The sequence below is a fragment of the Microbacterium sp. PM5 genome (assembly GCF_003293595.1).
Lineage (GTDB): Bacteria > Actinomycetota > Actinomycetes > Actinomycetales > Microbacteriaceae > Microbacterium.
On record NZ_CP022162.1, the window covers coordinates 2,262,416 to 2,493,101 of the forward strand.

The window sequence follows — 230,686 nt, forward strand, 5'->3', positions numbered from 1 at the left end:
ACGGTCGTCGTACTCGCTGATCGGTGCGCTGAGGGGAGGGATTCCGCGCAGGTGCGGAAGCTCCTCCGGAAAGCGGATGCCGAGGACCTGGCGCAGATACAGTGCGACGAGCACCGGAAGCGTGGCGTCCTCGCGGACGATCCACTCCGGTGCTTCCGCGGCTGCCATGTCGCCATCCTAGGGACAGCGCTCGGCGCGGCGACAGGGTGCGATCGGCTCCTCTGCGCCGACGGTCCGCGCGTCCCGCCCCTGCCGGTAGGCTGTTCGCGTGGCAGAAGCCCCACAGAATCCCTATTCCGAAGCCGGCGTCGACACCGCGGCGGGAGATCTCGCCGTCGAACTGATGAAGTCGGCTGTTCGTCGCACCCACGGGCCCGAGGTGCTGGGCGGTGTCGGCGGGTTCGCCGGCCTGTTCGACGCCTCGGCGCTGCGGTCCTACGAGAAGCCCCTGCTGGCCACCTCGACCGACGGCGTGGGCACCAAGGTCGCGATCGCGCAGGCGATCGACAAGCACGACACGATCGGCCAGGACCTGGTCGGCATGGTGGTCGACGACATCGTGGTGGTGGGCGCGAAGCCCCTGTTCATGACGGACTACATCGCGTGCGGCAAGGTCTTCCCCGAGCGCATCGCCGACATCGTTCGCGGCATCGCCTCCGGCTGCGAGCAGACCGGCACGGCGCTCGTCGGCGGCGAGACTGCCGAGCACCCGGGCCTGCTCGGCGTCAACGACTACGACGTCGCCGGAGCGGCCACCGGCGTCGTGGATGCCGGCGACGTGCTCGGCGCCGACCGCGTGCGCGCCGGCGACGTCGTGCTGGCCCTGGCCTCCAGCGGAGCGCACTCGAACGGCTACTCGCTCATCCGCCACATCGTCGCGGGCAAGGGCATCAGCTACGGCGCCCCGGCCGCCGACTTCGGTCGGACGTGGGGTGAGGAGCTCCTCGAGCCCACGCGCCTGTACACGCTGCCGCTGCTGAACGTGCTCACGGCGCTGCCCGGCGCCGTGCACGCGCTCAGCCACGTGACCGGTGGCGGTATCGCCGCGAACCTCGCTCGCGTGCTGCCGCCGCAGGCGTGGGTCGAGGTCGACCGTTCGACGTGGTCGCCCAGCCCCGTGTTCCGCGTGCTCGCCGATCTCGGCGGGCTGCGTCTGGAAGACACCGAGGGCACGTGGAACCTCGGCATCGGTTTCGTCGCTGTCGTCGCGCCCGAGAAGGCGGATGCCGCGGCATCCCTCCTGTCGGACGCCGGTATCGCGACCTGGCAGGTGGGCGTCGTCCAGGAGGGCGCGCGTCCCGAGGGCCATTTCGAGCAGGGCGCCAAGGGCGTGGACGGCGGAGCCGTGCGCCTCGTCGGCGCGTATTCATCAGCCGTCTAGGTTCATCGGCCGCCGAGGTGCACCACCGCCCCGGCGCAGAAACGGATTGAGCAACACCACATGTGCGGAATCGTCGGCGTTGTCGGACAGGGCCCGGTCAATCAGGACATCTACGACTCGCTGCTGCTGCTGCAGCATCGCGGTCAGGACTCGACGGGTATCGCGACGGCGGAGACCAGCGGCGTCTTCCATCTGTTCAAGGCCAAGGGTCAGGTGCGCGAGGCGTTTCGCACCCGCGACATGCGCGCCCTCCTGGGCAACATCGGCCTCGGCCACGTCCGCTACGCCACGAAGGGCACCGCGTCGAGCGAGGAAGAGGCCCAGCCCTTCTACGTCAACGCGCCCTACGGCATCGTGCTGGTGCACAACGGCAACCTCACCAACACGCGTGAGCTGACCCAGGAGCTCTTCAGCAAAGACCGCCGTCACCTCAACACGAGCTCCGACACCGAGCTGCTCGTCAACGTGCTCGCCAACGAGCTGCAGTCCTCCATCTCCGGCCTCGAACTCGACCCGGCGCAGGTGTTCCAGGCGGTCACCCGGGTGCACGAGCGCGTCGAAGGCTCGTACGCGACCATCGCGCTCATCGCCGGTTACGGCCTGCTCGCATTCCGCGACCCCTTCGGCATCCGCCCCCTCATCCTCGGCACGCGTCCCGCGGTGGATGCCGAGGGCGCCCCGACGGGTCGCTACGAGTGGATCGTCGCCTCCGAATCGCTGGTGCTGGAAAACGGCGGCTTCGAGGTCGTCCGTGACGTCGAGCCGGGCGAGGCCGTCTTCATCGACGTGGACGGGCGCCTGCACACCCAGCAGTGCGCGACGAACCCGCAGCTGGTCCCGTGCTCGTTCGAATACGTCTACCTGGCGCGACCGGACTCGATCATGAACGGCATCTCGGTGTACGAGGCGCGCCTGCGGATGGGTGAGCGCCTGGCCGACACGATCGCCAAGTACACCCCCGCCGGCACGATCGACGTCGTCATGCCGATCCCCGACAGCTCGCGCCCGGCGGCCATGCAGGTGGCGCGCAAGCTCGGCATCGAGTACCGCGAGGGCTTCTACAAGAACCGTTACGTCGGCCGCACGTTCATCATGCCCGGCCAGGCGGTGCGCAAGAAGAGCGTGCGTCAGAAGCTGAACGCCATGTCGAGCGAGTTCAAGGGCAAGAACGTGCTGCTCATCGACGACTCGATCGTGCGCGGGACGACCTCCAAGGAGATCATCCAGATGGCTCGGGATGCCGGCGCCAAGACGGTGACGTTCGCCTCGGCCGCCCCGCCCGTGCGCTTCCCGCACGTGTACGGCATCAACATGCCCTCGCGTCACGAGCTCGTCGCGCACGGCCGCACGATCCCCGAGATCGCCGAAGAGCTCGGTGCGGACTACATGGTCTATCAGGAGATCGACGACCTCAAGGCCGCGATCCTCGAAGGTTCGCCCGACGTCGACGACCTCGACATGAGCTGCTTCGACGGGCGCTACATCACCGGCACCGTGTCGGAGGAGTACCTCGCCTGGGTCGAAGGCACGCAGGAGAGCTGACCCTTCCCCGCGCGCCCTAGGCTGGATCGGGTGACCCATCCCCGCCCGCGCTCCCTCTGGCGGGGACGCCTCCTCGCGCTGGTGGGCGTCGTGCTCGTTGCCTTCTCCCTGCGTTCGGCCGTCGCCGCGCTGTCGCCGATCATCTCGGAGGTGCAGGCCGACTTCGCCGTGCCGACGTGGGTGGTGGGTCTCATCGGCACCGCGCCGCCGGTCTGCTTCGCCGTCTTCGGCATCGTGACCCCGATCCTCGAACGCCGGTTCGGGCTGGAGCGGCTCGCGGCGGCATCCATGCTCATCGTCACGGCCGCCCTCCTCGCGCGCGCTCTCGCGACGGACGCGGCCACGCTGCTGCTGGCGACGACGGTCCTGTTCGCGGCGGTGGGCGTGGGCAACGTGGTGCTGCCGCCACTGATCAAGACATACTTCCCCGACCGCGTGGGCACGATGACCGCGCTGTACTCCGCGCTTCTCGCGATGGCCGCGTTCGTGCCACCGTTGGTGGCCGTGCCCGTCGCGGATGCCGCGGGGTGGCGGTTCTCGCTGGGCATGTGGGCGATCCTCGCGCTTCTGGCGGTCGCGCCCTGGGTGACGCTCGTGGTGCGCGCGAACGTCGCCCGCACGCAGGCTCCCGCCGCGGTGGATCTCGACGCCCCGGCGCCCGGCGTGTTGGGACGCCTGCCGCGGCTGTCGCTCGCGTGGGCGCTGGCCGGGACGTTCGGCATCTCTGCGGCGAGCGTCTATGCGTGCTTCGCCTGGCTGCCGGTCATCCTCGTCGACGTCGCCGGAGTCTCGCACGCCGAGGCCGGCGCGCTGCTGTCGCTGTTCGGCGCGATGGGACTGCCGTGGTCGATCATCGTGCCGATCCTGATCACACGGTGGCGCCGGGTCGGCGTCGTCTACGCCGCCGCGTTGATCGCGGGGCTGGCGGGTGTGGCCGGAATGCTGCTCGCGCCTGCGACGGCCACGATCCTCTGGGTCGTGCTGCTCGGCACCCCGCAGGCGTTGTTCCCGGCGGTGCTGGTGCTCATCCAGCTGCGCTCGCGCACCCACGAGGGCGCCGTCGCGCTCAGCGGCTTCGCGCAGAGCGTCGGGTACGGCATCGCCGCGCTGTTCCCGCTGATGTTCGCGGTCGTCCACGAGGCGACCGGACAGTGGCAGCCGGTGCTCGTGGTCTTCGGCCTGCTGTTCCTCGCGACGATTCCGACCGGCCTCGTCGTCACGCGGCCGCGCACGATCGAGGACGAGTGGGAACGTCGCCACGGCGCGTGGTGAGTGGACGTGCGTGAGGGCGACCTTTCCGCCACGATGGTCGCGTGGATGAGCATGACGCGTCACCGAAGGGACGTGCCCCCGCCGAGCGACGGGCGCTGAGGGCGCACCCGGCGCTCGTGCTGGCGACGGTCTGCGGCGCGCTCGCGCTGGTGTCCATCGACGTGACCATCCTCCACGTCGTCGCGCCGACCATCGCCCGCGACCTGGGCGCCACCGACACCGAGCTGCTGTGGATCATCGACATCTTCCCGTTCGTCATCTCGCCCCTGCTGCTGTCGGCGGGCGTCATGAGCGATCGGTACGGGCGGCGCGCGTTCCTGGTCGGCGGGCTCGTCGTCTTCGCGCTCGCGTCGGCGGCCGCGGCCTTCGCCTCCAGCCCGCAGCTGCTCATCGCGGCGAGGGCCGCGATGGCCGTCGGCGCCGCAGGGGTTCTCCCCTCGACGATGTCGCTGCTTCGCGTCGCCTACCCCGATCGGGACAAGCGCGTGCGCGCCGTCGCGATCTGGTCGATGTCGTCCGCCGCCGCGGCGGCGGCGGGACCCGTGATCGGCGGCTTCGTCGTCGAGCACAGCACGTGGGGTGTGGTGTTCCTCATCAACCTGCCGCTGTGCGCGCTCGTCATCATCGCGGCGGCGGCGTTCGTTCCGGAGTCGCGCTCCACGCGGCCGGGCAGCACCGACCTCGTCAGCCAGGGGCTCGCGATCGGAGCGGTGCTGGCGGCGGCCGTGGCGATCAACAGTCTGGCCGAACACCATGTCGAACTCGTCCTCGGCGGACTGGTCGTCGCGGCCGGGTTGGGCGCGCTCTTCGTCCGGCGACAGCGCGCGATGGTTCGTGAGCGACGGACGCCGATGCTCGATGTCGCACTCTTTCGCAATCGCGCGTTCTCCAGTGCGCTGATCGCGGTCGCGCTGGCGATGTTCGCCATCGTCGGCCTCGAACTGCAGTTCGCGAGATACCTACAGCTGGGGCGCGGCTTCGAACCCCTGGATGCCGCGATCGCGCTGATCCCGCTCGCGTTGGCCACCCTGGTGGGCGCCTTCCTCTCACCGTGGTTCCTGCGGCTCCTCGGTCATCGCGCGGCGATCTCGACCGCCCTCATCGCCGCGGGGGCGGCGCTGGCGGCGGTCGCGTTCGCGCCCGACCCCGTGCACCTGGCCGTCTTCGCCGTCGCGACCGGACTGGCAGGGCTGACCATCGAGATCGCCGCGGTCGGGGCGAACGATCTGATCGTGTCGTCGGCTGGCCTGCACGAAGTGGGCGGAGCGGCCGCGCTGGAGGAGATCTCCTACGACCTGGGCGGCGGCTTCGGCACCGCCGTGCTCGGCGCGATCGCCGTGTCGGCGGCGTCGGTGACGGAGGGCTTCCACGCCGCGGTCAGCGCCTCGGCGGTGATCCTGGCGGTCGCCGGGGTCGCGATGATCCTCACCCTGCGTCCCGCGCGAGCAGCCGCAGCGGGGCCGCGGCACTGATCACGGCGCCGACGGATCACATCACCCACACGACGGCGCCGGCCGAGGCCGCCGGAAGAGCGTCAGGCTGTCTCCAGCTCGTCCTCGTCGTCGGCGTACTGGTCGGCCCACTTGTCGACGTACGGGTCTTCCTCGTGGTGTCCGAGCTCCTTTTCGAGCGCGGAGTAGTTCACGTTGTAGGTGTCGTACTTCAGCTCGCGAGCGATCTTGGTGTGCTTCGCTTTCTGACGGCCACGCCCCATGCGAGACCCCCTCATTTCTGAGTCACGGACGATGCGAGTTTTCCCGCATTTCGTCCGGCGCATTCACGATGCGATTGACGATCCGGCTTCCTGCCGGGAAGAGTAGCATTCAGAATAACACGGTGCCCCCGGCGCCTCGCGGTGCGGGGGAGGACGGGGAAGGTCGCATGGCCGAAACAGACGAGAGTCCGGTTCCTCAGCGGGCGGTGATCGTCGGCGTCATTCCTGACCAGCCGGCTCGCGTTCTCAAAGAAGCAGCCCGGTACGCGAAGCTCTTCTCGGCGCCCTTGATCGTCGCCCACGTCGACGTCACGCGCTTCGTCACGTACGAGGATCCGGACGGCTATATGCACACCGCGCCGATCGACATCGACCTCGCCATCGGGGAGGCGCAGCTGAGCGCGGTCGAGGGCGTCGCGGCATCCGCGCTGGACGGCTCGGGTGTCGAGTGGAGCGTCACCCAGCTCGTCGGCGACCCGGCTCTGGCGATCAAGCACCTCGCCGAGAAGGCGCAGGCGCGCCTGATCGTCGTCGGTACCCGCCGCCGCGGGTTCGGAGAGTCGATCCGCGAGTTCTTCACGGGCTCGGTCGCCGCCCGTCTGGCGCACCGTCAGTCGCGCCCCATCCTCGTCGTCCCCCTGGAAGACCCCGTCGGCGACGACGAGGACCTCTGGCCCGCGTCGTAGCCCCTCCCCCCCTCCCCGCGAGCCGCTACGAACTCGCCGAGCCGCCATCTTTTGACACGCCGGAAGGCGGCGGATCGGCGGAAAGATAGCGGCTCGGCGGAGAAGGCGAGAGCGGACGGGCCCGTGCGTCAGCGGAGTGCGCGGGTCAGGGCGGCCAGGGTGTCGTCCAGCGCGCGCGACAGGTCGTCGACGGCGTCGGCCGCGAGTTGTCCGCCGTGCGCCAGATGCGTGCGCAGATCCGCGCGCACGGTGGCGCGGAATTCGCTCACGATCGCCTCGGCCCGCCTCATCTGCTCTCGCGACGAATGCCGCGCCTCGTCCCCCCCCGACGCGGATGCCGAGGCGCGTGCGCCGGTGCGGTCACGGTCGGCGTTGTCTCGTTCCGACTGCGCCGAAGCGGCGAGATCGGCGCGGAGGCTCTTCATCGCCTCGCGGACGCTGCCGCGGACCTCGTCGGCGATCAGCCGTACGCTGTCGGCAAGCCCCGCCTCGATCCCCTCGAGCTCGTGGGCGCGAGCGGCCACCTCGGCGCGCCCCGCCTCGGTGATCGCGTACACGGTCTTGCGGCCGTCCACGGTCTTGGTGACCAGGCCCTCCTCCTCGAGCTTCGACAGCCGGGGATAGATGGTGCCGGCGCTGGGCGTATAGGTTCCGCCGGTGCGATCGGACAGCGCCTGCATCAAGTCGTACCCGTGGCGCGGCGACTCGTCGAGCAGGTTCAGCAGGTAGAGGCGCAGATCGCCGTGCGAGAAGACGGGAGGCATGCTCAGTTCTCCTCGGCGGTCGCGGATGCCGCGGCATCCGGAGCGGCCGGCGAGCGGCGCAGCACCGTGACGTCGCCCGAGACCGAATTGGCGCGCACGTCGGCGAAGCTGCCGCTGAGCTCCCCGACGGAGTCGACGTAGTTCGAGGGCCCAGAGCTCGAGCGCTTGACGCCGTCGACCATGAGCCGCCCGCTGACGCTGCGCAGCACGAAGTTGGCCGGGTGGCCCTCGTCGAGACGCACGGTCGCGTCGCCGGACACGGTGTTGAGGCTGACCAGGTCGACCCGATCGGTCGAGTCGACGAGCATGCCGCCCGAGACGGTGTCGATCGTCGCTTTGCGGATGCTGCCGGTGGCCGCCACATCGCCGGACACCGAGTTGGCGCTGAGTGCGCCGTCGAGGCCGCGGATCTGCACGTCGCCCGAGACGGCGTTGACCGAGAGGTCGCCGGTGAGGCCGTCGACGATGATGTCGCCGGAGACGGTGTTCAGGCGCGCGCCCGAGGCGAGGCCCGACACGAGCGCGCTCGCGGAGACGACGCCGAGGGTCAGCAGGATGCCGCGGGGGACCGCGACGCTGATCTCCGCCTTGGGGCCGCCGGAGCCGAAGTTGCGGAACACCTCGAGGAAATTGTCCCAGCGCAGCTGCGGATGGTCGATCTCCACCACGTCGCCGGAGGCCTCGATGCGGAGGTCCTTGATGGTGACGGCGTGCACTTCGATGCGCACGCCGGGCTCGTCGTGCGCGACGACGTCGATCTGGCCGCCGACGAGGCCCACCTTCAGCTTGCGGATGTCTTCGAGGTCGATCACCCGGGTCTCGCCCGGCCTGATGAGCCACTTCTCCAGAGTCATCTGTTTCTCCTGACGTGAGGCGATTCGAGATATATCGCGTTATCCGAGAGTAACACGATATATCTCGAATCGCCAGCGTGTTCGTCCGACTTCCCGGTTGGTCCGTCCCTTCTTGCCGGCGGCGAGCGGCGTCAGCAACGAGACGGACCGGACGAACGGAGCGGGACGAGGCCCCCACAACGCGGACGCGCCGGCCCACCGTGAGGTGAGCCGGCGCGTTGTCCGGTTGTGCGACGTCGCTACGCGCGACCGCCGCGAACGAGTCGCAGCAGGAACGCGATGATCGCGATCACGGCGACGATCAGGGCGACCCACAGCAGCCAGTTCAGGGCGGCGTTCATGCCGCCGACGATGGCGAGCACGATCGCGACGACGATGATGATGATCAGAGCGAGATTCATGTGATTGCTCCATTCTCGGGGGACTCCATGACCCCCTGAAACTAGTCCCGTTCCGCGGGGGAGGCACCCCCCTTGCCGCGGCCTTCGCACCTGCGGTAGGGCGGTTATATGCCACAGAACAGCACACCTCCTTCGCTGAAGGATCCCGAGCTCTACGAGGAGCTGCGCAAGGACGGCGCGTCGAAGCAGAAGGCGGCGCGCATCTCCAACGCCGCCGCGCGGGACGGCCGGAAGGCCGTCGGGCGACGAGGTGGCGAGTCCGGCTCGTACGAGGACTGGACGGTGGCCGAGTTGCGCGCTCGCGCGAAGGAACTCGGCATCCGCGGGTACTCCGGTGCGCGCAAGGCGGAGCTCATCGACATGCTTCGAGACTCCTGACGTGCCGCGCCTGCGCCGCGTCCGCCCCGGACGCGACCTCGGCTACCGGCGCCTGCGCTCCGGTTCGGGATTCCGCTACGTGGATGCCGACGGCGCCGCCCTCCCTGCCGCGGAGCGCGAACGCGTGGTCGCGCTCGTCATCCCCCCGGCGTGGAACGACGTGTGGATCTGCGCCGCCGCGAACGGCCACATCCAGGCCACCGGCGTCGACGAGGCCGGACGGATGCAGTACCTCTACCACCCGGAGTGGTCGACCACCCGCGACAAGGGCAAGTACGCGCGGGCGCTGCAGCTCGCCGAGAGCCTGCCGCGCGCCCGCGGGCGCATCACCGCGTCGCTGCGCCGCGACGACCTCGACCGCGAGCGGGTGCTCGCGACCGCGTTTCGCCTGCTCGACCAGGCGGCCCCGCGAGTGGGCAGCGAGCGGTACTTCACCGCGCACGGCAGTCGGGGGCTCACCACGCTGCAGCGGCGGGATGCCGCGGTCAGCGGTACCGTCACGAGCCTGCGCTTTCCGGGCAAGAGCGGCAAGCGGCAGAGCCTCGACGTGGACGACGAAGACCTCGCCGTCGTCGTCGAGATGCTCGCTGCGGGTCGGCCGGCTGCACCTCTTCTGGCGTACGCGCGCGGTCGCCGGCGCGTTGCCCTGACCCCCCGGGACGTCAATGTGTACGTCCGCACCATGACCGGCGGCAGCTTCACCGCGAAGGATTTCCGCACGCTGCGCGGCACCATCCTCGCGGCCGACGCGCTGGCGCGCATCGGGACCACCACCACGAAAGCCGATCGCAAACGCGCCGAGGTGCTCGCCGTCAAGGCGGCGGCCGCGGCCCTGGGCAACACGCCGACGGTGGCCAAGAGCTCGTACATCGATCCCCGCGTGTTCGCGCGGTATCGACGCGGTGAACTGCTGGACACGACGGTTTCGCCGGAATCGGCGATCCGTGCGCTGCTGGGTCCGTGAGGCGACGCTAGTCTGCGGACGTGACTCGTCCCCGCTGGTTCTCGCCGGTCGCCCTCGTGCTGGTGATCCTCGGCGGCATGATCGGCGTCGCGATCCGCGCGGCCGTGGTGGTGCCCCTGGGGGCGGTGAACCCGCATCCGCTGGTCGTGCCGGCCGTCACGCTCGTCATCAACCTGCTGGGTTCGCTGCTGCTGGGCGTCATCGTGGGCTGGTTCGCCGATCGGCATCCGCGCGCTCGACTCTTCCTCGGGACGGGAGTCATGGGCGGGTTCACGACGTACAGCGCGTTCGCCGTGCAGACCCTCTCGACCTCGAGCGCGTCGCCCTACATCGGCATCATCCTCGTCGTGGTCTCGCTGTTCGGCGGCGTCTTCGCCGCCGTGGTGGGACTGGCGGCCGGGCGGCGCATCGCCGACCGTCCCGGCGAGGTCGAGCGTCCGGAGGATGCCGAGTGAACCCGGTCGAGATGGCGGCACTCGTCGTCGGCGGAGGACTGGGCGCCGGTGCGCGCTACCTGATGGATGCCGCGATCATGCGCGGGCGATCGGGTGCGTTCCCGATCGGCATCCTTCTCGTGAACGTGCTCGGATCGTTCCTGCTGGGCCTCGTCACCGGTCTCGGGCCGAACGTGGCGCCGGCATGGGCGAGCATTCTCGGCGTGGGCGTACTGGGGGGCTTCACGACGTTCAGCACGGTGTCCACGGAGACGGCGCTGCTGGCGGAGCGGGGTCGCCGTGACTGGGCCTGGGTCAATCTCATCGGCACGCTCGTGCTCTCCCTGATCGCCGCCGCCGCCGGCCTCGTCATCGGGGAGCTCTTCCCGCGCTGAGCGTCGACGCCCGTGGGTGCCGAGCGTCCGGATTCTCGGGTTATCCCCCGGCTTCCGTCGCCGCCCGCCGTCTGTCCGCGTGCGAGAATGAGGCGGATACACGCGTGTATCGGTTTTTCGTCCGCGCCTTCCGACAGCAAGGGTTTTCCGTGTCGCATCTCGCCGTCCTGAGCTTGAAGAACCGGGCGCTGATCGCCCTGATCACGATCGTCGCGGCGATCTTCGGCGGCCTCGCCCTCACGAGCCTCAAGCAGGAGCTCATCCCCTCGGTCGAGTTCCCCCAGCTGTCGATCCTGTCGACGTACCCCGGCGCTTCCCCCGATGTGGTCAACAACGACGTATCGACGCCCATCGAGACCGCGATCCAGGGCATTCCGGGACTCGAGTCCACGACGGCGACGAGCACCACGAACGCCTCGATCATCCAGGCGTCGTTCACCTACGGAACCGACTTGGCGACCGCGGAGCAGAAGATCCTGCAGGCGATCAACCGCATCAAGTCGACGCTGCCCACCGGTGTCGAACCCAACGTGGTCTCCTTCTCGATCGACGATCTGCCCGTCATCGCCCTCGCCGTCACCGGATACGGCGATGAGAAGACGATCCAGGCCCAACTGCAGGCCAGCACGATCCCCGACCTCGAAGACGTCAAGGGCGTCAGCGCCGCCACGATCGTGGGCGGCCAGGGCCAGCGGGTCACGATCACCCCTGATCAGGCGAAGCTCGCTGCCGCCGGCTTCACCCAGACGGCACTGACAGACGCCCTCAAGCAGAACGGCGTGCTCTTCCCGGGTGGCACGGTCACCGAGGGCGACCAGACGCTCACGGTGCAGACCGGCAGCAAGCTCACCTCGGTCGACCAGATCTCGGCGCTGCCGCTCGTGCCCACCTCGGCGGCCCAGTTCGAGGGGGCGGCCAAGAACGGTCCCCTGAAGATCGGCGATGTGGCCACCGTGGCGCTCGCGCAAGACCCCGTGACCTCGATCTCGCGCGTGAACGGCGAGCCCGCGCTCACCATCTCCATCACCAAGCTGCCCTCCGCCAACACCGTCGACGTCAGCCGAGCGGTCACGGCCCTGCTGCCGAAGCTGCAGAGCGACATCGGCGGCGACGCGAGCTTCAGCGTCGTCTTCGACCAGGCGCCCTACATCGAGCAGTCGATCGAGTCGCTGGCACAGGAGGGTCTGCTGGGCCTCGTCTTCGCGGTGCTCGTGATCCTCGTCTTCCTGCTGTCGGTGCGCTCGACGCTGGTGACCGCGATCTCCATCCCGACGAGCGTCCTCATCACCTTCGTCGGCATCCAGGCCTTCGGCTACTCGCTGAACATCCTGACGCTGGGCGCGCTCACGATCGCGATCGGCCGCGTCGTCGACGACTCCATCGTCGTCATCGAGAACATCAAACGCCACTACGTCGAGGGTGCCGAAAAGCTCTCGTCGATCCTGCTGGCGGTTCGCGAGGTCGCCGCCGCGATCACGGCGTCGACCATCACCACCGTCGCGGTGTTCCTGCCGATCGCGTTCGTGGGCGATGTCACCGGCGAGCTGTTCCGGCCCTTCGCCATGACCGTGACGATCGCGATGGCGGCGTCGCTGTTCGTCGCGCTGACGATCGTTCCCGTGCTCGCCTACTGGTTCCTGCGCCCCGGAAAGCCCGTGCGCGATGCCGAGGGCGACCCGATCGACCCGGAAGACCCCGCCGCGCCCCCGTCCAGGCTGCAGCGTGCGTACCTGCCGATTCTCGGCTGGACCCTGAAGCACTCGTGGGTGACCTTGTTGGTCGCCGTGCTCGTGCTCGGCGGCACGATCGCCGCGGCCCCGTTCATGAAGACCAACTTCCTCGGCGACAGCGGACAGAACACCTTCACCGTCACGCAGCAGGTCGGCCAGGCCCCCAGCCTCGACGCCGAGGATGCCGCCGCGAAGAAGGTCGAGACCGCGCTGAAGGGCGTCACCGGCATCACCACGGTGCAGACCTCGATCGGATCGAGCGGATCCGCCGTGCGCGATGCGTTCCGCGGGGGCAGCACCGGCATCACCTACTCGGTGACCACCGACACATCAGCCGATCAGGTGACCGTGCGCAACGACGTGGAGAAGGCGCTCGCCGACCTCACCGACGTCGGCACCGTCACCGTCTCGTCCGGCCAGGGCGGCTTCGGCTCCACGGATGTCGAGGTCGACGTGACCGCGCCGTCGGGCGACGCGCTGCAGAAGGCGACCGATGCCGTGGTGGCGGCGCTGCAGGGCAAGGCCGGCATCGGACAGATCACGTCCAACCTGTCGGCATCCCTGCCCTACATCGCGGTGACGGTCGATCGCGCGAAGGCCGCGCAGCTCGGGCTGTCGGAGGTCGCCGTCGGCGGCCTCGTCTCGAACACGATGCAGCCGAGCCAGATCGGCTCCGTCGAGATCGACGGCACCGCCCTCACCGTCTACCTGCAGGCGGCGTCCGTGCCGAAGACGATCGACGAACTCAAGGGGCTGCAGGTCGCCTCGGCGAGCGGGCTCGTGCGCCTCGATCAGGTCGCGACGGTCGAGCAGAGCCAGGGACCGACCTCCATCACGACCCAGCGTGGTCAGCGGACGGCGACGGTCACCGTGTCGCCCTCGACCGACGACCTGAACACCGCCTCCGCAAGCGTCCGCACGGCGCTGACCGGCCTGGACCTGCCGACCGGTGCGGCCGCGAAGGTCGGCGGTGTGGTGACGCAGCAGTCCGACGCGTTCGGCCAGTTGGGTCTCGCGATGCTGGCGGCCATCCTCATCGTCTACATCGTGATGGTCGCGACGTTCAAGTCGCTGCGTCAGCCGCTGCTGTTGCTGGTGTCGGTGCCGTTCGCCGCCACCGGCGCGATCCTCCTGCAGATCGCGACCGGCGTGCCGCTCGGCGTCGCGTCGCTGATCGGCGTGCTGATGCTCATCGGCATCGTCGTCACGAATGCGATCGTGCTCGTCGACCTCGTCAATCAATACCGCGCCAAGGGTCTGAGCGCGCACGATGCGACCGTCGCCGGTGGATCGCGACGTCTTCGTCCGATTCTGATGACGGCGCTGGCGACGATCTTCGCGCTCACGCCGATGGCGCTCGGCATCACCGGCCACGGCGGCTTCATCTCGCAGCCGCTCGCGATCGTCGTCATCGGCGGTCTCATCTCCTCGACGGTGCTGACCCTGCTCGTCCTGCCCACGCTCTACAACCTGGTGGAGGGCGCCCGCGAGCGACGGGCGGCCCGGCGGGCCGGTGGCGGCGACGACGGGACGGACGTGGATGCCGTGGCCTCCGCGGACGGGTCCGCCGCTCTGCACCCCCGGCGGTCGCGTCGTCGATAGGCTCGGCCGCATGCGACGAAACGTTCTGTCGGCAACGATCGCGGCGCTGGCTCTCGCGGGTGCACTCAGCGGTTGCGCCGCCGGCGTTGCGCCCGATGCCGTTGCCATGACCGCTTCGCCAGACTCAACCTCCAGCGCGAGCGCCGTGCCTCCATCGCCCTCGGGGTCGGCGTCGGGGTCGGGGCCGTCGTCGCCGCCGGCGAGCGCGGTGCTCGTCTTTCCGCGGTGCGAGGACTTCATCCCGATCTCTGTCCTGCAGAAGTACTTCTCGGCGGACGCCGTCGCGTACGCGGATCCTGGCTGGACCCTTGAACAGCGGCTTCCCGGCCCGCTGGCGCGCGCTGCCGTCACGAAGGCGGAGCGAGCCAGCCAGTGCGCCTGGGGCGTGCGAGGGGGTTCGGACGGTGGCGTCCAGGCGGGTCTGCTCGAGCTTCCGACCGACGTGCGTGACGAGCTGATCACCGCGTTGCGCAGCAGCGCGGACTACACCGAAGCGGCGATCGACGGTGCCACTGTCTTCACCGCTCACGTGGCGGGTGAGATCGCTGATGGCGCGGTCGGCTACGCCTTCGAGGGGAACACGTGGATCGCGGTCGTCGGCAACAGCAAGGAAGCGGCCATGCTTTCCGGGTACCTTCCCGCCGCCCTTGCGGCCCTTCACGCCGCGAACGCGCGATGAGGCAGAGAACGTCGCGGTAGGCGCTTCCTGACCGGCACTCTCACAGGTGGACCGGGTACAGTGGTGTCGTCGGCTCTGGACACCGCGCTGAGGCGCGGGTGGGTTTGTGAGTCCAAGGGGCCGATGGTGAGCGTCGATCGACGCGCATGACCATCACTGTTGAATGGCCCCCGGACCACCGGGTTGCCCGCCGCCCCGATCCGTCCGGCCTCCTGGTCGCTCCGGCTCTCGCTGCGCGGCGGCGCTGTTCTCGCGCGAGAAAACCCAGGAAGAACACCATGCCCAAGAGCAAGAAGCCGGCCGGCGGCCGCGCCCAGAACTTCGAGCCGCGTTACGGCGCGAAGACCAGTTACCAGGACGCCAAGCGTCGCCCCGGACAGTCCTCCGCGGGCAAGCCCGGCAGTAAGAGCCCGAGCCACCGCGGCTACCGTCCGGCCGAGGCCGCGGAGTCGGGTGCTGCGCCGAAGCAGCGCTGGAGCGCCCAGGAGCGGGCCGGACGCGACGAGGCTCGCGGCATCCGCTCGCGCGCCAACGGCGAGCGCCCGCGTCGTGATGACCGCGACGGCTTCCGCCCCGCGCGCGACGANCGTCCGGCTCGTTCGTTCGAGGATCGCCCGCGTCGTGACGAGCGCGGTGGCTATGGCCGCAACTCCGCAGATTCCACGCGCGGCGGTCGCGATGGCGCGCGTGCGCCGCGCGAAGGCCGCGACTTCCGAGACGCGGAACGTCCCCGTCGCGACGACCGTCCGGCTCGTTCGTTCGACGACCGTCCGGCTCGTTCGTTCGACGACCGCGGACGCCACTCCTCCACCTCGCGCTCGGATCGACGCGAGCGCCCTGATTTCGCCGCGCGAGATGCGGATCGGAGGAGTTACGACCGTCCGCGCCGCGACGACCGCCCGGTTCGCACCGGCGGCAACCGTTCCGACTGGAACTCCGACGCAAAGGATGCCGCGGCGCGCAAGGCCTATGAGGAGCACGCCGATGTCGTGCACGAGAAGCTGCAGGCGCAGGCCGTGCAGGCCGAAGAGGTCGCGGACGTGAGCTTCGCGAGCCTCGGTCTCGGTGACAACATCGTGCGGACCCTCGCCGAGCTCGGCGCCGCGGCCCCGTTCCCCATCCAGGCCGCCACGATCGCGCCGATCCTCGCGGGCAAGGACGTGCTCGCCCGCGGCCGCACCGGTTCGGGCAAGACCATCGCATTCGGCGCGCCGCTCGTCGAGGCGGTGCTGCGCAGCCAGGCCGGCAAGCGTCGCGCGTTCGGCCGCAGCCCGAGGGCCCTGATCCTCGCCCCGACACGCGAGCTCGCGCTGCAGATCGACCGCACCATCCAGCCGATCGCCCGCAGCGTCGGCCTCTTCACCACGCAGATCTACGGCGGCGTGCCCGCCGGGCGCCAGGTCGGGGCGCTGAAGAAGGGCGTCGACATCATCATCGGCACTCCCGGACGCATCGAAGACCTGCAGAACCAGGGCAAGCTCGACCTCTCCGAGGTCGGCATCGTCGTGCTCGACGAAGCCGATCACATGAGCGAGCTCGGCTTCCTCGAGCCGATGCAGCGGATCCTCCGGCTCGTTGACCCCGACGCGCAGAAGCTGCTCTTCTCGGCGACCCTCGACCGCGAGGTCGCGGCCCTCGTCGATGAGTTCCTCGTCGACCCCGCCGTCTACGAGGTCGCCGGCGAAGACCAGGACTCCGGCACGATCGACCACCGCGTGCTCGTCATCGACCACCGCGACAAGGCGGAGATCCTCACCTCGCTCGTCGACCGCGCCGGCAAGACCCTCGTGTTCGCCCGCACCCGGGCCTACGCCGAGATGCTCGCCGAGCAGTTCGACGACGCCGGCATCCACGCCGTCGCCCTCCACGGCGACCTGAACCAGGCCAAGCGCACGCGCAACCTCGAGCGCCTCACGTCCGGTCGGGTCAGCGTGCTCGTCGCCACCGATGTCGCCGCGCGCGGCATCCACGTCGACGACATCGACCTCGTCGTCCAGGCCGACGCCCCCGACGAGTACAAGACGTACCTGCACCGGTCGGGTCGAACGGGCCGTGCCGGTCGTGTCGGAACGGTCGTGACTCTCATCCCTCGCCAGCGCCGCCGTCGCATGACGGAGATGCTCGAGCGCGCCGAGATCGACGCGCCGTTCGAGGACGCCCGTCCGGGCGACGACGTGCTCGAGGAGATCTCAGGGCGTCAGGCAGCGCACGTCGACCGCTGAGTTCGACGCGCTCTCGAGTCGGCGGGGGCCGCGGTGTTCGCGCCGCGGCCCCCGCCGACTCCCTGTCAGAACAGCATCGCGGGGGCGGATGCCGCGACCGACGATGATGCCGCTGCCCGCGCGGTCGTCCGCACCGGACCCGGTCGCGCCGGCCGTGTCTCGACCTCGTCCTCCGGACCACCGGTGAGACGGTGCCGTCGCAGCAGCGGATGCACGCGGGCCGCCAGCCACTTCCGGTACCCGACCGGCGCGTAGACCGTCGCGCCGGGGTAGAGCCCTCGGTAAGCGGGCACGAGCTCCGGATGCTCGCGTTCCAGCCACTGCCAGAACCACTCCCGGGCGCCGGGACGCAGGTGCAGTGCCCCGAAGACGACGCGCACGGCGCCGGATGCCGCGATGCGCGCAAGCGTGTCGTCGAGCACCGCCACGGAGTCGGTCAGGTGCGGCACGATCGGCATCAGGAACACCGTCACGGCGAATCCGGCTTCGGTCGCCGCCCGCACGGTGTCCAGGCGTGCCTGGAACGTCGGTGCACCGGCCTCGAGTGTCTGCCGCAGCCGCTCGTCGGGCATGGCGATCGACATCGCGAGGTGGACGGGCACGCGACGCCGCGCCTGCGCGAGCACCGGCAGGTCGCGGCGAAACAGCGTGCCCTTGGTGAGCACCGAGAACGGCGTTCGGCTCGCCGCGAGGGCATCGATGATCTCGGGCATGAGCCGATAACGCCCCTCGGCGCGCTGATACGGGTCGGTGTTGGTGCCGAGCGCCACCGGCTGCCGCTGCCACGACGGCGCGGCCAGTTCGCGGCGTAGGACCTCGGCCACGTTGACCTTCACGACGATCTGCTCGTCGAAATCGCGCCCGGCGTCGAGGTCGAGGTAGGTGTGGGTGCCCCGTGCGAAACAGTACGAGCAGGCGTGGCTGCAGCCACGGTACGGGTTCACCGTCCAGTCGAACGGCATCGCGGATGCCGAGGGCACATGATTCAACGCCGACTTGGCCGCCACCTCGTGGAAGGTCATCCCGGCGAACTCCGGGGTCGTGACGGTGCGGACCAGGCCGTCGAGGCGCTCCATGCCGGGCAAGGCAGCGGCATCCGCTGCATCGATACTCTGTCCACGCCACCGCATGTCGTACATTCGAACAGAGATACGACAAATGTGCAACGGGCAGGTGTCGCACGGGCTCGGCGTGCAGAATAGGCGGGTGCCGCACCCCGAGCAGCCGACCAGTCGCCGCGCCGCGCGCGCCGCTGCCCCGCGCCCGCGGGCGCGCCGAGAGTGGCTCGCGAAGGTGCCGCTGCGCGTGCGATGGACGGCGTTCGCGATCGTCTTCTGGGCCGTTGCGGCCGTCGTCGGCATCTCGGCCTTCTCGCTCAGCGGCGCGCGCGGCCCGAGTGGCGCCGCGACCACAGCGAGCGCGGTGGCCGCCGTCGCTCTGCCGAGCGGAGCCGACGCGACGGCGCCGCCGGCCACGGGTCTGCCGGTACCCGCACAGACCGGCGTTGCGGCGCTGTGCGACGACCCCGCCGTGGTCGCAGCGCTCGCCGCGGGGCAGGACGAGGACGTCATCGCCGCCTTCGGTGGCGGTGCGGCCTTCCGCGACGCCGTCGTCGCCGGCTCCGCACCCTGCATCGATCTCGGCGACCCGCATCGGCTCTGGATCGTCGTCGACAAGAAGCGGCCCCTGAACCCGCTGGATGTCGAGCCCACGGAGCTGGTCGCGCCCGCCGACATGCAGCGCACGGTCGACGGCAGGCTGCAGCCCGCGGCGGCGCAGGCGCTGACGGCTCTCGTCGCCGCCGCCGCTCAGGAGGGCGTCGGGGCGATCGGCCTCAACAGCGCCTACCGATCGTTCGCGTCCCAGACGCGCACCTACAACGGGTACGTGAACTCGCTCGGTCGCGACGTCGCCGATCAGCAGAGCGCCCGCCCCGGCTTCAGCGAGCACCAGACGGGACTCGCCACCGATGTCGCAGCCTGCGACGGCGGCTGCGGTGCCATCGAAGCGTTCGGTGGTACGCGCCAAGGCGCCTGGGTCGCCGCGAACGCCTGGCGATTCGGTTTCGTCGTCCGTTACGAAGAGGGCTACACCTCCATCACCGGTTACGAGGCCGAGCCCTGGCACCTGCGTTACATCGGCCCCGCGCTGGCGAAGGCCTACCGCGACGGCGGTTTCCACACTCTCGAGGACTTCTTCGGTCTGCCGGCGGCGCCGGACTACTGATTGTCGACCGCCACGCCCGTGGTGAAACCCAGTACCATGGTTGCTGGGATGCGATGCCACCGGCATCCGGGATTCCTCCCGCGGCATCCGGCAGATTCCACACTCGACGACGAGAGGACGGGCGCACCATGGAGCGCGAGATCTACGACGAGGACCACGAGGCGTTCCGCGACGTCGTGAAGGAGTTCCTCAAGCGCTTCGCCACCGAAGAGAAGCGCAAGCAGTGGGAGGCGGACGGTGAGATCGACCGCGCGACCATGCTCGCTGCCGGCGAAGCCGGCATCATCGGTTTGAGCGTGCCCGAGGAGTTCGGTGGCGCCGGCATGCTGCAGGACTATCGATTCCGCTCGATCGTCCTGGAGGAGACCATCGGAGCCGGGCAGGGCTCGCTCGCCGGTGCCTTCGGCATCCAGGACGACCTCGCCGTGCCGTACATCGTGCACATGGGAACGCAGGAGCAGAAGGAGAAGTGGCTGCCCGGCATGGCGACGGGCGAGATCCTCGGCGCGCTCGCGATGACGGAGCCCGGCGCCGGAAGCGACCTGCGCGGCATCAAGACGACCGCGAAGAAGGTCGACGGCGGCTATCTCGTCAACGGCGCGAAGACGTTCATCTCCTCGGGGAAGACCGCCGACATGGTGGTCACGTTCGTGAAGACCGGCGAGGGCAACCGGCCGGATGCCTTCAGCCTGCTCATCCTCGAAGACGGCATGGAGGGTTTCGACCACAGCAAGAAGCTCGAGAAGATGGGCTTCCACGGGTGGGACACCGCGGAGCTCAGCTTCACCGACGTGTTCGTCCCGGAAGCGAACCTCATCGGCGGCAAGGAGGGCATGGGGTTCATCCAGCTCATGATGAACCTGCCGCTCGAGCGTCTGTCGATCGGTGTCGCGGCTGCGGCTGCGGGCGAGGCCGCGTTCGTGTGGACCCGCGACTACGTGCTCAGCCGGGAGGCGTTCGGTGAGCGGATCGCCGACTTCCAGAACACGCGGTTCCTGCTCGCCGACATGGCGACCACGGTCGACGTCATGTGGACCTACAACGATCGCGCGATGATGCTCTACAAGGACAAGAAGCTCACGGCCGAAGAGGCGGCGAAGGTTAAGTTCTGGTCGACCGATCGTGAAGCGGAGCTGCTCGACATCGGCGTTCAGCTGCACGGAGGCTACGGCTACATCACCGAGTACCCGATCGCGCGCGCCTACCTCGACGCCCGCGTGCACCGCATCTACGGCGGCACGAACGAGATCATGCGCGACATCGTGTCGCGACAGATCGTCGGCAAGCGCTGATCCGCCCCCGCGCGCTGATCCGCCCGCGCGCGCTGATCTGCCCGCGCGCGCTCCCGCGGCATCCCTCCTCGTCCGCGAGACACCGGTTCTGCACCGAGACACCTGGCCACAACCGGTGTTTCGGTGCGCAGACGGTGTCTCGCGGTCGGGTCGCGGTCGGGGGCGGTCGGGGGCGGCAGCCGCGGGTGTCGGCGGGGCGCGGTAGCGTGCGGGGGTGTCGCGGCGGGAGGAGTGCGTGCTGTGCGGGCTCGCACGGCCAGAGGCGGATGCCGACGGCATCCTGACCTGTCCGGTGTGCGGGTGGCGGCTCGGCGACAGCCCCGATCCCGATCTGCCGCGCCCGCGCGTCGAGGTCGTCTACTACCTGCGGTGGGAAGAGCGCATCAAGATCGGCACCAGTCGCGAGCCACGCCAGCGCCTCGCCGCGATCTGGCATCAGGAGCTGTTGGCGTTCGAGCTCGGCGGCCGCGCGGTCGAGCGCGCGCGTCATGAGCAGTTCGCGCCCCTGCGCGAGGGCGGCGAGTGGTTCCGTGCCGCGCCCGAACTGCGCGCGCATGCGGCAGCGCTCGCCGACGGCATCCCGCCCTGGCACAGCTATGCCCGCTGGGTCGCCGACGCCCTTCGTCGTTCGGTCAGCTGACGCGCGTTCAGGCCGCCGCGCGGTGGCGGGCCAGGCGTGCGACTCCCGCGGCGCGCAGCCGGTCGGCGATCAGAATGGCCAGAGCCGTCCCGCCGACGCAGGATGCCGCGCACAGCGCGATGAATCCCACGAGCACGGGCGTGGCCATCGACCAGAGGTCGAACGACTGCGCCGCGAGGATCGGATACGCCACGCCGATGAGAGCGGCCCCGGCATAGTGCAGCCACGTCGCCCACCGTCGGTACAGCGTCACCATGAACGGGAGTTCGGGGAAGAAGGCCCAGAACAGCGTCGTCGCGACGGCCGAGATCGTATAGAACGGGGCGAGAACGAGCCCCGAGATGAGCCCCACCAGCAGGCCGGCGAACGGACGCTGCAGCAGGCGCAGTGCCACGACCGGCGGAATCACCCACAGGCCGGCGATCGCCACCGTTGCGAACGGCACTGTCGCGAACAGGGCGAGCGAGAGCCACCACCCCGCCGCGAGCACGACGCCCCCGGCCACGCCGATCGCGGCGCACGTCAGCAGGTACGCGGTCGATGCCCTGCCCATCAGTGCACCTCCGAAGCGGCGTGCGCTGTCGCGGTGGCCGCGCCCCGCCGCCAGTACCCGACGAAGCTGATGCGATCCTTCGAATGCCCGAGGCCGACGAGGTGACGCCGTGCCGCCACCGGGAGGGACTGCTCGCCGGCGACGAACACGTGGGTATCGGCCGTGGGGGCGCCCAGCGCGCGCAGGGCCTCGAGCGCCGGGGTGCCGGGGGATGCCGCGGCATCCCGCGCCAGCCACGTCACATCGACCCCCACGGGCGCCTCGAACGTCAGAACGTCGTCCGCGGACGGCGCTTCCACGACGACCGTCCCCGTCGCCGCGGCGGGAAGCGATGCGCAGATGCCGGCGAGGGCCGGCGCCGCCGTCTCGTCGCCGACCAGGAGCACCCGGTCGACACCGCGCTCGGGCGCGAAGCCGATGCCTTCGTCGATGATCACGACCGATTCGCCCACCGCCGCCGTCTCCGCCCAGCGCGAGGCGGGACCCGCCGTCGGGCCCGACCCGTGGAGGACGAAGTCGACGTCCAGTTCCGCACCGCCGCTCGGACCCGAGGCGCGATAGGCCCGCACCGAGTAGTTGCGCATGACTGGACGGATGCCCTCCGGGATGCGCAGGTAGCTCAGATAGCCGAGGATGCTGTTCGCCTTCGCCGGGATCCGCTCGAGCCCCGTGCCCGCGCTGTCGCTGCGGTGGGGAAGGAACAGGCGAAACCACTGGTCGTAGCCCATCGGCGAGAAGCGGGCGATGTCGCCCCCGCCGAGGGTGATGCGCATCCAGTGCGGCGCGAGGCGTTCGGTGCGGACGACCTCGAGGCGCAGGAGCGGCTGTGCAGACGGCTTCGTGAGGCGGGACGAGCGGGCCAAGGGAGCCCCTTTCGTGTGTGTGGACAGGGATGCGCAGTGCGGCGTCAGACGGTCCAGGGGAAGAGGGCGATCAGGATGGCGCCGCTCACCAGCCAGAAGACGACCACGAAGACGGTGTCGCGCCGGCGCCACGGGACGAGGTGACGCTCGGTGCGGTCGGGGTGGGCGCCGAAGGCGCGGGCATCCATCGACAGCGCGACGCGCTCGGCGTGGCGGATCGCGCCCGCGAGAAGCGGCACGAGATAGCCCCACCAGCGCGCGATCGCGGCAAACGGTCCGCGGCCGCCGTGCGACCCGCGCACCCGGTGGGCCTGGCGGATCACGTCGAGCTCGTGCCCGAACCGCGGCACGAAGCGGAAGGCGGCCAGTGCGGTGTAGCCGACCCGGTACGGCACGCGCAGCTGTTGCACGCTCGCCCGGACGAGGTCGGGGCCCGTGGTCGTCAGCCCCGCGATCAGCGTGAGCGCGACGATCGCGGCCAGGCGCAGTCCTGTCGCGGACCCGACCGCCAGGGCTCCACTGGTCAACGTCCACGAGCCGACGTGCGTGAGAACGGCGCCGCCGACGCGGGCGGGATCGGTCCACAGGCTCATCGACGCTCCGATGACGAGGGCCGCGGCGGGCAGCGCGACGAACAGCAGCAGGGCCACCCGGGCGGTCAGCCGCGCGCCGAGGAGCACGACGACATAGGCGACGGCGATGAACGCGAGCGGGGTGGCGAGGTCGCGCACGAACACCAGCAGGATCATCGCGGGCAGGGGCGCCGCGAGCTTCGCCAGGGGGTTGATGCCCTCCAGCGTGCGAACGCTCCCGCTGTCGGTGCGCGCCCACGGATCGGTGACGGCGGCGCTCACGGGGCCGTCACCCCCACCGGCAGATCGGTGAGGCGGGTGACGTCGGCAAGAGAAGGATGCCGCGTCATCCCCGCGAACGCGCGTCGCAGCGGCGGCTGACGGAGACCCGCCGCGCGCACCAGATCGTCGTCTGCGAAGATCGCGGCGGTCGCGGCATCCGCGATCACGCACCCCTCGGAGACGACGACCGTGCGATGCGCGTGCTCGGTGACCAGCTGCATGTCGTGGGTGACGACGAGGATCGTGGTGCCGTCGGCGCTCAGGCCCTCCAACAGATCCATGAGCTCGTCGGCCCGCGCCCGATCCTGACCGAACGTGGGTTCGTCGAGGGCGAGCACGGGCGCACCGGCGACGAGAGCGGTGCCCACCGACAGGCGCCGCTTCTGCCCGCCGGAGAGCAGGAAGGGGTGCACGTCGGCCTTGCCGTCGAGGTCGAACCGGCGCAGCACATCGAAGGCCCGCTCGCGCACCTCGTTCTCGGCGAGCCGCTGCCGCCGCAGGCCGTGCGCCAGTTCGTCGAACACCGTGTGCGCGATGAACTGGTGCTCCGGATTCTGGAACACGAAGCCGATTCGCCGCGACAGCTCGCGCGGATCGCTGCGCGCGACGTCGATGCCGTCGAGCACCACCTGCCCCCGCGGCACCGGGACGACTCCCGCGAGCGACTGCAGCAGCGTGGTCTTTCCCGCGCCGTTCGCGCCGACGATGGCGACGAACTCGCCCGCCGCCACATCCAGGTCGATGCCGTGCAGGATCTCGCGACGACCCCGCAGAGTGCGCAGCCCGCGGACACGTATCAACGGCTCTGCGGAGGCGACCGGCGCCGCATCGGCTGCGGAAGGGACGGATGCCGCGGGCGAGCCGGCCGGTGCGTCCGCCGCGTCGAGGGCGGTGCGCAGTTCGGTCGGGTCGAGCGGCAGAGGATCGAGCGCCCACCCCGCAGCGCGCAGACGCAGTGCGGCGAGGGTCGAGACGGGCAGCCAGACCCCCATCTCATGCAGCTCGGCGGCGCGGGCGCGCAGCACCTCGTCGACCGTGCCGTCGGCCACGGTGCGCCCGGTGCGATCGAGCACGACGACCCGGTCGATGATGCCGACGACGGCGTCGAGGTTGTGTTCCACGAGCACGATCGCGCGATCGCCGGCGGCGACGAGCGCGCCGAGCGTCGCGTAGACCTCTTCGACGCCCTGCGGGTCGAGGTTCGCCGTCGGCTCGTCGAGCACCAGAAGCGGTGAGCCCATCGCGAGCGCGCACGCGATCGCGAGGCGCTGGCGGCCGCCTCCGCTCAGACGGTCGGGGTTCTCGTGCCGCCGGTCCCACAGGCCGACCCGGCGCAGGCCTTCCTCCGCGCGCTCCAGCACGTCCGCCACGGGAAGACGCAGGTTCTCGGGGCCGAAGGCCACTTCGTCGAGGAGGGTTCCCGTCACCAGCTGCGCGTCGGGATCCTGGAACACCATGCCCACTCGCGTGCTCAGCACCGACACCGGGGTCTCGGCGGTGTCGAGACCGTCGACCTCCACCCGTCCGCGCACCGTGGCCGGCACCGCGTGGGGGATGAGCCCGTTGAGCGCCAGTGCGAGCGTCGACTTCCCGGCCCCGCTCGGACCGAGAAGCAGCACCACTTCGCCGCGGTTGACGACGAACGAGGCGCCGGCGGGAGCCTCGGCATCCGCTCCGTCGTGACGGATGCCGAGATCACGCACGCTCAGCAGAGCACCGGCCGCGCGGATATCGGGCACCGCGGCATCCGCTCCAGGCTCAGCAGTGGTCACGGTTCGTCCCAGGGTCGGTCGGGGGTCTCCCCTCAGGTTAGCCGAACCTAACTTCTCCCACCTAGCTCCTGTCCGGAACCCCGTATCAGCGCCGAACGATCTGCCGCGCGACGCCCGCCCGCCGCAGCGACGCGCCGACGCCGAGTCCGATCGCCGTCCAGGCCACCGGTCCGCACACCGACAGGGCGAGATAGGCGATCTGGGCCCAGAGCGGGTAGGCGCTCAGGTGCGCGGCGAAGAAGACCACGACCGCCACGAGGACACCGATCACGACCGCGGAGATGAAAAACCGCCACGCACCCCACGCGCGGTAGCGGGTGAGTGCGGCCACACCCTCCTGAATCGCACCGAACAGCAGTGCCGTGCCGAGGAAACGCGCGCTCCAGATCGGCGCGAACGCGCTGGCGACCAGCGCTGCCAGGACATGCGTCAGCACGGCCACCAGCGGCAGGCGCAGCACCTCCTGCGCGATGATGCCGGGAAGCACGTGCGCGCCCAGCACGAGGCCGTAGACGATGGCCAGACCGGGTACGGAGAGGACGATCGGCGTCACGAGCCCGGCGATACCGCCCAGGATGCCGGTGGCCACGCCGATTGCCGCGCACACCAGCAGGACGCGCGTCGACAGGACGGTGTTTCGGGCCACGCCTCCAGCGTAGCTGCGCGCTCGCGGAGCCCGAACCGGGAAAAACCCTCAGACCGTGCGGCGTCGAGGAGTCAGTCGCACCGCCGGAAGGGGTGGCGCCGGCACCCGCTCACGGTCGTGTCCGATGACGTGCCCGAAGCGCGCCGCGGCGGGATCGCCGCCGTCGGCCTCGCTCTCCCATGCTTCGCGCGCGGCCACGATCTCATCGTGCGAGCGCCCCACGAAGTTCCACCACATGACGATGTCCGACTCGAACGGTTCGCCGCCGATCAGGAACAGCGTCGTGTCCTCTTGCGCCGTCACCTCGACCCCGTCGCGATGGATGCCGAGGTACAGCAGCCCCTGGTCGGGGAGGGCGGTCGCGGCATCCTCCGCGGTGCGCACCTCGGGCACCCCGGCGACACCGACGAGGGCGTACTCCCAGGCCGGATCGAGCGGAAGGCGCACCCGCGCCCCCGCCGGCAGGCGGATCTCGGCGCCGACGATCGGCGTGTGCATCGTCGCGGGCGACGGCACGCCGGCGAAGACCCCGACCACGACCGTCGCCGTGGCCCCGGCGCCGTGCTCCCCGTCGTCGAGGGTGACGATCGGCAGGTTCTCGTGCCGCTCGAAGTCCGCCGCGCCGTGGCGCCGCGACTCCGGGAGGGCGACCCACAGCTGCAGCGCATCCAGTGGCACGGCGTCTTCGCCCAGGGAGTACTCGGAGTGTGCGATGCCGGCGCCGCTGGTCATGAGGTTGAGGACGCCGCGCCTGACCACCACGTCGTTGCCGAGCGTGTCGCGGTGGCGCACCTCGCCCACGAGCGGCCAGGTCACGGTCTGCAGGCCGATGTGGGGGTGCGGCTCCACCCGCATGCGCGCGGTCTGCGGCCCGAACCTGTCGAGGAAGCACCAGGCGCCGACCATCGGCAGTGCGCGCTGGGGCAGACTGCGGTGCACCTCCATCGCCCGCACGCCGCCGAGCGGGACCTCGCGGGCCTCCAGCAGCAGCGAGCGGGGACCGTCGCAGGCGGCCGGTCCGGCCAGGTCGGGGGCCGCGTCGTCGAGCCTGGTCATCCTCGGGACGACCCCACCCCTTCGTCGCCCGGCGTCGGCTCGGCGGTCGACGCGGCGCTCGCGGCCTCGACATCACCCTCGCGCCACGCCACGGCGAGGCCGGGCACCTCGTTCTTCTGCAGGTAGCTCACGACGAACGGGCACACCGGCACCACGGCAACCCCGCGCGCGGACTCGCCCTCCATCGCCGCCGCGACGAGCTTCGTGCCGAGTCCGCGTCCGCCGTAGGCGGGGTCGATCTCCGTGTGCGGGAAGACGTGCCGGCCCTCGGCATCCGCTTCGTACTCGGTGAAGCCGGCGACCCGTCCGTCGACGAGGATCTCGTAGCGGTCGGCGTCGTCGTTGCGGGCGATGCGGATGTCGTCGCTCATCACGTCCCTTTCGTGTGCAGGTGTCCTCCCACCGTAGGCCGGTTCTCGGTCAGGGCACCAGGCCTGTCGCGGCGGCGGGCGAACCGGGAGGATGGCGGGGTGACGTCTTCTTCCGGCCTCCGTTCGCGACGGCTCTCGCGCGCGCTGCGTTCCGCCGCGGCCGCCGCGGTGATCGCCCTCGGCCTGGCGGGTTGCGGTGCCTACGGTCCGTCCCCGTCCCCGTCGACCTCCGCTCCGTCACCCGTCCCGACGCCGACTCCCACCCCGACGCCCACCGTCGACCCGCTCGCCGGTCTGGACCTGCGCCAGCGCGTCGGACAGCTCTTCATCGTGGGCACGCAGATCGATGCGGCGACGCCGGCCACGATGGCGGCGGTCACCGACCGGCACGCGGGCGGGATCTTCCTGCACGGGCGTTCGCAGGCGGGGGCGGCGGCGGTCGCGGCGCTCGTGGGCTCGTTCACGAGCGCGGATGCCGACGGCATCCCCCTCTGGGTCTCCACCGACCAGGAGGGAGGCGAGGTCCAGGTGCTCACGGGGCCGGGTTTCGATGACATCCCGTACGCGATCCGGCAGGCGGACCTGCCCGACGACCAGCTGCGCGCCTCCGCGACGACGTGGGGGCAGCAGCTCGCCGCCGCCGGCGTCACCCTCAACCTCGCGCCCGTCGCCGACATCGTCACGAGCGAAGCGACGCGCTTCGACAATCCGCCGATCGGTGCGCTCGGCCGTCAGTACGGCTACGACGAGGCGACGGTGGTCGCCAAGGCCGGCGCGTTCGCCGACGGGATGCGGGCCTCGCGTGTCATGCCGGTGTTCAAGCACTTCCCGGGGCTCGGTCACGTCACCGCCAACACCGACACCACCGCCGACGTCGTCGACACGACCGTCACCGCGGACGGCCCCGACATCGCCGTCTACCGCCGTCTGCTGCAGGGCGGCCCCGCCGCCGTGATGGTCTCGAGCGCGATCTACCAGAACATCGACCCCTCTGCACCGGCGGTGTTCTCACCGACGGTGGTGGCCCTCGCCCGGTCGCTCGTCGGGCCCGACGCGATGATCGTCACCGACGACCTCTCCGCGGCACAGGCGGTGCAGGCGTGGAGCCCGGCCGATCGCGCGGTGCTCGCCGTGAGCGCCGGGGTCGACGTCGTGCTCGCATCGACGGACCCCAGCGTCTTCGCGGCCATGTACGACGCGGTGCTCGCCAAGGCGCAGACCGATCCCGCATTCGCACAGCGTGTGGACGACGCCGCACGACACGTGCTCGCCGCCAAGGCCGCGCGCCCCTGAGCCCACCGCGGCGGCACCGTGCGACGGTGGCACCGCGGCGCCTGGCAGACTCGGGTAATGACCTCGCCCGCGGCACTGACAGATCTCGTGCCCGTCGGCGCGTCGGCGGATGCCGCCTATCAGGGCTTCGTCGATTGGGCCGCCGGGCGCGGGCTGGCGCTGTACCCCGCACAGGACGAAGCCGTCATCGAGCTGGTGTCGGGCGCCAACGTGATCCTGTCGACGCCGACCGGCACCGGCAAGTCGCTCGTCGCGATCGCCGCGCACGCGGCCTGCCTGGCCGCGGGCGGCCGCTCGTATTACACGGCCCCGATCAAGGCGCTGGTCAGCGAGAAGTTCTTCGCGCTGGTCGAGGTGTTCGGCGCCGAGAACGTCGGCATGGTCACCGGCGACTCGTCGGTGAATCCGGATGCCGCGATCGTCTGCTGCACCGCGGAGATCCTCGCCAACATCGCCCTCCGCCACGGCGCGGATGCGGAGATCGCCCAGGTCGTCATGGACGAGTTCCACTACTACGGCGATCCCGATCGGGGATGGGCGTGGCAGGTGCCGCTCCTGCTGCTGCCGCAGGCGCAGTTCCTGCTGATGTCGGCCACTCTCGGCGACGTCACACCGATCGCCGACGATCTGGAGCGCCGCACGTCCCGTCCGGTGGCGCTCGTCACCGGCGTCGAGCGCCCGGTCCCGCTGCACTTCTCCTACGAGCGCCGGCCGGTGCACGAGGTGCTGACGATGCTCGTCGACGAGCGCGAGGTGCCGGTCTACATCGTGCACTTCGCACAGGCAGCGGCCCTCGAGCGTGCGCAGGCCCTGGCATCGGTCACCCTCACCACCCGCGCCCAGCGCGACGAGATCGCCGACGCCATCGGCGGCTTCCGCTTCACGACCGGCTTCGGCAAGACGCTGTCGCGCCTTGTCAGGGCCGGCATCGGTGTGCACCACGCGGGTATGCTGCCGCGCTACCGACGCCTCGTCGAGACTCTCGCCCAGCGCGGGCTGCTGCGGGTGATCTGCGGCACCGACACCCTCGGGGTCGGCATCAATGTGCCCATCCGCACCGTCATGATCACCGCGCTCAGCAAGTACGACGGCACGAAGATGCGCCAGCTCACCGCGCGCGAGTTCCACCAGGTCGCCGGGCGCGCGGGACGTGCCGGCTACGACACCCACGGCAACGTCGTGGTCATGGCGCCCGAGTGGGAGATCGAGAACGCGGTCGCGCTCGCCAAGGCCGGAGACGATCCGGCAAAACGCAAGAAGATCGTCCGCAAGAAGGCCCCCACCGGTGTCGTCAACTGGGGCGAGGGATCATACGAGCGGCTCATCGCCGCCGCTCCCGAGCCGCTCGTGCCGCAGCTGAAGCTCACCGCCGCGATGCTGATCAACGTCATCGGTCGCGGGGGAGACGTGTTCGGCCACGTTCGCGCGCTCGTGTTCGACAACCACGAGCCGATCGCGCGTCGGTTCGCCCTCGCCCGACGCGCGATCGCGATCTTCCGCACGCTCGTGGATGCCGGGATCGTCGAGATCGACCGCTCCCCGGCATCCGGCCCGCGCATCGCGCTCACCGTCGACCTGCAGCCGAACTTCGCGCTCAACCAGCCGTTGTCGCCCTTCGCGCTCGCCGCCATCGAGCTGCTGTCGCCGGACGACGACGTCCTGCCGGGCGGAGCCCCCGCGCAGGGCGGTGTCGGCACCGGCCACTACGCCCTCGACGTGCTGAGCGTCATCGAGTCGACCCTCGATGACCCGCGCGCCATCCTCGCCCAGCAGGAGTACCGCGCCCGGGGCGAGGCGGTTGCCGCCATGAAGCGCGACGGCATCGAGTACGACGAGCGCATGGCGCTGCTCGAGGAGATCACCTACCCGAAACCGCTCGCCGACCTGCTGACGCAGTCCTTCGAGGTGTTCGCCTCGTCGCAGCCCTGGGTGCGCGACTTCGAACTGAGCCCCAAATCGGTGGTCCGCGACATGTTCGAGCGGGCCATGTCGTTTGCGGAATACGTCTCCTTCTATCAGCTGTCCCGCAGTGAAGGGCTGGTGCTGCGCTACCTGTCCGACGCCGACCGTGCGATTCGCCAGACCGTTCCCGCTGATGCGAGAACCGATGAGCTGCGCGACATCATCGAGTGGCTCGGCGAACTCGTGCGCCAGGTCGACTCGAGTCTCGTCGACGAGTGGTCGGCGCTCATCGACCCGACGGCGGTGCTGCCCGAGGACGGCGCTCCGGTCGTGCCGCCGGCGCCGCCCTCCATCCTCACGAACGAGCGCGCGTTCACGGTGCTCGTGCGCAACGAGCTGTTCCGCCGGGTGCAGCTCGCGGCTCTGCAGGACGACGACGCGCTGGTCGCCCTCGATCCCGACGTCGACTGGCCGCAAGCCCTCGACCGCTATTACGACGAGCACGACGAGATCCTCACCGGCGGCCCCGCGCGCTCACCGCGGCTGTGTGCGATCGACACGGCGGATGCCGCGGCATCCGGTCTCTGGCGCGTCGAGCAGACGATCGACGATCCGGCCGGAGACCACGACTGGCGTATCCGGGCCGAGGTCGATCTCGCCGCATCCGTCGAGGAGGGAGCCGCCGTCGTCCGCGTCACCGAGGTCGTGCGGCTCTAACCCTCCCCCCGCCCCCGCTCCGGCGATCCGGCGATCGCCGAACCGCCATGTTCTGCGCGAGCCGCCATGATCTGTCGTGGCGGCTCGGCGGGATCGTGGCGGCTCGGCGGGGTGTGGGTGGGGTGTGTGGGCGGTGCGGGTGTGGGTGTCGGATGCCGCGGCTAGCCTGGACGGGTGAGTGCAGCTACCGATCGGTACGACGACCCCTACGCGGACGTGCCGTGGGATGTGGATGAGCTGACTCCGCCCGACGACGCCGACGCCCCGCCGCCGCCGGAGTACGACGGGTATGCCGGTGCGCTCGCTCGCGCGACACGGGACGCGGCACCGGCCGCCAACCCGGCCGCCACCGCACCCGCCCGCCCGGCCGCGCCGCGAGCCGCCTCTGCGTCCGACCCGAAGGCCGTCCTGAAGGAGGTCTTCGGCTACGACGAGTTCCGCGGCGATCAGGGCGACATCGTGGCGCACGTCGTCGCCGGCGGCGACGCCGTGGTGCTCATGCCCACCGGCGGCGGCAAATCGATCACGTATCAGGTTCCCGCGCTCGTCCGTCCCGGCACGGGGCTGGTCATCAGTCCGCTCATCGCACTGATGCACGACCAGGTCGACGCCCTGCGCGCCAACGGTGTGCGGGCGGCGTACCTGAACTCCACCCAGAGCCCGTCCGAACGCGCCGGTGTCGAGCGCGACTTCCTCGCCGGCGAGCTCGACCTGCTCTACGTCGCGCCCGAACGCCTCAGCGCTCCCGCGACGAGTGCCCTGCTGCAGCGGGGCACACTCAGTGTGATCGCCATCGACGAGGCGCACTGCGTCAGTCAGTGGGGTCACGACTTCCGTCCCGACTACCTCGCGCTCGGAGATCTGAGCGCGCGCTTCCCCGGGGTGCCGCGCATGGCGCTCACGGCGACGGCCACGCGCGCGACCCATCAGGAGATCACCGAGCGGCTGCGCCTGCCCGACGCACGGCATTTCGTCGCGAGCTTCGATCGTCCCAACATCCAGTACCGCATCGAGCCGAAGGTCGATCCGCGCCGTCAGCTGCTGCAGTTCGTGCGCGCCCAGCCTGTCGGCGCCGCCGGAATCGTCTACGCCCTCAGCCGTAAGTCGGTGGAGCAGACGGCCGAATATCTGCGCACGCACGGGGTCGATGCCCTGCCGTACCACGCGGGATTGGATGCCGCGGTGCGTGCTCACCACCAGCAGCGCTTCCTCCGCGAAGACGGCGTGGTGATGGTCGCCACGATCGCTTTCGGAATGGGCATCGACAAGCCGGACGTACGCTTCGTCGCCCACATCGACCTGCCGAAATCGGTGGAGGGCTACTACCAGGAGACGGGCCGGGCCGGCCGCGACGGCGAGCCTGCCATCGCCTGGATGGCCTACGGCCTCGGCGACGTGGTGCAGCAGCGGCGTCTCATCGATCAGTCGCCGGGCGAGCGGTCGTACAAGATGCGGCTCGGTCAACACCTCGACGCGATGCTCGCCCTCTGTGAGACGGTCTCCTGCCGCCGGCAGAACCTTCTCGCCTACTTCGGGCAGAGTTCCGAGCCGTGCGGCAACTGCGACACCTGTCTCGACGGGCCCGACACCTGGGACGGGTTGGTCCCCGCCCAGAAGCTGCTGTCGACGATCGTGCGGCTGCAGCGCGAGCGCAATCAGGCGTTCGGCGCGGGGCACCTGGTCGACATCCTCCGCGGAGCGTCGACCGAGCGCATCCGTCAGCAAGGTCACGACACGCTCGCCACGTACGGGCTGGGAGCGGACCTCAGCGATCAGGACTGGCGCAGCGTCATCCGACAACTGCTCGCTCGCGGCGTCATCGTCGCGCGCGGCGAGTACGGCGTGCTCGCGGTCGGCGACGAAGGCGCGGCGGTGCTGCGCGGTGAGACGGCGGTGCCGCTGCGCCGCGACGTCCTCGGGCGCGGCGGGGGTGCGGCGCGCGTCCGCAAGGCCGCGGCGTCCGACGCCGTGGCCGACGGTGACCGCGACCTCTTCGAAGCCCTTCGCGCCTGGCGTGCCGGGGTCGCGAAAGAACAGGGCGTGCCCGCGTACATCGTCTTCGGCGATGCGACGCTGCGGGCGCTGGCCGAGCAGCGCCCGGCATCCATCGCGGCGCTCGACGGCATCACGGGCATCGGCGCGAAGAAGCGCGAGGCCTACGGCGAGGGCGTCCTCGCGGTCATCGCCGCGCACTGACGCCGAGCAGAGCGACGCGCACTCGCGCCCGGAGTTCATCGCCGGGGCATAGGGACGGTGAGGGTGCGCCTCAGGCCAAGACGGTGCACTCTGCGTATGTCCGAGTCCTCACGCCGCCCCCGACTGTCCCTTCCGATCGCCGCGCCGCTGATCGCCTTCGCCACGGTCGTGGCCCTCGCCGGGTGCGGATCGCTCGCGGCGCCGGCCTCGACCATGATGTCGGTCGATGCGAGCTCGTCGGCGTCGGCAACGTCTGCCACATCGAGCGCCGACGCGACGAGCGCGCTGTGGGACACCTCCGCCGTGCACACCGTGGCGATCACCGTCGATGCGGATGCCCTCTCGGCGATGATCTCGGACTATCTCTCCACGGGAGATAAGGCCTGGCTCACCGCGAGCGTGACCATCGACGGCGTGACCTACGACAACGTCGGCATCAAGCTCAAGGGCAACTCGACGTTGAAGGGGGTCACCACCTCCAGCGACCCCGCGATGCTGCCGTGGCGCATCCGGCTGGACAAGTTCGTCGACGGACAGAATGCGGACGGCGTCTCCGACTTCACGGTGCGTGCGAACAGCTCCGCGACGTCGCTGAACGAGGCCGCGGCGTTGGACGGCCTGACCACCGTCGGCCTGGCCTCCGAGAAGGCGGCCGCGACCCGCTTCTCGGTGAACGGCGGCGGGGAGGTCTTGCGGCTGAGCATCCAGGCGCTCGACGACGCGTGGGTGAGCGAGAACTTCCCGGATGCCGGTGATGGCTCGGTGCTGTACAAGGCCACTGCGGACGGCAGTTGGGACTGGCTCGGAGCCGACGCGGACTACAGCGACTCCTTCGACATCGAGGCGGGAGCCGACGATGAGGCACCGCTGATCGCTCTGCTTGATCTGGTCAACAACGGCACCGCGGACGAGATCGCTCAGAAGCTGCCGACGATGCTGGACGTCGACGCGTTCGCGACCTATCTCGCGTTCGAGGACGTGATCGACAACTTCGATGACATCTCGGGCCCGGGTAACAACGCCTACCTGTTCTGGGACTCTGCGACCCAGAAGTTCATGGTTGTCGCGTGGGATCACAACCTGGCATTCGGCGTCCAGAACACCGGCGGCGGTGCCGGCGGGGGTGGGGGCGCGCCCGGGGGTGGCGCGCCCGGGGCGGGACAGCGCGGGGGCGGCGTCGGTGCAGGAGCCGGCGGCGGTGGGGCGATGTCGCGCGACAACCCTCTGGTGGCGGCCTTCGAGGCCAACAGCGCCTGGGCGCAGGCGATCGCCGACCAGAAGACGGCGCTCGAGCAGTCCCTCGTCTCCTCCGGTGCCCTGGCATCGTCCGTCGAGAGGTGGGCGGCGTTGCTGAACGCTCAGGCGGGTGACCTGGTCGAGCCCGCCACGGTCGCATCCGAGGCGACGGCCGTGCTCGCCGCGGTGCAGTGACAGCGCGGGACGGGCGGCACGCCTCGGCAGCGGCGACCGGATACGGAGAGGGACAACGGATGCGGATGCCGCGGCATCCCCCGTCCGCATCCGTTGCCAGGCTCCGAATCCGATGCGAGCCGCTGGCGCCGCCATCTGCGGCCTCCGGTGGCCGATCAGCGCCGGGGGAGGATGTCGTCGAGGTGGGCGGCGAGCTCTGCGGCCACGTCCACGCTCTCGCGGTCGTACAGCCACTGGTACTGCAAGCCGTCCCACAGTGCGACGAGCCGGATCGCCTCGCGGGCGGGATCGCGGTGGGCCGGCAGGTCGCCGTCCTGCTGCGCCGCGCGGAGGACGGCGGTGAAATGGTCGATCGTGGCGGCGAAGCGCTGCGTGAAGTAGTCGTGCGCCGGATGGGCGGGCGGCAGTGCCTCGCACGAGAGCACCGCGTACACCTCGATGAGTCCGGGCGCGGACGCCGCATTGATCGCAGCGTTGCGCGGCAGGTCCCGCAGCGCATCGGCAGCGCGCTGGGCGTGCGCCGGCGGTGACACCGAAATGGCGCGATCGCGCTCGGCCAGCACGGCGCGCAGCAGCGCATCCTTCGACGGGTAGTGGTGCAGCAGGGCCGACTTCGACACCCCCACGCGCTCGGCGATCTCTCGCAGGCTGGTGTCGGCGTACCCATCCCGGGCGAACAGCGCCGTCGCGTCGCGCACGATCCGAGATCGCCGCTCGCGCCCGACGCGGTAGCCCTCCGTCGTCTCGGGCTCTTCGTCGACGAGATCGAGCGTCGGCCAGGGCGCGGGACGGGCGGATGCCGCGGCATCCTCACCCCCGTCGCGTTGCGCCGGACCGGGCGCGCCGGGGGCTGCGACCAGCATCTCCTGCATGTCGGTGAGCAGCGACACGAGATCCACGCGCCGGGGCAGATAGAGCTGAAGCAGCTGCAGGCCGTCCCAGACCGCCGCGATGCGGACGGCCTCGCCGCCCACGTCGCGGCCGGGATGCACCGCGCCGACGGTGCGGGCCGCGGACAGCTGCGCGACGAACACCGCGCGCAGTCGACGGTAGCGCTCGCGCATCGCCGCGTGCGCGGGGTGTCCGCGGGTGGAGCCCTCGCCGACGAGCGCCGCATACAGCGCGAGATAGCCCTCGATCGTCGCGTTCCTCGCCGCGACCGACGAGAAGAGCAGCGCGCCGGCCTCGCGCGCGCCGTCGTGGTCGGCGAGAGCCGTCTCGGTCGATCGGTCGAACCCGGCGACGACGGCGGCGAGGAGCATGTCCTTCGTCGCGAAGTGCTTCAGAAGCCCCGGGTGGCTGATGCCCGCCGCGGTCGCGACATCGCGCAGCGACGCCGCACGATACCCGCGAGAGATGAAGACCTCACGCGCGGCCTCGACGATGCGCGCGCGCGTCGCCGCAGCATTGCGTGTTCGCGCCACTGCCGTCGCCATCCTGCCTCCCCGCTCACCCTAACCCCGGCCTGCGGCGCCCGCCGGAAAGAGTTACCAATCGGTCGGGTTTCGTGTACGGTCGGCACAGAGGCGCACCGGATCCGTGCGTCGCCGTGAAAGGACCCCTCCATGACAGAGCTGTCATCCGCCCCGGCCCTCCCCGACGTCGGCGCCCGCCCCTGGCTCGACGCGACGCTCTCCGTCGACGAGCGTGTGGACCTGCTGCTGGCCGAGATGACGGTGGAGGAGAAGGCGGGCCTGTTCTTCCAGACGATGATCACGATCGGCCCCGACGGAGAGCTCTCCGGCGGCGACCCCGCGTTCGGGCTCCCGTCCACCGAGGAGTACGTGCGCGAGCGCCACATGACGCATTTCAACCTCCTGGGCGCCGCGCCCTCGGCGGGCGACATCGCACGCTGGCACAACCGGCTGCAGGAGCTCGCAGCCTCGACCCGGCTCGGCATCCCGGTGTCGCTGTCCACCGACCCCCGCCACTCGTTCACCGACAACCCCGGTGCGGCGATGCACGCCGGTCCGTTCTCGCAGTGGCCTGACGCGCTGGGGCTCGCCGCGACCCGCGACGAGGATCTCGTGCGCAGCTTCGGCGACATCGCCCGGCAGGAGTACACCGCCGTCGGCATCCGTGTCGCCCTGCACCCGCAGGTCGATCTGGCGACCGAGCCGCGTTGGGCGCGCCAGCTGCAGACGTTCGGAGAGGACGCCGAGCTGTCGGCGCGCCTCGGCGCCGCCTACATCCGCGGATTCCAGGGCGAGACGTTCGGGCCCGGCTCGGTGTCGACCATGGTCAAGCACTTCCCCGGCGGCGGGCCGCAGAAGGACGGCGAGGACCCCCACTTCGCGTACGGCCGTGAGCAGGTCTACCCCGGTGATGCATTCGAGCTGCACCTGACGCCCTTCGCGGCCGCCTTCGACGCCGGCGTGCGCCAGGTCATGCCGTACTACGGCATGCCGATCGGCACCCCCTACGAAGAGGTCGGCTTCGGTTTCAACAAGAGCGTGCTCACGGGCCTGCTCCGCCAGCGCTTCGGTTTCGACGGCGTCGTCTGCACCGATTGGGGCCTCATCACCGACAGCGACATCATGGGCACGCCCTTCCCGGCCCGCGCGTGGGGGGTGGAGCACCTCACGCCCGCCGAGCGCATGGCGAAGATCCTGGATGCCGGGGCCGACCAGTTCGGCGGTGAGCGCTGCACCGAGATCCTGGTGCAGCTCGTGGCCGACGGTGTCGTGTCCGACGCGCGCCTCGATGTGTCGGCGCGACGCCTGCTGCGCGAGAAGTTCGTCCTGGGGCTCTTCGACGACCCGTTCGTGGATGCCGAGGCGGCCGACGCGATCGTCGGCTCCGCCGCATTCCGTGCCGCGGGCGAGGCTGCGCAGCGCGCCTCGATCGCGGTGCTGTCCGCGACGGCATCCGTGCCCTTCGCCGGCGGCGTCAAGCTCTACGTCGAGGGGGTGGATGCAGCCGTCGCGGCCGCCTATGGCGAGCTCGTCGCAACCCCCGCGGAGGCCGACGTCGCGGTGCTGCGGCTTCAGGCGCCCTACGAACAGCGAGGATCGGCGTTCGAGAACTTCTTCCACGCCGGTTCGCTCGACTTCCCTGCCGAGGTGGTCGCGCACGTCGCCGAGGTCGCGGCAGTGGTGCCCACCGTGGTCGACGTCTTCCTCGATCGTCCCGCGATCCTCACACCCTTCGCCGAGCTCGGCGTGAGCCTCACCGCGAACTGGGGCGCCGGTGCCGCCGCCCTGTTCGACGTGCTCTCGGGTCGCGCGTCGGCGCGCGGAAAGCTCCCGTTCGATCTCCCTCGTTCGATGGCCGCGGTCGAGGCCTCACGTCCCGACGTCCCGTTCGACACCGCCGACCCCCTCTTCCGCTTCGGTCACGGCCTCGAGCTCTGACCCCGGATCCCACCCGGGCGCTGACCCCGGATCCTGACCCCGTTCCCACATCGGATTCGGGCCCGCGCAACAGAATCGGATGCCGCCGCGCACGGCATCCGATTCTGTGCGCGTGATCCGCATCCGCTGCGGCGCCGCGGCCCTCCGCGCGCCCGCCAGGCGGCTGCCACGCTCACGCGCGTTACCCCCGCGATCGCCCCGCGTCAAGCGGAGGCGCCGACGGTGCGCGCAGGAGTAGAACTGTGCCCGGCGTACGCGAGGTCGCGCGCCGGAGAGGAACTGCGATGGCGTCGTCGAAGATGCAGGTCAAAGAGGTGCGTTCGCTCGTGCCCGCGCGGATGGACCGGCTGCCCTGGGCCCGTTTCCACTGGATGATCGTCGTCGGCCTCGGCTTCTCGTGGGTGCTCGACGGCCTCGAGGTGCAGATCGTCGCGGCCAACGGGTACGCCCAGACCCTCGGGATGGACTCGTTCCAGGTCGGCCTTGCGGGCACGTTCTACCTGCTCGGCCAGGTCACCGGCGCCCTCGTCTTCGGCCGGCTGACTGACCGGCTCGGGCGCAAGAAACTGTTCATCCTCTCGCTCGCGATCTACCTCGTCGGCAGCGCCATGGCCGGGCTCGCCTTCGCGCCGTGGTTCTTCTACGTCTTCCGCTTCATCGCGGGAGCCGGCATCGGCGGGGAGTACGCGGCGATCAACTCGGCGATCGACGAGATCATCCCGTCGAAGTACCGCGGCCGGGTCGACATCGCGATCAACGGCACCTACTGGGGTGGGGCGGCCCTCGGCGCCGTGGCGAACGTGTTCTTCCTCAACACCGACATCCTTCCGCAGGACATCGGCTGGCGGCTCAGCTTCTTTCTCGGACCGCTCCTGGGCCTCTTGATCATCTGGCTGCGTCGCCACATCCCCGAGAGCCCCCGCTGGCAGATGACGCACGGGCAGGAGGATGCCGCGGAGCGCACGGTCGACGGCATCGAGGAGCGCATCCGCCGCGAGGGCAAGGATCTGCCTCCCGTCGACGAGTCCAAGGCGATTGTCGTCAAGGAGTACGGCCGGGTGCCGTTCCTCACGATCGCGAAGGTGCTCTTCCAGAAGTATCCGCGTCGCACGCTGGTGGGCGTGACGATGATGGTCACGCAGTCGTTCCTCTACAACGCGATCTTCTTCACCTACGCGCTCGTGCTCGAGAACTTCTACGACACGCCTCCCGCCGCGGCATCCACCTACTTCATCGTCTTCGCCATCGGCAACCTGTCGGGGGCCCTTCTTCTCGGTCACTTCTTCGACACCTGGGGACGGCGCCGCATGCTGTTCGGCACGTATGTGCTCGCCGGGCTCATCCTGCTGGTGAGCGCCTTCCTCTTCAACGCGGGGGTCCTCAACGCGGCCACGCACACGGCCTTCTGGTGCGCCTCGTTCTTCTTCGCGTCGGCGGGTGCCTCCGCGGCCTACCTCACGGTGAGCGAGATCTTCCCGCTGGAGCTTCGCAGCCAGGTGATCTCGTACGTCTTCTCGATCGGGCAGCTGGTCGGCGCGGTCGCCCCCGCGCTCTACGGCGCGCTGGTCGGCGACGGCACCGACCGCGGACCGCTGTTCTGGGGGTACGTGCTGGGCGCCGCGGTGATGATGTTCGGCGGTGTGATCGCCGGTGTGTTCGGCATCAGCGCGGCGGGCAAGTCGCTTGAGGACATCGCCGACCCCTTGTCGCTCGTCGAGGGTCCCGACGGCGGGGTCCGTGCGGGCGACGGAGGGCCGACGCGATGAATCACGGTGGAACTCAGTCTCACCAAACGTGGGTGTGGGTCTCATACAGGTGAGGATGCCGCTGGGGCACGCCGCTTTGTGGGCAGCGCGCAAGCGTTTTGCGAGGCCCCCGGCGCGCTCCTAGCGTCGAGCGTGAGTCTTCCTGTCCGCTGTCGAAAGGTACGCCGATGACCGACGCCGCCGTCCGTCCGAAGAAGCCCGCCACGAACACGCGAACGCCCGCCGGCGGGGCCCCGACCGCGGCGCACACCGCCGCAGAGGCCCACGAGCCGCGCATCCACGTCGACACCGTCACCGATCTGCTGCTGGGAACGTGGGCGCAGACCCGCCGCGAGGCTCGCGAGATGATCAAGGACCCGGCGCTCTGGAAGATCGAGGGGCTGTCGGTCGCCGACCACCGCGAACGCGTGTTCGGCCAGCTGCAGACCCTCGTCGACAACAACGGGTCGCGGCGCGCGTTCCCGAAGAAGTACGGCGGCCTCGAGGACAACGGCGCGAACCTCGCCGGATTCATGGAGCTCGTTCTGGCCGACCCGTCGCTGCAGATCAAGTCGGGTGTGCAGTGGGGCCTGTTCGGCTCCGCGATCTACCAGCTCGGAACCGAGAAGCACCACGATGCGTGGCTGCGCGACGTGATCGAACTGACGCTGCCGGGTGCGTTCGCGATGACCGAGATCGGACATGGCTCCGACGTCGCCGCCATCGGCACGACCGCCACCTACGACCCGGAGACCGAGGAGTTCGTCATCAACACGCCGTTCCGCGGCGCGTGGAAGGACTACCTCGGCAACGCCGCCGTGCACGGTCGGGCCGCGACCGTGTTCGCCCAGCTCATCACCGGGGGCGTCAACTACGGCGTGCACTGCTTCTTCGTCCCCATCCGCGACGACGAGGGCAACATGCTGCCGGGCGTGCAGAGCGAGGACGACGGCGTCAAGGGCGGGCTCAACGGCATCGACAACGGACGGCTGGCGTTCGACCACGTTCGCGTCCCGAGATTCAACCTCCTGAACCGCTACGGCGACGTCGCCGCCGACGGCACCTACAGCTCCGACATCCCGGTCCCCGGGCGCCGCTTCTTCACCATGCTCGGCGCGCTCGTGCAGGGCCGGGTCTCGCTCGACGGCGCGGCGACGACCGCGACCGCGCTCGCGCTGCACATCGCGATCACCTACGCCGGTCAGCGTCGCCAGTTCGACTCAGGGTCGGGCAGCGACGAGGTGGTGCTGCTGGATTACGGCAAGCACCAGCGGCGCCTGCTGCCCCGACTGGCGCAGGTGTACGCGCAGTTCTTCGCGAACGACGAGCTGCTGCGCACCTTCGACGGCGTCTTCAGCGGACGCACCGACACCCCCGACGAGCGCGAGAACCTCGAGACCCTCGCCGCCGCGCTGAAGCCGCTGTCCACGTGGAACGCTCTCGACACCATCCAGGAATGCCGCGAGGCCTGCGGAGGCTCGGGCTTCATGGCCGACAACCGTCTCGTCGGGCTGCACCACGACCTCGACGTCTACGTCACCTTCGAGGGCGATAACAACGTCCTGCTCCAGCTGGTCGGCAAGCGCCTGCTCAACGACTTCGCGAAGCAGTTCAAGGGCGCGGATGCCGCGAAGCTCGCGTCCTTCGCCGCGAAGCAGACCGCCGGCAAGGTGTTCCACGGGGCGGGGCTGCGCCAGCTCGGTCAGGCCGTCACCGACTTCGGCTCCACCGCGCGCTCGGTCGAGCTCGGGCTGCGGGCCGAGCAGCAGCACGAGCTGCTCGCGGAGCGCGTGCGGCAGATGATCGAAGACATCGCCGGGCGGCTGCGCCCGGCATCCAAGGCGTCGCCCGCCGAGGCGGCGGCGATCTTCAATGCGAATCAGGCCGAGCTGATCGAGGCGGCGCGGGCACACGGCGAGCTGCTGCAGTGGGAGGCGTTCAGCGACGGCATCGCCGGTATCTCCGATCCCGGCACGGCGCAGGTGCTGGGGTGGCTGCGCGATCTGTTCGGCCTGCACCTCATCGAGAAGCACCTCGCCTGGTACCTCATCAACGGCCGACTGTCGGCACAGCGCGCGGCATCCGTCTCGAAGTACATCGACCGCCTGCTGCTGCGGCTGCGCCCGCACGCGCAGGATCTCGTCGACGCGTTCGCCTTCGAGCCTGAGCACGTCCGCGCACCCATCGCCTCCGGTGCCGAGCAGGAGCGCCAGCGCGAGGCGCGGGCCTACTACGCCGATCTCGCCGCCGCCGGCGAGGCGCCCGTCTCGGAGAAGTCGCTCAAGAAGAAGTAGGTAGCGCCGCGGAGGGTGCGCGCCTCACCGGCGTTCGTAGGTGAAGCTGCCGCGGTAGCGGAACGCCGTGCCGATTCCGCGCAGTCGCACGACGGCATCCACTCGCTGCAGGCCGTCGGTGATCCGTTCATCGACGACGACCTGGGCGAACGGCGGCAGGGGGATGCGCCGGCCGGCGATCCGCCAGGCGAGTCGATCCGAGCGCAGCCGAAGGCCGCCATCGATCACGGCGGCAGTGAGGCGCACCTCCAACCCTCCCCGTCGCCCGAGCCGGTCGACGATCGCGCCCTCGACGGCCTGCATGCTGTCGAGCATGACGCGCTCGCGTCTGCGAAACCGGAAGGTGCGGACGGCGCGCAGGGTCCCGTCGGGCCCGCGCTCGTTGCGTACCGAGAACGGCACCTCCTGCTCGTTCTCGGGAAACAGCACGCGCCGCCATGCCAGGACGACGAAGACGGGTCGCAGGAGCGCGATCCTCGCTCCGGCGACCTCGAAGGTGCCTTCGCCGGCGCCGACCGCGCCCGGGGGGATCGGTCCGAAGTAGACGCGTAGGCGTGGGTCGAGGTCGGCGAAGCGCAGACCGAGCACCTTCTGATAGACCGACGTGTCACTGGACGCGCTCATGCCTCCGAGGGTATCTTGTTTTGAACACGTTCAGAAAGGGAATGCCGGTGCACGAGCAGACACGGCGGCGCGTCGTCGTCGCCGGGGCGTCGGGCTTCATCGGGAGGGCCGCCGTCGCGTCGTTGCGCGCTCGTGGCGACGAGGTCACGGTCGTCGGTCGCACCACCGGGGTGGCCTGGAACGACGCCGCCGCACTCGTCAGAGCGGTCGAGGGAGCCGAGGTCGTCGTGAACCTGGCGGGGAAGTCGGTCAATTGCCGCTACACCGACCGCAACCGCGACGAGATCCTGCGCTCACGCATCGAGACGACGCGCGCCCTGCGGACGGCGATCGCGGCGGCGTCGTCGCCTCCGGCCGTGTGGCTGAACGCGTCCACCGCCACGATCTACCGGCACCGCACCAATGCCCCGCACACCGAGCATGCCGGCGAGCTCGGCACGGGATTCTCCGTCGACGTGGCGCGGGCGTGGGAGCACGAGCTTTTCGCGGGAGAGCTTCCGCAGACGCGCCGTGTCGCGATGCGGATGGCGATCGTGCTGGGCGACGGCCCCGCCACCCGGATGCTGACGACGCTCGCCCGTCTCGGCCTCGGCGGATCTCAGCGCGACGGCTGGTGGCTGCAGCACCGCCGCTACCGCGGCATCGGGCCGCATCCGAGCGGCGATGGTCGCGCGCCGCACCACCGCACCCGCGGACGCCAGCGCTTCAGCTGGGTGCACATCGACGACGTCGTGGCCGCGATGCACTTTCTGATCGAGCGTGACGAGCTGGCCGGCGTCGTCAACGTCGTCGCGCCGCAGGCCTCCGACAACCGCACGCTCATGCGCACACTGCGGCGCATCGTCGGCGCTCCCTTCGGGGTGCCCGCCTTCCGCTGGATGCTGGAGCCGGCGATGTGGCTGCTGCGCACCGAGCCGGAGCTCGTGCTGAAGAGCCGCTGGGTCGTCCCCGAGCGGCTGACCGCGGCCGGGTTCGTCTTCGCGCACCGTGACCTGGAGGAGGCGCTGCGGGCGAGTCTCGCATCAGCCGCCCCGCGCGGCGCCCGCGCCGGCGTCGCCGGGGATGTCGGCGCCCGCGGTTAGCCTGACCGGGTGGATGATCTGCGCGAAGGCCCGGACGGCCTGCTCCGGTGTGGCTGGGTGGGCGACGACCCGGAGTACCGGCGCTATCACGACGAGGAGTGGGGTCGTCCCCTGCACGGCGACCGCGCCCTCTTCGAGAAGATGAGCCTCGAGGGCTTCCAGGCGGGGCTGTCGTGGATCACGATCCTGCGGAAGCGCCCCCGATTCCGCGAGGTGTTCGCAAACTTCCAGCCCGCCGTGGTCGCGGAGTTCGACGAGGACGATGTCGAGCGGCTGATGGCGGATGCCGGGATCATCCGCAACCGCGCGAAGATCCTCGCGACCATCGGCAACGCACGACTCGTGCGGGAGATGGAGCCGGGTGCGCTCGACGATCTCATGTGGTCGTTCGCGCCGCCGGTGCGGGCCGAGAGCGAGCGTCCGGTCGCGTTCGCCGACGTGCCGGCCGTGACGGCGGCATCCGATGCCCTCTCGAAGGCGCTGCGCAGCGCCGGCTTCCGCTTCGTGGGATCGACGACGATGTACGCACTCATGCAGTCGGCCGGGATGGTCGACGATCACCTCGCGGGGTGTCATCGCGCGGTGTGAACGCGCGAGCGGGTCGACGCGGGGCTGTGCGACGTCGCACCCTCGCGGCAGACTGTCGCCATGACACCGGCATCCGAACACGTCGCCGACTCCCACGGCCTCATCCGCGTCGTGGGCGCACGCGAGAACAATCTGCAGGGCGTCGACGTGGAGATCCCGAAGCGTCGGCTCACGGTCTTCACCGGCGTCAGCGGTTCGGGCAAGTCGAGTCTCGTCTTCGGGACCATCGCGGCCGAGTCGCAGCGGCTGATCAACGAGACCTATCCGACGTTCGTGCAGCAGTTCATGGGCCAGGTGAACCGGCCCGAGGTCGACGGGCTCGAGAACATCAGTCCGGCGATCGTCGTCGACCAGGAGCGTATGGGCGCGAACGCACGCTCGACCGTCGGGACGGCGACCGATGTCCACGCGATGCTGCGGGTGCTGTACAGCCGCATCGGCCATCCGCACATCGGTTCGCCGCAGGCGTTCTCCTTCAACGTGCCATCCGCATCCGGATCGGGATCCCTCACGGTCGCGGCGGGCGCGTCCACGACGCAGCACCGCCGATTCGAGATCACGGGCGGGATGTGCGCGGCGTGCGAGGGCCTGGGGCAGGCGAGCGAGATCGACATCGACGAGGTGCTCGACCGCTCGCTGTCTTTGCGCGACGGAGCCATTCGCGTGCCCGGCTACACGCCCGACGGTTGGATGGTGAAGGGGTACAGCGAGTCCGGTTTCTTCCCGCCCGACGAGCCCATCGCGCAGTTCACCGCGACGCAGCTGAACGACCTGCTCTACAAGGAGCAGACGAAGGTCAAGGTCGCCGGCATCAACATGACCTACGAAGGACTCATCCTCAAGATCACGAAGTCGATCCTGCAGAAGGATCGCGACAGTCTCCAGCCGCACGTGCGCAGTTTCGTCGACCGCGCGGTGAAGTTCATGCCGTGCACCGCCTGCGGCGGTACGCGCCTCAATGACGGAGCCCGGTCGTCGACCATCGCCGGGGTCAGCATCGCGGACGCGGCGGCCATGCAGATCACCGAGCTCGCGGAGTGGGTCGCCTCCATCACCGATGCCTCGGTGGCCCCGCTCGTCGCGGGCCTGCGTCAGACGCTCGACTCCTTCGTCGCGATCGGCCTCGGCTACCTGTCGCTCGATCGCGCCAGCGGCACACTGTCGGGAGGCGAGGCCCAGCGGACCAAGATGATCCGCCACCTCGGCTCGAGTCTCACCGATGTCACGTACGTCTTCGACGAACCCACCACGGGCCTGCACCCGCACGACATCCAGCGGATGAACGACCTGCTCCTGCTCCTGCGTGACAAGGGCAACACGGTTCTCGTCGTCGAGCACAAGCCCGAGGTCGTCGCCATCGCCGACCACGTCGTCGACCTCGGACCCGGTGCCGGCCGCGCCGGTGGACGCATCGTGTACGAGGGCGACGTCGCGGGGCTTCGTGCCTCGGGAACGCTCACCGGCACCCACCTCGATCACCGTGCGCGACTCAAGACTGCGACGCGCACGGCGCGCGGCGCACTCCAGATCCGCGGCGCAAATCTGCACAACCTGCGTTCCGTGGACGTCGACGTGCCTCTCGGCATCCTCACCGTCGTCACGGGAGTCGCGGGATCGGGCAAGTCGTCGCTCATCCACGGCAGCCTGCCGGCGTTCGACGACGTCGTCGTCGTCGACCAGACGGCCATCAAAGGCTCGCGCCGTTCGAGTCCGGCGACCTACACCGGTGTGCTGGATGCGATCCGCACCGCGTTCGCGAAGGCGAACGGCGTCAAGCCCGGATTGTTCAGCGCCAACTCCGAAGGCGCCTGCCCCGCGTGTCGAGGCCTCGGTGTCATCATCACCAATCTCGGGTTCACACAGAGTGTCGAGACCCGCTGCGAGCTGTGCGGCGGCAGCGGGTTCAGCGACACCGTGCTCGAGTACCGGTGGCAGGGCAAGACGATCGCGGAGGTGCTGGCGATGTCGGCCGACGAGGCTGCCCCGTTCGTCGGCACGGGGCCGGCCCACGCGGTCCTGCGACGGATGATCGACGTCGGGCTGGGCTACACGACGCTGGGCCAGTCGCTCTCCTCGCTGTCAGGCGGCGAGCGGCAGCGTCTGAAGCTCGCGATCGCGATGGCCAAGCCCGGCGCCGTGTACGTTCTCGACGAGCCGACGACCGGCCTGCACCTCGCCGACGTCGACAACCTGCTCGCGTTGCTGGATCGTCTCGTGGATGCCGGCAACTCGGTGATCGCGATCGAGCACCACCAGGCGGTCATGGCGCACGCCGATTGGATCATCGACGTCGGTCCGGGCGCCGGTCGCGAGGGTGGTCGAGTCGTGTTCGCGGGAACACCTGAGGACCTGGTAGCCACGGGTGAGACGCTCACGGCTCGTCATCTGGCTACCTACGTCGGAGCATGACGATCCAATAGTGGGTAGTTCTCCCCATGTGCAAGGGCACGCAGCCGTTGATTTCGTGACGTAGGCTATCCGGGTCTGCACGACGTGTGCGCCTGCTTCAGCAACAGGTCCCGACGCCACGCAAATGAATACGAGCCCGGAGGGGAGCCGAGCCCACAATGAAGTCCTTTGCGTGGCTTCGCGCGCGTCCGCGTACGCTGATTTCGACCGCCGCGGTCACCGCGGCCGCTCTCGTGGTCGGCTTTTTCGCGGTGTCGTACGAGGGCAAGCCGACCACCGAGGTCGACCTCAATGACGGCGGTGTGTGGGTCACGAAGCAGTCCAGCCTGCTGATCGGCCACTTCAACCACTCCTCGCGCGTGCTCGACGGGGGCCTGCGTGCCGGTACGTCCGACTACGACATCCTGCAGAGCGGCACCCGTGTGCTCGTCGTCGACTCGACGGCGTCGTCGATCGCTGCCGTCGATCCCGCCCGTGTCATCATGTCGGACTCCGCCGAGCTCAAGCCCGGGGCCGCCGTCGCGATGGGCGCGGACACCGTCGCGGTCATCGAGCCCACGGGAGCACTCTGGACCAGCCCGTTCACGGCCATCAGCGGTATCGGCGCCCAGGGCACCGAACCCGTCGCCGACGAGGGCAAGAACGCGAAGGTCGCCGTCGGCGTCGACGGCACGGTGTACGCGGCCTCAGCGTCGGAGGCCGCCGTCCGTTCGTACGGACAGGGAGACGACGGCACGACGGTGCAGAAGTCGTCGCGCGATCTTCCCGGTGTGACGGCCGACCACAAGCTCTCCTTGACCGTCGTCGGCACCACGCCGTATGTGCTCGACCACGACACCAACACGCTCTACGGCGGCGACGGGCTGCGCGTGCAGGTGCCGGGCGACGCCGTGCTCCAGCAACCGTCGGGCACGGCCGACGCCGTGACCCTCGCAACGCCGACGTCGCTGGTGCGCATCCCCACGGGGGGCGGCGATCCCCAGACGATCGAGGCCGGCGGCTCGAAGGGCACGCCCGCCGAGCCGGTCTCTGTGGCCGGCTGCGCGTACGGCGCCTGGTCGGGCAGCGGACGGTTCGTCCGCGACTGTCCCGGCGACGCCGACGACGCCGCGCGGGACGTTCCCGGCGTCGAGGCGACGAGCGTGCTGCGCTTCCGGGTCAATCGCGACGTCGTCGTGCTCAACGACGTCTTCGGCGGCGCCGCGTGGATGGCCTCGGACTCGATGCAGCGCGTCGACAACTGGCAGGACATCACGCCGCCCGAGGGCGACGGCGACGATGAGGAGAAGACAACCGAGGAGACCGTGCAGACCACGCTCCCCGAGCGCACCGACCAGAACACCCCGCCGATCGCACAGGACGATCAGTACGGGGTGCGCCCCGGCCGCACGACGGTGCTGCCCGTCCTCGACAACGACACCGATGCCGACGGCGACGTCCTCGTCGCCGCCCCCTCATCCACCCCCGCGTTCGGCAGCGTCGAGCCGATCAACAACGGGGCGGCTCTGCAGTTCACCGCTCCCGAGGGGGCGACCGGCTCGACGAGTTTCCGCTACACCGTGGAAGACGGTCGTGGCGGCGAAGCCACCGCGACGGTCACGGTGACGGTGCACCCGTTCGATGTGAACGCGGCGCCGGTGCAGAAACGCACCACGCCGATCACCGTCGAGTCGGGTGGCACGGCCTCGTACAACGTGTTGTCGGACTGGATCGACCCCGACGGCGATGACATCTTCCTCAAGGACGTCGCCGCCGACGGCGGCGACGAGGCGGACTTCACGCCGGATGGGCAGATCACGTACCGCGCGATCGGCGGCGTCCAGGGGCGCAAGGACGTGCCGATCGTCGTGTCGGACGGCACGGCGGACGGCGCCGGGATCGCGCGCTACGACATCCGCCCGCTCGGCACGACCGTGCCGGTGACCAACTCCGACCACGTCGTCACACAGGTCGGACGCACGGTGACGGTCTCTCCGCTCACGAACGACACGAGCTCCGGCAGTGAACCCTTGCGCCTCACCCGCGTCGACGAGGTGCCCGGCGCGACGATCGTCCCCGACTTCGCGAACAAGACCTTCACGTTCACGGCCTCCAGCCCCGGCACGTACTATCCGCAGTACCTCGTATCGGCCGGCCCCAACTCCGTTCCGGGTCTCGTCCGCATCGATGTGCTCCCGGCATCCAACGAGGACCTGCCACCCGTCGCGGTGCGCGATGTGGCTCTGCTGCCCGTCGGCGGCGACGTACTCGTCAACGTGCTGTCCAACGACACCGATCCCGCCGGCGGCATCCTGGTGGTGCAGTCGGTCAGCTCCGTGCCCGGCTCCGGCGTCGCGGCTGCGGTGCTGGGCCACGAGACCGTGCGCATCAGCGACATCGGGTCGCTGAGCAAGCAGGTGCGCGTCGGATACACGATCTCCAACGGGTCGCGCACGGCCGAGGGTGAGATCGTCGTGATCCCGGTGCCGCCGCCCGCAAAGCTGCGCCCGCCGGTCGCCAACGACGACCAGGCCGTCGTGCGCGTCGGCGACACCGTCACCATCCCCGTGCTGGCGAACGACTATCACCCCAACGGCGACACGATGCACGTCGCCCCCGATCTCGTGCCGCCGCTGGTCGACCCCGCCGACGGCGAGGCCTTCGTCTCCGAGGACAAGGTGCGCTTCCGCGCCGGCAGCACCCCCAAGACCGTCTACGTCACGTATGAAGCCGTCGACTCCACCGGTCAGCGCGACGCGGGATACGTGACGATCCAGATCCTGCCGCGCAATGACGAGGCCAACTCCGCGCCGAAGCCGCGCGATCTCACCGCGCGCACGCTGAGCGGTTCGACCGTCACGATCCCCGTGCCGCTGGACGGCATCGACCAGGACGGCGATTCGGTCGAGCTGGTCGGCATCGCCGACGCGCCCAAGAAGGGCCGCATCGTCGAGACCGGGGCGAACTCGTTCACCTACGAGGCGTTCGGCGACTCCGCGGGCGTCGATCGGTTCTCCTACCGGGTGCGCGACAGCCTCGGCAAGGACGCCACAGCCACCGTGCAGGTGGGCATCGCGCCCGCGGCATCCGTGAACCAGGCGCCTTACGCCGTGCGCGACACGGTGACGATCCGCCCGGGACGCGAGGTCGCGGTGCCGGTCCTCGCCAACGACTCCGACCCCGACGGCGACGAGTTCGGTTTCGCCCAGGACGACCCGGTGACGCTGCCGCCGAACGTCCCCGGCCTGAAGGCGCGCGTCAGCGGGAAGTATCTGCTCATCACGGCTCCGAACGAGCAGATGAACACGTCGCTGCAGTACGCGATCACCGACTCACGCGGCGCGCGGGCCTCGACCAGCGTGCAGATCACCGTCGACCCGAACGTTCCGCTCGAGCGTCCCATCGCCCGCGACGACCGCGTGCGCGCCGAAGACGTCAAGGACGGCACCACGGCCGATGTGGCGGTGCTCGAGAACGACGACGATCCCGACGGTACGAAGAGCGATCTCACGGTGACCCTCGGTGCGGGCGGGGACAACGCCCGCGTCGGCGCGGACGGCACCGTGCGCGTTCAGGTCGCCGACCAGCGCCAGCTCATCACCTACATGGTCACCGACCCCGACGGTCTCACCGACTCTGCGTTCATCCGGGTGCCGGCGCTGTCGGAGCTGCCGCCGAGCCTCATCTCCACCAAACCCGTCGAGGTCAAGAGCGGCGAGACCATCGATCTTCCGCTGTCGCAGTACGTGCGCGCGGCCGGTGGCAAGAGCGTTGTGATCACCGAGGCCGCCAAGGTGTCGGCGGTGCACGCCAACGGTGCGAACCTCATCAAGGACCAGCAGACGCTCGTCTACACCTCGGCCGAGCGCTACTTCGGTTCCGACGCGCTGACGTTCGAGGTCACCGACGGCGACGGTCCCGACGACCCGACCGGGCGCAAGGCCACGCTCACGATCCCGATCACGGTTCTGCCGCCCGACAACCAGTCGCCGACGATGCTCGGCGCCTCCATGAACGTCGCGCCCGGTGAGGATGCCACCGTGCTCGACCTCGCGGCGCTCGCGACGGATCCCGACCCCGGCGATCAGGGCAAGCTGAAATTCGCGATCAAGGGCTCCACGCCCGACGGACTCACCGCCTCGGTCGACGGCACGCAGCTGAAGGTGTCGGCCGCGGCATCCACGAAGAAGGGCACGCGCGCCGACCTGACGGTCACCGCCGACGACGGCACCACGACGCCGGCGGAAGCGACGATCTCGATCACCGTCACCGCGTCGACGCGGCCGCTGGCCAGCGCCAACGACGACGTCATCGCCGAGTCGGCCCAGGGCTCGACCGAATCGGTGCCCGTGCTCGCCAACGACGTCAACCCGTTCCCCGACACCCCGCTCAAGATCGAGAGCGCGGTGCTGGAGACCGGGCAGGCCCAGGTGGCCGTCAAGGGCGACCGGGTGGAGGTCACCAGCGACAAATCGTTCGTCGGCACCGTCATCGCGCGCTACCGCGTGATGGACGCGACCGGAGACCCCGACCGCGCGGTCGAGGGACGCATCCGCATCACGGTGCAGGGAAAGCCGGATGCCCCGGGTCGCCCCGTCGTCTCCAGCATCCAGAGCCGCACGGTCGTGCTCTCGTGGACCCCGCCGACCGACAACGGGTCGCCGATCACCGGGTACACCGTGACCTCGACGGCGAACAACTACATGAAGCAGTGCGCGTCGACCACGTGCACCCTGGACGGGCTCACCAACAACGTCGAGTACAACTTCGTGGTCACGGCCAGCAACAAGGTCGGCACGTCCGACCCGTCGCTGCCGTCGGAGACCGCACGCCCCGACGTGCGCCCCGACACCCCCGCGCCGCCGACGCTGCAGTTCGGCGACCGCAGCCTCACCGTGTCATGGGTTCCGCCGCGCTCGGAGGGCTCGCCGGTCACGTCGTACACGCTGGAGATCTCGCCGGCGCCGCCGTCGGGCATCGTGCAGAAGACGGGCGTCACCGGAACCTCGATCGTCTGGGACGGCCTCGAGAACGGGGCGTCGTACCAGGTGCGCGTGCGCGCCCACAACAAGGCGCCGGATCCGAGCGAGTTCAGCCCCTGGTCGGCGTCGATGGTGCCGGCCGGAAAGCCGGACGCGCCCGCCGCGCCCACGACGACGCTCCTCTCGCCGGTGGGCTCGCAGGCTCAGATCCAGGTCGACTGGAAGGCGCCCGCCAACAACGGCGACGCGATCTCCGGGTACGAGCTGCGGGTCCTGCGCGGCGGCTCCGTGGTGAACACCATCCCGGTCTCGGGCAGCCAGACGAGCCAGGCCGTCAAGGTCGACACGTCCACGACGGACTACACGTTCGACGTCCGGGCACAGAACAAGGCCGGCTGGGGCGACCGCAGCCCGCAGTCCGCCCCGCGTCGCGGCGTCACCGCTCCGGCGGCGCCGACGGGTGTCGCAGCCCGAGAGGGCAACAACACGGTCGATGTCTCGTGGCAGGCGGGTTCCGGCAACGGAGCCACCGCGAACGAGATCCGGTATCAGTACTCCGTGAACGGCGGCGGCTGGCGCGGCGACTGGGTCGGCGGCGGCACCAACGGCGCCGGCACGATCGGCAACGGCCAGGTCAACAACAACGGCACCTACACGATCCGGGTACGGGCGGTGTCGACCGTCGACGGCAGCACCTACGCCAGCGACGCGTCGAACGAGTCCAACGCGGTGGCGCCGTACGGCCCGATCGGCAATCCGTCGGCGAACGCCTCGGCATCCGGGACGAACATCACGTACTCGTGGTCGTCGCCGTCCCGCAACGGGCGCGACATCGCCACCGAGGTGTACATCGACGGAGGCCTCGTCAGCCGTGACGCGAGCGGCTCGATCACGCGCGGCTACGGCTACAGCGAGACGCACAGCATCGAGGTGCGCACGAGCGCGGCGGGTCAGACGACCACGGCGTCCTCGTCCGCACGCACGGTCGACGCCCCGCCGCCTCCGCAGCCCCGGGTGTGGGTCACGCGCGGCAACTTCGAAGCGGCGGGCTGTGTCAACGGGTGCTACCACTTCGTCGTCAACACGCGGAACTTCGATGCCGGCAACTACCGCATCGAGTGCTGGAACGACTCCGGGGGGGCGCACAAGTTCGGCACCACCTACGCGTTCGACCTTCCCCGCGATGGTGCGGTCGAGCTCTACTGCTACAGCGGCGCCGACGGCTACAACGTGTGGGTCGACATCCTCGGATGGGGTGGCTCCGTCGATACGGAGAAGCAGTGGTGGCCCCGAAATTGACCTCGACAACGACAGTCCGACAGCAAGGAACGAACGAATGAGCATGACCCCCGAACAGGCCGCGTGGTTCCGCGACACCTTCACGCGTCTCGTCGACAACGTCGATCAGGCGCTGCTGGGAAAGCGGGAGGTGGTGGGCCTGGTGCTCTCCGCGATGCTCGCCGAAGGACACGTGCTCCTTGAGGACGCTCCGGGCACGGGCAAGACGAGCCTCGCGAAGGCCATCGCCGCCTCCGTCCAGGGCACGAGCACGCGCATCCAGTTCACGCCCGACCTGCTGCCCTCCGACGTCACGGGCGTCACGATCTACGATCAGCAGAACCACCGGTTCGAGTTCCACCGCGGACCGGTCTTCTCCTCGATCGTGCTGGCCGACGAGATCAACCGTGCCTCGCCCAAGACGCAGTCGGCGCTGCTGGAGGTCATGGAGGAGTCGCGCGTCACGGTGGACGGCGTGGCCCACGAGGTGGGTCGACCGTTCCTCGTGATCGCGACGCAGAACCCCATCGAGCAGTCGGGAACGTACAAACTGCCCGAAGCGCAGCTCGACCGCTTCATGCTGAAGACCTCGATCGGCTACCCGACGCTCGCCGTCACCGAGCGGATCCTCGCGGGGGCGGTCGACCGCAACCCGTCGGCATCCCTCGGCGCCATCATCACCACGAGCGCGGTCGCCGACATGGCGGACCTTGCCGCCACTGTGCACGTCGACCCCGTGGTCGCGCGGTATGCCGCGCAGCTCGTCGAGCACACGCGCGCGTCCGACGCGACCCGCCTCGGCGTCTCGGTGCGCGGAGCGATCTCGATGATGCGCGTCGCCAAGGTCTACGCGGCCGCGCAGGGTCGCCACTTCGTGGTGCCCGACGACGTGAAGACCCTCGCCGTGCCGGTGTGGGCGCACCGCCTTGTGCTCGACCCCGAGGCGGAGTTCTCCGGAACGACCGCCGAGAGCATCGTCCAGCGGGCGGTCTCCGCCGTGGAGGCCCCCCTGGCGCGGGCCGCCAGCTGATGTCGCCGGCACCGGAAACTCTCACCCCGTCGCGCCGCGCGCGGCGACGGGGTGATGATTCCGGCGTGCCCGCGGACGCCGCCGCGCCCGTCGCCCCGACGCCGCCGACGTCGGATGCCGAGGGCGAAGCCGACGCGCCCCTCGTCGCTCCCCGGGAGGCCACCGCGGCCGAGCGCCGGCGGGAGCGCATCGACGCGGTGCGCCGCCGCGTCGTCCGCGTGCTGCGGGCGATCGGCGACGTCGTGCAGCCACTGGGGTGGGTGCTGATCGCCACCGCCGTGCTCGTCTGGTGGCTGGCCTTCGCCTACGGCTGGCGCGAGTTCCTCGTCATCGCCGCCGTCATCACGGTGACCCTGATCATCAGCCTCGGCTTCCTCTTCGGCCGCACGACGTACGAGATCGGGCTCGACCTCACGCGCACTCGCGTCGTCGTGGGCGAGCGCGCCGTCGGTGGGCTCATGCTCGCCAACCGCACGCCGCGAACGCTGCTGCCCTCCGAAGTCATCCTTCCCGTCGGCGCCGGGCGCGGTGTCTTCCAGGTGCCGCGCCTCGCGCCCGACGAGGAGCACGAAGAGGTCTTCGCGATTCCGACGACGACACGCGGTGTGCTCTCGGTCGGACCGGTGAGCGTTCGCCGCGGCGACCCGCTGGGGCTGTTCGAACGGGCGCACGACCGCCGCCAGGCCGTCGATCTGTACGTGCACCCGCAGACGACGGCGCTGGAGGGCCTGTCGCTCGGCCACCTCCGCGATCTGGAGGGTCTGCCGGTGCAGCACCTCGCGCGCGACGACGTGTCCTTCCACGCGCTGCGGGAGTACCAGCCCGGCGACGACCTGCGCCACGTGCACTGGAAGTCGACCGCGCGGGTCGGCGAGGTGATGGTGCGCCAGTACGAAGAGACGCGCCGCTCGCACTTCGTCGTGGGCCTGTCCACGCTTCCCGACGAGTATCGCGAGGCGGCGGAGTTCGAACTCGCCATCTCGGTCGCCGGGTCGATCGGCCTGCGCGCCCTGCGGGATTCCCGCGTCCTCGATGCGCGCACTCAGCAGGGGCCGCTGCGCTCGCTCAGCTCCCGTCGCTTCCTCGACGAGCTCTCGATGCTCGGGCACTCGCGCGCCCGGCTCGGCGGCATCGTCGCGCTCGCCGGCGGCATCGCAGCCCATGCACCGGATGCCGCGGTCGTCGTGCTCGTCACGGGCTCGCGCACCGACGCGGCCGAACTCCGCCTCGCCTGCTCACGATTGCCGCTCGGCGTGCGCGCACTCGCGGTCGTCGCCGACACCCGGGTGGACGCACCGGCACTGCAGCGCATCGGCGAGGCCGACGTCGTCACCGTCGGTGCGCTCGACCAGCTGCCGCGGGCCGTCCGGAAGGTGCTCTCGTGAGCGCGCGCCCGCGGCTGCCGCGTCGCGCCCCGCGCCCCGCTGCACAGGCGGCGACGATCGAGCCGCGCGTTCTCGCTCTCGACCTGACCGCCGCCGCCCTGCTGCTCGCGGTGTCGATCGTCGGGTTCGCCCCCACCTTCGATTCGCCGCAGTACCTCGTCGCCGGCGTCGGCGGGCTCGCTCTCGGGCTGGCGCTGGCCTGGGCGGGAGCCCGGTGGCGCCTCGGGGTGCTGAGCCTGGCCGGCGCGACGATCGGCGCCTACATCGTCTTCGGCGGTGCGCTCGCGTTGCCGCACACGGCGCTGCTCGGCGTCGTCCCGACGCTGGAGACCCTGCAGCAGCTCGCCCTCGGGACGATCACGTCGTGGAAGCAGCTGCTGACCACGGTGCCGCCGGTCGCGGCATCCGACGGCCATCTCGTGGTCCCCTTCATCCTCACTCTCGTCGGCGCCGTCCTCACCGGATCGCTGGCTCTCCGGGCCCGCCACGGCGCCTGGGCTCTGCTGCCCGCGCTCGCGGTGCTGGTCGCGACGATCCTGCTGGGTGTCGCGCAGCCCGCGGCCCCGCTCGTTCAGGGCATCGTCTTCGCCGTCGTGGCGACGGTCTGGCTCGCGCTCCGGCGCGCGTGGGACCACGACCGCGCCGCAGTGCGGATCGAGTCGGCGGGGGCCTCGGATGCCGGGGCGGTGCGCAGCTCGCGCACGCGCCGACTCGTCGCCGGTGGGATCGTGCTCGCCGTCGCCTCGGCGGCGGGAATCGCCACCGCCGCGGTCGCCACCCCGCCGCGGTACATCCTGCGCGACTTCATCGTGCCGCCGTTCGACATCACCGACTATCCGAGTCCGCTGCAGTCCTTCCGCGGCTACGTGCGTGACGACGCCGACAAGACCCTGTTCACCGTGACGGGACTGCCCAAGGACGGCCGCGTGCGGCTGGCGACGATGGACGCGTACGACGGCATCGTCTACAACGTGTCCGACGACGGGGCCGGCTCCTCCAGCGCGTTCACCCCGATCCGCTCCAACATGTCTCCCGCGGCGACCGGCACCGCGGCCACGCTGCGGGTGGAGATCGGCGACCTGAGCGGAGTGTGGGTGCCCGATGTGGGCGCCGTCCGCGACTTCACCTTCGACGGCCCGCGGGCATCGGAACTTGCCCGCACGACGCACTTCAACGACGCCACCGGCACCGCCGTCGCCCCTGCGGGGCTTGCATCCGGCGACGCGTACACGATCGACACCGTCATCCCCGACCTCCCGAGCGACACGGCGCTGGCCGACGTGCCGTTCGCGGCTCTCAAGATGCCGAAGCAGACGGGCATTCCGGAGAAGATCGCCGACATCGCCTCCAAGGCCACAGCCAGCGCCGACACCCCGATCGAGCGCGCGCGGGCGTTGGAGAGCTACCTGCACACGCAGGGTTTCTTCAGCCACGGCCTCGGTGACGACGTCGTCTCGCTGTCGGGACACGGGGCCAACCGCATCACGTCGCTCTTCGGCGGCGACCAGATGGTCGGCGACGACGAGCAGTATGCCGTCGCGATGGCCCTGATGGCGACGCAGCTGGGCATGCCTGCGCGCGTCGTGATGGGCTGGCACGCCGACGAGAAGCACCCGCAGGACGGTCCGACGCTCACGGCCACCGGCGGCAACCTGCACGCGTGGGTGGAGATCGCCTTCCAGGGCTACGGCTGGGTTCCATTCGATCCCACCCCCGACGAGGACAACAAGCCCAACGACCAGTCGACCAAGCCGAAAGCCAACCCGAAGCCGCAGGTGCTCCAGCCGCCGCCGCCCGCGCAGCAGCCCGCCGACCTGCCCCCGGCGATCGCGGAGAACCGTGACCAGGACGAGGAGCAGGCCGCAGACCTCAGCTGGCTCGGACCCGTGCTGCTGTACGGCGGCCTCACCCTCGGCATCCTCCTGCTGCTGGCGGCGCCGTTCATCGTGATGGGCGTGATCAAGGGCGTGCGCCGTGCGCGCCGCCGCAACGCCGAGCGCACCGCGGACCGCATCTCGGGAGGCTGGGACGAACTGGTCGATTCGGCCGTCGACCTGCGGGCTCCGGTGGCGATCGGGGCGACCCGTGCCGAGAGCGCGCTCGTCGTCGGCTCGACTTTCGACGACCCGCGCGTCACGCAGCTCGCCACCCGCGCCGATGTGGATGTCTTCGGTCCGGGCGACCCCGCACCCGAGGATGTCGACGCATTCTGGCGCGAAGTCGATGACATCGTCGGCCAGATGCGCGGATCGACGACCGTCTGGCAGCGCCTTCGCGCACGGTTGAGCGTGCGGTCGCTGCGCCGCAGCGGCTGGTCGTGGCACGCCCTCGGCCAGGCGATCGCCGGCACCGGTCGCGCCGTCGTCGCGCGCGTGCGCCGCGGCATCCGCCCTCGTGGAACGGAGTCCTCCGATGACTGATCTGGATCTCGTGCGGCGCCCGGCACAGGTGGGCCGGCGGGTGGGCGCCTACCTGATCGACGCGGCGATCGGAATGGTCGTCCTGCTGATCGCGGTGGGCGTGTTCGCCGGTATCTCCTTCGGCACCGGAGGGGCGCTGCCCCTGCCGCTGGCCGTGGCCCTGGCGTACGTGATCGGTCTCGGTTGGTTCGTCGTCTACACCCTGATGCAGGCCGGCGCCGGCTCGCTCGGCATGCGCGCGCTCGGGCTGCGACTCGTGCGGGAGGGTGGGGCGGTCGATGCGTCGGCCCCCGCATCGCGCCTCGGCTTCGGCCGCGCGCTCGGCCGCAACCTCGTCTGGGCGTTGGGCGGCGCGATCGTCGTCGGGTACTTCTCCCCGCTCTTCGACTCGTCGCCGTGGCACCGCGGATGGCACGACCGCGCCGTGGGGGCCGTCATGACCGATGTCGCCGGCCGTTCGCCGGTGCCGGCAGCAGATTCCCGCGCGGAGGCGGCGCCCCCGTCGCCCCCGTCGAGTCTGGCGCCGACGGTGCTACCGGCTGCCCCGATTCTGCCGGAGGGGCAGGCGCCCGAACTCGGCGGCTGGTCGCGCGCCGAGCCTCCCGCGCCGGTGCGGAGCACTCCGCTCGCGAGCGGCGTCATCTCCTTCGTCCCCGGGGTGAGCGACGCCGACCGACTCGATCAGCCCGCGCCCGCGCCCGCACCCGGCCTGCCGACGGTGGAGGTGTCCGACGCGACGCCGCCGGTCTCCGGCGCACCGGCCGCCGATCGCGGGCCCGTATCCGGTGCCGGCGTGGTCATCGAGAGCATCGACGAGACCCGGATCTCCACCGGAGAGCGTCCATTCGCGCGCCTCGTGTGGGACGACGGAACGCGGCAGGCGCTCTACGGTCGCACGCTCTTCGGCCGTAATCCCGCACCCGAGACGGGCGCGATGGTCTCACCCGTGCGCGATGAGACGCTGTCGCTGTCGAAGACGCATTTCGAGATGATCCCCGACGACGATCGCGCGGTGTGGGTGGTCGATCGGCACTCCACCAACGGGGTCGCGGTGCGCCGCGGTGACGACCTCCTCCCGCTGGAGCCGGGCGAGCGCACTCGGGTCCGCGCCGGAGACGTGCTCGTCTTCGGCGACCGGCAGGTGACCGTCGAGGTGACCTCGTGATCGACGCCACGTCCGCGGGGCCGCCGATCGTCGTCCGCGTCGGTGCGGCGTCGCACACGGGTCTTCGCCGCCGCGTGAACGAAGACGCCTACCTCGCGCAGGCGCCCCTCTTCCTCGTCGCCGACGGGATGGGCGGACACGACGCGGGCGACCGCGCCAGCGCTGCGGTCGTGGCCGAGTTCGCCCACCTGGTCGGCGGTGCGAGTCTCGCCATCGACCAGGTGCGCGCGGCGCTGCGGCGCGCCCGGTCGCGTGTGGAGGCGATCGCCAGCGACGGACGCGCGGCGGGCACGACGCTGTCGGGCGTCGTCGTCGCCGACGTCGGTGGGGTCGGATACTGGCTGACCGTGAACGTCGGCGACTCCCGCACGTACCGCTTCGCGCAGGGCGTGCTCGAGCAGATCAGCGTCGATCATTCGGTCGTGCAGGAACTGCTCGACGCCGGCGTGCTGTCCGGCGCCGACGCCGCGACCGACAGCCGCCGCAATGAGATCACGAGGGCGATCGGGGCCGGAAGCGAAGGGCAGGCCGACTACTGGATGGTGCCGGCCGAGCCGGGCGATCGCATCCTGGTCTGCTCCGACGGCCTGTCCGGCGAGGTGCCGGCCGATCGTCTGCGCGACATCCTCGCCGAGGAGATCGATCCCGAAGCCGCGGCGACGCGACTGATCCATGAGGCGTTGCTGCACGGCGGACGCGACAACGTCACCGCGGTGGTCGTGGATGCCGTGCACGTCGCCGGCTTCGACGACGTGTACGACACGGCACCCGCAGGGGCGCGCCGAGCCGAAGCGGACGGCGACACCCGACCGCGCGCGGGCACGAGAGGTGATGTGTGATAACGGATGCGATGACGAAGACGCGGATCGACTACCGGCCGGCGACGACGACCGACGCCTGGTGGCTCGCCGCCGACGGCGACGCCGTCGTGCTGCTGTCTCCGGCCGTGTCGGCCGCGACGGCCGCCGGCGTGTGGCGCGGGCTGGGTGCGGGGGGCATCGGTGCCGTTCTCGAGGCGCTCACGGGTGCGTTCGGTACGTCCCTCACGGCGATCCCGCCGTTCGCACTCGCGATCGCGGAGGCGGGCGGTGCGCGCGTGGCCGTGCGCGGTGACGTCGAGGTCGTCGTGGAGGGCGATCACCCCGAGGCCGTGTCGGGGCGGGGAGTGGCTACCTGGACAGAGCGCTTCGTCCCGGGCGCCGTGCGTGTGAGTGTCGCCCCGCACCCGGGCACGCACGCACCCGCGGCCGACGTGCCGCTGCAGTCCGGAGTGGTGCGCGCCGATCTCGTCGAGGTCGTCCTCGCCGCCGCATCGGTTGCTTCCGCTCCCTCTGTTTCTCCCGTTCCGCCGGCAGCCTCCGCGCCGGCCGTGGCTCCGGCCCCCGCGGTGGCTCCGGCCGAGGCCCCGGCCGACGCGCCGTCTGACGCCGAGGAATCGTCGGATGCCGAGGAAGAACCGGCCGTCGGCGTCACCTCGGCATCCGCCGTCTCCTCGGAATCGGTCATCGATTCGGTGCCGCCAGGGCTGTTCGACGGCGCCCCCGTACCGCAGCCCGCGCCGGACGCCGAACCGCAGCCCGCGGCGCCGGCTGCCGACACCTCGGCCGACACGCTGATCCCCGAGGCGACCGGCGTTCAGGATGCCGCCGCGCCCCCGGTCGACGAATACGACCTCCTCTGGGGCGAGACGGTCGCACGCCCGGTCTCGGCCGCCGCCATCGTCGTCGCGGACCCCGAGGACGCGCACCCCGACGACGTCGAGACCGCGTCCGGCGAGCCCGCGTCGCCAGAGCGCGAGCCCGCGCCACGCGACGACCTCGGCGACCTCGGCGACCACGACGGTGCGACGATCGCCGTCGCCGAGATGCGGGCGCTGCGCGCCGAGCGACCCGCATTCGATTCGACCGACAACGTTCCCGCCCGCCGGCCGGCTCGCGGGCGCATCCGGTTGTCGACCGGTCGGGTCGTCGAGCTCGAACGCCCGGTGATCATCGGCCGTCGCCCGAAATCGACGCGCACCACGGGAGCCGACCTCCCGACGTTGGTCGCGGTCGACAGCCCCGATCAGGACATCTCGCGCAGTCACGTCGAGATCCGTGCCGAAGGCGAGCACGTGCTCGTCACCGATCTCGACACGACGAACGGCACCGTGCTGCTGCGCGGCGGCAGCGAACCGGTGCGGCTGCACCCGAACGAGCCGACGATGGTCGTCACCGGTGACGTCCTCGATCTCGGCGATGACGTGACCGTGACCTTCGAGGACCTCCCGTGAGCGCCGCCAAGCGTCCGCCGGCACCGCCGCCTGCCCTGCCTGGATTCACCTACGTCGACGTGCTCGGCTCGGGTGGGTTCGCGGACGTCTATCTCTATGAGCAGCAGCTTCCCCGCCGCCGCGTCGCGGTGAAGGTCATGCTGCCCGACCGCTTGGCGTCGGGCTCGGCCGAGCAGTTCACCGCCGAGGCGAACGTCATGGCCCTGCTGTCGACACACCCGGCGATCGTGACGATCTACCAGGCCGGCGTGTCCGACGACGGCCGGCCTTACCTGGTCATGGAGTACTGCTCGCGGCCCAACCTGCAGGTGCGCTCCCGTACGGCGGCGTTCTCCGTCGCCGAGGCGCTGCGGGTGGGTGTGCAGGTCGCGGCCGCCGTCGAGACCGCGCATCGCGCCGGCATCCTGCATCGCGACATCAAGCCGGCCAACATCCTCGTCACCGAGTACAACCGCCCCGCGCTCACCGATTTCGGCATCGCGACGACGGCGGAGTCGGAGGAGTCGTCGGGGGGCATGTCGATTCCGTGGTCGCCGCCGGAGGCGTTCAGCGACGCCCCGGGATCCGGGGTCGCCACCGACGTCTATGCGCTGGGCGCGACCGTCTACACGCTGCTGGCCGGGCGCTCGCCGTTCGAGCAGCCCGGCGGCCGCAACGGCGGCGCCGATCTCATCCAGCGCATCGAGTCCCAGCCGGTGCCGCCGCTGACGCGGGCCGACGCCCCTGCCTCGCTGCAACTGGTGCTCGAGCGCGCGATGGCCAAACGTCCGGGCGATCGGTACGAATCCGCCCTCGCCTTCGCCCGTGCCCTGCAGCGCGTGCAGATCGAACTCGCCCACTCGGTCACCCCGATCGACATCCTCGACGATGCCCCGCACGAGGATGCCGACGACGACGCCGACGGCGAGCTCACCCGGGTCCGCGGCATCGTCAGCATCGAACCGAACACGAACCCCGCGGCCGGCCCCACCCGCCGCCGTGACAGGGACAACCCGTGGGCGCCCGAGACGACGGGCACCCTGCCCGCGGCATCCACCTCCTCCGCCCCGGCCGACACGGCCGAGCCGACGCTGTTGCGCGGCCCGGTCTCGATCGCTCCACAGGTCGACATCGATACGTCCTCGACGATCCGCCGCCCCGCCGCCGGGGCGCCGGCGACGGCGCACACCCTCGATCCCGCGGCCGCACGCACGGCGACCGCACCGGAGGCCGACGCCGTCGCGGGCGGGGACGAGCCGGTGGTACCGCGGTCCCGCCGCGGTCTGTGGATCGGTCTCGGCATCGCCGCGGCCGTCGTCGCCGTCGTGGGGGCCGTCGCCGTCGGTGCGAGCCTGTTGGCGCCCGCCGTCGAGCCCCAGGCGTCTCCGACGCCGTCGACGACCGCCGTCGCGCAGGACCCGTTCGAAGACGTCGTTCCCGCGGTGACGCAGCTCGCCGGCCGGATCGAGGGCGGCAACGTCGTCTTCACCTGGACCAACCCCGACCCGAAGGACGGCGACGGGTACCTCTGGTACGCGTACACGCTGGCCGGCAACGGCGACGTCCGCAAGGTCACCGAGACCACGGTGTCCCTTCCCGTGGATGCCGCGGGCACCACCTGCGTCGCGGTCACTCTTGTCCGCAAGAGCGGCGTGGCGAGCACCGAGATGCGGAAGTGCGTCCCATGACCGACATTCACGACACGGTTCCGCCCCTCGACGAGGCCGCAGCGGATGCCGCGAGCAGCGACATCACGGTGGAGTTCGCGGGCGAGTACATCACGGTGCCGTCGGGCACACGGTTCACGATCGGCCGGGAGGGCGATCTCGCGATCGACGACAACCGGTTCCTGCACCGCCACTTCCTCTCGATTGAGCAGTCCGCCGGGCTGTGGTGGCTGGTCAACATCGGTTCGCGCCTGTCGGCCACCGTCACCGACACGGAGGGGCGGGTGCAGGCCCAACTCGCCCCGGGCGCCCGCCTGCCGATCGTGTTCGGAGTGACCACGGTCGTCTTCAGCGCCGGTCCCACCACCTACGAGCTGTCCGTGCACACGGCGCAGCCGGCTTTCCGCGAGACGGCGCCCGAGAGCGTTCTCGACGGGGAGTCGACGATCGGCGCCGTTCCCCTCACACCGAGCCAGAAGCTGTTGATCCTCGCTCTGGCCGAGCCGGTGCTGCGGCGCGAGGGCACCGGGATGAGCGAACTGCCCAGCTCGGCCGCTGCGGCGCAGCGCCTGGGCTGGAGCATCACCCGCTTCAATCGCAAGCTCGACAACGTCTGCGACAAGCTCGACCGTCAGGGCGTGCCGGGCCTGCGCGGCGGCGTGACCAGTTCGGCCACGAACCGCCGCGTGCGCCTGGTGGAGCACGCCGTCGCCTCGCGACTGGTGGTGCGAGAGGACCTCGCCATGCTGGACGACCCGGCGGCGTTCGATCGCGACGCCGCCGATGACGCACCGCGCAGGAAGGAACAGGGATGAAGCTTCGCACCACGCTGGTCCGCCCCGGAGGCGAGCCGGAAGACCTCGTCATCAACGCCGATGCCGATGCGACCGTGGGCGACCTCGCACGCACCATCGCCGAGCTCGATCCGCGCGGCGGCGGGGCGGCGGCAGGCGACGAGGTGACGCTCGAGGCGTTCGGCACGATTGCTCCGGGCCCGGGAGAGGTGCTGGATGCCGCGGCATCCGTCTCGCACGTCCAGCTCGGTGCGGGCTCGGCCGTGCGCATCGTGCCGACCGGCTATCAGCCGCCGCAGAAACTCGGCGACGTCGAGATCGCCTCGGGTGCCGGTGCCGGCACCACCATCCCGCTGCAGCGCGGGGTGGTCATCATCGGCCGAGACCCCCAGTGCGACATCGTGCTCGACGACCCGCTCGTCTCCAAGCGGCACGCGCGGCTGGAGGTCGGGCAGGGCCGGGCCGAGCTCGTCGACCTGAACTCCGCCAATGGCATCCTCGTCGACGGGGCGCCGGTCACCTACCTGACGGCCGCCGACGGCCAGATCGACGCCGTGCTGGGCGACACGCGCCTGCGCATCACGGCGGCCCCCGCCGACGCCACGGCGGCGCCCTCGACGTGGCGGCAGGTGCCGTTCGTGCGCTCGCCGCGGGTGGAGGCGCGCTACCTCGGCGAGGAGCTGCCCGGCACCGACCTGCCGGCACCGCCCGCTCCGCAGATGTTCCCGTGGCTGGCGATGATCGCCCCGGTGATCATGGGCGTCGTGCTCTTCTTCGTCATGAAGAATCCGATGGCGCTCGTGTTCGTCGCGGCATCCCCGCTGCTCATGCTCGGCACCTGGCTGACGACGCGCCTGCAGGGCCGCGCGCAGCTGCAGCGCGACAAAGACCGCTTCGAGCAGCAGCTCACCCGCCTGTCCACCCGGCTCGAGCAGGAGCGGGAGACCGAGCGCCGCGTCCGCCGCGGCGAGGTGCCCGAGCTCGATCCCATCTGCGCCGACGCGCTCGCCGCCGGGCCCCTGGTGTGGACGCGCCGGCCCGAGCACTGGTCGTTCCTGCACGTCCGTCTCGGCGACGGCACCGCCCCGAGCCGCAACTCCGTGGCCGAGTCGACGAAGCGCGACGCGGCGATCCCGTCGTACGTCGACCGCCTCGACGAGGTCGTCGACGCGTTCCGCGAGGTCGACGACGTGCCGATCCTCGAGTCGCTGGCCGAGGCCGGCGCGATCGGCATCGCCGGCTCGACGGCGCGCGTCGGCGACACGGCGCGGGCGCTGCTGGCCCAGACGGCGGGGCTGCACGCGCCGTCCGACGTCCACATCGTCGCCTTCGTCGGCCCGGCCACCCGTGCGGCGCTTGCCGACCTCAAGTGGCTGCCGCACACGTGGGCCGCCGAGGACGCCCTCGGCACGGCCCCCATCGCCGACAACGCGGCGACCGCGTCGCGCCTGCTGGCCGAGCTGGAGGAGTTGGTCGACACCCGCACGAAGCAGCTGCGGCGTCTGCGGGCGCTCAAGGCGACGGATGCCGCGACCGCCGCGGGCGCCGAGGTCGGCGAGTCGCGGGGTCGCGAGGAAGAGATGCCGCTTCCGGCATACGTCGTGATCATCACGCCCGACGCGCCCGTCGACCGGGGTCGGCTCATCCAGCTGAGTGAGCGTGCCGCCGGCAGCGGTGTCATCCCGGTGTGGGCGACCTCGCGCGTGTCCGACCTGCCCGCCGCCTGCCGCACGTGGGTCGAGCTTCCCGCCGACGGGGAGGCGAGCGCGAACTTCGTGCGCCTCGGCACCGTCATCGCGCCGCTGCGCGTGGAGGCGTTGGATGCCGCGCGCTTCGGCGTCGTGGCCCGGGCGCTCGCCCGCATCACCGACATCGGCGATGTCGCGGAGGACGCCGGGGACGTGCCGCGCACCATCCCCCTGCTGCAGCTGCTGGGGTCGGACATGGCGACGAGCGCCGACGCCGTCATCGACCGGTGGACGCAGAATGCGTCGATCCGTGCGACGCGCTCCGGCGCGGGCTACCAGCCCAAGCTTCGTGCCCTCGTCGGACAGGGCGCGCAGGGCGCTCTGCACCTCGATCTGCGCCAGCAGGGTCCGCACGCCCTCGTCGGCGGCACGACCGGCTCGGGCAAGAGCGAGTTCCTGCAGGCGTGGGTGCTCGGCATGGCCGCCGAGTACAGCCCCGAGCGCGTGACGTTCCTGTTCGTCGACTACAAGGGCGGCTCGGCCTTCGCCGACTGCGTCAGCCTGCCCCACTGCGTGGGCCTCGTGACCGACCTCAGCCCCCATCTGGTCCGCCGGGCGCTGACGAGCCTCCGCGCCGAACTGCATCACCGCGAGCACCTGTTCAACCGCAAGAAGGCGAAGGACCTCCTCGAGCTCGAGAAGGCCGCCGACCCCGACGCTCCCCCCGCACTCGTCCTCGTCATCGACGAGTTCGCCGCACTCGCCAAGGAGGTGCCCGAGTTCGTCGACGGCGTCGTCGACATCGCCCAACGTGGGCGCTCGCTCGGCATCCACCTCATCATGGCGACGCAGCGCCCCGCCGGTGTCATCAAGGACAACCTGCGCGCCAACACCAACCTCCGCGTCGCGCTGCGCATGGCCGACGAGACCGACTCCGACGACGTCATCGGCTCGAAGGAGGCGGCACTGTTCGATCCCGGCATCCCGGGACGCGGCATCGCAAAGACCGGTCCGGGCCGCATGAACCTCTTCCAGTCGGCCTACTCGGGCGGGTGGAGCCTGCGGGCCGAAGCCGAACCCGCCGTCGAGGTGCGTCCGTTCCTGCTCGGCGACGCGCCGGTGTGGGAGAAGGCCGCCGTCGAGGCGCCCGCCGAGACCGAGGATCTCGGCCCCAACGATCAGCAGCTGCTCGTGGCGCGCTTCGGCGACGCCGCGCAGCTCGCACGCATCGCGCCGCCGCGTCGGCCGTGGCTCGACGAGCTGGCCACCACTTTCGACCAGACCAAGCTGCACCAGCGCACCGACGCCCGGCTGGTGCTCGGCGTCGTGGATGTGCCCGAGCGCCAGGACCAGGTGCCCTTCTTCTTCGAGCCCGACACCGAGGGCCACCTTGCGATCTTCGGCACCGGCGGCTCGGGAAAGTCCGTGACCCTGCGCACGCTCGCCGTGTCGGCGGGGATCACTCCGCGCGGCGGCCCCGTCCACGTCTACGGATTGGATGCCGCGACCGGGGGCCTGCGCATGCTCGAGTCGCTGCCGCACGTGGGCGCCGTCATCTCCGGCGACGACACGGAACGCATCGATCGCCTGTTCGCCACGCTCCGCAGCGAGCTCGACCGTCGCGGCGACGCGTATGCGGCGGCGGGCGCCTCCACGCTCACCGAGTACCGCGCTCTCGCCGGCCGCCCCGACGAGCCGCGCATCCTCCTGCTCGTCGACGGCTTCCCCGCGTTCCGTTCCGCGTTCGAGGGTGTGCCCGGTCGCGCCGAGGCCTACCGCGCGTTCCAGCAGGTGCTCACCGACGGTCGCGGGCTCGGCATCCATGTGGCCCTCACCGCCGACCGCGGCCAGAGCGTGCCCACCTCTTTGCAGGCGATGATCCAACGCCGCATCGTGCTGCGGATGGCCGACGAAGACGGCTATGCGCTCCTCGGGATGCCGCGCGACATCCTCGGCCCCGACGCGGCGCCCGGTCGGGCCATCGTCGACGACCACGAGGCGCAGATCGCCGTGATCGGCGGCACGTCGAGCACGAAGGACCAGTCGCTCGCGATCGATCGGATGGCCGAAGCGATGACGCGACGCGGCACGACGCCCGCTCCCGGCATCCGCGCACTGCCCGTCGAGTACGGTGCGGACGACCTGCCGGCGACGACCGCGGCGGGCGTCGCCATCGGTCTGTCCGATCTCGACCTCGGCCCGTACGGGATCGAGGCGAGCGGGACGTTCATCGTCGCCGGCTCGCCCGGCGCGGGCCGCTCCACCGCCGCCGCCGCGATCGCGCGGCAGACGCTGCGCGCGCGGCCCGACACGCCCGCGTTCTACATCGGCGACCGTCGATCGCCCGTGCAGGACGTCGTCGCGTGGACCGCGACCGCCGAGTCTCCCTCGGCGGCCATGGCGGTGCTCGGCGCCGTCGATGAGGCGGCCGACCGCGCCCAGGCGGGCGGAACCGTGCCGCTGGTCGTGCTGGAGGGCATCGGAGAGTTCGCCACGTCGATCATCGAGATGAATCTCTCCACGCTCGTCAAACGCGCCGGTCGCGGTGAGGTGTTCTTCGTCGTGGTCGGGGAGATGAGCGAGTGGACGACGAATTTCGGGCTGCTCGGCGAGATCAAGGCCGCGCGGCGCGGCGTCGTGCTGCAGCCGGAGACGATCGACGGCGAGGTCGTTCTCAAGACGCCGTTCCCCCGGTTGGTGCGGGGCGAGCTCCCGGTGGGACGCGGAATCCTGGCTCATCGTGGCAAGACCGTGCGCATCCAGTTCCCGCTGGTGGCCGGGGACGTCCCGGTCGGCGTCGAGTCGGGCGCCCTCGCCTCCTCGGCGGCGCAGACATGACCGCGGTGGGCCGGGCGCGTGGGCGCTCATGGGGAGTTCTCCCCATGGTCACGGGCCGCGACGCCGCCTATCTTCGAAACAACAAGACCTCCCGGCACACCGGCCGGGCCAGATGAAAGGGGCCCTCATGGCCAATCTGAATGTCACCTACGACCAGATGAACTCGGCCGCCTCGCGCCTGCGTGACGGACAGAACGAGCTCGAGGCGAACCTGCAGCGCCTGCGTCAGCTGGTCGCTCAGCTCGTCCAGGACGGCTTCACCACGAGCCGCGCCTCGGGCGCTTTCGACGCCTCGTACACCGAGTTCACCACCGGTGCGACCAAGACGGTCCAGGGCATCGAGGGCATGGCCTCCTTCCTCGAGAAGGCCGCCCAGGCCCTGCAGTCCACCGACGAGCAGCTCGCCAGCCAGCTCGGTCAGTGATGTCGACCTGCGGGGCGCTCGCGCGCCCCGCAGGTTCACGAGGCCTTCCACCCGCTTCCGTCACCCGGACACCGCGGGTGGCGGGCCTCGCGAACCTCGGGAGAAGAAGATGACTGACCTTCAGCTCGACTTCGATGCGTTGCGCACGGCGCGCACCCGCGTCGACGACGCGCTGTCGACCTTCGAGTCGGCCGGCACCGTCGGCGGCGACCTCGCCGGACTCACCGGTGAGGACCGGTTGGCCGGAAAGGTCCGCGACTTCGCGGACAACTGGGACTACAACCGGGGAAAGCTCACCGAGAAGCTCCAGTTCCTGCGCGACGGCATCGATGCGATCGTCGACAGCATGACCGAGGTCGATGCCGAACTGGCACGTCAGGCCCAGGAGGCCGCGCCCGAGACCCACAACGACGGAGAGGGGGAGGGCTGATGAGCGCCATCTCCGTCGAATTCGAAGACATCCTCCTCGGCAAGCCCGATCAGCTCGACCCGCGCGCCGCCGACCTCGTGACGGCCGCCGCCGCGATCGAGAAGGCCACCGCGTCCCTGCGCGGACTCATCGAGGGGCAGGCCTCGCGATCCACCGAGGCCCTCGCCGAGACGGCATCCGAGGTCGCCCGCTCCCTCAGCCAGGCGCGAACCCGCTATCGCAACACGGGTCAGGCGTTGCAGACGTACGCGGCCGACCTGCGCCCCATCCAGCAGGATGCGACAGCCGCGATCGCCACCGCGGAGTACTACGAGCAGAAGTCCGCGACGATCCCGAACGACATCTCCCGTCGCGAAGGCGACCTGCTGCGTGCAGAGGCGGTCGAGGCCCCGCAACCCCAGATCGACGAGATCGAAGCCGACCTGCGCCGGATGCGGCAGGCGCAGTCGAACGCGGCCTCGCAGGTACAGGACGCCCGCCAGCAGCTGTACCGGGCGCGCGAGCGCCTGCGCGCCATCGCCGACGTCGCCATCAGCCACATCGAGACCGCCATCGAGGGCGACAGCGATTCGGCGTTCGACAACTGGAACCAGTTCTGGGACGGTGCCGCCGGATGGATCGGCGAGTGGGCGGCGAACGTGCTCAAGGGCATCCTCGAAGTCCTCGGGGAGTTGCTCGCGATCCTCGTCGCCATCGTCGTCATCATCGTCGTCATCATCATCGTGATCGCGGTGCTCTCGGCGATCGCCGCCATCATCGGGTGGGTGGCCCTCGGCATCCTCGCCGCCCTCCTCGTCGGCGCCATGCTGCTCACCTTCCTCATCCGCGATGGCCTCGGCACGCCGATTCGCCGCAGCCCCGCGCCCGGCGAGGAGCTGAAGCCGAAGAAGAAGTACCCCTCCGATGCGGACGACGCCACCACGACCGACCAGTACACGTCCCAGGACTACGGCGACCTCTTCGAGGAGGTCGGCCGTCAGGATGTCGCCGGTGGTGACCAGCGCACGGTCATCCGTGTCGTCGCCATCACGGATGCCGCGGGCAACGTCATCGGCTACCGCGTGCAGCTGCCGAGTACCCAGAACTGGTCGCCGATGAACGGCGACGGCGCTCTCAACGACCTCTCCGCAGACGCCATGCTCGCCCTGTTCCCCGGCCTGGAGACGCAGTACAAGAAGGCCGTGTGGGACGCACTCGAGTCGTCGGGCGCGCTCGACAGCGACGCGCCGATCATGCTCACCGGGTGGAGCCTGGGCGGCATGATGGCGGGCGACCTGGCCACCGATCCGCGACTGTCCGGCCGCGTGCAGTCGGTCGTGACGGCCGGCTCTGCCATCGACAAGCACGCCGGCGAGATCGACCCGTCGGTGCGGGTGACGCAGGTCAACAACCGTTGGGACCCCGTGCATACGCTGGAGTTCGTCGGCTACGGACCCAACGACGTGCCGGGGCCGAACTGGCAGACCTACCACCCCGTCGACATCCGCATCCACGATGCGAACATGTACGGTGAGCTCGCCGACGACCTGGTTCCCGAGGTGCGGCCGGGCGACGAGATCTTCTTCGCCGACGATCTGAAGAACACGCACGAAGAGGTGTATGAGATGGTCTACAGCCGTGGCTGAGCTGCGCCGCGCCGGAGTCGGGGCGACCATCGCCCTGGCCATGATCTTGACACTGACGGGATGTAGCGGGATGAATGAGAACGCGGTTTCCGAGCGGCTGACGCAGGCGTCGGGCATCAACGGCGCGATGGTCGAGGTGCAGCATCCCGGTGCCCCCTGGGTCAACAAGATCGTCATCCGACTGTTCGTCCGCGACGCCTCGGCCGCCGCGGTCGCCGACGACGTGCGCGCCGTCGCCGCGTTCGCCGTCGATGATCGCGACCTGGGCGGTCAGCCCCTCACGCTCCTCGCCGTGCAGGGTTCGCCGGGCGACTTCTCCGATCCCCTGACGGCGACCATCACCGACAGTGCCTACGTCATGGGCAGCGTCTCCGAGATCCTCGGGGCGGGCAAAGGCGTCGAGAATATCCTCGACCTCAGCGCCGCGGACGTCAGCCGCATCGCACAGCGGTGAGCGTCGACACGACGCCGCAGCTGCGCTTCCGGCTGCCCGGCGAGTGGATCGCGGTCGACCCGCGCGACGAACAGGCGGCACGCGAGCACAGTGCGGTGATCGCGCGCGAGCTGGTGGGAGCAGCCGACGACGCGGTGCTCACCCGCCGCCGCGTGCAGCGAGGTTTCGACGAGGCGGCCGCTGCGGCGCGGGAGGCCTCGGCCCATCTGTTGCTGATGTGCCGCGAGATCGCGCCGGGCATCCCCACGCCCGTCACGATCACCGTGCACACGCCGATCACGATCACGCCGTCGGTGGGCACCGCGGCCGAGGCCGTGATGCGCGCGTTCGAGCTGAGCCTTCCGCACACCGGCGAGCCCGATCTGCAGACGGCGACTCGAGTGGATGCCGCAGGCTCGGCCGTGCTGCGTCTGCACGCCGTGAGCACCCAGCTCATCGAGGAAGACGGCGCCTCCGCCGAGCAGAAGCGCCTCGTCGCCCGATACTGGTACACCGTGCCCGGCCACAAACAGGTCGCCCTCGTGCAGATGTCGACGCCGCTGGGTGACATCCCGCACGCCATGCTGGGCCTCTTCGACGCGATCGTCGCCGGCTCGTCGTGGAGTGCGGCCGACGCGGCCTGATGCTCAGCTGCGGGAGTGGCCCAGCACCTTCACGATGATGCCGCGGCGGCGCAGCTCGGCGATGGCGTGCGTCTCTTCATCGACCGTGCGACCGAGGGCGTGCTTGTCGGCGACGACGACGACATCGCCCGACACGAGGCGGCCGAACAGGCGGTTGAGGCGCTCGGCCCAACTCTCCCCGGTCTCGGGGGCGGGGTGGCGGAAGCCCTCGATCGGCACCCCGAAGTCTGCGAGGGCGTCACGCTGCGCGATCACCGACGGCAGATCGTCGCGCGCGACGACGAGTCCTACGAGGCGTGAGCCGGCGGGACGGGCCGCCCACCAGTCCGTGCCGGACACCACGACCGGCACGGCCGACGTGACGGCGGGCAGGGCGACCGACTCGGCGTAGTCGGCGGGGGCGCGCTGGTCGTCCGGCTGATCGGTGCTCACGGCATCCATTGTGTCCTACCGCGCCGACACGCGAGCCGATCCGCGACGCGATCCGGTTCAGTCGTCGGGGTCGCGTCGCAGCTGGATGCTGAGCTGGTCGGCGTCCAGCTGCGCGAGAGCGTGTCGGAGCGTCGCCGAGGAGTACGACCCCTCGCTGGATACCTCGACGAGACGCTCGCGCATGGCCTCGATCAGAGAGATCCGCAGGTCGATGACACTCGCGGTGCTGATCTCGGGTGCCTCGATCGGCGGGCTGCTCATGCGCTCGGCGAGCTTGGAGAGCACCTCGGGCGGAAACGGCTGGCCCGAGGAATCGGCGAGCCCGGGCGTGCGCAGGTGGGCCAGCGCCGCCTCACGCAGTTCGTCGGCGAGGCGGTCGGCCTCCTCGCTGCTGCTGCCGTCGCCGGTGGCCGACGGAATACGCAGCATGCGGATCACCCACGGCAGGCTCAGCCCCTGCACCATCAGACTCACCAGCGCGACGACGAACGCGATGAGGATCAGCAGTTCGCGGGCGGGCGTGGTGTCCGGATCGAGCGTCTGCGCCGCGGCGAGGGTGACGACACCCCGCATCCCGGCCCAGACGATGACGACGCCCTCCTTCCAGCCGAGCGGGGAGGCCTGGTAGTAGTCCATGTCGTTGAGGACGCGCCCGACGCGGGCGCGCACGCCCTCGACCCGACGCTGGGCGGAGGCGGCATCCGGCGTGCGCCGCGCCCACCGCCGCGCGACGCGCCGCGCCGCGCGCCCGGTCGTGCGCCGGACGAGTCCGCCGCGCCGCGGAGCGGGGTTCGGGTTCTCGCCGGGCTGCGGACGCAGATCGCGCAGGTCGCCCTTCTCGACGTCGAAGGCGTCCAGCCGATCGCTGAAGGCCTGCAATCGGTCACGCTGCATCCGGCGGGCGCGACGACCGATGAGTGTCACCAGACCCGACACGTAGAGCGCCCGCACCGCGAGCACGATCGCCAGGGCGGCGAGGGCGAGACCGATGCCGACGCCCACGCCGCTGTGCTTCTCGATGTTGGCGCTGACGATGTCGCGCAGCTCCAACCCCATGATGAGGAAGACCGCGCCCTCCAGCAGCAGCTCGAGCGTGTGCCAGTTCAGTTCGTCCGACACGCGCTGCTCGGGAGTCGACCAGCGGGCCGCGCCCTGGCCGGCGGTGATGCCCGCCGCGACCGCGGCGACGAGCCCCGACCCGCCGAGGTGCTCGGTCGGAAGGTAGGCGACGAAGGGCACGATGAAGCCGACGGCGGTGTTCGCCACCGGCTCGCCGATCCACCGCCGCACCCGCAGGGTCAGCAGGCCCACCGCGACGCCGATCACGACGGCGACGAGCACGCCCCAGGCGAAGGCGCCGATCGTGCTGCCCAGCGAGAACCCCGCCGCGGATGCCGCGACGGCGCTGCGCAGCAGCACGAGCGCCGTCGCGTCGTTGAGCAGGCTCTCGCCCTCCAGCATCGTGATGACGCGCGGGGAGATGCCCAGCTTCTTCGCGATCGAGGTGGCCACGGCATCCGTCGGGCTGACGATCGCCCCGAGGGCCACGGCGAGGGCGAAGTCGAGTCCCGGAATGGCGACGTAGAAGAGCGTCCCCAGAGCGAGCGCGCTGATGACGACGAGCACGACGGCCAGGCCCGCGATCGGCACGGCGTCGCGGCGGAACTCGATCGCCGGCAGGCGCACCGCCGACGCGTACAGCAAGGGCGGGAGGATGCCGACGAGGATCAGCTCCGGGGGCACCGAGAACTTCGGCATCAGGAGCGAGGCGACGAGCCCGATCGCGACGAGGATGAGCGGGCCGGCGACGCCCAGTCGTCGGGCGAGCACCGTCGAGACGCCGATCACCGCGATGCCGGCGATCAGCCACGTGAGATCGGTCACCGCCGACTCAGATCACGCCGAGGGCCTGCACCGCGTCGCGCTCGGCGACCAGCTCGGCGACGGAGGCGTCCAGGCGCGCGCGTCCACGGGTATCGAGATCGAGCCCGTCCACCACGCGGTAAGCGGTGCCGTCGCTGGTGACCGGCGCCGACGAGTACAGCCCTTCCGGCACGCCGTACTCGCCGTGCGACAGCACCGCCGCCGAGGTCCAGCCGTTCGCCGTGCCGTGGACCAGGTCGTGCACGTGCGAGATCGCGGCGTTGGCGGCGGAGGCCGCCGAGGACGAGCCGCGCACCGAGATGATCTCCGCTCCGCGCTTCGCGACGCGAGGCACGAAGACGTCGTCGAGCCAGGATGCCGCGGCATCCGCCCCGCCGAGCTTGTCGGCCAGCGCATCGAGCACCGGGCGACCGTTCACGCTCGCGTGCGCCACGTCCGGGAACTGTGTCGCCGAGTGGTTGCCCCAGATGGCGACGCCCTGCACCGCCGTCACGGGCACCTCCAGAGCGGCGGCGAGCTGGGCGAGGGCACGATCGTGATCCAGCCGGGTCAGCGCCGCGAAGCGCTCTCCGGGGATGTCGGGCGCGGACGCCGCGGCGATCAGCGCATTCGTGTTGGCGGGGTTTCCGACCACGACGACGCGGATATCGGCGGCGGCGACCTCGTTGAGCGCCGCGCCCTGCGGTCCGAAGATGCCCGCGTTGGCCGCGAGCAGGTCGGCACGCTCCATGCCGGCGCCGCGCGGGCGCGCCCCGACGAGCATTGCGAGGTTCGCGCCGTCGAAGGCGGTGCGCGGGTCGTCGGTGATCTCGACATCGGCGAGCAGCGGGAACGCGCAGTCCTGCAGCTCGAGCGCCGCGCCCTCTGCGCTCTTCAGGCCCTGCGGGATCTCCAGCAGGCGCAGGCGCACCGGGCGGCCGGCTCCCAGCATGTCGCCGGCGGCGATGCGGAACAGCAGCGCGTAGCCGATCTGTCCGCCGGCTCCGGTCACGGTGACTGTCGTCGCATCCATGCCTCGAGCCTACGGCGACGCGTCACGGGACGATACGGTGGGGCATGACCTTCAACAGCAATGCAGAGCTGGGAGGCACGACCGCACGGCGACGAGGCCGCGGGGGAGGCACCGCAGCCGTCGCCGGCGGCGGTCTCGCCGGGCTGGGCGGCATCGCCGTGCTCCTGCTCATCCTCTTCACCGGCGGCGACGTCACGAGTCTGCTCGGCGGCGCCGGCGGCACCGCGCAGGACTCGGCGATCCAGGGCTGCGACACGGGTGCCGACGCGAACGCGAACGACGACTGCCGCCTCGTCTTCGGCCAGAAGGCGCTCGACGCCTATTGGTCCACGCACGTGCAGGGCTATCGTGCGCCGCAGCTGATCATCGTCGACGGCGCCGCCTCGACCCGCTGCGGTACCGCCTCCAACGCGACCGGTCCGTTCTACTGTCCGCCGGAGGAGACCATCTACGTCGACCCGACGTTCTTCGGCGTGCTGCGCAGCCAGTTCGGCGCGCAGGCCGGCAGCCTCGCTCAGCTGTACGTGCTCGCCCACGAGTACGGTCACCACATCCAGCAGCTGACCGGCATCATGGACCGCTACCCGAATGACGGGACCGGCCCGGACAGCAACGGCGTGCGCACCGAGCTGCAAGCCGACTGCTACGCGGGCGCGTGGATCGCCGACGCGACGGAGGCGAAGGACGCCAACGGCGTCGCCTACCTCCAGCGGCCCACCGACGCCGAGCTGCGCGATGCGCTGGATGCCGCGGCCACCGTCGGCGACGACAACATCCAGGCCCAGTCGGGCCGCGTGAACCCCGAGACCTGGACCCACGGCTCGAGCGCCCAGCGGCAGCGCTGGTTCACGGCGGGCTATCAGAACGGGCTCGGCGCCTGTGACACCTTCTCGGTGTCGGGAGGAGAACTGTGAACGGCCCCGCCCACCTGGACGACATCCTCTACCCCGACATCGAGCCGTACGAGACCGGATACCTGCTGGCCGGCGACGGTCAGCGCGTCTACTGGGAGCAGTCCGGCAATCCCGACGGCAAACCGGTCGTGTTCCTGCACGGGGGCCCCGGTTCGGGCACCTCCCCGTGGCACCGGCGGTTCTTCGACCCCGCGAAGTACCGGATCGTGCTGTTCGACCAGCGCGGCTGCGGAAAGTCCACGCCCCACATGAGCGCGCCCGACGCCGACCCGCGCTTCAACACCACCTGGCACCTGGTCGCCGATATCGAGCTGCTGCGGCGCAACCTCGGCATCGAGAAGTGGCAGGTCTTCGGCGGATCGTGGGGGTCGGCGCTCGCGCTGGCGTATGCCCAGTGCCACCCGGATGCCGTGAGCGAGATCGTCCTGCGCGGCGTCTTCACCCTGCGACGCCATGAGTTGGAATGGTTCTACGAAGGCGGCGCCGCGGCGATCTTCCCCGACCGGTGGGAGAGCTACCTGGCGCCGATCCCCGTGCTGGAGCGCTCGCGTCTGATCGAGGCGTACCATCGCCGTCTCACCGACCCGGATCCCGCCGTCCACGAGCCGGCCGCGATCGCGTGGACCACGTGGGAGATGTCGACGCTCACGCTGCACCCCGACCCGGACCTCGTCGCGTCGATGACCGATGCGGCCACCGCGGTCGCGTTCGCCCGCATCGAGAACCACTACTTCATGCACGGCGGATGGCTGCGCGAAGGACAGCTCATCGACGACGTCGGCGCGATCCGCGGCATCCCGGCGGTCATCGTGCAGGGCCGCTACGACATCTGCACGCCGATCATGACGGCGTGGGACCTGCACCGGGCCTGGCCGGAAGCCGAGTTCGTCGTCGTCGACGACGCGGGACACGCGGCATCCGAGCCCGGCATCGCCCGCGCCCTCCGCGCAGCCACCGACCGTTTCGCCACCTGACCCCGCACCCCCGCACGCCGTGTCCCACTTTCGGCGCAGGGTGTCCCACTTTCTGTCGCCTGAGCGGGGTGCGGGCGACAGAAAGTGGGACACCGGCGGGGTGGATGCCGTGGCCTCCGCCGCCGGAGAACCGGCGGCGCTGGTAGGCTGGAACCACTTGCGGCACCGCTCCGGTGCCTCTCGCGTCGTAGAACGCTTCCCTCGCCGCCCGGTTCTGACCGGATGATCGGCTGACATTCTTCGTACGGCGACCCTGTGCGCATCCGCGCAGAGGCCACCGATCCGGGCCCCCGTGCCCAGAAACACCACCATGTCTGACATCACCTTCGGCGCGCTCGGCGTGCCCGCCCCCCTCCTCGACGTCCTCGCGAAGGACGGCAAGACCACCGCGTTCCCCATCCAGGTCGACACCCTGCCCGACACACTCGCCGGTCGTGACGTGCTCGGCCGCGGCAAGACCGGTTCGGGCAAGACGCTCGCCTTCTCCATCCCGCTCGCCGCGCGCCTCGGCGGTCCCCTCGCCGGCGGCACCCGCCGCTCCGGCCGCGTGCTCGGTCTGGTGCTCGCGCCCACCCGTGAGCTCGCGACGCAGATCAATGCGACCCTCGAGCCGCTGGCCGCGGCGTACGGCATGACGACGACGACCATCTTCGGTGGCGTCAACCAGAACCGCCAGGTCGCCGCGCTCAAGGCCGGCGTCGACATCATCGTCGCGTGCCCCGGCCGTCTCGAAGACCTCATCTCGCAGGGCTTCGTCAAGCTGGATGCCGTGGAGATCACCGTCATCGACGAGGCCGACCACATGGCCGACCTCGGGTTCCTGCCGTCGGTGACCCGCATTCTCGACAAGACCCCGCGAGACGGTCAGCGACTGCTGTTCAGTGCGACGCTGGACAACGGCGTCGACAAGCTGGTCACGCGCTTCCTGCAGAACGAGGTGCTCCACTCCGTCGACGAGGCCCACTCGCCGGTCGCCGCGATGACCCACCACGTGTTCCACGTCGGCGGCGTCGACGAGAAGAAGGAGCTCGTGCGCACCCTCGCGTCGGGGATGGGTCGTCGCATCCTCTTCATGCGCACGAAGCATCACGCCAAGAAGCTCGCCCAGCAGCTGACCGCGCAGGGCATTCCGGCGGTCGACCTGCACGGCAACCTGTCGCAGCCGGCGCGCGACCGCAACCTCGCCGCCTTCAGCTCCGGCGCTGCCAAGGTGCTCGTCGCGACCGACGTGGCGGCGCGCGGCGTGCACGTGGACGATGTCGAACTCGTCATCCACGTCGACCCGCCGATGGAGCACAAGGCCTACCTGCACCGTTCGGGCCGTACCGCCCGTGCCGGCGCCGAAGGGTCGGTCGTCACCCTCGTGCTTCCCGGTCAGGAGAAGGACGTCAAGGATCTGCTGCGCAAGGCCGCGATCTCCGCGACGCCCGTGCCCGTGACCGCGGCATCGCCGCAGGTGACCGCGCTGGTCGGCGAGGTCGCCCCCTACGTCGCACCCGCACCGAAGTCTGAGCAGCCCGGTCGTGGCCAGGGCGGCGGCGGTCGCAGCCAGGGAGCGAACGCGCAGCGCAAGCGCGCCGCGCGCGAAGGCGCCCAGGGCCAGGGCGGCGCCCGTGGTCAGGGCGGCCGTGGTGGCCGCGGCGCCGGTCAGGGAGCGCAGGCGGGTCAGCCCCGCACCGACCGTTCCGGTCGTCCGGCCGCCGAGCGCTCCGCCGCCGGGCGCGAGCAGCGTCCTGCTCGCGACCACCGCCCTGCCGAGCGGTCGGCGCAGCCCGCGGCATCCGGAAACGCCCGCACCACCGGCCGTCGTGCCTCGCACGGCGGTGGCACCGGCGGCGGAAAGCTCATGGTCGGCTCCGTCGTCCGCCAGAACGGCGGACCGCGCCGCGCCGGGCGCTGATCTCGATCGCCCGCTGATCCGATCCGTGCGCTCAGATGCCGCGGATCAGATCGGCGGCGCGCTCGCCGATGACGATGGCGGGGGCGTTGGTGTGCCCGCGGATGACCGTCGGCATGACCGACGCATCCGCGACCCGCAGGCCGTCGACACCGCGCACTCGCAGCTCGGCGTCCACGACGGATGCCGCGTCGAGCCCCATCCGCGCCGTCCCGACCGGATGGTAGAGCGTGTGCGAGTAGCGCCGCAGCGACAGCTCGATCCGCTCGGCCGCGCTCATGCGCTCGCCCCCGATCGGCTGCACCCAGCCTCCGGTCGTCACAGCACGCAGAGCCGGAGCCGCGATCAGGCGCTCGCACTCCGCGAGGCCGGCGCGCAGGGTCTCGGCGTCGATGCCCTCCGGGTCGGTGAGATACGCGGGGTCGATGATCGCGGCATCCGTCGGATCGCCGGAGGCGAGGCGGATGCTACCGCGACTGCGCGGCTGCAGCAGGATCGCGCCCACCGTGATGCCCTCCGCGGGCGGCGGCACCAGGCCTTCACCGACGTACGGTGCCGTCGCGAAGATGATCTCGATGTCGGGCAGGTCGGTGGGCGCGCCCGTGTGATCGGCGACGGCGGTGCGGACGAAGCCGTAGGCTTCGGCGACGTTGGAGCTCAGCATGCCGCGCCGGGCGCTCACATAGCGCGCGAGCTGAGCGGGCCGCCGCGCTCCGTACAGCGTTCCGCCGCGCGCCGCGGGCGCGAGACCGGCGACGAGATGATCCTGGAGATTCTGGCCCACCTGCGGTGCGTCCACGCGCACGGGGATGCCGTGGGAGACGAGGTGATCCTCGGGTCCGATGCCGCTCAGCATCAACAGCTGCGGGGTGTTGATCGCGCCCCCGCAGAGGATGACCTCACGCCGAGCGCGGGCGTGGCGGGTGATGCCGCCGAGATCGACGTAGACGCCCGTGGCCCGCGGCGCCGCACCGGCATCGCGCTCGGCGAAGGTGACCCGCCGCACCAGCGCGTCGGTGAGCACGCGGAGGTTCCGGCGTCGACGCGCCGGACGCAGGTAGGCGTCGGCGGCCGAGGCCCGTGCGCCGCGATGCTGCGTGACCATCGTCTGCGAGAAGCCCTGCCTCGTCGGGAGGTTCGCCGGCGTCACGGGATGCCGCAGCTCGCGCGCCGCCTGGAGGAAGGCGGCCGTGTGCGGACGGGGGTCGCGCTGGTGTTCGACGGACTGCGGGCCTCGGGTGCCCTGCGTGGCATCGACGGCATCCTGAGTGGCCTCCGCGCGCACGAAGGAGGGTGCGAGCGCATCCCACGACCGCGTCTCGCCCGCGGTCTCGGCCCAGGCGTCGTAGTCGGCCGCGAACCCGCGGATCCACATCATGGCGTTCAGCGATGACGACCCGCCCAGGGTCTTGCCGCGCGGCCAGTAGATGGTGCGCCCTTCCAGCTCGCGCTGGGGGACCGTGTCGTAGTTCCAGTCGTAGCGACCGCGGAACAGCGTCGAGAACGCCGCCGGAACGTGCAGTTCGAGGGCCGCATCCGTGGGGCCGGCTTCGAGCAGCAGCACGCTGACGGCGGGATCTTCCGTGAGTCGGGCAGCCAGTGCAGCGCCGGCCGAACCTGCCCCGACGATCACATAGTCGGCTTCGAGGGTGCCGCCCGTCGCCGCCGGCCGCGGGCTCATGCGCCGAAAGCCTTGACGAGGGTGAGCGCCATCTTCGCCGGGTTGCCGTCGATGCGGAAGCGGGTGAAGCCCTCGCACACCGCCGCTCCGGTTCGCGAGGTGACGAACCACGGGGGCTTCGGCAGCACCGAAAGCCCGTAGCCTCGGACGGCCGACGACGCCGAGCGCGGGAAAGGCCGGAACGGCCCTCGCACGACCGTGCGTTCGACGTGGTCGAGCAGCAGGGCGTTGTGCACGACGCCCATGCCGCTCGGGGCGTCGTCGAGGGTGCCGCCGGGGAAGGCGCCCCAGGTGGCGGTCGGGGTGAGGAAGCCGAAGGCCGTCCACGCATTGACCGCGACCGTTCCGTAGCGGAGGTCGGCGAGAGCCCTCTCGAACCCGTCGCCCAGAGCCCGCTGCGTCTCGGAATCGATCAGCACGTTGGCACCGAGAGTGCCCACGAGTCGTTCGTTGGCATGGGCGACGGCGTTGTCGAGGAACTCCTGGCCCGTCCCGCGCAGGGCCACCACCCCGAGAACCGGCGAGAAGTACTCCGTCGTCTCGAGGGCCTGCGCGTCGGACGGGGTCGTCTCGATGAGGGCGCGTGTGCCGCCGCCGCACCACGCGGCATCCGGGTACGACGTGCGGGCAGCGTCGAGCTTGCCCTGACTCTGCGGATACCAGACGGGGCGGGACGGCGCACGGTCGTACGCCGTGCGCAACGCGTCGAGGAACGCGTCGCGCTGCGCCCAGTCGTCCGAGAGCAGCACGACCTGGCCGGCGATGCAGTTGTGGCCGCTGTTGTGCAGGCGCATGGTGACGACGTGCTCGGCCTGGAAGCGCAGGTCGGCGACCGACCACCGGCCCGGCACGACGATGATCGGCGAGACTCCGCCCAGTTCCGCCGTGATCGGCTTCTTCAGCAGCGGCCTGCCTTCGCGGCGGCGGCGTGTGGCGGCACCCGCCGCGGCGGGGGTGTGCGAGGGACCCCACACGATGGAGCGGAACGTCGCCTCCGATCCGGTGATGTGGACGTGGTCGATCTCCGGATGCTGGGTGAGGTAGGCGCCCACATCGCCGCCGCCGCGGACGATCCGCAGGAACCCGGGCTCGATGAGCGGTGCCAGCGCGCGCTCGAAGACGGACACCAGCGCGTCCTGCGTCGGATTGACCTTGAGCAGAGCGACCCGGTTCGACGCCAGCAGCTCGTACAGCACGTCGAGGTAGGGGATGGAGGTGATGTTGCCGGCGCCCAGCACGAGCCCGACGCCGCCCGCGCTCGCCGGATCGAGCTGTGCGAGCCCCGCCTCTCGTCGCGCCGTCGCGGCATCCACTCCCGGCTGCAGCCAGACCTCGGTGGCATAGCCCGACAGCAGCAGGGCGTCGGTGGCCGACAGCGGCGAGGTGTGCACCACGGTGCGGTCGCCGGGCGCCGCGCTGATGCGGACACCGTCCACCGGCGAGCGTCCGATGGAGAGGGCGCGGAGGGTGTCGGCGTAGGCGTCGAGGGCGACGATGGCTGCGTACGGCCCCGACAGCCATTCCTCACCGCGAAGCGGGTGCCCGGGCGGCAGGCCCTTCGACACGGATGCCGCGTCGGCCCATTCGGCCGCGACCGCGGACGTCGCGACGCGGACGCGCTGCAGCAGCGTGCGACGTTGCGCGAGAGTGAGAGCGCTCCAGGCGCGCTGCCCGGCGCGAAGGGCCGTGATCGCGGCATCCAGCTGGTCGCGCACGTCCTCGGCCAGGGCGGGCGCGGCGGTGGATCGTTTCGCTGTGCTCGGAGCTTCTGCGGTCACGGCGTTCTCCTTCGAAGCGGTGGTCGCGCTCGCGCGCGGGCCTCCAGCTTACGACCGGATGAGACGCGGTTCCCGGAAGCGTGCGACGCGATGCCGCGCCCTGTCGCCATCGAGCGTCAGATCAGGGAGAGCTCGCGCAGCTTCGACTCGACGTCGGCGTTCGACGGCTCGACGTGGTGAGACGCGTCCGGGTACACGACGACGGGGATGTTCGTGCGGCCGGAGATCTCGCGGGCGACGTCCGCGGCGGCGGGGTCGGCCACCAGGTCAACGTACGTGTATTCGACACCCAGCTCGTCGAGCTGCTTCTTCGTGCGGATGCAGTCGCGGCACCAGTCGGCGCCGAACATCGTGATCGGAGTCTTCTCGGAGGTCATGATTCCAGGGTACGCTCGCCGGCGCGGGCCACGGCCGGGGTGACGATACGCGCGGTCGCCTTGCGCTTGGGCGCGTAGACCCAGAGCGCGTGATAGACGAAGCGCACGACGAACGCCGCCGCAAGGGTGATGGCCGCGGCCAGCACGCTCGGGATGTGGGCGCCCTGCACGAGCAGGGGGATGATCGGGATGCGCACGACCGCTTCGACGTTGTTGAACGCGAACGACTTGAGGAATCGCATCCACATCGCTCCGGACTCGGAGCGCATGTCGGCGAAGACGAGGTACTCCAGCAGCAGGAAGTTGCCGATGATCGTCACCTCGCTGGCGATGATCGCCGCGGAGACGTAGTTCATCCCCAGGTGGACGAGACCCCACATGATGATGAGGTTCGCGATCGCACCGACGCCGCCGACGAGCGCGAACGCCGACATGCGGCCGAAGCGGAGCATGGCCAGCTGCGTGAGGAAGCGCATGCCCTGACTGAAGGTGGCCTTGGATTCGCCGGCGAAGCGCGTCGCGAACGCGAACGGGATCTCACCGATGCGCATCTGGCGGCGCGCGAGGATCTCGAGCAGGATCTTGAAGCCGCGGGGGCGCAGGTCGTCGAGGTCGACGGTGTCGCGGTCGACCAGGAAGAAGCCGGTCATCGGGTCGGTGCAGCCGTGGAGCTTCCGCGGGAACATCGCCTTCGTGAGCAGCGTCGAGGTGCGCGAGACCGCGGTGCGCGTCGCTCCGGCGAGGCCGCCGGCCGTGCCGCCCGCGACGTAGCGCGAGGCGACGACGATGTCGACGTCGCCGAGGGCGGCGCGGTCGAGCATGCGCGGGATGTCCTCGGGCGGATGCTGCAGGTCGCCGTCCATGACCAGGCACCAGCGGGCCTGGGCGTTGCGGAAGCCCTCGAGGACCGCACCGCTCAATCCGCCCTCGGGCTCATCGCGATGGATCAGTCGCACCGGGAACTCCGTCGCTGCGGCGACGGCCTGGATGGTCGCGGGCGTGTCGTCGGTGGAGTCGTCGACGAAGACGACCTCGAAGTCGACGTCGTGGAGAGCCGCACCGATGCGGCGGACCAGCTCTGCGACGTTCCCGCCTTCGTTGAAGGTGGGAACGATGACGGAAAGATCCATGGGGATGCGCTCGCGATCGGTCAGGGACAGAACCGTCTCAGCCTACCGAGGCGGAGTTGGGCAACTCCTGTGCGTGCTCTGTCAGTTCTTTCTGGTCTCTGCGGCTCTCGCGCCGGCGTCAGCCGATCTGCTTCTTGAGAGCGGCGACACCCATGCCGTAGTTGATGCGCACGCAGGGGAGTGTGAGCTTGTCGCTGCCCACCGAGACGTAGCCCTGCTCGATCGTGCGGGCCATCTCGAAGCCCGCCTGGCGCAGGCCCTCGTGCGAGGTCTCGTTGTTGTGCCCGTAGGGGTACGCCATCACTTCCTTGACGCCGCCCAGCGCGGCCGCCGAGGCGGTCATGTCTGCGGCGATCTCGGGAGCGGTCAGGTTCACCATCTGGCCCTTGCCGTTGGCTCCCGCATGATGCATGTCGTGGGTGTGGGACCGCTGCAGGATGAAGCGGTTCTGCGTGGGGACGCCCGATCCCGTGATCACGAAGGAGGTCGCCATGAGCTGCAGCTGCTCGTTGATCGGCGAGGCCATCGTGAGCCAGCTCGGGTCGGCGTCGTCGTCGGTGATGATCACCGCGTGGTCGGGCAGGTAGAGCGCGCCGTCGATGAACGCGCTCAGCTCGTCCCAGGTGGGCAGATAGAAGGACTGATCCTTGATGTACTGCATCTGGGCGCGGTAGTCCTCGATGTACGCGTAGTTGCCGCGCAGCCAGCCGGACTCGCCCTCGGGCTTCGCGGTGAACTGGTGGTACATGAGGATCGGCACGCGCGCCTTGGCGGCGGCCACGGCATCCGTCGTCGTCCACGCGCCGTAGAGCGTCTGCTGGTGGGCGGTGCAGGCAACCGGCCTCGAGCCGTTGATCCGCGTCGCGGGACTGCCGGCATGTGCAGCGGGATCGGCGGATGCCGCGGCCGCCGTCGCCGCGTCGGCGTACCAGCCTGCGAACACGCGGCCGGCCGCCCGCGGGATCGGCAGGTGGTCGTAGAGGCGGTCCTGCACTTGCAGCTGCGGCTCGAGCGTCGTGCCGTCGATGCTGAAGCTGACCGCGCACGCTCCCGGGACATCGGCATGCGCCGCCAGGAGCGCTTGAGCCGGGGTGAGCGGTGTGGGGGTCGGGGAAGGAGTGTGCGTGGTCGGTCGCGGTGACGACGTCGCGGCATCCGTGTTCTCCGTGGCGCAGCCGGCGAAGCTCGCCGTCGCCGTCAGGACCACGCCGATGGTGAGCGCGCGGATGAGGCCGCGGTGGCGGTGCACGAAACCCATGAAAACAACCCCCAAGGTCGACGGCGCGCCCCCGCGCCGCGCTCATCCTAGGAGGACAAGGTGTCGTGAACCGGAAATCACCGGGTGCGCGGATGTTTTCTTCGACTTTCGTCGCAGATTCCCTCCGCTCGGGGGGTGCTTACCCGACGTCCGAGCGGATGCCGCGACGTTCGTCCTTCGCCACGATGGCCGCGTCCAGCGCGCGTCGCAGCTGCGAGCTCGACGTGTGCGCAGTGTAGGGAAAGTAGACGACCTGCACGCCGACGGCCGCGAACTCGCGCTCCAGGCGCAGACCCTTCTCCGTGCCGCGCCAGTCGTCACCTTTGAAGAAGTGCGTGAAGCCGACCTCGCGCCACACCTCGAGCTTGTCCGGCACCGTCTCGATGTGGACATGGTCGACGTAGCGGATGTCGCGCACGATCTGCGCGCGCTCCACGGTCGGGACGAACGGTTCCACGCCCTTGACCTGGCGCAGCATCTCGTCGCTGACGACACCCGCGATCAGAAGGTCGCACTGCTCCTTGGCATGGCGAAGGATGTTCAGATGCCCGATGTGAAAAAGATCGAACGCCCCGGCGGCGTAGCCGATCGACACAGCCATAGCGAGCTCCCCCAGCTCTCGATGTGATCCGAGCTCGACGACGAGCGTCGTCCCGGTTCGAGCCCCCCGGCTCGATGCGGGCCCCCCGGCCCACGTCTGCACACTACCGCAGGTGCGCGCGAGACGACAGTGCCGTGCACCTCGACGACGGGGTGAAGCGGGGCGAGGCTGCCGCCCGGGCGCGCCGTCGGGCAAGATGGGCGCGGGGGAAGGGGCTCGCGTGAAGCGGAAGGCGCTGGGAGCGATCGCCGCGCAAGCGGCTCAGGCTGCGGTGAGCCTGGCGCTGCAGATTCTCGTCGCACGGCTGCTCGGCATCGCCGATTACGGACGCTTCGCGATCCTCTACGGCGTGATCGTGCTGGCGTCCGGCATCGTCACGGGACTCGTCGGAGACGCGCTCGTCGTGCTCGATCGTGCGGACCGACGCATTCGCGCCGGACTCGAGGTCTGGCTAGCGATCGCGGCGGCGACCAGCGCTGTGATCGCCGCCGTCGTGGCCGCGGTCACCGGCTTCGCGAGCCCTGCCGAAGCGGGACTGTTCGCCCTCGCGATGGTCGCCTTCGTCGTCGAGGAGATCGTCCGACGCCTCCTCATGGCCGGGTACGCCTTCTCGCGGGTGATCGCCGCCGATCTGACCGGCTTCGTCATCAGCCTCGCCCTGCTGGCCGCGGCAGCGGCCCTGCAGGCGCTGTCGCTCGGAGCCTTCCTCGGTGTCATCGCCGCAGGCCAGACCGTCGGCGCGATCGTCGGGTGGCGTCTGGTTCCCCGATCGGAGCGCGTCCTCGTCGGCTGGCGACGCGCGGACCTGCGCACCGTCTGGAGCTATGGAGCGTGGCGAGGGCTGCAGCAGACGTTGCGGCCGGCGATGCTGACGGCGGTACGGGTGGTCGTGCTGGCGGCTGCCGGGGCCGCCGCGGTCGGCATGCTCGAAGCGGCGCGCACCTACACCTCACCGCTCCTGCTCGTCGTCGGCGGGCTGTCGTCGTTCCTCTTCGTCCGCTTCGCCGACCACCGGCGCGAGGGCCGCTCCGGTTCGCTGCGAGAGGCCGACCGTGTCGTGCTCGTCCTCGTCGGCGCGACGGTGCTGATGAGCGCGGTGGCGCTCGGCGCCGGGCCCTGGCTGGGGCCGTTGGCGTTCGGTGTCGCCTTCGATCCGACGATGCTCGTGGCGTGGCTCGTGTACGGGCTCTCCGTGGCGGTGGTCACGCCCTACGGTGCGCTCAGCGCCGTCGCCGGGCGTCAGCGGGTGGTGTTCTTGGTTCGCCTCAGCGACACCCTTCTCGGCCTGGTGCTGACGGTCGTGATCGTGCTCGTCGGCGGCAGTCCGGCCCTCATTCCGTTCGCGCTCGCCGTGGCATCCGCGCTCGGCGGCGTCGCGCTGCGCTGGATCGCCGCGCACACGCCGGCGGAGCCCTGATCCTCTCAACCGGCTGAGAAGGGTCGGCAGGCCACGTCGACTGGTGGTAGGTTCAGCCCAGCACGAAGGCGTCGGACGAGGGAAACAGGGGTACGTCCGGCGCTCGGGCTCATCTTGGGGGGTGGGGAGCATGGAGGACGTCCCGTACGCGCGGATACTCCGCGAAGGTTGGTTGCTGGTCCTGATCGTCGCACTGCTGGGAGCAGGCGGCGCCTACGGCATCGCGAAGCTGTTGCCGGAGACATACGCGTCGACGTCGACGCTGATGCTGCAGGTCGATTCGAAGGAAGCGTCGCTGTTCGAGCGCAACCAGTTCAGCCTCGCGCGCATCCGCTCTTATCCGGAGCTCGTCGACAGTCCGGAGGTCATCGCCGGCATCCGCAGCGATCTGCACCTCTCCGCTGCCGACTACAGCGATCGCGACCTGCGAAAGATGGTGTCGGCGGACAACACGACCGACACCGTGCTGCTCGTCGTGCGCGCCGAGGCTCCCACTGCGCAGCTCAGCGCGGCGATCGCGAATGCGGCCGCAGCGCACCTGTCGAAACTCATCCAGTCGACGGAGAACTCCGACGCCGACGAGCGCTACCAGGTGAACCTCACCGTGGTGCTGCCAGCGGTCGAACCGCTCGCGCCGGTGTCTCCGCAGACGCTCGCGATCGTCGGGCTCGGACTGATCGTCGGGCTGGCCGTCGGCGGGATCGTCGCCGTCTATCGCACGGTGACCAACCGCAACGTCATCACCATCTCCGACGTGCGCCGCCTCGTCGGCATCCGCGTCGTCGGGCGCATCCCCCGCCGTCGCCGCTGGAGGCGTTCGGACGACGAGGACGAGTCCGTCGCCTTCGACGAGACCGTCGCCAATCTCGGGGTGCTGGGCGGCAGCGACCTCTCGTCCGTGCTCGTTCTGACCGCTTCGGACGATGCCATCGGGCAGGCGGAGCGCAGTGGTCTGGCGGCTGCCTTCGCTGCTGCGGGTCGTACCGTCACGATCCTGGAGACGCGCGCCACATCCGACGCCGCGGCCGAGACGCGCTCGCTCGCCGAGGTTCTCGACGGGGAGGACGTCGACGCCGCGGTGGGTGAGGCCGCGGGCCGGCAGTTCGCCGATCCTCTGCCGGTCGCGGCGGCAGCGCTGCAGGACGCACTGCCCGCTCTCCGCTCGACCCTGCGGGCGCATGTCGACGTCGTCGTGGTGGTGGTGGATGCCGCATCCGTCGCCGTGGTGCGAGAACTCGTCGACGACGCCACAGGAGTCGTGGTCGCGGTGCGGAGCGGATCGACGGCGGCATCGGCGCTGTCGGCCCTGATCACCAAGCTCTCCTTCGTGGACGTGCATCCGTTGGGTGTCGTCCTCACCGGGACCGCCCGGCATGCGTCCGGCGTCGTGACCGAGACGTGGCGCGATGCGGTGCCCGTGGGGGCCGCCGGAACGGGCGCGGCCGCACGGCCATGACGGCCGCAGGGCTCGCGATGCGCGGGCAACGGGTGCACGGGGGCGTCCACGCGGATGCCTCGCGGCCGACGCGTCGACGCTTCGCGGCTCTCGTCGCGCTGTTCCTCCTGGTCATCGTCAGCGTCATTCCGTGGCGGCCGCAGTCGTTCTACGCGGGCGGGCTCGACCCTGTGGTCGTGGCCAAGGCGGCGATCGCCCTGGTCGCGCTGGGCGGCGCCGTCGGCCTGACCCTTTTCACGCGCCGACGGATGCCGGTGGGGCTCGGTCCCGCGGCGGTGATCGCCGTCACCCTCATGATCAGCCTGCTCGGCGGGGTCGTCGCGGGCAACGGGTCGGCGACCACCGTGCTGGTCATGAGGGTCTTCATCGTCATGGCCACCCTGCTGCTTCTGCTGACGAACGCCCCGTGGGATCGGGCCGTCGCCGCCCTGTTGACGGCGATGGGGATTCTCGCCGTGGTCGCCGCCACGACGGGCGCGCGCACGCTGGTCAAGGGCCGGCTGGGCGGCGGCATCCCGGAGATCCATCCGAACGAGCTCGCCGGACTCGCCGCCCTTCCGCTGATCGCCCTCGTCGTTCTGATCCTGCGCCGCGGTGTGCGCGTGTCGGCCGTGATCGCGAGCGTCGTCCTGTTCGGGATCGTGGTCGCCACAGGATCGCGCATCGCCCTCGTCGGCATCCTCTTCGGCGCGATCGTGGCGCTGGTGACCAACGGCGTGCGTCGGCGCGGCGTCCTCTACGCCCTTCTCGTCTTCGTCCCCGTCATCTATGGTGTCATCGTCTTCACCGGCGTCGTCGACGGCCTCGCCAGCCGCGGCGGCACGTCGGCGGAGAGCACGGCGTTGGATTCCCGTCTCACGGGCTGGCAGGTGGTCCTCGGCTGGGATTGGGCCTCGTGGCAGCGTTGGCTGGGCGTCGGTCTGTCGGTCAAAGAGGTCGCGGTCCAGGAGAAGTGGCGATCGTCGCAGGTGCTCGACAGCAGCTGGGTCTCACTTCTGGCGCAGGCGGGACTGCTCGGAGTGCTGCTGATCGGTCTGCTGGTGGCGTGGTGCGTGATCACCGCCGTCACAGCGGCGTCGCGTCGCGGACTGCTGTTGCCGCTGCTCACGATGTTCGTCATCCGCACGTTCACCGAGAGCGGCATGGTCGACAGCGCGATGCCGTTCGTCCTGTTCGTGACGCTGTCGGCGTTGCTGACCAGAAGGTCGCGACAGGCGTCCGGGCCGCCGGGTCACGAGAACCAAACTCGTGCTCGCTCTGTGACGATGCCGGGCGTACGCTGAGGGAGCGCACGCGGGGAACTGGGGCCCGCCGCGGCGCGGGGCACATGGGGGAGGTGCTTTTCGCATGGCACAAGACATGCCGACAGCCGGACGCGGACGCGCTCCGTGGATCGTTTTCGTTGTCGTGGCGGCGCTGCTGGTCGGCGGCGTGGTGTGGGCGGTGGTCGGCCAGGGCCAGCCGGACGCATCCGCGGCCGCGTCTCCGAGCCCGTCGTGGGCGACGCCGACGCCGCAGCCGACGGCGTTCGAGACACCCGCGGCGGGTTCGACGACCGAGATCACCAAGCCGCCGACGGATGCCGAGGTGCCTCTCGACCAGCCTGCACCACCGGTGGCCGGCGCGACGGTGCAGCTCGTCGCGGTGACGAAGGGCACGTTCACGGGCGATGTGCCCGGCGAGCCGAGCGGCGACGCCATCACCGTGTCGGTGCGCGTCGTCAACAACGGCTCGGCACCCATCGACACCGGCGCGGCGGGCGTCAACCTGACCTACGGGGGAGACGATCGCACGCCGGGCATCGCCGTGACCGACAAGAAGGCGCGCGTGTTCCCGGCATCGGTTGCGCCGGGCGCCGAGGCCACCGCGGATTTCACCTTCGTCGCACCCCTTGCGGCGGAGGGGGATATTCGTGTTACCGTCGACCTGCTGGCGTCTGAGCCAGACATCGTCTTCGTCGGCCCGCGGCCGTAGGAGACCTGGGGGATTATCGCCTTCGCGGCATCAACGGATGGGGATCCGGCTGCGAGGGATGACTGGGGGAGTCATGGTGCGCATTCGTACCGGCGTCAGCGGACAGCAGACGCGGATCATCGCGACGGTTCTTGCGGCTGCCGCCGCCGTCATCGTCAGCAGTCTCGTCGTCGTCGCGCCCGCGCGTGCGGATGTCAGTCCGCCAGAGGGCACGCCGTCGACCGTCACGGCCGATGCGCTGCCGACCGTCCAGATCAACGGCATCGTCTGGGACCAGGCCGTCGTCGGCAATGTGGTCTACGCGGCGGGCAAGTTCACCTCGGCCCGCCCGGCGGGGGCGGCGGCCGGAACGAACGAGACGCCGCGCAGCAACCTCCTGGCGTACGACATCACGACGGGCAACCTCATCACGTCGTTCGCGCCGTCGATCAACGCGCAGGTGCGCCAGGTCGAGGCGTCGCCCGACGGCACCCGCCTCTACATCGTCGGCGACTTCACGACCGTCAACGGTCAGACGCGCAACCGCGTCGCCGCCTTCGATCTGCCCAGCGGGACCCTTTCGACCTTCAACCCGAACTCCAACGGAGTGACCTCCGGCGTCGCGGCGACGAACGACACGGTGTATCTCACCGGCACCTTCGGCCGCATGTCGGGAAACGACCGCGCCGGCGCCGCCGCGGTCACACGCGCCGGGGCGCTCCTGCCGTGGGCCCCCGTGCTCGAGGGACGCCAGGGTCGCGTCGTGGTCGTCTCGCCCGACGGCACCAAGGTGGTCCTCGGCGGCAACTTCCAGACGCTCAACGGCAGCAGCAACCCCGGGTACGGCCTCGCGATGGTGAGTGCCGCGGATGCCTCGTTGCTGCCGTTCCAGACCAACAATGTGATCCGCAACGCCGGGCTCGACGCGTCGATCATGTCGCTCAAATCCGACGGTGCCGGATCGTTCTACGGCACCGGCTACGTGTTCGGCGACGGCGGCAATCTGGAGGGCAGCTTCCGATCCTCCTGGGCCACCGGCGACCTCATCTGGGTCAACGACTGCCACGGCGATGAATACGACGTGCAGCCCATGGGCGACGCCGTGTACGCCGCCGGTCATCCGCACTACTGCGGCAGCCTGGAGGACGGTTTCCCCCAGAGCGACCCCTGGACCTTCTACCGCGGCATCGCGGTGACGAACGAGCCCGCCCGGATCACGCCGTCTGGGCTCAACAACGGCTACTTCGACTTCGGCGGCAACCCGGCACCTCGGCTGCTGCACTGGTTCCCCAGCTTCAACGCCGGCTCGGTCAGCGGCGCCTCGCAGGGACCCTGGACGGTCAACGGCAACTCCCAGTACCTCGTCTACGGCGGCGAGTTCACCCGCGTCAACAACACGGGGCAACAGGGTCTCGTGCGCTTCGCGGTCCCGTCGAAGTCGACCAATGCGCAGGGGCCCCTGCTGTGGAACACGGCCTGGCCGGCGACGGCGATCGCGCTGTCCGGGGGATCCGTCCGCGTCAGCTGGCCGCTCAACTACGACCGTGACAGCGAGTTCCTGACGTACGAGGTGTTGCGCAACAACGTCGTCGTGAAGACCTTTGAGAACGTCCGATCGAAGTCGCCCGACTGGGGTCTGCCGGCGATGGCCTACATCGACAACTCGGTGTCCAATGGGACGACGTACACCTATCGGGTGCGGGCGACCGATGCGCAGGGTCATTCCATCCTGGGTGGGACGGCGACGGTGACCGCTACGGGGACCTCGACCGCGAGTGCGTATCGCGACGCCGTGCTGGCCGACACCCCCCTGGACTACTGGCCGCTCGACGACGACTCCTCCACCCTGTCCTACGACTGGGCCGGCGCCTCCGACCTCACGGTCAACAGCGGAGTCACCAGAGGGAGCGCCGGCGCGATGCTCAATGACACGCGCCCGTCGTCCACCTTCGACGGATCGAGCGCCGGATTCGCATCCACGACGCAGCAGATCGCAGGTCCCGACACCTTCGGCATCGAGGCCTGGATCAAGACGACCACGACGGCAGGCGGCAAGATCGTCGGGTTCGGAAACAGCTCGACCGGAACGTCGGGCAGTTACGACCGGCATGTGTACATGGAGCCGGACGGGCGCATCACCTTCGGTGTCTACCCCGGTTCGGTCCAGACGATCACGTCCTCGGCGTCGTACAACGACGGTCAGTGGCATCAGATCTCGGCCGGCCTGAGCTCGGGCGGCATGGTCCTGTACGTGGACGGCGTGCGCGTCGCGATGCGCACCGACGTCACCTCCGCTCAGCCCTACAGTGGATACTGGCGAGTCGGCGGCGACAGCCCGTGGTCCGGTGCCGCGTTCTTCGCCGGTGCGATCGACGACGTCGCGATCTACGGCGCGCCCCTGACCCGCCAGCAGGTGGCCGCCCACTACGTCGCCTCGGGGCGCACGCTCGCCGCCGCCACGGCGCCCGCCGATGCCTACGGCGCCGCCGTCTACGCGCTCGAGCCGTCGCTGTACTGGCGGCTCGGAGAGAGCTCCGGAAACATCGCCGCTGACGCCTCCGGCTTCGGCCAACCCGGCACCTACGTCGGCGCGGTCGCACAAGGTGCGGCGGGTGCGCTGAGTGGAGTGAGCGACACGGCGGCGACGTTCTCCGGTGGGCAGGTGATCAGCAAGAACACGTTCTCCAACCCGCGTTCGTATTCGCTCGAGGCCTGGTTCAAGACATCGACGACGACCGGCGGAAAGATCATCGGGTTCGGCAACAGCCCCGACGGAAACTCCAACAACTACGATCGGCACGTCTACATGACGCCGGACGGCAGCCTGATCTACGGCGTATGGGTCGGCTTCAGTGAGACGCTCCAGACGGCGCCGGGCTATAACGACGGTGCGTGGCACCACGTCGTCGCCACGCAGGGCGCCGAGGGCATGAAGCTCTATGTCGACGGCGCGTTGAAGGGGTCGAACGGTCAGGCCAACGCGCAGGACTACACCGGCTACTGGCACGTCGGCGGCGACGTCACCTGGGGCCCGGGTGACTGGGAGTTCGACGGACAGATCGACGAGGTCGCGGTCTATCCCATGCCGCTCGCGGCGAGCGACGTCGTGCAGCACTACGCGCTCGGCGCGACGGGGACGCCGGCGAACGTTCCGCCGACCGCGTCGTTCACCTCGGCGGTCACCAAGCTCGCCGTGGCGGTCGACGGTACGGGCTCGAGCGACAGCGACGGGACGGTCGCCGGGTACAGCTGGTCGTGGGGCGACGGGTCGCCGGACGGCACCGGTGCAACGGCAACGCACACCTACGCGGCGGCCGGCACGTACACCGTGACGCTCACGGTGACCGACGACAAGGGGGCGACGGGTGTGTCCTCAACGCCCGTCACCGCGGTCGCCAACCAGGCGCCCGCCGCGTCCTTCACCTCGACGGCGGCGGACCTGACCATTTCCGTGGACGGCGGTGGATCGACCGACAGTGACGGTCAGGTCACCTCCTACGCGTGGGCTTGGGGCGACGGGACCCCCGCGGGCGCCGAAGCGACGGCATCCCACACCTACGCCGCTGCCGGCTCGTACACGGTCACGCTCACCGTGACGGACAACGACGGCGCCACGGCGACGCAGGCGATCCCCGTGACCGTCACGGCGCCGGTGGTGGGGTCGACGTACGCCAACGACTCGTTCAACCGTACGGTGGCATCCGGACTCGGCACGGCCGACAACGGCGGTGCATGGACACTGTCGAACACGGCGTCCAACTACCGGGTCGATGGGACGAAGGCCGTCTTCATCCAGCCCTCCGCCACGGCGCAGCGCTACGCGTACCTGACGGGTGTGTCTTCGACCGACACTGCGGTGAACGTCGACATCAGCTTCGCTCAGCGGCCGGTGGGCGCCAGCGCGTATGCGACGGTGCACGCACGGCGCGTCGGCGCCGTCGACTACCGTGCGCGCGTGATCGTCGCCCCGTCGGGCGGGGTGACCGTGCAGCTCTTGCAGACGACGACCACGCTCACCAATGTGGGCACGGCGCTGAACGTCGCTGCGGGCGATGCGCTGCACGCCCGTGTCGAGGCGGTCGGCACGGCACCGACGGCGCTGCGCGTCAAGGTCTGGAAGGTGGGCACCGCCGAACCGGCGGCATGGACCGCGACGGCGAGCGACGCCACCACCGCACTGCAGGCGGCCGGCTCGGTCGGGCTGGGCGTCTACCTCGGCGGGGGAGCGACGAACGTTCCGTTCGAGACCGGGTTCGACAACTTCTGGACGGGATCGTCCGCGGGGACAGCCCCCGTGAACCAGCCGCCCGTCGCCGCGGTGACGGCGACCCCCTCGGGACTGTCGGTCGCCGTCGACGGGTCCGCGTCCTCCGATGCGGACGGGACCGTGTCGGCATATGCCTGGGACTTCGGCGACGGGGGATCGGGCACGGGAGCGACCGCCTCGCACACCTACGCCACCGCGGGCACCTATACGGTGAAACTGACCGTCACGGACGACAAGGGTGCGACGGGGAGCGCGTCGACCTCGGTGACGGTCACCGCGCCGGCCGGACCGCCGAACCAGGCCCCGACCGCGGCCTTCACGGCGACGCCTTCGGGACTGTCGATCGCCGTCGACGGGTCCGCGTCGACGGATGCCGACGGCACCGTATCCGCTTACGCGTGGGACTTCGGCGACGGGACGAGCGGCACAGGGGTCACGGCCACGCACGCCTACGTGGCATCGGGAACGTACACGGTGAAGCTCACCGTGACCGACGACAAGGGGGCGACAGGCACGACGACGAGCGCCGTCACCGTTGCCGCCCCCGCGGCTGCGCCGTTCGCGGCCGACGACTTCGGTCGAGCCTCCGGCACTGCGCTGGGCGCGGCGGTCGTGGGCGGCACCTGGACCCAGACCTCGGGCACCGCCAACGTCGCGATCGACGCAGGAAGGGCGAAGCTCACCTCGCAGGCCGCGGGACAGACGCGCTCGGCGACGCTGAACGCGACGACCTCGGCGAGCACCGATCTCACCTTCGGGTTCGCACTGCCGGCGCTGCCGACCGGAGCGCGCATGTACGTTTCCGCCCTCGGCCGCGTCGTGGGGTCGGACGACTACCGCGCGCGGTGGGTCATCGCGCCGGGTGGTGGCGTGCAGGCGCAGCTCGCGCGCGGCGGCACGGTGCTGGCCTCGCTCGATCTTCCCGGATTCACCCTCGCGGCCAACACCGTGTACACCGTGCGCGTGCAGGTGGACGGTACGGGGACGACGGCTCTGCGCAGCAAGATCTGGCCCGCGGGCACCGCGGAGCCCTCGGCATGGCAGCTGAGCACCACCGACACCACGGCGGCGCTGCAGTCGGCGGGCTTCACCGGCTTCACCACCTACGCGGGCACGGGCTTCACGGGCCTGCCGTTCGTCGTGCTCGTGGATGACTTCCAGGCGAAGGTCGTGGTGCCGTGACCGTCGCAGCGGCCTACGCGCAGCTCGGCGCCGCGCAGAAGGGCCGGGGACGCGGAGCTCCGGCCTACTCGCTCTACGTCAACCGTCCGGTCGGCCGGGTCATCGCGGCCGGCGCGTACGCGGTCGGGCTGACACCCAATCAGGTGACCGCTGTCAGTGCCGGGCTGACATTCACGGGGATCGTCCTTCTCGCGACGGTACCTCCGTCGTTGCTCCTCGGCGTCGTCGTCTGGCTGCTGCTCGCCGCCGGCTACGCCTGGGACAGCGCAGACGGGCAGGTCGCCCGGCTGCGCGGCGGAGGGTCTCTGGCCGGCGAGTGGCTCGATCACGTGGTCGATGCGGCCAAGCTGGTCAGTCTGCACGTGGCGGTCGCCGTCGGGGCGTTCCGCTTCTTCGATGCGCCGGTGGCGTGGATCCTGGTACCGCTGGGCTTCGCGATCGTTGCGACGGTCGCGTTCTTCGGGATGATCCTGAACGATCTGCTGCGCGCTCGCGCCGGCGTGGCCCAGGCGGCGGAGGCGGGAGGATCGTCGCCGCTGCGATCGATCCTCGGGCTCCCTGTCGATTACGGGGTCTGGTGTCTCTCGTTCGTGCTGTGGGGAGCACCGCCGGTGTTCGTCGTGGTGTACTCCATGCTCGCGTTGACGGCTCTCGCGCACCTCGTTGCGGCGCTGCCGGTGTGGTTTCGCCGCATGAAGCACCTCGGATGAGCGCGCGGTGCGCCGCGCTCGCGGTGAGAAGAGTCTCATAGTCGGCAAGGGCGCTCTCCGCACTTGCTACGCTCGACACACCCCGCGTGCGATCGTTGCCGCGTGGTGGACTCTTGGGGAGAAAGAGACTCCTCATGCGTTCCACGGCGTCTGCCGTCCTTCTCGTCAGCGCGCTCCTCGCCGGCGGCGTTCCCACCGCCGCCCTCGCCGTCGATCGTGACATCGCCTCCTCGCCGACGGTTGTGACCGCTGCGGCGCCCGCCGTGGTCTTCGCGGACGACATGCAGCGCAGCGTCGCGACGGGACTCGGCGGGGCCTCGGGCGCGGCCACGTACCGAATGTCCGACCCGCGCGCCTTCTCCGTCTCGGGCGGAGCGGCGCGTGCGGTCATCCGCGTTCCCGGAACGTCGGTGGCCGCATCGCCGTCCGGGCTCACAGCGCTGGACACGACCCAATCGGTCGCCTTCACGGTGCCGAGCCTTCCCGCGTTCGGACGCGGGGTGTATCTGAATCTGCAGGCGCGCAAGACCGCCTCCGGGTTCTACCACGTGCAGGTAATCGTCGATCCGAAGGGCTCCGCGGTCCTCGAGGCGCTCCGAGTCACCGGATCGCGCCAAGTCGTGCTCGCTCGCACCACCCTCTCGACCCGGCTCCGCGCCCACACCTCCATCGTCCTCGAAGCGAGTGTGAGGGGCACCACTTCCGTGGCGGTCGACGCCGTCGTGACGGTCGGTGGTGTCACCACCCGGCTCGCCGCCACGGACGCGAGCTCGGCCCGTGTCGCCGCCGCCGGCGCGGTCAGCGTGGGCGGCTACCTCTCGAGCAGCTCGTCTGCTCAGCAGTTCGCCTTCGACGACTACCGTGTCGCCGTCGCGCCGACGGGGGCCGGTCCCGGCAGCAACAGCCCTCAGCCCACGCCGTCGCAGCCGTCGACGCCGCGCCCCTCTCCGACGCCGTCCCCGACACTCGCGCCGTCCCCGACACCCGCGCCGACGCCGTCCCCCGCGCCGACTCCGTCTCCGTCCGTGCAGCCCGACCCGTCGTCGAGCTCCACGCTCACCTGGGACGAGTCCGGCACACGGCGCCACCGTGGTGCCCCGTCGCCGGGCGTGTCCAGCGCGCCGATTCCGGTCGGCGCCGTCATCGTCGACGGTTCCGCACGCGCCGGGGGCACCGGGTCGGCCTCCGCACCCTTCTCCACCATCCAGAGCGCTGTCGACCGCGCCAGCACCGGTGCCGTCATCGTCGTCCGCAGCGGCACCTACAACGAGAACGTCACCGTACCGGCCGGTAAGCGCGTGACGATCCAATCCGCGCCCGGTGCGCAGGTCTGGCTCGACGGCGCTCGCCCCGTCACCGGGTGGCGCAGCGCCGGAACGACGTGGGTCGTCGACGGATGGACGGCGCAGTTCGATTCCAGCCCCACGTTCACCCGTGGTGCCCCCGACGGCACGACCAGCGGATGGCAGTGGATCAGCGCGGGACACCCGATGGCGGCCCATCCCGACCAGATCTGGATCGACGGCGCGGCGCTGGCACAGGTCGGCAGTCGCGATCAGGTGCGTCCCGGCACCTTCTTCGTGGACACCGCCGCCGATCGCCTGTACATCGGTTCCTCACCGGAGGGCCATCAGGTGCGCGCGTCATCGGAGACCAAGGCGCTCTCGATCCGAGGCGCCGGCACGGTCATCCGTGACATCGGCATCCGGGGATATGCGACATCGGTCTGGATGATGGGCACCGTGACGATCGAGGCGCCGGATGTCACCCTTCAGGGGGTGACCGTCGCCGACAACGCGACGACGGGAGTGTTCGTGGGGGCCGCGCGCGCGACTCTGCGCGACGTGACCCTCGCTCGCAACGGTCTGCTGGGCATCGGGGCGAACCTGGCGGACGATCTGCGTCTCGAGAACGTCCTGGCCCTCGAGAACAACGCGGAGCACTTCAACCAGGCTCCGGTGTCGGGGGGCGTGAAGATCGCCAAGTCGCGCGGTGTTCGCGTCGTCGATTCCGCCTTCCTCCGCAACGACGGCCCGGGGATCTGGACGGACCAGTCCGTCTTCGATCTCACGATCGCCAGGAGCGACCTGATCGGCAATCTCGGGCACGGCGCCTTCATCGAGCTGACTCAGAAGGTCGACATCGTCGACGATCTCATCGTCGGGAACGGCGGCAATGCGCTGAAGATCAACAACACCGGCGACGTGCAGATCTGGAACAACACGATCGTCGGCGGAAACCGGACGATCAACATTGTCCAAGACTCTCGCAGCCAGGCGGACGCGTCCGTCCCTGGCCACGATCCACGGCGTCCGTTCCCCGACCCCGACATGCCGTGGACGATCCGAGACATCGCCCTCGGCAACAATGTGGTGGGAGGCAGCAGCGGCGCGTGCACCCTGTGTGTCGAGGACTACTCGCACCGCTTCGCCGCGAGTGAGCTGAACATCCGATCGGACGGCAACATCTTCCAGCGCACGGGAGCATCGCAGCCCGCGTGGCTCGTCGTATGGTCCCGGGGCGCCGCGAACGTGAATCCCTTCGTCTTCACGACGCTCGACAGCTACCGTGCGATCACGGGCCAGGACCTGCACTCGATCTCCATCGACGGTCGCCCGGTGACCACCCCCACCGGTTCGCTGCTGGGCGATGTGTCGCACCCAGGTGTCGCGCAACCCCGCCCTCCGCGCGCAGCGGCGTGGTGGACGGGATCGGTCGACGGGGTCGGGGCGCGGATGCCGTGATCGGCGCCCGACCCCGTCGGAACTACTTCGCGGGTCCGGCCCAGAAGCCGTCGTAGGAGTACTGCACGGGAACGGCGGTGGCGCTGGCGGACAGGTAGCTGTTGATGCCGACGACGCCGGGCACTTGGAGAGCCGGAGTGGCGTCGGACGATGTCAGGGTCCACGATGCGGGCTCCGCCGTCGCGGTGCGCCACACCTTGGCCTTGAGGCTCGTCGCGTTGGCCCCGCTCACCTGGAAGCGGATGCTGAGTGCATCGCCGGCGGTCACCGTCGTGTTCGGGATGGTCAGGCTCGTCAGCACGGTCTCGGTGCCCGCCACCGTGCGGGTGAGCCACACGGCCACGGCTCCCGTCGAGGCCACACGCACCTTCGCGCGATAGTCGTTCGCGGCATCGACCTGTCGACCGATCGCGGAGAAGTAGTACCCGCCCCCGGTCGACGGCTGGCTGAACGTCACGGTGAACCGCTCCTCGGCGTCGGTCGACGCGGTCGCCGCGGGCAGCGACGCCGTGTACGAGTTGCCCGCCGACAGCGTGACCTTCCCTGTTCCGCCGGAGACGGAGAACTTGCCGACCGCCGTCGCCGTGTTCGGTGTGATCGCCCAGGCTCCGCCCACATCGGAAGCGCCCCAACCGCTGGCGACGGTGCGCTCGAAGTCGTCGCGCGCCCACACCCGCGGTGCCGTGACCGTCACGGGAGCGGTCTGTGCGGATGTCGCACCGTGATCGTCGGCCACGGTCAGCGAGATCGTGTAGGACCCGGCCGCCGCGTAGTCATGCACGGCGGTGGCGCCTGTCGCGCTCGTCCCGTCTCCGAAATCCCAGGTATACGAGGCGATGCTGCCGTCCGGGTCCGTCGAGCCGGTGGCATCGACGGCAACACGAAGGTCGGTCACCCCGGTGACGAACGCGGCTACCGGCGGCTGATCGGCCACCACCGTGATCGCGTGGGACGCGGTGGTGGTGGCCCCCTTGTCGTCTGTCGTCACCAGGGAGACGGTGTAGGTGCCGGCCGATGTGTAGACGTGCGAGGCCGTCGCTCCCGCGCCGGTGGATCCGTCGCCGAAGTCCCACGCGAACGAAGCGATGGTGCCATCGGGGTCGGTGGAGGCGCTGGCGTCCACGCTCACGGAGAGGAAGTCCGTCGTCTCCGTGAAGGCCGCTGTCGGCGGTTGGTTCGGAACGGCGCTCGCCGTCACCACGCGCGTCACCGTGCCCGTCATCCCGTCGTTGTCGGTCACCGTGAGCCGCACCGTGTAGTCGCCCGGGGCGGCGTAGGTGTGCGCGGCGTTCGTCCCGGAGGCTGAGGTTCCGTCGCCGAAGTCCCACGCAAAGGCGGCGATGGAGCCGTCGCTGTCGTGCGATGCGCTGCCGTCCACGCTGAGGGCGAGATGGTCGATGGTGGGGGAGAAGGCCGCGGTGGGCGCTTGGTTCGGCGCCACGGTCACGGTCTTCGACAGTGCGCCGGTGAGAAGCGTCGCGTCCGTGGCGGTGAGCGTGATCGTGTACGTGCCGGCGGCGGCGTAGGTGTGCGTCGCCGTCGGTCCTGACGCGCTCGTGCCGTCGCCGAAGTTCCATGCGTAGGTGGCGAGGTTGCCGTCGGCATCCGTCGTCGCGGAGCCGTCGACGGTCGTCGTGAGATAGGTCGAAGCGACCGTGAACGAAGGCACCGGTGCGCGTTCGCTCGGTACGCGGCCCGCCGCGGCGAAGTGCGCGCGCACACGACTCTCGCTGAGGACGCTCGGATACACGGCGACCTCATCGAGGGTGCCGGCGATGTAGTTGCTCGACGTGTTGCCCCAGGTCTTGTCGCCACCGATGCGCCAGAAGCCGCGGTAGACCTGTGCGGTGGTCACCGGCGAACTCGCCACGAGCTGCGTGTCGATCCACAGTTTCATCCCGTCGGCTCCCTGCGAAGCGACGATGTGGTGCCACTGGCCGTCGTTGTAGGCGTTCGTGCTCGTGATGGTGTTCTGCGTGCCGTTGTACGTGCCGAAGTTCACGCGTCCATTGCTCTGCATCACGACGTGCCGGTCGTAGCTGCTGCTCAGCCCGGAGGACGTGTTGCCGAACCCGATGAGCTTGCCACCCTTCGTGCTCGTGGTCTTGACCCACAGTTCGGCGCTGAACGCCTGCGGAGCGTCCCACGCTTCCTGAGCGACTCCGAGCGCTGTGCTCCCGTTGAAGGTGGTGGCGCTACTGCTGGGGGTGATCCCGCCGACGGCCCGTGTGACGGTACCGGACAGTGCTCCGACCGGACCGCCGCCGGCGGCGTCGGTGAGTGCGGTGCCCGTGGCTTCGTCGAGACGCCAGTACAGATCGGGTCGATCGGCCGACACCGTTGTGCCGTACGCGTCCGACCCGGCGGTGCCCCATGCGCCCGTGCGACCGCTCACGGTGTAATGCGACTGCACATCCGTCTGCGAGAGCGCCTTCGGGTAGACCGCGACGTCGTCGATGCTGCCGGCGAGCCCGGCGTCGGTGGGACGATTCGTGAAGCCCGACGTCTGGTCGGCCCCGATGCGCCAGTAGCCCGTGTAGGACTTCGGCGTGGTCGCTGCCTGGGAGCGCCCGACGCGTATGCCGTCGACGAAGAGCTGCATCCCCGTGCCGTCGACCGTGCCGACGAGGTGGTGCCATTGACCGTCGTTCACACTGCCGCGGCTGTACACCGTGCGATAGGCCCCGTCGTTGATCGCGAAGTTCACGCGCCCCGTGGTGTCGAGATACAGCACGCGGTCGGTGCCGCCGGAGGACGAGGTTCCGGTGGCGGAGTCCCCGAAGCCGACGATGCGGCCTCCCCGTGTGCTCGTCGTGTTCACCCATGCCTCGACCGATACCGCCGTGTCGCTCGGCAGGGGATCCACCGTGGTCATCCGTGGCGTGCTCCCGCCGGCGGAGGTGATCGCGGCATCCGTGTCGCCCTGCAGAGCGCCGGGCGCTCCGAGCGCGAGTCCGGTCGGGATGCCGGGAGTGTCGCCCACGTCATCGAACAGTCGCGTGGCCCCGCTCGGCTCTCCGAGTCGCCAGTAGTGCGAGGCCCCACCGGCGCGGACGGCGGCGCGGTACGCGGAGGTGGCCGCGTCGGAGACGGTGATCCAGGGTGACCACGCGCTCCACTGGATGTTGCCGTCGGCATCCTTTGCTCTCACCTGGTAACGCACTTGGCTGCCGGGAGTCTGTACGCTGTCGACGATGCTGAGACTCGGCAGCGACCAGAAGCGACCGTCGGTGCGGCTGAACGTGGCAATCTTGGTCGCGGGGTTGCGGAAGACGTCATAGGTGATGGCCGCCCCGTCGCGGTCCCACGCGCTGCTGAACGGCACACGCACCAGCCCGCGCTCGTTCGAGTACGGTGTGGGCGTCATCGCGGCGGTGTAGATCGGACCGCTCAGATGCGGTGACACGGTGCGTTTGCCGAACCGGGCCAGACCTTGCTGGGCGACGCCGTTCACCTTGGGGAACTCGCCGCCGAGGACGACGTAGTTGCTGTTGCCCGTGACGCTCCACGCCGCCTGGCGGGCGGACGTGTACGAGCCGAAGTCGAGGTCGGGGTACCAGTTCAGCAGGCCCGCGTACGGCAGGCCGGTGAAGTCCCACCCGTAGGCGTCCTTGCGCGTGATCGTGCCCACGGGGGTCGTCGGCTCCGCCGTCGCCTTCATCCACCGCGAGCGCGGGTTCGTGTCGGGGAACCCGCCGACGACGCTGCAGTCGTGGTGGTGGCTCGCCACGTAGAGCACGCCGTTCTGCGGGAAGGTCGAGTACGTGTCGCCGAGGCAGTCGTTGACCCAGTTCAGGGCGCCGGTGTACGGATCGGCGGCGAACGTGCCCTCGAACGAGGCGCCCGCGCCGAACGCGTAGCCCGAGCCGTAGACCTGCGTGCCGTCGGTACTCAGGCTGGAGATGGCGCCGTTGAGGCCGGCGCTGCGGATGCGGTCGACGGCGGCCCACGGCATGCTTGCACCGGTCGCGGCATCCAGAGCTCCCATTCCGTACGCGGTCGCGCCGTTGAGCACGGTGAAGGATCCGGCCACGATCAGCCGCGACGCGTCGGGACTGGTGACCATGTCCCACACGAACCCGTCGCCCGACGCGGTGGGCGCCCACGACGTCAGCGCGCCGGTCGTCGCGCTCCACGCCGCCAGTTCGGTGCGCGGCTGGCCGTTGCTGGAGCGGAAGTTCCCGCCCGCGTATACGGTGTCGCCGATGAACGAGAAGGCGCGCACCTGTCCATCGGTGCGCGGTGCCCACGGCGTCAGCGCACCCGTCGCGACGTCGAAGGCGGCCACGTGTGCACGCGCCTGGCCGTCGACGGTGGTGAAGTCGCCGCCGAAGTAGACGGTCTTCCCGTCGGGAGCGGCGCGGACGACGAGTCCCTGGGCGTCGAAGGCGTGCGCGAACCCCGCGACGGGGTTGCCGGTGGTGATGTCGAAGGCGAACACGTTGTTCGCGTCGATCTCGCCGGCTCCGCCCGCCGCGACCCCCGGCGGCCGCGCTTTCGTGAAGCTGCCGGTCACGTAGACGGTGGTGCCGACGACGGCCTGGCTCCAGACGACGCCGTTGATCTGCCAGGTCGGCAGGAGATCCACGGTCACCGTCTCCGGCGCCACCGGAGCGGGATCTGCCGCCGCGGCGGGTGCGGCGGCGACGAGACCGCCGGCGATGATCGTCGCCGCTGCCAGGACGGGCGCGAGGAGGCGGGTGAGACGCGACGAGTGCGCGGCGGGTCGGGTCATGATGCTCCTCGGGCGGAGTGGGCAACGGATGCCGGGCGGAACACGGCGGGTCAGGTCAGCGCACCGCGGAACACCGCGGACGTGTGGAGCGCGTCGAAGTCGACGACGATCGTGAGCGGGGCGGAGTGGTCGGTCGGTGCGGCGACCGCGTAGACCGCGGTCGTCATCTGCCGCGGGTCGACGGTGCCGCTGAAGTCACGCGCCCCGGACTCCGGGGTGTAGACGGGGGTGAGTCGGTTGCCCTCGGCATCCAGCACCGTCACGACCGACGTCGAGACGTCGATCGGCGCGGTCGACCCGTTGGTGAGTTCGACGGTGAGTCGGGCGAACTCGCGTCCGGTCGCGGCGCCGGGGCCCTGGGACGTCTCGGTGGCGTACGAGACATCCGTGATCTGCAGCGTGACACCGTCCGCGTACACCACCGGTGCATCGGGAGCTGATGCCGCCGCGCTCACGGTGGCGGTGCCGCCGCCTCGTCCGACTTTCGCGACGGGAGCGTCGGCAGCGGGTGACGCTGTGGGGGCTTCGCCGACAGCGTCTCCCGTGGACACTGGTGTGCTGGAGGCCGGAGCCGCCGGTGTCGCTGCCGGGGCGGATGCCCCCTCCGGAAGCGGGGCGGAGCAGGCCGTGGTGGTCAGAACGAGTGTCAGGCTGAGCGCTGCCGCTGCCGCACCGATCGTGGCGGCGCGGGGGCGGGGACGTGCGGACGTCGCGACCGTGCGCCTCATCGCCCTCTCCCCTCGAGCACGAGGGGTTCCGACTCGCTCATCATCGTCGACGCCGCCGTCCGACCGGGCGCTCGCGCGCCGAGATCTCCGATGCGCTCGGCGAGTGCGTCGGACAGAGCGCGATGGTAGGCGTCCGGCGAGTGGCGCCGTCGCACCGTCTCGGCGTCTCGCCACGCCCGGTCGCGCATTGCGGCCCAGTCGTCTCGCACTCCGGTGAGACCTCTCGCGAGGCCATCGGCGCTGTCGGTCGGAACGAGGACGGCCGCTTCGAGCCCCCCGGAGGCCTCGCGCAGCCCCGAATGATCAGCGGCGACCACCGGGCGTGCGCACATCAGGGCCTCGATCAGGACGTTGCCGAACGATTCGTCTCCGCGGGAGGGAACGACCGCCACGTCGGCAGCGGACACGATGTCCCACACCATCCGTTGGAAGCCGACGATGCGAACACGGTCCTCGAGTGCAAGGCGCGAGATCTGTTCTCGGAGCTGTCGCTCGTACCACTCGTAACCGCGGAAGACGTCGCCCACGATGTCGAGTTCCGCGTCGATCCCCGCGGACCGGAGGCGATCGATCGCATCGATGGCGAGATCCACTCCCTTTCTCGGCGACAGACGTCCGACGTACACGACCCGCAGGGGTCCATCGAGGTGGATACGGGCCGGCGACGGTCGGTCGGGGCCGGCGATACCGTTCAGGACGACCCGGGCGCGATCGCGCCGCTCGAGCCATGCAGACCCCGACACGCGACGACTGGTCTGGGAGTTGAAGACGACGCCGCTCGCCCACCGCAAGGGTCGGGTCAGAAGTGCGCGCGCGGGCGCCGACAGCGTGGATTCGGCCTCGTGCACGTGCACGACGCTGGCGGCTCCCGCCCGCCGTGCGGCGCGCAGCCAGAACGGGATGGTCACCGTGTTCACCATCACCACGTCGGCTTCGAGATCGGCGACCAGGCGACGCATGCGCGGCGTCTGCGTGGCGATCTCGCGGATGAGTCGCACGAGTCCCCCGGGCCGCAGGGCGCTCTTGCGGATTACCGGCGCGTCCAGGAACACGACGTCGGCGCCGGCGGCTCGCAGCAGCGGAATGAGGGGTCCGTCATCCGAACTGGTCACGACCACATGCCACCCCAGTTCGACGAGGCCGCGAACGCCTTCGAGCATCATCCGGTCCGATCCGTAGAGGTCGGCGGAAGGGTTCGCGATCAGGACGGTGCGACCGTGGGCGGTGGAGGCCATGTCAGTGCTCGGGCCAGTACTCGTCGACGAGACTCACCGTCGAGGCGATGTTGGCTCGGCTCGACGCGCCGAACACGATCGATTCGAGGTTCGGCAGCGCGGTGACCCATTCGATCGCTTCGCGCGGCGAGATCGCGCCGCTGGCGAACACCGACATCGCGACAGCGCGGAACGGTCGCTTCTGCATCGCGTCGAGGTAGCTGTCCACGCCGCCGGACATGCGGAAGCCGAGCTTGTTGATGTTGGAGCACACGATCGGGTTCTCCACGCCGGCGCGGTCGAGATCGTCGAGCAGTCGCGGCAGGTTCATGGTGATGAAGCCCGGCTCGGCGTTGTAGCGCTTTCGGACATGGTCCGCGAAGATGCGGAAGGCATCGGTGAAGCCCAGGCCCGACAGCAGATCGACGATCACGTTCTGCAGCCAGATCACGGGCGTCGACAGGCCCGAGAACATCTTGAGCTCGGCATCGATCAGCAGTGTGGCGACGCCCTCGATGTCCTTGCGCGCGAACGACGACGCGCCCCGCGCAATGGAATCGAGCAGACCCTCTTCCGGGAGAAAGCGGCGCACCGCGCCGAGGAACCCGTCGTCGGTGACCGCATTGGCGTACTTGTGTGCGTACGGCATGCAGGGGAAGAACGTCATCTGGTCGTACCGGTCAGGTTCTGCGCGTACCCGGTCGGCGATCTCACCGATGCGGTCGTGGGTCGTGCACATGAACGTGTGGACGCCCTCGTCGTAGGCGGCATCCAGCACCGACATGATCGCGTCGGTGTCCTGGAAGCGCATCTGCTGGGCGCGCGCCTTCTCCTCGGACATGTGGTTGACGCCGAAGAACTGGTTGTCGCCGAACAGCAGGCGGTCCATCGTCCGGGTGGACGGGGTGATGAGAGTCATCGTGCTCCTCCTCGCAGGGCGCGCAGTGCCGTGCCGAATCGGCTCGCGCGGCGCGGCGCGAGCGGGGTGATGGTCGCGGTGTGGCCGGATGCCGCGAGCCGCGCGTCGACGCGGGTGGCGTCTTCGCTGATCATCGCGATGACGCGGTCGGTCGCCGCGGCGGAACCGAAGTCGTTCTGGCCGTGGACGGCACGAGAGCGCACGCGCCACACGAAGGCGTCGAGTTGCGCACTGTACTCCTCGCCGCGCAGGTAGAACCACGGCGCTTCGGTGAGATCGGTGGTGTAGCGGACGTTCCAGCCCGCGCGATAGCCCTCCGGGATCTCCGCGGTGTCGCGCAGGTACACCTGGATCTCCTGCCGGTCCGCGTGGATGCGCCCGTGCTCACCCCACAGGGTGATCTTGGTCGTCATCTTGCGCTGCGACTCGTCCGACCAGTTCGCGATGATCTGCGCGGTGCCTTGCGGGTAGTGCAGCGTCGCCGCGACGGCATCGTCGATCTGCGCCGAGAAGATGCTCGTCAGCTGGCTGCCGCTGACCGACTCCGGCTCGCCCAGGTACCACGTGAGCAGGTTGAGCGGGTGCGCCGCGTAATCGTAGAGGCAGCCCCCGCCGGTGGCACGCTGGCTGCGCCAGGTGCGTCCGGCCGGCTTCAGCACCACCGGCCCGTACGCTTCGGCGAGCGCGGTCTCGACCGTGCCGATCGCACCGAGTTCGAGGAGCCGCTGCACTTCGCGGAACGCGCCGACGAAGCGGTTGTGGTAGCCGACCTGCGTGACGATGCCTTTCTCCTCGGCGAGGGCGGCGAGCTCGACACTCTCGGCGGGATCGATGACCAACGGCTTCTCGCAGAACACGTGGATGCCGCGGCGGAACGCCTCCCGGATCATTCCCGCATGGAGGTGGGTGGGCGTCGCCACGATGATCGCTTCGGGCCTGGCCTCGTCGAGCATCTTGCTGAGGTCTTTGTAGGTCGCGACTCCGGTGTACTTCGACAGGATGTCGAGAAGATAGCCGGTGGCGTCGCACACACCGACGAGATTGACCTCCGGGTGCGCCTTGATCATGGACAGGTGAGAGAGCCCCATTTTGCCGAGGCCCACGACGGCGACATCGATCACACCAGCACCTCCGTTCGTTGTGAAACATGGCCGTGGCGCGCGAGCGCCGTGAGCAGTGCGTGCTCGTACTGGGCGCCGATGTGCTCCCAGGTGAACTCTTCGCGGTACCGGGTTCGACTGGCTTCGCCCATCCGATGCAGCCGCCCGGCGTCCGGCAGGAGCTCGTCGAGCAGGACTGCGAGATCGTCGGCGTCGCGGAAGTACGCGTTGTCGGGTCCGGCGACCCAGCTGTTGTAGCGGTTGTCGTGGGCGATGACCGCGTTGCCCGCGCCCATCGCCTCCACCAGTGACGGGTTCGTGCCGCCGACGGTGTGTCCGTGCACGTACACGGCCGCGTGCAGGCGCAACGCGGCGAGCCGATCCGCGTCGAAGATCGCACCGGGGAAGCGCACCTCGTCCGAGGCGGCGGAGCGGACGGCGAGGTGGTACGGGTCGGTGTCGGTGTACGGCCCGACCACGACGAGCGGCATCCCGCGGTGGCGTGCCGACCAGGCGGTCACGATCTCGAGCACGGAGTTCTCCGGAATCGGCCGGCAGACGATGATGCCGTACGCGTCGGGGGCGAGAGCGAGGTCGGAGACCGGTGCGACGGGTGCGCTGATGACCTCCGGTGCGCCGTAGGTGATGGTCTGCACGCGCCGTGCGCCGAAGTGACGCCGCAGATACGCGGAGATGACGGGGTGATCGCCGATGAGCACGTCACCGACGAGACCGGCGAGACGCTCGTTGCCCAGGAGGATGGCCTGTTTGGCGAGCCCCCAGCGCCGGCGGGTCCACTCCATCCCGTCCATGTTGATCACGTTCGGGATGCCGCGAAGGCGCGGCATGACGTCGAGGACGCCGGTGTTGTATCCGAAGGTCAACCACACATCACCCTCGCGGTGGTGTGCGGTGGCGTGGCGGATCGAGACGAGGTCGAAGTGGGACGTGCCCTTCCAGCCTTCGCGCGGTTCCGGAACGAGCACCCGTTCGATCCCGTTCCAGCGATCCGAGGTGATGTCGCCGTCGCCGTCGAGCTGGCAGTACACCACGACGTTCCAGCCCCGATCGCGCAGGTACATCGCGACATGCTGTGCGGCAGTCTCGAACCCGCCGTAGGCGGCGGGGACGCCGTGCGTGCCGAGAATGCGGACCGTGCGTGTCATCAGTACGCTCCGTCCGGTCGCAGCATGACGCGGACGGTCCGCCACATGAGCACGATGTCCGTCATCACCGTCCAGTTCTCCACGTACCGCAGGTCGAGCCGCACGCTCTCCTCCCAGCTGAGGTCGCTGCGTCCTCCGACCTGCCAGGGGCCGGTGATGCCCGGCTTGATGTAGAGGCGACGGAAGACGTCGTCGTCGTAGGTGGCGACTTCGCTCGGAAGGGGAGGGCGCGGGCCAACGACACTCATGTCGCCGACCAGCACGTTCCAGAACTGGGGAACCTCGTCGAGCGAGTACTTCCGCAGGATCCGGCCCACGCGGGTGACCCGAGGGTCGTCGTGCATCTTGAACAGCGGGCCCGCGCCCTCATTGGCCGCGAGCAGCGCGGCGCGCCGCTCCTCGGCATCCACGGCCATCGAGCGGAATTTGATCATCCGGAACTCGTGGCCGTCACGCCCGACCCGTGCTTGGGGAAAGAACAGCGGACCGGGCGAGTCGAGCTTGATCGCGATGGCGATGACCGCCGCGATCGGCGCGAAGAAAAGGAGTGCGATCGAAGCGACCGCGATGTCGAGTGCGCGCTTGGCGAGGTAGGCGCGGCCGGTGAACGAGGCGATCTCGACGTGGATGAGTGGCAGCCCCTCGACGGGCCGCAGCGACATGCGCGGCCCGGCGACATCGGAGACGCGGCTGGAGATCACCAGTTCTGCGGCCGTGTTCTCCAGCTGCCAGGCGAGGTGCTTGATCTCGTCGGCGCCTTCGTCTCCGCGGCTGGCGATGATGATCGTGTCGGCGTCGAGTGCTGCGGCCGCTTCGGCCACGCTGTGCGTGCGCATCGCCGGGTAGATGGCGTCGCCGACGCGCAGGCTGTCGAGGTCGTCCCCGCGCAGCGAGGCGCCGACCACCTGGTAGCCCAGGCCGGGGTCGGCGAGCGAGCGGATCACGTACTCGACGTCTGCGCGCTCGCCGACCACGACCGCGCGCGTCGTGTACGCGCCCGCGAGTCGACGGCGGATGAGCCAACGGCGCCAGAGCCAGCGCTCGAACAGCAGGACGCCGATGCCGAGCGGCAGTGCGACGAAGAGCTGCGCGCGGATGCCGTCGACATCGATGGCCACATCGATCATCGCGAGAAGACCGAACGCGAACCCGGTCGCGTGGATCACGCGGGTGTACTCGGCGGCGCCCGAGCCGATGAGCTTGACGTCTCGCGTTGCGAAGGCGGAGAGCATCAGGAGCCAGATCACGGCCGTCGCGGCGGCGATCTGGAAGACGAGGTCAGGATCGGCGACGGCGAGCGGGCCGCTCACCGCGCCGATCGAGACCACCGAGGCCACTGCACACGTGAAGGCGACCGCGGCGGCGTCGCTCGTGCGCAGGATCCAGCGGTAGCGGCGTTCCCACGACTGCCGGCGCTCAAGAGCGCGCGACGGTGGTGCGGCCGCGGACGCCCGAGACGCGATCGTCGGGAACGGGGAAACGAACCCGGTCGTCGCGATGCCCGTGGCGTCGTGAAGCGCGCTCATCGTGTGATCCCCAGCACGGACGAACGCAGCAATGCAGTCGGCATTTTGCCCCCCAGCAAACCGACGGACGAATCGAAATCCGTCCACCCCCAGTAAGACGACGCGAAGACCCCCGTCTCCTGCGGACCAACCCCCCGGCTGTCACGCGTGCGTCGTGAGCGACTCTACCCCGCGAATCGCGTCGAGCGCCACCGCGAGTATTCAGCCTGTGGACAGATGTCGTTCTTCCGGCGTTTTCCTGCCGCCGCGCCTCGAGCCGGCACTCCCTACCGCAGCGCGTCGACGACGGCCGCCCGTCGCTGCGGGGCCACGCGCGGCGCGGCATCCCAGATCCGCGTCATCCGCTCGGTGCCAAACGCCGGCCAGCCGGGATCGCCTTTCGTGATGAACGAGACCCAGGCGCGATGCATCTCGCGCGCGAGGTCCGACGGCGCGTCGTGTCCGGCGAGTTTCACGGCTTGGTCGGTCGTCAGCGTGTCGAACACGAATCCGAGCTCGAGCGCGTGGGCGGCGCCGAGGCCCCGAACCGGGCTCTCCCAGGAGAACTCGTAGAGGTAGGTCGGGGCCTTTCGTGCGCGGGCGACGCGCGTGGCGGGGGCGCGGAGGAGACGGTCGGTCAGAAGCTGGCCGAGTACCTCGCCCGCGCTCGCGTCGGGCAGTGCTGCGCGCACCGTGCGGGCAGCGCGTTCGGGGACGCGCAGGGCCCGCCGGGCGAGCCATGCCTTCATCGGGCCGATATCTGCGATGGCCTCGGGCGTCAACCAGAGGCGGTACTCGTCGGTGTTGGTGCCGATGAGGAGCGGTAGATCGAGGTCGGCGAGGGCGTGTTCCGGCGATACGGGAAGCGTGGCGGCGTCGACGGCGAGAGCGAATCCCGGTGCGCCGCGAAGCGGTGACGAGCCGGCGGCGACCTGTGCGCGCGCCCGCAGGAGGTCGCCCGTCATCTGTGCGGCGAACGCGTCACGCGTGGGCGGGATGCCCAGGCGGCGCGCGATCGCGTCGGATGCGCGGCGCGCCTTCTGCGGCGAGGTCGCTTCGAGCGGCCCTGATTGGATGATCGCCCCCGCGACGAGCGCGCGGGATGTCGGGCGCGCGAGCAGGGCGGCGACCAGGGCGCCGCCGGCCGACTCGCCCATCAGGGTGATGCGCGTCGGATCGCCACCGAACGCGCCGATCTCCGCGTGCACCCACTCCAATGCCCGCGCGACGTCGAGCAGTCCGAGGTTCATCGGGGCGCCCTCGAGCACGCTGAACCCCTCGACGCCGAGGCGGTAGTTGACCGACACGAACACCACGCCGTCGCGGGCGAAGGACGTGCCGTCGTAGGTGGGTTCGGCCGCGGCACCGCGTTCCAACGCGCCGCCGTGGATCCAGAGGACGACGGGGGATGCCGCGGCATCCGCGGGGCTCCAGACGTTGGCAGTGAGGATGTCGTCGCCCTCGATCATGGGACAGCTGAGGAGCTCGCCGATCGGGCCGCCGTACGCGGACTGCGGGGCGGTCGCTCCGAACCTCGTCGCGTCGCGGATTCCGCTCCATGCCGTCGGCGCGGCCGGAGCTCGGAAGCGGCGTTCGCCGATCGGCGCGGCCGCGTAGGGGATGCCGAGGAACCGGCTGATTCCGCTCGCCTGGCTGCCCCTCAGTGCGCCGGAGCTGATCGTGGCCTCGACGGGGTTCTCCATGGCCTCACCCTACGCGGCGTTCGGTCTCAGTCCTTCGCTCGTTCCAGACGCGTCAGCTCGGCGATCTGCGCGTCGATCTCCGCGGACAGCAGTGGATGGTGGATGTGTGTGGTGGGATCACGGGTGTCGAGTCCGAGGTCGTCGGTCATCACCACGTCGATGACGTCGATCCGGCACTGCGCGCACGCCACGGCGAACGCGGTGTCACCGTTCTCGCTCAACACGAGCGCGTCTTCGAGGCACTCCAGCAGCTTCAGCGCGCCGGTACCGGAGCTGGTGACCGCGTCGATCTGGTCGACATCGATCGTCTGCAGGCGCAGCAGGGCGGCGTCGATGGATGCCGCTTCGTCCGTGTCCGCGGCGGTGCGACGCTCGACGAACGTCAGCGCCTCCGCGGCCGCGGTCCGTGCCGCGGCATCCGGCAGATCATCCGCGTGCGCGGCGAACAGCCGTCGCGCGCACCAGGCGCCGAACGCGAGGCGCGCCGAGGGCGGGAGACGCTCGATCGCCCTCTCGAGCGTTGCGAGGTACGCGGGGAACGAGTCGATCGTCATGATCGGTGGATGCGCCGATCGGCGCCGGTCAGCGGCGCTTGCGCCTGGAGATCGGCGATGACGGCGGCTTGCGCGGCGAGCTCCTCGGCGAAGAAGGCGTCGTCGAGCGGGTCGGTCTCGGGGCGCAGCGCCCCGCCCTCCTTGATCGTGTTCAGCACATCCACCGGCGCCCAGAGTGCGGTGAGCACGTCGGTGGGATCGGGGTCTGGTGTCACGGCGATGCTGAGTGCAGCCTCGGTCGCTTCCATCAGTTTGAGGACGCCGCTGTCGGAAGATCTCGTGAAGTCGAGGTCGTCGATGTCGATGTCGCGCACGGCGGCCAGGTGCGCGGACAGCTCGTCGCGGAAGGTGGCGTCGAGGGTGCCGCTGCGGAGGGCGCCGGCGTCGACCGCCGTCCACGCGGCGTCGAGCGCGTCGCGCAGCACGCGGCGCGCGTCGCCGTGCTCGATCTCGTCGAGATAGGCGCCGTAGGTGTCGTCGAGGTGGGTGGCGCTCCAGGCCGCGAGGAAGAGGAAGTCGGCGGCGCCGAGCGGTTTCAGCTTCGCGCGCGTGCGTCTGCTGAAGGAGGCGTAGGTCACGGCCATCGGCTCTCGCCTTTCGTCGCGTCAGTGCTGTTCGACGTTCAGGCTACCCCGTCGTCATGCCGTCGCTGTGGGCGCGACGTGAGCGGCGTGAGCGCGGCGGAGATCGGTCACGAGCTGCTCGTGCAGCGGGTGGACGAAGATCGCGGGTCGCCCGCTGCTCATGCTGAACAGGTAGCTGTCGCCGGTCACGGCAGCGGTGAAGCGCACCTCGGCGTCGGGGTGTTCGTGCAGCAGGCGTTTCACCCGCTCAGCTACGCGCTCGGTCATGTCTGCCTTCTGAGTGAGGCTGAAAACGTAACAGGCGCAAGCAGCTTCGCCGGTGGGCTGGCGCGCGGCATCCCTTCGGTGCTAGGCGGCTGCGGCTGGCCTCGAAGGGATGAAGTCGCAGTTCTCTCCGCCGATCAGCGGCGAGGGGCGGCGAATCGGGCATCTCGATAGGCCCCACACCTCGGGCGCCCGCCGACCTGGGCCGGCCGGTCTGTCGGTCATTCGGTCGACAGACAGCGGCCGGCGCGGTGTCTAGCCTGGCGAGATGACGTCGCCTCCCGTTCGCGCGCAGAGACGCTCGCCGAGGGGGGAGGCTCTCGGCGTGGTGACGTGGTCGGGTCTCGCGCTGTCCCTCGCCGCGATCGCGTTTCTGCTCTTCATGCTGTTCGGGTACTCGGTGGGCGCCGCCCTCGGAGGCTCGTTCCCCGAGAGCCAGCGCGCCGCCTTCGCCGCGGGCTTCGGCATCGTCGCCGCGGTGCTCCTGGGCATCGTGGTCGTCGCGGCCGTGGGGAGTCGATGGGCGGCGTTCACGCTGGCCCTCGTCGCCCTGCTCTTCAGCGCCTACCTCGGCGTGGGGCTGGCCAGTGGCCTCCACTCCGCCCGGCCCCCGGCCGAGAGAGTCGACCCGAGTCCGCTACCGTGCCAGTGCTACAGCGGCAGCGTGTGCGAGTGCCCCGGAGGGTAAGCGTCGAGTCGCGGATGCCGCCGCCTACGCTGAGACGATGAGCGTCGAGACGACCGAGCCGGAGGCATGGGCCTGGCCGGGGCCGAGTCCGCTGACGGTGGGCGGGCTGTCGCGACAGGATCTGGCCGCGCGGTTGCAGGAGCACGGGGTCGGCCTCAACGCCCACGCCGAGACTCTTCTGGCTCACTCGGCATTCGACACCCGCCCCGCCGAGCGCGTCGAAATCGTCGCGCGCGCCGTGCGCGAGTTGGGCCTGGCGGACGGCGGGACCTTGCCGGAGGTGTTTGCTGCGGCGGCATCCCTTGGCTGGGCGCTCTGCCCGCCAGATGCCGCGCCGTATCTCCGGTTGGCGTGGCTCACGCAGTCGAACTCGACGGATTCGGTGCTGTCGGCCGGACGTTCTCCGCAGGGCGCGCTGAAGGTCGCGACGGCGCCGATCAGCGACGACGTCGAGGTGCCGAAGGGGTTCTACCTTCGCGTGGTCGACGGGGTTCCGTGGCTGCGCGGCTACCGCTGCGACGACGAGTACCGCTTCGCGCCGGACGACGTGTTCGCGTTTCGGGTCGACGGCTGAGCCGTAGGTCGCCGCGACAGCGGTTGCGCCCGTCCGCGGCGTCGCCGTGGTCAGTCCGGCTGGCCGTTGTCGTCGCTGCCTCAGTCTCGCCGTTCGCAGAGGATGGCGCCGACCGGGCGACGACCGCGCTCCGAGCGCCGGTGGGTTTCGATGACGTCGAAGCCGGCCTGCTCGAGCCGTGACTGCAGTTGCGATGCCGGCCAGCGGTAGGCGCGCGTGACCGCGTGGTCGAAGGGCTCGACCTCTTCGCCGTCGAAGTAGCCGAGCAGCAGCGTACCCGCGGGACGAAGGACGCGGGCGAATTCGCTCAGGGGCACGGCGATGCGCTCGGGCTCGTGGTGGATCGTCGAGAACCACGACAGGATGCCGCCGACAGCGCCGTCGTTCTCGTCGATCGCATCGATGCTGCCGAGGTCGAACCTGACACCCGGATAGGTCGTGCGAGCGCCGTCGATGAACGCGGGCACGAGATCGAAGCCGCGAATGTCCACGCCTCGCTGGTGGAGGTGGTGGGTCCAGTGCCCCGGTCCGCAGCCCGCATCCAGAACGGGCCCGGATGCCGCGGCCGCCCAGGTCTCGACGAGGTGTCTGTCGCTGGGGTGCACGGCGGTCATCGATCCGACGGCGTCGACGTACTCGGCCGCTCGTGCGGCGTAGGCGGCGGCGACATCGGTCACACCACGAGGGTAGAACGGATGCCGGGGGTGGGGCCGTTCTCCTAGAGTGAGCCCGTGAGGCGGACAGTGCGTTTCGTGGGGGTCACGGCTCTTCTTGCCGTGGGGGTCACGCTGGCCGGGTGCTCTTACGTGAACCGCGTCGCAGCGAGGATCAACGCGGATGGCTCGCTCGATTTCGCGACGTGCGATGCCCGCAATGCGGACTTCTTCGAGGTGACGTGGTCGGATGACGAATCAGCGGAGCAATCCGCGATGTCGGTGACCCGGATCATCGGAGACGTCCAGACGGGTGACGTGTTCCACCTGGATGCCGTGGCGCCTGCCAGCGGTTGGACGAGCGTGACGGTGGCGAGCCTCGGCGGACAGGGCCCCGGCATCTTCGCCTCCTTCCGCGCGGCGGATCTCGAGTCGGGCTCGTGGGCGTGGAATCAGACCGGCGTCTTCATCGGGACGGTCGATGTCGAGCACTGCGAGCTCGACGAAGCGAACATCCGCTGACCGGCGACGTCGCTCTATGCTCGGCTCATGATTCGCGCCGGTCGAGCGTCGCTGGTCGTGACGTCCGTCGAGACGGATCCCGATCTGGTGACGCAGCATCTCGGGCTTTCGCCGACGACCGTCATCCGTAAAGGGGAGGGGAGTCGTTCGGGTCGCGTTCGTGAGCATCACACGTGGGCGGTGGATGCCGGGCCCTTCTCGAACGAGGATGACGACCAGACCGGAACCGCGGCGTTGACGACTCTTCTGGAGCGGTGCCGCGCCGCGTTCGGACGTGTGGGGACTCTGCCGGCGGACTGTCACGCCCGGATCGTGTGGTCCGCAGACTCGGACTCTGCGCAGGGCGGGTTCGTCCTGACCGCCGCGGTCGCCGGGCAGATCGCCGCGCTGGGTGTCGACCTCTACGGGACTGTGTGTCTGCGTGACGGTGGGGAGCGAGACCAGTAGCCGGCCCCATCATCCAGGTGCGCTGCCAGCTAAGGGCAAAACTCCCGCCACGTAGAAGCTAGGAGAGGGTTTCTGGAACCGTTGTAACGACGGTTCGTGTGGCTCCGACCGGCGTCGATCCCGTGACCTCACGATTTTCAGCTGGATGCCGCGGCGTAGCGTGTCCTGGTTGGTCGCCGTTTGCCGCGTGATTCCGCGGATGCCGTCGTGGTTGGTCGCGGCTGGTTGTGGGTGATTTCAGCGGAGCTACCGGCACGGAACCGGCACGTCGATATGGTTATCGGTGACCGGGCGCTTCGCCCTGCGAGGTAGGAGTATCGATGGCAACGCCCGGCAGTGCATTGGTGGGGTACGCGATTCTGCGGGCCAACTACAACAGCCAGGCACCGAACTATCTCGACAACTTCGCGCCTTTCGTGCTCTCGGCGATCTCCAGTGCACCGAGTGCGATCGTAGAACGTCACTCTATCGCGACCTTGGTTCGTGACGCATTCGGAGTGGACATCCCGGTCCTCGTCGTTCCTAGATTGCTGCGTCGCACAACGCGAGAAGGCCTGACTGAGCCTGTCGGCACCGACGCCGTGCGCCTGACTCCCAAGGGTGAGCGGGGGCTACCGGACCTGACGAGCGCGTTGTCCGAGTATCGCCGAAAGCAGGCCGAGCTGGTACATGAATTCGCGTCATTCATCGGGACAGAGTTCCCTGAGCATGAAGAGCTGACCACAGGAGACCTGGCTGCCAACCTCGCAGAGTTCTTTGACCGACAAGCGGTATCGGTCTTGAAGCAGAGCCTGGGCAGGGAGGCCGCCCCTGATGCCACGAAGGCTGGAATCCAGTACGTTGTCGCAGCGTTTGTCGCCCATTTGGCCGCTCGCGATCAGGTTCACTTTGCCTACGTCGTCGAAGCCGCGAAGGGCGCGATGCTGGCGTCAGTGTTGGAGCTCGATACCTCAAGTATGAACGAGTCGTTGAGCGGCCTGACTCTGGTGCTCGACACTCCGGTCGCTATGGATGCTCTTGGCCACCATGGTCCGATCCCGGCGTCGGCAATGACTCACGTACTGGACATGGCTCGACAACAGGGTGCGCGGGTCGTCATATTTGACCACTCGGTCTCGGAGATGGATGGAATTCTCGAAGCCATCGAGGGTCAGTTGCGACGGGGAGGGCTGTCTCGCGCTACGTCGGCGGGCTATCTCCATTACGCCGAAATAGGCGCATCGCCAGCCGATCTCGCGGTCGCTCGCGAGCACCTTCCCGACCAACTCGCTGACGCTGGCATCTCTGTCGTCGACCGTCCGGAGGATTATCACAAGTACGGTCTCGATGAGGAGAAGCTAGACGAGAAAATCCACAGCCGCGTGCACTATCTTCAGGATGCGGCGCGGGTGAACGATGTGCGTTCGCTGTCTGCGGTGCATCGGCTTCGTCGAGGTGAGCGCTCCAAGGCGCTTGAGCGGTGCCGTGCCGTGATGATGACGTCAAACATCAATCTCGTTTGGGGGGCGGTAGATTTCCGGGACGAGAACTCGTTTCCGCTAGCAGTGACCGCCGAATCTGTGGCAAGTCTGCTGTGGGCTCGTAGCCCCGCGTTGGCTCCGGACGTCCCAAGAGAAATGGTCCTGGCAACGGCATACGTCGGCATGCAACCATCGCCGACGTTGTGGGCGAAATATGTCGCAGAGATCGAGTCGCTTGAAGCGAGCGGTCGGGTCAGCGCCGACGATGCCGTCGTCCTCCGGTCCACTCGCGTCGGGCGTGATGCGTTCATGGCTGAGTCGCTTGGTGAAGCGGATGCAGTCATAGATGAGCTACCAATCGCAGTGCTCGAGAGAGTCCGAGGTGCAATCTCTGATCCCCTGCTGGGCGAGGTTGGAGAACTTGAATCACGGCTCGCCCAGTCTGACGCGGTCGCCAACCACGCGACCGAAGATTGGCTCAGACAGGTTGAGGCGCGCGAGGAGGCGGAGAAAGAGGCAGCGGCCAAAGCGGCGGAGTCAAGCGAATTGAAGGCGCGATTGCATGCGCTGGAATCATCCGAGGTTGAAAAGCGGAAGCGAATTCGAGATCGCGCACGGCTAATCGCGCGTCGCCGGGTTCGGGGCGTCGCTTGGGTAATACGGAGCGCGGCTCTTCTCCTGGCGGCCGGGGCCGTGTATGTACTCGTCACCAGCGATGATTTGTCGACGCGCGGGCCAACCCTACTGGTGGGCATTATCGGAATCGCCAGCTTTGCGCTCCCGTTCATGCCTCGATTGGACGCCGTGCTGTCCCTGATTGAGGAACGCCTCGCGCGACGGGGCGAGCGTAAGAGGCTCGTCGATACGGGATTTGATCCAGCTGTCTCCACTGAATCAGAAATCCGGTAGGTAGCGGTCGCGCTTCCTGTGGGCGCGCTTGGTCCTCGCTACAGGACCAGGCACTTGATGGCGTAAGCGGTTCGGGTCGCCGGCTCAGCCTGGCCGCCGAGGAGCGCCCGGACCGCAGCGGAGCGAGGACCGGACGCACCGCAGGCGGCGCCGCCGGCCGGAGGTCGGCCTTGAAAGAGTAGAGAAAGTCCTCAAAGCTCAGCGTTGTTGGGGCAAGCGGATGACCCTGATGCTGTGCTTTTCATCGGAGCCGTACCAGTCGAGCGTCGCACTCGCTTCATCCCAGGAACGGACCCGGAGGGCGTGGATGCCGGAGACGAGCGAACTCGGGGACGACTTCGAGTGGTCGTCATAGTTGAGCAATACCCGCGCCAGGAACTGCGAGATTGGATCCCATCGGCCCATTCCAAGCGGACTCTACTCGGTCCGGTGACCCAAGCATCCACCCAGTCGGCGGACGAGAGTTCAGTACGAGAGTACTCGGCGGTCTTGCCGATAATGGCATGTTCTGTCCGCAGTTGATCCCGTGCGGCTGCGGCCTCGTCATCCGCAACAGGGAGATCCTCTCTCATGCCATCTTTGACGTCGACGAAGAAGGAGAGGGAGGAGGTGGCGCTGTCGACTGGAACTAGTGTCGGTGATTCCCCGGCGCGGAGCAACTGAGCGTCGAGCGTTGGAAGTAGCCCGAACAGGTCCCCTGGAACAGGGCTCGGGAACGCGACAAGTAGTGGCGGCAGCTAATGCCAGTTGGAGAGCGAGGGACGCGGGAGGAAGTATTCACCCAACGAGTGATCGATCTCCGCTCCGTGCGAAGTCAGCTCGCTGAAGCCCCGTGGGACGGCCAAGTCCAATGGTCCTGGTGGGAGCCGCACCTGGCTTACCTGCTGCACTTCCCGGCGGGAGGATTGTACAAGGTGGGCCTGACTCGTGACCAGAAGCGGCCTCGATTGCTTTGTCGGCGAAGCGGCGGTGGAGGAGCCTCAAGATTGCTTCTCTCAGACGAGGGCTATCGACTTGTTGTGCGATTCATGTCGTGCCACCTTGGTCCGTTGCTGCGCGAGGCGGAGGACTCGAGACTGGTCCACCATTGCTGTCAGAGCGCCTGCGATGGACCCCGAGATGTGAGACGGCCCCAAGCGGCGATGAAACGGAAGCTCGACGGAGGCGATTCGATCCGGCGACAGCGACTCGAGTGCCTGGACGGTGAAATCCAGATTCCAGCCGAACCGAGTGTTGAACGCGCGGCTCCAGTCGATTGCTGAGCGACGAAAGGCTCGGGCAGACCCAAGATCCACGAACGGCCAGTCGGGCACAACGCGCCGAGTAAGCGAGTCGCGAACTCGGCTGGAAGCGCGATGCGCGAGAGTCCATCCCGCTGAATGCGAGGCCCGAGTGCCAACGACGAAATCTGCCTCGTTCGTCAGGACCGGCCTGAGCAACTGTCGCGTGTCGGACATGTCGACTGTCGCATCGCAGTCCATGACACAGACGACGTCAGTCTGCGCCCTAGCAACGCCAAGCTCAATGCACGCGCCAACCTCGCGGAAGCGGTCGTGATCCAGGAGGACCGCGCTGCTGTCGAGCACGAGGCGTCGCGAAGCGTCAGATGATCCGTTATCAACGAGCACGAGCGCAAAATCGGCCGGCGTGGTTGAGAGCAAGTGCTTCAGCGCTGCCTCCTCATTCAAGAACGGCATGACGATCGTCGCGGCGGGTGTCGGATTCAACTCTCCGCGTCCTTCTCAAGCGACCTGCTTGCTCGGCCCAGCTTCTTGAGCGGCTTTCCGAATATCAGGACATTGGTCACCGCGAACGCAACCACCCAAACCAACGCGACGGTCCAAACCAACCACGGCGGGGTGCCAAGAGATTGTTGCTCCGCAAGCCCGCCCTTGCCGAGCGCGAGGACCATGCCCGACAAGAGTGCGGATGCAGCGAGCATTACGAACAATGCGACACTCGCCATCCCTCCGATTCGGTTCTTGGCGAATCGTTCGCTGTGCGGATGGTTGGCAAGGAGGCTTTCCCAGAGCAGAATCCCGCCGCTCTCTGGGCTCTCCGGGTCTGCTGTCTTCGCTTGGCCGGCACTCCAGACTTCCTCGCGGAGACGTAGAAAGTGACCGGCTCGCTCCATTCGATTGAGTTCGCCCAGCCAGATTCCGAATGCGCATGAGACGAGCACGGGCGTCAGCGCGCCCGTCAGTAAAGCGATCGCAACGCTCAGGCCGAGTCGGGTGATGCTATCCATGTCGTGAAGCCCAGTAGCAGCTGCAACACAAGCGGCGATGACTATTCCGACGGTCGCGAGAGTCCACTGAAGAATCGTCTGCTGGTTCTGCTTGGCCGAGAGCGACTCAGCTCTCAGCGAGACGTACTCCTGGACGAGAAGCTCCGCCACGTGGGCAGGGAGGCGTGCCGGCTTCTCCTTGTGCTTCATGGGCGTCAGGATATCGTCGCCGCGTTTTTGGAAGCGCTCGCCGGCGGGAGTGAACGACAGGATTCAGTTGGGGACCCGCCCCAGTCCGGCCGAAGCGGCGGATGAAGCCGGCGAGTCGGCATCCGTCCGGGCCGCTTCGACTCGCTTCGCTCGCTCAACGACCGGGGGATCGGAGGCTGAAGCCGAAGCAGCAAGACCGGGCCTCACCAGGTCAAAGCAAAACCCCCGCCATGTAGAAGCTAGGCGAGGGTTTCTGGAACCGTTGTAACGACGGTTCGTGTGGCTCCGACGGGCGTCGATCCCGTGACCTCACGATTTTCAGTCGTGCGCTCTACCAACTGAGCTACAGAGCCGCGCGGCATCCGCTTGAAGAATCTGCCGCGTCCTACACGAAGGGCCCTCGATCTCGAAAGAAAAGGGCCCGTCGCTCGGAGCGACCCTGACGGGACTTGAACCCGCGACCTCCGCCGTGACAGGGCGGCACGCTAACCAACTGCGCTACAGGGCCATACGTATTCAGTTGTGTGTCGGAGAGTGACCCCAACGGGATTCGAACCCGTGCTACCGCCGTGAAAGGGCGGCGTCCTAGGCCGCTAAACGATGGGGCCGAGCGAACCCGGAGGCTCATTCTTACCGACGCTCAAGCATAAGAGATCATCCAGCAAATCGGAAATCGAGGGCGTGGGATGCCGTGCCGCGCGCTCTCCGCGGGGGAGGATGGCCGCGGGTGCGGCACGTGCGAGCCTCCGAATTGCCCCGGTCTCCCAGCGGTTTCATCACCAGAAACCCCTGGGCGAATGTGGCGAATGTTGTTAGTGTGACGTGTGTTGCCATCGCGGGATGGCGGGGGTCGACGCGCGTGAAAGACGGAGGTTCGAGGTGAAGACCGAGAAGGCCGCTTCGGCGGAAGACTGCGGCTGCGCGCCGACCGCCACAGAGATCGCGGGCCTGCGCGGCCCGATGAGCCGCCGATCCGCTCTGGGACTGGCCGGCCTGGGCGTGCTGAGCCTGGGCGCCGTCAGCGCCTTCGGACTGCGGTTCAGCCCGTCCGCGTTCGCTGCCGACTACCCCTCGTGGGACGACGTGCAGAATGCCAAGAACAACGAAGCGGCCAAGGCCAACGAAGTCACCCGCATCCAGGGCCTCATCGCCGCCCTGCAGGCCGACGTCGCCGCGAAGCAGGCAGACGCCGAGCGCCTCGCCAACGAATACGTGCAGGCGCAGATCGACTTCGAGACCGCGTCCGACAATGCGGACGCCCTGCAGAAGCAGGCCGATGACGAGTCGGCGCGCGCGACCGCGTCGGCCAAGAAGCTCGGCCGCCTCGCCGCTCAGCAGTACCGCGCCGGCGGCAGTGACCCGTCCATGGAGCTCTTCTTCTCCGGCTCCGCCGCCAGCGCCGACGACCTGCTCGCCAAGCTCGGCACGATGGACCGTCTCGTCGAGGCCAACCGCGGTGTCTACGCCGACGCCGTCAGCGCCCGCAACAACGCCCAGAGCCTCAGCGACAAGGCCAAGCTCGCCCGCGACGAGCGCGACCGCCTGCAGAAGGAAGCCCAGCAGAAGATGCAGGCCGCGCAGGATGCCGCCGCCGCCGCCCAGGCCGCCCTCGCCGAGCAGGACAAGAACCTCGGCACCCTCCAGGCGCAGCTCGCCGCGCTCCAGGACCAGACCGCCAAGACGGTCGCCGACTACCAGGCCGGCGTCGAGGCCGCGCGCAAGGCCGAAGAAGCCCGGCAGGCCGCGGCCGCCGAGGCCGCCCGTAAGGCCGCCGAAGAGGCCGCCGCCAATGCCGGAAACGGTGGCGGTGGCGGTGGCGGCGGAGGAGGAGGCGGCGGCGGTGGCGGAACGCCCGGCACCGATGGTTGGGTGCGCCCGGCATCCGGCTACATCAGCTCGTGGTTCGGCAACCGCGGCTCGGTCTGCGGTAACGGCGTGTGCACCAGCGGCGGTCACCGCGGCATCGACTTCGCCACCTCCTGCTGGTCGCCCATCTACGCCGCAGCCTCGGGCCGCGTCGTGTGGGCCCAGTACACCGGCGACTGGGGCAACTACGTCAAGGTCGACCACGGCGGCGGCGTCGTCACCGGCTACGCCCACATCGTCAACGGCGGCTACAACGTCGATGTCGGTCAGTGGGTCAACGCGGGCGACCTCATCGCCCACGTCGGCAACACCGGCGCCTCCACCGGCTGCCACCTGCACTTCGAGGTGTACTGGCAGGGCGTGCGCATCGACCCGGCACCCGTGCTCTACGACCACGGCATCAACGTCTACTGACGAGTGCTGCAACGCAGAAGAGCGGATGCCGACCGGCATCCGCTCTTCGCGTGTGAGACCAGGTCTCAGATGGTCTTGGGGGCGTGGCCCTCACCCTGGGTGGCGGTCTGCGCACCCTCGTCCTGGAAGCGCTGGAACGCCTCGGCGACCAGACGCTCGGCCTCTTCGGCGCCGGCCCACTGGTCGACCTTGACCCACTTGCCGGGCTCGAGGTCCTTGTAGTGCTCGAAGAAGTGGCCGATCTCGCCCTTGGTCCACTCGTCGAGGTCGTCGACGTCCTGGATGTGCGCCCAGCGCGGGTCCTTCGCGAGCACCGCGACGACCTTGTCGTCGCCGCCGGCCTCGTCGAGCATCTTCAGCACGGCGACCGGGCGCACCTTGGCCATCACACCCGGGTACAGGTCGCGATCGAGCAGCAGCAGCACGTCGAGCGGGTCGCCGTCCTCGCCGAGGGTGTCCTCGAAGAAGCCGTAGTTCGCGGGGTAGCCCATCGGCGTGAACAGCACGCGGTCCAGGAATACGCGGCCGGTGCCGTGGTCGACCTCGTACTTCACGCGGCTGCCGCGCGGAATCTCGATGACGGCGTCGTATGCGCCCATGCTGGTTCTCCTTCGGAGGGTCTGGTGGATGCCGGCATCCAGCCTAGTCGGCAGGCCCGGTGGCCGTTCCGCCGTCGTCGCGTGCACAACTCCGCCTCAGAGGCCCGGATCTGCCCTCTGGGGCGCCGCTACCCCCATTGAGGCGGAGTTGTGCACGCGGCCAGTCGCTAGCGTGGATGCCGTGGACCACCGCCCCAGCCTCGACCCCGCCGTCGCCGAGATCCGCCGGGCGGTGCGCGCGGCCCTCGCCACGGTCACCGGCCCCGTGCTGGTGGGGCTGTCCGGCGGCGCGGACTCGCTCGCGCTCGCCGACGCGGTCGCGTTCGAGGCGCCGAAAGCCGGGGTCGCGGCATCCGCGGCGATCATCGACCACGGACTGCAGCCCGGATCCGACCGCGTCGCCGCCCGCGCGGCCGCCGTCGCCGAAGAGCGGGGGCTGGCCGCTCGGGTGATCCGTGTCGAGGTCGGCACGGAGGGTGGGCCCGAAGCCGCCGCCCGCGATGCCCGCCGCGCCGCCCTGCTCGGCGCCGCGAAGGATGCCGGGGCCGAAGCCATCCTGCTCGCCCACACCCTCGACGACCAGGCCGAGACCGTGCTGATCGGCCTCGCTCGCGGCTCTGGAGCCGCGAGCCTCGGAGGCATGTCGCCCGACCGGGTCGAAGACGGCATCCGCATCCTCCGCCCCCTGCTCGACGTGCGCCGCACCACCACCCGCGCCGCGTGCACCGCCGCAGGCCTGCCACCGTGGGAGGACCCGCACAACCTCGACCGCCGGTTCCTCCGCGTGCGGGTACGACAGGACGTCATGCCGGTGCTCGAAGCGGAGCTCGGCCCGGGCGTCGCCGAGGCGCTCGCCCGCACGAGCGATCAGCTGCGCGAGGATGCCGCGGCCTTCGCCGAGATGATCGACGAGACGATCGAAGACATCGTCGAGCACGCCGAAGCCGGCATCGCCGTGTCGGTGCCGGCGCTCGCGGCCAACCCGCCGGCGCTGCGCCACCGCATCATCCGCCACGTCGTCGCGAGCGAGTTCGGCGCGAGCCTCACCCGCGCGCAGACCCTCGAGGTCGCCCGGCTCGTCACCGACTGGCGCGGCCAGGGCCCGATCGACCTGCCCGGATGCCGCGCCCAGCGCAGCGGCACCCGTCTGGTCTTCACGGCGGCCGACTGAGGTGCCGCGGCATCCGTGCCTAAAATCGAGGAATGCGCGCAGCCGACATCGCTGACCAGCTGTCCACCGTCCTCGTCACCGAGGAGCAGATCCACGACAAGCTCGGTGAGCTCGCCGCGCGCGTCGAGGCCGATTACGAGGGCAAGGACCTGCTGCTGATCGGTGTGCTGAAGGGCGCCGTCATGGTGATGGCCGACTTCTCGCGGAAGCTTCGCCGCGACGTCGTCATCGACTGGATGGCCGTGTCGTCCTACGGCGCCGGCACGAAGTCCAGCGGTGTCGTGCAGATCCGCAAGGACCTCGACACCGACCTCACCGGCAAGCACGTGCTGATCGTCGAGGACATCATCGACTCGGGCCTGACCCTCAGCTGGCTGCTGGAGAACTTCGCGTCGCGCGGCGCCGCCTCGATCGAGATCCTCGCGCTGCTGCGCAAGCCCGAGGCGGCCAAGGTCGAGATCGACTGCCGCTACGTCGGCTTCGACATCCCCACCGACTTCGTTGTCGGCTACGGCCTCGACTACGACGAGCGCTTCCGCAACCTCCGTGACGTCGCGGTGCTCGCGCCGCACGTCTACAGCTGAACGCGGCGCGGGCGTTTCGACTCGCTGCGCTCGCTCAACGACCGGGGGTGCGCGGCCGCTCCCGGTTCGCCTGTGGCGAATGCACAGACGCCCCATAGTCGCCGCGCGGTAGCCTGAGCGGATCATGGACTTCAAGAAGCTCAGCCGCAACCCGTTCGTCTACGTGTTGCTCATCGGCGCCCTGTTGCTGATCGGCATGTCGCTGATCTCGACGCTCACGGGCGCGAAGCAGATCACGACGCAGGAGGGCCTGACGCTCCTGAAGGGCGGCACCGTCACCCAGGTGACGAACACCGACGGCGACCAGCGCGTCGACATGACCCTGTCCGCCCCGTTCCAGGGCGCCACGCAGGTGCAGTTCTACTACGTCGGCGCGCGCGCCAACGAGGTCGTCTCGGCCGTGGATGCCGCGACCCCGAAGGACGGCTACAACGACGTCGTCCCGCGCACCACCTTCTTCGAGAGCCTGCTCTCGCTCCTCATCCCCATCCTGTTGCTGGGTCTGCTCTTCTGGTTCTTCTTCTCCGCGGCCCAGGGCGGCAACAGCAAGGTCATGCAGTTCGGCAAGTCGCGCGCGAAACTCGTGACGAAGGAGACCCCGACGGTCACCTTCGCCGATGTCGCCGGTGCCGACGAGGCCATCGAGGAGATGCAGGAGATCAAGGACTTCCTGAAGGACCCCGCGAAGTTCCAGGCGGTCGGCGCCCGCATCCCGAAGGGCGTGCTGCTGTACGGCCCTCCCGGAACCGGTAAGACCCTGCTCGCGCGCGCCGTCGCCGGCGAGGCCGGCGTGCCGTTCTACTCCATCTCCGGCTCCGACTTCGTCGAGATGTTCGTGGGCGTCGGCGCGAGCCGCGTGCGCGATCTGTTCAACCAGGCCAAGGAGAACGCGCCGGCGATCATCTTCATCGACGAGATCGACGCTGTCGGCCGCCACCGCGGTGCCGGCATGGGCGGCGGTCACGACGAGCGCGAGCAGACGCTCAACCAGATGCTCGTCGAGATGGACGGCTTCGACCCGAAGGCCTCGGTGCTGGTCATCGCCGCCACGAACCGTCCCGACATCCTCGACCCGGCGCTGCTGCGCCCGGGCCGCTTCGACCGCCAGATTGGCGTCGACGCCCCCGACCTCAAGGGCCGCCAGCGCATCCTCGAGGTGCACGGACGCGGCAAGCCGCTCTCGCCCTCGGTCGACCTCGCCGTCATCGCGCGCAAGACGCCCGGCTTCACCGGTGCCGACCTCGCGAACGTGCTGAACGAGGCCGCGCTGCTCACGGCGCGCTCCAACGCGCAGCTCATCGACATGCGCGCACTCGACGAGGCCATCGACCGCGTCATCGCCGGTCCGCAGCGTCGCACGCGCATCATGAAGGACAAGGAGAAGCTCATCACCGCGTACCACGAGGGTGGTCACGCCCTCGCGGCGGCGGCGATGAACAACACCGACCCCGTCACGAAGGTCACCATCCTCCCGCGCGGCAAGGCCCTCGGCTACACGATGGTGCTGCCGCTGGAGGACAAGTACTCGGTCACCCGCAACGAGCTGCAGGACCAGCTCACCTACGCCATGGGCGGCCGTGTCGCGGAGGAGATCGTCTTCCACGACCCGACCACCGGTGCGAGCAACGACATCGAGAAGGCCACCGGCATCGCCCGCAAGATGGTCACCGAGTACGGCATGACCACCGATGTCGGACCCGTCAAGCTCGGCTCGTCGTCCGGCGAGGTCTTCATGGGGCGCGACATGGGTCACGGCCGCGACTTCTCCGAGCGCATCGCCGAGCGCGTCGACAAGCAGGTGCGCGATCTCATCGAGCAGGCCCACAACGAGGCCTACGAGGTGATCAACGCCAACCGCGACATCCTCGACAAGCTCGCCCTCGCCCTCCTGGAGAAGGAGACGCTCGACCACCTCGAGCTCGCCGAGATCTTCCGCGACGTCAAGAAGCTGCCGCCGCGCCCGCAGTGGCTCTCCAGCGACGACCGCCCCGTCTCGATGCTGCCGCCGGTGGACGTGCCCCGTCGTCAGGACGAGGCCGGGCTGGCTGCGGCATCCGTCGCGGAGGAGCAGCCCGCGGCGCAGGCCGCGGCGCAGCGGCGTCCGAGCGGGCAGGCGCGCCCCGCCACCGCCTAGGCTCGTGACGTGGCCGTCGATCGAGACCGCGTCGCCGCCGCCGTGCGCGACATCCTCGTCGCGATCGGGGAGGACCCCGACCGCCCGGGGCTGAAGGCGACCCCGCAGCGGGTCGCCGACGCCTACGCCGACTTCTTCTCCGGGGTGGGGCAGGATGCCGCCGAGCCGCTGGCCCACACCATCAGCGTCTCGCGCGGGCCGGCGCCCGACACGTTGCCCTCCGGTGCGGTGCTGCTGCGCGACATCCGCTTCCGTTCGGTCTGCGAGCATCACCTGCTGCCGTTCGCGGGACGTGCGCACATCGCGTACCTGCCGGGTGAGCAGGTGGTGGGTCTGGGAGCGCTGCCCAAGGTCGTCGACGTGCTCGCGGCCCGCCCGCAGGTGCAGGAACGGCTGGGGGAGCAGATCGCCGACACCATCGCCGCGGCCCTCGATGCGCGCGGCGTGCTGGTGGTGCTCGCCGCGCATCACGAGTGCGTCACGATGCGCGGAGGACGCCAGCCGGATGCCGCGACGATCACCATCGCCGCGCGCGGCGAGCTGGCCGAGCCGTCTGCACGCGCCGAGATCATGATGCTCGTGACGGGAACGCCCGCATGACCGCGATCATGGGCATCGTCAACGTCACCCCCGACTCGTTCAGCGACGGCGGGCGCTTCCTCGCGGCCGACGCCGCCATCGCACACGGCGTGGCGCTGCGCATCGACGGCGCCCACATCCTCGACGTCGGCGGAGAGTCGACGCGGCCGGGCGCCGAGCGGGTGGCCCCGGCCGAGGAGCAGGCGCGCGTGCTGCCCGTGGTGGCGGCGCTCGCGGCGGAGGGCGCTCTCGTCAGCATCGACACGATGAACGCGAGCACCGCGCAGGCGGCGATCGATGCCGGCGCGCGCATCGTCAACGACGTCTCGGGCGGGCTGGCAGATGCCGACATGCTCGGGGTGGTCGCGGCATCCGACGTCGACGTCGTTCTGCAGCACTGGCGCGGCCACTCCGCCGACATGTACGCCCATGCCGCCTACGCCGACCTCGCCCGCGACCTCGTCGCCGAGCTCGAGGGACGCGTCGAGGCCGCCGCGGCCGCGGGGATCTCCCCCGAGCGGGTCATCCTCGATCCGGGAATCGGCTTCGGCAAGCGCGGCCCGCAGAACTGGGAGGCGCTGCGCGCCCTCGAGCGCATCGTCGCGATCGGGCCGCGGGTGCTCGTCGGCACCAGCCGCAAGCGCTTCCTCGCGGAGGCGCTGGCGCCTGCCGACGGCGCAGAGGTCTCGACCCCGCGACGCGACCTCGCGACCGCTGTCACGAGCGTGCTCGCGGCCCAGACCGGCGTGTGGGCGGTGCGCGTGCACGACGCCGCAGCCACCCGCGACGCGCTGACGGTGTGGGCGCGGTGGAGCGGTGAGAACGACGGAGGAGGCGCATGAGCGACCGGATCACTCTCACCGGCATCCGGGCCACGGGCTACCACGGGGTCTATGAGCACGAGCGTCGCGAGGGCCAGGTCTTCATCGCCGACGTCGTGCTGGAGCTCTCGCTCGCCGACGCCGCCCGCAGCGACGACGTGGCCGACACCGTGCACTACGGCGAGTTCGCTGACCAGGTCGCCGCGGTGCTCGCCGGCGACCCGGCCGACCTCCTCGAGACCGTCGCGCAGCGCATCGCCGATCGCGCTCTCGCGTATCCGCGGGTGGATGCCGTCGAGGTCACGATCCACAAACCGCAGGCGCCCATCGCGGTGCCGTTCGACGACGTGAGCGTGACGATCCGTCGCGCCCGTGAAGGAGCGCCCGCATGAACCGCCGCCTCGCGCAGGGCTTCTCCGAGAACATGCCTACCCCGAGCTCCGCCGAGACGGTCGCGGTGATCGCGATCGGCGCCAACCTGGGCGACCGGCAGTCCACCATGACGGCGGCCCTCGAAGAGCTCGCGCGTCTGCCGCTGACGACGCGTGTGGTCGCCTCGGCGCCCATCGAGACGGTGGCTCTGACGCTGGACGGTCCCGATGAAGAGGCCCCCGCCTACCTCAACGCGGTCGCGCTCGTGACGACCCGCCTCGCCCCCTCGGTGCTGCTCGGGTACCTCCACGCGATCGAGGAGGCGCACGGGCGACCGCCGCGCCGCGTCGACGACCTCCGCTGGCAGAGCCGCACCCTCGATCTCGACCTCATCGCCTTCGGCGACGTGCGCTCCGCCGACCCGACGCTCACCCTCCCGCACCCGCGCGCGGGAGAGCGCACGTTCGTGCTCGAGCCGTGGCTGCAGGTCGACCCCGAGGCCGTGCTGCCCGGCGTCGGGCGCGTGCGCGAGCTGCTCGCAGCGCTGCGGGAGGCCGAAGCGGAGGCGGATGCAGACGGCACCTCGGCACCGGAGGGGGGCGCGGCGTGAAGCGCACCACCGCGGGCGCGATCGTCGCCGCCGTCGCGATCGGCGTGTTCCTGGGTTTCGCCGTCGACCAGGTGCTGACGGTGACGGGACGCCCCACTTTCACCCCGTCGTTCCTGCTGCCCATCCTGCTCGTCCTGCTCGGCATCGCGCTCGTGCTGTTCGCGTTGCCGATCCGGCGAGCGACCGCCGGCGCCCAGACCGCCCCGGTCGATCCCTTCCGCGCCGTCCGCATCGCGATGCTGGCCAAGGCGTCGACGCTCGTCGGTGCCGGTGTCGCCGGTGTCGCGGCGGGACTTCTGGCCTTCCTGCTCACCCGACCCGTCGCGCCCTCGTTAGGCTCGACAGGACCGGTGATCGCCGCGATCGTCGGCGGCCTCGTGCTGGTCGCGGCGGGACTCGTCGCCGAGCACCTCTGCACCATCCGGAAGGACGACGATGACGAACACCCCGGACCTCCCGAACCCGGACTCGGACTCTCCCACCACGACTGACGTCGTTTCGCTGGCGGACGGCGTCTCGACTCCCGTCGCTCGATCGACGACCGGGGGTGAAGGCCTGCTCGACGAGGGCACCTACGACCGCATCCTCGAGCCGCGCAGCACGAAGCGGCTGCCGCTCGGCGACGGCACCTGGCATCAGCTCTCGCGCAACTACGTCTGGGTGCGGCTGATCTCGACGATCGCCTTCCTCGCGCTCGTCATCGCCGCGGCGCTCGTCGGTGCGCTCCTGCTGCGGCTCGGCTGGGTGTGGATTCCGGCGGGCGTCGTCACCGTCGTGACGGTCTGGACGCTCGTGATCCTCCCGCGCCAGGCCCGCGCCTACGGCTACCAGCTGCGCGAGGACGACCTCGTGTTCCGCCGCGGCATCCTCTGGCAGCGCATGGTCGCCGTCCCCTACGGGCGCATGCAGCTCGTCGACATCACCCACGGGCCGCTCGACCGCGTGTTCGGCATCGCTCAGCTCAAGCTCGTGACCGCCGCGGCGACCACGGGCGTCGTGATCCCGGGTCTTCGGCAGTCCGCCGCCGAGTTGCTGCGCGACACCCTGATCGCGGTGGCAGAGACACGGCGGACCGGCCTGTGACCGATCCCGCCGCCGTCGCCGACGTGCGCTCGCCGCTCAGCGACGGCGAGTGGCATCGACTGCACCCCCTCACCCCCGTGCTGCGCGGCGGGCTGTTCCTCGTGGTCGTGCTCGGCATCGTCATCACGAACCTGCGCGACCGCATCATCGGCTGGCTCTTCCCCGCCGTCGCCGACCTGGAACGCTACGAGGCCGACCCCGTCGACTACGTCGTCAGCAACAACCTCATCCTGCTCGCGCTGCTGGCGGTGCTGGCCGTGCTGCTGCTCCTGCTGGGCGGCTTCTGGCTGTCGTGGCGTTTCCACACGTTCCGCATCACCGGCGACGACGTGGAGGTGCGCAGCGGCATCTTCTTCCGCACCCATCGGCGTGCGCCGCTCGATCGGGTGCAGGGCGTCAACCTGACCCGCCCGATGGTCGCGCGGCTCCTGGGCGCGGCCAAGCTCGAGGTCGTCGGCGCGGGACTCGACAGCAACGTCAAGCTCGAATACCTCTCGACCACCAACGCCGAGGCCGTGCGCGCCGACATCCTTCGCCTCGCCTCCGGCCGCCAGCTCGCGCGAGCCTCGGATGCCGCGGGATCCATGCCCCGCGGGCGGGCCGCCGTCGCCACCGTCAGCGCGGCGCTCACCGGGCTGATCGACGGCGCCGAACAGCCCGTGGCCGAACCGGCATCCGTCGTGCACATCCCGCCGGGGAGGCTCATCGGCTCACGGCTGCTGTCGGGGTCGACGCTGTGGCTGCTGGTGCTGGCCGCCGCCATCATCGTCGGCGCCGTCGTGGGCACGCCCTGGGTGCTGTTCACCCTGGTGCCGGCCGTGCTGGGTTTCGCGGCCTATTGGTTTCGCACCATCACCCGCGCCCTGCGCTACTCGATCGCCCCCACGCCCTCGGGGGTGCGCATCACCTTCGGACTGTTCACGACCATCACCGAGACGCTGCCGCCGGGCCGCGTGCACGCGTTCGAGATCCGCCAGCCGCTGCTCTGGCGCGGGTGCGGCTGGTGGTCGATTCGGGTCAACCGACTCTCGGGGCGTTCGGCCAGCGACGCGCAGTCGCAGCAGTTCGCGGATGTGCTGCCGGTCGGCACTCGCGACGACGTCGAGCGGGTGATGCGCCTGTTCCTTCCTGGGATCTCGGCCGCGCAGTGGCAGGAGCTGGTCGTGCACGGTCTGCTCGGCCCGCACGACGCGAGCGACCCGTATGTGACGACGCCGCGGCGCGCGTGGTGGTTGCGCCCGCTGTCGTGGCGGCGCAACGGGGTGCTGCTCACCGAGGACGCGATTCTGCTTCGCCACGGTCTCATCTGGCGCTCGCTGGTGATCCTGCCGCTCGCGCGCCTGCAGTCGGTGGCGTTGTCGCAGGGGCCGCTCGGGCGTTCGCAGAAGGCGGCGACACTCACCGGGCACACCGTCGCCGGGCAGGTGCCGGGCGCGGTCGGGGCGCTCGACCGCGACGACGCCATCGCGGTGTGGCAGCGGGCGGCGACGGCGGTGATCACGGCCGCCGCGAGCGACCGTTCGCACCGGTGGGATGCCGCGCCCCCGGCGTCGCCGGCGCCGATCACGATCGCGACCACCGACCAAGAGGAAGGACGCGCATGAGCGGCGCGAGCAGACTGGGAGTGGGGATCATCGGCGCCGGACGCGTCGGGCCCGTCATCGGGGCGGCCCTGGCCGGCGCCGGACACGCCCTCGTCGGTATCACGGCCGGCTCCGACCGCGACCGCGTCGAAGCGATTCTGCCCGGGGTCCCCGTGCTCGACGCCGACGAGATCGTGCGTCGCAGCGAGCTCGTGGTGATCGCCGTTCCGCACGACGAGCTGCCGAGCCTGGTCGCCGGTCTGGCCGAACTCGATCGCTGGCAGATCGGGCAACTCGTCCTGCACACCGATCCCGCCTGGGGGACCGATGTGCTCGCTCCTGCGGCACGCCGCGGGGCGATTCCGCTCGCGGTGCACCCGGCGGTCACCTTCACCGGCAGCTCGATGGATCTGCGCCAGCTGCAGGACGCGTTCGCGGCGGTGACGGCGCCGGCCGCGGTGCTGCCGATCGCGCAGGCGCTCGCCGTCGAGCTGGGCTGCGAGCCCGTCGTCGTCGCCGAAGCCGACCGCGCCGCCTACGGCGAGGCCATCGCGACAGCGACGGCGTTCTCGGCATCCGTCGTCCGCCAATCGACGTCGCTGCTGCGCTCGGCCGGCATCGAGGAACCCGGACGCTACCTGTCGGCGCTCGTGCATTCCGCCGTCGACCGGGCGCTGCAGGACGGGTCGCCGCTGATCGACGACGTCCTCGGCGGCTGACCGCGCGGGTCGCGGTGCGCAGGAAGGCGCGCGGGCGCGCCTCGATAGACTGGAACGTCGATTCCGAGGAGCCCCGCACCATGACTCAGACGCCGAACGCCGCGTCCACGCCCGTCCCGGCCGCCCCTGACGCCGAGGGAGCGGACCTCGCCGACGTGCACGAGCAGAAGGCGGTACGCCTCGCCAAGCGCGAGCGGCTGCTCGCCGAGCGGGCGGATGCCGCGGGCGGCGCCTACCCGGTGACCGTCCCGGTCTCCGACACCATCGCCGCTCTGCGTGCGCGCTACGCCGATCTCGAGGCCGGCGCGGAGACCGGTGTCACCGCGTCGGTCGCCGGACGCGTCGTGTTCAGCCGCAATACGGGCAAGCTGTGCTTCGCGTCGCTGCAGGCCGGCGACGGCAGCCGCATCCAGGCGATGGTGTCGCTCGCCGAAGTGGGCGAGGAGTCGCTGCAGGCCTGGAAGGACCTCGTCGACCTCGGCGACCACGTCTCGGTGACCGGTCAGGTCATCTCCAGCCGCCGCGGCGAGCTGTCGATCATGGTCACCGACTGGGTGATCGCGGCGAAGGCGCTGCTGCCGCTGCCGAACCTGTACAGCGAGCTGAGCGAGGAGAGCCGGGTGCGCTCACGCTTCCTCGATCTCATCGCCCGCGATCAGGCGCGGGAGACGGTCATCGCGCGCGCCAAGGTGAATGCGTCGCTGCGCCAGACCTTCACCGATCACGGGTTCCTCGAGGTGGAGACTCCCATGCTGCAGGTGCAGCACGGCGGGGCGGCGGCGCGGCCCTTCGTGACGCACTCGAACGCGTTTGACGCCGAGCTGTACCTTCGCATCGCTCCCGAGCTCTTCCTCAAGCGCGCCGTCGTCGGCGGCATCGACCGGGTGTTCGAGATCAACCGCAACTTCCGCAACGAGGGTGCCGATTCGACCCACAGCCCCGAGTTCGCGATGCTCGAGGCCTATCAGTCCTACACCGACTACAACGGCATCGCCGACCTCACGCAGGAGCTCATCCAGAACGCGGCGATCGCCGTGGCCGGCTCGACGACGGTCACGTGGGCCGATGGGACGGAGTTCGATCTCGGCGGACAGTGGGATCGCATTTCGATGTACGCGTCCCTCTCGGATGCCGCGGGCACTCCGATCACGCCCGGGACCCCGCTGGACGAGCTGAAGGCGCTCGCCGCGTCGGTGGGCGTGGAGGTGCCCGAGAAGGTCGCGACGCACGGCAAGTACGTCGAAGAGCTGTGGGAGCATTTCGTGAAGGGCGGCCTGGAGCGGCCGACCTTCGTCATGGACTTTCCCCTGGACACCTCGCCGCTCGTCCGCGAGCACCGCACCGTCGCGGGAGTCGTCGAGAAGTGGGACCTGTACGTGCGCGGCTTCGAGCTGGCGACGGGGTACTCCGAGCTCGTCGACCCCGTCATCCAGCGTGAGCGCTTCGTCGAGCAGGCGAAGCTCGCGGCCCGTGGTGACGATGAGGCGATGCGCGTCGACGAGGAGTTCCTGCGCGCGCTCGAGCACGGGATGCCGCCGACGGGTGGCATGGGAATGGGCATCGACCGACTGCTCATGGCGATCACCGGACTCGGCATCCGCGAGACGATCCTCTTCCCGCTGGTGAAGTAGCCCGCGGGGCGTGTCGACGCGCTGCGCGCGCTCAACGGCCCGTGGCGCTGATCAGACCGCCGCGCCCGCTCGGGGCGGCCAGCTCGGAGCTCCCAGGTCGCGGGAGATCGCCTGTGCCGCGTCGCGCAGTTCCTTGAGGGCTGCGGCATCCAGCTCCGAGACCGGCGCGGGGAAGACGACCCCGAGCGCAGCGATCACCGTGCCGTCCTCGCCTGTGACCGGAACGGCGACGGAGGCGTCGCCGATGACGGCCTCTTCGTTCTCGGTTGCCAGCGCACCGTCCCGCACGACGATCAGCTGCTCCTGCAGCGCGGCCGTGTCGGTGACCGTGTCGCCGGTCAGGTCGGCCAGGGGGTGAGCGAGCACCTCCGTGCGGAAGTCGTCGTCGTAGGCGAGCAGCACCTTTCCGAGGGCGGAGGCGTGGGCCGGGAGGGTGATCCCCGTCTCGGGCATCTGCTCCGTGCCGTCGGGCCGGCGATCGTGGTGGATGACGAGGACGTCCGTGTTGTGCGCGACACCCAGCCGACACGCGAGTTCGGTGCGATGCGACAGGTCGTGCATGCGCCGCAGCGACCGTGCGCGCACGTCGAGGGTGTCGAGGTACACGCTCGAGAGGGTGAGCAGCGCCGGGCCGAGGGCATAGCGGCTGCCGCGCGCCTCCTGAATCACCAGACCGTGTTCCTGCAGCGACTTCACGAGGCCGTGCACCGTCGACGGCGGCAGGTCGAGGGCGACGGCGAGCTCGCTGATGCCGAGGCGCCGCGCACCCTGCAGCAGGGAGAGGATGCGCGCGGCGCGGTCGATGGACTGGATCATCCCGAGACCTTTCGCACGCGGACGGTTGACGTCACACTACCTCTTGACACGGGTGCAAATGGGGCAGATATTCGACATAGACGAATCGCAGTCGATGATGTCGAAAACCTACCTCCGCGATGAGGCCGCCGAAGAACGACGGCGAGAACCACCTGCGACAACTCAGTGAAGAGGAGATCCGCGCATGAAGAAGCTCATCAACTCGGCCGAATCGGTGCTCGCCGATGCCCTGCGCGGCGTCGCGGCCGCCCACCCCGAGCTCACCGTCGACCATGAGAACCGCGTGGTCATCAGCAACGCCCCCCGCGAGGGTCGCGTCGCGCTGATCTCGGGCGGCGGTTCGGGACACGAACCCCTGCACAGCGGCTTCGTCGGCGCGGGCATGCTCGATGCCGCGTGCGCGGGCGAGGTGTTCACCTCGCCGACGCCCGATCAGATGCTGGCCGCGGCCCAGGCCGTCGATTCCGGTGCGGGCGTGCTCTTCATCGTCAAGAACTACACGGGTGACGTGCTCAACTTCGAGATGGCGGCCGAACTGGCCGCCGACGAGGGCATCGCCTCGGAGTCGGTGATCGTCGCCGACGACGTCGCGGTGAAGGACTCGACGTGGACGGCCGGGCGTCGCGGTGTCGGCACGACCCTGCTCGTCGAGAAGATCGCCGGGGCGGCGGCAGCCGAGGGCAAGAGCCTGGCGGAGGTCAAGGCCGTCGCCGAGCACGTCGCCGCGCACGGGCGCTCGATGGGCGTCGCGCTCACCAGCTGCACCGTGCCCGCGGTCGGTCACCCGAGCTTCGATCTGCCGGATGACGAGATGGAGATGGGTGTCGGCATCCACGGCGAGCCAGGGCGCACGCGCGTGCCCCTGGCCCCTGCGCACGACATCGCCGCCGAGCTCGTCGAAGCGATCACCGCCGACCTGGACTTCACCGGCGCTCCGGTGATCGCTCTGCTGACCGGGCTTGGTGGCACGCCGCTCATCGAGCTGTACGTGATGTACGCCGACATCGCCGACGCCCTCGCGGCGAAGGGCGTCACGGTCGCCCGCAGCCTCGTCGGCGACTACGTCACGAGCCTCGACATGGCGGGCTGCTCCCTCACCCTTCTGCGCGCCGACGACGAGCTGCTGCGCCTGTGGGATGCTCCCGTCGAGACGAGCGCCCTGCGGTGGGGACGTTGAGATGACGGATGCCGCGACGACGGACACCGTGACCCTCGATGTTCTCGACCGGTGGGTGCGGCTCAGCGACGCCCGCCTGACGACGGAGGCCGACCATCTGACCGCGCTCGACTCTGCGATCGGCGACGCCGATCACGGCACCAACATGCTCCGCGGCTTCACCGCGATCGTCGCGAAGCTGGATGCCACACCGCCGCAGAGCGTTCCGGAGTTCTTCAAAGCCGTCGGCATGACCCTCGTCAGCAAGGTCGGTGGAGCGAGCGGCTCGCTCTACGGCACCCTCTTCCTCGACATGGGCAAGAACGCGCCCGCCGGAGCATCGATGTCGGCCGTGGAGTGGGCGCACGCGCTGTCGGCCGGCGTCGCTGCGGTCGTCGCGAGAGGTCACGCGCAGCCGGGCGACAAGACGATGATCGACGCGTTCGGTCCGGCGCTGACCGCACTCGAGGCCGCCCTGTCGGGAGGAGCGACACTCGCCGCTGCCGCGGCGGCCGCAGCCGACGCGGCCGAGCAGGGCAGCGCCGACACCGAGCCGCTCGTCGCCCGGAAGGGCCGCGCCTCGTACCTGGGTGAACGCAGTGCCGGTCACGTCGATCCGGGGTCGGCGTCGACAGCCCTGCTGCTGAGAGCATTCGCGGACGCCGCCGCGGGGGAAGCCGCGTGATCGGCTTCGTCATCGTCTCGCACAGTGAAGCTCTGGCCCGGGCCGCCGTCGATCTCGGGATGCAGATGATCCACGGCGAGGCCCCGGCGGTGCGGATCGCCTCGGGAGCAGACGGGGGCTTCGGCACGGACGCGGCGGCCATCGCAGACGCCATCGATGCGCTCGCCGACGCCGACGGTGTGCTGATCATCACCGATCTCGGCTCAGCGGTGCTCAGCTCGGAGCTCGCTCTGGATCTGCGGACGAGCACCGTTGCGGTGCGTATCAGCGACGGGCCGTTCGTGGAGGGGATCACCGCGGGGCTCGTGCGAGCGGCGGCGGGCGGAGGCCTCGACGACGTTGCGAACGAGGTGTCGACAGCGCTCGCGGCGAAGCAGGCGCACGCCCCTGCGGCATCCGCGGACGCGCCGATGCCCCCCGCGGCCTCCGACGCGCCCGTTGGCGCCGTCGGATCCGACGCGTCCGTCGAGGCGGTGCTGCGCAATCCGATGGGCTTGCACTCGCGGCCGGCGGCCCTCGTCGTCAAGGCCGTCGGCGCCTTCGATGCGGACGTCTCGATCGCGAACCTCACGACCGGTGCCGGCCCGGCATCCGCCCTCAGCATGATCGGGCTGCTCGCGCTGGGAGCCGGGGGCGGCGCCACCGTGCGCATCAGCGCGAGCGGACCGGACGCCGCTGCCGCCGTCGAAACGGTGCGTCGGCTCGTCGACGACGGTTTCGGTGAGCTCGACCAGGCGCCGGCCTGATCTCTACCGCGCACGGAACGCCCAGTCGGGCAGGTGTCCGGCGGCGACGAACGACCCGACGATCTCGGCCAGGCCGTGCCGGGGGTCGGCGTGGAGTGCCTGGCGGACGTAGGCGTCGGCGTGGGTGGAGCGCCCACGCGCCCAGGCAATCCAACCGCACACCGCCAGAGCGCCCGCCCGGCGCTTCTTCGGCATGAGGGCGGCGACATTGCGCGCCAGGCGCAGCGCCGCGTCGAGACGCTCGGCATCGGGTCGCGGGCCGTCTCCCCACATCACCTCGGCGAGATCGCTCGGATACAGCTCGCCGTCCTCCCACCGCCGCTGGGCCTCCATGGCCGCATCTCCGCCGTCGACGTCACTGGCCCACTGCACGAGCGCGACGTCGCGCAGTCCTGCGCGGGCGAGGCACCAGCCGATTGACGCGGCATCCATCGGAGCCAGATCATCCGGGTTCCACGACAGAGCGCGCTCGAACAGCGCCGGGAGGTCGTCGAGCGCGCACGCGGCCTCGAGTGCCGCCGGGTCGATGCGAGCGGGCGTGGCCCCACTCACCCGCGGGATGCCGCAGATGGTCTCGAGTGCCGCGTCCAGCGACCGCAGCGCCTGTCCGACGGCCCGCCGACGCGCAGCGCCGGGTATCGGCAACTGTGCGCCGGCCGCCTGGTCCACCGCGGGTGGGCCGTCCACGGCTTCGGGCGGCAGATCGTCGCGCGGGGCGATGCGTGCGCGGTCGTGGCCGCCGGGCGGCAGCCGATTCGACAGCGCCGATCCCCAGCCGTTCGCCGCGACGACGAAGACCTCCGCGACCGGTAGCCCGCACTCGTCGGCGCGCGTCCGGAGGGCGGCGATGACCGCGGGGTGGGGGAGACGTGGCGACGGATCGTCGCTGATCTCGGCATCCGTGTAGACGACCAGTACCACCGCCTCGACGTCGACGATTCGACAGGCCATGCCGATGATGCTGGCGGCGGCGCCGGCCGCCGCGGTCTCGGACGGAAGGTCGACCCGCATCACGCCGAGCGTGCGTCCCTGCGACAAGGGCACGACCACGACGCTGTCGCGCGGCGTGCAGCCGAGCAGGTGCGGAAGAACGGAGAGGAACTGTGCCGCATCGGCGGCGCGGACGATCGTGGACATGCCGAGAGTCTGGGCGTGCGGGCGCGGGAGCTGCGCGTCGGCGGCGCCGTCGTGGACAACCCGCGACCCACTCGCTTCTGGGGAGGAGCCCGCACGCAGCGGCGTAGCATGGAGCCATGGACTCGTACTGGACCGCCGTCGCCTGGTCGCTCCTGCCGACCGTCGTCGTGCTGGGACTGTTCGTGTTCGTGCTGCGCGCCATCATCCGGATGGATCGCTCGGAGCGTCGGGTCTACGCGCGCATCGAGAACGAAGAACGCGCCAAGCGCGGCTTGCCGCCCGTCGGCGCTGCCGACACGGCGGGCCCCGACGCGCCTCGCGCCACCTGAGTCGCCCGTTCTCGATACGCTGAGCGGAGTCCGACAGCGGGGAGAGCGACGTGGATCAGACCGGATGGGCGCTCGCCTGGGTGATCCTGGTCTTCGTCACCGACGTCACCGTGCGCATCCTGGCGATCATCATCGTGCCTCGCAACCGCCGCCCGACGGCCGCGATGGCCTGGCTGCTGGCGATCTACTTCATCCCGATCATCGGTGTGCTGCTGTTCCTGCTGATCGGCAATCCTCGGCTGCCTCGCAAGCGCCGCAAGAAGCAGCAGCAGATCAACGACTACATCCGCACGACGAGTCACGGGCTCGACCTGGGCACCCTGCGCCCCGATCCACCGCAGTGGTTCGCACAGCTCGTCCGCCTCAACCGCAACCTCGGGGCGATGCCGCTGTCGGGCGAGAACGCCGCGACCATCATCTCCGGCTATCAAGACAGCATCGACGAGATGGCGGCGGCGATCGGTCAGGCGACCACGTACGTGCACGCCGAGTTCTACATCCTGCAGTGCGACGACACCACGGCCGGATTCTTCGATGCCCTCGAGGATGCCGTGAAGCGCGGCGTCGTCGTGCGGGTGCTGCTGGATCACTGGGCCAACCGCGGCAAGCCGTTCTACGCGCAGACGTGCCGGCGACTCGATGCGATGGGAGCGACGTGGCAGCTGATGCTGCCGGTGCAGCCGCTGCGCGGGAAGTACCAGCGTCCCGATCTGCGCAACCACCGCAAGCTGCTCGTCGTCGACGGCCACACCGCGTTCATGGGTTCGCAGAACGTGACCGACTCCACGTACAACCTGCGCAAGAACATCAAGCGGGGACTTCATTGGGTGGACATGATGGCGCGTCTGGAGGGGCCGGTCGTGGCGTCGGTCAACGCCGTCTTCCTCAGCGACTGGTACAGCGAGACCGACGAGATCGTCGAGGGCATCGAGCTGTTCCAGGTGCACACCGGCAACGGTGACCTCGACTGCCAGGTCATCCCCTCCGGCCCCGGGTTCGAGTTCCAGAACAACCTGAAGCTGTTCATGACGCTGCTGTTCTCCGCGCGCGAGAAGATCATCATCGTCTCGCCGTACTTCGTCCCCGACGAGGGGCTGCTGCTCGCCATCCAGACCGCCTGCCAGCGCGGCGTGCACGTCGAACTGTTCGTGTCCGAAGAGGGCGATCAGGCGATGGTCTACCACGCGCAGCGCAGCTACTACGAGGCGCTGCTGCGCGGCGGGGTGAAGATCTGGATGTACAAGAAGCCGTTCATCCTGCACTCCAAGTCGATGTCGATCGACGACGAGGTCGCGGTGGTCGGCTCGAGCAACATGGACATGCGCAGTTTCGGTCTGAACCTCGAGATCTCCCTCCTCGTGCGGGGCGAGGACTTCGTCTCGCAGCTGCGCGCCGTCGAAGACGAGTATCGGGCGCTGAGCCGCGAGCTGACGCTCGAAGAGTGGCAGCAGCAACCGCTGCGCTCCACGGTGCTCGACAACCTCGCCCGGCTCACCTCCGCACTGCAGTAAGCGGCACCTCGCTGGCGCCCCGGTCGTTACCGGGACGTGATCGCGTTCACGGGACGGCTTCAGAGGTCTCGGTCAGGATGGGCGCATGACGATCCGCCGTACGCTCTCCCTGTCCGCCCTCGTCACAGCGACAACCCTCGTTCTGGTGGGATGCGCCGCGGGCAGTGCATTCCCGGCGGGATCTCCCTCCGAGACGGGCGGCACCCAGGTCTTGGACGTCAGCGCCGGCTGGCTCGACGGGGGCCGCGCGGTGGCCGTGGTCACGCACGGATCCTCAAGCTGCGTCCCCTCGGCATCCGAGGTCTCTGTGCACGCCGACGGGAGCGTCGCCGTCACGCTGGTCGACCCGACGGGCGAGGCGGTGTGCACCGCAGACCTGGCTCCGCGTGCCAGCCTCGTGAGCCTGCCGAACGGTGTGGATGCCGCCGCGAAGCTCTCCCTCACGGTCTCTCTGGGCACCGCGCGCGGTCAGGTCACGCTGGAGCCTTACGCGGGACCGGCGGTGGCGGAGTACGCGCCGTCCGCGGGCTGGATCGACGGCAATGCCCTCGCGATCCTCACGTGGGGCTCGTCATCGTGCGCGCCGCGTGTGCAGAGCGCCGTCAGCACCGGCACCGATGTCGCGGTCACGTTCGTCGACCCGCCCGCCGATCGGGCCTGCACGATGGACATGGCTCCGCGCATCGCCCTCGCCGTCGTGGATGGCGGCGGCGCGGCATCCGGGGCGACCGCGACGCTCTCCGGCGGCGACGCGCAGTTCGCCACTCCCGTCACGATCCCCATCGCGGGCTGAGTCCCGCCGGGCGCGCCTCGGACGCCGCCACGCGAAGTCCGCAGAAAGCGACGTACTCCGCATCCGTTTCGGCGGATGCGTGCGGAGTGCGCGAGATTCTGCGGAGTTCGCGAGCCGGTGCGCCGACGGCGAACACGGGCATACCGGCATCCGCTGGTCGTTACCCTCGACGTAAGCGCACCAGAGAACCGTGCGCCTGAGGAGTGTCGACGAATGTTCGAGAGATTCACGGACCGTGCCCGTCGTGTGGTCGTCCTCGCCCAAGAAGAGGCGAAGATGCTCAACCACAACTACATCGGCACCGAGCACATCCTGCTCGGTCTCATCCACGAGGGCGAGGGCGTCGCCGCCAAGGCGCTCGAGAGCCTGGGCATCTCGCTGGATGCCGTCCGCGAGCAGGTCCAGGACATCATCGGCCAGGGCCAGCAGCAGCCGACCGGCCACATCCCCTTCACGCCGCGCGCGAAGAAGGTGCTGGAGCTGAGCCTGCGCGAGGCGCTGCAGCTTGGCCACAACTACATCGGCACCGAGCACATCCTGCTCGGTCTCATCCGCGAGGGCGAGGGCGTCGCCGCACAGGTGCTGGTCAAGCTCGGCGCCGACCTCAACAAGGTGCGCCAGCAGGTCATCCAGCTGCTCAGCGGCTACCAGGGCAAGGAGCCCGCGGGTGTCGCCGCCGGCGCGGGCGAGCAGAACCAGCAGGCCGCCCAGGGCGGTTCGGCCGTGCTCGACCAGTTCGGTCGCAACCTCACGCAGGCCGCGCGCGACAACAAGCTCGACCCCGTCATCGGGCGCGAGAAGGAGATCGAGCGCGTCATGCAGATCCTGTCGCGCCGCTCGAAGAACAACCCGGTCCTCATCGGCGAGCCCGGCGTCGGCAAGACCGCCGTCGTCGAGGGTCTCGCCCAGGCGATCGTGAAGAACGACGTCCCCGAGACGCTGAAGGACAAGCAGGTCTACTCGCTCGACCTCGGCTCGCTCATCGCCGGGTCCCGTTACCGCGGCGACTTCGAGGAGCGCCTGAAGAAGGTCACCAAGGAGATCCGCACGCGCGGCGACATCATCGTCTTCATCGACGAGATCCACACCCTCGTGGGTGCGGGCGCCGCCGAGGGCGCGATCGACGCGGCATCCATCTTGAAGCCGCTCCTCGCCCGCGGCGAGCTGCAGACGATCGGCGCCACGACCCTCGACGAGTACCGCAAGCACTTCGAGAAGGACGCCGCGCTCGAGCGCCGCTTCCAGCCGATTCAGGTCGCCGAGCCGAGCCTGCCCCACGCGATCAACATCCTGAAGGGGCTGCGCGACCGCTACGAGGCGCACCACAAGGTGCAGATCACCGACGGCGCCATCGTCGCGGCGGCGAACCTCGCCGACCGCTACATCAGCGACCGTTTCCTGCCCGACAAGGCGATCGACCTGATCGACGAGGCCGGCGCGCGCCTGCGTCTGTCGATCCTGTCGAGCCCGCCCGAGCTGCGCGAGTTCGACGAGAAGATCGCCAAGGTCCGTGAGGACAAGGAGGCCGCCAGCGAGGAGCAGGACTTCGAGAAGGCCGCCGCTCTCCGCGACGAGGAGAAGTCGCTGCTCGCCGAGCGCCTGCGCCTCGAGAAGCAGTGGCGCAGCGGTGACGTCGCCAGCCACGCGGTGGTCGACGAGGGTCTGATCGCCGAGGTGCTCGCACAGGCCACCGGCATCCCGGTCTTCAAGCTCACGGAGGAGGAGACCAGCCGTCTCGTCTTCATGGAGAAGGCGCTGCACCAGCGGGTCATCGGCCAGGAGGAGGCGATCGCCGCGCTCAGCCGCACGATCCGTCGTCAGCGCGCCGGCCTCAAGGACCCGAAGCGTCCCAGCGGCTCGTTCATCTTCGCCGGCCCCACGGGCGTCGGAAAGACGGAGCTGGCCAAGGCGCTCGCCGAGTTCCTGTTCGACGACGAGGGTGCGCTGATCTCGCTCGACATGAGCGAGTTCGGCGAGAAGCACACCGTCTCGCGGCTGTTCGGTGCCCCTCCGGGGTTCGTCGGCTTCGAAGAGGGCGGCCAGCTCACCGAGAAGGTGCGGCGCAAGCCGTTCTCTGTGGTGCTCTTCGACGAGATCGAGAAGGCTCACCCGGACATCTTCAACTCGCTGCTGCAGATCCTCGAAGAGGGTCGCCTGACCGACGGTCAGGGCCGCGTCGTCGACTTCAAGAACACGGTCATCATCATGACCACCAACCTCGGATCGTCGGCCATCGCCGGCGGCCCGGTCGGGTTCCAGGTCGAGGGCAACTCGCAGACGACCTACGAGCGGATGAAGGGCAAGGTCGACGAGGAGCTGAAGCGTCACTTCAAGCCCGAGTTCCTCAACCGCGTCGATGACGTCATCGTCTTCCCGCAGCTCAACAAGGCCGAGCTCCGCCAGATCGTCGGACTGTTCACGAAGCGACTGAGCGAGCGTCTGCTAGACCGTGACATGACGGTCGAGCTGACGGACGCCGCCAAGGACCGGCTCATCGAGATCGGGTTCGACCCGACTCTCGGTGCCCGCCCCCTGCGCCGCGCCATGCAGCGCGAGGTCGAGGACCAGCTGTCCGAGCGGATCCTGCACGGCGAGCTCAACCCCGGTGACCACGTCAAGGTGGATGCCGAGAACGGCACCTTCCTGTTCGAGCACGGTCCCCGCGGCGAGAAGGTCGCGGTCGGTGTCGGCGCAGTCGGCGCGATCGAGGCCACGCCGGACATCGTCGCCGGAAGCTGACCCGGTTCGATCGCTGTACGAAGGGGCGGATGCGGCGGCATCCGCCCCTTCGGCGTGTGAACGCGGCGGGGGCGTGAGTCGAAACGTCTAGCGGGCGGCGCGGAAGCGCCGGGCCGCGGCGACGAGCGCGGCGAACAGGCGCCGGTCGGCGGCATCCTCTTCGGGGTGCCATTGCACCGCGACGAACCACGGCCCTTCGATCGTCTCGATCGCCTGCGGGAGACCGTCGTCGCTGCGGGCGCTGACGACGAGACCGTCGCCGACCCGATCGATGCCCTGATGATGGTAGCTGCGCACCGACAGGTCGCCGGCGCCGACGATGTCCGCCAGTCGTGTGCCGTCTTCGACCGTCGCCGTGTTCGTCGCGAACACCCCGCCGCCGAGCTGATAGCGGCCCGTGCCCAGCGCCTCCGGCAGATGTTGGTGCAGTGTGCCACCCGCGGCGACGTTCGCCAGCTGCAGACCCCGGCAGATGCCGAGAACGGGCATCCCGCGACGACGTGCGCCGGCCAGCAGCGCCAACTCCCACGCATCGCGATCGGTGCGGGGCTCGTCGGTCTCGGGGTGGGGCGCGGCGCCGTAGAGAGCGGGATCGACGTCGAGGCCGCCGGTGAGGACCAGCCCGTCCAGACCGTCGAGCACCGCGTCGGCGGCAGCATCCGGGTCGGGCTGCGGTGGCAGCAGCACCCCCGCGCCGCCGACCGCGGTGGTCGCGTCGAGGTAGACCTGGGGCAGAAAGGCCGCGCGCACGTCCCACACACCCTGCTGGGCGCGCTCGAGGTAGGTCGTGAGGCCGATGACGGGTCGTAGGTCTCTGGCGGGGGCGCTCATGCGGTTCCTGTCGCCGCGGGAGGAAGTGACGCAGCGGTCGCCGCCGCATCGAGCGGAGCCACGTCGACCGAGACGCGCAGCGTCGAGTTCTTCGCCTTGGTGAAGATGATGCCGCGCACCGGCGCGACGTCCCCGTAGTCGCGACCCCACGCCACCGTCACGTAGCGGTCGTTCGCCCACTGGTCGTTCGTCGGGTCGATCGCCAGCCACTGGTCGGTGCCGGGCAGCCACACGGCGAGCCACGCATGCGACGCGTCGGCGCCGAACACCCGCTCCTTGCCGGGCGGCGGCTGCGTCGCCAGGTAGCCCGAGACGTAGCGGGCGGCGACCCCGTGCGAGCGCAGGCACGCGAGCGCCACGTGCGCGAAGTCCTGACAGACCCCCGCCCGCGCGCGCATCGCATCGCCCACGGTGCTGGTGACGGTGGTCGCCGTCTTGTCGTAGTCGAAGTCGCGGTAGATCCGCTGCATGAGATCCGTCGCGGCCTCACCGATGGGTCGACCGGGCGTGAGCGACACGGCACCGTACGCCGCGGCCTCCGGCTCGTGGCGCACCCGCGGCGACTCCAGGGCGTACTCGACGGCCCGCCACGCCTCGGGCAGATGAGTGTTCAGCAACGGCCGAGCCTGCTCCCACGGGAGTGCGAGCGCGTCGGCGTCGTATGTGGGCGTCTCGACGGCGACCACGCTCGATGCGGTGATCGTCAGCGCCTCGTGCGGGTCGGTGAGGTGGAAGTAGGTGGCCGAGTTGCCGAACGCGTCGGTGTCGGGCGCGATGTCGCCCGGAGTCGGGTCGACCTGGACGCTCGCCTCGGTGACCTCCTGCCAGGGCAGGCCGCGGGGTACGAGATGGAACTGGCCGACGCTGTCCTGCACGGGCTTGCCGTACGTGTAGGCGGTGCGGTGCCAGACGCGGTAACGCATCACGCGCGGGCCTCCATCAACTCGACGAGGGACAGGTCGGTCATCGCGACGGCGGGCGGCCCGCTCTCGAAGTGGAGATGGGTGACGGCATCCGAGAGCTGTTCGAGCTGCGCCGTCACATCGGCCATGAAGGCGACGAGCGTGGCGCGTCGACCGTTATCGACGACGTCCAGCGCGGCGACGTCGATGGCGGCGAGTTCCGTTTCGAGATGATCGAGCAGGCGCTCCGCCCGGGTCGACCCCGTGGATGCCGGCATGGCGGCCAGATGCTCGCGCAGACGCGCGAGCGCGAACGCGAGCGAGCGCGGGTTGCTGTGATCGAGCAGCAGCAGATCGAGCACGTCGGCGGCCCGCATCGACCCGCGGTAGCGACGGCGGTGGGTCACGACGCTCTCGGCCGCCAGGAGGACGGCCTCCAAGACGCTGCGCTCGGCGCGGGGCGCGTGGCGTTCAGCCAGACCCGTCGACAGCAGTTCGGACAGCTGCAGTCCGCGCTCCAGGAAGCGGCCGGCTTCGATCATGTGCCAGCCGGTGTCGCGGATCATGTTCGCCGTGATGCCGTACAGCGACAGCATCGCCGAGAGCATGCGCCCTCCCGACTCCGCCGTGCGGTGCGGGTGGGACGAGCCGCGCAGCGCGCGGGTGGCGCGATCGATCGTCGCGAAGACCCGCCACGTGTCACCGGAGAGCTGGTCGCGGACGCCTTCCATCGCCTCGCGAAGCCGCGCGATCGAATGCGCGGCGGAGCCGGGACGGCGAACGTCCAGCAGCAGCGAGCGGAACTCCGCCTCGGGATCGAGCGAGCGCATTCCGGCCAGACGCCCGAGCACATCCAGCAGGACGCGGGGGCTCTCGGCCAGCCGGCCCGCCACGTAGGCACGAGGCTGGTCGAGCTCGGTCTGCGCCGTCAGCAGCAGCCGCAGAAGGTCTTCCGCGCGCTCCGCATAGCGGCCGGTCCAGAACATGTCGGCGTGCGCGCGGGGAGCCAGCGGCGGGACGCTGCGGGCCGTCGGTGCAGGCGCGATCTCGGTCAGGTTCTGGTCGGGGTCGTCCTCCGAGGCTTTCAGCACCCACACGTCTTTCGTCCGCGGGAGCGCATCGGGGCTCTCTCGCACGGTCGCCAGACCTCCGACGAGCGGACGGTACGCCGACCCGTAACGCAACGCGAACGCGCGGAGCGTCAACGGCAGCGCGTCGATACGCGCACCGAGATCGTCGGTGCTCGACCAGACCGGGGTTTGCGAGAGCGGCAGCAGGTCCTGCCCGACGAACCGGTGCGGAGCCGACTGGATTCGCGCGATCAGGTCGTCGGCCGACATCTCGCTGAACGCCTTGCGCGGTTCGTCGATCGTGCGCACGATCAGGCCCCGATCTCCCGCGCGCACGCGCGACAGCACCCGGTCCCTCGCCTCCGGATCGCCGCACCACACCGTCGGCACCGACGGAATGCGCAACTGCTCGCCGAGGAGGTATTCGCACGCCGCGGGCAGATAGGGGAGCAGCCCCGGGTTCTCCAGCACGCCGGCTCCGAGGCCGTTCACCAGGCGCACATGGCCGCGGCGTACGGCCTCACTCAGCCCGGCGACGCCCAGCCGTGAGTCGCCGCGAAGTTCCAAGGGGTCGCACCACGCGGCATCCACCCTGCGGATGATCACGTCGATGCGGTCGGTGGGGCGCGTGCGGGGCCAGCCGGCGGGCTTCATCCAGACGAACCCGTCGCGCACGACCAGATCGCTGCCCTGCACGAGCGGGAAACCGAGCGCGCTCGCCAGGAACGCCTGGTCGAACGCCGTTTCGCTCAGCGTGCCGGGAGAGAGGATGACGACCCGCGGGTCATCGATCTCCGCGGCCACCGACGACAGCAGTGCGGCGCGCAGCGCCGAGAAATACGGGTCGATGCGGTGGAGGTTCTCCTCCTGAAACAGGTCGGGCAGCACCTGCGAGATCACCCGGCGATTCTCCGCGGCGAAGCCCAGACCCGACGGTGCCTGCACGCGATCGGCGAGGACGTGCCATTCGCCCTCGGCGTCGCGCCCGAGATCGGTCGCCGCCAGCAGCAGCGGATGAGGGTCGACGGCGCTCGCGCGGGCCAACGGGCGAGTGAAACCGGAGTGGCCGAAGACGACGGCCGACGGCACAATCCCTTCGCGCATCAGATTCTGCGGTCCGTACAGGTCGACGAGCAGCGCGTTCAGCAGCTCGGCCCGCTGCGCGAGCCCGACCTCCAACGGCGACCAGCCGGCCGCGTCGAACACGAACGGCACCGGGTCGAGCTGCCATGGCTGCGGTCCGGAGTCGCCGCGCAGGTACGAGACGCCGTCGTCCGCGAGAAAACGCGCGATCTCGCCGTCGACGCGCTGCAGATCCTCGCCCGTGAGGCTCAAGGCGTGCGCCGCCAGCGCCTTCCATCCGGGGCGGAGCGCCCCGTCGGCATCCACGAACTCGTCGTAGCGAACCGCCTCGGCCGACGGCGACAAGGGCAGCGTCGGCTGCGACACCGTCGCGGCATAGTCGCGCAACACACTCACGGCGAAGTCCTTCCCGGCTCCAGCGTAGGGGGCAATACAGTGGGTCGGTGACCCTTGCCGACCCCACCGAAGGCACCAGCCCGGCCCGCCCCGTCGTCCGGCCCGCGCGGACCTCGGATGTCCGCGGCATCCTCGCCCTTCTCGAGCCGTGGGTGCAGCGGCGGATCCTGCTCGGCAAGGAGATCGTCACCCTGTACGAATCGGTGCAGGAGTTCGTCGTCGCCGAGCAGGACGGCGGGCTCATCGGCTGCGGCGCCCTGCACGTGATGTGGGAGGACCTGGGCGAGATCCGCACGCTCATCGTCGCGGAGGACTGGCTGCATCACGGTGTCGGCGGGGCGATCGTGACGCAGCTGGAGGACCGCGCGATCGACCTCGGTCTGTCGCGGCTGTTCTGTCTCACCTTCGAGGTCGACTTCTTCCGTCGTCGCGGTTTCGCGCCCATCGGCGAACAGGTGGTCGACCCCGACGTGTACTCGCAGCTGCTGCGCAGCCCCGACGAGGGTGTCGCGGAGTTCCTCGACCTCGCGCACGTCAAACCGAACACGCTCGGCAATACCCGCATGCTGAAGAACCTCTGAGCCCCGCGCGCCCCGGCAGGAGACGGGGATGCCGCGGCCTAGCCTGGAGGAGTGAGCACCCCGACGCGCCGTTCGCGACGCCCCAGCCCCGCCGTCTACCGGCGGCGCCGGCTCGTCGCCGTGCTGATCGTCCTCGTCATCATCGCGGCGATCGTCCTCGCGATCTGGCAGCCGTGGCGTGCGTCTCAGCCCGCCGTGCCCGCATCGAGCCCGTCGGCCACGACGCCCGTCGCCTCGGCATCCGCTCCGACCGCATCCGTCTCACCCGCCGATGCCTCAGTGCCGCCGGCAGCGCCCGAGCCCACCCCCGACGCCTCGGGAACGGCGCCCACGGTCGCGGCCTGCTCGACGGCAGCCATCTCGGTGCAGGCGGTCACGGATCAGGACGTGTACAGCGCGGGCGAGCTGCCCAAGCTGTCGATCACGCTCTCGAACACGTCGGGCGCGGCGTGCCTGATCAACGTGGGGACCGCGACGCAGTCATTCGTGATCACCAGCGGCACCGACACGTGGTGGCGTTCGACCGATTGCCAGTCGGAGTCCAGCGATCAGGTCGTTCAACTCGCAGCGGGTCAGACCGTCTCCAGCGTGACGCCGCTGCAGTGGGACCGTACGCGATCATCGGTCGACACGTGCGGGTCGTCGCGGCCGCAGGCCTCGCCGGGCTACTACCACCTCTCGGTGTCGATCGGCGGCATCCAGGCGGCGGATACGAAGGTGTTCGAACTGCGCTGAGCCCGCGATCATCGCCATTCGGGATATCTAGGCAGTGATATATCTCTGACTCTGAGAGATTTCTCATCTGGGAACTAGCCGCCGTCTCGCGGGCGCGGCTACCCTTGTATGTAGCTCTCGTGGCGAGCCACCGTCGCCCCCAACGGCGGTCGTCGTGTCACCCCCAAGACCGGCATTCGGCAGATCGCCCGATGAGCCCAGGCCCTCTCGATTCTCCCAGCCCCCAATGTGGGGATCGAGAGGGCCCCCCCTTTTCTCGCGCAGGGTCCGTCACGTTGGGCGCGGCCGGCGAGTCGACGCGGCGCGCGAGGCGCCTCGTATGCTGGAGGGATGGCCGGAAAGAAGCGCGCGAAGCCCCCGCTCGAATTCCGCAACACGCAGCTTGCCGACGCCCTGCAGACGCAGGACATGGCAGCTCTGGCCTTCGCCCTGCGTCACGGCCCGACGGTGGTGCCGCTCATGCGCCCCGGTCAGCGCGACGACCCTCGCGATACCGGCGAGGTCTGGACGTACCGCGATCCGAACACCGGCGATGTCGCGCTGCTGCTGTTCAGCGATGCGGCGAACAAGCCCGCCGCTCTTCCCCCCGCGGTGGCGCTGCACTCGCCCGCGTGGCTGCGCAGCTTCCTCGCGGCCCACGAGTCGGAGATCACGACGGTCTTCTTCGACATCGCCGGACCGCACGCGATGCAGGCCTCTCCGGCGGATCTGCTGGCCGCGCTCGCTCTCGAAGCCTGACGTGCGGCGTGCTCAGAAGTCGGGGCGGTCGCTCGGCTCGCTCGGATGGTGCCGTGCGAGGTCGCGCAGGGCGCCGCGCAGGTCGCGGGATGCCGTGTCGATGACGGACCGATAGCCGACCCGGTTCGCCTCGTTGCGGCGCTGCTCGTGAGCAGTGACGGCTCGCACTTCGCCGGCCAGGCTCAGCTCACCGATGGCGACCAGACCCTTCGGGGTGGCCCGCCCCGTGACCGCGCTCGCGACGGCGAGGGCGATGGCGAGGTCGGCGGCCGGCTCGATGAGACGCACGCCGCCCACGGTGGAGACGTAGACGTCCTGGTCGGATACCCGGATTCCGGCGCGCTTCTCGAGCACCGCAAGCACCATTGCCACGCGTGCGCCGTCGACGCCGCTGACGATGCGCCGTGGGTTGGGGCCCGAACCGGGCAGCGTGAGCGCCTGCACCTCGACCGGAAGTGCGCGTCGTCCCTCCATCGCGATGGTCACGCAGGTGCCCGGTTCGCGTGATCCGTGGCCGAGGAAGAGGGCGCTGGGGTCGGGCACCTCGGCGATGCCGCGGCTCGTCTGCTCGAAGCAGCCGACCTCATCGGTGGCACCGAACCGGTTCTTGAGGGCGCGGACGAAGCGCAGCGCGGTCTGCCGGTCGCCCTCGAAGTGGCAGACGACGTCGACCAGGTGCTCCAGCACGCGCGGCCCCGCGACCTGCCCGTCCTTCGTGACATGGCCGACGATGATGACCGGAAGATCACGCTCCTTCGCCACGCGGATGAGCGTCGACGCGACCTCGCGCACCTGGCTGGGATGCCCCGGCGCTCCGTCGACGAGGCTGGAGCCGACCGTCTGGACGGAGTCGACGATCAGCAGCTCGGGACGAGTGTCGTCGACATGGCCCAGGATCGTGGCGAGGTCGGTTTCGCTCGCGAGGTAGAGCTCGTCGTGGAGGGCGCTGGTGCGCTCGGCGCGCAGGCGCACCTGTCCGAGCGACTCCTCGGCGCTCACGTACAGCACGCGCCGACCGGCGCGGGCGGTCTGTGCGGCGACCTCGAGCAGCAACGTCGACTTCCCGACGCCGGGCTCGCCGGACAGCAGGATGGCCGCACCGGGCACGAGGCCCCCGCCCAGCACGCGGTCGAACTCGCCGACGCCGGTGGTCCGCCGCGGCGTCTCACGCGTGTCGATCGAGGTGATGGGGCGCGCCGCACGCGTCGGCGCGAGCGGCGTCACCGCATGCATCGGTGTCGACGACACGGCCTCGACCACCGTTCCCCACTGCTGGCACTCCCCGCATCGCCCGACCCACTTCGCGCTCGTCCAGCCGCACTCGGTGCAGCGGTACGCGCTCGTGGTCGCGGTGCGCTTTGATGCCATGCGTTCAGGCTAGTCGCGGCATCCGACAGTAGCGCCTGCCACCGCATGGACGGCGAGAGATCAGCGCAGCGAGTCGGCGACCTCGCGGAGGGCGTCGGCCGAGCGACGGAACAGACCGAGCTCGTGGTCGGAGAACGACGTCTCGCGGATCGGCACTGCGCCGGCCGCCGAGACGACCGCCGGGACGGACAGGGCGACACCGCTCACGCCGTGGAAGTCGTCGAGCACGGCCGAGACCGGCATGACGGCGTGTTCATCGTCGAGGATCGCCTCGACGATGCGGGCGCTGGACAGGCCGATCGCGTAGTTCGTCGCACCCTTGCCCTGGATGACCTTGTAGGCGGCGTCGCGCACGTCGACGGCGATCTGGTCGAGCTCCTCGACCGTGAACGGCGGCTGACCGTCGAGGGGCTGCCACTCCAGGATCGGGACGGTGCCGATGGTCGCGTGCGACCACAGCGGGAACTCGGTGTCGCCGTGCTCGCCCACGATGTAGGCGTGCACGCTGGAGATGGAGACGCCCGCACGCTGCGCGATCTTCCAGCGCAGTCGCGAGGTGTCGAGCACGGTGCCCGACGCGAAGATGCGCTCGTAGGGCAGGCCGGTGGTCTCCTGCGCGAGCACCGTCAGCACGTCGCACGGGTTGGTGACGATGACGAACGTCGCGTCGGGAGCGACGTCGAGCAGCTGCGGCATCATCGACTTCAGGATGTTGGCGTTGACGCCGGCCAGCTCGATACGGGTCTGCCCCGGTCGCTGCTTGGCGCCCGCCGTGATCACCACGACGTGCGAGCCCTTCGCGACCGAGATGTCGGCACCGCCGATGATGTCGCTCGACCCGGTGAACTGGGCGCCGTGTGCCAGATCGAGAACCTCGGCCTCGGTCTTCTCCGCGGCGATGTCGTAGAGGGCGACGTGGCGGGCCGAGCCGCGGATGAGGGCCGCGTAGGCCACGGAGGATCCGACCGCTCCCGCGCCGACGACGGTCAGTTTCGAGTTCTCGATCACGCTCATGGCCCCAGTCTGACAGGCCGGGGGATGCCGCGGCCACCGCGGGCCGCAGCCGTGCGAAACGGCGGCGTGCAGGGGGGTCTTGCGGACGGCGTCCGAGGGGCGAAGGATGCCGGCATGACGGACGATGCCCCTGCCCTGCCTCCGGTGGTCGACCTCGACACCTGGCGGCGCGAGTTGGCCGCTCTGCGCGTGCGCGAGAAGGCGGCGACCCGAGAGCTCGACGCGATCGCCGCGCAGCGGCGACGTCTGCCGATGGTCGAGCTGCCCGACTATGTGCTCGAGGGTCCCGACGGTCCCGTGCGCCTCGTCGACCTCTTCGGCGACAGGCGACAGTTGATCGTCTACAGCCACATGTGGACGGACGGGAAGCAGTGGCAGTGCCCGGGCTGCACGAGCTGGACGGCGCAATTCACGCGGCTGGAGTTCCTCGACGACTACGACGCACGGTTCGTCATCGTGACGCAGGGTCCGATCGACGAGGCGCTCGCCTACAGGGAGCGCGTGGGCAACCGCATGGACTGGTATTCGACGGCGCACAGTCCGTTCGGGGTCGACATGGGGGCGCCGCCGGACGCGGGGTTCGCGGTCAACGTGTTTCTGCGCGACGGCGAGAAGGTGTACCGCACGTGGCACACCGACGGGCGCGGCACCGAGCAGCTCGGATACCTTCACGGCCTGATCGACGTGCTGCCGTTCGGGCGGCAGGAGGCGTGGGAGGATTCGCCGCCCGGGTGGCCGCAGCATCCGACGTACGAGGGCGGCATCGGGTCGCCCGGCATCGCGGCGCTCTACGGGCCCGGAGGCTCCGCCGCCGGGTGAGCGACTCCCTCGGCGTCTCCTCCCGACGCATCCGAGCTGGATCGGCGTGGGTTGCGGATGCCGAGAAGCGAGACCAGTCCGCCGACGATGAGAAGCGCGGCCGTGGTGACCGCCGCCCGGTGGAAGCCGGCCAGATCGAGTGCGCCACCGGTGATCGCGGCAAGGGCTGCGATCGGCAGCAGCCCCGCCACGCGGGCGACGGCGTTGTTGACCGCGGAGGCGATGCCGGATCGCTCCGGGTCGGCGGCCCCGAGGATCGTCGAGGTGAGGGGAGACACGGTGAGGGCGAGTCCGAGCCCGAACACGACCATGCCCGGGAGCACCTGCCACCAGTAGTCGAAGTCGTCGGCGACGAGCAGCAGCAACAGCGCGCCGACCGACATGATGAGCGGCCCGGCGGTCATGAACAGACGCGGTCCCCATCGTCCGACCAGGGTGCCGATGCGTGAGCTGAGCGCGATCATGAGCAGGGTCGAGGGCAGACTGGCGAGGCCCGCGAGGGTCGCGCTGAGGCCGGCCCCCTGCTGCAGGTAGACGGCCAGGACGAACCCGTTGAGGGCGAGGGCCGCGTAGATGAACAGCGTCGACAGGTTGCCGGCGGAGAAGTTGCGGCTGCGGAAGAGATCGAGCGGCAGGATCGGGTCGGCGACCTGGCGTTGTCGCCAGACGAATCCGGCGAGCAGCACGAGGCCGGCGAGCCCCGGCATCCAGATCGCCGGGGACCCCCAGCCGAGGTTCGGCTGCTCGATGAGGGCGAAGACGGCCGCGCCGAGGCCGAGGGTGCACATGATCGCTCCGAGCACGTCGACCCGGGCGTCCGCGCGGCGTTCGTCACGGTGCTCGAGCCGTGTCAGCAGCCACAGCGCGATGCCGATCGGCAGCAGGTTGATCCCGAACGCCCATCGCCACGAAGAGTTGTCGACGATGAGCCCGCCCACCAGGGGGCCGATGATCATGGCGCCCGTCGTGGATGCCGTCCAGATGCCGATGGCGCGAGAGCGCAGCGGTTCGTGCATCGTCGCGGTGATGAGGGCGAGAGAGCTCGGCACGAGGAAAGCCCCGGCGGCACCCTGGACCGCACGTGCGGCGACGAGGAGTTCAGGGGTGGGGGAGAGGGCGACACCCACCGAGGCGATGCCGAAGCCGATGAGGCCGATGCGCAGCACGAGAACCCGGCCGAACGCATCGCTCACCGCGCCGGCCACCAGGATGAGGGCACCCAGTGTCACGAGGTAGGCGTCGACCGTCCACTGCTGGGTGGACAGGCCGCCGCCGAGGTCGCGGGCGATGGCGGGGAGGGCGACGTTGACGATGGTGCCGTCGAGGAAAGCGACGAACGACCCCAGGATGGCGATCGCGAGGACGAGTCGCTGCTGTGGTGTCATCTGCCGCGTCATCGCCCGAGCTCTCCCATGCCCTCACGCTAGGGCGCCCCGGCGACATCGTGAAGGGGGTGGGCAGGGCCACCCTCGCTGCAGCCGGTTCGCGGCATCCCGCGGAGTGTCGTAAGCTAGTCGGCGGTGACGTGTCCGAGCGGCCGAAGGTGCAACTCTCGAAAAGTTGTGTAGGGTAACCCCCTACCGTGGGTTCAAATCCCACCGTCACCGCCATCACGAAGGCCCCGACTCCCGCGAAATCGCGCGGATGTCGGGGCCTTCGTCATCGGTGCTTTCGCTGTCGGTCAACCGCCATAGCGGACGTAGAACGAGCCGGGGCCGCAGGTGTAGGTCGCGGGTCCCGCGGTGTGCACGCCTTCTCCGAGGCGAGCACAGGTCTGCCCGGCATCCACCACGGTGGCGCCGAGCACGAACACGATCACCAGTGTCACGGCGACGCCGGCGCCTGCGATGACGACGCCCGCGAGCGCGAGTCCGTTGCGGTGCCCCTGCCGACGAGAGCCGACCAACGCGATGATGCTGATCGCGAGTCCGGCGAGATTGAGGATGACGAAGAACGACAGCACGAATCCGACGATTCCGAACGTTCGGTAGGCATCGGGTGTCGGCGAAGGTGCCGTGGCGAGGGGGCTGTCAGCGGGGATCGACATGAGGTGACCATATCGGTGCCGGCGCTCGTTGATCACGAGCACCGGGAAGGCCCGAATGTCACGGCACTTGACATCCGCATAGTAAGCGCGCATATTAAATCCATGATAGAACTCGCTGCCGCCGTCCGCACCTCCTCCGCCGCGCCCGCAGACTACTTCGCGCGATGGATCGACCACGCGTCATGGCCGGAGTGGTCGCCCGACACCGAGTGGGTGCGTGTGGAGGGCCCCGTGCGCGCCGGCACACGGGGCGTATTGAAGCCGGTGGGCGGCCCGAAGACCCGGTTCACGATCTCCGAGTGCGAGCAGGACCGCGTGTACACCGACGTCAGCAGCGTGCCGGGGGCACGCCTCACGTTCCGACACACGGTCGAGTCCGCGCCCAATGGGTCCACGCTCACCGTCCGCGTGTGGATGACCGGTCCCCTCGCGCGGGTGTGGGCGCGGACGGCCTTCAAGGGGTTCTCGGTCTCGGTCCCGGAGGATCTCGATCGTCTCATCGCACTCGTCGAGACCCCGTGACAGAGTGGCTCTCGGTGCCGATCGAGGAGGCGAAGAACGACTCATGACAGCGGGGTTGCACACGCGATTCGAGTCCGATGACGCCAGCCCGGGATTCATGCTCTGGCGTGTCACCAATCGGTGGCAGGCGGTGATGCGCCGCACGCTCGCACCGTTCGACCTGACGCACGTGCAGTTCGTGCTGCTCGCCGCCCTCACCTGGCGAGCCGATCCTGAAGGAACCACCCAGGTCGACCTCGCCCACACCGTGCGCACGGACCCCATGATGGTCTCGCAGGTGCTCCGCGCGCTGGAAGCAAAGGGGCTCGTCGAACGGCGCGTCGACCCCGCTGACGCCAGGGCGCGGCGCGTGCTGGCCACCGCTGCAGGGGAGCGCCTGGCGAGGGCGGCCAACAGTGCGGTCGAAGCCGCAGACGACGACTTCTTCGGTGCGGATTCCGGCCTGCCGATGCGGCTCATCGAGCACCTCTCGCGCCTGGATCGGTAAGGCAGCTTTCGTCGAGTGCCGCGGGAAACCACCGATTCCGGTGGTCGAAACGGCCGCGCCGAGGCAGCCGCTGCGGGCACGATGGCGCTTAACGTGACCGACCTGGGACTTGTCGGCCGCGTCGCCGCGGCGACTCCCCGACGCCTCGGCCCCCCGTCGAAGGAACGTCGACCATGACCTCAGACACTGCCGTCACCCGCGCCCGTCGCCGACAGCGCGGCACCGATCGCGACGCGACCCCGCAGCCCGCCACGCACGCGCGCCCTTCCACAGCCCGCATCGCGCGGTCTCGGGTCGCACTGATCTCCTGCGTGGTGCTGTGGATGCTCTACCTCGCCACGGTGATCGTCGCCCTCTCGCGCGGCGGTGCGCTCGTCGACGCCACCCAGCTGCTGGCCACAACCGTGTTCCTCGTCTCGGTGACCGCACTCACTTTCTCGGCCTGCATGTACCTGCTCGCGCGGGCGGGCGCGCTCCCTCGTCTCGCGGCGCATCGCCACCCCCGCCGCATCGCGATCGATGAGCACTACTCCGACCACGAGCCCCTGCTGACGGCGTTGTTGCCGTCGCGGCGCGAGGATCCCGACCTCGTGCGGATGGCGCTCTGGTCCGTGGCGCTGCAGGAGTTCCCGCGGCTGAACGTCGTGTTGCTGCTCGACGACGACCCCGAGCCGATCGACGATGCGGCGCGCGCGGGGTTGGAGGGATGCCGCGCCCTGACGACGGAGCTGGATGCCGCGCTGCGCCCGGTCTTCGAGCGCGTGGATGCCGCCGCCGCCCGCATTCGCTCGGGCGCGCTCTCCCCCGCCGAGGCGACGGAGGTCGTGATGCGCGAGCACGCAGCGTGCGCGCGGTGGCTGCACGCACGTGCCGACGAGGCGCCGACGCGGACGCACGTGGAGGTCTTCTTCGTCGAGCAGGTGCTGCGACGGCTGGCATCCGATCTCGACGCGACCGCCGCGGCGCTGCTCGAGGCCGCGGAAAGCGGTGCAGCGCCTCTGACGCTCGCCCGTGCTCATCAACTCGCGAGTCGTCTCGTGCGGGTCTTCGGAGCCGAGACCTCCACGTTCGAGCGCCGGCGCTATGCGTCGTTCTCGCACGTGCCCAACAAGGCCATGAACCTGAACTCCTACCTCGGCCTCATCGGCGGTCGCTACCGGGAACGGGTCGTGGATGGGCGCCGTGTGCTCGAGGATGCCGGGACAGGACGCAGCACTCTCGAGGTGACCAAGCCCGACTTCGTGCTGACGCTGGACGCCGACTCGATGCTGCTGCCGGGATACTGCGCGACGCTGGTGCACGCCCTCGAGCAGCCGGAGAACGCGCGCGTGGCGGTGGCTCAGACGCCCTACTCGGCCTATCGCGGAGCTCCGACGCGGCTCGAGCGCATCGCCGGGGCGACCACCGACCTGCAGCACATCGTGCACCAGGGCCTCACGGCATTCGGGGCCACATTCTGGGTGGGCGCGAACGCCGTGCTGCGCTGGCAGGCTCTGGCATCGCTGCGGCGTGAGACGGTGGAAGACGGCACGCGCATCGCGCGATACATCTCCGACCGGACGGCCATCGAGGACACCGAGTCGAGCATCGAGATCGCCGAACACGGCTGGACGCTCATGAACTACCCGGAGCGCCTCAGCTACAGCGCCACACCGCCCGACTTCGGCTCCCTCGTCATCCAGCGCCGCCGCTGGGCGGACGGCGGACTGCTGATCATCCCGGCCCTGCGCGCCCTCGTGGCTCGCCGCCGCCGGGACGGCGAGCCGATGCGCGTGGCCGAGCGGCTGCTCCGGTTGAACTACCTCGGTTCGATCTCGTGGGTCACCCTGGGCCTGCTCGCCGTGCTCACGCTCTACCCCATGGACGGGCAACTGGTCACCCTCCTGCTCATGCTCATCGCACTGCCCTACTTCGTCGAGATGGCCTCGGATCTGCGCCTCCTCGGCTACCACCGGCGGGACATCGTCGCCATCTACGGACTCAATCTCCTTCTGCTGCCCGTCAACCTCGCCGGCAGTGCGGCGTCGGTGCTGCAGATCCTCACCGGGCGCAAGGCACGGTTCGCGCGGACGCCGAAAGTGTCGTCGCGCACCCGCGTGCCGGCGTTCTTCGTCCTGGCGCCCATGGCGATGGTGCTCGTCGCCGGCGCCGTCGGCGTGCGCGCGGGCACGGCCGGGGCGTGGGGGACCGCGGTGTTCGCGGGCTTCACCGCGGTCGCGACGCTGTGGGCGATCGTGCGCCTCATCGGGGTGCGTGCCGCGGCATCCGATCTCTGGTTCGCGTGGATGGACTGGATCTGGGTGGAGAAGAAGGATGCCGCCGCGCCCGCCCTCGTCACCTCGCCGCGGTGGGCCGTGGTGCTCGACGACGGTCCGCGCGAGGCGATCGGGGCGCTCTCATGAGCCCGGTGCACGCGCCCCGGCGCTCGCGATTCGCCGGACGAGAGCTGTCGTTCGGGCGGCTCGCTCTCAGCGTGGCCGTCGTGGTCGCGCTCGGGCTCGGCGCGACCGCGGCCGCCGTCGTGCCGACGCTGCCCCCGACGGTGACGGGCGCCGATGCCGCCCACCGCTGGTTCGCGCCGTACTACGACGTCACGCTCGAATCCGGTGATGAGCTTTCGCGCAGCACGATGGATGCCGCACCCGGCGGACTGGTGCTCGCCTTCGTCGTCGCGGCGAGCGACGACGACTGCACGCCCACGTGGGGGCGGACATACACCCTCGACGACGCCGCACAGCGCTTCCAGCTCGATCGTCGCGTCGAGCGGATGCACCGAGAGGGGCGCCCGCTCGCGGTGTCGTTCGGCGGCGCCCTGAACACCGAGCTGGCCTCCGCGTGCACGACGGTCGACGCCCTGGCAACGGCGTACGGCACCGTGCTCGACCGGTACGGCATCGACACGGTCGACCTCGATATCGAACGCGACGCCCTCGACGACGCGGCGGCGACGACCCGCCGCGCCGCTGCGATCGCGCTGCTGCAGAAGCAGCGCAGTGCCGAAGGCAGGGCGTTGCGGGTGTGGCTCACCCTGCCGGTCGCCCCCGACGGTCTCACTCCCCAGGGATCCGCCCAGGTCTCGTCGATGCTCGACGGCGGCGTCGAGGTCGCCGGCGTCAACGCCATGACGATGGACTTCAACGCCGACGATCGCACAGCCTCGACCTCCGCGCTCGCGATCAGCGCGCTGAACGCCACCGCGCGCCAGGTCACCGACCTGTGGGGCGCCCACGGTCGTGCCCTGCCGCCGGGCGGGGCCTGGGCGCTGCTGGGTGCGACCCCGATGATCGGCCAGAGCGACATCGAGCGCGAGGTCTTCACCCTCGATGACGCCCGGGCGCTCGCCGCCTTCGCCTCCGCGCAGGGCGTCGCGCGGATGTCGATGTGGTCGCTCAACCGCGACCGCACCTGCGGATCGAACTACCCGCTCGTGCATCGGGTCTCGCCCCTGTGCAGCGGCATCGATCAGGCCGGCGTGAGCTTCGCCGGCATCCTCGCCGACGGGCACACCGGCACGCCGTCGGGGGAGCCCGTCACCCCGTACGACGGCCCGGTCGTCCCCGACGACGCCACCACCAGTCCCTTCCCGTTGTGGACGTCGCAGTCGTTCTACTCGGCGGGGGTGTTCGTGGTCTGGCGCGGCTCGGTCTACGTGTCGAAGTGGTGGAACGAAGACGGCCCCCAGCCCGACGACCCCTCCCTGGATGCCGCGGCCTCGGCCTGGACCTACGTGGGCCCCGTGCTCTCGTCCGACCGCCCGTTCACCCTTCCTCAGCTGCCGGAGGGCACCTACCCGGAATGGTCCGCCGCCGCCTTGTACAACCAGGGCGACCGCGTCATGTACGACGGCAGCGGATACGAGGCACGGTGGTGGTCGCGCGGACAGCGCCCCGATCGATCGGTGCTCGACCACGACTACTCGCCGTGGAAGCTCCTCGACGGGTCGTGACCGCTGACGGCGTCGAACACGTGTGGGCGGCCGTCGACGGCGATGGTCGCCCGCACCGCTCTTCCGTCCGGATGCAGGCGCCCGACGACGTGCCGACGTGCCTCGGCGACGCTCTCGGCCATCCAGCCCACGGCCGCTTCGATACCGTCGTCCGCGCACCCGCCGCTGTCATCGAGCAGAACGACGTCGACTCCGCGCGCACGCGCCGCGGCGACGGCGCTGCGCAGAGGTTCACGTGCCAGCCCGCCGGCTCGGAGGTCATCACGCAGCCGGCCCTCCTGCGCCGCGTACGCGCGGCGCTCTTCGGATGAGGGAGGGCGCCCTTCGGCGATGCGGTTCAACAGCGGGACCACGGAGGCGGCGAGATCGTCGGCGCGTTCGCGCAGTTCGGCACGAGCCGACATCGACCAGCTCTGCCTCTCCGCCGCGGCGACGGCCTCGTGATGCAGCACGACGATGCGGCTCTGCATGCGCGCGATGACGTACAGCATCAGCGCGGCGACCCCGACGACGAGCCCCGGGCGGGTGACCAGCTGGAGGATCTGACCGGCGGCGACGCCCTGCGCGGCTCCTGCCGCGATCAGGACGCCGACGACGAGCGCGGCGCCGACCAGTGCCGTGCCGGTGCGTCCTCGCAGGGCCAGCGGCACGAGCAGGAACGACAGCGCCATCACCGGCCACAGGGTGCCGTAGGTGAGCGGGGCGACGACGACCGTCGCGATCGTCGTGCCGACCACCAGGGCGATGACACCGAACGACCGGGGCCATGACGGCGCCGCGGGCAGCGACCGGCGCAGCAGCTCGGCGGTCGTCAGGATCAGCACCAAGGCCGCCAGCTGCAGGGCCCACGTGTGCGGTGCCATGACCGTCGCGGCGGCTGCGCACAGCCCCTGCAGAACGACGTAGCCCACGCCGATACGGGTCACGCCGCGCCGCAGCGCCGCGGAGTCGGTGACCGCCGCCATCTCGACGCCGACGGCGGGTTTCGCGTACCGCAGTGTGACGCGGGTGCCGACGCCGGGCGCGGAGACGATCTCGGCGGCGCCGCCCGAGAGGCGTTCGATGCGCCCGACGATGCTCTGGCGGATGCCGAGCCGATCATCGCCGATCCGGGCCATCTCGAAGCCGGGACCATCGTCGACGATGTCGATGCGCACGTCGTTCTCCCGTGCGCGCAGATGCACCTGTCGCCGCGCGAGCGGGGCATGCCGGGCGGCGTTGGTCAGCGCCTGTCGTGTCGCCCCCAGCATCGCCGTGGTCACCCCGTCATCGAGCAGGAGGGGGCCGTCGATGTCGCAGGTCAGCTCCGCACCGTGCCGACGGGCTTCCATGACGAGCTCGGCATCCAGGGGGAGAGGCTCGCGTGCGCCGTCGTCGACGAGAGATGTGACCATCGCCGCCGCGCGCCGCGCCTGGACGGCGAGCCGATCCAGCGGAACGGGCAGCTCGGAGGCGGCCAGCACGAGCGTCGCCAGCACCTCGTCGTGGACGAGGGCGGCCGCGTGCGTCCGCGCCGCCAGGCGGCCCCGCTCGGACGACTCGCGGGCGGCGGCGGCACGCCGCTCGGCCGCGGCGGCGTCCAGCCCGGCGCCCACCGACAGCACATGCCCGCCCAGCACGCAGACCACGGCCGCGGTCAGCAGGGCGTGCGAGTCGTTGACGATTCCGTCCAGATCGAAGCCTCCGAACGTGAGACGGTAGGCGACTCCCGCGAGGGTCCCGATCGCCAGGGTGGCCCACGCCGCACGCGGACCGAAGGCGACGAGAGCGCAGGCCGTCGCGGCGCTGGAGGCGGTCAGCACCCATGGCATGCGCTCCACCTCCGACATCGCCGCTGCCGGGGCGAACAGGATGACCGTCGCCCAGAACAGCACCGTCGCCGCCCCCGCCGTACGGCGCAGCATCCGGGTGCTCAGCAGGGGAGAGGCCGCCCCGCCCACGATGGTGGTGGCGGCCGCGGCGATCACGACGATCAGATACCAGAGGGGGAGGACGGGGTGTTCGCGGGCCACGACGGTGACGTTGAACGTGCCGACGGCGGCGACCATCGCCCCGCTGGTGGCGAGCAGCACCCGCCGAGCCGCCCGCTCCGCGGCATCCGTGTCACTCACGCCGTGGCACCGGCACGTAGCCGTCTTCGAGGCCCCGCTGATACAGCTCGACCTTCGTCGCGGCCGGGCGCCCCAGCTGGTGGTAGACCGAGCGGATGCGACGGAGGTGATCGTTGACCGTGTTCTCGGAGATGAACAGCCGTGTCGCGACGTCCCGCGCCCCCAGCCCCGAGGCGTACAACGCCAGGACCTCGCGTTCGCGTGCGGTGAGGGGGGCGCCCTCCAGCAGGGGATCGGTGTCGAGCGCTGAGGCCCATTCCGCCGTCGAGACGTGTTCGCCGCGCGACGCCGACACGATCGCGGTCAACAGGCCCGCCGACGGTGCCGACTTCCTCACGACGCCCCGGATGTCGGCGCGTGAGGCGGCGCGCACGAGGTAGGGGTCCTCGCCCGAGGTCAGCACGAGGACCTGGGCGCCCCACCGGCGCAGCGCCGCGACGTTGTCCGCGGGATGAGTTCCGTCGCGCAGGCTCAGATCGAGCAGCACCAGACCGGCGCGCGGCGAACGACGCACCAGCTCGTCGACCGTGCGGGCGTGACCGACGAAGACGACGTCGGATGTCGCGGCGAGGAGGTTCTGCACCGCCATCGCGACGAGCTCGTGGTCGTCGACGACGGCGACGGATGCCGCATCCACCATCCCCAGGACACCTCTCTTCGAGCCGACCCCCCGGCGGTGGATGTGCCGCACCTCGCGCCGCTCCAGAATAGGGGCACGACGCGAGGCGCGCGCCGTCGATTCCGCATTATTACCGGTGGGCTCGCGGCGGCGTCCCCTCACGCCAGCAGTGTCTCGCCGATGTACCCGCCCGGCTGGCATCCCGGAGGGATGGCGAACACCGCCGACCCGATCGGCGTCGTCCACTCGTTGAGCAGGTCGAGCTCGTCGAGCCGCCGCTGGATGGGCACGAACTGAGCGTCGACGTCGGCCTGGAACGACACGAAGATCAGTCCGGAATCGGAGACGTCTCCCCCTGCCGGTCGCTCGTCGTAGTTGTAGCCACGACGGAAGATCCGCTGTCTCGCATCATCGGGCCGCGAGCGACGCATGTGAGAGAACTCGGGGATCACGGGGAAGCCGATCGGGGTCTTCGCGTCGAAGTCGGGCTCGTCGTGCTCGGCCGTGCCGGTGAGCGGCGCGCCGTTGGACAGGGTGCGGCCGACGGAGTCCTCTCGACCCGGGCGGTCCAGCTTGTCCCACTTGTCGAGGTCCATGTGGATGCGGCGGACGACCGCGCCGGTGCCGCCGGCCAGCCACCCCGCATCCGACCAGACGACCTCGTCGAAGTGCGTCGTGCCGGGTTGCGGGTTGGCGGTGCCGTCGACCTGACCGAACAGATTGCGCATGGTGGTGCCGGGAGCGACCGTGCCGTACGCGCGACGGAACCCCTGCTGCGTCCAGCGGACCTGGGCGAAGCTGCGCGCGTCCTTCAGCAGCATGCGCGTCGCGTGGGCGACGGTCAGCGGGTCGTCGCCGGCGATCTGCAGCAGCAGGTCACCGTGGCTGAACTCGTCGCGCAGGCGGTCGATCCCGAACGGCGGCAGCGGCCTCAGCCATGCGGGCCCCGTGCCCTGGGCGCGAGCGACGAGGCCCGGCCCGAAGCCGAAGGTCACGGTGAGTCGCGCCGGTGCTGCGGCGAGCTCCGGTTCGGAGTCGGCGAGGGCGGGTGAGCCCTGGGTCAGCCGCCCGGCGTCGTCGGACAGGACGCGCAACAGGCGCCGCAGCCCCTCGCGGTCGACGTCGGCACGAAGATCGAGCGCGACGAAGGTGGCGTGCGCCTGGGCGTCGGTGTCGATCCCGGCCTGATGCACGCCGTGGAACGGCACGACATCCGCGCCGTTGAGCGGGACGGATGCCGCCGCCGGCGGGCCCGCGGGTGCCGTGGAGGTGAGGGCGAGGTCGACGCCGATCGCAGCGGCGGCGCCGACACCGGCGACAGCCCCTCCGAGGAGGAACTGCCGCCGGGTCGACGACGGTCGACGCGCGCCCTGTTCGGGCGCCGCCATCAGTGGCTCGGCGTCGTCGAGGGAGTGGGGCTCATCTGCATGTCCCCGCCCTGATAGTTCTCGTTCGCGCCGGAGTAGTCCTTCACCGGCGCCGAGAACTCCGTGGTCGAGCCGTCGGAGAACGTCAGAGTGAAGGTGGCGTCCTCCCCGGCTTTCAGAGGAGCGGTCAGGTCCATCAGCATGATGTGATTGCCGCCCGGCTGGAGCACGAAATCGCCCCCGGCCGGAATGACGAACCCGCCGCTCTTCTCCTTCATGACCATGGCGCCCGACGCATCGGCGACGGTCTCGTGCAGCTGCAGCATGGACGATGCCGGCGAGGTCGCCGACACGAGAGTGATGTCCGTCTTCGAGTCGTTGTGGAGAGTGCCGAAGGCGGCGGACATGCCGGAGTCGGCCGCCTTGACCCACGCGTCGGAGATCGTCACGGCGGCGCCGCTGGTGTCGGCGGCGCTCGCCGACGTCGAGGGGGTCGATCCCGCCGACGGGGTCGTGGTGGCGCACCCGGCGAGCGCCAGCAGGCCGACGCTCAGCAGAGCGCCGGCGCGCGCGGCGACGGTCAGGCGGGTGCGGGTGGTGGTGTGGATGCTCACTGTGAAGTGCCTTTCTTACGGCGGAGGAGATGGAAGGCGGCGTAGGCGGCGACGGCGATGATCGCCCCGCCCGCGCCGACCAGGAGGATGCGGATGATCCCCTGGTCCTCTCGTGCGCTCTGGTCCTGTGGGGTGGTGTCGGCGGTGGCGGCGTCCGATGCTGCGCGCGTCGCCGGCGTGGCGACGGGTGTCCGCGTCAGCGGCGCCGCGCCTCCGATCGTGAACGGGACGACTCCGCTGATCGGATGGCCGTCCTGCGAGACGACGCGCCAGCGGATCTCGTATCCGCCGGCGGGCAGAGCCGGAACGAGCGGCACCGACACCACGCCGTTGTCGACGGCGGGTGCGGCCGCTGCCCAGTCCTTCCCGGCGCCGTCGGCGACGATGACGGCCGCGCCGATCGTCAGCACGTCGGCCGAGAAGGTGAGCGTCACCTCCGTCGGCGCGCTGTCGAGTGCCGCGCCGGGGCTCGGACTACTCGCCAGCAGCTCGTCGTGAGCCGCGGCCGGCGCAGCGGGCACGAGCACTGCCGCGGCCGCCAGGGCCGCGGCGAGAAGGGCCGCTCGCAGATGAAAACGGGACGACGACACAGCACACCACCGATCGATCGCACGCCGATGCAGAGACGTCCGGGTGGACGACGCGTCGGCGCGCACGCGGATCCCCGCCCGGACTTCGCGTCACGGGCGGGACAGGGATCAGAGCGCGAGAGTCAGGGGCGGGCCGCGGCGCCGATCATCCCCGACATGCGCCGCGGGGCGGACGATCCAGCCGATCGTCTCGGCCAGGAGGGGGACCGGAAGAGCGGTCGGGGGCAGCGCGGCGGCGCGCGCAGCGATGCGTCGCGCCCAGGCGCGGATGTCGGCCGCGAGCGTCAGCAGCGCCCGGGCGGCACGTTCGCCGCGGTAGAGCAGCGCCACGGTGACGATCGCAGCGATAGCGTGCAGCGCCCACATGGCCGGGTCGGCGCACAACGCGGAGAGGAACCCCGCGGCCGGCGCGGTGGTCGCGGCATCCATCCCGAGGCTCATCGCGCCGTGATCGTGATGCGACATCGCGGGCATCGCTGCCGTGGGCGCGACCGCGCCCATGACGAACAGCGTGTGGAACAGCGCCTGGCTCAGCACCACACTTGCGCCGAGCCGCGCGAAGGAGAGGGAGCGGCCGGCGAGCAGCGTCGATGCCATGAGTGCGAGCAGCCACGGGGCGAGGATGCCGAGCGGCCCCGGAACCGCGCCGCCCGCGACGACGTGCGACAGCAGCGCCGTGAACGTCGCGACGGAGGCGACGATCGCACCCCGCGCGACGCGCGGAGTCCGGGAGCGACGCATGCGCCCAGTCTGCCAGGTCGGCGCCGCGTGCCCCTCCTCGATCAACGGCGCCGCTTGGCCGCCTCTGTCGCCGGGCGCTCGGCGATCACCGGGTAGGTGCCCGTGTAGCCCTCCCGTGCCGCGACGGCGGCCTGGATCTTGCCGCGCGCGGCGAACCAGCCGACGATGAGCGCGGGGATCAGCACGATGAGCGAGGCGAGCACCCATCGGCCGGTCTCCGAGAAGCCCATCGTGACGAGCACGAACGCGAGGAACGCGAGTGTCAGGTATGAGGTGAACGGGGCGCCGAAGAGGCGGAACGAGGGCCGTTGCAGCGTGCCCTGCTTCGCCCACTTCACGAGCTTGAGCTGGCAGAGGATGATGGTCGCCCAGCCGCCGATGATGCCGAGAGCCGAGACCTCGAGCACGATCTCGAACGCCTGCGACGGCCACAGCGCGTTGATGCCGACGCCCGCGAGGGTGATGGCGGCCGTCAGCAGGATGCCGCCGTAGGGGACGCCGTTCTTGCTCATCTTCGCGGTGAAGGCGGGCGCCGAGCCGTTCACCGACATCGAGCGGAGGATGCGACCGGTGGAGTACAGGCCCGCGTTGAGGCTCGACAGGGCTGCGGTCAGCACGACGAAGTTCATGACCGAACCTGCGATCGCGCCGGTCTCGGGCGAGCCGATGTGCGAGAAGAACGTCACGAAGGGCGACTGCCCGGCCTCGTAGGTGCTGAACGGCAGCAGCAGGGACAGCAGCAGGATCGAGCCGACGTAGAAGATCGCGATGCGGAAGACCACCGTGTTGATCGCCTTCGGCATGACCTTCTCCGGGTTGGCGGTCTCACCGGCGGCGGTGCCGACGAGCTCGATCGCGGCGTAGGCGAACACGACGCCGGAGATCGCGAGGAGGGGCGCGACGAAGCCCATGGGGAAGAGGCCGCCGTTCTCGGCGATGACGCTGAAGCCCGTGGCGCCGACATCGGTCGCGCCGTTGAAGATCAGGAAGCAGGTCCCGACGATCAAGAAGATGACGAGCGCGGCGACCTTGATGAGCGCGAACCAGAACTCCATCTCGCCGAACAGCTTGACGCTCACGAGGTTGAGTGAGAGCACGACCACCAGGGCGATCAAGGCGATCGTCCACTGGGGCACCTGCTGCAACGGCTGCCAGTACTGCGCCCAGAACTTCACGTACAGGGCCGCGGCGGTGACGTCCACGATCGAGGTCATGGCCCAGTTGAGGAAGTACATCCACCCCGCGCCGTACGCGAGCTTCTCGCCGTAGAACTCGCGGGCGTACGAGACGAAGGAGCCCGACGAGGGGCGGTGCAGCACCAGCTCGCCGAGCGCGCGCAGGATGAGGAAGGCGAAGAAGCCGCACACGGCGTAGACGAGGATCAGCGAGGGGCCGCTGGAGGCGAGGCGGCCGCCGGCGCCCATGAACAGACCCGTTCCGATGGCGCCGCCGATGGCGATCATCTGAATCTGTCGTGGGCGCAGCGTCTTGTGGTACCCGGCGTCCTCGCTGGAGAAGTCCTGCGCGGCCTCGGTGCGATCTCCCGTCAGCTCGCGCGCGTTCTCGCGGGCATCCTCGGGATCCATGCGCGAGAGCGCCTCGTTGTCCGTCATCCCGCAATCATGGAGGCGGCGTGTTTCGCTCCCGTGGCACGCGCGCACGCGTGTCGTGAAAAATCAGCCGATGGTCGGGGCCGGTGCCGGCCCCTGGAGGCCCGCGAGGATCTGGCGCGCGAGCTCCATGAACGCCGCGGTGGCCGGCGAGATCGATCCTGCGCGCCGGGTGACGAACGCGTAGTGCTCCTCCACCGCGGGCGTCAGCGGGGCCATGTACAGCCCGCGCTCCGCGATCACCGATCGCCCCACGTGGTACGACACGAGGGAGTCGCCGACCCCTTGGGCCGCGAGCTCGAGGGCGTGCGTCTGGAACTCGACTTCGATGATCGGGTCGAGTCGAACTCCCGCCGCTTGCGCCCGCTCGAGCAGTGAGACCCGGAGGGGATCGTCGAGCGACCATCGGGCCTCGGAGAGGATGAGGGGCCGCGTCGACAGGGTCGCGATGTCGATCGGAGCGCGGGTGTGCTCCGGATTGCGCGACACGTACACCACGTGGTCGACGAAGACTCCGGGGATCAGACGCAGTTGTCGGTCATCGATCGGCAACTGGACGATGCCGGCTTCGAGGTCGCCGTTTCGCACCGACTCGGCGACCTCGGAGGAGTTGAGCCCGGTCACCTTCACCTTGACCGCCGGATGCCGGGAATGGAACTCGCGGATGAGATCGGTGAGCAGATACAGGTGCGCGCTGTTGAAGGTGCCGAAGAGCACCGTGCCCTCTTCGAGTGAGCCGACGCGCCTGCCGAAGTCGGCGATCTCGTCCACATCGGCCAGGGTCTTCTCGGCGAGGGGCACGAGCTGCTTGCCCACATCGGTGAGCAGCAGTCGTCGCGTGGTGCGGGTGAACAGACGCACGCCCAGGCTCGCTTCGAGCACCGAGATCTGCTCCGACAGGCTGGGCTGCGCGATGTGGTGCTCGGCGGCCGCCGCCGAGAACGTTCCCAACCGGGCAGCGGTGAGGAAGTACTGCAGCTGGCGCACGGTGGGAGTGGCCACGGAGCCTCCTTTTCATAGGTTTCTCCTCTGTTGACCATAAAGGTTTGAGGATTGTCCTTGGTAGTGCGTCGATGGTCCACTGGTTTTACACGGCCCGACCGACCCGAGGAGACCACCCCATGCAGACCACGACACCGCCGGTCGCCCTTGTCACCGGGGCAGCGAGCGGAATGGGCGCGAGCACGGTCACGCTGTTCCTGGAGCGCGGCTACACCGTGGTCGCCCTCGACGTCGCGTGGCCCGACACCGACGTCGAGCCCGGCGGAGCCCTCCGGCGCATCGTGGCCGACGTCCGCTCCCGCGACGCGGTCGTTGCGGCCATCGATGGGGTGCTGACGGGCGACGAGGGCATCGATGTGGTCGCCAACATCGCGGGCGTCTACCCGCCGACCACCCTCGCGACGTACGACGAGGAGACCTACCGGCGCATCTTCGACATCAACGTGCTCGGCGTGCTCAACGTCATCGCCGCGGCCCGGCCACGCCTGCGTCGCGGCGCCTCCGTCGTGAACTTCGCGTCGGTCGATGCGTTCACGGTTTCACGCGGCCAACTGCTCTACGGTGCGTCGAAGGCTGCCGTCGTCATGCTCACGAAGGCTCTCGCGCTCGAACTGGCGCCCGACGGCATCCGCGTCAACGGCATCGCGCCGGGCTGGGTCGCGACCCCCGGCAACGCGGCGACCGGACGCATGGAGGCCGCCGCGGCGTCGATTCCGCTCGGTCGCGTCGCGACGCCGGAGGAGATCGCCGCCTGGGTCTGGCTCGTGTCCCAGCCCGAATACGGCGCTTTCCTCGACGGGGAGACGATCGTGCTCTCAGGCGCGGACGTGATGCGGTGAGCACCGTCGTCATCACCGGGGCCGCGCGTGGCCAGGGCGCCGCCCATGCCGCCGCCCTCGCCGACGCGGGCTACGCGCTGGTGCTGGCCGACCGCATGGACGACGCCGGACAGAGGGTCGCCGCGGGCCTGCGCGAGCGCGGAGCCGACGCGCGGTACTACTCGCTGGACGTCGGCGACGAGGGCGGGTGGTCCGCGCTGGCCGCTCAGCTCGAGGACGAGGCGCAACCCGTCGTCGGTCTTGTGAACAACGCCGGCATCCTCCGCTACGGCAGGATCGCCGACACCGACTCCGCGACCTGGCTGCTGCACGACAGGGTGAACGCGCTCGGCGCCTTTCTCGGCATCCGCGCACTGGCACCCCTCATGCGCGAGGGAGGCTCCATCGTCAACGTCTCCTCCACCGCGGCGCTGGTCGGGACCGCGGGCTACGCGGCCTACTCCGCATCGAAGGCCGCCGTCATCGCGCTCACTCGCGTCGCGGCCATCGAATACGCGCCGCGCGTCCGCGTCAACGCGATCTGCCCCGGCGGCGTCGACACGCCGATGAACGACGACGAGCCCGTCGGAGGCAGTTCGACCGGTGCCCCCCTGGGACGACGGGCTCGACCGGAGGAGATCTCGCCCCTCGTGCGCTACCTCGTCTCCGATGCCTCGTCGTTCGTCACCGGATCCGTCCTCACGATCGACGGCGGCCTGACCGCCGTCTGACCACAGCCCACCCGAAAACCCACCCAGCACCACTCCAGAAAGCAGGAAGCCATGCCCCGCACCACCCGCGCACGCGCCGCCACGGCGCTCGTGTCCATCGCCTCCGTCGCCGTGCTGCTCACCGGCTGCGCCGGCGCCGCCGCACCCGCCTCCACCGTCGCCTCGGACTGCACACCGAAGCACGCGGGACTGAAGACCTTCACCGCCGGAACGCTCACGGTGGGCGTTCCCGAGAACCTGCCCTACACCCAGACGAAGGGCACCGACGCGTCGGGCCTCGAGATCGACGTCGTCCGCAAGCTCGCGGATGCCGAGTGCCTCGCGCTCGCCTTCGTGCCGATCACCTACGCCAACGGCATCCCGATGATCAGCGAGCAGCACAAGACCGACATGATCACCGGCGGATGGTACGTCACCGCTGCCAGGGCCGAGAAGGTGGGCTTCACCAGCCCGACCTTCTACGACTCGATGGGCATCATCTCCAAGGACGGCATCGACACGGTCACGGGACTGGAGAGCGTCGGCGCCGTCGGCTCGGGCGCCGGCTTCTCGTGGGAGGGCGACATGTCCGGCATCCTCGGCGACAAGTTCAAGACCTACCCCGGTACGGCCGAGATGAAGCAGGATCTGCTCAACGGTCGCATCCAGGCGGCCCTCGACGGCTACGCGGTCGCGACCGTGGCCTACAAGGACACCGGCTTCCAGGTGAAGCCGGCGAAGGAGGACGACCGCGTCGCGATCACCACGTCGCAGCCGATGATCGCCTTCCCCATCGACAAGGACAACAAGGCGCTCTCCGACGCGTTCAGCGAGCTCATCGACGGCTTCCGCGCCGACGGCACGCTCGCGAAGCTCAACGCGAGCTACGACCTGCCCGACTCGCTCATCGTCCCCGCCGACAAGGCGGCGGGCTCCATCCGCTGATCACCGCGGCGGCGGGGGCGCGACCCCGGACGCCCCCGCCGCCCCGATCGACCCCGCCCGCCCGTCCCCCCTCGGACCTGAGGAGACCCCGTGTCCCGACCCCTGATCACGCAGGCCAACGAGCTCGCGATCGCCGGCGTGAGCATCGCCCACCTGTCCAAGAGCTTCGGTGATCACCTCGTGCTCGACGACATCTCGATGACGGTGAGCCCGGGCAGTGTGACCGCGCTCATCGGTCCGTCCGGCTCGGGAAAGAGCACGCTGCTGCGCTGCGTGAACCTCCTCGAGACCCCGGATGCCGGCACCATCACCGTCGGCACGCAGACCGTGACCGCGGGCCGCCGCGTGCCGGATCGTGACCTGCTGGCACTTCGTCGCCAGGTCGGGATGGTGTTCCAGTCGTTCAATCTCTTCCCGCACATGAGTGTGCTGCGCAACGTCGCCTTTCCCCAGGAGAAGATTCTCGGACGCTACCGCGATGAGGCCGAGGCCCGCGCACTGACACTGCTCGATCGGGTCGGCCTCAAGGACAAGGCACACCAGCACCCCGGGCGCTGCTCCGGCGGTCAGCAGCAGCGCATCGCGATCGTGCGCGCCCTCGCACTGAACCCCCGCGCCATGCTGTTCGACGAGCCGACGAGCGCCCTCGACCCCGAGGTCGGCGTCGAGGTGCTCGCGGTGATGCGCGAACTCGCCGAGTCGGGCATGACGATGATCGTCGTCACCCACGAGATGCAGTTCGCCCGCGACGTCGGCGACCACCTGGTCGTCATGGCCGACGGGCGCATCATCGAGGAGGGCGTGCCGAACGAGGTGATGGCCGATCCGCGCGAAGAGCGCACCCGGCGCTTCCTGAGCGCCGTGCTGGAGCGTTGAGATGGGCGGCGTCGACATCTCGGCGGCGATGCTCCTCGTGCTCGCCGGCCTCCCGATGACCCTTCTCGTCACGGCGCTCGCGTATGCGGTCGGGCTCGTCCTCGGCATCCCGCTCATGCTCGGCCTGCGTTCGCGTGTCGCGCCGCTGCGTCTGGCGCTGCGACTGGTCGTGGACATCGTCCGTGGGGTCCCTCCGATCGTGTGGCTCTTTCTCATCTACTTCGGCGTGCAGCTGGGCACGATCCGCTTCGACTCGCTGTCGGCCGCCGTCGTCGGCCTCGGCGTCATCTCCAGCGCCTACCTCGCGGAGATCTACCGCGGCGCATTCGCCACGGTCGCCCGCGGGCAGGGCGAGGCGGCCGCCGCGCTCGGCCTCGGGCGCACGACGACCTTCGTCCGGGTGCTCGCGCCCCAGGCGTTCCGCACGGCGCTGCCCTCGATGGCGACCTTCCTGCTGTCGCTGCTGAAGGACTCGTCGATCGCCTCGACGATCGGTGTCGCCGACATGGTCTTCCAGGCCACGATGTTCGCCCGCCAGAATCCCGCCGTCGCGGGCATCGTTCCCTTCTTCCTGGCCGCGGCCGTGTACCTGGTGGTCTCGATCCCGATCGCGATCAGTGCACGTCGCCTCGACACGCGCCTGCGCACGGGGGTCGTCGCATGATCGATCTCGCCGTCTACCTGCCACGGCTGGGCCAGGGCCTCATCGTCAGCCTGCAGTTGACCGCGCTGTCGGTCGTGCTCGGCTATCTCATCGGGCTGCTCTTCGCGCTCGGCGTGTCGGCCCGACGCGGGTGGGTGCGCTGGCCGTGTCTCGTGCTCGTCGAGGTGGGCCGCGGCATCCCCGCACTGGTGGTCCTCTACATCGTCTACTTCGGGCTGCCCGCCCTCGGAGTGCTCTTCGAGAACCTCTGGGCCGCGGTCATCGGTCTCACGTTCACCGCCGCCGCCTACTCGTCGGAGATGATCCGCTCGGGCATCCAGTCGGTGCCGGCCGGCCAGCGCGAGGCGTCGGCAGCGCTCGGACTGTCGCGCACGACGACCTTCGTGCGGGTCGTGCTTCCGCAGGGCATGCGCGCGTCCATCCCGGCACTGATGGGCCTGGCCATCATGTCGTTCCAGGGCACGTCGCTCGCGTACTCGATCTCGGTCAACGAGTTGATGAGCCAGGCCTACCAGGTGAGCACCATCACCTTCCAGTACCTGTGGGTGTATGCCCTCACCGGTCTCATCTACGCGGCGATCGCCGTGCCCGCGACCTGGCTGTCGGTCTGGGTCGAGCGCCGCCTGAACCGGGGGTACGCGTGAAGACGCTGGTCTGGCTCGAAGCCACCGTCGGCGACGGCGCGCTGGACGAGTTGTGGAGCTTTCTCGCCGACTACGTCGACGCCCTCGCGGCCGGGCGAGTGCGCACCCGCCTCGTGCACGCCGGTGTGGACGCCGGCGGCATCCGCACCGCGCCGAATCGTCTGCTCAGCGACGCCGTCGTTCTCGCTCGCGCCGTGGAGGAGGAGAGCGCCGGCGACATGGACGCGATCGTCATCGGATGCTGGGGTGCGCCGACGCCGTCGGTTCGCGCGGCCGTGTCGGTGCCGGTCACCGGCCTCGCCGAGGCGAGCGTGCGGGCGCTCTCCACCCTCAGTCGCCGCGCGGCCGTCGTCACCGTCGCCGAGAGCCTGACCCCGGTGTTCGCCGACGAGATCCGCGAGCTCGGGGGCGCTCCCGCTTTCCTTGCGCGCCCGGTGCGCGCTTACGCGCCGGATTCCACGCACCGTGACGTGGTGCGCGCCGTCACCGACCCCACCGATCTCATCGGACGCTTCGACGCCGTCGCGCGCCGCGCCGTCGATGACGGCGCGGACGCCGTGGTGGTCGGCTGCGGATATCTCGGCGCGATCTTCGCCGCGCACGGCTACACCTGCGTGGGCGGTGCGAGCGATGTCCCCGTCATCGACCCGAACCGGCTCGCTCTCGAACACGTGCTGCAGCTGCAGCGGCTCGCCGATGCCGGCGTCACCCCCACCGCGCGCGGCTATGTGCGTCCGACCGGACCCCGGAACCACGCCCTTCGAACGGTGGCACGGAGCCTGCTCGGCACCGATGCGACATCCCCCTCCCAGGAAGGAACACCCGAATGACCCGATACTGCGTGATCGGCGCCGGAGCGGCCGGCATGTCGGCCGTCGTCCAGCTCACCCGTGCCGGATACGACGTCGACTGCTTCGAGAAGTCCGAGCGTGTCGGTGGACATTGGAACACCGACTACGACGCGCTCCACCTCATCACCTCGCGCGACATGACCGGGTTCGAGGGCTTCCCCATGCCGGCGGACTATCCCCACTTCCCACGGCGTGATCAGGTGCGCGACTACCTCGGCGCCTATGCGAGCGCGCACGGCCTGTACGAGAAGGTGGTCTTCGGCGTCGCCGTCGTGGCGGTCGAGCCCCGCCCGGCGGACGGACCCGTGGGATCGGCGGGGTGGCGCGTCACGCTCTCCACCGGAGAGAGCCGCGACTACGACGGCGTCTTCGTCGCGAACGGGCATCTGTGGGACCAGAAGGTGCCCGCGATCAGCCGTGACTTCTCCGGCACGCAGGTGCACTCGGGGTCGTACCGCAACACCTCCGACATCACCGGCACCCGCGTTCTCGTCGTCGGTGCCGGCAACTCCGGGTGCGATCTCGCGGTCGACGCCGCCCAGCACCGGCTCGAGGTCGACATCGTCATGCGAGAGGGCATGTTCTTCCAGCCCAAGTCGTACTTCGGCGTGCCCCGGCAGGAAGTCGCGTGGATGGCGCAGTTCTCCCCGACCGAGCAGGACTTCATCGCCCGCATGCTCGCCCGGATCTCGATCGGCGAGGCCAAGGACTACCCCGGTATGCCCGCCCCCGCCGCGACCACGCTCGCCGAGGGCCGGGCCGTCGTCAACGACCTGCTGCTGTACTGGGTGCAGCACGGCCGGGTGCACATCCGACCCGGCATCGAGCGCATCGAGGACACCACGGTGCACTTCGCGGATGGCACGCAGGGGGAGTACGACACGATCCTCTGGGCGACCGGTTTCCACGTCTCCCTGCCGTTCCTCGACGAGGCGCTGCTGGAACGGCGCTCCGCGGTACCGCTGCGCTACGCCGGCGGCATCGTGCCGAAGGGTCTCGAGAAGCTCTACTTCATCGGACTGACGGCACCGCGCGGGCCGCAGCTTCCGATCTACGGAGAGCAGACGAAGCTGGCGATGAAGATGCTGGAGCTGCACGAGAGCGCCCCTGCGGGCTTCGCCCCGGTGGCGGAGTACCTCGGCCGCCTGCAGGAAGCCGACGACCGCGTCGACATCGTGCGGGTCACGTGGTTGGAGCAGCTCGCCGACACGGAGCGGCTGCTTGACGCGTTCGCGTTCTCGCGGAGCGAGTCCGTGGCCGCGGCGGGCTGAGGCGCTCCGGCGCGGGCGTCAGACCTCCAGCCCCACCGCGGCGGTGCAGCGCGCCAGCTCGTCCGCGTCGAGCACGAGGTCGGCGGCCCGCGCGGAGTCGGTGATGGATGCCGCGCGTCGCGCCCCCGGAATCGGCACGACGCGCGGGCTCAGGGAGAGCTCCCACGCGAGCACGACCTGCTGCGCGCTCACGGAGTGGGCCTCGCCGATCTCACGGAAGACGCCGAACCGATCGCCGACCGAGCGCCCGCCCCCGCCGGTGCCGCCGAGCGGGCTCCACGGCAGGAAGGCGATGCCGTGCGCGTCGCAGTACTGCAGCTCGCCGAAACTGCCCGGATACCGCGGCGAGAACTGGTTCTGCACACTCACGAGGTTGCCCGCGCCGAGCACCTGCTCGGCGATCGCGATCTCTTCGACGCTCGCATTGGAGATGCCCAGTGCCCGCACGAGGCCTTCGTCCTGCAAGGTCTTCAGGTTCTGCATGATCTCGCCGTACACCATCCACCGGTCGGGGCGGTGGTACTGGTAGAAGTCGATGACCTCGACACCGAGGTTCTCCATCGAGCGCTGCACCGCCGAGCGCAGGTAGCCGAGCGATCCGTCGCGGCCGAAGTCCTTCTCGGCGGTGCGCGTGATGCCGCCCTTCGTTCCGACCAGGATGCCGCTCGTGTCGCCGTCCCACGAGGCGAGCGCGTCACGCACGATGCGCTCGTTGTGACCCATCTGATCCCACGAGGGCGCGTAGATGTCGGCGGTGTCGATGAAGGTGACCCCGGCGTCCAGCGCGGCGTGCACCGTCGCGATCGCATCGGCGCGATCGGGGAGCTCGTTGTCGTTGTTCATCGAGACGGGCATGGCGCCCAGCCCGATCGCGGAGACGGTGAACGGTCCGATCGTGCGCTGCTGCATGGGGTTCCTTCCGGTCGGTCGTACGACGACGTACGTGCTCCACTCTGCCGCATGCCTGCGCCCCCGGGGCCGCCCGGACGGTCCGGACGGTCCGCAGGTGGTCAGTCCGAGGGGAGGCTCACCCGCAGGCGTGCGCCCCCGAGTGCCGCGTCCTCGATGCCGATGCGCCCGCCGTGCGCCTGCACGATGCGCCGGGAGGTGGCAAGGCCCAGCCCGAGTCCGGGCACGTCGGCGGCGTCGCCGCGCTCCATGATGTCGAACACGCGGTCGCGCAGCTCCGCCGCCACACCCGGCCCGTTGTCGTCGACGGTGATCGCCCACCCCGTCGGCCCGCGCTGCGCGTCCAGCTCGACGACGGGCGCGACGCCGGCGGCTGCCGCGAACTTGAGGGCGTTGGCGAGGAGGTTCTGCAGCAGCACCGCGATCAGCGCCGGGTCGCAGACGATGGCGTCGTCCGGATCGATGCGCACGGTGATGCGGGCATCGAACGCGGCGACGGCTCGTTCGAGGTCGGCGATCACGCCCTCCACGAGCGGTTCCAGCGCGACGCGTTCGCGGCGCGCCTCCGCGCCGCCCACCCGCGCATAGGCGAGCAGCTCGGTGATCATGACGTTCATCCGCGCCGCCGCGGCATCCGCCCGATGCAGCGCGTGGGTCGCGCGCGACCCGTCGCCGTCGTCCATGCCGTCCAGGGCGAGATCGATCTGGCCCATGAGAGCCGTGAGCGGGTTGCGCAGATCGTGGCTGATCTGACCGGCGAAGTGCGCGAGTTGATCGTTGGAGCGCTCCAGCTCGTGCGTCAGCCGGCGCAGCTCCAGCACCTCCACGGCCTGCCCGGCCAGCAGATCCAGGGCGGAGCTCTGCTCCGCGGTGAGAGTGCCGGCGTGGTCGTCGAAGACGCAGAGCGTTCCGATCGCGACACCCGCCGGAGTGATGAGCGGGCTGGACGCGTAGAAGCGGACACGGCCGCGCGCGCCGGTCACAAAGGGGTTCTCGGCGAAGCGGTCGTCGACGCTCGCGTCGGCGACCCAGACGTGACGGGCGTCGGGCAGCACGACGGCGCACATCGAGTCGTCGCGGTCGCAGATCGCCGCATCCACCCCCGCCGTCGCCACCTGGTACTGGTATCTGTCGTCGATGATGTTGACCGCGGCGCCGCTGACGTGGCAGAGCGTCGTCGCCAGCGCGGCCAGGCCTTCGAGGTTGGGCTCGGCCGGGGCGCCGACGATGCGGTAATCGGCGATCGCCTCGCGACGGGCAGCGGCGTCGGTGATCGGCATGCGCGTTCTTCTCCTGTCGGCTGCGACCAGGATAATGGGCGGGTCCGCCCCGGCGGGCGCCGTAGGCTGGAGCCATGGCGACGGGCGCGGTGATGCACACCTTCGACGTGCAGGTGGCCGACGTCGATCGTGGCGTCTACGAGAGCCTGTCGCTGCGGATGGCGCAGCATCCGTCCGAGACCGGCGCCTTCATGCTCACGCGCCTGCTCGCCTACTGCCTCGAGTACGAGGAGGGCATCGTCTTCACCGAGGGGGTATCGGCCACCGACGAACCCGCGGTGCTGGTGCGGGATGCGACCGGGGCGATCACGACATGGATCGAAGTCGGGGCTCCCGACGCCGAGCGACTGCACCGTGGAAGCAAGCTCGCCGACCGCACCGTCGTCTACAGTCACCGAGACGCGGCCAAGCTGCTGCCGCTCTGGGCGGGCAAGAAGATCCATCGCGCAGACGACATCGTGCTGCGAACGTTCGATGCGGGATTCGTGGATGCCGCCGCAGACGCCGTCGAGCGGCGCAACGCCGTCACCCTGTCGGTGACGGAGGCCCAGCTCTACCTCGACGTCAACGGAGCGAGCCTGTCGTCGGCGCTACACGAGTACCGGCTCAGCTGACGGGCGCGCCGCCCCGCCCAACTCCGCAGAATCGTGCGTACTCCGCATCCATCGCCGCTGCGCGGTGCGGAGTCCGTCGCCTTCTGCGGAGTTCGTGACCGCGGTGTCGGCGTTCCGGCTCGCTGCGCGCGCGATGACCGGCGGGCTCGAGGGGATGCGGGGTTCGCTTGGGCTTGCCTTGCTGGCGCGGCCGCGGTGGGCGGCATACGGTGACGGGATGACCGACACGGAATCCTCGCATCCTGATGAGCCGCACCGCGGCGGCGTGGCGCAGCGACTGAACTGGTTGCGCGCCGGCGTGCTCGGAGCGAACGACGGCATCGTCTCCACGGCGGCGGTCGTCGTCGGCGTGGCCGGCGCGACGGCCGAGGTCATGCCGGTTCTCCTCGCCGGGTCCGCCGCTCTCGTCGGCGGGGCGATCTCCATGGCGCTGGGGGAGTACGTGTCGGTCTCCAGCCAGCGCGACAGCGAGCACGCCCTCATCGAGAAGGAGCGCAGGGAGCTCGCCGACGATCCGGAGGCCGAGTTCGTCGAACTGGTCGGTCTCTACCGCGAGCAGGGGCTCAGCGAGGAGACGGCCACGCGCGTCGCGACCGAGCTGACCGAGCGCGACGCGCTCGCCGCGCACCTGTCGGCCGAGCTGAACATCGACCAGGACGACGTGGTCAGCCCGTGGCACGCCGCGTTCGCCTCGGCGGTCGCCTTCTTCGTCGGTGCTCTTCTGCCGATGGCGACGATCCTCCTCCTGCCGCATCCTGCGCGCCTCGTCTGGACGTTCGTGTCCGTGCTGCTCGCCCTCGCCGTCACCGGCTACCTCGCCGCCTGGCTGGGCGGCGCCAACCGCGGCCGCGCCATCATGCGGACGGTCATCGGCGGCGCGCTCGCGCTGGGTGCCACCTTCCTCGTCGGCACCCTCTTCGGCACCGCCGTCGGCTGAGTCCCGCCGTGCGCTCCGCGCGCGGCGTAGGGTGAGCCGCATGCGGACTCCGATGGCGTATCTGCGCGGGGCGCGGCATCCCGAGGCCTTCCACGGCCGCGGCGCCGGACGGCCGTTCTTCGAGGGCTGGTACGTCAAGCTCGTCTCGGCCGACCGCGCGCACCGCTGGGCGGTGATCCCGGGAGTGTTCCGTGGCGACGGGCGCGGCGACATGCCGGCCGACGAGGCGTTCGTCCAGGTGCTCGACGGTGTCGCGGGGCGGTCGTGGTATCACCGCTTCGACCCCGAGGAGTTCGCGGCATCCGACCGGCGTTTCGAGGTGCGCGTCGGCGGCAACATCTTCGACTCCGACGGGGCGACGCTCGATCTGCCGCAGCTGCGGGGACGGATCTCGTACGCCACTGCTCTGCAACCGTGGCCGGTGACGTTGCGCGAGCCGGGGATCATGGGCTGGTACGGGCTCGTGCCGTTCATGGAGTGCTTCCACGGTGTCGTCTCGTTCGGGCACGACCTCGGCGGCACCCTGCAGGTCGAGGGCCGAGAAGTCGACTTCGGCGGCGGCCGCGGCTACATCGAGAAGGACTGGGGTCAGGCCTTTCCCGCGGGATACGTCTGGCTCGCGTCGAACCACATCGATGCCGTCGGCGTCGGCATCGTCGGTGGCGTGACGGACGCGTCGCTCGTGGCATCGGTCGCCATCATCCCGTGGCTGCGCGGCTCGTTCCGCGGTTCGATCGTGGGACTTCGCCACGGCGGACGTCTGTACCGCTGGACCACCTACAACCGCTCTCGCGAGCGCCGCCTCACCATCGACGACGACCGGGTGCGGTGGAGCATGGCAGGCCCCGACGGCAGGTTGGACCTCGAAGCCGAGCGCGTGCGCGGGGGGCTGCTGCACGCCCCGTTGCGCACCGCGATGCACCAACGCGTGGAAGAGACGCTCGATGCCCGCGTGATGATCCGGCACACGGATGCCGCGGGGCGCGTGCTGTTGGAAGGGGTCGGCACGTGCGCGGGCCTGGAGGTCTTCGGCGACACGACGCGTCTGCTCGCCCTGCGCTGACCCGGTCCGCTCATCCGCGCCGCCCGGACACGCGAATCGGGGTCGCGTCCGGTCGGTCCGGCCCCAGCCGGCGACCACACGCGACCCCGATCATCGTGCGGGTGTGCGGGTGTGCAGCGCGATCAGACGCGCACGAGCATCTTCCCCGTGTTGGCGCCGCGCATCATCGACAGGAAGGCGTCGACGGTGTTCTCGATGCCGTCGACGATCGTCTCGTCGTAGACGATGCCGCCCTCGGCGAACCAGCCCGACATCTTCTGCTGGAACTCGGGGGCCAGGTGCAGGTAGGCGGCGAGGGTGAAGCCCTGCATCGTGAGGGCACGCGTGATCATGTTCGACATGTTGTCGGGACCGGGCGTGCGCTCCGTGGTGTTGTAGCCGGTGATGGCGCCGCAGAGGGCGGCGCGGCCGCCGTCGTTGAAGGCGTCCAGCGCCGCTTCCAGGTGGTCGCCGCCGACGTTGTCGAAGAAGACGTCGATGCCCTCGGGCGCCGCCTCGGCCAGCAGGGTGCGGACGTCTCCGGACTTGTAGTTGAACGCCGCGTCGTAACCGTACTTCTCGGTCAGGAGGGCGACCTTCTCCGGTGTTCCGGCCGAGCCGATGACCCGTCCTGCGCCCAGGCGCTTGGCGATCTGGCCCACGGCGGTGCCGACGGCGCCGGCCGCGCCGGAGACGAAGACGGTGTCGCCGGGCGTGAGGTGCGCGATGGCGGTGAGTCCGACGTACGCGGTGAGCCCCGTCATACCGAGGATGTGCAGGTTCAGCGAGAGCGGCACCCCGGGAATCTCCGGGATGGCGCGGAAGGTCGCGGCATCGGCCTGGACGACGTCCGACCAGCCGTGCTGGTGCAGCACGACCGTGCCGACCGGCAGGTCGTCGGATGCCGAGGCCACCACGCGCCCGACCGCGCCGCCGGTGATGGTCTCGCCGAGCGCGTAGGGGGCGACGTAGCTGCGGGTGTCGTTCATGCGACCGCGCATGTAGGGGTCGACGGAGACGAACTCGTTGCGTACGCGCACTTCGCCGGCCTGCGGGGCACCGTAGGTGACCGTCTCGACGCGGAAGTCGTCGTGCGTGGGCCACCCGACGGGGCGGGCGGCGAGCTGGATCTGAGTGCTGGTGGCCTCTGTCATTCGTTCTCCTTGTGGGATGCGGATGGGGATGGGGATGGGGTCGGGTGTGCGACGGGGGCGGGTCAGATCAGCAGGCCGATGGCGAGAGCCACCACCCCCAGGGTGGGGATGACGCCCTGCTTCAGGGCGGCGGAGGCCTTGTCGGGACTGGACAGCAGCAGCACCAACGAGGCCGCGGTCATCGAGCCGGCGCCCGCGAAGACGAGAGCCGCACCCGCCGCGGTGGCGCCGGTGGCGAAGAGGACGACGCCGATGGCGACCAGCACGGCGAGGAACAGGTTGTAGAAGCCCTGGTTGAAGGCCATCTCGCGCGTGGCCTGAGCTTCTTCGGCACTGGTGCCGAACGTGGCACGGGCGCGCGGCGTGGTCCAGGCGATGGACTCGAGCCAGAAGATGAAGACGTGGATGAGCGCCGCGACGGAGGCGAGCACGAGACCGACGATGACCATGGGGATCCTCCTGTTTCTGAACTGACTGTTTCAATATATACTGAAACGACCGGTTTAGAAAGTGGGGTGGATGTCGTGGCGAGGAGTCGAGAGTTCGATCGCGTCGCCGTCGTGCGATCCGCCCGGCAGTTCTTCTGGGAGCACGGCTACGAGGACGCCTCGATCGCGGGCCTCGAGAGCGCGACCGGCCTGAACCGGTCGAGCATCTACAATGCGTTCGATTCGAAGCGCGGCTTGTTCGACGCTGCCGTGCAGAGCTACCTCGACGAGGTCGTGCGACCCCGCCTGGCGCCGCTGCAGGGCGACGAGGTCGCGCCCGGCGCGCTCGCCGACTACCTCGACGGCCTCGCGGCGGCGTTCGCCCGCGTCGGATCGATGCCGGCCGCGCACGGCTGCCTTCTCATCAATGCCGCCGGTGCGCCGGTCGCCCGCGACGCCGACGTCGCCCGCGTGATCGACGACTACCGCGCCGAACTGCACGACGCGATCGCGCGCGGGATCGCGGCGGCGGTGCCTTCGGCATCCGTCGACCGGCGCGCGCGACTCGCCGATGCCGTCACCGGCCTCGTGGTCGCGGCCTTCGCGCTCGTGCGCCCGTCGCCGCACGAGGCGGTGCGCGCGCTCGAGACGGCGGCGGCCCTCGTGGATGCCGAGGCCGTGCGCCCCTGAAGGGGTTGCGGGTTCGACTCGCTGCGCTCTGCGTTTCGACTCGCTGCGCTCGCTCAACGACCGGGAGGGCGGGGCGGGCAGGGGGAGAGGGATAGACACGGCGGCGAGAGGTCGCCGCGAGATTCGCCATCATGTCGCATCCGCTCGTGCGCCCGCGCGTTCTAGTCTTCCCTCACCGCGTCACTGGGGACGACGGTGCACCCATGACCTTGCGAGGGCGGAGAAGAGCGATGAGCGACTTCGGCAGCACCACACCGATTCATCTGGAACGCGGCGACGGCAAGGGCCTCGCCGCCGGCACCCTGGGGCTGTGGGGGTCGACCGTCATCGGCTTGGCCTCGACGGCTCCCGTCTACTCCCTGGTCGCGACGCTCGGTTTCGTCGTCCTCGCCGTGGGGGCGCAGGCGCCGATCGCCTTCATCATCGCGTTCGTCCCGATGCTGTTCACGGCGTTCGCGTATCGCGAGCTGAACAACAAGATCCCCGACTGCGGCACGACCTTCACGTGGGGGACGAAGGCCTTCGGGCCGTGGGTGGGCTGGATGGGCGGCTGGGGCGTCGCGATCGCGGGCATGGTCGTGCTCGCCAACCTCGCGCAGATCGGCTCGATCTACTTCTGGGCGCTGTTCGGCATGGAACTCGAGAACAACGACTGGCGCATCATCCTCGTGGCCGTGCTGTTCATCGCATCGATGACGTGGGTGAGCTGGCGCGGTGTCGAGATCGGCGAGCGCATCCAGAACGTGCTGCTCGGCGTGCAGTACCTGGCCCTCGCGATCTTCGTCGTCGCGGCGCTCTGGGAGTTCTTCGCGGGCAACGCCCCCGCTCCCACCCCCTTCGACTGGAACTGGCTGAATCCGTTCGCGTTCACCGACTACCACGGTTTCACCGAGGCCGTGCTGCTCGCCCTGTTCATCTACTGGGGCTGGGACTCGTGCCTCGCCCTCAACGAGGAGACCAAGGACCCCAAGCGCATCCCGGGGCGCGCGGCGCTGCTGACCACCGTCATCCTGCTGTTCACCTACGTTTCGGTCACGATCGCCGCCATGATGTACGCCGGGCTCGGCGAGGACGGGCCGGGTCTGGCCAACCCCGACAACGCCGACGACTTCTTCCTCGCGATCAAGGACGGCCTGCTCGGCCCGTGGGGCTGGCTGCTCGTGGTCGCCGTGCTGATCTCGGCCGTGTCCTCGACGCAGACGACCATCCTGCCCACCGCGCGCGGCACGCTCGCGATGGGCGTCTACCGCGCACTGCCCGCGCGGTTCAAGGACGTGCACCCGGTGTACCAGACGCCGTCGTTCTCGACGATCGTCGGTGGCACCGTGGCCATCTGCTACTACCTCGGCATGACGCTGATCAGCGACAACATCCTGCAGGACTCGATCTCCTCGCTCGGCCTCGCGATCGCGTTCTACTACGCCATCACCGGCTACGCCTGCGTCTGGTACTTCCGCCGCGACCTGCGCAACTCGACGCGTGAGCTGTGGGTGAAGGGCATCTTCCCGCTGCTCGGCGCGCTGATGCTGACCTTCGCCTTCGTGCAGTCCGCCATCGACATGTTCGACGTGAACTACGGCAACACGGTGCTGCTCGGCATCGGCGGCACCTTCGTCGTGGGCATCGGAGCGCTGCTCGTCGGCGTCGTGCTGATGTTCGTCTGGTACCTCTTCCCGCGCTCGAAGCCGTTCTTCCAGGGGCGCTCTCTGAACCGCGAGACCCCGGTGCTCGTTCCCGAGGAGCCCGGCGACATCATCCGCTCCATCGACGGCGGCATCTGACGACCGCGCCTGTCGGCATCCCCTTCCTCTCAACAACAAGGAATCTCATGCGTATCCTCATCGTCGGCGCCGGAGGCGTCGGCTCGGCCGCCGTCCGCATCGCCGTCCGCCGCGACTTCTTCGAGAAGCTCGTCGTCGCCGACTACGACCCGGCGCGCCCGCAGGCGCTCGTCGACGAGGTCGCCGACCCGCGCGTCGAGGCGGCCCAGGTCGACGCCTCGCGCGCCGATGCGGTGGCGGGGCTCATCGAGGCGCACGGCATCACCCACGTGCTCAACGCCGTCGACCCGCGCTTCGTCATGCCGATCTTCGACGGCGCGCTCGCCGCCGGCGCGATCTACCTCGACATGGCGATGAGCCTGTCGACGCCGCATCCCGAGCAGCCGCACGCGCTGCCGGGCGTCAAGCTCGGCGACGAGCAGTTCGCCAAGGACGGCCAGTGGAAGGATGCCGGTCGGCTCGCCCTCGTCGGCATCGGGGTCGAGCCGGGGCTGTCGGACGTCTTCGCCCGCTATGCCGAAGACCATCTGTTCAGCGAGATCGACGAGCTCGGCGTGCGCGACGGAGCGAACCTCGTGGTGGCCGGCTACGACTTCGCACCGTCGTTCTCGATCTGGACGACGATCGAGGAGTGCCTCAATCCGCCGGTCATCTACGAGAAGGACCGCGGCTGGTACACGACGGAGCCGTTCAGCGAGCCCGAGGTGTTCGACTTTCCCGACGGCATCGGTCCGGTGGAATGCGTCAACGTCGAGCACGAGGAGGTGCTGCTGATGCCGCGCTGGACGAAGGCGAAGCGCGTCACCTTCAAGTACGGCCTGGGCGACGAATTTATCGGCGTGCTGAAGACCCTCCACAAGCTCGGCCTGGACAGCACCGCGAAGGTCAACGTCAAGGGCGTGGAGGTTTCGCCGCGCGACGTGGTCGCCGCGTGCCTTCCCGACCCGGCGACCATCGGCGACAAGATGAGCGGCAAGACCTGCGCCGGCGTGTGGGTCACGGGAACCGGCGTCGACGGCCGCCCGCGCTCGACGTACCTGTACCACGTGGCCGACAACGAGGAGACGATGCGCGAGTACGGTTCGCAGGCGGTCGTCTGGCAGACCGCCATCAACCCGGTCATCGCGCTCGAGCTGCTCGCCACGGGGGTGTGGACCGGTACCGGCGTGCTCGGCCCCGAGGCGTTCGACGCGAAGCCGTTCCTCGACCTGCTCGCCGCGCCCGCGCCGACCGGTTACGGCTCGCCGTGGGGCATGCAGGACAGGGCGGTCTGAACCACCGCGGTGCGAGGATGGTCAGATGACCACCCACGTGATCACCGGAGCGGGCTCCGGCATCGGAAACCTCATCGCCGAGCGGCTCGCGGCGCGCGGCGACCGCCTCGTGCTCATCGTCCGCGACGCTGCCCGGGCCGACGATCTGTCGCGCGCGTTCCCGGGCAGCGTCACCGTCGTCGCCGACCTTGCGCACCCGGCTGCGATTGCCGACGCGATGCAGCACGCCGATGCCGTCCCGGAGCGGATCGACAGCGTCATCCACGCCGCGGGCATCGTCGAACTCGGCCGCGTGGGCGATCTGCCGGTATCGGCGTGGGAGAGCCAGCTGGCCGTGAACCTCACCGCGCCCGCCGAGCTGACCCGGCTGCTGCTGCCGCGGGTGCGCGCCGCCCGTGGCCAGGTGGTGTTCGTCAACTCGGGCGCGGGTCTCACCGCGCATCCGCAGTGGGCGGCGTACGCGGCATCCAAGCACGGGCTCAAGGCCCTCGCCGATGCCCTCCGAGGCGAAGAGGCCGAGCACGGCGTGCGTGTCACGACCGTGTACCCCGGTCGCACCGCCACGCCCATGCAGGCGGAGGTCCACGCGCAGGAGGGGGCCGCCTACGACCCCGATCGGTGGATCGACCCGGCGTCGGTGGTCACCGCCGTGCTCACGGCCCTCGATCTTCCGCGGGACGCGGTCATCAGCGACCTGACCGTGCGCCCCGGTCCGCGATGAGCGACGAGCCCGCCGCCGGCGCCGACCTGCTCGACGCCGTGCTCTCCGACGCCCGCCGGCGTCTGGCGGGATCCCCGCGCGAGCGCCTGGGTGACTGGGCCCACACGCGGCGCCTGCTCGGCTTCGGCCGCGCTCCCCGGATCGTGCCGGTCGGCGAGGCATGGCACCTAGGCGTGCTCCTCATCGCGGATGCCGAGGTCTATGCCACCGGTGAGATCCTCCGCGCCCGCGCCGAGGCCGTCCGCGGGTACACGGCGGAGGCGCAGCGTGCCCGCTCCGAGCGTGCAGCCGCGGCGGCGCGGGGCGGGTTCGCCGACGGCGAGGTGCTGCACCTGGGTGCGACGCAGATCGACCTCGACGCCGTGCGCCGGGGTGAGCGCTCCGGGCCGTTGGTGCTCGTCGACGGCATCCCGCTCGTGACGTGGACGGCGGCCGGCGCGCGTCGCCCCCTGGCCGACTACCTCGACGACCAGCTCTCGCTGCGCTGACGCGGCTGCGCTGCCGCACGGTGCGCCGCTGGTTCTCGCCCGTCGTGGCGCGATCGGTGCCGCGGGTCCATATTTGTTGTCATGTGAAACATATCGGTGCGAGGATGGGAGGGCGGCGGAGCAGCCGCAGAACGGGAGCCGTCATGACCATCGCTCGCGCCGCCGTCGACCTCGACGTCACGGGTCCGCAGATCAGCCGTCACCTCTATGGACACTTCGCCGAACACCTCGGACGATGCATCTACGGGGGCTTCTGGGTGGGGGAGGACTCGCCGATCCCGAACGAGCGCGGCATCCGACTCGACGTGGTCGAGGCCCTCCGCCAACTGCACGTTCCGAACCTCCGCTGGCCCGGCGGGTGCTTCGCCGACGAGTACCACTGGCGCGACGGCGTCGGTCCGCGCGAGACCCGACCGACGATGGTCAACACCAACTGGGGGGATGTCGTCGAGAACAACGCCTTCGGCACGCACGAGTTCATGGACCTCTGCGACATGCTCGGCGCCGAGCCCTACGTCAACGGCAACGTCGGCAGCGGCACCGTGCAGGAGATGAGCGAGTGGGTCGAATATCTCACCCGTTCCGGCGACAGCCCCATGGCGCGCCTGCGCCGTGCGAACGGTCGCGACGAGCCGTGGCGGGTGCCGTTCTGGGGTCTCGGCAACGAGGCCTGGGGATGCGGGGGCCACATGACGCCGGAGTACTACACCTCGCTCGCCCGGCGCTACGCGACCTTCTGCAAGGAGCACGACGGCAACACCCTCACCCGCATCGCGGCCGGCGCCGCCGACGACGACGTGCGCTGGACGCACGCGCTCATGGCGTCGGCGATGTCGACGAACGCCCCCGACCCGCAGCGCTCGCCGTTCCAGGCGATCTCGTTCCACTACTACACGCACGCCGGCACCGGCATCCAGAAGGAGTCGGCGACGGCGTTCTCGCGCGACGAATACGTTCGCACGATCGGCAAGGCCTACGAGATCGAGCGCGTGATCCGCGCGCACGAAGCCGTCATGGACGCCTACGACCCCGAGCGCACCATCGACCTCGTCTGCGATGAATGGGGCACCTGGTGGAGCGTGGAGCCGGGGACCAACCCCGGCTTCCTCTTCCAGCAGAACACGGTGCGCGATGCGCTGGTCGCCGGCATCCACTTCGACGTGTTCCACCGCCACGCCGCGCGCCTGCGCATGGCGAACATCGCGCAGACGCTCAATGTGCTGCAGGCGATGATCCTGACCGACGACGATGGCGGCCTCGTGCTGACTCCGACCTACCACGTGTACGAGATGAACGTGGGGCACCATGACGCGATGGCGCTGCCGGCGCACGTCGTGAGCACGCCCGCCGTCGGTGTCGACGATGCGCAGCTGCCGGCGCTGTCGCTCTCGGCATCCACGAAGGACGGCGCCGTGCTCGTCTCGCTCACGCACGTCGGCGTCGACGACGCGCTTCCCGTCGAGATCGACCTCCGCGGTCGCAACGCCAGGGTCGTGCGCGCCCGCGTGGTGACCGGACCGGATGCCGCGGCGCACAACACCCCGCAGGCGCCCGACACGGTGCGCCCGGTGCCGTTGGAGGCCACGGTGGAGGCGGGTGTCCTGCGCGTCGATCTGCCGCCGCACGCCTTCGCGACCGTCGAGCTCGCTCTCGACTGACCGCACGGAAGGACGGCCCGCCCCGGGAAAGGGGCGGGCCGTCTGATCGAGTGGCGGAAGAGGCGAAAGACCGCTACTCGACGTGTGTCCCCACGATGCGGGCATCGGCGGCCGTGACCGGGTGCACGTCTCCGGTGAGCGTGACGGTTGCGACGCTCTCGCGGTCGGCCACCGACTCCCCGACCCAGAGATCGACGCGGCCGGGCTCGACGATGCGGATGCCGCGCCGGTCGGTGAACGCCAGGCGTGCGGTTGGAACCTCGAAGTGCACGCGCGCGCTCGCTCCCGCCGCGAGCGTGACCCGGGCGTATCCGAGCAGCTGGGCGACCGGTCGGACGACGCTGGCGTGCACGTCGTGCGCGTACAGCTGCACGATCTCGGTGCCGGGGCGGGAGCCGGTGTTGGTCACCGTGACGCTCACCGGCAGAACGCCGCCGGCGTCGACCTCGGCCGGCGCCGACAGGTCGGTACGGGTGAACGTCGTGTAGCCGAGTCCGAACCCGAACGGACGCACCGGTGCGCTGTCGGCGCTGGTCACATCGCTGTTGCCGCCCAGGATCGGATGCAGGTACGAGAACGGCTGTGCGCCGGCCGAACGCGGCAGCGAGACGGGCAGTCGGCCCGAGGGTGAGACCGCTCCAGACAGCATCCGCGCGATCGCCACTCCGCCCTCCTCGCCCGGGAAGAACGCCTGCACCACCGCTCGTGGCCGCGCGTCGGCGTCTGCATCCAGAGCCCACGCGAGGGCGTAGGGCCGCCCAGTCACGACGACCAGGACGACCGGCGTGCCCGTGGCGACCACGGCGTCGACGAGCTCTCGCTGCACGCCCGGCAGCTCCAGGCTCTCTGCGTCGTTGCCCTCGCCCACGGTGCCGCGTCCGAACAGGCCGGCGCGATCGCCGACGACGACGATCGCCGCGTCGGCGGATGCCGCGGCATCCACCGCCGCGGCGAAGCCCGAGCGGTCGTCGCCCTCGACCTCGCAGCCCGTGACAGAGACGATGGCGGCGTCGGGCAGCTCTGCGCGCAGCGCCTCGGCGACCGTCGGGATCGCGAAGCCGTACGGTGTTCCCGGGTGATGGGCCAGCACGTGGTTGGCGAACGAGTAGCAGCCCATCAACGCCGAGGCGTCGTGGCCGTTCGGGCCGATCACCGCGATGCGTGCCGGACCGGCCGTGCCGGTGGCCAGCGGCAGCGTGCCGTCGTTCGACAGCAGCACGAGCGAGCGCTCCGCGAGCTCGCGCGCGACCTCACGGTGCGCTGGCGAGTCGAGGTCGATCGCGGTCGGAGGTTCGCTCTCGTCGGGATCGAGCAGACCCAGCTCCTCCTTCTGCGCGAGCACGCGGGCAAGCGCCCGATCGACGAGCGCCTCGTCGATGCGGCCGTCGCGCAGCCCGGCGAGCAAGGGAGCGGCGTAGGCGTCGCCGCTGGGCAGCTCGACGTCGATGCCGGCGGTCAGCGCCAGGCGTGCCGCCTCGGTGCGGTCGGCGGCGACGGCGTGCATCGTCTCGAGGAAGGCGATCGCGAAGTAGTCCGAGACGACCACGCCGTCGAAGCCCCACGTTCCGCGCAGCAGGTCGGTCAGCAGCCGCGGGTCCGAGGCCACCGGAACGCCGTCGATGTCGGTGTAGGAGTTCATCACCGAGCGTGCGCCGCCGTCGCGGACCGCCATCTCGAACGGCGGCAGGAACACGTCGGCCAGCTCTCGCGGACCTGCGTGGACGGGCGCGTGGTTGCGGCCCGCCTGCGAGGCCGAGTAGCCGACGAAGTGCTTCAGGGTCGCGTGCACCCCGGCATCCTGGATGCCGCGCACGTAGGCGGTGGCGATCGTCGCCACCGCGTAGGGATCCTCCGAGATGCACTCGTCGACACGCCCCCAGCGGGGATCGCGGATGACATCGAGCACGGGGGCGAGGGTCTGGTGCGCGCCGAGTTCTCGCATCGATGCGCCGATGAGACGTCCCATCCTCTCGACGAGCTCGGGGTCGAACGCCGCGCCCCACGCCAGGGGCGTCGGGAACGTCGCCGCTCTCCAGGCCGCGAGCCCCGTCAGCGACTCCTCGTGAACGATCGCGCGAATGCCGTGACCGGATGCCGCGGCGAGACGGCGCTGCTCGTTCCACAGCCAGGCCGCGCGTTCCGCGGCATCCACGGGCCTCGTGCCGTAGACGCGCGTGAGGTGGCCGAGGCCGTGTGCCGACGCCTGCTCGTAGCGGTCGGAGGGCGTCGCTTCGCCGGCCAGCATCTCGCCGGCCATCGGCGCGACCACCTCGTCGCCCTGGTCGACCCAGAAACCGGTCAGCTGCGCCACCTTCTGCTCGACGGTCATCGCGGCCATGAGCGCGGCAACCCGGGGGGAGACCGGCTCGGCGAGCGGCTGGTGGAGGGGGGAATCGGAGATCGTCATACGGATCAGCCCTTCACGGCGCCCGTGAGGCCGCCGACGATGCGACGCTCGAACAGACTGAAGAACAGCAGTGCCGGGAGCATCGACAGTGAGGTGAAAGCCAGCACCTTGGCGGTGTCGACCGAGTACTGGGAGGAGAAGGCCTGCACGCCCAGAGGCAGCGTGAAGCTCGCCTCGTTGTTGAGGATGAACAGGGGGAGCAGGTAGCTGTTCCAGCTACCGATGAAGGCGAGGATGCCGACCGTGATGACGCCGGGCACCGACAAGGGCAGCACCATCCGCCAGAAGAAGCCCAATCGACTGCAGCCGTCGATGAACGCGGCTTCCTGGATCTCGTCCGGGATCGCCCGCAGGAACGGCACGAGGATGATGATCGTCGTCGGCAGCGCGAACGCGATCTGCGGAAGGATGATCCCGGCGAGCGAGTTCATCAGGCCGAGGTCACGGATGACGATGTACAACGGCGTGATGGCGACCGTGATCGGGAACATGAGACCCGCCGCGAACAGCGCATAGAGCGCGCCGCGCCCGCGGAACGGATACCGCGCGATGACATAACTGGCCATGAGCCCGAGTGCGACCACTCCGGCGGTGGTCGCACCGGCGGCGATGATCGAGTTGAGCACTTGACGCCAGAACTGCGGCCCGGTGAGGACGTTCAGGTAGTTCTGGGCGTTCCACGGATCGGGCCAGCCGGCGGGGTCGACCGTGATCTGCGAGTTGCTGCGGAACCCGCCGATGATGATGTACAGCACCGGCGCCAGCATGAGGGCGATCACGACGAGAGCGATGAAGTACACGAGCGGACTGCCCCAGGGCAGCCGCTCCTTCGTGCGGCGCGGACCCCGTCCGCGGTGTCCTGCGGTGGCCACCGCGGCGGTGGAGACGGGGGTGTCGACGGTGAGCGCGCTCATCGGGTCTTCTTCCCTTCGGTGATGGCGCCGGCCGTGTCGCGACGCAGCACGAAGCGCTGGTAGATGAGGGCGACGACGAGCGAGATGACGAAGATGACGACGGCGACGGCGTTGCCGAAGCCGAAGTTGCCGGCGTTGCGGCCGTTGACCACCATGTAGGTGGCCATCGTGGAGGTGCCTGCCGTCGAGGCGACGTACTGGCCCCAGATGATGTAGACGAGGTCGAACAGCTGCAGGGCCCCGATGATCGAGAGGAACGCCCAGATGCGCAGCGTGGGGGCCAGCAGCGGCAGCGTGATGCGCCAGTGGGTCTGCCAGTAGCCGGCGCCGTCGAGCGCCGCCGCCTCGTAGAGCTCCTCGGGGATGCCCTGCAGTCCCGCGAGGAAGAGGATGACGGCGAAGCCGACGTACTTCCACGTGAGGATGGCCATCAGCGTCCAGATGGCGATCGCCGGATCCGAGATCCAATCGTGGGCGAGGGCGCCCAGCCCCCAGTTCTCCAACAGGCCGTTCACGGCGCCCTGCGTCTGCAGCATGAGGCCGAAGCCGGTGCCGACGACGACCTCGGCGATGACGTAGGGCACGAAGATCAGCACGCGGATGAGGGACTGCCCCCGCATCCGACGGTTGAGCAGCAGAGCCAGCAGCACCGCGACCGGACCCTGCAGCACGATCGAGGCGATCACGATGAAGCCGTTGTGCCCGAGCGCCTCGAGGAAGGTCGGGTCGGTGAGGATCGTGACGTAGTTCTGCAGGCCGACGAAGTCGGTGGGCGTGCCGTAGCCCTGCCAGCGGAAGAAGCCGTAGTAGGCCGCCATCGCCACCGGGAAGATGACGAAGCCGAGGAACATGATCAGCGCCGGCCCGACCAGCAGCGCGATCTCGAATCTCCCGGCCCAGCCCAGTCCACGGGGACGGCGGCGCGGCGTGGGCGGGGGCGGCGTCACGCCGCCCCCGCCGTGCTGCGCGAGATCCGTCTCCGGGTCGGTGACGGCCACGGAGGTCTCGCGAAGGGACACGATCCGATCAGCCCTTCTTGGCCGCGTCGGTGACCGACTGGATCATCTGCTGCGGGTTGCTCTTGCCCGCCAGCAGATCGACCACGGCGACGTTCAGCGCGTTGCCGACGTTCTGGCCGAGGACGGTGTCGAGCCACTGCGACACGAAGGGAGCCTTGTTGTAGGCGGCGAGGACCTCCTGCAGGTAGGGCTCCTTGACCGCCGCCTGCGCCGTCTTGTTGACGGGCGGGGCGCTGAAGGCCGCGTAGTAGGCCTTCTGCTGGTCGGCCGACGCGATGAAGTTGAGGAAGTCGGCGCACTCCTTCGGAGCCTTGACCGAGCACGAGTACCCGTCGACGCCGCCCATCATCGAGCCCGGCTCGCCCTGGCCGCCGGACAGCTCGGGGAACGGGAACCAGGCCAGGTCGGGCAGCGGCTTCTCGTCGGGGGTGAGGGAGGCGATCACGCCCGGGTCCCACGCGCCCATGAGCTCCATCGCGGCCTGGTGGTTGGCGACGAGACCGGCGGAGCTGCCGGCGCCCTGCTGGGCGCTCGTGGTCAGGAAGCCGTCGTTGAACGGCTGGGTCGCGGCGAAGTCGTTCAGGTCTTCCGCGGCCTTCAGCCAGCAGCCGTCGCTGAAGTCCTTGGTGTCGCCGGTCTTCTCGATGGTCTGCGCGCTGCACTCGCGGAGGGCGAAGTTGTAGTACCAGTGGGCGGCCGGCCAGGCGTCCTTCGCGCCGAGCGCGATGGGTGCGACGCCCGCGGACTTGAGCTTGCCGACGGCCGACTCCAGGTCGGTGATGGTGGTCGGCGGCGTCGTGATGCCCGCCTTGGTGAACAGGTCGGAGCTGTACCAGAAGCCGCTCGGCAGCACCGCCAGCGGCATGGCCCACACCTTGTCCTGGTAGGTCTCGGCCTTGAAGGAGCCCTCGGAGATCTCCGACTTGGCGGTGTCGCCGATCTTGTCGGTGAGGTCCATCAGCTGGCCCGCCTGCACCATCGCCGCGAGCTTGCCGCCGCCGCGCTGCAGGAAGATGTCGGGAGCGTCGCCCGCGTTCAGTGCGGTCTGCAGCTTGCCGTCCATGTCTTCGTTCTGCACGGACTGCATCGTGATGGTGACGTTCGGGTTCTCCTTCTCGAAGGCCGCGATGGCGTCCTTCCAGAACTGCTGTCCGGGACCGGTGGTCGAGTTCTGCCAGAGCGTCATCTCGACCTTGCCGTCGGCGTTGGTTCCGCCCGATCCGCCGCTGCAGGCGCTCAGACCGAGCGTGCCCGCGACCAGGAGCGCCGCTCCGGTCAGGATCTTGTTCGCCTTCATGTGATTCCTGTCCTCCTCATTGAGCCTCACCCCGGTCATTCGGGGCACGGAGCATTCCGGTGAACGGGTTCGGGCCGGAATGTGCACCAGTGTGTCCATTTGTTGTCAACAACGTCAAACGTTTTCAAAAACCTTTTCAATAACGTTTCCGTCCCCATAGGATCGCCCCGTGAGTCGCAGAGCCACCATCCATGACGTCGCCGCCGCCGCCGGAGTGTCGGTCGCCACGGTGTCCAAAGCGGTCAACGGGCGGTACGGCGTCGCCAGCGCGACGGTGTCGCGCGTACTGGATGCCGTGGCCGAGCTCGGCTACGAGTCGAGCCTCGTCGCGAGCAGCATGCGCTCCCGCCGAACGGGGGTCGTCGGCGTGCTCGTCTCGGACTTCGAGCCGTTCAGCGCGGAGGTGCTGAAGGGCGTCGGTGCGGCCCTCAGCAGCCACCGCTACGACCTGCTCGCGTACGCGGGTGCGCGCGACAGCGATCCGCAGGGGTGGGAACGTCGCTCGCTCAGTCGGCTCAGCGGCACACTCATCGATGCCGCCATCATGGTCACCCCCACGGTCGTCGGCGTCAACGCCGACGTGCCGATCGTCGCGGTCGACCCGCACGCCGGTCGCGTCGACATTCCCTCGGTCGAATCCGACAGCCTCGCCGGAGGCTTCGAGGCGACGACGCACCTCCTCGAACTCGGGCATCGGCGCATCGGGTTCCTCGCGGGGCGTCCCGAGCTGCGCTCGTCGGAGATGCGCGAGGCGGGCTACCGCCGCGCGCTGCGCCATGCTGGCATCCGCTTCGACCCCGCCCTCGTGGCCGTGGGGATGTACGACCCCGACACGGTCCGGGTCGTCGGGCGTGCGCTGTTGCAGCAGTCTGACCGGCCCACGGCCGTCTTCGCCGCGAACGACCGCACGGCGCTCGGGCTCATCGAAGTGGCGGGGGAGCTGGGACTGGACGTGCCGGGCGATCTGTCGGTCATCGGCTTCGACGACATCCCCGAGGCCTTCCTCACGGCGCGTCCGCTCAGCACGGTGCGCCAGCCCATCCAGCGCCTCGGCGCCGAAGCCGCGCGGATGCTGGTCACGATGCTCGGCGGGGGCGCGCCCGAGGCCACGCACCTCGTTCTTCCCACGCGGCTCATCCCGCGCGCCACCACCGCGCCGCTGCGCTGAGCGCGCGGATGCCGGGGGTCAGCCCGCGTCGGGCAGTGCGTCGGGCAGTGTGTCGAGGGGGTCGGTGAGCAGCGCGTCGAAGGCGATCTCGGCCGCGCCCACGAGCAGGCGGTCGGGGCCCAGGTCGGCCGCACGCAGGTGCAGGTCTTCGACGTTCATGGCCATGGCTTGCTCGCGGACGGCGCTCTGGAGGGCCTCGGCATCCTGGTCGAGGATCGTCGCCAGGAAGCCGCCGAGGATGACGGTCGACGGGTTGAGCACGTTCACGGCGTTCGCCAACGCCGTCGCGAGAATGCGGCGCTGTCGTTCGACCTCCGCCGCGACCTCCACGCTCCCCGAGGTGCGGATCGCCTCCTCGAGTGTGGGTTCGTCCGCGCTGTGCAGCCCCACGACGGCGAGCAGGCGCGAGCGACTCACCTCGTCTTCCAGGGTGCCCTGCGCGCCCGAGCGACGATCCGCCGGCTGTGCGATGCCCGGCCTGTTCTGGCCGAGCTCGCCGGCGTAGCCGCCCGCGCCGCGCACGAGGTGTCCGCCGATCACCAGGCCGCCGCCGATGCCGCTTGCGCCGCCGTTGACGTAGATCAGATCGGCGACGCCGCGACCGGCTCCGTAGCGGCTCTCGGCGAGGGCGCCGAGTGTCGCGTCGTTGTCGATCGCCGTCGGCAGGCCCGTGGCCTGCGCGAGATCGTCGCGTAGCGGGGCGTCGGTCCAGTCGAGGTGCGGGGCGCGGCGCACGAGCCCATCGGCGGAGCGCACCAGCCCGGGCACCGCGATGCCGATGCCGACGATGCGGTGCGAGGCGAGCACCCCCGTGCGCCAGCGTTCGATCACCTCGGCGGTGAGCGCGGTGGCCTCGTGGGGGGTGAGCAGTCCGGCGAGCTCGATGCGCTCGCGGCACACGATCGCGCGATCGAGTCCGATGGCGGCCACGGTGAGGGCGTCGACCTCGGGATTGACCGCGATGGCGACCACGTCCGCGGCGGCCGCGACCGACGGTGAGGGCCGTCCCACCCGCCGGTGCATCTCGGGGGCGCCCTCGGTGGCGAGGCCCGCGCTGACGAGGTCGGCGACCAGTGCGCCGACCGTGGACCGGTTCAGACCGGTCGTCTCGGTGAGTGCCGCGCGTGAGAGGGGGCCGTCTTCGTGAACGAGCCGCAGCACGCGGGAGAGGTTGGCGCGCCGAACGCCCTCGACGGTTCCTTCTGCGCGTGCCACGCGTCCACCCTAGAGGCGCGGATGCCGGGCGTCGCGGTAGACGACGGGTGCGTCGTGGTATAGGTTGCTGTCAACAACAAACCTCCCACCCGGGAGACCGCGAAGGAGCGTCATGACCACCCCGACCCCCGCCGACAAGTTCACCTTCGGTCTCTGGACCATCGGCTACAACGGCACCGACCCGTTCGGCGGCCCGACCCGTCCGCCGCTCGACGTCGTGCACGCGGTCGAGAAGCTCGCCGAGCTGGGGGCGTACGGGCTGACCTTCCACGACGACGATCTCTTCCCCTTCGGCTCCCGCGACGCCGACCGTCAGCACCAGATCGACCGTCTCAAGGGCGCGCTGGACGCGACGGGACTGAAGGTGCCGATGGTCACGACCAACCTCTTCAGCGCCCCCGTCTTCAAGGACGGCGGCTTCACCTCGAACGACCGCGACGTACGCCGCTTCGCCATCCGCAAGGTGCTGCGCCAGATCGACCTCGGAGCCGAGCTCGGCGCGCAGACGTTCGTCATGTGGGGCGGTCGCGAAGGCGCCGAGTACGACTCCGCGAAGGACATCCGCCAGGCGCTGGAGCGCTACCGCGAAGCCGTCAACTTCCTCGGCGACTACGTCGTCAGCAAGGGCTATGACATCCGCTTCGCGATCGAGCCCAAGCCGAACGAGCCGCGCGGCGACATCCTCCTGCCGACGGTCGGGCACGCCCTCGCCTTCATCGATTCGCTCGAGCGTCCCGAGCTCGTGGGCCTGAACCCCGAGGTCGGTCATGAGCAGATGGCGGGGCTGAACTTCGCGGCCGGCATCGCTCAGGCGCTGTACCACGGCAAGCTCTTCCACATCGACCTCAACGGCCAGCGCGGCATCAAGTACGACCAGGACCTCGTGTTCGGCCACGGCGACCTGCACAATGCGTTCGCGCTGGTCGACCTGCTCGAAAACGGGGGTCCGAACGGCGGCCCGGCCTACGAGGGACCGCGCCACTTCGACTACAAGCCCTCGCGCACCGAGGACGAGACCGGCGTCTGGGACTCGGCAGCCGCCAACATGCGCACGTACCTGCTGCTGAAGGAGCGCGCGGCCGCTTTCCGCGCCGATCCGGAGGTGCAGGAGGCACTCGCCGCTGCGCGCGTGGCCGAGCTCGCTCAGCCGACGTTCGCCGAGGGCGAGAGCTACGACGACTTCGTGGCCGACCGCTCCGCCTACGAGGACTTCGACACCGACGCCTACCTCGGTGGCAAGGGCTTCGGTTTCGTCCGCCTGCAGCAGCTGGCCACCGAGCACCTGCTCGGCGCCCGCTGACCCCGGCATCCGCCCGACCGCCCCGCCCGCGAGACACCACGTCCGCACCGAGACACCCGCCGTACGCCGGTGTCTCGGTGCGGATCCGGTGTCTCGGCGGGTGGTGGCGGTCCACCGAGAGAGGATGCCGAGATGGCACTCGTGATGGGCGTCGACAGCTCGACGCAGTCCTGCAAGGTCGTCATCGTCGATGCGGAGACGGGAGCCGTGGTCCGTTCGGGGCGCGCGGCGCATCCCGACGGGACGAGCGTCGACCCCGAGGCGTGGTGGAGCGCGCTCCAGGCCGCGATCGCGGATGCCGGCGGCATGACGGACGTCGAGGCATGGGCGATCGGCGGCCAGCAGCACGGCATGGTCGCGCTCGATGCGACCGGTGCGGTCGTCCGCGACGCGTTGCTGTGGAACGACACCCGGTCGGCGGCCGCCGGCGCCGACCTCATCGCCGAGTTCGGCGCCGAGGCGCTGGCCACGCGCACGGGTCTCGTGCCCGTGGCCTCCTTCACGATCACCAAGCTGCGATGGCTGCGTGACGTCGAGCCCGACAACGCCGCGGCCGTCGCCGCCGTCGCGCTGCCGCACGACTGGCTGACCTGGCGTCTGCGCGGCTTCGGTCCGGTGGTCGAGGGCGCGGTGGCATTCGACGAGCTGACCACCGACCGCTCGGACGCCTCGGGGACGGGCTACTGGAACCCCGCGACAGGCGCCTACGATCGCGATCTGCTCGTCGCTGCGCTCGGTCACGACGCCGCCCTGCCGCGCGTGCTCGGCCCGGACGAGTGGGTGTCGGATGCCGCGGGCCGTCGGGTCGGCCCCGGCGCGGGCGACAACGCGGGCGCCGCCCTGGGCGTGGGTGCCGACGTCGGCGACGTCGTCGTCTCGATCGGCACGAGCGGCACGGTGTTCGCGGTCAGCGCGCAGCGCACGATCGACCCGACCGGCACCGTCGCCGGCTTCGCCGACGCCGCCGGTCACTTCCTTCCGCTGGTCGCCACGCTCAACGCGGCGCGCGTGCTCGACGTGACCGCACGGCTTCTCGCTGTCGATCACGATGAGCTGAGCGCGCTCGCTCTCGCCGCTCCCGCCGGAGCGGGCGGGCTGCGCCTGCTCCCCTACTTCGAGGGGGAGCGCACGCCCAACCTGCCGGACGCCACAGCGGAGCTGACGGGCATGACGCTCGCCTCCACGACGCGCGAGAACCTCGCCCGCGCGGCGGTGGAGGGCATGCTGCGAGGACTCGCGGCCGGCCTGGATGCCATCCGCGGGCTCGGCGTGCCGATCGAACGGGCGCTGCTTGTCGGCGGCGGCGCGCAGTCCGAGGCGGTGCGGCGCATCGCCCCCGACGTCCTCGGCGTGCCGGTGGACGTGCCCGCGGCGGGCGAGTACGTCGCGCTCGGGGCCGCTCGTCAGGCCGCCCGCATCCTCGCCGCCTGACGGCATCCCGCACCGCCGGCGTCCTGCAGCCAGCGAGAAACCATCCCCGCCGCGAGACATCACGTCTGCACGTGTTTCTCGCTCCGAGGCTGGTTTCTCGCGGGGTGCCGTGGCGTATAGCAACTCCGCGCGCCCGCGTCCAGACCCACCGTCCCACACCCCGACGAGAGGGTCCGAGGCCTAGGCTGAACTCGTCACGGGATGGTCTCGTCACGGTTCGAGCGTGTGGCAACGGTGTCACCGAACGATGTCATCGCACAGGGAGTCGCACATGCAGGCATGGCCAGGATCCGCGTACCCGCTCGGGGCGACGTTCGACGGCAGTGGAACGAACTTCGCGCTGTTCAGCGAGGGTGCCGAGCGTGTCGAGCTGTGTCTGTTCGGCGACCGCGGCAAAGAGACGCGCATCGAGATGCGCGACGTCGATGCATTCGTGTGGCACGTGTATCTGCCCACGGTGCAGCCGGGCCAGCGATACGGCTATCGCGTGCACGGGCCGAATGATCCCGCCAACGGGCATCGGTTCAACCCCAACAAGCTGCTGCTCGACCCCTACGCCAAGGCGGTCGAAGGGCAGGTCCACTGGGGGCAGTCGGTGTTCGGCTACGAGTTCGGCGACCCCGACTCCCGCAACGACGAGGACTCGGCCGCCGCCATGATGAAGGGCGTCGTCGTCAACCCCTTCTTCGACTGGGCGGGCGACCGGCTGCCGAAGACCCCGTATGCCGAGACCGTCATCTACGAGGCCCACGTCAAGGGGCTGACGCAGCTGCATCCCGAGATCCCCGAGGAGATCCGCGGCACGTACAGCGCGATCGCGCATCCCGCCGTCATCGAGCACCTCAAGCACATCGGCGTGACCGCGATCGAGCTGATGCCGGTGCACCAGTTCGTCAACGACTCCACCCTGCAGGAGAAGGGTCTCAGCAACTACTGGGGCTACAACACGATCGCCTTCCTCGCGCCGCAGAACACCTACTCCTCGACCGGTCAGCGCGGTCAGCAGGTGCAGGAGTTCAAGAGCATGGTGAAAGCCCTGCACGCCGCGGGCATCGAGGTCATCCTCGACGTGGTCTACAACCACACCGCGGAGGGCAACCACATGGGCCCGACGTTGTCGATGCGCGGCATCGACAACGAGGCGTACTACCGGCTCGAAGCCGACGACAAGCGGTACTACACCGACTACACCGGCACCGGCAACAGCATGAACGTCGGCAATCCGCACACCCTCCAGCTGATCATGGACTCCCTGCGCTACTGGGTGCTGGAGATGCACGTCGACGGCTTCCGGTTCGATCTGGCGGCGACCCTCGCCCGCGAGTTCTACGAGGTCGATCGACTCGCGGCCTTCTTCGAGATCGTGCAGCAGGATCCGGTGATCTCGCAGGTCAAGCTCATCGCCGAACCCTGGGACATCGGCCCCGGCGGCTACCAAGTGGGCAACTTCCCGCCGCAGTGGACGGAGTGGAACGGCAAGTACCGCGACACCGTCCGCGACCTGTGGCGCGGCGAGCCGGCGACACTGGGCGAGTTCGCGTCGCGGCTGACGGGCTCGGCAGACCTGTACGAGAACTCGGGGCGTCGACCGGTCGCCTCCATCAACTTCGTCACCGCGCACGACGGCTTCACGCTCCGCGACCTCGTCTCGTACAACGAGAAGCACAACGAGGCCAACGGCGAGGACAACAACGACGGCGAATCGCACAACCGATCGTGGAACTGCGGTGTGGAAGGCCCCACCGACGACCAGGGCGTCCTGATGCTGCGCGCGCGCCAGCAGCGCAACTTCCTTGCCACGCTGCTGCTCAGCCAGGGCGTGCCGATGATCTCGCACGGCGATGAGCTGGGCCGCACGCAGGGCGGCAACAACAACGGGTACGCGCAGGACAACGACATCACCTGGATCGACTGGAATCACGTCGATCAGCCGCTCGTGGAGTTCACGGCCGCCCTCGCCCGGTTGCGCCGCGAGCATCCGACGTTCCGGCGCAGCCGGTTCTTCGACGGCCGGCCCGTCCGCCGCGAGGAGGGTGCGCCGCTGCCCGACATCGCGTGGCTGCGCCCCGACGGCACCGAGATGCAGCCCGAGGACTGGGAGTCCGGCTTCGGCCGGGCGGTCGGGGTGTTCCTCAACGGCGACGGCATCCGTGAGCGCGATCGGCGCGGCGAGCAGATCGAGGACCGCCACTTCTTCATCCTGTTCAACGCGGGCGACGAAGGGCTCTCGTTCACGATCCCGCGTGCCGAGTTCAGTCCGCAGTGGGAGATCGTCGTCGACACCACGGGCCAGCTCACCGACACCGAGCCGCGCCGCGGGGGAGAGGCCGTGGAGCTCGCGGGTCGCTCGCTCATCGTCCTGCGCGACTATCAGGAGGACAAGCCCGACGTCGACCACTCCGTCGCCGCGTCGCTGGCGGCGCTGACGGTGCCGATCGACATCGTCCGCTCCCCGGCCCCGCAGACCGAGCTGCCGCACTGACCGTGATCGCCGACAGCCGCGGTCTTCCCGCATCCACCTACCGTCTGCAGGTGCGTGCGTCGTTCGACCTGGATGCCGCCGCCGCCGTCACCGACTACCTGCGCGATCTCGGCGTCGACTGGGCCTACCTGTCGCCGATCCTGCAGGCGGCCTCCGGCTCCGACCACGGCTACGACGTCGTTGACCCGACGAGAGTGGACGACGATCGGGGCGGCCGGACTGGGCTCGAGCGCTTCGTCGACGCCGCACGGGCCGCGGGCCTCGGCATCCTCGTCGACATCGTGCCGAACCATCAGGGCGTTGCCGATCCGACCGAGAACCCGTGGTGGTGGGACGTCCTGACCCACGGGCGCGCTTCCCGATTCGCGCAGGGCTTCGACATCGATTGGGCGCACGGCGCCGAACGCGTCGTGCTGCCGGTGCTGGGCGGCGACCTCGACGAGGTGCTCGGCGCCGGCGAGATCGAGGTACGGCCTGCGACCACCGACGACGAGACCGGGACGGCCCGCTACTACGACCTCGTCCTCCCCCTCGCACCCGGCACGGCGCCGCTGCACGCGACGACCGACCGCACGGCCGTTCGCGACGTGCTCGAACGCCAGCACTGGCGGCTCACGTCGTGGCGGCGGGATGCCGCGGAGCTCAACTACCGCCGTTTCTTCACGGTGACCTCGCTCGCGGGGGTGCGCGTGGAGCTGCCCGACGTGTTCGCGGCGTCGCACCTCGAGATCCTCCGATGGGTGCGAGAGGGGCTCGTCGACGGCCTGCGCATCGACCACCCCGACGGCCTCGCCGATCCAGGCGGCTATCTCGACGCGCTCGCCGCGGCGGTCGCACAGGCGCGCGGCCCCGCGTCGACTCGCAGCTTCCCCGTCTACGTGGAGAAGATCCTCGAGCCCGGCGAGCAGCTGCCGGGCTGGTGGGCGACGACGGGCACCACCGGCTACGATGCGCTCGGGGAGATCGACCGCGTGCTCGTCGACCCGGCCGGTGAGGCGGCTCTCACCGCAGAGGACGAGCGGCTGCGCGGCGCCCGGCTGAGCTGGGTCGACATGATCGCCGGGACCAAGCGGGAGATCGCCGACACGTCTCAGGCGGCGGAGGTGGGGCGGCTCATCCGCTGCCTGCCGCCGTCCCTGCGGGCCGGTCTGGGCGACGATCGCGCGCGCGACGCATTCGCGGAGCTGCTGGCAGCCTTCCCCGTCTACCGCGCGTATCTTCCCGCCGGCCCCGACGTGCTCGCGGATGCCGTGGCTGCGGCATCCCTTCGGCGTCCCGACCTGGCGGATGCGCTCGCCCAGGTCGCCGATGCCGTCGCGGACGCCTCGTCCGAGCTGTCGCGTCGTTTCATGCAGACGACCGGGCCGGTGATGGCCAAAGGTGTCGAAGATCGCGCCTTCTACCGATACACGCGCCTCACCTCGCTCACCGAGGTGGGCGGCGATCCGTCGCAGTTCGCTCTGCCGGTCGAGGGTCTGCACGCCGCCTTCGCGCGTCGGCAGGCGTCGTGGCCGGCTGCGCTGACGACCCTGACGACGCACGACACGAAACGCTCCGCCGATGTCCGCGCGCGCCTGTCCGTGCTCGCGGAGATGCCCGATCGCTGGGCGGCGGCGCTCGACGCGCTGCGTGCGGAGGGCTCCACCGGCGATGGTCCGCTCGACGCGCTGCTGTGGCAGGCGGTCGTGGGCGCATGGTCGGACGATCCCGCCCTCCCCGAGCGGCTGCACGCATACGCCGAGAAGGCGGCGCGCGAGGGCGACGTCGGCACCAGCTGGACCGATCCCGATGAGGCGTTCGAGGCGCGCGTGCACGCGCTGATCGATGCCGCTTTCGGTGCGGCGCGCCCGATCGTGGAGAGCGTCGTGCGCGACCTCGTCGCGCCGGGCCGATCCAACGCGCTCGCCGCCGCGCTGCTGCACCTGGCCGGTCCCGGCGTGCCGGACGTGTACCAGGGCACCGAGCTGTGGGACCTCTCGCTGGTCGACCCCGACAACCGGCGCCCGGTGGACATCGAGCGCCGCCGCGAACTGCTCGCCCGCCTGGACGGCGGATGGATGCCGGGTATCGACGATTCCGGCGCGGCCAAGCTGCTGGTGGTCTCGCGGACGCTGCGCCTGCGGCGCGAGCGCCCCGAACTGTTCTCCCGTTACGTCGCGCTCCCGGTCGTGGGCGCGGCCGACGCGCACGCCCTGGCGTTCGATCGCGGAGGCGCGGTCGCCGTCGCGACGAGGCTGCCGGTCGGTCTCGCTGACCGCGGCGGCTGGGGCGGGACGGCCGTGATGCTTCCGGCGGGTCGGTGGCGCGACGCATTCACCGGGCGTGAGATCGACGGCGGGGCCGCGAGCCTCGGCATCCTGCTCGCCGACCTGCCGGTCGCCCTGCTGACGCGGGCCTGAGCGTCGGCGCGGCGCGTTTCGACTCGTCGCTGCGCTCCTCGCTCAACGACCGGGGGCGCCCCCACTCCGGTCGTTGAGCGAGCACAGCGAGTCGAAACGCAGAGCGCAGCGAGCCGAAACGCCTCGCGTGTGACGTTTCGTGACGTTCGCTTACGTCACGTGACCGGCGGCTGGTCGCGATGGCCCGTGCCGTGATGGGGTGGATCATCCCGCACACCGCAGCGCCGCCCGGCGCACACCAGGAGACCACCATGTCCCGACTCACCCGCACGACTCTCGCGGCGGCATCCACCCTCGCCGCCGTCGCCCTCCTCGCCGGCTGCGCGTCCGGCGCCGCCACCCCGTCCGCCTCCGCAGGCGGCGAGCCCCAGACGGGCGGCACCCTCACCTACCTCGAGCCGCAGACCTGGACGACCCTGTATCCGCCGTCCGCGGGCTTCTACCCCAACGGCGGCATCGTCAACAACGTGACCGACCGGCTGCTCTACCAGAACCCCGAGACGCTCGAGCTCGAGCCGTGGATCGCCACCGACTACAAGGTCAACGACGACGCCACCGAGTACACGTTCGACCTGCGCACCGATGTCACCTACTCCGACGGCATCCCGCTGACCGCCGCGAACGTCGTGAAGAACATCGACCTCTACGGCAAGGGTGACAAGGCTCGGGCGCTTCCGGTGTCGGAGGCGATCAACAACTACGACCACGGCGAGGTGACCGGCGACCACACGGTGGTGTTCCACTTCACCGCGCCGTCGCCCGGCTTCGCGCAGGCCGTCTCGACCATCAACTCGGGCCTGCTGTCGGATGCGACGCTCGATCGCACCAGCGAGCAGTTCGGCCCGGGCAACGCCACCAAGATCATCGGCAGCGGTCCGTTCGTCATCTCCGACGAGCAGATCGGCACGCAGACTAGCGTCACCGCGCGCAAGGACTACAACTGGGCGCCGCCGTCGCTGAAGCATCAGGGCGCCGCCTACCTCGCGGGCGTCAACTACGTCGTCGCGGCGGAGAACAGCGTGCGCGTCGGCACCGTCGTCGCCGGCCAGGCCGACATCGCGCGCAACATCCCGGCCCCCGACGAGGCGCAGTTCGCCGCTGGAGGCCTCTCGCTGCACGCCGCCGCGACCAACGGCGTGAACAACGGCCTGAGCTTCCGCTTCCGCGAGCCGCGTCTGGCGGACGTGCGCGTGCGTCAGGCGATCATCGCCGGCATCGATCGTCAGAAGATCGTCGACACCCTGTTCACGAAGAACTATCCGCTGGCCACCGGGGCGCTCGCCAAGACGGCGCTCGGCTACGTCGACACCTCCTCCTACTACACCTACGATCCCGCCAAGGCCGCGTCGCTGCTGGATGCCGCGGGCTGGACCCTCGGATCCGACGGCATCCGTGCCAAGGACGGCCAGAAGCTGACGCTGAGCTTCAACGAGGCGCTGCCGCAGCCGCGCTCGAAGGAGGTCGTGACCCTCATCCAGGAGCAGCTGGGCAAGCTCGGCATCCAGGTGAACCTGTTCGCCGGCGACATGGCCGCGCAGACCAAGGCGTCGACCGACCAGAGCGTCATCCAGGTGTACCACTCCATGGTCGGCCGCGCGGACTTCGATGTGCTGAAGTCGCAGTACTTCTCGAAGAACCGCAACACGCTGCTCAACCTGAACCCGGCTGACGGCAGCATCGGCGACCCGCAGCTCGACACGCTTCTGCAGGCCATCGCCTCCGAGCCGACCACGGCCCAGCGTCAGGCGGCATCCGAGGCGGCGCAGACCTACCTCGCCGAGAACGCGTACATCCTGCCGATCTTCGAGGAACCGCAGGTCTTCGGCCTGACGGCCAAGGTCCAGGGCTTCGAGACCGAGTCGGTCGGACGCCCGACCTTCTACTCGACCTGGCTCGCGGGCTGAGTCGGGAAATCCGGGAATCCATGACGTACGTCCTTCGTCGTGTGGGCCAGGCGGTGCTCGTGCTCGCTCTGGCCTACACGGCGGCCTACCTGCTGCTGGCCGCGCTCCCCGGTGACGCCGTCATCGCCCGGTACGGGAGCCCCGAGCTGGGGCTCACCCCCGAGCAGATCGAGGCGATCCGCCAGTCGCTGGGTGCCGATCAGCCGCTCGTCGTCCAGTACGTCCGCTCGATCGCGGGCTTCCTGACGGGAGACTTCGGCTACTCGGTGGCCAGCGGTGCCGCCGTCTCCGATCTCATCGCGACGGCGCTGCCGCCCACGCTGACCCTCGCGGTGCTCGGACTCGCGCTGGCGGTGTTCCTCGCGGTGACGATCGCCTTCACCGCGACCTACGGTGGGGGTCGCCTGCTGCGCCGGGTGTTTCGCGGCATCCCGCCGCTGTTCGTGTCGCTGCCGGTGTTCTGGATCGGCATCATCCTGATCCAGGTGTTCTCCTTCCGCCTGGGTCTGGTCCCGGTGATCGGGGCGAACCCGGTGCAGGCACTGATCCTGCCGGTGATCACGCTGGCGATCCCGATCGCGGCCCCCCTCTCCCAGGTGCTGATGCGTTCGATCGACGAGGTCCGCGAGCAGCCGTTCGTGGCGGTGGTCCGTGCGCGCGGGGCCAGCACGCCGTGGCTGCTGTGGCGAAACGTCGCCCGCAACGCGCTGCTGCCGACCCTCACGATGGCCGGCCTGCTGTTCGGCGAGCTCGTGGGCGGCGCGGTCGTGACCGAGACGGTCTTCGCGCGCGCCGGCATCGGTCAGCTGACGGCGCAGGCCGTCGCCAACCGCGACACCCCGGTGCTGCTCGCCGTCGTCGTGATCTCCACGGTCGCCTTCGTCGTCATCAACCTGATCGTCGACCTGCTGTATCCCGTGCTCGACGCGCGACTGCGCACCGCCGGCCGTGCCCGCGGGTCGGCCGCGGCACCGCGCGAGGAGGCCGCCGACCGTGCCGTCAACGAGCTCGTGGATGCCGAGGTCGGCACCCCCATCGCGGCCACCACTTCCTCCCGAGGAGAAAACCGATGACCGCTCTGGCCACCACCGCCGGACTCGACGGCGCCGCCGCCACGGGTCCGGGCGCGGGTCCGTCCGCCGACCGGGGCATTCGATGGGCGGCGCTCCTCGCGCGCGTCGGGTTCGTCCTGCCCGCGCTCGTCATCCTCGTCGCGCTGCTCTGGGCGCTGTTTCCGGGACTGTTCACGGGGCAGAACCCCACCGAGACCGTCGCGCCCGCGCTGCAGGCGCCCAGCCCCGAGCACTGGTTCGGCACCGACGCGACCGGCCGCGATCTCTACACCCGCGTCGTCTACGGGGCGTCGCAGTCGATCATCGGCGCTCTCATCGCGGTGCTCGTCGGTCTCGTCGTCGGCACCGCCGTCGGCCTCGCCGCCGGCGCGCTCGGCGGCGCCGTCGACGAAACGCTCATGCGTCTCGTCGACGTGCTGCTCGCAATCCCCGGTCTGCTGCTGTCGCTCAGCGTCGTCATCCTGCTCGGCTTCGGCACCACGAGCGCGGCCGTCGCGGTCGGAGTCACCTCGATCGCCGTGTTCGCCCGGCTGGCGCGCTCGCGAGTCGTCAGTGTGCGCGTGTCGGACTTCGTCGAGGCCGCTTACGGCTCGGGCGGCACGTTCCTCGGCGTGCTGTGGCGCCACATCCTGCCCAACTCGTTGACTCCGGTGATCGCGCTGGCGGCGCTGCAGTTCGGCTCGGCGATCCTGCAGATCTCGACCCTCGGCTTCCTCGGCTACGGCGCGCCGCCGCCCACGCCCGAGTGGGGCCTGCTGATCGCCGAGGGGCGCAACTACGTCGCCACCGCCTGGTGGCTCACGGTCTTGCCCGGCCTGATCGTCGTCGTCGTCGTGCTGGCGACCAACCGCCTCAGCCAGGCCCTTCGAGGAGGGGATGCCGCATGAGCGCGCAGCCGCTGCTGTCCATCCGCGACCTCGCCGTCCAGTACCGCACGCGGCGCGGAACGGTCGACGCCGTCCGCGGCGTCTCGTTCGACGTCGAGGCGGGGGCGGTCACGGCTCTGGTCGGCGAGTCCGGTTCGGGCAAGACGACCGTGGCCCAGTCGGTCATCGGCCTGCTCGCCGCCAACGGCCGCGTGTCGGGCGGAAGCATCCGCCTCTCCGAGCGCACCGACGGCCTGACCGATCTCGTCGGGTTGTCCGAGCGGCGGTGGCGTCACCTGCGCGGTCGGTGCATCGCCCTCATCCCGCAAGACCCCGGCAACTCCCTCAACCCGGTCGCAACCATCGAGTGGAGCGTCGCCGAGGCGCTGCGCATCCACGGGTGGAAGGATCGCGTCAAGATCCGCGCGCGCGTCATCGATCTGCTGGAACGCGTCGGTATCGACGACCCTGAATCCCGCGCGCGCCAGTACCCGCATGAGCTGTCGGGCGGTATGCGCCAGCGCGTGCTCATCGCCGCCGCGCTCGCGCTCGAGCCCGAGCTGATCATCGCCGACGAGCCGACGAGCGCGCTCGATGTCACCGTGCAGCGCACGGTCCTCGACCTGCTCGACGAGCTGCGGACCGAGACCGGCACCGGCATCCTCTTCATCACGCACGACCTCGCCGTCGCCGCCGACCGCTCCGACGCGCTCGTCGTCATGCAGGCAGGTCGGGTGCAGGAGGCCGGACCGACCGCTCAGGTGCTCACCGCGCCGACGTCGCCCTACACCCGCACGCTCCTGGCCGACGCCCCCTCGCTCGCGCGCGTCGTCGAGCGGGCGGCGCCGCCGGCCCCGACATCCGCACCCCTGGTCGAGGTCACCGGGCTCACGCAGGAGTTCCGCCGCGCCGGGCGTTCACCGTTGGTCGCCGTCGACGACGTGTCGTTCACGGTGGCGCGCGGGACGACGCACGCGCTGGTCGGCGAGTCGGGCTCGGGCAAGACCACGACGGGACGCTCGATCGCGGGCTTCAACGACCCGACGCGCGGCACCATCCGCGTCGGCGGCACCGAGGTCACCGCGCTCGCCGGCGGACGTGCTCGCCGCGCGTTCCACCGCACCACCCAGCTGGTCTACCAGAACCCCTACGCCTCACTCGATCCGCGTCAGAGCATCGGCGACATCCTCGCCGAGCCGCTGCGCAACTTCGGCATCGGCAGCGGCGGCGAGCGGGCCGAGCGGGTGGCCCATCACCTCGAGCTGGTCGCTCTCGCGCCCGAGATCGCGTCGCGGCATCCGCGGGAGCTTTCCGGCGGGCAGCGTCAGCGTGTCGCCATCGCGCGCGCCCTGATCGTCGAACCCGAGCTGGTCGTGCTCGACGAGGCCGTCTCGGCGCTGGACGTCACCGTGCAGGCCCAGATCCTGCGGCTGCTCGCCCGGCTGCAGAGCGACCTGGGCCTCACCTACGTGTTCATCTCCCACGACCTCGCCGTCGTGCGTCAGATCGCCGACACGGTCTCGGTACTGCGTCGGGGGCGTCAGGTCGAGCATGGCCCGGCCGCCGAGGTCTTCGCCGGTCCTCAGCACGCCTACACGCGCGAGCTCCTCGCGGCGATCCCCGGGGCATCGCTGCGCTCAGAGTCCGCATCCACGCCGGCGGCCCTGACCGCCCCCGACTCCGCCGCCCCTCATCAGGAAGAGGTATCCGCATGAGCGGTCCCCGTCTCGGCTTCTTCAGCCGCGTGCTCGAAGAGGCCTCCGCCGCCGATCGTTACCGGTTCGCGATCGAACAGATCGCCCACGCGGAACAGGCCGGCTTCGCTTCGGCCTGGCTCGCGCAGCACCATTTCGGCGAGCACGAGGGCGGCCTGCCGTCGCCGTTCGTGCTGCTGGCCGCCGCCGCGGAGCGCACGAGCCGCATCGCGCTGGCCACCGGCGTCGTCACTCTTCCGCTGGATGACCCGCTGCGCGTCGCCGAGGATGCGACGGTGCTCGATCAGATCAGCGGCGGACGCGTGCAGCTGGGGCTGGCCACCGGGGGGACGCCCTCCTCGTTCGCGGCGTTCGGTCGCGAGTCCGACCGTCGCCGCGAGATCTTCGCCGATCACCTCGACGTGCTCCTCGACGCCCTCGAAGGGCGCGGCGTGCGCGGCACCGACTCGCGCATCTATCCCGCCGCGGGCGATCTGTCGGCGCGCATCTGGCAGGCGACGTTCTCGATCGACGGCGGCCGCCGGGCAGGGGAGCGCGGCGACGGCCTGCTGCTCTCGCGCACGCAGCCGCGCACGCCGGACGCACCCGACGCGCCGCTGCACGAGCTGCAGCTGCCGATCATCGAGGCCTACCGGGCCGCTCTTCCCGACGGCGCCCCCGTCCGCGTCCTCGCCTCCCGGACGGCGCTCGTCGTCGACCCGGAGAACCGTACGCGCGCGCTCGAGTTGGCCGGTGACGGCCTGCGTCACCTCGCGCGCACGATGTTCGGCCTCGACACCGACGGCGTCTCCCTCGACGAGCTCGTCCGCCTCACCGATACCCACGTCGGCACCGTCGACGAGGTGGTCGCATCGCTGTCGGCCGATCGCACACTGCCCGAGGCGAGCGACGTCTCGTTCCAGGTGCACTCGATCGCGGCGACCCACGAGCTGACCCTCCGCTCCCTCGAGCTGCTGGCCGGCGAGGTCGCCCCGCGCCTCGGCTTCGCCGTCGGAGCGGACGCCGCCGCCGCGCTCCACCACGCCCATCGTCCGCTCGCCCTCGTCGCCTCCTCGGAAGGACTCGCATGACCACCCCCAGCGCCGACATCATCGACCTGCTCGCCGGCATCGCGCCGAGCGATCCGCTCGCCGCGGTGCGCGAGAAGCGCGCGCAGGCCCGCGAGAACGCCCAGCGCAGCTTCGAGGCGCTGCTCGAGCCCGCCGAGCCGGGCACGTTCGCGCTGGCGGAGCGGTACGCGCTCGCCTCGTTCGTCTCGCAGCTGCACGGTTTCGACGCGGCGACCGCGTTCTACGGCGACCTCCTGGGCGACGAGAGCCCCGCGTTGACCTCCGTCGTCGCGTCCGCCGCGGCCTCCGCCGCCGCGACCGGGCCGTTCGGCGCCTATCGCGAGCCGCGCCTACAGGCGGAGTCCACCGACGGCGTGCGCTGGACTCCGGATGCCGCGACCGCGTCCGCCCTGGGCCCGCGACTGTCCGGCGCGTTCGCGCACGCACATCTGCTCGTCTTCCGTCCGCGCGAGGCGCGCGCCGAGGCGCTTCAGGACCTCGTGGATACCGGGTGGAGCCCCGACGACATCGTCTCGCTGTCGCAGCTCATCGCCTTCCTGAGCTTCCAGCTGCGTGTGGCCTGGGGGCTGCGCGCGCTGGCCGCGGCATCCGCACCGGTCGCCGCCTCCGCCGCCTCCGCCACCGTTTCCGAAGGAGCCTGAGATGACCGACGTCGTCACCACCTACGCCGACCTGGCTCGACCCGACGCGTTCACCCAGGAAGGACTCGGCTGGGTCCCGTGGCTGCTTCCCGTGGCCGAGGACGAGCTCACCGATGCCCAGCGCGATGCGCTCATCGAGCCCGCACGCGCGAAGATGCCGTACTTCCGACTGCTCGCCCGCGACCCCGAGGCGCTCCGCGCCCGCACGCTGACCGACCTCGACATCTTCTACAACGTCACCGGCGGCATCGGCCGCGCCGAGCGAGAGCTCGCCGCCGCCGCGACCTCGCGCCACAACGGCTGCGTCTTCTGCGCGTCGGTGCACGCCGCCGCCGCGACCCGCGAGTCCGGCCGCGAGGCCGACGTGCAGCGGCTGCTCGACGAGGGCGTGGACGCCGACCTCGGCGACGAGACGTGGAACGCGGTGGTCGCGGCATCCGTCGCCCTCGCCGACACCCCGTTGGCGTTCGGTGAACCAGACATCGCGCGCCTGCGGGCGGCCGGGCTCGACGATGTCGAGATCGTCGACGTCATCGGCGGCGCCGCGTTCTTCAACTGGGCGAACCGGCTCATGCTGTCGCTCGGCGAGCCCGAGGTTCCCGCCCGCCGCGCCTCCACCCGATAACCCGACACCACGAGGACATCATGAGCATCCCCACCCTTCTGGACCACGTCGTCATCGCCGGTCCCGATCTCGCCGCGCTGGTCGACTGGTTCGCCGAGCGCACCGGCGTCGTCGCCGCACCCGGCGGCGCCCACCCGACCGGCACCGCCAACGCCCTCGTCGCGCTCACCGTCGACGGCCGCCGCGGACCGCAGTACATCGAGCTGATCGGTCCCAACCCAGCCCGCCCCGAGCCGGAGCTGCCGGAGACCTTCGGCATCTCGACGCTCACCGCGCCGAGCGTGCAGGCGTACGCGGTGCATCCCGCCGACATCGAGGCCACCGTGGCCACGGCGCGCGCGGGCGGCTACGACCCGGGAGACGTCAGCGACCTCTCCCGCCGCACGCCCGACGGCACCCTGCTGGAGTGGCGGCTCACGCGCGGCGAGAACCGTCGTATCGACGTGCCCTTCCTCATCGACTGGGGCACCACCGCGCAGCCCGGACTCAGCGACATCCCCACGATCGAGCTGATCTCGCTCGTTCGCACCGAGCCCGACCCCGCGCCGCTGCAGGCGATCCTGGCCGCCTACCGGCTGGGCGACGGCGTCGCGGAGGTCGTGGCGGGTGCGGAGTCGGGCTTCCGGCTGACGCTCCGCCGCGCCGACGGCGAGCTCGTCGAGCTGTGAGCGTCGACGCCGAGATCGCGGCGGCGGTCGAGCAGCTGCGTCCCGAGCTGGAGCGGCTCGCGCGCGAGCTGTACGACCAGCCCGAGATCGGCTTCGAGGAGCACGCGTCGGTCGCCCGCATCGCGGCGCTGCTGGCGGCGCACGGGGTGGATGCCGAGGTCGGAGCCTTCGGACTCGACACCGCCCTGCGGGCGAGCACGGCCGCGGCGGGCGCGGCATCCGGCCCGCACTTCGCGATCATCGCCGAGTACGACGCCCTGCCCGGCATCGGCCACGCCTGCGGGCACAACGTGATCGCGGCCGTCGCCGTGGGCGCATACCTCGCGGCCGCGCCGGTGGTCGCCGGCCTCGGTGGGCGGTTGTCGCTCATCGGCACCCCCGCTGAGGAGAACGGCGGCGGCAAGGAGCTCATCATCCGCGCCGGCGGCTTCGACGACGTGGATGCCGCGGGCATGGTGCACCCCTCGAGCGGATCGGGCACGAGCTCCGTGCTCGGCCAGCGCACGACGGGCGTGCGCCGCATTGCGGTGACCTACCACGGGCGGGCCGCGCACGCCGCGGGGGCGCCGTGGCTCGGCCGCAACGCGCTCGACGGCGTCGTGACGGCGTACCAGAGCATCGCGCAACTTCGCCAGCACATCCTGCCGACCGATCGCCTCCACGGCATCATCACCGACGGCGGCGCCGCGCCCAACATCGTGCCCGAGCGCGCCTCGGCGCTGTTCTACGTGCGCTCCGCCGACGTCGATCAGCTGCGGGAGCTCACCGATCGCGTCGTTGCCGTGCTCGAAGGCGCCGCTCTCGCCACCGGCACGCGTGCCGAGATCGACGTCGATCCCGTGCCTCCCTACCTGCCGCTGCAGACGAACACCGCGCTGACCTCGCGCTGGGTGGATGCGTTCGCCGCACGCGGGCACGAGGTTCCGCCGCCGGCCGCCCCGCCGCAGGGCGGGCCGTCGACCGACATGGGAAACGTCAGCCGGCTCATTCCCTCGATCCATCCCTCGCTGGGGCTCGGCGGCCCCGACGACGTCTTCCCGCACAACGCGGCCTTCGCCGAGCTCACGGTGCTGCCCGCCGCCACGGACGCGCTCGTGGATGCCGCCGTCGCCCTCGCCGCGACGGCCGTGGCCTACGCGGCCGACCCCGAGCTGCGTGCCGCAGCGGCGGCGGAGTTCGCGGCATCCGGCGGCCCCTCCCGCTGGGAGGACTGACGCGCGTCACCGCCCGCGGCGACCGCCCCCACGAACTCCGCAGATCCTGACGAACTCCGCACGCAGACGCGGCATCCGGTGCGGAGTACGTCACATTCTGCGGGGTTCGCGGCAGGATGCGAGCGCGTCGATTCCGTCGCACGGGGGATGCCGCGGCAGGAGGTCTTCGCTAGCGTCGAGTCATGGCCGAGTCGAGCGGGCAGCAGCAGAGCTATCTCGGGGTCGCCATCCCCTTCTTCGCGATCGCCGTCTCGATGGGACTGACGATGCAGAACTGGGCGGTGGCGCTGCCGTTCGGCGTGCTCGCCGTCGTCTTCTTCTTTCTCGGACGCCGGCCGACACCCGACGAAGACGACGAGGGTAACTCCGACGGCACGTCGTAGGTCGTTCCGCGTCAAGGGGTGCGGGGCACCCGTCCGTGACGGGCAGGATGGTCGCATGACGATCGAGGTGTGGGCGCCGCGTGCGGCGCGGGTGCGACTGCGTCTGGCCGGTCTCCCGGACGGCGCTGCGGACATCGAGATGACGCCGCGGGATGCCGGCTGGTGGACGACTCTCGCGACGCCCGACCCGGGCGAAGAATACGGATTCGTGCTCGACGACGGCGACGTTCGCCCCGACCCGCGCTCGCGCCGCCAGCCGCGGGGGGTGCACGATCTGTCGGCGTGGGACGACGCGGCATCCTTCGTATGGAGCGATGCCGCCTGGACCGGACGGCAACTCGCCGGGGGGCTGATCTACGAGCTGCACGTCGGCACGTTCACCCGCGAGGGCACATTGGATGCCGCGATCGGCCGCCTGCCCCACCTGGTCGAGCTGGGTGTCACACACGTCGAGCTGCTGCCGGTCAACGGCTTCAACGGCACCCACAACTGGGGCTACGACGGCGTGCTCTGGTACACCGTGCAGGAGGACTACGGCGGCCCGGAGGCCTACCGACGCTTCGTCGACGCGGCTCACGGGGCGGGACTGGCGGTCGTGCAGGACGTCGTCTACAACCACCTCGGCCCCTCGGGAAACTACCTGCCCGAGTTCGGGCCGTACCTGCGCGACGGGCAGAGCACCACGTGGGGATCGAGCATCGACCTCGACCAGCGGGCGGTGCGCGACTACATCATCGACAATGCGCTGATGTGGCTCGGCGAGATGCACGTCGACGGCCTGCGGCTCGACGCCGTACACGCGCTGCACGAGTCCGCATCGAGCCCGGTGCACATCCTGCAGGAGATCGCCGAGCGGGTCGACGCGCTGTCGGCGTACGTCGGCCGTCCATTGAGCCTCATCGCGGAGAGCGATCTGAACGATCCGATCATGATCCTGCCGCGCGAGGCCGGCGGGTACGGGCTGACCGCGCAGTGGGTGGACGACTGGCATCACGCCGTGCACGTCGCCCTCACCGGGGAGACCGAGGGGTACTACGCCGACTTCGCCGATCCGCAGGCACTGCCCAAGACCTGGACGGGCGGCTTCTACCACGACGGCACGTTCTCGTCCTTCCGGGGTCGCGACTGGGGCGCGCCCCTACCTGCGGCGGTACCGTCGTGGCGCCTCGTCACGTTCGCGCAGGACCACGACCAGATCGGCAACCGCGCGGCCGGTGACCGGCTCAGCCAGTCGCTGACGCCGGCACGCCTGGAGGTCGCGGCGGTGCTGACGATGACGGCGCCCGGCACTCCGATGCTGTTCATGGGGGAGGAGTGGGGGGCCTCCACGCCATGGCAGTTCTTCACCTCGCACCCCGAACCCGAGCTCGCCGCCGCGACCCGCGAGGGACGCAAGGCCGAGTTCGCGCGGATGGGGTGGGACGAGTCGCTCGTGCCCGACCCCAACGACCCGGCGACGTTCGAGCGGTCGAAGCTGGACTGGTCCGAACTCGACGAACCCGCCCACGCGCGCCTGCTGTCGCTGTATCGCGCGCTGGCGCGACTGCGGGCGCGTCGGCCGGAGCTGACCGATCCCGACCAACGGGGCCATGCGGCCGAGAGCGTCGGCGACGGACGATGGATCCTTCACCGCGACACCGCGTCGGTGTACGTGAACCTCTCGCCCGAGCCGTGGACCGTCGAGCTCGTGGGCCGCGAGATCTGGCTCGCGACGACGGCGCACGAACAGCGCACGGATGCCGGACCCCTCGTGCTCTCGGCCGATTCTGCCGCCGTCGTCGGTGCGCGGGCGCAGGCGCCGTCGCGCTGATCCCGACGGCGCCGCACGTGTCAAGGGTCTGGCGCGCGACGGCATCCGTGCATACCTTCGATGGCATGGACGACTCGCGCCCGACCGGAACCGACCTTCTGCGCCAGATCGTGGTCATCTCCACGGTGGTCTTCATGATCATCGCCGCGATGGTGGGCACGGGGCTGTTCGGCGGCACCAATGTGCGTGAGCTGCAGGGCGGGGCGCTGGATGCCGATGCCACCGTGCTCGCGCCGGCGACGCCGGCTTTCTCGATCTGGTCGGTCGTCTACGTGCTGATGATCGCGTACACGATCTGGCAGGCGCTGCCGGGCCAGCGCGCGCGGGAGCGTCAGCGCCGCGCCGGGTGGTGGATCGCCATCACCGCCGTGCTGAACGGCGCGTGGCTGTTGACGGCACAGTTCCTCACCCTTCCGCTGACCGTGCTCGCGATCGTGCTGCTCCTGGTGGCTTTGGGGGCGACGCTGCGCGTCCTCGTCCACACGTCGGCCGAGACGTGGAGCGATCGCCTGTTCATGGACGCGACCGTCGGCATCCATCTCGGGTGGGTGAGCCTGGCCACCGTCGCGAACATCACGGCGTGGCTGGCCGCTGAGGTCGTCGCGCCGATGGACGCCGACGCTCAGCAGCTCTGGGGGGTGATCGTGCTCGTGGTGGTCGCCCTCGTCGGCATCGCGATCGCGTTCGGCACCGGCGGGCGCATCACTCCTGCGCTCGCGATGTCGTGGGGGCTCGTGTGGATCGGTGTGGCGCGCAGCAGCGGTGAGCCGCACGCGCCGGCGGTCGCCACGGCCGCCTTCGTCGTGGCCGCCGTCATCATGATCGCCGCCGTCGCCGCGGCCCTGCGGCGACGGGCGGTGGCCGCGACGATCGGCGATTGAACGGTGCGGGCGCGGCCCGCTCAGAAGGTCTGCGAGAAGGCGCGGAGGATCCGCACCGGCTCGGTGAGAGACGCGGCGAGCACCCGCGCGGCGACGCGATCGAAGTCGTTCGCTGCGAAGTAGCCGTCGTCGCGGTAGACGGCCATGCGCTCGGTGAACGCCCGGCCGGTGGGTTCGGGGTGGAACTGGGTCGCGTAGAGCGTTTCGCCGAGCCGATAGGCCTGAACGGGGCAGGCGTCGTTGGTCGCCAGCAGCACGGCGCCCTCGGGGAGGCGCCCGGTGCCTTCCTTGTGCGCCGTCAGTGCCGCGAACGTCGACGCGAGACCCCCGAAGAGGCGATCCTGCTGGGCGTCCGCGGTCAGTGTGACCGTGGTCGGTCCGGTGTCCTCCGGGTACGCCCGGGTCACCTCGCCGCCGAGCGCGCGCGTCGCGACGCCGATGCCGTAGCACGTGAACAGTGCGGCGGTCTCGCCGGATGCCGCGGCCTGCGCCAGGTGGGCGAGGTCGCCCTCCAGGCGCCGCTGCGCATCGGTCTTGGCCGACTCGGGATCGGTCACGTTGAAGGGACTGCCGCCCACAACGGCACCGCGCCAGCGTCGGGCCGCGTCGGCGGGCCACGGGTCGCGCACGAGATCCCAGCGTTCCAACTCCTTCTCGTCCAGGCGCATCGCCTGACGGAATGATTCGTACTCGGCCGCTGCCGCACCCTGCTGCGGGCGGGCGCACACGTAGACGAGGGGAGACATGTCGAGAGTCTAGGCGGGCGTGCTTCGAGGGGGCAGGTGTGTGACGTCGCTCACCGCGACGAGTTGGCGGTGCGCCCGCGGACGATGCCGATGAAGGTCTCGACGAACGCAGCGGCCGTGGCGTCCGGTCCCGTCGCCGGAGCGGCCGCCCACGCCAGAGCGATGCTCGAGGTCGGTCCGTCGGTGAGCGGGCGGTGCGCGGCATCCTTCCGGTGGTGCAGCCGCGCCAGCGACATGGGGACGATCACGATTCCCGCGCCGGATGCTGCGATGGCGATGGCGTCGGCGACGGTCTCCGGCGCAGCGAAGCGAGGGGTCTCGCCGCCTGGTACCTCGAGCTCCAGGGGCGGATGCTGCGGAACGATGATCACCTCTCCGCTCAGATCGGCGAGGGTCAGCTCGTCCGCGGCGGTGAGATGGGAGTCGGCCGCGCAGACGACCACGGGCACTTCGTCGTACAGACGGATGACGTGCAGGTCGGTGCGATCGATCGGCAGACGCACGAGAGCCGCGTCGACCGTGGCCGTCGTCAGTGCCTGCCGTTGGTCGGCGATGCTCAACGGCGCGAGCTCGAGGGCTACGTGCGGCATCCGCTCACGCCAGGTGCCGATCCACTTTCCCGGAGTGGCGCCTTCGATCGCGCCGAGGCGGAAGCGGCCGCGCGCAGGTTCGGGCGCCGTCGACGTTGCCGGTTTCGGGCTTGCCCCCTTCGGCGCCCCACCGGTGCCGGCAGTGCCCTTCTTCGTCCCATTCTTCTGAGGCGAGCGGCGAGCGGATGCCGAGGGCCGCGCGGGCCTGCCGGGTCGCCCGCCCGTTCCTCCCGTTCCGCGTCCGGCCATGCAGGCCAGCGTATCCCGCCGACGATGAGAGAGTTCAGGCGGCCAGGCGAAGGCCTCGGCGATCCGTTGCGACGCGCTCGCCGTCGGCGATCTGCTCATCGTCGCCGATGAGCGATCCGCCCGCCACGCGCGCGTGCGCGCCGACCACGGTGCGAACGCCGATCTTGGCGCGAGGGCCGATCGCGGCGCCCGATCCGATGTGCGCGTGCGGGGCGATCTCCACGTCCGGCCCGATCACGGCATCCGGTTCGATCCACGCGCCGCGGCCGATGTGAGCACCCGCGGCGATCTGCGCACCCGGTTCGACATACGCGCCCGCTTCGACCAGCGCAGAGGCGTGCACCTTCGCGCCGTTGGCGATCAGGCCGCGGCCGTTGACGTGCTTGCGATAGCGCAGCGTCTGCCCACGCTCGTCTTCGATGTCGATGTAGTTCTTACCCACGAATCCCTCCTGGTATCCGCAACGGTGGCGACCGTCGGATCATTCCCACGGCCGGTCCGATGACGCCGAGTCGCACGCGGCTTGCGAAGATGGATGCCGTGACCATCCCCGCGGACCCCGACCCGACGACCGGTCCCACCCTTGTCTTCGAAGCCAAGACCCAGGACCACTCGGTCGCGGAGGACATTCTCGGCATCCTCACAGGAACGTTCCTGGTCTCCCTGGGGCTGCACCTGCTGCACGCGGCCGGGGCGGTCACGGGCGGCACCGCCGGTCTCTCGCTGCTGCTGGGCTACGCCACGGGGTGGCCCTTCTGGATCCTGTTCGCCGCCGTCAACCTGCCGTTCGCGCTGCTCGCCGTGTGGCGGCGCGGCTGGGACTTCACGATCCGCACGATCGTCTGCATCGCACTGGTCTCCGGGCTCGCCCCGCTGCACGACGCGCTCTTCCCGATCAGCGGTCTCCAGCCGCTGTACGGCACCCTCGCGGGCAACCTGCTCGCCGGTGTCGGGGTACTGATCCTCTTCCGCCACCGCGGCAGCGTCGGCGGCATCAACATCGTCGGCCTCGAGATCCAGGACCGCACCGGTTTCCGCGCGGGGTGGACGATGATGATCTTCGACGTGCTGATCGTGGCGCTGGCGCTGCTGGTGGTCCCCTGGCCGAACGTGGTGATGAGCGCCGTCGGCGCGATCCTCCTCAACCTCGTGCTCGCCCTCAACCACCGCCCGGGCCGCTACCTCGGCCGCTGACACCGCGGTATCTTCCGTCGCCGCCGGGCCGGCGCGCGCCGCGTGGCTGGTGGCCCGCGCCGCACCGGATGCGGAGTCTGGCAACGGATGCGGAGGAGCGGATGCCGCGGCATCCGATTCTGTTGCAGTGATCCGATTCTGTTGAGGCGCGCTGGCAGGCGCCGACGTGGTGGCCGTCGCCGCCGGGCTGGCGGCGCGGGGCGAGTGGGCGCGGTCAGCTCTGGCAGCGGGGGCACCAGAACACGATGCGCTCGCTGGTCTGCGTGGCACCCAGCTCGGTGCGGCGGATCGGCGTGCCGCAGCGCAGGCACGGCTTGCGCTCTCGGCGGTAGACCCAGTTCTGCCGACCGGGACGGGTGTCACCGGTGAACGTCCGCGACGCGCGATCGCGGTTGGCGCGGATCATCCGCGCGGCCGTCTCGACGAGCCCGGCCGCATCCACGGCGGCGGCCGGCGTGGTGGGAAGAATGCCGCGGACGAACAGCAGCTCGTTGGCGTACTCGTTTCCCAATCCGGCAAGGTTGCGCTGATCGAGGATCGCGACGTGAACGGCCCGCTCGTCGGCGAGGATGCGCCGTGCCGCCTCCTCGGCGTCCCAATCCGGGCCGAGCAGATCGGGACCGAGGTGGCCGACCAGCTGGTCCTCGTCGGCGGTGGCGACGAGGTCGACCATCGCGATCTCGAAGCCCACGGCATCGACGGCCGCGGTGCCGACGATCGCGCGGGCCTGATAGGCCGGAGCCCGCCAGCGTTCGCCGCGCCCGAACACCATCCAGCGTCCTTCCATCTTCAGATGCGAGTGCAGGGTGAACCCGCCGATGCGCATCAGCAGATGCTTGCCCCGCGGCACGACCTCGTGCACCACCTCGCCGGTCAGATCGGCCGTGGCGTGGCGTGGCACGCGCAGGTCGAACCGGACGACCTCGGCACCGGCGAGCGCCTCGTGCAACCGTCGCGCCGTGCGGAAGACGGTGTCGCCCTCAGGCATGAGCGGCTCCCGACGAGCGCGCGGACAGCCGCCTCATCGCTGCCGTCGCAGGGTGAGGCCACGGCTGGACTCGACGAAGCCTGCGCTCTGCAGGGCGCGCCCGGACGCAGTGCCGTACACGAACGCCCCGGACACCTGCTCGACCGTGAGCGTGTCGAGGCGATGGGTGCGCGCCGTGGCCACCAGGCTCGCGGCAGCGGCGGCCAGCACCTCGTCGTCGTCGCTGAACACGAGCGCCGACCGGCCGCCGCGTTCGAGGTAGAACACCAGCTCGCCGTCGACCAGCGTGACGAGTCCGCCGGCTTTGCGCCCGGGACGATGCGAGACGCCGTCGAGCGCCGGCCAGGCCAGTGCGGCGCCGTACGGGTTCGCCGGATCGGTCGCCGCGAGCGTGACGGCGCGACGCGGCGGCGGGTCGGCGAGAGCGGCGTACTCACGGAGGCGATCGACGGTGGCGGATGCCGCGAACTGCGCGGCCCCGAGCTTCTCGATGAAGTAGCCGCGGCGGCAGTGCCCGGCATCCTCGAATCCGGCGAGCACGCGGTAGGCCTGTGCAAACCCTCCGGGGACGGCCTCGGCCTGCACGCTGCCGCGCGTCACGACGCCGTAGCGCTCCAGGAGCAGGCTCGCCGAGGCCGTCGCCCGCAGCGCGCCATCGGCAGACGGCTCGGGCAGCAGCGACCATCGTCCGCCGGCCATCGGCGCGCGCGGTGCGGCGGTGCGCGTGGCGGCCAGGGTCGTGGGGATGGAGGTCCCCCGGAACATGCGGGCGCGGGGAGCACGTCTCGCGGTGCGATGCGCCTGCGAGCCTCCGGCGAGCAGACCGCGAACGGGCGCGAAGGTGTCGTTGGTCACCCGTCCCGTCCAGGCGAGGTTCCAGAGCGCATCGATGACCGCCTGCTCGCTGGTCGCCTGCGTCATCGCTGCCAGCTGGCCGGCGAAGAACGCGCCGCCGGCGCGGAGGGCGTCGATGATGCGCTGCTCCGTGTCGGAGGGTGCCTCCGGGTCTTCCGCCGGGGTGAGGGTGAGGGCCACGGTGTCGGCGGGGTGAAGGGCGATCCACCCGTCGCGGCCGGGCAACGAGCCGTGACCCGACCAGACGACGTCGCCGGTCGAGGTGAGCTCGTCGAGCATCGCCGGTGTGTAGTCGCTCACCCGCAGCGGCAGGATCAACGACTCCCACGCGCTGGCGGGAAGCGGTACGCCCGCGAGCTGCTCGATGACGGCGAGGACGCCGTCGACACCCTCGAGCGGGCGTCCGCCGGCCGCGCCCGCGATGTGCTGCCAGGCGGGGAGGAAGCGGGCGTACGAGGCCGGCGTCACCGGTTCGACGGTGCCGCGGATCGCGGCGAGCGAGCGCAGGCGCAGACGTCGCAGCACCTCGCTGTCGCACCATTCCAGGTCGTCGATGCCGGCGCGGGAACCGCCCTCGTCGTCGGTCATCGATCGCGGGGCGGCCCCCTCGGGCAGGAAGAAGCCGCTCGCCACGCGCCCTTGCGACTCCAGCCGTTGCAGCGTCTGGCGGGCGACGGCGCCGCCGACGCCGAGCCGCCGTGCGACATCGGCCGTGCGGAACGGGCCGTGGGTGCGCGCGTAGCGCGCGACGAGGTCGGCGAGGGGGTCGGCGACGGGCTCGAGGAAGGCGAGCGGAATGCCGACGGGCAGCGCGGCGCCCAGAGCATCGCGGAGCCGCCCGGCGTCCTCGATGGCCGCGACCCGCTCGACACCGCCGACACTCACACGGATCGCCCGACGTGCCGCGACGAGCTGATCGAGGAATGCGGATGCCGCGCCGTGCGCGCCCGCGTCGCTCTCGGCATCCGTCGGGGACGGTGCCACACCCGCAGACGCGTCCTGCGACTGCGTGGTCGGTGGGGCCAGTCGCGCCGCGACCTCGATCGCGTCGAGCGGTCCGAGAAGGCGCAGCAGGTCGGCGACGCCCTCCAGCCCGCGCACGCGCCGCGACGGGTCCAGTCGCTGCGCCTCGCGCTCGAACTGCGCGATCACGGCCGGGTCGAGCAACTCCCGCATCTCGACCTTGCCGAGCAGCTCGCCGAGCAGGGCGGGGTCGACCGACAGAGCGGCCGCGCGACGCTCGGCGAGGGGCGAGTCGCCCTCGTACATGAAGGCGCCGACGTAGCCGAACAGCAGATCGCGGGCGAACGGCGAGGGGGTGCTCGTGGTGGTCTCGACCAGCCGGATCCGGCGGTCGCCGATGGAGCGGGCGATGCGCAGCAGCGCAGGGAGGTCGTAGACGTCCTGGAGGACTTCGCGCAGCGTCTCGAGGATGATCGGGAACGTCGGGTGGTTCTTGGCCACCTCCAGCAGCTGGGCCGACTTCTGGCGCTGCTGCCACAGCGGCGACCTCTTGTTCGGGTTCAGACGGGGCAGCAGCAGCGCGCGTGCGGCGCACTCGCGGAACCGGGAGGCGAACAGCGCCGAGCCGCCGACCTCGTCGGTGACGAGTTGTTCGAGCTCGTCCGGCTCGAAGACGAACAGTTCTGCGCCGGGCGGCTCGCTCTCGGCATCCGGCACCCGCGCGATGATGCCGTCGTCGCTGGCGACCGCCGAGCCCTCGACGCCCAGCCGCTCCCGGATGCGCGCATTGACGGCCAGCGCCCACGGGGCGTGGACATGCATGCCGTACGGGGAATGCAAGATGATCCGCCAGTCGCCGACCTCGTCGCGCGAGCGCTCGACGGTCAGCGTGCGGTCGGTCGGGAGGCTTCCGGTGGCCTCCTTCTGCTCGTCGAGATAGGCCAGCAGGTTGCCGATCGCGTTGTCGTCGAGGCCCGATTCCCGCAGACGCGCCGTCGCCTTCTCGGCATCCGCTCCCGCCACCTCACGCGAGAACCGGCCGAGGGCTTCGCCCAGCTCGGCGGGCCGGCCGAGCCCGTCGCCGTGCCAGAACGGCAGCTTTCCAGGCTGACCGAACGCGGGCAGGACGTTGACGCGGTCGTGCGTGATCTCCACGATGCGCCAGCTTGTGGTGCCGAGCGTGAACACGTCGTTCACGCGCGACTCGTAGACCATCTCCTCGTCGAGCTCGCCCACCCGGGCGTTTCGCGTCTCGCCGGCGACGAAGACGCCGAACAGGCCGCGGTCGGGGATCGTGCCGCCACTCGTCACGGCCACGCGCTGGGCACCGGGGCGCGCCGTGAGCGTGCCGTGATCGCGGTCCCAGACGACGCGGGGACGCAGCTCGGCGAACTCGTCGGACGGGTACTTGCCGGCCAGCAGGTCGAGCGTCGCTTCGTAGGCTGAGCGGGGCAGCGTGCGAAAGGGTGCCGAGCGCCGCACCGTCTCGAACCAGCCCTCGACGTCCACCGGCCCGACGGCGCACGCGGCGATCGTCTGCTGCGCGAGGATGTCGAGCGGATTCTGCGGCACGCTGATCGCCTCGATCTGGCCCGCGAGCATGCGTTCGGTGACCACCGCGGTGTGGAGGACATCGCCGCGGTGCTTGGGGAACAGTGCGGCCCGGCTCACCTCGCCCACCTGATGGCCCGCCCGTCCGACACGCTGGAGTCCCGAGGCGGCGGACGGCGGTGCCTCGACCTGGATCACCAGATCGACGTCGCCCATGTCGATGCCGAGCTCCAGCGAACTCGTCGCGACGACGCAGCGCAGGATGCCGCGCTTCAGTTCGTCTTCGACCTGGGCGCGCTGCTCCTTCGACACCGAGCCGTGGTGGGCCTTCGCCAGCTCCGGCGGGGCTCCGGCGCTCGCTCCCGCCTGGGCCATCGTGGCGGCCGGAACCGTCTGCGCGGGCAGATCGAGCCCGAGCCGCTCCGCGTAGATCTCGTTGAGGCGCCCCGTGAGGCGCTCCGCGAGACGCCGCGAGTTCGCGAACACGATCGTCGAGCGATGCGCCAGGACGCGGTCGACGATGGCCTCCTCCACGTGCGGCCAGACCGAGCCGGTGACCTCGGACGGCTGCGACGGCGTGAACCAGTCGCCGTCGCCCTCGGCATCCGCCGCCGCCTCCGCGTCGGAATCGGTCCGCTCCGGCGGTGGGGGAGGGTTGAGCATGTCGCTCATCGGCACCACGACGCGCAGATCGAACGCCTTCGTCGCACGCGGGGCGACGATCTCGACCGGCGCGGAGCCGCCGAGGAAGCGCGCCACCTCGTCGATGGGGCGCACGGTGGCCGAGAGCCCCACGCGTTGCGCGGGCGCGCGCTCGGGGTCGTCGCCGCGACGCAGCGCGTCGAGTCGTTCGAGGCTGACGGCCAAGTGAGCGCCGCGCTTGGTCGCCGCGACCGCGTGCACTTCGTCGACGATCACCGTGTGCACGTCGCGCAAGGTCGCCGCCGCCTGCGACGTGAGCATCAGATACAGCGACTCGGGCGTGGTGATGAGGATGTCGGGCGGGTCAGCGACGAGTCGGCGGCGATCGGCGGCCGGAGTGTCTCCCGAGCGCACGCCGACGGTGACCTCGGGGAGCGGGATGCCGAGGCGCCTCGCCGCCTGCCCGATTCCCACCAACGGCGAGCGGAGGTTGCGCTCGACGTCGACGCCGAGCGCCTTGAGCGGAGAGATGTAGAGGATGCGCGTGCCGGCAGCATCCTTCTTCCTCGCCGCCTTCTTCCGGGAGCCAGGGGGCTGCTGGGCGGCAGCGGGCCTCTTGGGCGCAGCGGGGTCTTCCGCCGCCTCGGACGCTCGCGGCGCCGGAGCCTTCTCACGGAAGACGCGGTCGATGGCCCAGAGGAACGCCGAGAGGGTCTTGCCCGAGCCGGTGGGAGCCACGACGAGGGCGTGCTTGCCGGCGGAGATCGCATCCCACGCCCCCGCCTGAGCGCTCGTGGGCTGGGCGAAGGCGCCGCGGAACCAGTCCTGGGTCGCAGGACCGAACCGCTCGAGCACATCGGCCATCGCTCCATCATCGCGCGGACCTCCGACAAGCGGGGTCGCGCTCGCGCGCGGCGAACACCGACGCGTCGGGGCGGCGGAGCGCGCCCGCCGCCCCGAGGACCGGATCAGCCGGACGCGACCTCGGTCAGCACCCCCTCCCGCAGCTCGAGCACGAGGTCGGGATCGATCCTCCCGAGGAAGCCGTCGTCGTGGCTGACCACGACGACGGCGCCGCGGAACGCCGACAGCGCGGCGACGAGCTGGTCAACCGTGTCGAGATCGAGGTTGTTCGTCGGCTCGTCGAGCACCAGCAGCTGCGGTGCCGGCTCGGCCATCACGAGGCATGCCAGCGCGAGGCGGAAGCGCTCACCGCCCGACAGCGCCGACACCGGGCGCAGCACCGTGGCCCCGCGGAGCAGGAACCGTGCGAGACGGTTGCGCAGCTCGACGTCGCCGACGCCGGGTGCGGCGCGGCGCAGGTTCTCCAGCGGCGTCGCCTCCTCCTCCAGCCGGTCGATCCGCTGCGACAGGTACCCGACGCGGTCGGTGTGGGCGGTCGCGTGTGCAGGACTCCGCCTGGGCGGGCCGTCCGGGCCCCCTGCACCGCCGCCGGCGCCGGTTGAGGCGGAGTTGTGCACGTCGTCGGGCTCGGAAGGGCCCGAGCGGCCCGCGACGAGCCGCTCCAGGAGGGTCGTCTTGCCCGCTCCGTTCGGACCGATCAGCGCGACCCGCTCCGGGCCCTGGACGATCCACGATCGCTCGCCGTCACCGATCGTCGCGATCCGCCGTCCCGCGGCGACTCCGGGGTCGGGGAGGTCGATGCGCACCGACTCGTCGTCGCGCACGCGACGTTCGGCGGCGTCGAGCGCCGCGCGCGCCTCCGTCTCCTTGTCGCGTGCCTCGACCCGAAGCCGCCCGGCCGACACCTGGGCAGCACGCTTCTTGCCGCCCATGATGATCTTCGGCTCACGCTTCTCGGCGTACGCCTTGTTCCCCATCGCCGTGCGGGTGGCCAGCACCTGCTCCTGGTGGATGCGGTCGCGCTTCTCGCGCCGCACCTGTTGGCGAGCGGCGGACTCGGCCTGCCGTGCGGCGGCCTGTTCCTCCTCATGGGCTGCGCGCCACGCGGAGTACGGACCGCCGAACGTCGTCAGCGCACTGCCGTAGAGCTCGGTCGTCTCGTCCATCTGCTCGAGCAGTGCCGTGTCGTGGCTCACGACGATGAGCGTGCCCCGCCAGCTCCGTACGAGCTCGTATACCCGCGCCCGCGCATCGCGGTCGAGATTGTTGGTGGGCTCGTCCAGCAGCGCGATGGGTGCACCGCGCAGCCGCACTCCGACCAGCGCCGCGAGCACGGCCTCGCCGCCGGAGAGTGCGTCCACCCGTCTGTCGAGCGCGTCGGCGGGCAGGCCCGCTTCGGCGAGCGCGGCCTGGGCGCGCGCCTCCACGTCCCAGTCGTCGCCGACGGCATCGAAGTGACGCTGGTCGACGTCGCCGGAGGCGATGGCGCGCACGGCATCCAGGGACGTGTCGACGCCCAGCAGAGCGGCGACGCGGGTGTCTTCGGGGACCCGCTGGGGCATCACATCGACGGTGCCGCTGCGAAAGACGGTGCCGGATGCCGGGACGCGGGTGCCCGCGATGAGGCCGAGCAGCGTGGACTTGCCGGCGCCGTTGCGTCCGATGAGTCCGGTGCGCACATCGGAGAAGGCTCCGGAGACGCTGTCGAGAGCGACGGTGCCGTCCGGCCAGGTGAAGGTGACGCGGTCGAGCACGACCGCGGGAGAAGCGTGGGGCATGGGTGCCTCCTGTCGGTGACGGGAACAGTGTCGGAGCGCGGGCGCGCACGACACCGTTCCCGGGACGACGGGAGAGGGTCGACGGCCGGCGCGGATAAGGATGCGCCGACGCGTCGAAGAACCCGGGTTCCGAAGAGGGACGGAGGGATCGACGGCTCAGCGCGCAATCACAGCGCGGCGTCGAAACCCTTCAACGGTCTTCCTCACGGTCGGGACAGGAACGCCGACAGCCTAACGCACCCGCCCTCCGAAGGCCACAGCCGGCTCAGCTCTCCGCGGCGGCGAGCTGCTTCTCGAGGAAGACGCGGACGTCGTCGAGCTCCTCCTGCGACACGCTGTGGGTCAGCCCGGCATAGACGCGACCGCTCAAGGTCGCGTGCTCCGGCAGCCACTGCACCGTGTGGGCCACCGCGGCCGGCGGAATGACCTCGTCGCGGGCACCCCGTCCCCAGAAGACCGGCGGGCGGCGTTCGGCGAGCGTCCCGTCGCCCGGAAGGGGGGTCGGGTCCGCATAGCCGGCGAGGTTCACGACGAACGCGAACCGTTCGGGGCGCAGGCGCAGGGCCTGCAGAGCGACCGCGGCGCCCTGGGAGAAACCGAGGATGCCGACCGTCTCGGCATCCGTCGTCCGATCGAGCCACGCGATCAGGGCGTCGGCGGCGTCCGTCACCGCGGTGCTCGAGCGTCCGTCGAGTCCCTCGATCGGGTACCACGACCAGCCGGGGGCGGGAAACGGCGGAGCCAACGGCGCGCGGACGGCGGCCAGCACGAACGCGTCGGGCAGGAACGGAGCGAGCCCGAACAGGTCGCGCTCGTCCGAGCCGTAGCCGTGCAGGAGCAGCAGCACGGGTCTGCCGCTTCGCGCCTCGGGGCCTTCGGACCAGAGGACGGCCCCGTCGTCGATCGCGATCGCGCTCATCACCCCATCCTCGCAGGAGGTGTCGACGCTCGCGTCGTCGCCCGGCCGACGC

190 protein-coding genes and 4 tRNA genes (1 of these 194 only partly in view) are annotated in these 230,686 nt (G+C 70.3%); 119 read left to right on the forward strand and 75 right to left on the reverse strand.

The features are described 5' to 3' along the window. Positions 1-168: the start of a hypothetical protein gene (locus CEP17_RS10905; RefSeq protein WP_036319224.1), read on the reverse strand. The gene continues 441 nt to the left of window position 1, outside the view; only the first 168 of its 609 coding nucleotides appear in the window; the start codon lies at positions 166-168; its stop codon lies beyond the left edge, outside the window. 100 nt (positions 169-268) lie between these two features. On the opposite strand from CEP17_RS10905, the gene purM reads away from it, so the two are divergent. From purM to CEP17_RS10925, 4 genes are read left to right on the forward strand one after another with little or no spacing between them, the layout of a single operon-like run. After that, the gene (gene purM / locus CEP17_RS10910) at positions 269-1,381 is read left to right on the forward strand and encodes a phosphoribosylformylglycinamidine cyclo-ligase (protein ID WP_112932248.1); all 1,113 of its coding nucleotides are present in this window, start codon (positions 269-271) and stop codon (positions 1,379-1,381) included. 60 nt (positions 1,382-1,441) lie between these two features. Next, complete coding sequence (gene purF / locus CEP17_RS10915; protein ID WP_112932249.1) at positions 1,442-2,923, forward strand: amidophosphoribosyltransferase; 1,482 nt, start codon at positions 1,442-1,444, stop codon at positions 2,921-2,923. Positions 2,924-2,953: 30 nt separating this feature from the next. Further along, complete coding sequence (locus CEP17_RS10920) at positions 2,954-4,195, forward strand: MFS transporter (protein ID WP_112932250.1); 1,242 nt, start codon at positions 2,954-2,956, stop codon at positions 4,193-4,195. A gap of 41 nt (positions 4,196-4,236) precedes the next feature. Then, positions 4,237-5,667, forward strand: a complete 1,431-nt coding sequence (locus tag CEP17_RS10925) for an MFS transporter (RefSeq protein WP_112932251.1) — start codon at positions 4,237-4,239, stop codon at positions 5,665-5,667. Positions 5,668-5,729: 62 nt separating this feature from the next. Here the strand turns inward: CEP17_RS10925 and CEP17_RS10930 are convergent, their stop codons facing one another. Continuing rightward, positions 5,730-5,909, reverse strand: a complete 180-nt coding sequence (locus tag CEP17_RS10930) for a DUF3073 domain-containing protein (protein ID WP_005054410.1) — start codon at positions 5,907-5,909, stop codon at positions 5,730-5,732. A 167-nt stretch (positions 5,910-6,076) separates the two neighbouring features. Between CEP17_RS10930 and CEP17_RS10935 the strand changes: the two genes are divergently transcribed. Further along, entirely contained in the window at positions 6,077-6,595 is a 519-nt protein-coding gene (locus CEP17_RS10935; protein WP_112932252.1) for a universal stress protein, read from the forward strand. 128 nt (positions 6,596-6,723) lie between these two features. Here CEP17_RS10935 and CEP17_RS10940 read toward each other — a convergent pair whose 3' ends face one another. From CEP17_RS10940 to CEP17_RS15190, 3 genes are all read right to left on the reverse strand, one after another. Then, positions 6,724-7,359 carry a PadR family transcriptional regulator gene (locus CEP17_RS10940; RefSeq protein ID WP_112932253.1) on the reverse strand — a complete coding sequence of 212 codons (636 nt, stop codon included), beginning with the start codon at positions 7,357-7,359 and terminating at the stop codon, positions 6,724-6,726. 2 nt (positions 7,360-7,361) lie between these two features. Then, the gene (locus CEP17_RS10945) at positions 7,362-8,213 is read right to left on the reverse strand and encodes a DUF4097 family beta strand repeat-containing protein (protein ID WP_112932254.1); all 852 of its coding nucleotides are present in this window, start codon (positions 8,211-8,213) and stop codon (positions 7,362-7,364) included. Between the two features lie 239 nt (positions 8,214-8,452). After that, on the reverse strand, positions 8,453-8,614 hold the full coding sequence (locus tag CEP17_RS15190; protein WP_005054418.1) for a hypothetical protein: 162 nt from the start codon (positions 8,612-8,614) through the stop codon (positions 8,453-8,455). A 108-nt stretch (positions 8,615-8,722) separates the two neighbouring features. Here CEP17_RS15190 and CEP17_RS10950 point away from each other — a divergent pair, with 108 nt between their 5' ends. The 7 genes from CEP17_RS10950 to CEP17_RS10980 all read left to right on the forward strand — a co-directional run bounded on the left by CEP17_RS10950 (position 8,723) and on the right by CEP17_RS10980 (position 17,018). Then, positions 8,723-8,992: a Rho termination factor N-terminal domain-containing protein gene (locus CEP17_RS10950; RefSeq protein ID WP_112932255.1), complete on the forward strand. Its 270-nt coding sequence runs from the start codon at positions 8,723-8,725 to the stop codon at positions 8,990-8,992. A 1-nt stretch (position 8,993) separates the two neighbouring features. Next, entirely contained in the window at positions 8,994-9,956 is a 963-nt protein-coding gene (locus tag CEP17_RS10955; protein ID WP_112932256.1) for a DNA topoisomerase IB, read from the forward strand. Between the two features lie 20 nt (positions 9,957-9,976). Further along, a complete protein-coding gene (locus CEP17_RS10960) occupies positions 9,977-10,411 on the forward strand; it encodes a CrcB family protein (RefSeq protein ID WP_239498511.1) in 435 nt (144 codons plus the stop codon). Further along, positions 10,408-10,785 (forward strand): fluoride efflux transporter CrcB, encoded by a 378-nt coding sequence (crcB, locus tag CEP17_RS10965; protein WP_036319175.1) that lies wholly within the window; start codon positions 10,408-10,410, stop codon positions 10,783-10,785. Before CEP17_RS10960 ends, crcB begins: the two co-directional genes overlap by 4 nt. A 149-nt stretch (positions 10,786-10,934) precedes the next feature. Further along, on the forward strand, positions 10,935-14,117 hold the full coding sequence (locus CEP17_RS10970; protein WP_112932257.1) for an efflux RND transporter permease subunit: 3,183 nt from the start codon (positions 10,935-10,937) through the stop codon (positions 14,115-14,117). Between the two features lie 10 nt (positions 14,118-14,127). Then, positions 14,128-14,796 carry a hypothetical protein gene (locus tag CEP17_RS10975; protein WP_112932258.1) on the forward strand — a complete coding sequence of 223 codons (669 nt, stop codon included), beginning with the start codon at positions 14,128-14,130 and terminating at the stop codon, positions 14,794-14,796. Between the two features lie 278 nt (positions 14,797-15,074). Next, positions 15,075-17,018 (forward strand): DEAD/DEAH box helicase, encoded by a 1,944-nt coding sequence (locus CEP17_RS10980; protein WP_112932259.1) that lies wholly within the window; start codon positions 15,075-15,077, stop codon positions 17,016-17,018. 65 nt (positions 17,019-17,083) lie between these two features. On the opposite strand, the gene CEP17_RS10985 is transcribed toward CEP17_RS10980, so the two are convergent. After that, on the reverse strand, positions 17,084-18,148 hold the full coding sequence (locus tag CEP17_RS10985; protein ID WP_162722440.1) for an Rv2578c family radical SAM protein: 1,065 nt from the start codon (positions 18,146-18,148) through the stop codon (positions 17,084-17,086). Positions 18,149-18,224: 76 nt separating this feature from the next. Here CEP17_RS10985 and CEP17_RS10990 point away from each other — a divergent pair, with 76 nt between their 5' ends. The 3 genes from CEP17_RS10990 (at position 18,225) to CEP17_RS11000 (ending at position 21,176) form a co-directional block, all read left to right on the forward strand. Beyond that, the gene (locus tag CEP17_RS10990; RefSeq protein WP_239498512.1) at positions 18,225-19,244 is read left to right on the forward strand and encodes a M15 family metallopeptidase; all 1,020 of its coding nucleotides are present in this window, start codon (positions 18,225-18,227) and stop codon (positions 19,242-19,244) included. A gap of 128 nt (positions 19,245-19,372) precedes the next feature. After that, positions 19,373-20,536, forward strand: a complete 1,164-nt coding sequence (locus tag CEP17_RS10995) for an acyl-CoA dehydrogenase family protein (RefSeq protein WP_036319164.1) — start codon at positions 19,373-19,375, stop codon at positions 20,534-20,536. Positions 20,537-20,750: 214 nt separating this feature from the next. Then, positions 20,751-21,176 carry a GIY-YIG nuclease family protein gene (locus CEP17_RS11000; protein WP_036319161.1) on the forward strand — a complete coding sequence of 142 codons (426 nt, stop codon included), beginning with the start codon at positions 20,751-20,753 and terminating at the stop codon, positions 21,174-21,176. A 7-nt stretch (positions 21,177-21,183) separates the two neighbouring features. On the opposite strand, the gene CEP17_RS11005 is transcribed toward CEP17_RS11000, so the two are convergent. From CEP17_RS11005 to CEP17_RS11035, 7 genes are all read right to left on the reverse strand, one after another. Next, positions 21,184-21,729, reverse strand: a complete 546-nt coding sequence (locus tag CEP17_RS11005; protein WP_112932262.1) for an ECF transporter S component — start codon at positions 21,727-21,729, stop codon at positions 21,184-21,186. After that, a complete protein-coding gene (locus tag CEP17_RS11010; RefSeq protein WP_112932263.1) occupies positions 21,729-22,592 on the reverse strand; it encodes a siderophore-interacting protein in 864 nt (287 codons plus the stop codon). Before CEP17_RS11010 ends, CEP17_RS11005 begins: the two co-directional genes overlap by 1 nt. Positions 22,593-22,636: 44 nt before the next feature. Further along, entirely contained in the window at positions 22,637-23,446 is an 810-nt protein-coding gene (locus tag CEP17_RS11015; protein ID WP_112932264.1) for an energy-coupling factor transporter transmembrane component T, read from the reverse strand. Next, positions 23,443-25,218: an ABC transporter ATP-binding protein gene (locus CEP17_RS11020; protein WP_112932265.1), complete on the reverse strand. Its 1,776-nt coding sequence runs from the start codon at positions 25,216-25,218 to the stop codon at positions 23,443-23,445. Before CEP17_RS11020 ends, CEP17_RS11015 begins: the two co-directional genes overlap by 4 nt. 85 nt (positions 25,219-25,303) lie before the next feature. After that, a complete protein-coding gene (locus tag CEP17_RS11025) occupies positions 25,304-25,864 on the reverse strand; it encodes an ECF transporter S component (RefSeq protein ID WP_039413055.1) in 561 nt (186 codons plus the stop codon). A 48-nt stretch (positions 25,865-25,912) separates the two neighbouring features. Continuing rightward, positions 25,913-26,920 (reverse strand): pirin family protein, encoded by a 1,008-nt coding sequence (locus CEP17_RS11030; protein ID WP_112932266.1) that lies wholly within the window; start codon positions 26,918-26,920, stop codon positions 25,913-25,915. Continuing rightward, the gene (locus CEP17_RS11035; protein ID WP_343234086.1) at positions 26,917-27,384 is read right to left on the reverse strand and encodes a GNAT family N-acetyltransferase; all 468 of its coding nucleotides are present in this window, start codon (positions 27,382-27,384) and stop codon (positions 26,917-26,919) included. The genes CEP17_RS11030 and CEP17_RS11035 overlap by 4 nt, the downstream gene beginning before the upstream one ends. 6 nt (positions 27,385-27,390) lie before the next feature. Here CEP17_RS11035 and CEP17_RS11040 point away from each other — a divergent pair, with 6 nt between their 5' ends. The 4 genes from CEP17_RS11040 (at position 27,391) to CEP17_RS11055 (ending at position 34,830) form a co-directional block, all read left to right on the forward strand. Beyond that, a complete protein-coding gene (locus CEP17_RS11040) occupies positions 27,391-28,584 on the forward strand; it encodes a glycoside hydrolase family 3 N-terminal domain-containing protein (protein ID WP_112932268.1) in 1,194 nt (397 codons plus the stop codon). A gap of 57 nt (positions 28,585-28,641) precedes the next feature. Then, entirely contained in the window at positions 28,642-31,203 is a 2,562-nt protein-coding gene (locus CEP17_RS11045) for a DEAD/DEAH box helicase (RefSeq protein WP_112932269.1), read from the forward strand. A gap of 174 nt (positions 31,204-31,377) precedes the next feature. Continuing rightward, positions 31,378-33,399, forward strand: coding sequence for a DNA helicase RecQ (recQ, locus tag CEP17_RS11050; RefSeq protein WP_112932270.1), 2,022 nt, complete (start codon positions 31,378-31,380; stop codon positions 33,397-33,399). Positions 33,400-33,495: 96 nt separating this feature from the next. Next, a complete protein-coding gene (locus CEP17_RS11055; RefSeq protein WP_112932271.1) occupies positions 33,496-34,830 on the forward strand; it encodes a CotH kinase family protein in 1,335 nt (444 codons plus the stop codon). A gap of 155 nt (positions 34,831-34,985) precedes the next feature. Here CEP17_RS11055 and CEP17_RS11060 read toward each other — a convergent pair whose 3' ends face one another. Then, positions 34,986-36,266 carry a TetR/AcrR family transcriptional regulator gene (locus CEP17_RS11060; RefSeq protein ID WP_112932272.1) on the reverse strand — a complete coding sequence of 427 codons (1,281 nt, stop codon included), beginning with the start codon at positions 36,264-36,266 and terminating at the stop codon, positions 34,986-34,988. A 129-nt stretch (positions 36,267-36,395) separates the two neighbouring features. Between CEP17_RS11060 and CEP17_RS11065 the strand changes: the two genes are divergently transcribed. The 3 genes from CEP17_RS11065 to CEP17_RS11075 all read left to right on the forward strand — a co-directional run bounded on the left by CEP17_RS11065 (position 36,396) and on the right by CEP17_RS11075 (position 42,222). Further along, a complete protein-coding gene (locus CEP17_RS11065; protein WP_112932273.1) occupies positions 36,396-38,183 on the forward strand; it encodes a glycoside hydrolase family 3 N-terminal domain-containing protein in 1,788 nt (595 codons plus the stop codon). A 284-nt stretch (positions 38,184-38,467) separates the two neighbouring features. Further along, positions 38,468-39,949 (forward strand): MFS transporter, encoded by a 1,482-nt coding sequence (locus CEP17_RS11070; RefSeq protein WP_112932274.1) that lies wholly within the window; start codon positions 38,468-38,470, stop codon positions 39,947-39,949. A 167-nt stretch (positions 39,950-40,116) separates the two neighbouring features. Beyond that, positions 40,117-42,222: an acyl-CoA dehydrogenase gene (locus CEP17_RS11075; RefSeq protein ID WP_112932275.1), complete on the forward strand. Its 2,106-nt coding sequence runs from the start codon at positions 40,117-40,119 to the stop codon at positions 42,220-42,222. A 24-nt stretch (positions 42,223-42,246) separates the two neighbouring features. On the opposite strand, the gene CEP17_RS11080 is transcribed toward CEP17_RS11075, so the two are convergent. Further along, the gene (locus CEP17_RS11080) at positions 42,247-42,846 is read right to left on the reverse strand and encodes a DUF4166 domain-containing protein (protein WP_112932276.1); all 600 of its coding nucleotides are present in this window, start codon (positions 42,844-42,846) and stop codon (positions 42,247-42,249) included. Between the two features lie 41 nt (positions 42,847-42,887). Between CEP17_RS11080 and CEP17_RS11085 the strand changes: the two genes are divergently transcribed. The 18 genes from CEP17_RS11085 to CEP17_RS11170 all read left to right on the forward strand — a co-directional run bounded on the left by CEP17_RS11085 (position 42,888) and on the right by CEP17_RS11170 (position 71,958). Continuing rightward, complete coding sequence (locus tag CEP17_RS11085; protein WP_112932277.1) at positions 42,888-43,928, forward strand: DUF1731 domain-containing protein; 1,041 nt, start codon at positions 42,888-42,890, stop codon at positions 43,926-43,928. Between the two features lie 9 nt (positions 43,929-43,937). Further along, positions 43,938-44,516, forward strand: coding sequence for a DNA-3-methyladenine glycosylase I (locus CEP17_RS11090; RefSeq protein WP_112932278.1), 579 nt, complete (start codon positions 43,938-43,940; stop codon positions 44,514-44,516). A 60-nt stretch (positions 44,517-44,576) separates the two neighbouring features. Next, positions 44,577-46,925: an excinuclease ABC subunit UvrA gene (locus tag CEP17_RS11095; RefSeq protein ID WP_112932279.1), complete on the forward strand. Its 2,349-nt coding sequence runs from the start codon at positions 44,577-44,579 to the stop codon at positions 46,923-46,925. Positions 46,926-47,083: 158 nt separating this feature from the next. Then, positions 47,084-53,185: an Ig-like domain-containing protein gene (locus CEP17_RS11100; RefSeq protein WP_112932280.1), complete on the forward strand. Its 6,102-nt coding sequence runs from the start codon at positions 47,084-47,086 to the stop codon at positions 53,183-53,185. Positions 53,186-53,222: 37 nt separating this feature from the next. Beyond that, positions 53,223-54,194, forward strand: coding sequence for a MoxR family ATPase (locus tag CEP17_RS11105; RefSeq protein ID WP_112932281.1), 972 nt, complete (start codon positions 53,223-53,225; stop codon positions 54,192-54,194). Continuing rightward, positions 54,194-55,579 carry a DUF58 domain-containing protein gene (locus tag CEP17_RS11110; protein WP_036319091.1) on the forward strand — a complete coding sequence of 462 codons (1,386 nt, stop codon included), beginning with the start codon at positions 54,194-54,196 and terminating at the stop codon, positions 55,577-55,579. Before CEP17_RS11105 ends, CEP17_RS11110 begins: the two co-directional genes overlap by 1 nt. Further along, positions 55,576-57,999: a transglutaminase domain-containing protein gene (locus CEP17_RS11115; protein ID WP_112932282.1), complete on the forward strand. Its 2,424-nt coding sequence runs from the start codon at positions 55,576-55,578 to the stop codon at positions 57,997-57,999. The genes CEP17_RS11110 and CEP17_RS11115 overlap by 4 nt, the downstream gene beginning before the upstream one ends. Next, positions 57,992-59,164: an RDD family protein gene (locus tag CEP17_RS11120; RefSeq protein ID WP_112932283.1), complete on the forward strand. Its 1,173-nt coding sequence runs from the start codon at positions 57,992-57,994 to the stop codon at positions 59,162-59,164. Before CEP17_RS11115 ends, CEP17_RS11120 begins: the two co-directional genes overlap by 8 nt. Then, positions 59,161-60,003: a protein phosphatase 2C domain-containing protein gene (locus CEP17_RS11125; RefSeq protein WP_112932284.1), complete on the forward strand. Its 843-nt coding sequence runs from the start codon at positions 59,161-59,163 to the stop codon at positions 60,001-60,003. Before CEP17_RS11120 ends, CEP17_RS11125 begins: the two co-directional genes overlap by 4 nt. Before the next feature lie 11 nt (positions 60,004-60,014). Continuing rightward, on the forward strand, positions 60,015-61,436 hold the full coding sequence (locus tag CEP17_RS11130) for an FHA domain-containing protein (protein WP_239498514.1): 1,422 nt from the start codon (positions 60,015-60,017) through the stop codon (positions 61,434-61,436). Next, positions 61,433-63,103 carry a serine/threonine-protein kinase gene (locus CEP17_RS11135; RefSeq protein WP_112932285.1) on the forward strand — a complete coding sequence of 557 codons (1,671 nt, stop codon included), beginning with the start codon at positions 61,433-61,435 and terminating at the stop codon, positions 63,101-63,103. Before CEP17_RS11130 ends, CEP17_RS11135 begins: the two co-directional genes overlap by 4 nt. Next, complete coding sequence (locus CEP17_RS11140; RefSeq protein ID WP_112932286.1) at positions 63,100-63,897, forward strand: hypothetical protein; 798 nt, start codon at positions 63,100-63,102, stop codon at positions 63,895-63,897. Before CEP17_RS11135 ends, CEP17_RS11140 begins: the two co-directional genes overlap by 4 nt. Then, positions 63,894-68,402, forward strand: coding sequence for an FtsK/SpoIIIE domain-containing protein (locus CEP17_RS11145; protein WP_112932287.1), 4,509 nt, complete (start codon positions 63,894-63,896; stop codon positions 68,400-68,402). The genes CEP17_RS11140 and CEP17_RS11145 overlap by 4 nt, the downstream gene beginning before the upstream one ends. Before the next feature lie 127 nt (positions 68,403-68,529). Next, a complete protein-coding gene (locus tag CEP17_RS11150) occupies positions 68,530-68,826 on the forward strand; it encodes a WXG100 family type VII secretion target (RefSeq protein ID WP_005054492.1) in 297 nt (98 codons plus the stop codon). Positions 68,827-68,935: 109 nt separating this feature from the next. Further along, positions 68,936-69,256 carry a hypothetical protein gene (locus CEP17_RS11155; protein WP_051039574.1) on the forward strand — a complete coding sequence of 107 codons (321 nt, stop codon included), beginning with the start codon at positions 68,936-68,938 and terminating at the stop codon, positions 69,254-69,256. After that, positions 69,256-70,881 carry a hypothetical protein gene (locus CEP17_RS11160; protein ID WP_239498515.1) on the forward strand — a complete coding sequence of 542 codons (1,626 nt, stop codon included), beginning with the start codon at positions 69,256-69,258 and terminating at the stop codon, positions 70,879-70,881. The genes CEP17_RS11155 and CEP17_RS11160 overlap by 1 nt, the downstream gene beginning before the upstream one ends. Beyond that, on the forward strand, positions 70,874-71,335 hold the full coding sequence (locus CEP17_RS11165; RefSeq protein WP_239498516.1) for a hypothetical protein: 462 nt from the start codon (positions 70,874-70,876) through the stop codon (positions 71,333-71,335). Before CEP17_RS11160 ends, CEP17_RS11165 begins: the two co-directional genes overlap by 8 nt. Then, entirely contained in the window at positions 71,332-71,958 is a 627-nt protein-coding gene (locus CEP17_RS11170; RefSeq protein ID WP_112932288.1) for a hypothetical protein, read from the forward strand. The genes CEP17_RS11165 and CEP17_RS11170 overlap by 4 nt, the downstream gene beginning before the upstream one ends. Before the next feature lie 3 nt (positions 71,959-71,961). On the opposite strand, the gene CEP17_RS11175 is transcribed toward CEP17_RS11170, so the two are convergent. The 3 genes from CEP17_RS11175 to CEP17_RS11185 are packed head-to-tail and all read right to left on the reverse strand — an operon-like array spanning position 71,962 to position 75,286. Next, positions 71,962-72,399 (reverse strand): dehydrogenase, encoded by a 438-nt coding sequence (locus CEP17_RS11175; protein ID WP_036319060.1) that lies wholly within the window; start codon positions 72,397-72,399, stop codon positions 71,962-71,964. 48 nt (positions 72,400-72,447) lie between these two features. Beyond that, positions 72,448-74,274, reverse strand: coding sequence for a sodium:proton antiporter (locus CEP17_RS11180; RefSeq protein WP_112932289.1), 1,827 nt, complete (start codon positions 74,272-74,274; stop codon positions 72,448-72,450). A gap of 7 nt (positions 74,275-74,281) precedes the next feature. Beyond that, entirely contained in the window at positions 74,282-75,286 is a 1,005-nt protein-coding gene (locus CEP17_RS11185) for a malate dehydrogenase (protein WP_112932290.1), read from the reverse strand. Between the two features lie 44 nt (positions 75,287-75,330). On the opposite strand from CEP17_RS11185, the gene CEP17_RS11190 reads away from it, so the two are divergent. From CEP17_RS11190 to CEP17_RS11200, 3 genes are all read left to right on the forward strand, one after another. After that, a complete protein-coding gene (locus CEP17_RS11190; RefSeq protein WP_112932291.1) occupies positions 75,331-76,200 on the forward strand; it encodes a neutral zinc metallopeptidase in 870 nt (289 codons plus the stop codon). Next, on the forward strand, positions 76,197-77,174 hold the full coding sequence (gene pip / locus CEP17_RS11195) for a prolyl aminopeptidase (RefSeq protein ID WP_112932292.1): 978 nt from the start codon (positions 76,197-76,199) through the stop codon (positions 77,172-77,174). Before CEP17_RS11190 ends, pip begins: the two co-directional genes overlap by 4 nt. A 310-nt stretch (positions 77,175-77,484) precedes the next feature. Further along, the gene (locus CEP17_RS11200) at positions 77,485-79,074 is read left to right on the forward strand and encodes a DEAD/DEAH box helicase (RefSeq protein ID WP_039412972.1); all 1,590 of its coding nucleotides are present in this window, start codon (positions 77,485-77,487) and stop codon (positions 79,072-79,074) included. A 31-nt stretch (positions 79,075-79,105) separates the two neighbouring features. Here CEP17_RS11200 and CEP17_RS11205 read toward each other — a convergent pair whose 3' ends face one another. The 6 genes from CEP17_RS11205 to CEP17_RS11230 all read right to left on the reverse strand — a co-directional run bounded on the left by CEP17_RS11205 (position 79,106) and on the right by CEP17_RS11230 (position 85,896). After that, the gene (locus CEP17_RS11205; protein ID WP_112932293.1) at positions 79,106-80,752 is read right to left on the reverse strand and encodes a GMC family oxidoreductase N-terminal domain-containing protein; all 1,647 of its coding nucleotides are present in this window, start codon (positions 80,750-80,752) and stop codon (positions 79,106-79,108) included. Next, a complete protein-coding gene (locus tag CEP17_RS11210) occupies positions 80,749-82,530 on the reverse strand; it encodes an aldehyde dehydrogenase family protein (RefSeq protein ID WP_112932294.1) in 1,782 nt (593 codons plus the stop codon). The genes CEP17_RS11205 and CEP17_RS11210 overlap by 4 nt, the downstream gene beginning before the upstream one ends. A gap of 116 nt (positions 82,531-82,646) precedes the next feature. Continuing rightward, on the reverse strand, positions 82,647-82,907 hold the full coding sequence (locus tag CEP17_RS11215) for a glutaredoxin domain-containing protein (protein WP_036319047.1): 261 nt from the start codon (positions 82,905-82,907) through the stop codon (positions 82,647-82,649). After that, positions 82,904-84,037, reverse strand: a complete 1,134-nt coding sequence (locus tag CEP17_RS11220) for a glycosyltransferase family 2 protein (RefSeq protein WP_112932295.1) — start codon at positions 84,035-84,037, stop codon at positions 82,904-82,906. The genes CEP17_RS11215 and CEP17_RS11220 overlap by 4 nt, the downstream gene beginning before the upstream one ends. Positions 84,038-84,155: 118 nt before the next feature. After that, positions 84,156-85,295: a polysaccharide deacetylase family protein gene (locus CEP17_RS11225; RefSeq protein WP_112932296.1), complete on the reverse strand. Its 1,140-nt coding sequence runs from the start codon at positions 85,293-85,295 to the stop codon at positions 84,156-84,158. A 139-nt stretch (positions 85,296-85,434) separates the two neighbouring features. Continuing rightward, positions 85,435-85,896, reverse strand: a complete 462-nt coding sequence (locus CEP17_RS11230; protein ID WP_036319026.1) for an adenylyltransferase/cytidyltransferase family protein — start codon at positions 85,894-85,896, stop codon at positions 85,435-85,437. A gap of 220 nt (positions 85,897-86,116) precedes the next feature. On the opposite strand from CEP17_RS11230, the gene CEP17_RS11235 reads away from it, so the two are divergent. From CEP17_RS11235 to CEP17_RS15125, 7 genes are all read left to right on the forward strand, one after another. After that, positions 86,117-87,313 carry a hypothetical protein gene (locus tag CEP17_RS11235; RefSeq protein WP_051039572.1) on the forward strand — a complete coding sequence of 399 codons (1,197 nt, stop codon included), beginning with the start codon at positions 86,117-86,119 and terminating at the stop codon, positions 87,311-87,313. A 130-nt stretch (positions 87,314-87,443) separates the two neighbouring features. Then, the gene (locus tag CEP17_RS11240) at positions 87,444-88,769 is read left to right on the forward strand and encodes a hypothetical protein (protein ID WP_112932298.1); all 1,326 of its coding nucleotides are present in this window, start codon (positions 87,444-87,446) and stop codon (positions 88,767-88,769) included. Further along, positions 88,766-90,052 (forward strand): O-antigen ligase family protein, encoded by a 1,287-nt coding sequence (locus CEP17_RS11245; RefSeq protein WP_162722441.1) that lies wholly within the window; start codon positions 88,766-88,768, stop codon positions 90,050-90,052. Before CEP17_RS11240 ends, CEP17_RS11245 begins: the two co-directional genes overlap by 4 nt. Positions 90,053-90,116: 64 nt before the next feature. Further along, positions 90,117-90,743, forward strand: a complete 627-nt coding sequence (locus tag CEP17_RS11250) for a hypothetical protein (protein WP_135949632.1) — start codon at positions 90,117-90,119, stop codon at positions 90,741-90,743. Positions 90,744-90,816: 73 nt separating this feature from the next. Beyond that, positions 90,817-96,171 carry a PKD domain-containing protein gene (locus CEP17_RS11255; protein ID WP_112932300.1) on the forward strand — a complete coding sequence of 1,785 codons (5,355 nt, stop codon included), beginning with the start codon at positions 90,817-90,819 and terminating at the stop codon, positions 96,169-96,171. After that, entirely contained in the window at positions 96,168-96,881 is a 714-nt protein-coding gene (locus CEP17_RS11260) for a CDP-alcohol phosphatidyltransferase family protein (RefSeq protein ID WP_061681023.1), read from the forward strand. Before CEP17_RS11255 ends, CEP17_RS11260 begins: the two co-directional genes overlap by 4 nt. 134 nt (positions 96,882-97,015) lie before the next feature. Beyond that, entirely contained in the window at positions 97,016-99,625 is a 2,610-nt protein-coding gene (locus CEP17_RS15125; RefSeq protein WP_162722442.1) for a right-handed parallel beta-helix repeat-containing protein, read from the forward strand. Positions 99,626-99,647: 22 nt separating this feature from the next. Here CEP17_RS15125 and CEP17_RS11270 read toward each other — a convergent pair whose 3' ends face one another. The 11 genes from CEP17_RS11270 to CEP17_RS11320 form a co-directional block, all read right to left on the reverse strand. Further along, positions 99,648-104,360 (reverse strand): LamG domain-containing protein, encoded by a 4,713-nt coding sequence (locus CEP17_RS11270; RefSeq protein ID WP_112932302.1) that lies wholly within the window; start codon positions 104,358-104,360, stop codon positions 99,648-99,650. 50 nt (positions 104,361-104,410) lie between these two features. Next, positions 104,411-105,088 carry a DUF4352 domain-containing protein gene (locus CEP17_RS11275; protein WP_112932303.1) on the reverse strand — a complete coding sequence of 226 codons (678 nt, stop codon included), beginning with the start codon at positions 105,086-105,088 and terminating at the stop codon, positions 104,411-104,413. Further along, entirely contained in the window at positions 105,085-106,323 is a 1,239-nt protein-coding gene (locus CEP17_RS11280; protein WP_112932304.1) for a glycosyltransferase, read from the reverse strand. The genes CEP17_RS11275 and CEP17_RS11280 overlap by 4 nt, the downstream gene beginning before the upstream one ends. A gap of 1 nt (position 106,324) precedes the next feature. Then, positions 106,325-107,221, reverse strand: a complete 897-nt coding sequence (locus tag CEP17_RS11285) for a hypothetical protein (protein WP_204359827.1) — start codon at positions 107,219-107,221, stop codon at positions 106,325-106,327. Beyond that, complete coding sequence (locus CEP17_RS11290) at positions 107,218-108,342, reverse strand: Gfo/Idh/MocA family oxidoreductase (protein ID WP_112932305.1); 1,125 nt, start codon at positions 108,340-108,342, stop codon at positions 107,218-107,220. Before CEP17_RS11290 ends, CEP17_RS11285 begins: the two co-directional genes overlap by 4 nt. Continuing rightward, complete coding sequence (locus CEP17_RS11295) at positions 108,339-109,487, reverse strand: DUF1972 domain-containing protein (protein ID WP_112932306.1); 1,149 nt, start codon at positions 109,485-109,487, stop codon at positions 108,339-108,341. The genes CEP17_RS11290 and CEP17_RS11295 overlap by 4 nt, the downstream gene beginning before the upstream one ends. Continuing rightward, the gene (locus CEP17_RS11300) at positions 109,487-111,013 is read right to left on the reverse strand and encodes a sugar transferase (RefSeq protein WP_112932307.1); all 1,527 of its coding nucleotides are present in this window, start codon (positions 111,011-111,013) and stop codon (positions 109,487-109,489) included. The genes CEP17_RS11295 and CEP17_RS11300 overlap by 1 nt, the downstream gene beginning before the upstream one ends. Positions 111,014-111,279: 266 nt before the next feature. Then, a complete protein-coding gene (locus CEP17_RS11305) occupies positions 111,280-112,695 on the reverse strand; it encodes a carboxylesterase family protein (protein ID WP_112932308.1) in 1,416 nt (471 codons plus the stop codon). A 26-nt stretch (positions 112,696-112,721) separates the two neighbouring features. Then, entirely contained in the window at positions 112,722-113,249 is a 528-nt protein-coding gene (locus tag CEP17_RS11310) for a hypothetical protein (RefSeq protein ID WP_112932309.1), read from the reverse strand. Beyond that, entirely contained in the window at positions 113,246-113,833 is a 588-nt protein-coding gene (locus CEP17_RS11315) for a hypothetical protein (protein ID WP_112932310.1), read from the reverse strand. The genes CEP17_RS11310 and CEP17_RS11315 overlap by 4 nt, the downstream gene beginning before the upstream one ends. Positions 113,834-113,887: 54 nt before the next feature. Then, positions 113,888-114,100 carry a hypothetical protein gene (locus CEP17_RS11320; RefSeq protein WP_051039565.1) on the reverse strand — a complete coding sequence of 71 codons (213 nt, stop codon included), beginning with the start codon at positions 114,098-114,100 and terminating at the stop codon, positions 113,888-113,890. 265 nt (positions 114,101-114,365) lie between these two features. Between CEP17_RS11320 and CEP17_RS11325 the strand changes: the two genes are divergently transcribed. Next, positions 114,366-114,785: a hypothetical protein gene (locus CEP17_RS11325; protein ID WP_162722443.1), complete on the forward strand. Its 420-nt coding sequence runs from the start codon at positions 114,366-114,368 to the stop codon at positions 114,783-114,785. 37 nt (positions 114,786-114,822) lie between these two features. Then, a complete protein-coding gene (locus CEP17_RS11330) occupies positions 114,823-115,359 on the forward strand; it encodes a hypothetical protein (RefSeq protein ID WP_112932312.1) in 537 nt (178 codons plus the stop codon). Between the two features lie 80 nt (positions 115,360-115,439). On the opposite strand, the gene CEP17_RS11335 is transcribed toward CEP17_RS11330, so the two are convergent. After that, a complete protein-coding gene (locus CEP17_RS11335) occupies positions 115,440-116,036 on the reverse strand; it encodes a class I SAM-dependent methyltransferase (RefSeq protein ID WP_112932313.1) in 597 nt (198 codons plus the stop codon). 54 nt (positions 116,037-116,090) lie between these two features. On the opposite strand from CEP17_RS11335, the gene CEP17_RS11340 reads away from it, so the two are divergent. The 3 genes from CEP17_RS11340 (at position 116,091) to CEP17_RS11350 (ending at position 119,350) form a co-directional block, all read left to right on the forward strand. Further along, complete coding sequence (locus CEP17_RS11340; RefSeq protein WP_162722444.1) at positions 116,091-116,534, forward strand: hypothetical protein; 444 nt, start codon at positions 116,091-116,093, stop codon at positions 116,532-116,534. A gap of 27 nt (positions 116,535-116,561) precedes the next feature. Beyond that, positions 116,562-116,981 carry a DUF4279 domain-containing protein gene (locus tag CEP17_RS11345; protein WP_112932315.1) on the forward strand — a complete coding sequence of 140 codons (420 nt, stop codon included), beginning with the start codon at positions 116,562-116,564 and terminating at the stop codon, positions 116,979-116,981. 320 nt (positions 116,982-117,301) lie between these two features. Then, positions 117,302-119,350 (forward strand): hypothetical protein, encoded by a 2,049-nt coding sequence (locus CEP17_RS11350; RefSeq protein WP_112932316.1) that lies wholly within the window; start codon positions 117,302-117,304, stop codon positions 119,348-119,350. Positions 119,351-120,345: 995 nt separating this feature from the next. Here the strand turns inward: CEP17_RS11350 and CEP17_RS11355 are convergent. The 5 genes from CEP17_RS11355 to CEP17_RS11375 all read right to left on the reverse strand — a co-directional run bounded on the left by CEP17_RS11355 (position 120,346) and on the right by CEP17_RS11375 (position 122,395). Beyond that, complete coding sequence (locus CEP17_RS11355) at positions 120,346-121,077, reverse strand: glycosyltransferase family 2 protein (RefSeq protein WP_162722445.1); 732 nt, start codon at positions 121,075-121,077, stop codon at positions 120,346-120,348. Next, entirely contained in the window at positions 121,074-121,787 is a 714-nt protein-coding gene (locus CEP17_RS11360) for a hypothetical protein (protein WP_112932318.1), read from the reverse strand. The genes CEP17_RS11355 and CEP17_RS11360 overlap by 4 nt, the downstream gene beginning before the upstream one ends. Before the next feature lie 280 nt (positions 121,788-122,067). Continuing rightward, positions 122,068-122,140 (reverse strand) — tRNA-Phe (locus CEP17_RS11365). An 81-nt stretch (positions 122,141-122,221) separates the two neighbouring features. Further along, positions 122,222-122,295 (reverse strand) — tRNA-Asp (locus CEP17_RS11370). 27 nt (positions 122,296-122,322) lie between these two features. Then, positions 122,323-122,395, reverse strand: a tRNA-Glu gene (locus tag CEP17_RS11375). A gap of 271 nt (positions 122,396-122,666) precedes the next feature. On the opposite strand from CEP17_RS11375, the gene CEP17_RS11380 reads away from it, so the two are divergent. Next, positions 122,667-124,067 (forward strand): M23 family metallopeptidase, encoded by a 1,401-nt coding sequence (locus tag CEP17_RS11380; RefSeq protein WP_204359828.1) that lies wholly within the window; start codon positions 122,667-122,669, stop codon positions 124,065-124,067. Positions 124,068-124,132: 65 nt separating this feature from the next. Here the strand turns inward: CEP17_RS11380 and CEP17_RS11385 are convergent, their stop codons facing one another. Next, a complete protein-coding gene (locus CEP17_RS11385; RefSeq protein ID WP_036285974.1) occupies positions 124,133-124,666 on the reverse strand; it encodes an inorganic diphosphatase in 534 nt (177 codons plus the stop codon). Positions 124,667-124,838: 172 nt separating this feature from the next. Here CEP17_RS11385 and tilS point away from each other — a divergent pair, with 172 nt between their 5' ends. From tilS to lysS, 12 genes are all read left to right on the forward strand, one after another. Continuing rightward, positions 124,839-125,837 carry a tRNA lysidine(34) synthetase TilS gene (gene tilS, locus CEP17_RS11390; protein ID WP_112932320.1) on the forward strand — a complete coding sequence of 333 codons (999 nt, stop codon included), beginning with the start codon at positions 124,839-124,841 and terminating at the stop codon, positions 125,835-125,837. A 32-nt stretch (positions 125,838-125,869) separates the two neighbouring features. Continuing rightward, entirely contained in the window at positions 125,870-126,421 is a 552-nt protein-coding gene (gene hpt / locus CEP17_RS11395; protein ID WP_112932321.1) for a hypoxanthine phosphoribosyltransferase, read from the forward strand. Between the two features lie 124 nt (positions 126,422-126,545). Further along, entirely contained in the window at positions 126,546-128,555 is a 2,010-nt protein-coding gene (gene ftsH / locus CEP17_RS11400; protein ID WP_112932322.1) for an ATP-dependent zinc metalloprotease FtsH, read from the forward strand. 9 nt (positions 128,556-128,564) lie between these two features. Beyond that, positions 128,565-129,155 (forward strand): GTP cyclohydrolase I, encoded by a 591-nt coding sequence (folE, locus tag CEP17_RS11405; protein WP_061682796.1) that lies wholly within the window; start codon positions 128,565-128,567, stop codon positions 129,153-129,155. Beyond that, the gene (gene folP, locus CEP17_RS11410; RefSeq protein ID WP_112932323.1) at positions 129,152-129,976 is read left to right on the forward strand and encodes a dihydropteroate synthase; all 825 of its coding nucleotides are present in this window, start codon (positions 129,152-129,154) and stop codon (positions 129,974-129,976) included. The genes folE and folP overlap by 4 nt, the downstream gene beginning before the upstream one ends. Beyond that, positions 129,973-130,347, forward strand: a complete 375-nt coding sequence (folB, locus tag CEP17_RS11415; protein ID WP_112932324.1) for a dihydroneopterin aldolase — start codon at positions 129,973-129,975, stop codon at positions 130,345-130,347. The genes folP and folB overlap by 4 nt, the downstream gene beginning before the upstream one ends. Continuing rightward, complete coding sequence (folK, locus tag CEP17_RS11420) at positions 130,344-130,937, forward strand: 2-amino-4-hydroxy-6-hydroxymethyldihydropteridine diphosphokinase (RefSeq protein WP_112932325.1); 594 nt, start codon at positions 130,344-130,346, stop codon at positions 130,935-130,937. The genes folB and folK overlap by 4 nt, the downstream gene beginning before the upstream one ends. Beyond that, positions 130,934-131,428 (forward strand): DUF3180 domain-containing protein, encoded by a 495-nt coding sequence (locus tag CEP17_RS11425; RefSeq protein ID WP_036318985.1) that lies wholly within the window; start codon positions 130,934-130,936, stop codon positions 131,426-131,428. Before folK ends, CEP17_RS11425 begins: the two co-directional genes overlap by 4 nt. Further along, entirely contained in the window at positions 131,373-132,020 is a 648-nt protein-coding gene (locus CEP17_RS11430; protein ID WP_112932326.1) for a PH domain-containing protein, read from the forward strand. The genes CEP17_RS11425 and CEP17_RS11430 overlap by 56 nt, the downstream gene beginning before the upstream one ends. After that, a complete protein-coding gene (locus CEP17_RS11435) occupies positions 132,017-133,624 on the forward strand; it encodes a PH domain-containing protein (protein ID WP_112932327.1) in 1,608 nt (535 codons plus the stop codon). Before CEP17_RS11430 ends, CEP17_RS11435 begins: the two co-directional genes overlap by 4 nt. Further along, positions 133,621-134,322, forward strand: coding sequence for a DUF2520 domain-containing protein (locus CEP17_RS11440; RefSeq protein ID WP_039412878.1), 702 nt, complete (start codon positions 133,621-133,623; stop codon positions 134,320-134,322). Before CEP17_RS11435 ends, CEP17_RS11440 begins: the two co-directional genes overlap by 4 nt. Before the next feature lie 80 nt (positions 134,323-134,402). After that, on the forward strand, positions 134,403-135,953 hold the full coding sequence (gene lysS / locus CEP17_RS11445) for a lysine--tRNA ligase (protein ID WP_112932328.1): 1,551 nt from the start codon (positions 134,403-134,405) through the stop codon (positions 135,951-135,953). 51 nt (positions 135,954-136,004) lie between these two features. Here the strand turns inward: lysS and CEP17_RS11450 are convergent, their stop codons facing one another. Continuing rightward, positions 136,005-136,769 carry an IclR family transcriptional regulator gene (locus tag CEP17_RS11450; RefSeq protein WP_112932329.1) on the reverse strand — a complete coding sequence of 255 codons (765 nt, stop codon included), beginning with the start codon at positions 136,767-136,769 and terminating at the stop codon, positions 136,005-136,007. Positions 136,770-136,953: 184 nt separating this feature from the next. Between CEP17_RS11450 and dhaK the strand changes: the two genes are divergently transcribed. From dhaK to CEP17_RS11465, 3 genes are read left to right on the forward strand one after another with little or no spacing between them, the layout of a single operon-like run. Beyond that, on the forward strand, positions 136,954-137,946 hold the full coding sequence (gene dhaK / locus CEP17_RS11455) for a dihydroxyacetone kinase subunit DhaK (protein WP_112932330.1): 993 nt from the start codon (positions 136,954-136,956) through the stop codon (positions 137,944-137,946). A 1-nt stretch (position 137,947) separates the two neighbouring features. After that, complete coding sequence (gene dhaL / locus CEP17_RS11460; protein ID WP_112932331.1) at positions 137,948-138,610, forward strand: dihydroxyacetone kinase subunit DhaL; 663 nt, start codon at positions 137,948-137,950, stop codon at positions 138,608-138,610. Then, a complete protein-coding gene (locus CEP17_RS11465; RefSeq protein WP_112932332.1) occupies positions 138,607-139,356 on the forward strand; it encodes an HPr family phosphocarrier protein in 750 nt (249 codons plus the stop codon). The genes dhaL and CEP17_RS11465 overlap by 4 nt, the downstream gene beginning before the upstream one ends. A 3-nt stretch (positions 139,357-139,359) precedes the next feature. On the opposite strand, the gene CEP17_RS11470 is transcribed toward CEP17_RS11465, so the two are convergent. Continuing rightward, a complete protein-coding gene (locus tag CEP17_RS11470) occupies positions 139,360-140,493 on the reverse strand; it encodes a DUF4192 family protein (protein ID WP_112932333.1) in 1,134 nt (377 codons plus the stop codon). A gap of 116 nt (positions 140,494-140,609) precedes the next feature. On the opposite strand from CEP17_RS11470, the gene CEP17_RS11475 reads away from it, so the two are divergent. The 4 genes from CEP17_RS11475 to CEP17_RS11490 all read left to right on the forward strand — a co-directional run bounded on the left by CEP17_RS11475 (position 140,610) and on the right by CEP17_RS11490 (position 145,865). Then, positions 140,610-140,822, forward strand: a complete 213-nt coding sequence (locus CEP17_RS11475) for a hypothetical protein (RefSeq protein ID WP_036286013.1) — start codon at positions 140,610-140,612, stop codon at positions 140,820-140,822. Between the two features lie 50 nt (positions 140,823-140,872). Next, positions 140,873-142,333: a cardiolipin synthase gene (gene cls / locus CEP17_RS11480; RefSeq protein WP_112932334.1), complete on the forward strand. Its 1,461-nt coding sequence runs from the start codon at positions 140,873-140,875 to the stop codon at positions 142,331-142,333. A gap of 85 nt (positions 142,334-142,418) precedes the next feature. Beyond that, on the forward strand, positions 142,419-143,126 hold the full coding sequence (locus CEP17_RS11485; protein ID WP_112932335.1) for a hypothetical protein: 708 nt from the start codon (positions 142,419-142,421) through the stop codon (positions 143,124-143,126). Between the two features lie 213 nt (positions 143,127-143,339). After that, complete coding sequence (locus CEP17_RS11490; RefSeq protein WP_112932336.1) at positions 143,340-145,865, forward strand: ATP-dependent Clp protease ATP-binding subunit; 2,526 nt, start codon at positions 143,340-143,342, stop codon at positions 145,863-145,865. Positions 145,866-145,952: 87 nt separating this feature from the next. On the opposite strand, the gene CEP17_RS11495 is transcribed toward CEP17_RS11490, so the two are convergent. From CEP17_RS11495 to CEP17_RS11505, 3 genes are read right to left on the reverse strand one after another with little or no spacing between them, the layout of a single operon-like run. Continuing rightward, a complete protein-coding gene (locus tag CEP17_RS11495; protein ID WP_112932337.1) occupies positions 145,953-146,696 on the reverse strand; it encodes a gamma-glutamyl-gamma-aminobutyrate hydrolase family protein in 744 nt (247 codons plus the stop codon). Then, a complete protein-coding gene (locus tag CEP17_RS11500) occupies positions 146,693-147,619 on the reverse strand; it encodes a transglutaminase family protein (RefSeq protein WP_239498631.1) in 927 nt (308 codons plus the stop codon). The genes CEP17_RS11495 and CEP17_RS11500 overlap by 4 nt, the downstream gene beginning before the upstream one ends. Further along, the gene (locus tag CEP17_RS11505) at positions 147,619-150,147 is read right to left on the reverse strand and encodes a circularly permuted type 2 ATP-grasp protein (RefSeq protein ID WP_112932339.1); all 2,529 of its coding nucleotides are present in this window, start codon (positions 150,145-150,147) and stop codon (positions 147,619-147,621) included. Before CEP17_RS11505 ends, CEP17_RS11500 begins: the two co-directional genes overlap by 1 nt. Positions 150,148-150,194: 47 nt before the next feature. Here CEP17_RS11505 and CEP17_RS11510 point away from each other — a divergent pair, with 47 nt between their 5' ends. The 3 genes from CEP17_RS11510 (at position 150,195) to CEP17_RS11520 (ending at position 152,201) form a co-directional block, all read left to right on the forward strand. Beyond that, complete coding sequence (locus CEP17_RS11510) at positions 150,195-150,728, forward strand: amino-acid N-acetyltransferase (RefSeq protein WP_112932340.1); 534 nt, start codon at positions 150,195-150,197, stop codon at positions 150,726-150,728. A gap of 51 nt (positions 150,729-150,779) precedes the next feature. Further along, complete coding sequence (locus tag CEP17_RS11515; RefSeq protein ID WP_239498517.1) at positions 150,780-151,463, forward strand: hypothetical protein; 684 nt, start codon at positions 150,780-150,782, stop codon at positions 151,461-151,463. 330 nt (positions 151,464-151,793) lie between these two features. Next, positions 151,794-152,201, forward strand: a complete 408-nt coding sequence (locus tag CEP17_RS11520; RefSeq protein ID WP_112932341.1) for a dehydrogenase — start codon at positions 151,794-151,796, stop codon at positions 152,199-152,201. Between the two features lie 12 nt (positions 152,202-152,213). Here CEP17_RS11520 and radA read toward each other — a convergent pair whose 3' ends face one another. Then, positions 152,214-153,569, reverse strand: a complete 1,356-nt coding sequence (gene radA, locus CEP17_RS11525; RefSeq protein ID WP_112932342.1) for a DNA repair protein RadA — start codon at positions 153,567-153,569, stop codon at positions 152,214-152,216. A gap of 60 nt (positions 153,570-153,629) precedes the next feature. Beyond that, positions 153,630-154,583: an L-lactate dehydrogenase gene (locus CEP17_RS11530; RefSeq protein WP_016463670.1), complete on the reverse strand. Its 954-nt coding sequence runs from the start codon at positions 154,581-154,583 to the stop codon at positions 153,630-153,632. 114 nt (positions 154,584-154,697) lie between these two features. Here CEP17_RS11530 and CEP17_RS11535 point away from each other — a divergent pair, with 114 nt between their 5' ends. Continuing rightward, positions 154,698-155,402, forward strand: coding sequence for a DUF899 family protein (locus CEP17_RS11535; RefSeq protein WP_112932343.1), 705 nt, complete (start codon positions 154,698-154,700; stop codon positions 155,400-155,402). Here the strand turns inward: CEP17_RS11535 and CEP17_RS11540 are convergent. Further along, positions 155,372-156,799 carry an MFS transporter gene (locus CEP17_RS11540; RefSeq protein WP_112932344.1) on the reverse strand — a complete coding sequence of 476 codons (1,428 nt, stop codon included), beginning with the start codon at positions 156,797-156,799 and terminating at the stop codon, positions 155,372-155,374. The genes CEP17_RS11535 and CEP17_RS11540 overlap by 31 nt on opposite strands. Positions 156,800-156,921: 122 nt before the next feature. Between CEP17_RS11540 and CEP17_RS11545 the strand changes: the two genes are divergently transcribed. Beyond that, positions 156,922-157,012: transfer RNA gene (locus tag CEP17_RS11545), tRNA-Ser, on the forward strand. Between the two features lie 71 nt (positions 157,013-157,083). Here CEP17_RS11545 and CEP17_RS11550 read toward each other — a convergent pair. Further along, positions 157,084-157,449 (reverse strand): hypothetical protein, encoded by a 366-nt coding sequence (locus CEP17_RS11550; RefSeq protein ID WP_135948639.1) that lies wholly within the window; start codon positions 157,447-157,449, stop codon positions 157,084-157,086. Between the two features lie 102 nt (positions 157,450-157,551). Between CEP17_RS11550 and CEP17_RS11555 the strand changes: the two genes are divergently transcribed. The 4 genes from CEP17_RS11555 (at position 157,552) to CEP17_RS11570 (ending at position 162,404) form a co-directional block, all read left to right on the forward strand. Further along, the gene (locus CEP17_RS11555) at positions 157,552-157,971 is read left to right on the forward strand and encodes an SRPBCC family protein (RefSeq protein WP_036287065.1); all 420 of its coding nucleotides are present in this window, start codon (positions 157,552-157,554) and stop codon (positions 157,969-157,971) included. A gap of 43 nt (positions 157,972-158,014) precedes the next feature. Further along, complete coding sequence (locus tag CEP17_RS11560; RefSeq protein ID WP_112932345.1) at positions 158,015-158,458, forward strand: MarR family winged helix-turn-helix transcriptional regulator; 444 nt, start codon at positions 158,015-158,017, stop codon at positions 158,456-158,458. A gap of 173 nt (positions 158,459-158,631) precedes the next feature. Continuing rightward, on the forward strand, positions 158,632-160,860 hold the full coding sequence (locus CEP17_RS11565) for a glycosyltransferase family 2 protein (protein ID WP_112932346.1): 2,229 nt from the start codon (positions 158,632-158,634) through the stop codon (positions 160,858-160,860). Then, a complete protein-coding gene (locus CEP17_RS11570) occupies positions 160,857-162,404 on the forward strand; it encodes a carbohydrate-binding protein (RefSeq protein WP_162722446.1) in 1,548 nt (515 codons plus the stop codon). Before CEP17_RS11565 ends, CEP17_RS11570 begins: the two co-directional genes overlap by 4 nt. Here CEP17_RS11570 and CEP17_RS11575 read toward each other — a convergent pair. The 8 genes from CEP17_RS11575 to CEP17_RS11610 all read right to left on the reverse strand — a co-directional run bounded on the left by CEP17_RS11575 (position 162,371) and on the right by CEP17_RS11610 (position 171,058). Further along, on the reverse strand, positions 162,371-164,515 hold the full coding sequence (locus CEP17_RS11575) for an ATP-binding protein (protein WP_162722447.1): 2,145 nt from the start codon (positions 164,513-164,515) through the stop codon (positions 162,371-162,373). The genes CEP17_RS11570 and CEP17_RS11575 overlap by 34 nt on opposite strands. Beyond that, on the reverse strand, positions 164,508-165,296 hold the full coding sequence (locus tag CEP17_RS11580) for a response regulator transcription factor (protein WP_239498518.1): 789 nt from the start codon (positions 165,294-165,296) through the stop codon (positions 164,508-164,510). Before CEP17_RS11580 ends, CEP17_RS11575 begins: the two co-directional genes overlap by 8 nt. Further along, positions 165,293-166,522: a Dyp-type peroxidase gene (locus CEP17_RS11585; RefSeq protein ID WP_112932350.1), complete on the reverse strand. Its 1,230-nt coding sequence runs from the start codon at positions 166,520-166,522 to the stop codon at positions 165,293-165,295. The genes CEP17_RS11580 and CEP17_RS11585 overlap by 4 nt, the downstream gene beginning before the upstream one ends. Further along, entirely contained in the window at positions 166,522-167,115 is a 594-nt protein-coding gene (locus tag CEP17_RS11590) for a copper chaperone PCu(A)C (protein WP_239498519.1), read from the reverse strand. The genes CEP17_RS11585 and CEP17_RS11590 overlap by 1 nt, the downstream gene beginning before the upstream one ends. Continuing rightward, positions 167,112-167,705: a copper resistance CopC family protein gene (locus CEP17_RS11595; protein ID WP_239498520.1), complete on the reverse strand. Its 594-nt coding sequence runs from the start codon at positions 167,703-167,705 to the stop codon at positions 167,112-167,114. Before CEP17_RS11595 ends, CEP17_RS11590 begins: the two co-directional genes overlap by 4 nt. Before the next feature lie 108 nt (positions 167,706-167,813). After that, a complete protein-coding gene (locus CEP17_RS11600) occupies positions 167,814-168,446 on the reverse strand; it encodes a hypothetical protein (protein ID WP_112932351.1) in 633 nt (210 codons plus the stop codon). Between the two features lie 41 nt (positions 168,447-168,487). Then, complete coding sequence (locus CEP17_RS11605; protein ID WP_036321219.1) at positions 168,488-170,059, reverse strand: amino acid permease; 1,572 nt, start codon at positions 170,057-170,059, stop codon at positions 168,488-168,490. 63 nt (positions 170,060-170,122) lie between these two features. Further along, on the reverse strand, positions 170,123-171,058 hold the full coding sequence (locus CEP17_RS11610) for a LysR family transcriptional regulator (RefSeq protein ID WP_036321221.1): 936 nt from the start codon (positions 171,056-171,058) through the stop codon (positions 170,123-170,125). Between the two features lie 119 nt (positions 171,059-171,177). On the opposite strand from CEP17_RS11610, the gene CEP17_RS11615 reads away from it, so the two are divergent. From CEP17_RS11615 to CEP17_RS11650, 8 genes are all read left to right on the forward strand, one after another. Further along, the gene (locus tag CEP17_RS11615) at positions 171,178-171,897 is read left to right on the forward strand and encodes an SDR family oxidoreductase (protein WP_112932352.1); all 720 of its coding nucleotides are present in this window, start codon (positions 171,178-171,180) and stop codon (positions 171,895-171,897) included. Beyond that, the gene (locus CEP17_RS11620; RefSeq protein WP_112932353.1) at positions 171,894-172,607 is read left to right on the forward strand and encodes an SDR family oxidoreductase; all 714 of its coding nucleotides are present in this window, start codon (positions 171,894-171,896) and stop codon (positions 172,605-172,607) included. The genes CEP17_RS11615 and CEP17_RS11620 overlap by 4 nt, the downstream gene beginning before the upstream one ends. Before the next feature lie 51 nt (positions 172,608-172,658). Next, entirely contained in the window at positions 172,659-173,531 is an 873-nt protein-coding gene (locus CEP17_RS11625) for a transporter substrate-binding domain-containing protein (protein WP_112932354.1), read from the forward strand. Between the two features lie 90 nt (positions 173,532-173,621). Then, a complete protein-coding gene (locus CEP17_RS11630; RefSeq protein WP_275427284.1) occupies positions 173,622-174,407 on the forward strand; it encodes an amino acid ABC transporter ATP-binding protein in 786 nt (261 codons plus the stop codon). A 1-nt stretch (position 174,408) separates the two neighbouring features. Then, the gene (locus CEP17_RS11635; protein WP_036321228.1) at positions 174,409-175,071 is read left to right on the forward strand and encodes an amino acid ABC transporter permease; all 663 of its coding nucleotides are present in this window, start codon (positions 174,409-174,411) and stop codon (positions 175,069-175,071) included. Next, the gene (locus CEP17_RS11640) at positions 175,068-175,715 is read left to right on the forward strand and encodes an amino acid ABC transporter permease (protein WP_112932355.1); all 648 of its coding nucleotides are present in this window, start codon (positions 175,068-175,070) and stop codon (positions 175,713-175,715) included. The genes CEP17_RS11635 and CEP17_RS11640 overlap by 4 nt, the downstream gene beginning before the upstream one ends. Then, complete coding sequence (locus tag CEP17_RS11645; RefSeq protein WP_112932356.1) at positions 175,712-176,545, forward strand: aspartate/glutamate racemase family protein; 834 nt, start codon at positions 175,712-175,714, stop codon at positions 176,543-176,545. Before CEP17_RS11640 ends, CEP17_RS11645 begins: the two co-directional genes overlap by 4 nt. Then, positions 176,542-177,837, forward strand: coding sequence for an NAD(P)/FAD-dependent oxidoreductase (locus tag CEP17_RS11650; protein ID WP_112932357.1), 1,296 nt, complete (start codon positions 176,542-176,544; stop codon positions 177,835-177,837). Before CEP17_RS11645 ends, CEP17_RS11650 begins: the two co-directional genes overlap by 4 nt. Before the next feature lie 18 nt (positions 177,838-177,855). On the opposite strand, the gene CEP17_RS11655 is transcribed toward CEP17_RS11650, so the two are convergent. Then, a complete protein-coding gene (locus CEP17_RS11655; RefSeq protein ID WP_036318417.1) occupies positions 177,856-178,746 on the reverse strand; it encodes an aldo/keto reductase in 891 nt (296 codons plus the stop codon). Between the two features lie 101 nt (positions 178,747-178,847). Next, positions 178,848-180,026 (reverse strand): GAF domain-containing sensor histidine kinase, encoded by a 1,179-nt coding sequence (locus CEP17_RS11660; protein WP_112932358.1) that lies wholly within the window; start codon positions 180,024-180,026, stop codon positions 178,848-178,850. 74 nt (positions 180,027-180,100) lie between these two features. Here CEP17_RS11660 and CEP17_RS11665 point away from each other — a divergent pair, with 74 nt between their 5' ends. From CEP17_RS11665 to CEP17_RS11675, 3 genes are all read left to right on the forward strand, one after another. Further along, positions 180,101-180,640: a YaeQ family protein gene (locus CEP17_RS11665; RefSeq protein ID WP_112932359.1), complete on the forward strand. Its 540-nt coding sequence runs from the start codon at positions 180,101-180,103 to the stop codon at positions 180,638-180,640. Between the two features lie 217 nt (positions 180,641-180,857). Beyond that, on the forward strand, positions 180,858-181,577 hold the full coding sequence (locus CEP17_RS11670) for a VIT family protein (protein WP_036318420.1): 720 nt from the start codon (positions 180,858-180,860) through the stop codon (positions 181,575-181,577). 40 nt (positions 181,578-181,617) lie between these two features. After that, positions 181,618-182,640: a tocopherol cyclase family protein gene (locus CEP17_RS11675; RefSeq protein WP_112932360.1), complete on the forward strand. Its 1,023-nt coding sequence runs from the start codon at positions 181,618-181,620 to the stop codon at positions 182,638-182,640. 122 nt (positions 182,641-182,762) lie between these two features. On the opposite strand, the gene CEP17_RS11680 is transcribed toward CEP17_RS11675, so the two are convergent. After that, complete coding sequence (locus CEP17_RS11680) at positions 182,763-183,773, reverse strand: NADP-dependent oxidoreductase (RefSeq protein ID WP_112932361.1); 1,011 nt, start codon at positions 183,771-183,773, stop codon at positions 182,763-182,765. A 62-nt stretch (positions 183,774-183,835) separates the two neighbouring features. After that, positions 183,836-184,222: a DUF1304 domain-containing protein gene (locus CEP17_RS11685; RefSeq protein ID WP_036318423.1), complete on the reverse strand. Its 387-nt coding sequence runs from the start codon at positions 184,220-184,222 to the stop codon at positions 183,836-183,838. 75 nt (positions 184,223-184,297) lie between these two features. Here CEP17_RS11685 and CEP17_RS11690 point away from each other — a divergent pair, with 75 nt between their 5' ends. The 6 genes from CEP17_RS11690 (at position 184,298) to CEP17_RS11715 (ending at position 190,813) form a co-directional block, all read left to right on the forward strand. Further along, positions 184,298-184,891, forward strand: coding sequence for a TetR/AcrR family transcriptional regulator (locus CEP17_RS11690; protein WP_036318424.1), 594 nt, complete (start codon positions 184,298-184,300; stop codon positions 184,889-184,891). 230 nt (positions 184,892-185,121) lie between these two features. Next, a complete protein-coding gene (locus CEP17_RS11695; protein WP_112932362.1) occupies positions 185,122-186,672 on the forward strand; it encodes an APC family permease in 1,551 nt (516 codons plus the stop codon). Positions 186,673-186,719: 47 nt separating this feature from the next. Then, the gene (locus CEP17_RS11700) at positions 186,720-187,946 is read left to right on the forward strand and encodes a saccharopine dehydrogenase C-terminal domain-containing protein (protein ID WP_112932363.1); all 1,227 of its coding nucleotides are present in this window, start codon (positions 186,720-186,722) and stop codon (positions 187,944-187,946) included. A gap of 25 nt (positions 187,947-187,971) precedes the next feature. After that, complete coding sequence (locus tag CEP17_RS11705) at positions 187,972-188,667, forward strand: SDR family oxidoreductase (RefSeq protein ID WP_112932364.1); 696 nt, start codon at positions 187,972-187,974, stop codon at positions 188,665-188,667. Continuing rightward, a complete protein-coding gene (locus tag CEP17_RS11710; protein ID WP_036318428.1) occupies positions 188,664-189,155 on the forward strand; it encodes a hypothetical protein in 492 nt (163 codons plus the stop codon). The genes CEP17_RS11705 and CEP17_RS11710 overlap by 4 nt, the downstream gene beginning before the upstream one ends. A gap of 143 nt (positions 189,156-189,298) precedes the next feature. After that, on the forward strand, positions 189,299-190,813 hold the full coding sequence (locus CEP17_RS11715; protein ID WP_112932365.1) for an alpha-L-arabinofuranosidase C-terminal domain-containing protein: 1,515 nt from the start codon (positions 189,299-189,301) through the stop codon (positions 190,811-190,813). A 73-nt stretch (positions 190,814-190,886) separates the two neighbouring features. Here the strand turns inward: CEP17_RS11715 and CEP17_RS11720 are convergent, their stop codons facing one another. From CEP17_RS11720 to CEP17_RS11735, 4 genes are read right to left on the reverse strand one after another with little or no spacing between them, the layout of a single operon-like run. Then, a complete protein-coding gene (locus tag CEP17_RS11720; protein ID WP_112932366.1) occupies positions 190,887-193,220 on the reverse strand; it encodes a glycoside hydrolase family 3 N-terminal domain-containing protein in 2,334 nt (777 codons plus the stop codon). Between the two features lie 5 nt (positions 193,221-193,225). Further along, positions 193,226-194,134, reverse strand: a complete 909-nt coding sequence (locus CEP17_RS11725) for a carbohydrate ABC transporter permease (RefSeq protein WP_112932367.1) — start codon at positions 194,132-194,134, stop codon at positions 193,226-193,228. Beyond that, the gene (locus CEP17_RS11730; protein WP_036318437.1) at positions 194,131-195,132 is read right to left on the reverse strand and encodes a sugar ABC transporter permease; all 1,002 of its coding nucleotides are present in this window, start codon (positions 195,130-195,132) and stop codon (positions 194,131-194,133) included. Before CEP17_RS11730 ends, CEP17_RS11725 begins: the two co-directional genes overlap by 4 nt. A 28-nt stretch (positions 195,133-195,160) precedes the next feature. Further along, positions 195,161-196,450 (reverse strand): extracellular solute-binding protein, encoded by a 1,290-nt coding sequence (locus CEP17_RS11735; protein ID WP_036318432.1) that lies wholly within the window; start codon positions 196,448-196,450, stop codon positions 195,161-195,163. Positions 196,451-196,619: 169 nt separating this feature from the next. Here CEP17_RS11735 and CEP17_RS11740 point away from each other — a divergent pair, with 169 nt between their 5' ends. Further along, positions 196,620-197,618 carry a LacI family DNA-binding transcriptional regulator gene (locus CEP17_RS11740; RefSeq protein ID WP_036318433.1) on the forward strand — a complete coding sequence of 333 codons (999 nt, stop codon included), beginning with the start codon at positions 196,620-196,622 and terminating at the stop codon, positions 197,616-197,618. An 18-nt stretch (positions 197,619-197,636) separates the two neighbouring features. On the opposite strand, the gene CEP17_RS11745 is transcribed toward CEP17_RS11740, so the two are convergent. Continuing rightward, positions 197,637-198,833: an ROK family transcriptional regulator gene (locus CEP17_RS11745; protein WP_112932368.1), complete on the reverse strand. Its 1,197-nt coding sequence runs from the start codon at positions 198,831-198,833 to the stop codon at positions 197,637-197,639. A 112-nt stretch (positions 198,834-198,945) separates the two neighbouring features. Here CEP17_RS11745 and xylA point away from each other — a divergent pair, with 112 nt between their 5' ends. From xylA to CEP17_RS11825, 16 genes are all read left to right on the forward strand, one after another. After that, positions 198,946-200,133: a xylose isomerase gene (gene xylA, locus CEP17_RS11750; RefSeq protein WP_112932369.1), complete on the forward strand. Its 1,188-nt coding sequence runs from the start codon at positions 198,946-198,948 to the stop codon at positions 200,131-200,133. Positions 200,134-200,265: 132 nt separating this feature from the next. Further along, entirely contained in the window at positions 200,266-201,564 is a 1,299-nt protein-coding gene (gene xylB / locus CEP17_RS11755) for a xylulokinase (protein ID WP_112932370.1), read from the forward strand. Positions 201,565-201,835: 271 nt separating this feature from the next. After that, complete coding sequence (gene glgX / locus CEP17_RS11760; protein WP_112932371.1) at positions 201,836-204,046, forward strand: glycogen debranching protein GlgX; 2,211 nt, start codon at positions 201,836-201,838, stop codon at positions 204,044-204,046. Between the two features lie 2 nt (positions 204,047-204,048). Then, the gene (treY, locus tag CEP17_RS11765) at positions 204,049-206,445 is read left to right on the forward strand and encodes a malto-oligosyltrehalose synthase (protein ID WP_112932372.1); all 2,397 of its coding nucleotides are present in this window, start codon (positions 204,049-204,051) and stop codon (positions 206,443-206,445) included. Positions 206,446-206,696: 251 nt separating this feature from the next. After that, a complete protein-coding gene (locus CEP17_RS11770; protein ID WP_112932963.1) occupies positions 206,697-208,349 on the forward strand; it encodes a TIGR04028 family ABC transporter substrate-binding protein in 1,653 nt (550 codons plus the stop codon). A 20-nt stretch (positions 208,350-208,369) separates the two neighbouring features. Beyond that, complete coding sequence (locus CEP17_RS11775; RefSeq protein WP_112932373.1) at positions 208,370-209,422, forward strand: ABC transporter permease; 1,053 nt, start codon at positions 208,370-208,372, stop codon at positions 209,420-209,422. Then, complete coding sequence (locus tag CEP17_RS11780) at positions 209,419-210,309, forward strand: ABC transporter permease (RefSeq protein WP_039416743.1); 891 nt, start codon at positions 209,419-209,421, stop codon at positions 210,307-210,309. Before CEP17_RS11775 ends, CEP17_RS11780 begins: the two co-directional genes overlap by 4 nt. Further along, positions 210,306-212,003 (forward strand): ABC transporter ATP-binding protein, encoded by a 1,698-nt coding sequence (locus CEP17_RS11785; RefSeq protein ID WP_112932374.1) that lies wholly within the window; start codon positions 210,306-210,308, stop codon positions 212,001-212,003. Before CEP17_RS11780 ends, CEP17_RS11785 begins: the two co-directional genes overlap by 4 nt. Next, entirely contained in the window at positions 212,000-213,073 is a 1,074-nt protein-coding gene (locus CEP17_RS11790; protein WP_036317391.1) for a putative FMN-dependent luciferase-like monooxygenase, read from the forward strand. The genes CEP17_RS11785 and CEP17_RS11790 overlap by 4 nt, the downstream gene beginning before the upstream one ends. Further along, the gene (locus CEP17_RS11795; protein WP_112932375.1) at positions 213,070-213,714 is read left to right on the forward strand and encodes a CMD domain protein; all 645 of its coding nucleotides are present in this window, start codon (positions 213,070-213,072) and stop codon (positions 213,712-213,714) included. The genes CEP17_RS11790 and CEP17_RS11795 overlap by 4 nt, the downstream gene beginning before the upstream one ends. Before the next feature lies 1 nt (position 213,715). After that, positions 213,716-214,339, forward strand: coding sequence for an alkylhydroperoxidase domain protein (locus tag CEP17_RS11800; protein WP_112932376.1), 624 nt, complete (start codon positions 213,716-213,718; stop codon positions 214,337-214,339). A gap of 20 nt (positions 214,340-214,359) precedes the next feature. Further along, positions 214,360-215,007 carry a VOC family protein gene (locus tag CEP17_RS11805; RefSeq protein WP_112932377.1) on the forward strand — a complete coding sequence of 216 codons (648 nt, stop codon included), beginning with the start codon at positions 214,360-214,362 and terminating at the stop codon, positions 215,005-215,007. Continuing rightward, positions 215,004-216,221, forward strand: a complete 1,218-nt coding sequence (locus tag CEP17_RS11810) for an amidohydrolase (protein WP_112932378.1) — start codon at positions 215,004-215,006, stop codon at positions 216,219-216,221. The genes CEP17_RS11805 and CEP17_RS11810 overlap by 4 nt, the downstream gene beginning before the upstream one ends. A 182-nt stretch (positions 216,222-216,403) precedes the next feature. Next, complete coding sequence (locus CEP17_RS11815; RefSeq protein ID WP_112932379.1) at positions 216,404-216,604, forward strand: hypothetical protein; 201 nt, start codon at positions 216,404-216,406, stop codon at positions 216,602-216,604. A 55-nt stretch (positions 216,605-216,659) separates the two neighbouring features. Then, the gene (gene treZ, locus CEP17_RS11820; RefSeq protein ID WP_112932380.1) at positions 216,660-218,414 is read left to right on the forward strand and encodes a malto-oligosyltrehalose trehalohydrolase; all 1,755 of its coding nucleotides are present in this window, start codon (positions 216,660-216,662) and stop codon (positions 218,412-218,414) included. Between the two features lie 65 nt (positions 218,415-218,479). Further along, entirely contained in the window at positions 218,480-219,295 is an 816-nt protein-coding gene (locus CEP17_RS11825; RefSeq protein ID WP_112932381.1) for a tryptophan-rich sensory protein, read from the forward strand. A 20-nt stretch (positions 219,296-219,315) separates the two neighbouring features. Here the strand turns inward: CEP17_RS11825 and CEP17_RS11830 are convergent, their stop codons facing one another. From CEP17_RS11830 to CEP17_RS11840, 3 genes are read right to left on the reverse strand one after another with little or no spacing between them, the layout of a single operon-like run. After that, positions 219,316-220,041, reverse strand: coding sequence for a GMP synthase (locus tag CEP17_RS11830; protein WP_112932382.1), 726 nt, complete (start codon positions 220,039-220,041; stop codon positions 219,316-219,318). 50 nt (positions 220,042-220,091) lie between these two features. Further along, positions 220,092-220,979, reverse strand: a complete 888-nt coding sequence (locus CEP17_RS11835) for a substrate-binding domain-containing protein (RefSeq protein WP_343234074.1) — start codon at positions 220,977-220,979, stop codon at positions 220,092-220,094. Then, positions 220,915-221,322 carry a UDP-3-O-(3-hydroxymyristoyl)glucosamine N-acyltransferase gene (locus CEP17_RS11840; RefSeq protein ID WP_005050582.1) on the reverse strand — a complete coding sequence of 136 codons (408 nt, stop codon included), beginning with the start codon at positions 221,320-221,322 and terminating at the stop codon, positions 220,915-220,917. The genes CEP17_RS11835 and CEP17_RS11840 overlap by 65 nt, the downstream gene beginning before the upstream one ends. A gap of 89 nt (positions 221,323-221,411) precedes the next feature. Between CEP17_RS11840 and CEP17_RS11845 the strand changes: the two genes are divergently transcribed. Next, positions 221,412-222,074: a YitT family protein gene (locus CEP17_RS11845; protein WP_036316769.1), complete on the forward strand. Its 663-nt coding sequence runs from the start codon at positions 221,412-221,414 to the stop codon at positions 222,072-222,074. Between the two features lie 214 nt (positions 222,075-222,288). Here the strand turns inward: CEP17_RS11845 and CEP17_RS11850 are convergent, their stop codons facing one another. The 4 genes from CEP17_RS11850 to CEP17_RS11865 all read right to left on the reverse strand — a co-directional run bounded on the left by CEP17_RS11850 (position 222,289) and on the right by CEP17_RS11865 (position 230,634). Beyond that, positions 222,289-223,062: a DNA-formamidopyrimidine glycosylase family protein gene (locus tag CEP17_RS11850; RefSeq protein ID WP_112932384.1), complete on the reverse strand. Its 774-nt coding sequence runs from the start codon at positions 223,060-223,062 to the stop codon at positions 222,289-222,291. Between the two features lie 33 nt (positions 223,063-223,095). Continuing rightward, the gene (locus CEP17_RS11855) at positions 223,096-227,937 is read right to left on the reverse strand and encodes an ATP-dependent helicase (protein WP_112932385.1); all 4,842 of its coding nucleotides are present in this window, start codon (positions 227,935-227,937) and stop codon (positions 223,096-223,098) included. Between the two features lie 104 nt (positions 227,938-228,041). Next, positions 228,042-229,715 (reverse strand): ATP-binding cassette domain-containing protein, encoded by a 1,674-nt coding sequence (locus CEP17_RS11860; protein ID WP_112932386.1) that lies wholly within the window; start codon positions 229,713-229,715, stop codon positions 228,042-228,044. A gap of 265 nt (positions 229,716-229,980) precedes the next feature. Next, positions 229,981-230,634 carry an alpha/beta hydrolase-fold protein gene (locus tag CEP17_RS11865; protein WP_112932387.1) on the reverse strand — a complete coding sequence of 218 codons (654 nt, stop codon included), beginning with the start codon at positions 230,632-230,634 and terminating at the stop codon, positions 229,981-229,983. Positions 230,635-230,686 lie beyond the last annotated feature (52 nt).

What these genes read in the sequence shown, in the direction of transcription:
- purF (WP_112932249.1), top strand. Translation starts at nt 1,442, where the DNA reads ATGTGCGGAATCGTCGGCGTTGTCGGACAGGGCCCGGTCAATCAGGAC.
- CEP17_RS10930 (WP_005054410.1), bottom strand. Translation starts at nt 5,909, where the DNA reads ATGGGGCGTGGCCGTCAGAAAGCGAAGCACACCAAGATCGCTCGCGAG.
- CEP17_RS10935 (WP_112932252.1), top strand. Translation starts at nt 6,077, where the DNA reads ATGGCCGAAACAGACGAGAGTCCGGTTCCTCAGCGGGCGGTGATCGTC.
- CEP17_RS10940 (WP_112932253.1), bottom strand. Translation starts at nt 7,359, where the DNA reads ATGCCTCCCGTCTTCTCGCACGGCGATCTGCGCCTCTACCTGCTGAAC.
- CEP17_RS10945 (WP_112932254.1), bottom strand. Translation starts at nt 8,213, where the DNA reads ATGACTCTGGAGAAGTGGCTCATCAGGCCGGGCGAGACCCGGGTGATC.
- CEP17_RS15190 (WP_005054418.1), bottom strand. Translation starts at nt 8,614, where the DNA reads ATGAATCTCGCTCTGATCATCATCATCGTCGTCGCGATCGTGCTCGCC.
- CEP17_RS10950 (WP_112932255.1), top strand. Translation starts at nt 8,723, where the DNA reads ATGCCACAGAACAGCACACCTCCTTCGCTGAAGGATCCCGAGCTCTAC.
- CEP17_RS10975 (WP_112932258.1), top strand. Translation starts at nt 14,128, where the DNA reads ATGCGACGAAACGTTCTGTCGGCAACGATCGCGGCGCTGGCTCTCGCG.
- CEP17_RS10985 (WP_162722440.1), bottom strand. Translation starts at nt 18,148, where the DNA reads ATGCGGTGGCGTGGACAGAGTATCGATGCAGCGGATGCCGCTGCCTTG.
- CEP17_RS10995 (WP_036319164.1), top strand. Translation starts at nt 19,373, where the DNA reads ATGGAGCGCGAGATCTACGACGAGGACCACGAGGCGTTCCGCGACGTC.
- CEP17_RS11005 (WP_112932262.1), bottom strand. Translation starts at nt 21,729, where the DNA reads ATGGGCAGGGCATCGACCGCGTACCTGCTGACGTGCGCCGCGATCGGC.
- CEP17_RS11030 (WP_112932266.1), bottom strand. Translation starts at nt 26,920, where the DNA reads ATGACCAGGCTCGACGACGCGGCCCCCGACCTGGCCGGACCGGCCGCC.
- CEP17_RS11045 (WP_112932269.1), top strand. Translation starts at nt 28,642, where the DNA reads ATGACCTCGCCCGCGGCACTGACAGATCTCGTGCCCGTCGGCGCGTCG.
- CEP17_RS11055 (WP_112932271.1), top strand. Translation starts at nt 33,496, where the DNA reads ATGTCCGAGTCCTCACGCCGCCCCCGACTGTCCCTTCCGATCGCCGCG.
- CEP17_RS11060 (WP_112932272.1), bottom strand. Translation starts at nt 36,266, where the DNA reads ATGGCGACGGCAGTGGCGCGAACACGCAATGCTGCGGCGACGCGCGCG.
- CEP17_RS11065 (WP_112932273.1), top strand. Translation starts at nt 36,396, where the DNA reads ATGACAGAGCTGTCATCCGCCCCGGCCCTCCCCGACGTCGGCGCCCGC.
- CEP17_RS11070 (WP_112932274.1), top strand. Translation starts at nt 38,468, where the DNA reads ATGGCGTCGTCGAAGATGCAGGTCAAAGAGGTGCGTTCGCTCGTGCCC.
- CEP17_RS11075 (WP_112932275.1), top strand. Translation starts at nt 40,117, where the DNA reads ATGACCGACGCCGCCGTCCGTCCGAAGAAGCCCGCCACGAACACGCGA.
- CEP17_RS11080 (WP_112932276.1), bottom strand. Translation starts at nt 42,846, where the DNA reads ATGAGCGCGTCCAGTGACACGTCGGTCTATCAGAAGGTGCTCGGTCTG.
- CEP17_RS11085 (WP_112932277.1), top strand. Translation starts at nt 42,888, where the DNA reads ATGCCGGTGCACGAGCAGACACGGCGGCGCGTCGTCGTCGCCGGGGCG.
- CEP17_RS11095 (WP_112932279.1), top strand. Translation starts at nt 44,577, where the DNA reads ATGACACCGGCATCCGAACACGTCGCCGACTCCCACGGCCTCATCCGC.
- CEP17_RS11100 (WP_112932280.1), top strand. Translation starts at nt 47,084, where the DNA reads ATGAAGTCCTTTGCGTGGCTTCGCGCGCGTCCGCGTACGCTGATTTCG.
- CEP17_RS11105 (WP_112932281.1), top strand. Translation starts at nt 53,223, where the DNA reads ATGAGCATGACCCCCGAACAGGCCGCGTGGTTCCGCGACACCTTCACG.
- CEP17_RS11110 (WP_036319091.1), top strand. Translation starts at nt 54,194, where the DNA reads ATGTCGCCGGCACCGGAAACTCTCACCCCGTCGCGCCGCGCGCGGCGA.
- CEP17_RS11120 (WP_112932283.1), top strand. Translation starts at nt 57,992, where the DNA reads ATGACTGATCTGGATCTCGTGCGGCGCCCGGCACAGGTGGGCCGGCGG.
- CEP17_RS11130 (WP_239498514.1), top strand. Translation starts at nt 60,015, where the DNA reads ATGACGAAGACGCGGATCGACTACCGGCCGGCGACGACGACCGACGCC.
- CEP17_RS11140 (WP_112932286.1), top strand. Translation starts at nt 63,100, where the DNA reads ATGACCGACATTCACGACACGGTTCCGCCCCTCGACGAGGCCGCAGCG.
- CEP17_RS11145 (WP_112932287.1), top strand. Translation starts at nt 63,894, where the DNA reads ATGAAGCTTCGCACCACGCTGGTCCGCCCCGGAGGCGAGCCGGAAGAC.
- CEP17_RS11150 (WP_005054492.1), top strand. Translation starts at nt 68,530, where the DNA reads ATGGCCAATCTGAATGTCACCTACGACCAGATGAACTCGGCCGCCTCG.
- CEP17_RS11155 (WP_051039574.1), top strand. Translation starts at nt 68,936, where the DNA reads ATGACTGACCTTCAGCTCGACTTCGATGCGTTGCGCACGGCGCGCACC.
- CEP17_RS11160 (WP_239498515.1), top strand. Translation starts at nt 69,256, where the DNA reads ATGAGCGCCATCTCCGTCGAATTCGAAGACATCCTCCTCGGCAAGCCC.
- CEP17_RS11175 (WP_036319060.1), bottom strand. Translation starts at nt 72,399, where the DNA reads ATGGATGCCGTGAGCACCGATCAGCCGGACGACCAGCGCGCCCCCGCC.
- CEP17_RS11185 (WP_112932290.1), bottom strand. Translation starts at nt 75,286, where the DNA reads ATGGATGCGACGACAGTCACCGTGACCGGAGCCGGCGGACAGATCGGC.
- CEP17_RS11190 (WP_112932291.1), top strand. Translation starts at nt 75,331, where the DNA reads ATGACCTTCAACAGCAATGCAGAGCTGGGAGGCACGACCGCACGGCGA.
- CEP17_RS11200 (WP_039412972.1), top strand. Translation starts at nt 77,485, where the DNA reads ATGTCTGACATCACCTTCGGCGCGCTCGGCGTGCCCGCCCCCCTCCTC.
- CEP17_RS11205 (WP_112932293.1), bottom strand. Translation starts at nt 80,752, where the DNA reads ATGAGCCCGCGGCCGGCGGCGACGGGCGGCACCCTCGAAGCCGACTAT.
- CEP17_RS11215 (WP_036319047.1), bottom strand. Translation starts at nt 82,907, where the DNA reads ATGACCTCCGAGAAGACTCCGATCACGATGTTCGGCGCCGACTGGTGC.
- CEP17_RS11220 (WP_112932295.1), bottom strand. Translation starts at nt 84,037, where the DNA reads ATGGATCTTTCCGTCATCGTTCCCACCTTCAACGAAGGCGGGAACGTC.
- CEP17_RS11225 (WP_112932296.1), bottom strand. Translation starts at nt 85,295, where the DNA reads ATGGGTTTCGTGCACCGCCACCGCGGCCTCATCCGCGCGCTCACCATC.
- CEP17_RS11230 (WP_036319026.1), bottom strand. Translation starts at nt 85,896, where the DNA reads ATGGCTGTGTCGATCGGCTACGCCGCCGGGGCGTTCGATCTTTTTCAC.
- CEP17_RS11240 (WP_112932298.1), top strand. Translation starts at nt 87,444, where the DNA reads ATGGAGGACGTCCCGTACGCGCGGATACTCCGCGAAGGTTGGTTGCTG.
- CEP17_RS11245 (WP_162722441.1), top strand. Translation starts at nt 88,766, where the DNA reads ATGACGGCCGCAGGGCTCGCGATGCGCGGGCAACGGGTGCACGGGGGC.
- CEP17_RS11250 (WP_135949632.1), top strand. Translation starts at nt 90,117, where the DNA reads ATGGCACAAGACATGCCGACAGCCGGACGCGGACGCGCTCCGTGGATC.
- CEP17_RS11255 (WP_112932300.1), top strand. Translation starts at nt 90,817, where the DNA reads ATGGTGCGCATTCGTACCGGCGTCAGCGGACAGCAGACGCGGATCATC.
- CEP17_RS15125 (WP_162722442.1), top strand. Translation starts at nt 97,016, where the DNA reads ATGCGTTCCACGGCGTCTGCCGTCCTTCTCGTCAGCGCGCTCCTCGCC.
- CEP17_RS11270 (WP_112932302.1), bottom strand. Translation starts at nt 104,360, where the DNA reads ATGACCCGACCCGCCGCGCACTCGTCGCGTCTCACCCGCCTCCTCGCG.
- CEP17_RS11275 (WP_112932303.1), bottom strand. Translation starts at nt 105,088, where the DNA reads ATGAGGCGCACGGTCGCGACGTCCGCACGTCCCCGCCCCCGCGCCGCC.
- CEP17_RS11280 (WP_112932304.1), bottom strand. Translation starts at nt 106,323, where the DNA reads ATGGCCTCCACCGCCCACGGTCGCACCGTCCTGATCGCGAACCCTTCC.
- CEP17_RS11285 (WP_204359827.1), bottom strand. Translation starts at nt 107,221, where the DNA reads ATGACTCTCATCACCCCGTCCACCCGGACGATGGACCGCCTGCTGTTC.
- CEP17_RS11295 (WP_112932306.1), bottom strand. Translation starts at nt 109,487, where the DNA reads ATGACACGCACGGTCCGCATTCTCGGCACGCACGGCGTCCCCGCCGCC.
- CEP17_RS11300 (WP_112932307.1), bottom strand. Translation starts at nt 111,013, where the DNA reads ATGAGCGCGCTTCACGACGCCACGGGCATCGCGACGACCGGGTTCGTT.
- CEP17_RS11305 (WP_112932308.1), bottom strand. Translation starts at nt 112,695, where the DNA reads ATGGAGAACCCCGTCGAGGCCACGATCAGCTCCGGCGCACTGAGGGGC.
- CEP17_RS11310 (WP_112932309.1), bottom strand. Translation starts at nt 113,249, where the DNA reads ATGACGATCGACTCGTTCCCCGCGTACCTCGCAACGCTCGAGAGGGCG.
- CEP17_RS11315 (WP_112932310.1), bottom strand. Translation starts at nt 113,833, where the DNA reads ATGGCCGTGACCTACGCCTCCTTCAGCAGACGCACGCGCGCGAAGCTG.
- CEP17_RS11320 (WP_051039565.1), bottom strand. Translation starts at nt 114,100, where the DNA reads ATGACCGAGCGCGTAGCTGAGCGGGTGAAACGCCTGCTGCACGAACAC.
- CEP17_RS11325 (WP_162722443.1), top strand. Translation starts at nt 114,366, where the DNA reads ATGACGTCGCCTCCCGTTCGCGCGCAGAGACGCTCGCCGAGGGGGGAG.
- CEP17_RS11330 (WP_112932312.1), top strand. Translation starts at nt 114,823, where the DNA reads ATGAGCGTCGAGACGACCGAGCCGGAGGCATGGGCCTGGCCGGGGCCG.
- CEP17_RS11345 (WP_112932315.1), top strand. Translation starts at nt 116,562, where the DNA reads ATGATTCGCGCCGGTCGAGCGTCGCTGGTCGTGACGTCCGTCGAGACG.
- CEP17_RS11350 (WP_112932316.1), top strand. Translation starts at nt 117,302, where the DNA reads ATGGCAACGCCCGGCAGTGCATTGGTGGGGTACGCGATTCTGCGGGCC.
- CEP17_RS11360 (WP_112932318.1), bottom strand. Translation starts at nt 121,787, where the DNA reads ATGAAGCACAAGGAGAAGCCGGCACGCCTCCCTGCCCACGTGGCGGAG.
- CEP17_RS11385 (WP_036285974.1), bottom strand. Translation starts at nt 124,666, where the DNA reads ATGGGCGCATACGACGCCGTCATCGAGATTCCGCGCGGCAGCCGCGTG.
- hpt (WP_112932321.1), top strand. Translation starts at nt 125,870, where the DNA reads ATGCGCGCAGCCGACATCGCTGACCAGCTGTCCACCGTCCTCGTCACC.
- ftsH (WP_112932322.1), top strand. Translation starts at nt 126,546, where the DNA reads ATGGACTTCAAGAAGCTCAGCCGCAACCCGTTCGTCTACGTGTTGCTC.
- folP (WP_112932323.1), top strand. Translation starts at nt 129,152, where the DNA reads ATGACCGCGATCATGGGCATCGTCAACGTCACCCCCGACTCGTTCAGC.
- folB (WP_112932324.1), top strand. Translation starts at nt 129,973, where the DNA reads ATGAGCGACCGGATCACTCTCACCGGCATCCGGGCCACGGGCTACCAC.
- folK (WP_112932325.1), top strand. Translation starts at nt 130,344, where the DNA reads ATGAACCGCCGCCTCGCGCAGGGCTTCTCCGAGAACATGCCTACCCCG.
- CEP17_RS11430 (WP_112932326.1), top strand. Translation starts at nt 131,373, where the DNA reads ATGACGAACACCCCGGACCTCCCGAACCCGGACTCGGACTCTCCCACC.
- CEP17_RS11440 (WP_039412878.1), top strand. Translation starts at nt 133,621, where the DNA reads ATGAGCGGCGCGAGCAGACTGGGAGTGGGGATCATCGGCGCCGGACGC.
- lysS (WP_112932328.1), top strand. Translation starts at nt 134,403, where the DNA reads ATGACTCAGACGCCGAACGCCGCGTCCACGCCCGTCCCGGCCGCCCCT.
- CEP17_RS11450 (WP_112932329.1), bottom strand. Translation starts at nt 136,769, where the DNA reads ATGATCCAGTCCATCGACCGCGCCGCGCGCATCCTCTCCCTGCTGCAG.
- dhaK (WP_112932330.1), top strand. Translation starts at nt 136,954, where the DNA reads ATGAAGAAGCTCATCAACTCGGCCGAATCGGTGCTCGCCGATGCCCTG.
- dhaL (WP_112932331.1), top strand. Translation starts at nt 137,948, where the DNA reads ATGACGGATGCCGCGACGACGGACACCGTGACCCTCGATGTTCTCGAC.
- CEP17_RS11470 (WP_112932333.1), bottom strand. Translation starts at nt 140,493, where the DNA reads ATGTCCACGATCGTCCGCGCCGCCGATGCGGCACAGTTCCTCTCCGTT.
- CEP17_RS11475 (WP_036286013.1), top strand. Translation starts at nt 140,610, where the DNA reads ATGGACTCGTACTGGACCGCCGTCGCCTGGTCGCTCCTGCCGACCGTC.
- CEP17_RS11485 (WP_112932335.1), top strand. Translation starts at nt 142,419, where the DNA reads ATGACGATCCGCCGTACGCTCTCCCTGTCCGCCCTCGTCACAGCGACA.
- CEP17_RS11490 (WP_112932336.1), top strand. Translation starts at nt 143,340, where the DNA reads ATGTTCGAGAGATTCACGGACCGTGCCCGTCGTGTGGTCGTCCTCGCC.
- CEP17_RS11495 (WP_112932337.1), bottom strand. Translation starts at nt 146,696, where the DNA reads ATGAGCGCCCCCGCCAGAGACCTACGACCCGTCATCGGCCTCACGACC.
- CEP17_RS11500 (WP_239498631.1), bottom strand. Translation starts at nt 147,619, where the DNA reads ATGCGTTACCGCGTCTGGCACCGCACCGCCTACACGTACGGCAAGCCC.
- CEP17_RS11520 (WP_112932341.1), top strand. Translation starts at nt 151,794, where the DNA reads ATGGCCGGAAAGAAGCGCGCGAAGCCCCCGCTCGAATTCCGCAACACG.
- radA (WP_112932342.1), bottom strand. Translation starts at nt 153,569, where the DNA reads ATGGCATCAAAGCGCACCGCGACCACGAGCGCGTACCGCTGCACCGAG.
- CEP17_RS11530 (WP_016463670.1), bottom strand. Translation starts at nt 154,583, where the DNA reads ATGAGCGTGATCGAGAACTCGAAACTGACCGTCGTCGGCGCGGGAGCG.
- CEP17_RS11535 (WP_112932343.1), top strand. Translation starts at nt 154,698, where the DNA reads ATGACGGACGATGCCCCTGCCCTGCCTCCGGTGGTCGACCTCGACACC.
- CEP17_RS11540 (WP_112932344.1), bottom strand. Translation starts at nt 156,799, where the DNA reads ATGACGCGGCAGATGACACCACAGCAGCGACTCGTCCTCGCGATCGCC.
- CEP17_RS11550 (WP_135948639.1), bottom strand. Translation starts at nt 157,449, where the DNA reads ATGTCGATCCCCGCTGACAGCCCCCTCGCCACGGCACCTTCGCCGACA.
- CEP17_RS11555 (WP_036287065.1), top strand. Translation starts at nt 157,552, where the DNA reads ATGATAGAACTCGCTGCCGCCGTCCGCACCTCCTCCGCCGCGCCCGCA.
- CEP17_RS11560 (WP_112932345.1), top strand. Translation starts at nt 158,015, where the DNA reads ATGACAGCGGGGTTGCACACGCGATTCGAGTCCGATGACGCCAGCCCG.
- CEP17_RS11565 (WP_112932346.1), top strand. Translation starts at nt 158,632, where the DNA reads ATGACCTCAGACACTGCCGTCACCCGCGCCCGTCGCCGACAGCGCGGC.
- CEP17_RS11570 (WP_162722446.1), top strand. Translation starts at nt 160,857, where the DNA reads ATGAGCCCGGTGCACGCGCCCCGGCGCTCGCGATTCGCCGGACGAGAG.
- CEP17_RS11585 (WP_112932350.1), bottom strand. Translation starts at nt 166,522, where the DNA reads ATGGCGGCGCCCGAACAGGGCGCGCGTCGACCGTCGTCGACCCGGCGG.
- CEP17_RS11600 (WP_112932351.1), bottom strand. Translation starts at nt 168,446, where the DNA reads ATGCGTCGCTCCCGGACTCCGCGCGTCGCGCGGGGTGCGATCGTCGCC.
- CEP17_RS11605 (WP_036321219.1), bottom strand. Translation starts at nt 170,059, where the DNA reads ATGACGGACAACGAGGCGCTCTCGCGCATGGATCCCGAGGATGCCCGC.
- CEP17_RS11615 (WP_112932352.1), top strand. Translation starts at nt 171,178, where the DNA reads ATGCAGACCACGACACCGCCGGTCGCCCTTGTCACCGGGGCAGCGAGC.
- CEP17_RS11625 (WP_112932354.1), top strand. Translation starts at nt 172,659, where the DNA reads ATGCCCCGCACCACCCGCGCACGCGCCGCCACGGCGCTCGTGTCCATC.
- CEP17_RS11635 (WP_036321228.1), top strand. Translation starts at nt 174,409, where the DNA reads ATGGGCGGCGTCGACATCTCGGCGGCGATGCTCCTCGTGCTCGCCGGC.
- CEP17_RS11640 (WP_112932355.1), top strand. Translation starts at nt 175,068, where the DNA reads ATGATCGATCTCGCCGTCTACCTGCCACGGCTGGGCCAGGGCCTCATC.
- CEP17_RS11650 (WP_112932357.1), top strand. Translation starts at nt 176,542, where the DNA reads ATGACCCGATACTGCGTGATCGGCGCCGGAGCGGCCGGCATGTCGGCC.
- CEP17_RS11655 (WP_036318417.1), bottom strand. Translation starts at nt 178,746, where the DNA reads ATGCAGCAGCGCACGATCGGACCGTTCACCGTCTCCGCGATCGGGCTG.
- CEP17_RS11660 (WP_112932358.1), bottom strand. Translation starts at nt 180,026, where the DNA reads ATGCCGATCACCGACGCCGCTGCCCGTCGCGAGGCGATCGCCGATTAC.
- CEP17_RS11665 (WP_112932359.1), top strand. Translation starts at nt 180,101, where the DNA reads ATGGCGACGGGCGCGGTGATGCACACCTTCGACGTGCAGGTGGCCGAC.
- CEP17_RS11670 (WP_036318420.1), top strand. Translation starts at nt 180,858, where the DNA reads ATGACCGACACGGAATCCTCGCATCCTGATGAGCCGCACCGCGGCGGC.
- CEP17_RS11675 (WP_112932360.1), top strand. Translation starts at nt 181,618, where the DNA reads ATGCGGACTCCGATGGCGTATCTGCGCGGGGCGCGGCATCCCGAGGCC.
- CEP17_RS11680 (WP_112932361.1), bottom strand. Translation starts at nt 183,773, where the DNA reads ATGACAGAGGCCACCAGCACTCAGATCCAGCTCGCCGCCCGCCCCGTC.
- CEP17_RS11685 (WP_036318423.1), bottom strand. Translation starts at nt 184,222, where the DNA reads ATGGTCATCGTCGGTCTCGTGCTCGCCTCCGTCGCGGCGCTCATCCAC.
- CEP17_RS11695 (WP_112932362.1), top strand. Translation starts at nt 185,122, where the DNA reads ATGAGCGACTTCGGCAGCACCACACCGATTCATCTGGAACGCGGCGAC.
- CEP17_RS11700 (WP_112932363.1), top strand. Translation starts at nt 186,720, where the DNA reads ATGCGTATCCTCATCGTCGGCGCCGGAGGCGTCGGCTCGGCCGCCGTC.
- CEP17_RS11705 (WP_112932364.1), top strand. Translation starts at nt 187,972, where the DNA reads ATGACCACCCACGTGATCACCGGAGCGGGCTCCGGCATCGGAAACCTC.
- CEP17_RS11710 (WP_036318428.1), top strand. Translation starts at nt 188,664, where the DNA reads ATGAGCGACGAGCCCGCCGCCGGCGCCGACCTGCTCGACGCCGTGCTC.
- CEP17_RS11715 (WP_112932365.1), top strand. Translation starts at nt 189,299, where the DNA reads ATGACCATCGCTCGCGCCGCCGTCGACCTCGACGTCACGGGTCCGCAG.
- CEP17_RS11720 (WP_112932366.1), bottom strand. Translation starts at nt 193,220, where the DNA reads ATGACGATCTCCGATTCCCCCCTCCACCAGCCGCTCGCCGAGCCGGTC.
- CEP17_RS11725 (WP_112932367.1), bottom strand. Translation starts at nt 194,134, where the DNA reads ATGAGCGCGCTCACCGTCGACACCCCCGTCTCCACCGCCGCGGTGGCC.
- CEP17_RS11735 (WP_036318432.1), bottom strand. Translation starts at nt 196,450, where the DNA reads ATGAAGGCGAACAAGATCCTGACCGGAGCGGCGCTCCTGGTCGCGGGC.
- xylA (WP_112932369.1), top strand. Translation starts at nt 198,946, where the DNA reads ATGACCACCCCGACCCCCGCCGACAAGTTCACCTTCGGTCTCTGGACC.
- xylB (WP_112932370.1), top strand. Translation starts at nt 200,266, where the DNA reads ATGGCACTCGTGATGGGCGTCGACAGCTCGACGCAGTCCTGCAAGGTC.
- glgX (WP_112932371.1), top strand. Translation starts at nt 201,836, where the DNA reads ATGCAGGCATGGCCAGGATCCGCGTACCCGCTCGGGGCGACGTTCGAC.
- CEP17_RS11770 (WP_112932963.1), top strand. Translation starts at nt 206,697, where the DNA reads ATGTCCCGACTCACCCGCACGACTCTCGCGGCGGCATCCACCCTCGCC.
- CEP17_RS11775 (WP_112932373.1), top strand. Translation starts at nt 208,370, where the DNA reads ATGACGTACGTCCTTCGTCGTGTGGGCCAGGCGGTGCTCGTGCTCGCT.
- CEP17_RS11780 (WP_039416743.1), top strand. Translation starts at nt 209,419, where the DNA reads ATGACCGCTCTGGCCACCACCGCCGGACTCGACGGCGCCGCCGCCACG.
- CEP17_RS11785 (WP_112932374.1), top strand. Translation starts at nt 210,306, where the DNA reads ATGAGCGCGCAGCCGCTGCTGTCCATCCGCGACCTCGCCGTCCAGTAC.
- CEP17_RS11790 (WP_036317391.1), top strand. Translation starts at nt 212,000, where the DNA reads ATGAGCGGTCCCCGTCTCGGCTTCTTCAGCCGCGTGCTCGAAGAGGCC.
- CEP17_RS11795 (WP_112932375.1), top strand. Translation starts at nt 213,070, where the DNA reads ATGACCACCCCCAGCGCCGACATCATCGACCTGCTCGCCGGCATCGCG.
- CEP17_RS11800 (WP_112932376.1), top strand. Translation starts at nt 213,716, where the DNA reads ATGACCGACGTCGTCACCACCTACGCCGACCTGGCTCGACCCGACGCG.
- CEP17_RS11805 (WP_112932377.1), top strand. Translation starts at nt 214,360, where the DNA reads ATGAGCATCCCCACCCTTCTGGACCACGTCGTCATCGCCGGTCCCGAT.
- CEP17_RS11815 (WP_112932379.1), top strand. Translation starts at nt 216,404, where the DNA reads ATGGCCGAGTCGAGCGGGCAGCAGCAGAGCTATCTCGGGGTCGCCATC.
- treZ (WP_112932380.1), top strand. Translation starts at nt 216,660, where the DNA reads ATGACGATCGAGGTGTGGGCGCCGCGTGCGGCGCGGGTGCGACTGCGT.
- CEP17_RS11825 (WP_112932381.1), top strand. Translation starts at nt 218,480, where the DNA reads ATGGACGACTCGCGCCCGACCGGAACCGACCTTCTGCGCCAGATCGTG.
- CEP17_RS11830 (WP_112932382.1), bottom strand. Translation starts at nt 220,041, where the DNA reads ATGTCTCCCCTCGTCTACGTGTGCGCCCGCCCGCAGCAGGGTGCGGCA.
- CEP17_RS11835 (WP_343234074.1), bottom strand. Translation starts at nt 220,979, where the DNA reads ATGAGCAGATCGCCGACGGCGAGCGCGTCGCAACGGATCGCCGAGGCC.
- CEP17_RS11845 (WP_036316769.1), top strand. Translation starts at nt 221,412, where the DNA reads ATGGATGCCGTGACCATCCCCGCGGACCCCGACCCGACGACCGGTCCC.
- CEP17_RS11850 (WP_112932384.1), bottom strand. Translation starts at nt 223,062, where the DNA reads ATGCCTGAGGGCGACACCGTCTTCCGCACGGCGCGACGGTTGCACGAG.
- CEP17_RS11855 (WP_112932385.1), bottom strand. Translation starts at nt 227,937, where the DNA reads ATGGCCGATGTGCTCGAGCGGTTCGGTCCTGCGACCCAGGACTGGTTC.
- CEP17_RS11860 (WP_112932386.1), bottom strand. Translation starts at nt 229,715, where the DNA reads ATGCCCCACGCTTCTCCCGCGGTCGTGCTCGACCGCGTCACCTTCACC.
- CEP17_RS11865 (WP_112932387.1), bottom strand. Translation starts at nt 230,634, where the DNA reads ATGAGCGCGATCGCGATCGACGACGGGGCCGTCCTCTGGTCCGAAGGC.